Here is a 207,049-nt window from a genome sequence, read left to right on the forward strand (position 1 = left end):
ACCAAAACCGCTTCTTCTGACCCTTCTTGCCCGCCATAGAGTGCCCCATGATGTCCACTATCGATGGTGGACACTATCAAACACTCCATCGCGCCGTTAGAGCGGGGAAACCGGACGGATACGGTAGAAGTCACGTATGTTTGCATTTTACGACCTTGAAACCACGGGGACATCACCCGCTTTCGACCAGCCCCTACAGCTTGCGGCGATCCTGACGGATGGGCATCACCCAGCCCCAGACCGACGACGCCCCCAGAGCACGCCACAAACCCGCCGCCCATCACCCGCGCGAACAGGCCAAACGCTTGTTCCCGAGCCGGGATTTTCATTGAAGGGGATTTGCCATGTTGTTCAGACAAGGCCAGGTCAAGAAGAGTGCGGCCGTTGTGCGGGCAATTCGGCGGCATAATCGCTCCGCAAGCTCAACCCGTCAGGCCAGGCCTGGCCTGACGATAGGATGCTACGGAAGTTCGGTGACGCTTCGGATGAAAGATGGTGGATGTCTGGTCATGGACGGCAGAATACTGCTTGCGGCTCGCTCGGTGGATGTGCTGAATACCCTTCTCACCGTCGCTCTTCGCGTTCCGGGTTTCTGTCTCACCTCCACTCCTTGGCGGGTATGGCGTGCCAGAAACCTTCCCTTATCAAATCACCTTAAACTGCCCCAGTGGCGCTAACCGCAGACAGCCCTGCATGTGGGAACGGGCGCGTCGCCGCGCCCGTTCAATGCTACGTTTCAGACATGCTTATGCTCTTGCATGAGGCCCTTAAAGATGCACCAACACATCACCAACAACACGACGGTGAAAGGCAAGCCAGTTGAGATCACCATCGCTTGCAACGACACGAGGCCGCCACCCAGAAGGAGCACAATGGCCACCAGGCCTTCGAAGGTACACCAGAACACACGCTGCGGTATTGGTGCATCGACCTTGCCACCGGCTGTGATGGTATCGATTACAAGGCTGCCAGAGTCGGACGATGTGACGAAGAACACGATCACCAGCACGATACCAATGGTCGACGTGATCGAGGCCAGCGGCAGGCTTGCCAACATCGCAAACAGCGACAATTCCGGCTTGTAGGCATCAATCACGTTCGCCTTTACCGCGCTGACGTCGACATTCGCGATCATGTCGTTGATCGCAGTCCCGCCAAAGACAGCCATCCAGAAGATGCAGACCAAAGATGGAATGATCAGCACACAGACCAGGAATTCCCGCACAGTGCGGCCACGCGACACGCGTGCAATGAACATACCGACAAAAGGTGACCAGCTGATCCACCACGCCCAGTAGAACGCGGTCCAGCCTTCACGGTAGCCATCATCCACACGACCAAAGGGGTTGGACAGCGGCACGATTTCTTGCGCGTAGGCCACAAGCGTATTGCCAAAATCGGTAAAGATGCCAACGGCCCCTGCAGCGAAAATCACAAAGAGGAGCAGCGCAATCGCCACCACCATGTTGATTTCGGACAGAATCTTGACGCCACCATCGAGCCCCCGCACCACCGAGATCAGCGCCAGCATGGTGATACCTATGATCAGGATGACTTGAACCGTCACGCTCGTTGGAATGCCGTAGACAAATTCTAGCCCGGCATTGGCCTGTTGCGCCCCCAGACCAAGCGATGTCGCCAGGCCAAAGAGCGTGGCGAACACCGCAACGATATCAACGATGTGACCCCACCAGCCCCAGACACGTTCGCCCAGGATCGGATAGAAAGCCGAACGGATGGAAAGCGGCAGACCTTTGTTATAGCTGAACAGCGCTAGTGAGAGGGCAACAACCGCGTAGATCGCCCAGGGATGCAGTGCCCAGTGATAAGAGGTCGCAGCAAGCGCCATGCGCTTTGCGGCCTCCACGTTTTCCGGGATAAGCGCGCCACCCTCGGTGAACGGGCGCACCGCGCCCAAAGGTTCATCCCCCCATGGGGTGCCAAAGTAATAGGCAGGTTCCAGAACACCAAAGAACATCAGCCCGATTCCCATGCCCGCGGCAAAAAGCATCGCGAACCAACCAGCATAGCCGTAATCAGGCGTGGCATCGGCCCCGCCTAACCGGACGGAACCATAGGGTGACACGATGAGAAAGAGGCAGAAGATGACGAAGATATTCGCCGCCATCAGGAAGAACCCGTCAAAAGTCGAGGTCAAAGCAGGCCGTAGCCAGCCAAAAAATTCGGCTGCCTGCTCCGGTGCCAGTAGCGCATAGACGACGAAGGCCACCACCGACAGGCCCGATATCAGAAAGACCGGGTTGTGAATATCCAGGCCGAATGGCCCGAACTGCTTTTCAATATTGTCCTGACCGATCTCGTATTCGGTATCGATGATATCCGATGCGCCCTCGGGCGCGGGTATCCCTATGTTGACATCTTCGCTTTCGGCCATGTTTCGGCCTCCCTATTGGTTTTTATCTAATTTCACACCTTACGCGCGCACAACCATCACCGAGCATTTCGCGTACTCGGCCAGTTTTCCGCCGTTGGACGGCCAAATATGGTCCATCACATTCGGCACATGGCTCGCCATCACAACAAGATCTGCGTCGGTGTCATCGATTGCGCGCATCAGCGCCTGGTCGATCTCGATCGTCGGGTCATGCGCGATGGCAGTGTGCCCAGAGGTTTCGATAGCATGCTTGGCCGCCTCTGCTGCGGCGAATGCGCTCAGCTTTTGACCAAACTCTTCTGGGTTATGTGCCAATTCGCTGGGTGCCGTCGAGGTAACGCCCACATATACAACCGGCACGCTGTAATGTTTTGCCAAATCAGCGGTGCAATCGAGCGCGGGCCTTAACCCTTCAACATGTGCCAAATCGACCGGTGCCATTATTCGTTTGAACATTCTTCCCTCCCGAGAGAGCGTGGGCCCATGGATGCAGTACACATTCGAATGTGCGCACGAACTCGCTTGATTTGCAGGACCATCAATTTTCAGCCCCTAGAACCAGCGTAATATTTTATAGATGCAAAATGCAACCATACGTTCTGACTTAGAAATTTTCGATCCTGCCCGGAAAATGGCGCGTCAAGACCGGCGCGGGGGCAACGACGATATCCAAGGGTGCCCCCTCATGCCCCGCAATTGAGGGCAGCTATTGTTGCAGGTTTCTGAAATAAAAAGCCATCTCCGCCCATCGCGAAACTCAAAATGGCCCGCCAGAACACCTCGATCTAAATCATTGTTGCTGCAAAGGCGTGTTCGATGCGTGCCGTTTTATCGTCCGTCAATGCCTTGAACTCGTGGGTTCTGGCTTGATGCGACAGGGTACCGCCGTTTTGTTGGAGGAAGCGAAACAACAGATCGATGGTGCGATCAGCTGATCCGACACACAGACACCTAGGGTATTGGAGACAAGGTCAGTCAGCTCCCTTCTGCCCCCCCCATAGCATTGGCGGCTGTGCAGCCTAGTACCTGAGCACCTCTCTCACGGCCTGCCTGAGGGTCAGACCGGCGAGACTGCAACTTCGAAATCGCCTTCGTAGTAGCGGGCACACTCGTCCTCACGACCGCGCACAACACGCCGACCGGCAAGGGCCCCGTGCCGCTGTGTCACGATGGTGCGTTGCGCCTCGGGCGCATCGCCATGGTGGAAGAAGACGATAACCCAATCCCTGGTCTTGTTCAGTTCATGGGCGCGCGCCGTGTTGGAATAGAGCAGGGTCAAATGCCAATCGCCCCTGCGCAGATGAAGAACAGGCAGCCATGCTACGCCTTCCGGGTTGAAGCGGCGCGGCGCGATCTGCCGCAGTTCACCGGCATCATCTTTCTTGCGATATAGGGCATCCGCTTCGAGCAGAAGGGAAACAGGTGGTTCTTTGGCCGGATCCGCCCTCGCGTTCCGATCGCGCCGGATCGGCTCGAGCCGACCTGAAAGTGCCGCCAAGATCGCCTGGCGACGGCGCGGCCCAAGACCGGGCACTGTCATCTTCGGATCTGCGAGCATCGCCTCGAGTTCTTCAAGACCCTCTGCGTCCAGCAGCGTGGCGAACCTGTCCGCCAGAACGGGCCCAACACCCGGAACGGTTTGGAAGACATGCTCGGGCGTTGTCTCGCCACGCAGTCGCTCAAGCTGTGCCCATCTTCCGGTTGTAAGAATCTCCACGATGGCGGAGGCAATACCACGCCCAATGGCGGGCAAGGCAATAAGGGCCTTGCTGCCACCATCGCGGTGGATGTCACGCAAGGACCTGTCCATTTGCTCGATCTGATCCGCCGCCGCGCGATAGGCGCGGATGCGGAACCTATCATCGCCCTGATTTTCCAAGAGATCCGCGTATGTGCGCAGTCGATCAGCGATCTGCAAGTTCTCACGCAGCGCTTTCCCGGACTTAGCTTGCGAGGTTTCGGCGTTGGTCATATCGGTCCATCCAGATCAGCGAACACAATTCACTTTGACCAAGCGACGCGCCAGCGCATTGCCCGTCGTCAATGCAAAGCTCGATGTCATGCCTGAATACTAATGGTTATTCAGAAGGGTTTTATCATGTCTTCGAAAACGGCTGAAAATCGCATGCTATCCCAGGCAATTCGCCTATTGTCACGCGTCGATGATCTACGGAGACTCGGCTTCGAACTCGGCGAAGCCAGTGATTGGGAGCCACCACTTGATCTGATCGAGACTGAGGCAGAAATCGTGGCCTATGTCGCCTTGCCCGGCGTTGAAATCTCAGACGTGAACATCTCGGTGGAGAATGGTGTGCTTTCGCTTTGGGGTCACAGACAACGACCCGAGGAATGGCGCAACGCGGGGATATTGCGGCTGGAGTTGCCTTGGGGTGTCTTCGGGCGCCGTGTGAAGGTCCCCGAGGGTTGTGCTTTCATCAAGCGAAGAGCGGTTCAGGGCTATCTCGTGATCCACCTCAAGAAACCTGTGCCGGAGATACAGAAATGACGGAAAAAAAGGAAATGTCAGTGCCTGAAATCGGCAATGATCTGGTGGCCATTCCTGACGATGGCCTGATCATTCTGCCTGTCCGAAACTTTGTCGGGTTCCCCGGCACGGTCTTTCCACTTGCGGTCGGGCGTCCGGCATCCGTGACCGCAGTAGAACAGGCCGTGCGCGGGGACAGGCCGATCGGTATTCTTCTGCAACGCGATCCGAACGACAATACACCGGATGCCGAGGGCCTCCACAAGATCGGATGCGCCGCGCAAATCCTGCGTTACGTTGCATCCCCCGACAGTGGCAATCATCTGATCTGTCGTGGTACGGGCCGGTTCCGCGTTATCGAGCAGCTCAAGACCACCCCCTTCCCGATCGCACGTGTCATCCATCTTTCCGATGCGCTCGACAAACGCCCTGAAACGGAGGCGCGGTTTCTTTACCTGCGTGAATTGGTGGTGGAGCTTCTGGAGATCCTGCCAGATGCCCCGGTCGGTCTGGCAGAGTCGGTCGGTCAGATGGCGGAACCGGGGTTGCTGGCCGATCTGGCAGCGGCCTATTCCGACTTTTCCTTGGCAGACAGGCAGGACTTGCTCGAGACGCTCGACATCGGGGCACGTATCGAGAAGACGACGAAACTTCTGGCACGGCAGCTAGAAGTTTTGCGCATCACGCGGGAGATCGGCGAGCAGACGCGCGAGGCGTTCGACGAACGTCACCGCAAAGCCGTTCTGCGCGAACAACTTCAGACGATCAGAAAAGAACTTGGAGAGAACGGAAACGGAGTAGACCAAGAGGTAGCTGAACTGACCAAGGCTATTTCGGACGCTGGAATGCCCGAGGATATTCGGAACTACGCCCTCAAAGAACTGGGTCGTTACGAACGGATGCCTGACGCGTCTGGAGAGGCTGGTATGTTGCGCACGTGGCTTGACTGGATGGTGGAGTTACCTTGGCAGCCTCCCAAGGAGGCCGAAATCGATCTGGGCGAGGCCCGCCGCATTCTGGATGCCGATCACTACGGTCTGGAAAAGATCAAGATCCGGATTATCGAATACCTAGCTGTGCGGCGGTTGGCCCCCTCTGGCAAGGCCCCGATCCTGTGTTTTGTCGGCCCGCCCGGTGTCGGCAAAACATCATTGGGCCAATCCATTGCGCGTGCGATGGGCCGTGCGTTTGCACGGTTCAGTCTTGGAGGGGTGCATAATGAGGCCGAGATCCGCGGGCATCGCCGGACCTATATCGGCGCAATGCCGGGTACGGTGATACAATCCATTCGGCGAGCAGGTGCTCGAAACTGTGTTCTCATGCTTGATGAGATCGACAAACTGGGTCGCGGAATAGGTGGCGATCCCTCCTCGGCCCTTCTCGAAGTACTGGACCCCGCTCAGAACGCGGCTTTCCGTGATAATTATCTAGGCGTCGATTTCGATCTGAGCCATGTGGTCTTCTTGACCACAGCAAATATGCTCGACACGATCCCTGCCCCACTGCTCGACCGAATGGAGATCATCTCACTGCCCGGCTATCTGGAAGACGAGAAGCTGGAGATCGCGAAACGGCACCTTTTGAAGTCGCAACTTGAGGCGACGGGTCTCAAACCGGATCAGGTGACGGTCGAGGATGACGCGCTACGGATAATCATTCGGAGTTACACAAGGGAAGCCGGGGTCAGAAGCCTTGAGCGCAAGATCGGGGCTGTTCTCAGAAATGCCGCCGTCGACATTGTAGAGGGCAAGGCCAAGACAATTCATGTGACGGCAGACGACCTGAAAGACAGTCTTGGCGCGCCGCGCTATGAGAACGAAGTAGCGATGCGAACCAGCCTTCCGGGTGTGGCGACCGGCTTGGCATGGACGTCCGTGGGCGGTGATATCCTGTTTATCGAGGCCAGCCGCACCCCCGGGAAGGGAACGCTTCAGTTGACCGGCCAATTGGGGGACGTCATGCGCGAAAGCGCACAGGCCGCGCTGACGCTGATAAAGGCGCGCGCGGACTCGTTGTCCATAGATCCCAAAGTGTTCGAAACCTCGGACATTCACATTCACGTTCCCGCAGGTGCGACCCCGAAAGATGGACCAAGTGCAGGTACGGCGATGTTTGCCGCGCTGGCCTCACTTCTACTAGGCCGCAAGTTGCGCAGCGACACAGCCATGACGGGCGAGATATCGCTTCGCGGTCAGGTTTTGCCGGTGGGAGGTATTCGCGAGAAGGTCGTTGCTGCGGCCACGGCAGGGCTGCGGCGCATTCTTCTCCCGGCTCGCAACAGGCATGATTTCGACGAAATTCCCGAAGCCGCGCGCACCGTCCTGGAGTTCATCTGGCTGGAAACCGTCGATGACGTTCTCGAACATGGGCTTGAAAAAGAAGCCCGTAAAACCTCCAGAAAAAGTGCTTGATGGCTGTCAATGCAAACTGTGCGATACGGCGCAATTTGCATTGTGTCCGTGGCGCGATGCAGCGCCCATAGCTATGGAGGCTTCCTTATGGTTGATCATTGATGTCCATCAACATCGCGGCCATCAGAAAAACCATCAAGAAACAGTAATAGTCCCGGGCCACTCACGCTATGCCCGGGACAAGACCATCAAAGAAATTATGCTCAAAATCATAGGACTACCAGGTCCTGACTTAGTCTCCCAAGTTTCCTCTGGTTCTATCGCCATCACCTGATAGCCCCGATCAACAAGTCTCATTGCTTTCCCGGTTCATCATTCCGAGGACTGCGCCTTGCGACGTTTTCCTGCGATCTTTCTCCGGTTTTGCTCCTCCTGTCGATGTAATCAGAATGCCCGATTCCCTCGGACTGATCATTGATGGCCGTCAATGGTGCCAGATCTTCACGGTTCCTGACCAGCCTTCGGAAAGCCAATGAGCTGCGCGAATTTAAGCCAGCATGAGGCTGGTCCAGTATCTCAATCCCGGCTTTCGAAAGCGACACCAGATTGATTCACGTCATGGCAGGCTCTCTATTTGGTGATAGTCTTCAAAGGAGATATAAGGAGAATCATCTTCGGGAGAAGGAGATCGTGGATGGCCCGCGTCCAGGACATTCTTGAGGCCAAGTCAGACAAGGTCCATAGCCTTGCACCGGAAGACATGGTGATTAACGCGCTTAGGCTAATGGCACGGGAAAATATCGGTTCTGTCATGGTTGTCGATGATGATCGGCTCGCGGGGCTTTTTACCGAGAGACTATATGCGCGCAACGTGTTTCTGAAGGGCAAGGCATCTCCGAAGACCGCTCTTGGCGACGTCATGGTCCGTGAGGTTGTCACCGTCACCCCGGATACGACGGTTGAGGAATGCATGGCGCTGATGAGCAAGAAGGGGATCCGCCATCTTCCGGTGATATCGGAAGATGGCGTTGCGGGGATAGTCTCGATCGGAGACCTTATGAAGAGGATCATTCAGGACCGCGAGTTCGATATCGAACAACTTGTCGACTACATCGGTCATTGAGCAGTGGGGAGTTTGGCCTTGCCCTGAAGCACATTGAAAAAGAAATGTCCGACAACGGCGACAACGAAGTCATCTACGAGCCCGATCACGACTTGCATCTCGAGCACGAGGATTCAACAATCCGTTATTTGCGCTGGATCATTCGCTTGGCGGTGAAAATCCTTGCGTTCCTTATGGTCATGGTCATCGTTTGGGGTATTGGGGACGTGGTGTATGTTCTCTATCAGCGGGTCATAGAACCGCCGTTCATGCTCCTAAAGATTAGCGATTTGTTGGCGATGTTCGGCTCCTTTATGGCAGTGCTATTTGCTATCGCGATATTTATGAATATCAGCATGTACCTGAGTACCAACTTGATCCCAGTTCGATTGGTCGTTGCCACAGCTCTGATGGCGATCGCTCGGAAGGTTATTATTGTCGGTTCGGGAGGTGCGAGGCACGCTCAAAGCGGCCCGGTGTTCCGATACGACCGCTCGCAGAAAGGTCGCCACGGCCTGCACACGTCGGGAGGACGTCAGATCGGATTGGGTCACGAGCCAGATCGGTTGATCTATGCCTATATCGGCATCGAGGCAGATCAGGTCCGTCGCCCGCGCCAACAGGTGGGGCAGCACGGCGAGGCCCAATCCTGAGGTGCAGCCGACCACCTGAGCTGCCAGTGAAGTGGTCGTGACCGTCGGAGCGCGACCGCGAAGGGCGCGCTCTATCCACTGCGCGGCGGGAAGATAGCCGTACCCCTCGCCCCAGGCGATCAGTCCGTCCCGCTCCAAGTCGACTTTGGGACCGCCCGCGCGGCCAGCCATGTAAGACGGCGCGGCATAGAGCCCGTATCCAAGCGTTCCCACCCGCTGCACCGACACATGTCCGCGTTCGGGCTTGATCATTCGCAGCGCGATGTCCGCATCACGACGGTGCAGGTTCACGGTGGCGATGTCGGTCACAATCTCCAGCGTCAGCCGAGGATGGGCGCTGCGCAGGCGCGGCAGCGCAGGCAGGATAAGTGTGGTCGCGAGGTTCTCGGCTGTTGCGAGGCGCACAGTACCCGAAACCTCCGGCCCCTCGGCCATTCCTGTCCCGAAGGCTCTTGCCGCCGCTTCCATCTCCTCGGCACGTTCGATCAGCGCCGCGCCGTCTTCAGTCAGCCGGTAGCCAGTGTGATGCCGCAGGAAAAGCGGGCGTCCGAGCTGGGTCTCCAATCGTTCGATCCGCCGGGAAACGGTGGCAACCCCGATGGAGAGCGCCGAGGCCGCGCCGCTGAGCGAGCCTGAACGGGCGATGGCGAGGAACACGGCGACGTCATCCCAGACCAGTGTCTTCCTTTCCATTTTTGGAATTCCCTTTGCCATTTCCGACCATTCACTAACGATACCGGAAATGCCATCTCCCTGTCGAACAAACAAGACTGGAGAGCGACATGAAACGACGGACACTCGGCACCGACCTTACGGTCTCGGCGCTTGGCCTCGGCTGCATGGGAATGAGCGAATTCTACGGCCCCCGCGACGACGAAACTTCGCTGCGCGTTCTGCATGAGGCAGCCGAGCTCGGGGTCGACTTTCTTGACACCGCAGACATGTACGGCCCTCATCACAACGAGGAACTGATCGGGCGTTTCCTCAACGAGAGTTCGGCCTCCATGAAGGTCGCGACGAAGTTCGGCATCGTCCGCGCGCCGGGCGAATACCGGCGCAGTCTCGACAACGGGCCGGACTATGCACGCCACGCGTGCGAGGGATCGCTGCGTCGCCTCGGCATTGAGAGGATCGACCTCTACTACGTCCATCGGGTGGAGCAGGATCGGCCCATCGAAGAGACTATGGAGGGGCTCGCGCGCCTCGTCAGCGAGGGCAAGATCGCGCGGATTGGTCTCTGCGAAGTCAGCGCCGAGACGCTCCGGCGCGCTCATGCCGTACATCCGGTGACGGCGGTGCAGACCGAATATTCACTCTGGTCCCGCGGCCCGGAAGACGAGGTCCTGCCAACCTGCCGCGAGCTGGGTGTCGGGTTCGTGCCCTATTCACCGCTCGGTCGCGGCTTTTTAACGGGACGCTTTCAGGACGGACGGTTCGAGGAGGGAGATTTCCGCGCCTCGCTGCCCCGGTTCCAGGACGATGCGGCGCAGGCGAACCGCCGTATCGCGGATCTCGTCGCGGTGATGGCGGCGCGGAAACGAAGCACGCCCGCGCAGCTAGCGCTTGCCTGGCTTCTCGCTCAGGGAGAGGATATCGTCCCGATCCCCGGCACAAAGCAGACCAAATACCTGCGCGACAACGTAGGAGCGACGGATGTGATGCTCTCGGACACCGACCTCGCAGAGATCGATGTGGCCCTCGCTGATCGGCCGGTCTCGGGTGCCCGCTACACTGCGGAAGGCATGAAGGGAGTGGACGCATGAGCCCCACGTCAGATCGGCTGATCCGGGCGCTTTCTGTTCTTGAGCGTCTCGAACCAGGGGCGCCGGCGCGTGTGCAGGGCAACCTCGACGCATTCCACCCCGACACCACAGAGCTTGTCTTGGGATATGCGTTTGCGGATATCGTCGGACGCGATGGGATCAATCTGAAGACGCGTGAGATGCTGACGGTCGCGATGCTTGCGGTCATGGGGACCGCTCAGGAGCAGCTCGAGTTCCACATGCGGGCTGCGATGAACACCGGTGTGAGCCGCACGGAGATCGTCGAGATCGTGCTGCAAGTCTCGGTCTATGCTGGCGTACCCGCCTGCATGAACGCGATCACGGCAGCCAAGAAAGCGTTTGAGGCGAGAGAAAGGGAAAGAAAGGCTGACCGGTGATTTGCTTAGCGATCACTCGTGGACCACGCAGCGAATGACGGCCTAGCATACCCAGTTTGGGTTCCCTGGCCGGTTCACAAGGCGGGTTATGGATCTTCTGCCGCCTCTGACAATGTCAGCAACGGAACCAGATCCGCCTTGTTTTTGATCAGATCGGCGACGGTGCTGCGGTCGAGGACGCTCAAAAACGCATTGACCGCTTCGGCAAAGACCCCTCGGAGCCCGCATTGGAGCTGGATCAGGCATTCTCCGCAATTGGCAACTTCGAAGCTTTCCTCCATGTGCCGTACGACTTGCCCCACATTGATTTCGCTGGCTGCCTGTCCGAGTTTGATGCCGCCATAGCGGCCGCGAACGCTCATGACGTAGCCTTGCCGAACCAGATCGCTGACGATCTTCATCAAAGAGCTGTGCGGCAGACGGTAAATGCGGCTCAATGTCTCAATCGAGTGCAGCTCTTCGGGCTTGGACGCCAGAAAAATAAGAATTCTCAACGCGTAATCTGTTGTCAGGTTCAGCTTCATGCGGGGCTCCGATCACGCTTTTAATATTCATTTGGGTTGCATCTTTCAATACTTCAATCATACATGCAACTAACCTGAATAATTCAGGCGGTGAAAATCTCGAAGCAGGCCGCAGGCTTGCCAACCGACAAATCAGGAGCATGCAATGGCACAGCCACTCAGCCAAACCACCATCGACACCGTAAAAGCGACTGTTCCGGCGCTGGCGCAGCATGGGCGCGAGATTGTAATAGAGATGTACGACAGGCTGCTGGCCGATCCGGAAATCCGCACACTGTTCAACCAGTCGCACCAGAACGGCGACTCCCCACAGCACGCAGCATTGACCAACGCGATCCTGGCCTATGCCCAGAACATCGAAAATCTCCCGGTGATGGCCGCAGCGGTGGAGCGTATTGCAAACAAGCATGTGGGCCTGCAAATCGAACCCCATCATTATGATCATGTCGCCAGCGCTCTGTTGGCCGCGATCAAGGCGGTTCTCAGAGAAGCGGCGACTGAGGAAGTGATCCGCGCCTGGGGCGAAGCATATTGGTTCCTGGCCAATATCCTGATTGGCCGCGAAGAGCAGCTTTATCAGGAAACTGCAGCGGCAGAGGGCGGCTGGCGGGGCTGGCGGGAATTCCGGGTCGACAGACGGATCCAGGAGAGTGCTGACGTCATGTCATTTGTCCTGAAACCTGTCGATGACAAGCACGTGATGAAGCACAAGCCGGGACAATATCTGTCCTTCGATCTTGAGGTGCCCGGAATCGGAAAACTGCGGCGTAACTATTCGATTTCTTCGGGGCCATCGAATGATTTCTACCGGATCACGGTCAAGCGCCAGAAAGGAGGCCTGGCAAGCACCTGGTTGCATGAACAGGCGGTCGAAGGCACCGTGGTCAACGCTGTTGCACCGGCCGGAGAGTTTTTTCTGAAGAGTGGAATTGAGACCGAGGTTGTCCTGCTGTCGGCTGGTGTCGGGCTGACGCCGATGATTTCCATGCTTGAGGTTCTGGCCGCAAACGATCGCTCTGCGACCTACCTGCATGCCACACAAAACAGCAGGCATCACGTCATGCCTGATATCGCCAGATCCTTGTCCCGCCGGTGTGTTACATTTTTTGAGGATCCCAGTTCCGAAGACCGGGCAAAAGCGAACTTCGATGTGGAAGGCCGTATTACTCCGGAGTGGCTGGCCCGGAACACCAATACAGATCAAGCTGAATACTACATATGTGGTCCAAAGAGATTCATGGCGATGACTGTGAATGGCCTGAGGGCAGCTGGCGTTGACGAGAACCGTATCTTCTACGAATTTTTCGGGCCAGCGCAGGAACTGGACGCGGCGTAGCAGAAAAAAGAGGCATAAGAGAAACGGTCTTTCCGACCGGTAAAACCGTATCGGGCGGACCACGAGCATCACGAACCATGCACGTAGAAAATGCTCTTGGCCAACTCTAGGTCAGCGGTGGCAACTTGCATGGGCTGGCTCCTCTCGATGGCAGTTTTTGACACCTGCAGTATGGCGCATTGCGACGCCGGGGAGCGGGAGCCATCCCCCCAACTGCTTTCCCCTCTGCCAGCCGCTTAGGGCCGAGGTGGAGGCGGCTCAACGCGGCGATCAGGCCAATCAGGCGAAGGCTGAGATCAAACGCCAGCACAAAGAGCTGGATAAACAGCAAGATGCCCTTGTTGAGCGCATGGTCGAAACATCGAATCCAACGGTCATGGCGGCGCTTGAAAACAAGATCGCAAAGCTAGAAGAGGACAAGCTTTTGCCGACCGACAAGCTATCCCAAAACACCAAACCCAAAGGTGCACTGGGTGAAGTCATCGAGCTTTTGCGGGAACACCTCGCAAACCATTGAAATTTCTATAAAAACCTAACACTCGAAGTGCGCAAAACCATCCTAAAAACGGCTTTCAAAGCCCCATTGGCATACGACCGTCAAAACGGTTATCGAACTCCGCAACCATCTGCAATATCTGAGTTTTTGAAAAAATCACATCAAAATGTGAAATGGTGCCCAGGAGAGGACTCGAACCTCCACATCGTTGCCAATACTAGCACCTGAAGCTAGCGCGTCTACCAATTCCGCCACCTGGGCAGGTGTCGTGAGAGGCCGTATAAGACGATGCAAGAGGCAGGTCAAACGGAAACGCACCGTCGTAGAAAAAAACTTTGCCGCGAAGGGATTCTTGGCAAAATTCAACTGAACTCCCTATTCTATCAATATCTTATCCAGGCCATCCTTTCCGCGAGCGGGACGCGAATATTTCTTTGCTTATTTGATCCTGCGCAAGGTAGCGCGCCGCGATAACCGACAAAACAGATGTATGAAACAAATTGATCGCCTTGCTGCGCTTGGGCTTTTTGACAGCCGCGTGCCCCGCTACACCTCTTATCCCACCGCCCCGGTGTTCAGCCCCAATACCGGGCTGGACCTCCAGCGCCGCGCCTTGGCTGCGCTGGATCCTGCCGTGCCGGTCTCGGTCTATATCCACATCCCCTTTTGCGAGCGGCTGTGCTGGTTCTGCGCCTGTCGTACCCAGGGCACCCAATCGCTCAGCCCGGTCGAAAGCTACCTGACCACCCTGGAGGCAGAGCTTTCGCTATTGGCGCAGGATTTGCCTCCAGGGCTGCGCATGGGGCGGCTGCACTGGGGCGGCGGCACACCGACCATCCTGCCACCTGCACTGATCCATCGTCTGGCCCAGGCGGTAAAGGCGGTGTTCCCGCATACGCCGGATTGGGAATTTTCGGTCGAAATTGACCCCACCTTGGTGGACCGCGACAAGATTGCCGCCCTTGCCGCCGAGGGCATGAACCGCGCCAGTATCGGCATTCAGGATTTTGACCCGCTGGTGCAACAGGCAATTGGCCGGGATCAACCCTATGAGGCAACGCTGGCCTGCGTAGAGGATCTGCGCGCGGCCGGAATTCAATCGTTGAACGCCGATCTGGTCTATGGGCTGCCGCATCAAGACAGCGACCGCATGGCCGATACCCTGGATAAGGTGCTCAGCCTCAAGCCTGATCGCATTGCCCTGTTTGGCTATGCCCATGTGCCCTGGGTGGCAAAGCGGCAAAAACTGATCGATGAAACGGTGCTGCCGGGGGATCTGTCACGCCACGCCCTTGCCGGGCAGGCGGCTGACGCCTTTGCTGCCGCCGGGTTCACCGCCATCGGCATTGACCACTTTGCCCGGCCCGAAGATGGCCTGGCAAAGGCGGCTAAAACCGGCCATCTGCGGCGCAATTTCCAAGGCTATACCGAAGACATCTGCCCCAGCCTCATTGGCATCGGTGCCTCGTCCATCTCGCGCTTTGCCGAAGGATACGTCCAGAATGCCCCCGCCACCCCTGCCTATATCAAACGGATCGAAGCAGGCCATCTAGCCGGATCCCGCGGCCATGAAATGACCGACACAGATCTAATGCGGGCCCGCGCCATCGAGATGATCATGTGCGATTTCGCCCTCGACCGGCAGGCGCTGCGCCAGCAGTTCGGGGCCGAAGCCGACAGCCTCCAGGCCGATCTTGCGCGGATCCAGGCCCGGTTTGGCGAATTTGTCACCCTCGGCGACGATAGACTGGAAATCGCCCCCGAGGGCCGCCCCCTGACCCGACTGATCGCCAGCCTGCTAGACGCCCATATGCCCAGCGACGCCAAGTTCAGCCGCGCCTCGTAGCGGAGTGAAACCCTGGCCTGCCGCCGCCACCTAGGTAACGTCGGGCCAGGTGGCGGCCAAAGCGGGCCCAGTCCCGCGTCAACCGGTTGCCCCAACTGATCAGACCAGCACAAACAAAAGGGGGGCAGCCCAAATGGCTGCCCCCCTTTTTCAATGCCCCATGATCTCGGCCCGATGATCTAGATCCGATGATCTGGCGGATCAGAAGCCGCGACCGGCCTGATGCGGCGCATAGATTTCTGCGATTTTCTTCACCGCGTCTTCGGGCGACAGTTCTTCGCTTTCGCCACTGCGGCGCGAGGTGAGCTCTACCACGCCGTTTTTGAGGCCACGCGGACCAACAGTGATACGCCAGGGCAGGCCGATCAGATCCATGGTGGCGAATTTTCCGCCCGCGCGTTCCTTGCGGTCATCATATAGCGGTTCCAGCCCCAGCGCCGTCAGCGCGGTGTATAGCTGGTTGCAGGCGGCGTCGGCCTCGTCATCACCCTGTTTCAGATTCACGATGCCACAATGGAACGGCGTGACGCCTTCGGGCCAGATAATGCCCTTATCGTCATGGTTGGCCTCGATGATGGCGCCCAACAGACGCGACACCCCAATCCCATGGCTGCCCATGTGAACCGGCACAGGCTTGCCATCGGGGCCCTGCACCGTAGCGCCCAGCGCTTCGGAATATTTGGTGCCAAAGTAGAAGATCTGGCCAACCTCGATCCCGCGCGCCATCTTGCGGCGTTCTTCCGGGACTTCGTTGAACAGGGCCTCGTCATGGGTTTCATCGGTGCGGGCATATTTGGAGGTGAATTCCTCCAGCACACCCTGGCACTGTTCGACACTGTCGTAATCGATCTCACGATCGCCAAAGCTCAGGTCGGTCACAGCGCTGTCATAAAAGACCTCGCTTTCGCCGGTTTCTGCCAGCACCAGGAATTCATGGGTGTAATCGCCGCCAATCGGGCCACCGTCGGCCCGCATTGGAATCGCCTGCAGCCCCATACGTTCATAGGTGCGTAGATAGCTGACCAGATGGCGGTTATAGGCGTGCAAGGCGTCCTCTTTGGACAGATCGAAGTTATAGCCATCCTTCATGTAGAATTCACGGCCACGCATCACGCCAAAGCGTGGGCGGATTTCATCGCGGAATTTCCACTGGATCTGATACATGGTCAGCGGCAGATCCTTGTAGCTGCTGACATGGGCGCGGAAAATATCGGTGACCAGTTCTTCGGCAGTGGGGGTGAACAGCATATCACGGCCATGACGGTCCTTCACCCGCAGCATTTCCTGGCCATAATCGTCATAACGGCCAGACTCGCGCCACAGATCGGCGCTCTGCATGGTAGGCATCAGCATCGGCATGTGACCGGCGCGCAGCTGTTCATCATGCACGATGCCTTCCAGCTTTTTCAGCACCTTGAAGCCAAGCGGCAGCCAGGAGTAGATCCCGGCCGAGGATTGTTTGATCATACCGGCCCGCAGCATATAGCGGTGGCTGACGATCTGGGCCTCTGAAGGGTTTTCTTTCAGGACAGGCAGGAAATAGCGGGACAGGCGCATGTCAGTCTCATTCTTACGAAGGGTTTTCCCAGCGGTCTAAGCCATGATAGCCCAGCAAGCAATCATGCTTTGCCAATTGCCTAGGCAGGGACGCTGCCAAACCGATCCCTGCACCAGCCCCCTGCTGCCGATTGCCGCCTGGGCAGTCCGGACTGTCCGACTTTTGCTAAAATTTTGCCACAGGGTCACGGCTCTGCTCTTGCGCTGCGGGCTGCCATCAGGAAAGAGTGGGGCCAACGCACCGCGCCCTGACCGAGTAAGCCCATGGCCCTGCCCGCAAAGAAACAATTCAAATACTGGGGCATCACCAGCGCAGTTCTGGCTATTTTGCTCTGGTCGCTTGGCGATGTGCTGTTGCCCTTTGTTCTGGGGGCGGCCATTGCCTATATGATCGACCCGGTTGCTGACCGGCTGGAAGCCCTGGGACTGAGCCGCGCCGCCGCGACCAGCCTGATCGTCGTGGTGTCTGTTCTGCTATTCTTGCTGATGCTGCTGATTGTCCTGCCCACCCTGATTACCCAGCTGGCCGATCTGGTGCGCATCCTGCCGGAACTGTTTCGCGATCTGCGCAGCTTTGCCCAGACGCAATTTCCGTCGGTCTTTACCGAAGGCAGCCGCGCACAGCAGACCATCGCGTCGATTGCTGGCACCCTGCAGGGCAAGGGCATTGATCTGGCCGAAGGCATCGTCGGTTCAGCTGCCTCTTTGCTCAATTTGATTATCCTGCTGGTGATCGTGCCTGTTGTGGCCATCTATCTGTTGCTGGATTGGGACCGGATGATTGCCCGGATTGATGCGCTCTTGCCGCGAGATCATGCGCCAGTGATCCGCCGGTTGGTATCAGAGATCGACCAGGTTCTGGCCTCTTTCATTCGCGGCATGGGTACCGTCTGCCTGATCCTGGGCTGCTATTATGCAACGACGCTGATGCTTGTCGGGCTGAACTTTGGCCTGGCGGTTGGCTTCATTGCCGGGCTGGTCACTTTTATCCCCTATCTTGGCGCGCTGGTCGGCGGTGCCCTCGCTATTGGCCTGGCGCTGTTTCAGTTCTGGGGTGACTGGTGGTCAATTGGCATCGTTGCCGGCATCTTTGCCTTTGGTCAGGTGATGGAAGGCAATTACCTGACCCCGAAACTGGTCGGCGGCTCGGTGGGACTGCATCCGGTCTGGCTGCTACTGGCGCTATCGGTCTTTGGCGCATTGTTTGGCTTTGTCGGCATGCTGGTGGCTGTGCCTGTCGCGGCATCATTGGGTGTGGTTGCACGTTTTCTGGTGGGACAGTATCTCGACAGTCGGCTGTATCAGGGATTCAGCTATCAGGCCCTGCAGGGGCAGGCAGAACACAAGCAAGACGAGCACTAATATGGCACGACAACTCAGCTTTGATTTGCCGGTGAAACCCACGCTGGGGCGAGATGACTTTTTTGTTGCCCCGTCCAATGCGATGGCCGTCGCACTGTTGGATCCTGCCTTTGCCTGGCCCAGCGGCAAACTGGTGCTGACAGGGCCTGCGGGCGCGGGCAAGACCCATCTGGCCCATGTCTGGGCCAACCAAGCCGACGCGCGGATCCTGTCAGCAAGCAGCCTGCGCGAAGATCAGGTGCCCGCCCTGGCCCAGTGCCCACTGGTGGTTGAAGATGTACCCGCCATTGCCGGCAACCTCGAGGCCCAGAACGCGCTATTTCATCTGCACAATCTGGTGCTGTCCAGTGGCCATGCGCTGATGCTCACCGGCCGCGCCGCGCCGAACCTGTGGCAGCTGACACTGCCAGATCTGCAAAGCCGGGTTCAGGCTGCCACCCATGCAGAGCTGCAGGCACCCGACGATGCCCTGCTGGCAGTGGTACTGGCGAAACTGTTTAACGACAGGCAGGTAACGCCAAAACCTGATGTCATCCCCTATCTGGTGGCCCATATGGATCGCTCTTTTGCCGCCGCAGCGCTGATTGTCGATCAGCTCGACAATCTGTCCCTGTCCGAAGGCCGTACCCTGTCACGGCCCCTTGCCGTGCGGCTGATGTCGCAGGACCCCCCGATCAACACCCCACCAGAAACCAGACATGTCGCAGCCACAGTCGATTGACCTGGTGCTGGGCTTGCCCCACCCTAGCCGAAACAACACAGAACCGACGAGGTGCCCATGACCGCAGCCCAGGACACCCCCACCGCCGACTGGGGGCCCTTTGGTCAGCCCGTCTTTGAAGACCCCAGCGCCCGCGCCCTGTCACGGGTTGGGGTGGTCGATGTCGGCTCCAACTCGGTCCGGATGGTAATCTTTGACGGCGCCGCACGCAGCCCGGCCTATTTCTACAATGAAAAGATCATGTGCGCGCTGGGGGCTGGCCTGTCCGAAACGGGCAAGCTAAACCCCAAGGGCCGTCAGCGCGCCCTCTCTGCCCTGCGCCGTTTCCAGCACCTGGCCCAGGGCATGGGGCTACCGGGGCTGTCGGTGGTGGCCACTGCGGCGGTACGCGATGCCAAGGATGGGCCGGACTTTTGCGCCGAAGTGCTACGCGAAACCGGCCTGAAGATCTGGGTCATCGACGGGCGCGAAGAGGCCCGCCTTTCGGCCCAGGGGGTGTTGCTGGGCTGGCCTGGCTCTTACGGGCTGGTCTGCGATATCGGCGGCTCTTCGATGGAATTGGCCGAAATCCACGACGGTGAAGTCGGCAAGAGGGTGACCTCTTCGCTGGGGCCGCTCAAACTGCGCGACATAAAGGGCGGGCGACGCGGACGACAGGCGCATATCTCGGCGGTGATGACAGAGCTGAGCGCAGAGATGGGCAAACAGACAGACCGGCTGTTTCTGGTGGGCGGCAGCTGGCGGGCAATTGCCCGCGTCGACATGATGCGGCGCGGCTATCCGCTGAAGGTGCTGCATGAATACCGCATGACCGCGCGCGATGTGCGCGAGACACTGAAATTTATTGTTGCAAGCGATATGGAGGACCTGCGCAGCGCCTGCGGTATTTCCAACGCGCGTATGTCGCTGGTGCCCTATGCCATTGATGTGCTGTCGCGGCTGGTGAAAACCTTCAAGCCCAAGGATATCGCCATCTCCAGTTACGGTATCCGCGAAGGTTTGCTTTATGAACAAATGCCGCAACGGCTGCGCAACCGCGATCCACTGGTGGAATCCTGCCGCTTTGCCGAAGCCAAGGATGCCCGCCTGCCCGGTTTTGGCAAGACGCTGTATGATTTTGTGCTGCCCTTGTTCAGCTCTGGTCCGCAGACACAAAAGCGCCTGATCAAGGCCGCCTGCCTGCTGCATGATGTGAGCTGGCGCGCCCATCCCGATTACCGCGCAGAGGTCTGTTTTGACAATGCCACCCGCGCCAATCTGGGCGGGTTGAAACATTCGGAACGGATCTTCCTTGGCCTGTCGCTGCTACACCGATATCGCAACAAGCGGCGCGGCACCGCCTTTGAGTACCTCTATGATCTTCTGGATGAAAAAGGTCAGAAAGAGGCCGAGATCCTGGGCAAGGCGATGCGGTTTGGCGCCATGCTGATGGTCAGCGTCGACGGCGACATCGGCAAGCTGAAATGGCAGCCTCGCAAGCGGCACCTCTGTCTGGAATTACCGCGCGCCATCGAGGATCTGTTTGGCGAAGTTTCCGAGGGGCGGCTCCAATCTCTGGCCGATGCGCTAGAGGCCGAGATGAGCGTCAAGATCATCTCTGAACCTCAGTCGAACAAAAACGACTCTACACAGGTTGCCCGCGCTTGATCACAGATCGGTGCTCCCCTCCGGCAGCGGTGCTGCCTCCTGCTCGGCTGGCGGGTCCGGTTCGGCTTGCGGGGGCTCTGGCTTGCGGCGAATAATGATATCGCCGTTCGGCAAAATCTCGGGCACCTCATAGCGGCTCCAGTCTTCGACCTTGCCGGCGATCTCTGCCAGAGCGGGCCCCATTTCACGCAGAAAGCCCTGCATGGATGGGCCAATGGCTTCCATCAGCCCCTCCAGCTCTTGCAGAGAGGGGGCCATTTCCTGGCGCAGCCCTTCCCAGAACAGCTCGGCGCCGCGCTCCATCAGGCTGGATCCGTCCGTGCTGTCCTGCGCACGGGCAGGCACGGCAAGCGGCGGGGTCAGCAGGCAGGTGGCGATCAGGGCGGGGGCAAGAAAATGTTTCATGAATAGTATATACGGCCTTTGCCATGGAATTTTAAGTCAGTTCCAGATCAAGCGAGACAGGAAAATGATCAGAGGCCGCCAAGAGGGCGGCACGAAGATCGCTATCTGCATAGCATGCCCCATCTTCAAACGGGTGCCAGATACGCCAGCGCGGCTCCCGTGCGGCCAGCTCGGGCGAGATCATGATATAATCCAGCAAGACACCAAAGTAGCGTTTGCTTTCAACATGATAAAACCGCGCCGTCGCGGGCTGCCCCCAGGAGCGCGGCTGCACCAGGCCTTGCGCATTCGGGTCGCTCAGATCGGCGCCCATGACAATCTCGACCGAGGATTTTTCAAACAGGCGTTCATATTCATCAAGGCCTGGCCCGTCGTTCAGATCGCCCATCACGATCACCGGCTCTGCCGCCTGACGATGCTGCTGCACCCGCCGACTCAGCCAGACGGCCTGGGCCAGTTGCTTCCGCCGGTTGGCAATAGAGATCCGCACCACCTCTTGCGGGGTCTTGGCATTATAGGGTGCCTTGGATTTCAGGTGGACGCCAATCATCCGCAGCGTGGTGCCACCCTGGGTAGTGACCTGCAGCTCCAGCGGTGGTTTTGAAAAACGCACCGGGTCCTCGCGGTCATCGACATTCAGATCAATATGAAAGGTGGTATCAAAGCGCGGCGCCTCCGGGCTGGACTGCGGATCAACCTGAACCTGCAGCTTGGCCGGATCGAACATCAGCGCGATTTCCTGCTCGGTATCGGTGGCAAAGCCAGACACCGCCTTAGAGCAACGCAGCCCAGCCTGGGCGGCAAAATTTTCCAGCGCACGGGTGCATTTTTGGTGGTGCCCGCTATTGGGGGCCTCGATCACCATCACCGCATCGGCGTCAAGCCGGTCCAGGACGTGGGCAATGGCCCGCCCCTGGGTATAGCGGTCCACCCCGTGCCGCCGCGAGGGTCGTCCATCAAGCATCAGTTGGTTTTCGCCATCAAACAGATGCGAGAACCACTCGATATTATAACTGACCAGGCGCATGTTTGGCACATCCGTTGATCGCATCCCAGGCGCGATTGATGTCGATCAGGCGCTTTTCGGCCAGGCGCACGGCCTCTTCCGGGACGCCGCGCCCGATCATTGCATCCGGGTGGGTATCGCGCACCAGACGCCGCCAGTGTTTGCGAATTTCATCGCGGGGCATATCAGCGGAAACGCCAAGAACCGTATAGGGGTCCTTGGGGGCATCCGGAACAAACCGCGCCCGGAGTGCGCGAAACTGTTCGGGCGTTTGGCCAAAGATCCGGCTGACGTCCTGCAGAAAGTCATTTTCATTTGGATGGTAGAACCCATCGGCCATGGCGATGTGAAACAGGCCCTCCATCAGATCGCACAGAGTGCTGGGGTCTGATGCAAACATCCGCTGAATGCGGGCGGCATAGTCCTGATAACCGGCGATATCAGTGCGGGCCATGTCAAAGACACGCGCCGCGCCGGCCTCATCATTGCGGGCAATCTGAAAGACTTCGCGAAAGGCGGTGACCTCATCCCGGGTGACCTGGCCGTCAGCCTTGGCCATCTTGGCCCCCAGGGCAATCACCGCAATGGCAAAGGCCACCGAGCGTTCAGGCGGCGCCCGCAGGCGATCAAACACATTGGCCAGGCTTTCACCATTGCCAAGCGCAGCAAGCGCTTCGGTTATTCGAGACCAGAGAGACATATCAAAACCTTACCGCGAAAATCATCCTGTGTCTGCGCTGTCGCGCCGTTAGCGCAGCAGACGGCGCCCATGGGGAGTGTCAAATTCAGCCTCATAGCCGATCGGACCGGTGGTAAAACTGACCCGCGCATCGGCAATTGGCAACAGCTCTTGCAGCGCGTCCGCCTCGGGGTGCGACAGGGTCAGATGCTTCAGGCGGCATCCCTGCTGCTGCAACCGGGGGGCCGGATGATCAGAGTGCCACTCAATCAGCGCCGGGAACAGATTGTCATAGGGAAGGATACCATCCTGCGGCACCACCATGTCCCATTTCAGATCGCCCCGCTGCAGGGCCACAGGCTCGCCCGCCCCTGCTGGCAGCTGCGCCAACAATCCTGGCAGATCCGCACAGCGGCAAATCCAATTGCTAAGGCGGGGCGCACCGGCAAAGCGATCCAGATCAAACCAGCAGGGCCGTCGCTGCGGTTCCGCCTGCGGATCAATGGCGATGGCCTCCAGATACAGCCCATCAGCCAGCCCCAACAGATGGTTATGGGTGCCAAACATGGCATGCTGGCCACCTGGCCGCAACGGCACGCCAAGGGCCTCTTCTACATGTGAGACAGCCTCTTGCAGGGTTGCTCCGGCCACGGCCAGATGATCAAGTTCCATCACTTTCTCCTATTTGCGCCGCAGCCTAGTCAGTCTTTGGCGACATACAAGTTGAAACCTATGCCTGCGGCAAGCGCGCCCCCTTCAGACAATATTAACCACAAACCCATGATATCGCTAAGATTTTAAAGGAAAACAGCTGAAAGCGCACAGCATTTTAGCCACCTGGGCACAAAGCTATTTCCTTGTTTACCCGCTTCGTTTTCAATTGAGTCGGCCGCGAAATACGGCCTGTTGAAACCCAGTAGGAGAGCCGCCCTGATGATGATCCAAGGATCCATGACCCAGGAGTTAATGTCGAACCTCTATAAGAAATCGACAAAGATGAACGAAGAGCAAGCTGCAAAACTCGCTGAGTTTCTGTCCAGCTTTGACGGCGACAACCTTCTGGATGAAAACGCCCGAACCGTTGTCTTTCAGGTCAGGGAACAGGATTTGGCCGCAGGGCCTGACCTGGCCGCATCTCTGGCTGGCGCAGGCGGCGGTGCCGCCGAGCGGGCAGCGCAGGCCGGCATTGGCGCATCTGACCGCCGCAACGGGCCACCAGCCCCGCCACAAGAGACCCAGGGGGTTGCCACGGTCGATGACGCAGTTGTCCAGCTGATTGCTGATGCGGTTGAGGCCTATGATGGAAGCCAACCAGGAGACGCAACTTTGGGACAGGCTGTTCAGGCCGCATTGGAACAGGCCGGCTACGACAGCTCACAATCCCAGATCGACTTTTATTCCTGAACATTGCAACGTCAGGCTGGCTCGCATCTGAAATAACCGGCCAAAAAAGGGGGCGCAGGAAACCCTGCGCCCCTTGTCTATGAGACTTCGCTTTACTATGGCAGCGCTGCACCGCTTAGCTGCGCGCTTCGCGGATCAGTCGCAGAACATCCTGCGCCGCCTCGGGGATATTGGTGCCCGGGCCAAAGATTGCTTTGACGCCATTGTCATAGAGATACTGATAATCCTGCTGTGGGATCACCCCGCCACAGATCACCAGAATATCCTCGGCCCCCTGGGCTTTCAGCTCTTGCACCAGTTGCGGTGCCAGGGTCTTGTGCCCCGCCGCCTGGCTAGAGATGCCGATCACATGCACATCGTTGTCGACAGCATCCTGGGCGGCTTCGGCCGGTGTTTGGAACAGCGGGCCAACATCCACATCAAAACCAATATCGGCAAAGGCGGTGGCAATCACCTTGGCGCCCCGGTCGTGCCCGTCCTGGCCCATCTTCACCACCAGAATACGCGGCCGACGCCCCTCCTCCTCGGCAAAGTCTTCGATGGATTTCTGAATGGCGGCAAAGCCCGCATCGCCTTCATAGGCAGCACCGTAAACCCCAGCCAGGGTCTTCACCTCGGCGCGGTGGCGACCAAATTCCTTTTCCATAGCCATGCTGATTTCTCCTACAGAGGCCCGCATTCGTGCTGCTTCGACGGCTGCTTCCAGCAAGTTCCCGCCTTCTTTAGCCCGTGTTGTCAGCTCATCCAGTGCAGCCTGGCAGGCGGTTTCGTCCCGCTCGGCCCGCATTTTTGTCAGACGGGCGATCTGGCTTTCGCGCACGGCAACATTATCCACATCCAGGATGTCGATCGGGTCTTCTTTATCCTTACGGTATTTGTTGACGCCGACGATCACCTCTTCGCCGCGGTCGATCATTGCCTGACGCCGCGCGGCACTTTCCTCGATGCGCAGCTTGGGCATGCCAGAGGCAACCGCCTTGGTCATCCCGCCCATTTCCTCGACCTCTGACATCAAGGCCCAGGCCTTGTCGATCAGCTCGTTTGTCAGGCTTTCGACGTAGTAGGATCCGGCCAATGGGTCGACCACATTTGTGACACCGGTTTCTTCCTGTAGCACCAGCTGGGTGTTACGGGCGATGCGGGCGGAAAATTCAGTCGGCAGCGCGATAGCTTCATCCAGGGCGTTTGTATGCAGCGACTGAGTGCCACCCAAAACCGCCGACATCGCCTCATAGGCGGTGCGGATCACGTTGTTATAGGGGTCCTGTTCCTGCAGCGACACGCCCGAGGTCTGGCAATGGGTCCGCAGCATCTTTGAACGGTCAGACTGAGCGTTGAATTCTGTCATCACCCGATGCCACAGGGTCCGTGCCGCACGCAGCTTGGCAATTTCCATGAAGAAATTGGTCCCGATGGCAAAGAAGAAGCTGAGGCGACCGGCAAACGTATCGACATCCATCCCCGCCTCGGTGGCGGCGCGGACATATTCGCGACCATCCGCCAGGGTATAGGCCAGTTCCTGCACCAGGTTCGCGCCCGCTTCCTGCATGTGGTAGCCGGAAATAGAGATCGAGTTGAATTTCGGCATCTCGTTCGAGGTATATTCGATGATATCCGAGATGATCTTCATCGAAGGTTCCGGCGGATAGACATAGGTGTTGCGCACCATGAATTCCTTCAGAATATCGTTCTGAATGGTGCCCGCCAGCAAAGCCCGGTCATGGCCCTGCTCTTCACCCGCCACGATAAAGCTGGCCAGGATCGGGATCACCGCGCCATTCATCGTCATCGAAACGGATACCTTGTCGAGCGGAATGCCGTCAAACAGGATCTTCATGTCCTCAACGCTATCAATTGCCACGCCAGCCTTGCCGACATCACCGACAACCCGTTCGTGATCGCTGTCATAGCCACGGTGGGTAGCCAGATCAAAGGCCACGGAAACGCCCTGCTGACCCGCAGCCAGGTTCCGGCGGTAAAAGGCGTTGGATTCTTCGGCGGTGGAAAAGCCGGCATATTGCCGGATGGTCCAGGGGCGGCCGGCATACATGGTGGCCTTGACGCCACGGGTAAAGGGGCCAAACCCCGGCAGCGTGCCCATATGCGGCAACGCATCAGTGTCTTCTGCAGTATAGAGCGGCTTGACGTCGATCCCTTCGAGCGTCTTCCAGGTTAGGTCATCGAGCGGGCGGCCACGGAGCTCTTTTTCAGCCAGAGCCCGCCAATCGTCGGTTGTGCTTGTCTTGGGCTTGCTTGTCATGGGGTCTTCCTCTTGTCACATCACTGTGGGGCAGGTTCAGTCCCGCCGCCGGTTGTTCTGGGTCCTGGACCAGCTGGGCAAGACCTTCAGCCCCACCCGCCAGCCACATCAGATCGTCTGCATAATTCTCGCGCAGCATGGCGCATTGGATCTCGTCAAAGGGGCGCCAGCGCCCCTCGCCCTGAGGCAGGGCACAGGCGGCGCTGTCCATAAGATGCGCCCGCATCTCCTCTAACCGCATAGAGCTGTTGAGCCGCACCCGCGCATGGCTGCGCGGTGCCTCTTTGCCGCTCAGAACAGACAGCTGAACTTCAGGGCGGCCGCCAAAGGTTTCAAACGGCAGGACCTTAATGGCGACACCCGGCATCGCACAGGCAATATCGCTGATCACATCGCGCCAGGTGCGGCGACTGGTGGCAAGATTTTGCACTTGCCGTGCAGAGGGCACCCTGTGGCCGCGCACTACCGCATAGGTCAGGGCCGAGGTCCAGTAGGATTCCAGACTGCGGATATTCAGCGCAACCGTATTCAGCTGCCCGTCAAAGGCCTCGGCGTAGCGCGCCATGCGTTCGCCAACACCACTATATAGCCCGCCCAGACGCAGGTTGGTGCGGGTGCTGCCAATCAGGTTTTCATCGCTGATCACCAGAGTTTCGACCCCGCGGGCGCGGCTTTGGTTCAAATTCATCCGGATCCGCCCGCGCGCCCGTTTGGCATGGGCGTCACCGCGCCCCACTGCTGGGGTGGGCAGCACCCCATTCAACAGCCCGTTGCGTGTCCTTCGCGGCCCCCAAAACCCAATTCCCTGCATGGCAAGATCTGCCGCATTCTGGCGCAGATACTCCTGAAAGGAAGTAGTGGCACAGCGGTGTGCCCCGAGGTGAAGACAGACTTGCATCGCATTTCCTGTGTGTTGGACAGGGGGCCTTTTGTGCCCCCCGGTTAGGGAAAGGTGCGTCATCATTAGCCCCTGCCCCTCTCAAAGCGATTAACAACTGTGCGGTTATTTCTGTCCTGCGACCAATTCCCCATCGCAATTACGCGCCAGCCGCATATATTGAACCCAACAGGAGAGATTATGAAACCATTCCTAGCCCTTGTTTTATCAAGTTTTCTCACCCCCGTGCTGGGCGGTTCTGCACTGGCCGACACGGCGGAACAACCGGCCTTGATCCAATCCGGCGAAGGGATTGATCTGGCCAGTTTCCAGTGGCACAAACGCCCGGTAGTGGTCTTTGCCGATAGCCCTGAGGATCCGCGCTTCAAGGAGCAGATGACATATCTGGAGAGCGAGCCGCAGGTGCTGCTGGACCGCGATGTCGTGGTCTTGACCGATACCGACCCAAGCGCGGCTTCGTCTCTGCGCAAAGCGCTGCGCCCGCGCGGATTCATGCTGGTGTTGGTGGGTAAGGATGGCGGCGTCAAGCTGCGCAAGCCGCTCCCCTGGACGGTGCGCGAGTTGTCCCGCAGCATCGACAAGTTTCCAGATCGTCTGCGCGAGGTAGAAGACCGGCGCGAGAACTGACGCGCTAGCCGTTGCTGCGCACGTAGATTACCGCCTTGGCCTGGGCATCTACAATCATGATGCCATGGCCGTCGGGGATGAAGGCCATGCGCGAGGTGGGATTCATTATCGCCTGATGGTAGATTGATTTGACCAGCTCGCTCATACAGTTGACCCCGGCCAGACCCGAATTCAACACACTGATCCCCTGCGGTAAATCCCGCGACATGATGGCTTCGACCAGCGCGTTGGGGGATTTGTTGCCGACCTTGAAGACCAGCGGCTGCCCCTGCTCCAGCATTTTGAGCCCGGTATCCACCGATCGCGCCGCCGTCAAAAGCGATGAAATGCGGGGGGATTCGGTGTGGAAGACCGCCGCGGTGCAGGTGCTGCTGGATTGAAAGAAATAGGTCTCGCCCAACGTGACCCATTGGGACAGCTGCAAACGCAGATCTTCTTCCTTGTCCAAGGCACAGCCTGAGATAACAAAAACCGTTAAAATCAGAGCCACTGCAGAACGAAGCATACGTCACCTTGCGAATAATCGATAGGCGTGGTGTCGCATGAAAAGCTAAAGATTTGGTGCATGGATCTTGTGCGGCAGCATTTTTCTCCCTGGCGCCCTGCCCCATGACCCGTCGGTTGACGGCTCGACCGGATGACTGATTAGTCAGCCGATTTTGCCGGGCAGCAGAGATCGGCATTGGGGCAGGCAAAACGCGCAGGCGCTGCCTGGGCAACTGCGACAGTGAGAAACCAAAGCCCCCTGCCCCCGCTGTCGCGCCTATGCCTGCCCCAAAAGTCACCCCGCAAATTCCATGATCACATCGTCAACCGCCAAGCTATCGCCCGCGCTTGCGTTGATCTTGGCAATCACGCCTTTCTTTTCGGCGCGCAGGATATTTTCCATCTTCATCGCCTCAACCGTGCACAATGCCTGGCCCTCATGCACCTCATCACCAACCTCGACCTCGACCTTGACGATCAATCCCGGCATTGGGCACAGCAGCAGTTTAGAGGTATCAGGCACGATTTTATCTGGCATCAGCTCGGCCAGTTCGGCCTGCCGGGGCGTGCGCACATGTACGATAAGGTCGGCCCCGCGTGACCGGATGCGAAAGCCCCCAGAGACCTTGCCGACCTTCAACACCAAAGGTGTGCCATTGACATCAATTGTCGCCAGCTGATCACCCGGCGTCCATCTGCTGGAAATGCGCATGGTGCCGCCATCTTCAAAGGTAACCGAAGCCCCCAGCTGGTCGGCCTCGATGCTAACGGGGAAGTGCTGCCCCTGCAGCGAAACCATCCAGTCCGCGCCAACCCGGCGTTCGTGGTTGTCCATACGGCCCGATACCCGCGCGCGGCGAATTTCGGCCACCCGGTGCATCGCCGCTGCCGAGGCTGCGATGCGGCGCAGGTCAGCCTCGGGCAGTTCAACCCCGTCAAAGCCTTCTGGGTATTGTTCTTCGATAAAGGCGGTGGTCATCGTGCCATCAATAAAGATCGGGTGATCCATCACCGCCGACAGGAACGGCAGGTTATGGCCGATGCCTTCTACCTCGAACCCGTCCAGCGCGTTGCGCATCGCCTCGATCGCCTGATCGCGGGTTGGTGCCCAGGTGCAGAGCTTGGCAATCATCGGGTCATAATACATCGAGATCTCGCCGCCTTCATAGACGCCGGTATCATTGCGCACCGCGATGCCATCGCCTGCCGGGGCATCGCCCTGCCATTTGCCACTGTCCAACAGGGGACCGGCGGCAAGCTCGGCGGGCGGGCGGTAACGGGTCAGGCGGCCAATCGAAGGCAAAAAGCCGCGATAGGGATCTTCGGCATAGAGCCGGTTTTCAATTGCCCAGCCGTTCAGCTGCACATCGTCCTGGGAAATACTCAGCGGTTCACCGTTGGCAACCCGGATCATCTGTTCAACCAGATCGACGCCAGTGATCAGCTCGGTCACGGGATGTTCCACCTGCAGGCGGGTGTTCATCTCCAAGAAGTAAAAGTTCTTGTCGCCATCGACGATAAATTCCACGGTGCCGGCAGAGGCATAGTCAACCGCCTGCGCCAGCGCGACCGCCTGTTCGCCCATCGCCTTGCGGGTGGCTTCATCCAGGAAGGGGCTTGGTGCTTCCTCCACAACTTTCTGCTGGCGGCGCTGGATCGAGCATTCGCGCTCGCCCAGGTAAATGCCATTGCCATGGGTATCGCAGAGCACCTGAATTTCGATATGGCGCGGCTGGGTGATAAATTTCTCGATGAAGATACGATCATCGCCAAAGGAGTTTGCCGCCTCGTTCTTGGAAGACTGAAAGCCCTCGCGGGCCTCTGCATCGTTCCAGGCAATCCGCATGCCCTTGCCGCCGCCGCCAGCTGAAGCCTTGAGCATCACAGGATAGCCGATCTCTTGCGAGATCTTCACCGCATCATCCGCGTCTTCAATCAGGCCCATGTGGCCTGGAACCGTGGAAACGTCGGCCTCCTTGGCGATCTTCTTCGAGGTGATCTTATCGCCCATTTTTTCAATGGCACCAACGGGGGGGCCGACAAAGGCAACGCCTTCGGCTGCCAGGGCCTCGGCAAATTTCGAATTCTCCGACAGGAAACCATAGCCGGGGTGTACCGCTTGGGCGCCCGTGGCGCGGATGGCCTCCATCACCTTGTCGATGACGATATAGGACTGGTTCGCCGGGGGGGGGCCGATATGCACCGCCTCATCGGCCATTTGCACATGCAGGGCCTGCTTGTCCGCGTCCGAATAAATCGCAACGGTTTTGATACCCATCTTGCGGGCTGTCTTGATAACACGGCAGGCGATTTCGCCTCGGTTCGCGATCAGGATCTTTTCAAACATTAGCAGTCCCTTGTTCTTTTATATGCCGGAATGCAAAACGCCGCGGCTGCGCCCATGGCGCGCCCGCGGCGTTTGCGTGGATGTCATGTGCCGCCCGAGAATGGGCTAGGCAGGTAAAAAGGCGGCGCGCAGATGCGGCCTTAACACTTACGGGGGTTTTCCTTGCAGTAGATGAGGTTGGCAGCCGCCCCAACGGCCGCGCCGGTGACCAGATTGCCATGCAGCAAAGCCGACCCGGCCGCCCCGGCGCCTGCGCCGAAAATGACCTGTTCGCCGGTCGTGTCGCCACAGGCAGACAGCGTCGCGGCCGCACCAAACCCAAGTGTAAAGATGATTGCTCGCATGATGATACTCCTTCTCTGCGGGAGAGTTGCTCTCGCAGCCAAAAAGCAGTTGCCGCGGTGTCAAGCAATGGCACCGCGCAAAGAGACGCGAAATGAGCAGGAGCGCGCCCATGGGTCACCCCTCTTCGGCGGGCTCCTGCCTGTCCTGTGGTGCCGCCCTGGACAATCAGGCGAGCAGAGCCGGAAAACAGCGGGGCACTGCCATGAACCTGCAGGTTGGCTGCGCGGGGATCCCCCCCTGCGCAGCACCGGCAGACATCATGGTTAGCCCCAGTTTTCACAGGATTTTCCCCTCAAACGCATCCGGGAATGACAGCTGCGCTGCCTCCATGTCGATCACCAAAAGCGCCTCGTATGAAGCGGGATCAAAGGGATCTTCAGCAGGGAGAACCTCGCGGCCAAACAGCCAGCTCAGCCGACCGGCATCCAGGTTGCCACGTTCAAAGGGTTGGTCGCCAAACTGCTGCAACAGCGCCTGCATAAACGCGGCGTCGGCGCGGCGGTCCATTGGCTTGCGATCCCGAAAGCGTTCGCGTCGCGTCAGTGCGGTTACCCCTTTGGGATTGGGACGACGCACGATAAATTGGAAATCTGTTCCTGGCAAACGGCCAGGGAACCCACGGTGCTTTAACATGATGGTGCCTCCAGTCCGGCACCCCGAGGGTCGGCTGGGGCCGGCCACAGGGCCGGACCCCTCTTGTCGTTACTTGTATTTGCCGGTGTATTCTGGCTCAACCGAGATGGGCTCGGGCTCAACCACAACAAATTCTTCCTGCTTGCTGCCGCAGGCGGCAACCATCGCCAGCAAACCCGCCAGCGTGATAAACTTGATGCTCTTGGACATTTCTGTCTCCTGATTTGTTTTGCGACGCCGTCAGCACTCGGGGTGCTGTCCGGCCCCAGCCTCAATAGGTGAAAGGTACTGCGACCAATCGCGCCAAGGATAGCCGGGATAACGGCCAATTCACATCGAAAAGCTGCCCCACCAAGGGCCTGTGACCACAAAGTCGCAAAAACCTGCCGAGCCCTGCAGCCTGCCGCAAGATATTGTAGGGACATCAGAATGCCTCCCAGATGCAGCGGTCTTTTTCCAGGCGATAGGCCTCAAAAAACTGGGTTGCTTCGGCGTCCTGAAAGCCAAACTCCACCGGACGGTCCGAAAAGGAGATCACCACCATGCTAGGCGACAGCGCGTGTTCGCGCAGGTAGTCCCGCGCGACAGAGCCGCAAAGATGCTCCATGTCGGCGGCGCTGCGTTCATAATCCATGCGCCTGCCCCCAGCCGCAGTTGCGTCATCTGTCGCATCCGACTGGCGCGAAATCTCTGGAGCGACAAAGCGAAACCGAGCCCAGAGCTCCCCCGGGCTATCATCCAACAGCACCTCTGACAGCAGAACCCGCTGACCAGACGGCACGGAAACCGGCACAAATGCCCCCGATAGATTGGCCTCATCCGCGTGAACGGGCAGGACAACCAGCGATAGGGTCACGGCACAGCCAAACAAAGCTGCCGTCGAAACAGGGGGAACCGAACCACCCAAACCGCAACCCCACCCCCCAATGGCTTGGGCTCCTCCGGGCGGGGCTGCTGGCGCTGCGCCACTGGCGCGCGCTATCTGGTATTGGTTGGGATGGATCATTGTCCAGTCTCGACCTCTTTGTCAAACCCTGTTGTAGATTTGTGCAACTTTTCCTCCAGCTGCACGGTTTTCAAGCGGGTTTTGCATAGCCGACCATGCCGCAGCCACCGGCTGCGCTTCGCCTCGTCGCCCAATACCGCCTTGATTTCAGAGGCCAAGTTGCCCGGCACCCGCCCCGCAACACGCCCGCCTGCCGTCACCAGCAGACCCTCGGCCCTGGTCTCGACCTGCACCACCGGGGAAAAGCCACGCACATTTTGCACCGCGCGCCACATGTCTTGGCGGATCTGTTGCGCCAACCGCAGCGGATCTGCCAATGGCAGCGCCACGCTGGCCGAAACATCAAAGCGCGCAGGCGTCTGACGACAGAGCGTCAAGACGCCCCCTTCTTGCAGGATATGCCAACCACTCCGGCGCATCACCATCCCCTTTACAATGGGATATTGTCGTGTTTTTTCCACGGGTTCTTCAACGACTTGCCCCGCAGAGAGGCAAAGGCGCGCGAGACCCGACGGCGGGTGGATTTGGGCTGAATCACCTCATCGATGAAACCGCGTTCAGCCGCCACAAAGGGATTGGCAAATCGGGTCTCATAATCGGCGGTATGGGCGGCGATCTTGTCCGCATCGCCCAGATCGCCCCGATGGATGATCTCGGTCGCACCCTTGGCGCCCATCACCGCAATTTCGGCTGTAGGCCAAGCATAGTTGAAATCACCACGCAGGTGTTTAGAGGCCATCACGTCATAGGCGCCGCCATAGGCCTTGCGGGTGATCACCGTGACCTTTGGTACCGTGGCCTCGCCATAGGCGAAGAGCAACTTGGCACCATGTTTGATCACCCCGCCATATTCCTGGGACGTACCAGGCAGAAAGCCAGGAACATCAACCAGCGTCAGGATCGGAATTTCAAAGCAATCGCAGAACCGCACGAAGCGCGCCGCCTTGCGCGAGCTGTCGATATCAAGGCAGCCTGCCAGCACCATCGGCTGGTTGGCCACAACGCCCACAGTCTGGCCTTCGAGGCGAATAAACCCGGTGATGATGTTCTTGGCAAAATCTTCCTGAATTTCGTAGAAATCACCTTCATCCGCGACCTTGGTGATCAGCTCTTTCATATCATAGGGCGAATTGGGGTTGGCCGGGATCAGCGTATCCAGGCTGTCCTCAATGCGACCTGGTTCATCAAAGAAGGGGCGCACCGGGGGCTTTTCACGGTTGTTCAGCGGCAGGAAGTCGACCAGACGGCGCACCTCGGCCAAGGCCTCTACATCGTTTTCAAAGGCCGCATCAGCGACGCTGGATTTCTTGGTATGAGTTGATGCACCGCCCAGCTCTTCGGCGGTAACCACCTCGTTGGTGACGGTCTTGACCACATCGGGGCCGGTCACAAACATGTAAGAGGTGTCTTTCACCATAAAGATGAAATCCGTCATCGCAGGCGAATAAACCGCGCCGCCGGCACAGGGCCCCATGATCACCGAGATCTGCGGCACCACGCCGCTGGCCATGATATTGCGCTGGAAGACCTCGGCATAGCCGGCCAGCGAAGCCACACCTTCCTGAATACGGGCACCGCCGGAATCATTGATGCCGATGATCGGTGCGCCATTCTGGATCGCCATATCCTGAATTTTGCAGATCTTCTGCGCATGGGTTTCCGACAGCGAGCCACCAAAGACGGTGAAATCCTGACTAAAGACATAGACCATACGGCCATTGATGGTGCCCCAGCCGGTGACCACACCATCCCCTGCAGGCTTTTGTTTCTCCATGCCAAAGTCCGTGCAGCGATGCGCGACGAACATGTCGAACTCTTCAAAGCTATCCTCATCCAACAGCAGCTCGATCCGCTCGCGCGCGGTCAGCTTGCCGCGCGCATGCTGGGCATCAATACGGCGCTGCCCACCCCCCAGACGTGCGTCATTGCGGCGGTCTTCCAGCTCGGACAGGATATCTTTCATTGCACGGGTCCCCATATAGATTTCGCCGCAGCCTAACGTCCAAGCCGTACAAGCCAAAGGTAAATTTGGCAAATTTGCAAATATTTTGCATACAGTTAGTGAATAGTTGAATATTCGCTAACAAACCAACTGTTTCCAAAATCGATCCAATGCAACATATTTTTGCCATACTGCGTTCACTCTTCGTTCAAGAGGCGCAGCGCAGTATCACGCCCGGTTCACATAAAATCGGGCATCAAAATGTTACGTTACAGCGAAATCATCACAGCCATGCAATACACGCGTTTCAATCTGAGTGATCCACTGAACACCAGCAGTGACGCGCCATATAAGATCAGCTATCAATATGCTGGCGGCAGCGCACCGGGGGATCTTCCGACCTCAATGGAATATAGCGGATGGCGCCGGATGAACTGGGCGGAGAAAGCCAACTTCCAAGCCGCGCTGACCCATATCGAGAGCTTTCTCAACGTCGAATTTGTGCAGGTTCAACGCACCGATGACCCCGACCTAAATGTTGCTGCCGTTTCCCTGCCCGGGGCGACAATCGGCAGCGGTGGCTACTCTATCCGTTATCAGGGCAGCAAGATCACCGATTGGGATGGCTTTGTCGCCTATGACGCAACACTGGATCTGTCCTCGGGGCACTATGTCGACCTGCTGCTGCACGAGCTGGGCCACGCCATGGGGCTGCGCCATACCTTCGAAGCCGATGACAAGTTGCCGCAGGAATATGATAGCAATCTCTACTCGGTCATGTCCTATCGCGCCAATCCACACAACGGGGAAGACAGCGACGCCATGATGCTGTTCGACATCCTGGCCCTTCAGGATATCTGGGGCGCGGCCAGCCATAACGAAGATAACACCCGTTACACTGGCTGCCGTACCACCACCGTCGACAGCATCTGGGATACTGGCGGCATTGATATTCTGGATGCAGATGGGCGCCAGCACGGGGTCACGCTCGACCTGCGCCAGGGGGCTTTTTCATCCTTTGATAGCAGCCATGATGTGGTCATCGCCTTTGGCAGCGTGATTGAACGGGCGATTGGTGCTAGGGGGGCTGACCGGCTTATCGGCAATGGGCTCGACAATGTTTTGCACGGCTACGGAGGCCACGATTATCTGGTTGGAAAGGCTGGCAACGACAGGATAACCGGCGGCTGGGGGCGGGATACCCTGCGGGGCGACGATGGTGATGACCGGCTGCTGGGCGGGCATGGCCGTGACCGCCTTTGGGGCGGCGCAGGCGATGATCGTTTGGTCGGCAACGGCGGTAAAGACCGGCTGGATGGTCAAGCTGGAGATGACCTGCTGACCGGCGGATATGGCGATGATATCTTTATCTTCAAATGGCGCGGGGGCCACGACACGGTCAGCGATTTTGTCGCCTTGGAGGACCGGCTGAAGATCACCGGCCATGGCAGCCACAGTGACATTCTGGATCAGGCCTACGACAGCGCCGAGGGGGTGGTTTTTGACTTTGATACAGACAGCAGCCTATTGCTCCGTGACGTCACATTGGCCAGCCTCGGCGAAGACTTTCTCATTTGAGACGATCCAGGAATAGACAATCTCTACGGGCTGATCTAAGCCAGTTTCATGCAAAACCCGCTCCCCTCTGCGCATCCCACGATGAGCAAGCCACATATCGCGACACTGATCCTTCTGGCAGGGCTATCGGCCCTGGCGATGAATGTCTTTCTACCTGCCCTGCCCGGCATGGCGGAACATTTTCAGGCTGACTACCGGCTGATGCAGCTTTCCGTGGCACTCTATCTTGGGGTCAACGCGGCGGTGCAGATCGTGGTGGGGCCGATTTCAGACAAGATGGGACGCCGCCCGGTAATTCTGGCCAGCATTCTGCTGTTCATCCTGGCGACACTGGGCTGTATCTTTGCCCCCACCGCCGAGATCTTCCTGGTGTTTCGCATGGCCCAGGCAGCGATTGCCGCGACCATGGTGCTTAGCCGAGCGGCGGTGCGTGATATCTATGACACCGACCGGGCGGCCAGCATGCTGGGCTATGTCACCATGGGGGTGGCGGTTGTGCCGATGATCAGCCCGGCCATTGGCGGGGTGCTGGATCAGCTGTTTGGCTGGCAATCCAACTTCTGGCTTTTGGCGCTCTGTGCCGCCCTGGTCTATATGCTGACCTATTTTGATTTTGGTGAAACTGCCGTCAAAAGCGGCAAGACGCTAGCAGCGCAGTTTGCAGAATACCCCGAGCTGATCTTCTCGCCGCGCTTTTGGGGCTATTCGCTGGCCTCTGGTCTCGCCTCGGGTTCTTTCTTTGCCTATCTTGGCGGGGCACCGTTTCTGGGGGCAAATCTCTATGGGCTGAGCCCGGCAATGCTGGGGCTGTTCTTCTCAACCCCGGCGGTGGGCTATTTCTTTGGCAACTTTATCTCGGGGCGCTTTTCGATGCGCTTCGGCATCAATCGGATGGTGCTCTGGGGCTGTATCGTAAATGGCTGCGGCGTTGCGCTATCGCTGTCGCTGGCGCTGGCGGGACTGGATTCGGTCTATTCCTTCTTTGGCCTGATGTGCATCGTCGGGCTGGGCAATGGCATGGCAATCCCCAATGCCACAGCCGGGGCGATCTCTGTGCGGCCACATCTTGCGGGTTCTGCCTCGGGGTTGAGTGGCGCAATCATGCTGGGCGGCGGTGCTGGCCTTAGCGGCATGGCCGGCTGGGTTCTGGTACCCGGCACCACCGCTGTCCCCCTGCTGCTGATCATGTTCTGCACCGCCATACTGGGGCTGCTTTCCATTGCCATGGTGATCAAGCGCGAGCAGAGCCTGCACTAGCAGGACCAGCCCTGCCTGCCACACCTTGGCCCGATACCCCATAACCCGATACCCTACCAACGATCGCCCGCAACAGGCGGCATGCCATTTGCCGTCGGCAGCTTGCATCGTGAAATTTGCATTTATACAGTAGCGGTACCCGGAATTTGCAAAGGTGCCCCCCAATGGCCACTCAGAAACTCTATGCTGGTGCCAAACTGCGTGAAATGCGCACCCGGCTTGACCTGACGCAAAAGGGTTTTGCCGCCAAGCTTGGCGTCTCTCTGCCCTATCTGAACCAGATGGAGAACAACAACCGCCCCGTTTCCACCACGGTTGTTTTGGCCCTGGCGCAAGAATTTGGCATGGATGTCACCGAATTATCGACTGGCGATAGCGAACGCCTGGTCAGTGACATGCGCGAGGCCATGGCCGACCCAGTTTTTGCCGATGACACCCCGCCGCTGGCGGATCTGCGGCTTACAGCATCAAATGCACCGGCCCTGGCGCGCGCCTTTCTCAGCCTGCACCGCGCCTATCGCCAAACACATGAGCGCCTTGCCTCGCTGGACGAGGCACTGGGGCGCGAGGATTCCCGCATTCAGGCCAGCCCCTGGGAAGAAGTGCGCGATTTCTTCCATTATTGCGACAACTACATTGACGCGGTGGATCGGGCCGCCGAACGCTTTGCCGGCTCTGCGGATGCCCGGCTGGCAGCCACCACCGCTCTGGAAACCGCAGGCATCACCATTTTGATCTGCGACATGGAAGGGCTACGCCACTATGACCCCGAGAGCCGCACCCTACGACTGTCAAACCGCGCCACGCCGTCAACCCAGGTGTTTCAGCTGCTGTTGCAGGTTGCCCTGTTCAGCCAGGACAGCCTGCTAGAGGCCACCTTGGATTTTGCCCGCTTCCAAAGCGACGAAGCCCGCGCCATCGCCAAGATTGGCCTGGCGAACTATTTCGCCGGGGCAGCGCTGATGCCCTATGGCCGTTTTCTGGCCGCCGCCCAAGAGGACCGCCATGATCTGGAGCGGCTCGCCATCCGGTTTAGCGCCTCGATAGAGCAAGTGGCGCATCGCTTGTCGACCCTGCAGCGCCCCGGCGCCAAGGGGATCCCGTTCTTTTTTGTCCGGGTTGATCAGGCAGGCACCATCACCAAGCGGCACTCGGCCACACGGTTGCAGTTTGCCCGCTTTGGGGGCGCCTGCCCATTGTGGAATGTACACCGCGCCTTTGAAACGCCTGGACGTTTTCTACGCCAGCTGGCCGAAACTCCGGATGGGGTCCGCTATATTTCGCTGGCGCGGGATGTCTCAAAACCTGGTGGAGCCTTTGGCGCGCCGGTGCGCCGCTACGCCATTTCCCTAGGCTGTGAGTTACGCCACGCAGAGGCCCTGGTCTATGCTGACAATCTGGAGACGCGCCATGATACGGCCTTTGAACCCATCGGCATTTCCTGCCGCATCTGCGAGCGCACGAACTGCCACCAACGTTCGGTTCCGCCGCTAGAACGCCGCCTCAGCATCAACAGCGACCAGCGCGGGGTGCTCCCCTATGAGGTGAGCTGACCCCCTGAAGGCCTTGAGGCGATACAGCTGCCAGACGCCCGCAGTGGATGGCAAAAAAGGGGGCGCGCGATCGCCGCCCCCTTGCTGTCTTTTCAGCCGCGCCCAGGATACCTAAGGCGGACCAATTGCATTCAGGTTTTGGCCAGAATATCCCAGATCTGGTCCTTCAGCGCGCCACGCTTCTTGCGCAGGTCCACTTCTGCCAGCTCATCTACCGGCTCGACGTTGGTTTCGGCCCGGTGCACCGCGCGGTTCACATCGTGGTAGTCATCTGCCAGTTTGGCAAAATGGGCATCAGACTGTTTCAACTGGCTGATCACCTCGGCCTTTTCGGGAAATTCTGCAGCCAGTTCATGCGGGGTATTGGACATCTGTTCGCTCCTTCATATCGTTCACCCGCAGCCTATGATTCCCGCCATTGGGCCACCTTGATACGGATCAATTCCCCTGAAAAGTTAGCACCTTGGACCGCAGCCGTGACATTGCTGTGCGCCACAGGCAAAGCACCAGCTAGCGCTGGCTGTCCTGCCAGTTATCATGGAACCAGGGCACCGCGTTGGAGGCCGACAGACGGCGCCCCAGGATATGGTCTGCCGCTTTTTCCCCGGTCATGATCGAAGGGCCGTTGAGATTGCCATTGGTGATGCGCGGAAAGATCGAACTATCGGCAACCCGCAGCCCTGCAACGCCGATGACCCGGCATTCTGGGTCAACAACAGCCATCGGATCGTCCAGCGCCCCCATCTTGCAGGTGCCACAGGGGTGATAGGCGCTTTCAGCGTGTTGCCGGATAAAGCTGTCGATCTCCTCATCGCTTTGCAGCGCTTCGCCAGGCTGGATTTCGTGTTTGACAAATGGCAGCATGGCCTCCTGCGCAAAAATCTCACGCGTTAGGCGCACGCATTTGCGAAAATCGATCCAGTCCTGCTCGGTCGACATATAGTTGAAAGAGATTTTTGGCGCATCCTTTGGTTCAGCGCTGGCCAGGGTTACCTCGCCACGCGAACTTGACCGCATCGGCCCCACATGCGCCTGAAAGCCATGGCCTTCGGCTGCCGCCTGGCCATCATAGCGCACCGCAATGGGCAAAAAGTGATACTGGATATCGGGATAGTCGACGCCCTTGTCCGAGCGGATGAACGCGGCGCTTTCAAACTGGTTAGATGCCCCAAGCCCAGTCTTGGTGAACAGCCACTGTGCGCCAACCCAGGCCTTGCCCAAAAGGTTCCAGTATTTGAACAGGGTGATCGGCTGCTTGCAGGCATATTGGAAATAGAATTCCAGGTGATCTTGCAGGTTTTGCCCAACGCCGGGACGATCTGCGACCAGATCGATGCCATGCTCCGCCAGGTGTTTGGCCGGACCAATGCCCGACAGCATCAGCAGCTTTGGTGAATTCAGCGAGCTGGCCGCCAGGATCACCTCCTCTGTGGCCTCGACCACCTCAACCTTGCCGCCGCGCTCAATCTCAACCCCGGTGGCGCGCCCCTCCTGGATCATCACTTTGCGCGCCAGGGCGCGGATCATGGTGCAGCTGTCGCGCTTCAACGCCGGGCGCAGATAGGCATTGGCCGCCGACCAGCGCTGGCCCTTGTAGACGGTCATCTCCATCGGGCCAAAGCCCTCTTGCTGTTCACCATTGTAATCTGCTGTCACAGGATAACCCGCCTGCTGCCCGGCAGAGACAAAGGCTGCATGCAGCGGGTTGTCGCGCGGGCCGCGAGTGACATGCAGCGGGCCGTCACTGCCACGCCAGTCCGGGTCACCGCCCTGGCCACGGGCATCCCAGGTTTCCATACGTTTGAAATAGGGCAACACATCTGCGTAGGACCAGCCCTGCGCGCCGCTTTCGGCCCAGTAGTTATAGTCGCCGGCGTGCCCGCGAACATAGACCATTCCATTGATCGAAGAAGACCCGCCGATCACCTTGCCACGCGGCGTCACCAGCTCGCGATTGTCCAGATGCGGTTCCGGCTGGGACTTATAGCCCCAGTCGTACAGCGACATGTTCATCGGGTAGGACAACGCCCCCGGCATCTGGATAAACGGGCCCGCATCACTGCCGCCATGTTCGATGATCAGTACCGACTTTCCCGCTTCTGATAGCCGGTAGGCCATGGCACAGCCCGCCGAGCCTGCCCCCACAATCACATAATCCGCTTTCATCGCATGTCTCCATCGCAAAGTCTCACCGGGTCAAAAAAGCAGCAAGGCCGCGCGCAGGCGCGGTGCATCCTTTGGCCGGTGGAACTCTGCTTCACCATTGGTCTGGCCCGCTGCGGACGCGTCGCGCCTTCAGCGGGTTTCTCAGCATCCCCTGCCTCTTGCCCTTTTGGGCAACGGGGCGGGTGGGTGGGCGTTGCCCAAAAGGGCAATCAGAACGCCGCTTCAACATCGCCCATGCGCACATAGACCGATTTCACCTGGCTAAAGTGCTTCAAGGCCTCTTTGGAGTTTTCACGCCCCACTCCCGAGGCCTTTACCCCGCCAAAGGGCGCCTCGACCGGTGCGTCATTGTAAGAGTTGATAAAGCAGCTACCGGCCTCAAGCTGGCCGATCACCCGGTGCGCCCGCGTGAAATCTTTGGTGAATACCCCAGCCGACAGGCCAAACTCGGTATCATTGGCCCGTGCCACCACCTCATCTTCGCTGTCGAACTCCAGCACCGACATGACAGGTCCAAAGATCTCTTCGCGCGCAATGGTCATATCATCCGTCACATCGGCAAAAACCGTGGGCTGCAGATACCAGCCCGGCATGTCACAGCGCGCCCCGCCGCAGATCAGGCGGGCGCCCTCGGATTTGCCCTTTTCAATATAGCCAAGCACGATATTCATCTGGGCCTCATTGACCATGGGGCCAAAGCTTGTCGCCTCATCCAGCGGATCGCCAATCACCGCAGTGCCAACGCGTTCGGCCAGACGGGCCAGGAACTTTTCCTTGATGCCCTTTTGCACAAAGACCCGGGTACCATTGGAACAGACCTGCCCCGAGGAATAGAAATTGCCATTGATGGCACCGCCGACGGCATTGTCGATATCCGCATCATCAAAGATGATCAGAGGGGATTTTCCGCCCAGCTCCATGGTGACATGCTTCATCCCCGCCGCAGCCGCCGCATAGACTTTTTTGCCGGTTGATGCCGATCCAGTCAGCGAGACCTTGTTGACCCGCGGATCCGTCACCAGTGCCGCCCCGACATCGCCCAGCCCCTGCACCACATTGAACACCCCGGCAGGCAGCCCCGCCTCATGCAGGATCTCGGCAACTTTCAAGGCGCAAAGCGGTGTTGCCTCGGAAGGCTTGAACACCATGGTATTGCCACAGGCAAGGGCCGGCGCGCCCTTCCAGCAGGCGATCTGCGTCGGATAGTTCCAAGCGCCAATCCCCACACAAAGCCCCAAGGCTTCGCGGATGGTATAAACCCAGTCTTCGCCCAACTGGATATGTTCACCGGACAGACTGGCTGCCAAACCGCCAAAATATTCCAGCGCATCGGCACCCGAGGTGGCATCCGCCACCAGGGTTTCCTGCAGCGGTTTGCCGGTGTCATAGGTTTCCAACACCGACAGATCATGATTGCGGTCCCGCATGATATCGGCCGCCCGGCGCAGGACGCGGCCGCGTTCCGTACCAGTCATGGCCGCCCAGGCCTGTTGCGCGGCCTTACCGCTGGCCAGCGCCTGTTCGACAATTTCAGGTGTCGCCGCATGTACCCTGGCGATCTGTTCACCCGTTGCGGCGTAGATCACCGGAATGGCGGTTCCGGATGTGTCTTCGACATAGGCGCCATTGATGAAATGGCTGGCTTTGGGTTGGGCGGGATGAGTCATGATTTTATGCCTCCGGCGGGGATATTTGGGGCCAAATGAACTGGCGGGATGCGGAATTGGGGCTATTCGCCCCGGGGAAAGCGTTTGTTTTCCTCAAGGGTGTTGAGGTCCATGTGGTTGCGCATGTAGCGCTCTGAGGCCTGTTGCAGCGGCTGGTAGTCCCAGGGGTAGTAACCGCCCTGGCGCAGCGCTTCGTAGACCACCCAGCGTCGTGCCTGGCTGACGCGGACATCGGCATCGAACTGCGCCAGATCCCAACGGGCTTCGGATTTGGCGCGCAGGGTTTGCAGGGTGTCGGCATGAGCGGGATCAGCGGCCAGGTTGGTCAGCTCTTGCGGATCGGCCTCTAGGTCGAACAGCTGGTCGGGATCCAGGGCACAGCGGCAGTATTTCCATTTGCCATCGCGCAGCGAGACCAGCGGCGCGTAGGAGGCCTCGGCAGCGTATTCCATCGCAACCGGGCTGGTGCGCTCTTGCCCCTGCGCGAGTGGCATCAGATCTTCGCCATCGGTCCAGGGGGCGATCTCTTCCATCGGCAGGCCCGCCAGCGCCCCGAGGGTGGGGTTCACATCCAGCGTTGAGACAGGCGTTTCAATCAGCCCGACGGGCAGATCAGGGGAGGAAATCATCAAGGGCACCCGCGCCGAACCTTCAAAGAAGCTCATCTTGAACCAGAGGCCCCGCTCACCCAGCATATCGCCGTGGTCAGAGACAAAGAAAATCGTTGCCTCCTGTCGGGTGTCTTCCAGCACCTGCAGGATCGCTCCGATCTTGTCATCAAGATACGAGATATTGGCAAAATAGGCGCGACGGGACCGTTTGATATTTTCTTCGGTAATGTCAAAGCTGCGCCAATCATTGGCATCAAAGATCCGCTGAGCATGGGGGTCGTGATCGTCGTAGTTCATTGCCGGAACCTGTGGCAGCAGGTGTTCGCAGCCCTCGTAGAGATCCCAGTATTTTTTACGCGCCACATAGGGGTCATGCGGATGGGTGAAACTGACGGTCAGCGCCCAGGGGCGATCATCCAGCCCGCGCGACAATTCATAGAGTTTCGAGGTGGCATTATAGGCCACCTCATCGTCGTATTCCATCTGGTTCGAGGTCTCGGCAATGCCGGCCCCGGTGACCGAGCCCATGTTGTGATACCACCAGTCAATGCGCTCTCCGGGTTTGCGGTAGTCCGGCGTCCAGCCAAAATCGGCCGGGTAGATATCAGTGGTCAGCCGGTCTTCAAACCCATGCAACTGATCAGGGCCGACAAAGTGCATTTTTCCCGACAGACAGGTGTAATACCCGGCGCGACGCAGATGATGCGCATAGGTGGGTATGTCACTGCGGAACTCTGCCGCATTGTCATAGACCCCTGTACGGGACGGCAACTGGCCGGACATAAAGCTGGCCCGCCCGGGCGCACAGAGCGGCGATCCGGTATAGGCATTGGCAAACCGCGTCGAACGCGCCGCCAATTTCTTCAGATTGGGCGCATGCAGCCAGTCCGCCGGGCCATCTGGAAACAGCGTTCCGTTCAGCTGATCAACCATAATAATCAGAATATTTGGCTTGCTCATCGACCTGTAGCCCCTCGTGTTTTGGCCGTGAAGCCAGTTGATTTCGCCCATAGGCCCCCGCCAGGCCGCTGATCAGTGCTAATGCGACGGCGCCCATGCCCCGGCCTGCTGCACCCTGCGCAGCAGGGGACTAGCCATGGCAGAACACCCATTCGGAGGTCTAGCATAGAAAATCGATTGCAGAAACGCTTTTTTAAATCGCCATTTAAGATTTTTTACCTACAGATCAACTATTGAAACCTCCAGCCAAGTAACGCAAAACTCTGCTATGGGAAGAAAACGCATCAGAGACATTCGCAACGAAGAACTGATCGAAGCCACAATTGTGGCGGTGCATAAACGCGGCTACTCTGTTGTGACGATGGCGGAAATCGCGCGGGAGGCCGGGGCCTCTGCAGCCTCGATCAACTATTACTTCGGCTCAAAGGAAGGCCTGATGGAGGCCACGATGCGGCACCTGTTACGTAAATTGCGCCATGCCATGATCGAAGGCTACAGCAAGGCGCGCACCCCAAGAGAGCGCCTATACGCGGTGACAGATGCCAATTTTTCAGATCAGCTCTTTACCGTGCCCCAGTGCAGCCTCTGGATGCAGTTCTGGGCCAATGCGCCCTATGCCCCGCGCCTGTCACGGCTGCATCGAATCAACCGTACCCGCGTGCGCAGCCATGTGCGGGCCGAATTGGCCAATCTGCTGCCTCTGGAACGGGTGGAAACGGCACGCAGCGCCCTGCAGTGCTATATGGATGGGGTCTGGCTGGAGGCAGCGCAATCGGAACGCAAAGTCCAGCCTGACGCAGCCCGACGCGCCGCCCATCAGGTGGTAGATCTGATCCTGTCCTAGCCGCCCCGCCTGAGCCAGACAGGTGACAGGGCACGAGCCAGACAGAAACGCTGGAAAGACGGAACCTTTTCAACAGAAAGAAGCGTAGCGCAAGATCGGCGCTGCCTTACACCTTGGTCGCGGCTGCTGGGGGCGTGATCGCCCGCCGCTTTAGCACCGCTTCGCGCCAGGTGATAAAGCTGATGGCTGCCAAGATCAGACCGCCGCCCAGCACCACCCAGATATCCACCGGCTCGGAAAAGACCAGCGCGCCAAGCAATGTCGCCCAGATCAGCTGAAGGAAAGTCACCGGCTGCGTCACCGTCACCGGGGCCGATGCAAAGGCCAGCGTCATGGTGAAATGCCCCGCCGTGGCAAAGCAAGCCACCGCAAACAGGATCGCCAGTTCCTGCAGATTGGGCGTCACCCAGACTGCTGCCGCAAAGGGGGCAAGCCCCAGCGTGACCCAGCCCGACAGCATCGCAACGACAACCACCGGGCTGCTTCCATCCACGGTGAACTTTGCCAATAGGTAAGAGATGCCAAAAGCAAAAGCGGTGATCAACATGGCAATATGCCCTGGAGAGATCTCGCGGAAGCCCGGCCGCAGAATGATCACCGCACCAACCAGTGCCGCAAAGACCGCCAGAATACGCCGCATCGCCAGCTTCTCGCCCAGAAACAGCGCCGCCCCCAGGGTCACATAGATCGGCGAGAGATAATTCATCGCCGTCACCTCGGCCAGCGGGATCTGTGTCATCGCATAGAACCACAGGATCACCCCACCTGCATGCAGCATGCCGCGGCTGGCAAACAGCAGCCAGAGTTTCGGCGTCACCCGCGCGCGGCGCAGGGTCGATGCCATCGGGATCAGGAATACCAGCCCCAGAAGGTAGCGCAGAAAGGCCGATTCCGCCGGCGGGATCCGATCTCCGAGATATTTGACCAATGCCGTCACCGCGACAAAGCAAAGGCCGGTCGTAAACATCCAGAACACCCCGACAAGGGGGTTTGTGCTGGGCTGGGCGATATCTGCTTGGCTGCTCATGCGGACAACACAACACTCAAACGACAGGAGGCACAACCCTTTCACATGTCAAATACCTCATTTGATATGTGTTTCCAAAGACCAGTGCTGCCTGCCACGGCGTCCAGGTGGGGTCACATCATGATCAGCTTGGCAGCAATCGCCCACATGGTCAGCCCTACCAGCCCATCCAGTACCTGCCAGGCGCGCGGACGGGCAAAGACCGGGGCCAAAAGACTGGCGCCATAGCCGAGACTGAAGAAGAAGACGAAACTGGCCAGCACCGCGCCAAGGCCAAAGAGTCCCGGATCGGGGTATTGCGCCGAAATCGCCCCCAGCAGAACAACCGTATCCAGGTAGACATGCGGGTTCAGCCAGGTCAGGGCAAGAACCGTGGTCAATACCGGCAGCAGCGGCTGCGGTGCCTGGGCCGCACCAGCGGCCTGTAACGTCGCGCCCCCCTGCCAGGCAGACAGCAGGCTGCGCCCACCGTACCAGATCAGGAATCCGCCGCCACCAAAGCGCATAAGCGGTTCAAACCAGGGCATCACTTCGGCCAGCCTGCCAAAGCCAAGCACCCCGGCGGTGATCAACAGGGCATCCGATCCGGCACAGGCCAGGCAGATCCAGAATAGATGCTGACGCCGTATCCCCTGGCGCAGCACAAAGGCATTCTGCGCGCCAATCGCCAGGATTAGACTGAAGCCAAGGCCAAAGCCCGCCAGCAGATTGGGCGGAATGCCAGTCAGGGCAACCACCTGCGCATACATCTGGGCGGTCACTGTAGCTGTCATCGGGATTGGAATTGGCATCGGCCTGTCTTTCTCTCTCGCTGCGGTCTCACCGCTTTGACTAGCCCGAGAGCGCGGCGTAGCATAGTTAATTATGATAACCCAAAGTAAGAGTTTCTAATGCAGTTTGACCCCAACCATCTCTCTGCTCTGGCCGCTGTCATCCGGCTTGGATCCTTTGACAGCGCAGCGCAAAGCCTGGGCCTGACCCCTTCGGCGGTTTCGCAACGCATCAAGGCCCTAGAAGAGCGCGTGGGCGGGGCCCTGATCAAACGCGGCCTGCCCTGTACCGGCACCAAGGCGGGGCAGCGCCTGGCAAAACATGCCGAAGATGTCGCGGTGCTTGAGGGCCAGGTCTCGCGGGCGCTGGCGCTGGACCCCAGCCCCGAGGCACCGCCGCTTCTGCGCATTGCCGTCAACGCCGACAGTCTGGCCACCTGGTTCATCGCAGCCATGGTTGCCACACCGGATCTGCTGTTTGATCTGGTCATCGACGATCAGGACCACAGTGCGGATTGGTTGAAACGTGGCGAAGTCTCTGCCGCCATCACCGCCCATGCCCAGCCCGTACCTGGCTGCAATGCTCAACCGCTTGGGGTGATGCGCTATCAGGCCATGGCCAGCCCCGCCTATATGGCGAAATGGTTTGCTGGCCGCCCCACAGCCCAGGCACTGGCCCAGGCCCCCTGCCTGACCTATAATCCAAAAGACACGCTGCAACAGCGCTGGATACAGCTGTATTTTGGCAAAACCATCACTCCGCCGGCGCATTTCATCCCCTCGGCCCAGGGCTTTGCCGATGCCGCCCTGGCGGGTCTGGGCTGGGGCATGATCCCGGTTGCCCAGATGGCACCTGCCCTGAAATCCGGCGCGCTGGTGCCGCTACTGCCCGATAGCGCCATGGATGTTGCGCTGAACTGGCAGGTAAGCCGGGTCATGGCCTCTGCACTGGCCCCCTTGACACGGGCAGTGCTAAGCTCGGCCAGGCACCATCTGCCCCCCCCACCCAGCTAGGGACTCTATCTGTCGCTGATCGCTATACAGGAGCCGAGAAATGTTCGCAAAATCCGCCCTCACCTATGCCCCGATGCCGCTGCCCCACCGTGCGGCCTACAGTGATGCAGAGATGCTTGCAAAGGCCAGAGAATATCTGGCGCATATGCAACAGCGCCATACGGTGCGCGATTTCACCTCTCAGCCTGTCGCGCGTGAGGTAATCGAGCTCTGTATCCAAACCGCCGGCTCGGCCCCCTCGGGGGCCAATCACCAGCCCTGGCATTTTGTCGCCATTGCAAACCCGGCACTGAAGCAACAGATCCGGGAAGAAGCCGAAGAAGAAGAACGCCGATTTTACGCCGGTGGCGGCGGTGACGAATGGATCAAAGCGCTGGAGCCCATCGGCACCACAGCGGACAAGCCGCATCTTACCACCGCGCCCTGGCTCATCGTGGTCTTTGCCCAACGCTGGGGCGAATTTGAAGATGGCAGCCGCTATAAAAACTACTACGTGCCCGAAAGCGTCAATATCGCCACCGGGTTCTTGTTGGCCGCGCTGCACCAGGCTGGGCTGTGCAGCCTCACCCATACGCCCAACCCGATGAAATTCCTCAATGCGGCCCTTGGTCGGCCAGCCTCGGAAAAGCCGACCATGATCATCGCGGTCGGCCACCCCAGCGCCGATGCCAAAGTGCCGGGCGTTGCCAAGATGAAAAAGCCCCTTGCTGAAATTTCGACGATCCTGGAATGAGGCAGCAGCAACTGATGCCCGGGGCCCTCCCAGATGCAGACTGAACCGCGCAGCCTTGGTGCCAGCCTTTTCTGGCATATCCTGTTGCCACGCGGGGCTGCACTGTTGTTCTGGACCGGTGCCAATCAGATGCTGCAAATGCCCTCTGCCCTGACCTGGGGGCTGATTATGGCGGATGTGCTGTTTCTCATCTGGACAATTCGGGCCCATCTGCGCGCGGCGGATGATCATATGCTTGGCTCGGGTGCCATGGCGCCGGTCTGGGGCGGATATCTGCTTTTGCTGTTCCTTATCCTGGCCAGCCTGTCGCTTTGGTGGCAGGCGCTGCTGATTTCCAACCGCCCCGCCGAGGGGCCGAGCTACGCCGATATACGCGCCCAGCAGCACGCTGCGCGCTACAGTCTTGCCCTGTCACGCGATGGCACTGCCATTGTTTTTGATGGAGAGATCACCTTTGGCCTGACCAAGGCGCTCCAAGCCCTCATGCTGCGCCATCCCGAGGTGCGCCACATAGGCCTTTCTAGTCCCGGCGGCCATATCTATGAGGCCCGCGGCGTTGCCAAGCTTGTTCAAGCGCAGGGAGTTTCGACCCGGGCGCTGGGGCTTTGCGCCTCGGCCTGCACCCTGATTTTTGCAGCGGGAACCCAGCGTGTGCTTGGCCCTCAGGCGCAGCTTGGCTTTCACGGCTATTCGCTTGATGTCTTTGGTGGCCTGCCACAAATCGACCTGACAGCCGAACAGGAAAAAGACAGGCGTTTTCTGATCTCGCAAGGCATCAGCGATGACTTTATCGATCGGGTTTATGCCACTGCGCCATCCGGGCTCTGGCGTCCCAGCCCGGATATCTTGCGCAGGGCGGGCGTGCTGACAACGCCCCGCTAAACCGCACAGCAAAAAGCCCCCGAGGGTTTCGGAGGCTTTAAGCGAGTTCGACTTATAAGCAGGTACAGCTCAGAGCTGATCCATGACTTCATCAGAGGCTTCAAAGTTGGTGGTGACGCGCTGCACGTCGTCGTCGTCTTCCAGCGCATCCACCAGCTTCATCAGCTTTTGCATGCCTTCCAGGTCCAGCTCGGTGGTGGTGGTAGGTTTCCACACCAGTTTGGTGCTGTCTGATTCGCCCAGCTCTGCCTCCAGCGCGTTGGAAACATCGTTCAGATCACTGTCGGCGCAGTAGATGATATGGCCATCCTCGGACGATTCGACATCCTCGGCACCGGCCTCGATGGCAGCCATCATTACGGTATCGGCATCGCCGACCTCCGCCTTGTAGGTCACTTCGCCCTTGCGATCGAACATAAAGCCAACCGAACCGGTTTCCCCCAGGTTGCCGCCGTTCTTGGAGAAGGTCGAGCGCACAGTCGATGCAGTGCGATTTTTGTTGTCGGTCATCGCCTCGACGATGACGGCAACGCCGCTGGGGCCATAGCCCTCGTAGCGGATTTCATCATAGTTTTCGGCGTCGCCACCAATCGCCTTTTTGATCGCACGGTCGATCACATCTTTGGGCACCGACTGGCTTTTGGCTTCTTTTACAGCCATACGCAGACGGGGGTTTTTATCGGGATCTGGGTCGCCCATCTTGGCGGCCACGGTGATCTCCTTGGCCAGTTTGGAAAACAGTTTTGACCGCACAGCGTCCTGACGGCCCTTGCGATGCTGGATGTTTGCCCATTTTGAGTGGCCTGCCATTGTAGATCCTTTGTGTCGTGCATGCTTGAATTGGCGCTCATATAGCCTGTGGCAGGGGCAGCTTTCAAGCACTGCTGACAGGCAAGCACAATCCGGGGCGATATCAAGCACCACAGCCAGTGTCGCCTTGCCCCTGATGCGTCAATGGCTAGAGTGGCGCCATGACATTTGACCAGACCGCATTATTTGCCATTTTCGCCGCCGTCTTCGGCCTGTTCCTCTGGGGGCGCTTTCGCTACGATATCGTTGCCTTTTCCGCGCTGTTGGTTGCTGTGGTGCTGGGACTTGTGCCCACCGCCGAGGCCTTTTCCGGCTTTGGCCACCCGGCAACGCTGGTGGTGGCGCTGGTGCTGATTGTCTCTGCCGGGTTGGTGCGGTCGGGTGCGGTCTTCCTGATCACCCGCACGCTGGTGGACAGTTCGCGCAGTCTCGGCGGCCATATTGGCCTGATGGGGGGCGTCGGTGCCGTGCTCTCGGCCTTTATGAACAATGTGGCTGCCCTGGCCCTGCTGATGCCGGTGGATATCCAGACCGCCCGCAAGGCCGGACGCGCACCGGGGTTGAGCCTGATGCCGCTGTCCTTTGCCACCATCCTGGGCGGCATGGCAACGCTGATCGGCACCCCGCCCAACATCATCATCGCCTCGATCCGCCAAGAATCCCTCGGCGAACCCTTTGGCATGTTTGACTTTGCCCCGGTTGGTGGCATCGTCGCCCTCGTCGGGCTGGCCTTTGTGGCCCTGGTCGGCTGGCGACTGATCCCACAGCGGCAAGAGGCCGCTGGCAACTCCGAAGCGCAACTATCTGATTACATTGCAGAGCTGACCATACCGGATGACTCTGATCTGATCGGCAAGCGGCTTGGCACCTTGGACAAGGACGCCGAACAGGCTGATGTCGCCATTCTGGGGCTGATCCGGGACAGCAAACGCCACTATGGGCGCGCCGCCGGTGCGGTGCTGCAAGCGGGCGATACCCTGGTGCTCGAAGCCCGCCCCGATGCGCTGGATGAATTTCGCACCACATTGTCGCTGCATTTCTCAGATAGCGCGCGCCAGGAAACATTGACCGCAGCAGGTGATGGCCTAGAGGTGATCGAAGTGGTGGTCCCCGAAGGCGCCCGTATCGATGGGCGCTCGGCCCAGTCTCTGGGCTTGGCCTGGCGGCAAAACGCGGTACTCTTGGGACTGGCCCGACAGGGGCGGCGCCTGACCAAGCACATCCGCCAGACAGAGATCGAGGCCGGCGACATTCTGCTGCTGCTCTGCCCCCGGGAACGCGGCAACGATGTGACAGAATGGCTGGGCTGTCTGCCGCTGGCACAGCGCGGCCTGGCGGTCACCGCCAATGACAAGACCTGGGCAGCGATTGGCCTGTTTGGCCTGGCGGTGCTTGCGGCCTCTACCGGGGTGATCTACCTGCCAATCGCGCTGGGGCTGGTGGTTGTGTCTTACGTCTTGATCAAGGTGCTGCCGGTTGCCGAGATCTACGACCATGTGGAATGGCCCGTCGTGGTTTTGCTGGGCTCTATGATCCCGCTGGGTGCCGCATTGGATGCCTCGGGCGGAACGCAACTGATTGCCAATGGGCTGATCGGGTTAACCCAAGGGCTGCCCTCTTGGGTGGTGCTGACGGTGCTGATGGTCGTGACCATGACGCTGTCCGATGTGCTGAACAACACCGCCACCGCCATTGTCGCGGCACCAGTTGGCATTCAGATGGCCACAACACTTGGCGTCTCGCCCGATCCGTTTTTGATGGCCGTGGCCGTGGCGGCCTCGGCGGCCTTTCTGACCCCGATTGGCCATAAGAACAATACCTTGGTGCTGGGGCCCGGCGGCTATCAATTTGGCGATTACTGGCGCATGGGGCTACCGCTCGAAATCCTGGTGATTGCGGTTTCCATCCCCTCGATTCTGATATTCTGGCCTCTCTAACCCGGCCCGTCCCCCCCCCTGGCCTTGCCCAAGGCTTCCCCCAGGGGAGGTGGCGAAACAATTGCTCCCCCCCCCGGTGCTGCGCTTAGGCTGGCTGCAACCACAACCGGGAGGTGCAGATGGCAGATGCAACGGACAACACAGCAGATGTAATCATCGTCGGGGCTGGCATTGCCGGGCTGGCTGCGGCCTGCGACTTGGGTGATCGCGGCAAGCGGGTGATCCTGCTAGAGCAAGAGTCCGCGCAATTTCTGGGCGGTCAGGCCCATTGGAGCCTGGGCGGGTTGTTCATGATCGACACGCCAGAGCAACGCCGCATGGGGATCCGGGATGGCCATGATCTGGCCCGCCGCGATTGGATGGGCAGCGCCCAGTTTGACCGCGCCGAGGACGGCTGGCCCCGGCAATGGGTCCGTGCCTATCTTGATTTTGCCGCCAGCGAAATGCGCCCCTGGCTGCACCAGATGGGCATGCGCTGGTTTCCGGTTGTCGGCTGGGCCGAACGTGGCGGCGGCAGCGCCGAGGGCCATGGCAATTCGGTGCCGCGATTTCATGTCACCTGGGGCACTGGCCCCGGCGTGGTCGCGCCCTTTGCCGCCCGTCTTGCAGCCCATGTCGACGCCGGGCGAATCTTGACCAGGTTTCGCCATCAAGTCAGCCATATCATCTTGCAATGCGGCGAGGTCAAAGGCGTCTCGGGTGAGGTGCTGGAAGCCGATACAGCCGCCCGGGGCATGCGTACCAACCGCAAGGAAATCGGCGAATTTGAAGCCTATGCGCCCTCGGTCATCGTGGCCTCGGGCGGGATTGGCGGCAATCTGGATCTGGTGCGCAAGAACTGGCCGCGCGAGCGTCTGGGCGCACCGCCCAAAAACATGGTGGCCGGGGTACCTTTTCATGTGGACGGGCGGATGATCCCCATTGCCGAAGCCGCTGGTGGCCATGTGATCAACGCGGACCGCATGTGGCACTACACCGAAGGGCTGCGCAACTGGGACCCGATCTGGCCAAACCACGGCATTCGCATTCTACCGGGGCCGTCAGCCATGTGGTTTGATGCCCGTGGCGACCGCCTACCAGCGCCCTGCCTACCGGGTTTCGATACCCTGGCCACACTGAAAGAGATTCTGAAAACCGGCTATGACTACAGCTGGTTCATCCTCAGCCAAAAGATCATCGAGAAGGAATTCGCACTGTCTGGATCGGAACAAAACCCGGACCTGACCTCTGGCAAATGGCGCGAGGTCATCCGCGCGCGCCTGCTCTCACGCGGACAGGCCCCGGCCCCGGTTGAGGCCTTCAAGAAACATGGCACGGATTTTGTGGTGACCGATGATCTGGCTGACCTGGTCGCAGGCATGAACCGGATTGCAGATCTGCCACTGGACGAAACCCACCTGCGCCGCCAGATCGAGGCGCGCGATGCACAGGTCGACAACCCCTTTGCCAAGGACGCCCAGGTGATTGCGATGAACGCAGCCCGCAACTATCGCGGCGATCGGTTGATCCGCACCGCCAAGCCACATCGCATTCTGGATCGCCAAAATGGCCCGCTGATTGCCGTACGGCTCAACATTCTGACACGCAAAACACTGGGGGGATTGCAGACCAATCTGGACAGCCAGATCGTAGGGGCAGATGGCAACCCAGTGCCAGGCCTTTTCGCAATCGGAGAGGCCGCCGGCTTTGGGGGCGGAGGGTATCACGGCTACAATGCCTTGGAAGGGACCTTCTTGGGCGGCTGCCTCTTTTCCGGGCGCCAGGCGGGCCGATCGCGGCTGATCGCCTGAACCACGATGTAAAACGCCCAGCACAATACCCCGTCAGAGGCACGCGGCAGCCGGGACTATTGGCCTAACCCCAAATCAGGAGAGCACCAGAGACATCAGCGCAATACCTGATGCTGCGGTGAAAAGAAAAACTAAAAACCCACGTCTAAAACTCATCAAAATGTCCTCCATCGTTCTGTTCACCTTATGATATAAGGTGGAACGTGAAAGTTTCATCAAGGGTGCCCGCATCCTGGCAACATTTCGCCCGCCTGCCCCGCTGCTCTGCGCGGCCTAAAGCGGCCAGAGAAAGGGAATGATCGCCGAAGCCAAGAGCCCGACGCTTAGGTTCAGCGGGATGCCGACGCGCAGGAAGTCGGTGAACTTATACCCCCCCGGACCATAGACCAGCATATTGGTCTGATAGCCAATCGGAGTGGCAAAAGACGCCGAAGCCGCCACCATCACCGCCACCACCAGCGGGCGCGGATCAACGCCAACTGCTTGGGCCAGCCCCACCGCTATCGGCGTAACCACCACCGCCACTGCATTGTTTGACACCAGTTCGGTCAAGACCGAGGTCAAGAGATAAATTGCCCAGACCAGCATAAAGGGTGGCAAGCCGGTCAGCGCCGGGGCAATTGCCTCGGCAATCAGGCGCACCGCGCCAGAGCTTTCCAGAGCGGCGCCAATCGCCAGCATGGAAAAGATCAGCGCCAAGAGCTGCCCGTCAACAAAGGAAAAGGCCTCATCCGCATCAATACAGCGAGTGATCAACACCATGGCCACCACCACTACCGACAGCAGCAGAATGGGCGCAACCCCAAGTGCCGCCAGGATCACGATGGACAAGAGACCAGCAATCGCCAGCGGCGCATGGCCACGCCGATAGGCCCGCTGAGTCGGCTGCGAGACATCCGCCATGTCCATATCCACCGCCAGTCGCTGAATATCCCCTGGCGTACCTTCAAGCAGCAGGGTGTCGCCCACCCGCACCACCAGATCATCCAGCTGCACGCCAATATTCTGGTTCCGTCGATGCACCGCTAGCACATAGACGCCATAGCGCCGCCGCAGGCGCATCGCCCCCAACGAACGCCCAACCAGCCGACAGCCCGGAGTGACCAGCACCTCGACGGTTTTGGTTTCCACCGCAGAAACCTGATCCACCCGCTTCAGCTCTTTGTTGGCCTGCAGGCTCAGCAATTCGGTCATTTCTGTCCGGAGCACCACGCGATCACCGACCTGCAATTCAACCCCTTTGAGATTGCGCCGCAGCGAGATATCGCCGCGCACCAGATCGATCAAGCGCACGCCGGGGCGTTTGAACAGCTGTACCCCGGTGACTTCGCGGCCAATCAGGTTGCTTTCCGGCGGGATCACCGCCTCGGTGAAAAATTTCATCTTTGATCGATCGCTCAGCAGCATCGCCATGCTGTCACGATTCGGCAGCAGCCGGGGCGAGATGTAGCGCAGATAAATCATGCCCCAGATCACCAGCACGATCCCCAGTGGGGTCACCTCAAAAATTGAGAACGGCGTCAGCCCCTGCGCCCGTGCAACCCCATCCACAAGAAGGTTGGTCGAGGTGCCAATCAGGGTCAGCGTGCCCCCCAGAATCGCCGCATAGCTCAGCGGGATCAACATCTTGGAGGCGGCAACCCCCAGGGTGCGCGAGATCTGCACAAAGACCGGGATCATCACCACGACAACCGGCGTATTGGACACCACGGCAGAGGCTGCGACCACAAAAACCATCAGCATGGCAATGGCGCGTTTCGGGTTCACCTCTGCCTGCTTGCGTGCCCTTGCGGTAAAGGCATCCAGCGCACCAGTGCGCACCAGCGCCCCCATGATGATAAACATCGCCGCAATGGTCCATGGGGCCGGGTTTGACAGCACGGCAACGGCGCTGTCATAGGGCAGAACACCCGTGATCAGCATCAACGAGACGCCGGCCATGGCGACCACCTCGGTTGGGTAGATTTCGCGTATAAATGCCGCAAACATCAGCCCCACGATGACCAGGGCAATCGTCGCACTGCCAGTCTGAGACAGGCTGACGGTCTGGGAAAAGGTGATCAGATCCATAGGTATCGGCAGTCCCAAATTTCTTTGGCAGGGTCTTGGCTTGCTGTATCTCCGTCAGCCGCAAACGCCTGCCAGCGCCAAGTTTCCCTCATCCTAAATGATGCGGCAAGGGCTGCGGCAAGCAGCAGCCCTTGTGCGGCAGAAAAAAGGGACGCGATATCGCAGGGCGCGGGCCGAAAAAGAATTTCTTTCGCCCAACGCCCCACCGGCACGATCAGGCCTCTGGCCCGGCGGGCTGCAACAGACCGCCATTGCGCACCATGTGGATTTCTTTCGTGGCACCGGTGCGATCATCGGTCACCACCAAGGCCCCAGACAGAGTGGCTTCGCCCTCGGCGGGGGTAAAGCGGCTCTTGGGCATGCCGGTCAGGAAACGGCGCATCGGCTCTGTTTTTTCCATGCCAATCACGGAATTATAATCGCCGCACATGCCCGCATCGGTCAGATAGCCTGTGCCATCGGACAGGATCTGCGCATCCCCGGTTGGCACATGGGTATGGGTGCCCACCACCAAGGAGGCGCGACCATTGCAAAAATGCCCCATGGCCATTTTCTCAGAGGTGGCTTCGCAGTGCATGTCAACGATAACCGCCTGCGCCAGCCCGCCGCGCGGGTGCGATTTCAACACCGCTTCGACGGCACCAAAAGGGTCATCAAAAGCGCGTTTCATAAAGACCTGGCCCAGCGCCTGTGTCACCAGAACCTTGCGTCCGCCGGTGGCATCAAACAGCCGATAGCCGCGCCCCGGCGCGCCCTTGGCAAAGTTCAAAGGCCGGATGATACGCGGCTCTTTCTCGATGAACTGCAGCATGTCCTTTTGGTCAAAGGAATGATCGCCCAGCGTCAGGCAATCGGCCCCTGCATCGAGCAACAGCTTTGCGTGATCGCCGCTCAGCCCCATACCGTTAGAAGCATTTTCGCCATTGACCACAACAAAGTCGAGCCGCCAGTCCTGACGCAGCCGCGGCAGGTTTTCGGTGATAGCACGGCGCCCAGCGCGGCCCATCACATCGCCTAGAAACAAAATTCGCATTTTTCTCTCCTAGGCCCTGCGCCCCTGCAGGACAAGACCCCGGCATCAATCAGATGAACTTTTTCGCAGCAGAGCCACAGTTGGCTGCTCCGGTTCCGTTTTTGCGGACTGACACTGCATTTAGCCGACGAACTGCAATACCCGGCTTTGCGTTACCACCATATCCAGCGGTTGATCCGTTTCCTCCAGCGGCAGATCCGTGGCCTCCTGGGCATCAAAGGCAAAGCCAATGGCCAGCGTCGCTCGCTTGGCGCGCAGCTGCTCCAGCGTGCGGTCATAAAACCCCCCGCCATATCCCAGCCGCCCGCCACGGGCGTCAAAGGCCACCAGCGGCACAATCAGGATTTCGGGTTCGAAATAGTCGTCCACCACCGGAACAGAGGCCCCAAACGGTCCATCACGCAGCGGCGCATCTGGCTGCCAGCGGCTGAATTTCAGCGGCTGTGCCTTGCCTTGGATGACCGGCACGCCAACCAGCCCGTGGGCGGCGGCCTCTGCCATGGCAGGCAAGGGGTCGATTTCAGTGCGGATCGGCAGGAATCCCGACAGAGGCACGCCGCGATAGCCTGCAAGAACTTCGGACAGACGGCCAGCGGCGCCGGGGATGCAAAGATCAAAGGCCTCTTTGCGGCGGGCAAAGGCCGCTTTTCGCGCCGCTGCCTTAATCTCTGTCAGGTTTTCGCCTGCCTTGCTCATCTGCTCTCTCCTACAGAAGGACCCAGGCGGCCAGGCCCAAAAAGGCAAAGAAGCCAACCACATCGGTCACGGTAGTCACAAAGGCCCCAGAGGCCAGCGCCGGGTCGATTCCCATCTTGTCCAGTAAAATGGGAACCACTGTTCCCGCCAGTCCAGCCACGACCAGATTGATCACCATTGCGGCAGCCAGCACCGCGCCCAAGCCCGGAGAGCCAAACCAAAGCGCCCCCACCAGCCCCATGACCGCAGCAAAGATCACGCCATTGACCAGCCCTACCAAGACTTCGCGTCGGATCACCCGCCAGACGTTGGATCCGGTCAAATCGCGCGTGGCCATCGCCCGCACCGCCACGGTCAGCGACTGCGTTCCCGCATTGCCCCCCATCGAAGCAACTATCGGCATCAACACCGCAAGGGCGACAAAACTGGCAATCGTCACCTCAAACTGCGCAATCACCGCCGAGGCCAAGATCGCTGTCACCAGATTGACCGCGAGCCAGGGAAAGCGGCGTTTGGTGGTTTCGATTACCCGATCCGAGAGCGAGCTTTCGTCGCTGACCCCGGCAAGACGCAGAATATCTTCTTCGTGTTCTTCATCCAGCACCACCATGGCGTCATCAATGGTGATGACCCCCGCCAGGCGCCCTTCGCCATCGACCACCGGGGCGGAAATCAGATGGTACTGATTGAAGGCATAGGCGACATCTTCCTCGTCCTGGTCCGCCGGGATCACCTGAAAGCTCTCTTCAACCAGATCGCTGAGCGGCATCGTACGGTGCGCGCCCATGATCCGCCCCAGCGTCACATTACCAATCGGATGCATGCGCGGATCAACCAGCACCACATGGTAAAACTGCTCCGGCAGGTTGTCGGACTCGCGCATGTAATCAATGGCTTGCCCGACGTTCCAATGCTCTGGCGCCAGCACCACTTCACGCTGCATCAACCGCCCGGCAGAATTTTCCGGAAAGCTGAGCGATTGTTCAACTGCCGCCCGGTCAGACTCTTCCAGCGCATCCAGGATGACTTCCTGCTGCGGCTCTTCCAGATCCTCCAGCAGGTCGACGACATCATCGGTTTCCAGTTCGCGCACCGCGTCGGCCAAAACCGTCGGGTTCAGGATGGAAATCACCTCTTCGCGGATGCTTTCGTCCAGTTCCGACAGGATTTCACCGTCGAACTCGCGCCCATAGAGTCGGATCAGGCGGGCGCGGTCATGGGTGTTGATCTGTTCCAGAAGGTCGGCGATATCCGCCGCGTGCAGATCCTCCAGCAGATCAGCCAGGGCCAGTTGGTCATCGCGATCCACCGCAAAAAGGATCTGGGCCACCAGTTTGCGATCCAGCAGATAACCGTCATCGCCACTTTGTTCGGTGCGCTGGATATCGTCGCTGGTGCTCATGTGCTGCCCTTTGCCAAGATTGGTTGCAAAATAGTAGAAGCAGTTACCAGAAAACAATGACAATAAGACAATTTACCGGAACCTTTGGCGCGCCTATCCTCAGCGCCGCGATTTGGCAAGAAAAAGGACGGCCCCAAAATGGTGAGCGAGTTTATCCTACGCGGACATGTGCTGTCCTTTACTGGTTCGCCCTTTGCGGTGCCCCACCCGGAAGAGGCGACGCAGATCTGTGCCGCACTGGCCATTTCACAGGGCAAGGTGGTCGGCACCGGAACATTTGAACAGATGCAGGCGCTGCTGCCACAGGCCATGATAATCGACCACGGTGACAAGCTGATTATCGCGGGCTTTGTCGATGCCCATGTGCATTACCCACAGACCGCCATGATCGCCAGCTGGGGCAAACGGCTTATCGACTGGCTCAACACCTATACCTTCCCCGAAGAAATGCGCTTTGGCGATGCCGCTTATGCGCAGGAAATCTCTGAGCGCTACCTTGATCTGTCAGCCGCCAATGGCACCACCACAGTCTGCAGTTTTGCTACCATCCACCCCGAGAGCGTGAACGCCTTTTTCACCGCCGCCCAAGCCCGTGGTCAGCGGGTGGCGGCGGGCAAAACCTGCATGGATCGCAATGCGCCCGACGGGCTGCGCGATAGCCCCCAATCCGCCTATGACGACAGCAAGGCATTGATCGAACGCTGGCATGGGGTGGATCGTATCGAATATGTCATCACGCCGCGCTTCTCACCCACCTCGACGCCCGATCAGCTGACCGCCCTTGGCGCGCTTTGGGCTGAACACCCCGACTGTTTGATGCAGACCCACCTGAGCGAACAGCTGGACGAAATCGAATGGGTCAAGACCCTGTTCCCACAGGCGCGCGACTATCTTGATACCTATGAGAGTTTTGGCCTGCTGGGCGCACGCGGGCTCTATGGGCATGCCATCCACCTGGAAGAGCGCGAACGCCACCGGCTGCGCGAGCTGGACGCAGGCCTGGTGCATTGCCCCACCTCCAATACCTTTATTGGCTCTGGTCTGTTCGACATGCAGGGGCTGATGGCTGATGGCCACCGGATTGGTCTGGCCACCGACACCGGCGGCGGATCTAGCTTTTCGATGCTGCGCACCATGGCGGCGGCCTACGAAGTCGGCCAGCTGCGCGGCCACCCGCTGCATGCTGCCGAACTGATCTGGCTGGCCACCCAGGGGTCTGCCAGAGCGATGCGGATGCAGGACAAGATCGGCAATATCGCCGCCGGCATGGAGGCAGACCTGGTGGTGCTGGATCTGGCCTCGACCCCGGCCATTGCCCAGCGCAGCGCCTGCGCCACCGACCTGTGGGAGGCGTTGTTTCCCACCATCATGATGGGCGATGACCGCGCTATCAGCGAGGTTTGGATCAACGGGAAACGCCAGTAACACGCCCTTGGTAGCGCCGCGCCTATCCTTCACCGGCTTGGGCAACAGGGGGCTTGGGACGATGCGCGCCCACGCCCCCACCACGGCCTGAACAGAGCGTTAGCCGCCCTGCATCAGGCGCTGCGCCAGGCCGTGGTGGCGTTCCAACAGCTGCGGCAGATCCAGGCTGGTGACAGCCCCATCTCGGATAACCTGCCGCCCTTCGACAAACAGATGTTTGACCTGGCTTGCCCCCGCTAGCAGCAGCGCTGCCGGATCCCAACTGCCGCTGGCCTCAACCCCCCGGGTATCCCAGACTGCAATATCCGCGCGTTTCGTCACCGCCAGGCGGCCACAATCCGGCCGCCCAAGCACGTCGGCCCCGCCACGCGTGGCGATCTGCAGCGCTTCATAGGCGCTCATCGCGTCGGCGCCCCGTGACACCCGCTGCAGCAACAGGGTCTGGCGGGCCTCGCCCATCAGATTGGCCATATCGTTGCTGGCAGAGCCATCCACCCCAAGCCCAACAGGCACACCAGCGTCCCGCATCTGGCGCACTGGCGCGATGCCCGATCCAAGACGGCAATTGGAACAGGGGCAATGCGCCACGCCGGTGCGGCTGCGGGCGAAAAGATCAATCTCAACCGGGGTCAGCTTGACGCAATGGGCATGCCAGACATCCGGTCCGGTCCAGCCGAGATCTTCGGCATATTGCCCCGGACAACAGCCAAACTGGGCCTCACTATAGGCGATATCCTCGTCGTTTTCGGCCAGATGGGTGTGCAGCATCACCCGCTTGTCGCGGGCCAACAAGGCGGTGTCACGCATCAGATCGCGGCTGACCGAAAAGGGCGAACACGGCGCCAGCCCCACCCGGCACATCGCCCCCTCGGCAGGATCATGAAAGCCATCCACCACCCGGATCATATCCTCCAGAATGGTGGCCTCATCTTCGACCAGATGATCCGGCGGCAGCCCGCCGCTGCTTTCGCCAATGCTCATGGCGCCGCGGGTGGGGTGAAAACGCAGGCCAACCTCGGCGGCGGCATGGATGGTATCTTCCAGCCGTGCCCCGTTGGGATAAAGATAGAGATGATCCGAGCTGAGTGTGCAGCCAGACAGCGCCAGCTCGACCAGCCCCAACTGGGCGGAAACAAACATCTCCTCCGGGCCAAAGCGACTCCAGATTGGATAGAGCCGCTGCAGCCAGCCAAAGAGCAGCGCATTCTGCGCCCCCGGTACCGCGCGGGTAAGGTTCTGATACAGATGGTGGTGGGTATTGACCAACCCCGGCGTCACCACACAGCCCAGGCCCGAGACCACCTGGCAATGTGGCGACAGCCCGGTTGTTTCCGCCCCCTGCCGCAGACCATTGCCCAGGGCCGCAATCTGACCGTCGCGGATCAGCACATCGGCGTTTTGCAACACCCGGTCGTCATCGTCCATTGTCAGAACGGTATCGGCATTTTCAATGAGGATTTCACCCATCACAGCACACTCCATTTAGGCCCGACTCGGTTCATGGAGGTGCAATGGGTCGACAGAGAACGGGCAAAGGACTCGACCTGTTTCAGTCTTTACTCCAGATGGCCAACCCCGTTCAAGACCTCAGGCCCAGCTGCCGACTATGCTGACGTGGGCTGCGCCTGCAACAGCTGCAGCGCCTGCGCGTGCAGCGCCGGGGTTGCGGCAGCAAGAACCTGCCCGCCGTCATGGGCTGGCCCGCCCTGCCAATTGGTGACGATACCGCCGGCCGCCTCGATCACCGCAATGGGGGCCTGAATATCATAGGGGTTCAGACCAGCCTCGATCACCAGATCAATCTGCCCCGCCGCCAAAAGCGCATAGGCATAGCAATCCATGCCATAGCGCGTCAGCTTTACCGCCTGTGACACCCGGCCAAAGGCAGCACCTTCTTCTGCAGTGCCCACCTCTGGGAAGGTGGTGAACAGGATCGCCTGTTCCAGCTGTTGCTGATCACGACATTTCAGCGGCTTGATGCCCAGTGGGCCGGACATCTCGGCCAAATCAGGCCCACCAGAAAAGCGCTCTGCGGTGTAGGGCTGATCAATGACACCCAGAATAGGCCCCGTCGCATCAGAAAGGGCAATCAGCACCCCCCAGGTTGGGGTGCCGCTGATGAAACCACGCGTGCCATCAATCGGATCCAGCACCCAGGTGCGCCCCGACCGCCCCGCCACCGGGGGAAACTCTTCTCCTAGGATGCCATCTTCGGGGCGAAGCTTGGCCAGAACCGCCCGCATTGCCTCTTCAGCGGCACGGTCCGCGATGGTGACGGGATCAAAGCCCTCGCTCAGCTTGTTCTCTGCATCCAGGTCGCCCTGGCGAAAATAGGGTAGGATCACCGCTCGGGCTGCCTCGGCCAGGTGATGGGCCACCTGCATGTCATTCAAAGCTGTCTCTGTCATATTTTCACCTGAACCATTTGGACCGCGTGGCCCCTTGAAATCCGCATGAAAAAACCGGTGCCACTCTCGCGGCTCCGGTTCAAGGGAATTCATCGTTTCGCGGTCAGCGCTGGCTTGGATCAAAGCGAAACTTGCGCCTTTGGCCGCCCCCGGTGTACAGAGCGCGGCCCCCGAGCGGCAGAGCGCAAAAAGGCACAGGCGGGGCCGGTAGGATCAGGCCGCGTCGCTTAGTACGCGGGCCAGTTCAAACAGGCGGCGGCGCTGGTTTTCCGGGATCGCATAGTAAGAGCGCACCAGATCAAGCGCTTCTTTATCGCCCATCAGATCATCCGGCACAGAGGAGCTTGCCCCTGTCTTGCCCTCTTCCTCCAGCCCTTCGAAGAAAAAGCTGACCGGGACCCCCATCGCATCCGAAATATCCCAGAGCCGCGAGGCGCTGACGCGGTTCGCACCGGTTTCATATTTCTGGATCTGCTGGAACTTGATACCGACCTGTTCGGCCAGTTGCTGCTGTGTCTTGCCGATAAGCCACCGACGGTGGCGGATCCGCTTGCCTACATGTACGTCTACAGGATGAGCCATTCGCTATCTCCTAGTTAATCAATAAAACCCCTGCCCGGGCATAGTCATGTCATCGGCGTTGCTGGATAGGTCATTTGCCAGCCTGCCGCAGATGCACTCAACTATCACGATCAGAGCTCAACCTCTGCTCCAACTGTAAGACCTTCGCAGTTGAACACAAGCCTGACACCTCTACCCATCGCATTGCAACGCAGCAAATGTATGAATTCACCTATCATTTTGATGGTGCCCTATATACTTTTGACTAGCCAAATATGGCTCCCCATAAATAGTGAGGTGCAAAATCTGGCTTTTCAGCGTCAGGTTTTGATGCGAATCACCTGACCCAAAGCAGAGGTGGACAGAAATATGCAGGCCTATCGTATCAGATCCTTTGATGGCCCTCCCGTTCTAGAAGAAATCCCCAGCCCGTCCCCGGCGCCCCACGAGGTGAAGATCAGAATTCGCGCCTGCGGATTGAATTTTGCAGATTTGCTAATGCAAAAGGGCACATACCAAGACACACCAACGCCCCCCTTCACCCCCGGCCTAGAGGCCGCAGGTGAGGTCCTGCAATGTGGCCAGGCCGTGCAGCATCTTACCCCCGGCGACCGCGTTGCGGTATTTGGCGGTCAGGGCGGATTGGCCCAGGAAGGGGTGTTTGATGCCGCCCGCGTGCTGGTGATCCCAGACAGCATGTGTTTCGAAGATGCCGCCGCATTTCAGATCGCATATGGCACCAGTCAGGTGGCTCTGGACCACTGTGCCCGCCTGCAGCCCGGAGAGACTCTCTTGGTGACGGGCGCCGCCGGTGGCGTCGGGTTGACGGCAGTGGAAATAGGCAAGTTGATGGGGGCGCGCGTCATCGCCCATGCACGTGGAACGGGTAAACTGAAAATAGCCGAGGCCGCCGGGGCTGACCACCTGATTGATGCCAAGGAAGACCTGCGCCAGGCGGTAAAATCGCTGGGGGGTGCCGATGTGGTTTATGATGCGGTTGGCGGCGATGTCTGGACCGAAGCCTTTCGCGCCACCAACCCCGGCGGCCGCCTGCTGCCCATTGGCTTTGCCAGTGGCGAGGTGCCGCAAATTCCCGCCAACCACCTGCTGGTCAAGAACCTAACTGTGATCGGGTTTTATATTGGCGGCTATATGAAATCCCACCCCGAGGTGATCCGCCGCGCGCTGACCACACTGATGGATTGGCACAGCGCCGGGCGTATTCGCCCCCATATCAGCCATGTCCTGCCGCTGGAGCGTGTGGCCGAAGGGCTGGAGCTTCTGCGCAGCCGCGCCTCTACCGGCAAGGTGGTGATCACCCCGTAACGCCCTGGCACGGCCCCTCTGTCGACACAGGCCAGTGCTGAACAGCACAGCCAGAGGGGCCGACCCGATATTGCCTAGCTTGCGGCGCGCAGCGGGCTGCGGCGCAGGGCGGCATAGCCCTGGCGAATAATCCGCGCCAGGTCCTCGACAAAGCCCGCACGCACACTGTCAGCCCCATAGAGGTTGATATGCTGCACCGGCAGATCTGGCAGGGCACCACCGTGCTCGATGGCTTCCTGATGGCTGGGAATGGTGCCTTCAAGCAAAACCCCAACGGCGAGATCTGCGCTGATCGTCGCCTCGACCGTGCGATCAGATTCGCTATCCACCGCCATGTCCCATTCAAGCCCGGCCTGGTCCAGCTTGGCCGTGGCCACCGGTCGGAAGATACAGGCGCGGCAAAACCCCAGCCGCAGCGGGTGCTGCCGCCAGGCAGACCCATTTGGTGCCCCGACCCAGCGCAGCGGCATCTCGTGGATCGTCTCTCCGCCGACGCCAGCGCCGCTTTCCGTGGTCAGGATCAAATCATAGGTGCCCTTGGCAAAGCCCGCCTTCAGATCCCGGGTATTCGAGGTCACCAGATTGACATTCACCCGCGGGAAGCTGGCGTTAAAGCGCTGCAGTACCTGCGGGATCACCGGGTAAACCACATCATGCGGCACCCCCAGAACGACCTCACCCTCAAAGGCCTGGTCGGTCAGTCGCCCGATGACCTCGTCGTTCAGCGCCACCATACGCCGGGCATAGCCAAGCAACTGCTCTCCCGACGGGGTCAATGCAATGGTCCGGCCAGACCGATCCAGCAAGGCCAGCCCCAACAGCTCTTCCAACCGCTTGAGCTGCATCGAGACCGCCGATTGCGTCAGATGCAGAAAGCCAGCCGCCCGCGTGACGCCGCCATAGTCAGCTACCGCCACAAAGGACCGCAGCGTGGTGATATCCAAATTCCGTGCCATCACAACCCCTGATGTGTTTCATCAATAACATTCGTTTTTAAAATAGATCATAAGAGGTCATATACATCAACAGAAATGATAACGATCCAACCAAGTATCAAAATTTGACGAAAGGACAGAAACGATGACATATAATGTAACCCCCTGCACCACCAGCTGTGCCCTGCCCCGGACTGCTCGCTTTGGCCTTTTGTCCTTTGTTGCCAACCGGGCTGCCCTGCTGCGCCAACGCCGCGCCCTGAAAGCCCTGGATGCCGCTGCCCTGGAAGATATTGGCATCACCCGTCAAGAGGCCCTGACAGAAGCCGCGCGCCCTCTGTGGGACGCCCCGGAAAGCTGGCGCCGCTAAGGCCCAAACGCCGCCAACAGTCTGCGCATGCAGCGCTCAAAAGACCTGCCAAGGAATGCGGCAGGTCTTTTTACGTTTTTGGGGGGATTTTTGACCAAGAGCCTTGAATGGACGCCAAAGAAAGCCGATATTTATCGGGAATGCCTCCTGGCACGCTTTGGCGTATTAGGGTCGGCAAGGGAGATTTTGGAACGGAGACCATGATACATGGCACAGTTTGACACAATAAGATCCGCTGCAGGCACCCGCTCTGCAGAGATCGACGCAGGGCTTCGCGCCCATATGAACAAGGTCTACGGCACAATGTCGTCGGGCCTCTTCATAACATTCTTGGCGGCCTGGGCCCTGTCCAATCTGGCCGTCACCGGCGACCCGGCAGGCGCCACCAGTATGATCAGTGAAGGCAAATACCTGACCGGGCTTGGCGAAGCAATCTACATGTCGCCGCTGAAATATGTGGTCATGTTTGCACCGCTCGCCTTTGTTTTTGGCTTTGGTGCCGCTGCGAACCGCATGTCGGCCGCAGGTGTGCAGCTGCTGTTTTACGCATTTGCCGCAGTTATGGGCCTGTCGCTCAGCTCGATCTTTCTGGTCTTCACCGGGCAGTCGATCATTCAGGTCTTTCTGATCACCGCGATCTCTTTTGCGGGCCTGTCCCTGGTGGGCTACACTACCAAGAAAGACCTCTCGGCGATGGGTGCCTTCCTGATCATGGGTCTGATCGGCCTGATCGTGGCGTCAATCGTCAACATGTTCATGCAGTCCGGCGCCATGGCCTTTGCGATTTCGGTGATTGGTGTGCTGATCTTTGCCGGCCTGACCGCCTATGATACCCAGAGGATCAAGACCACCTACCTTGAGATGGCCCACTCCGGCGATCAAGAATGGCTGGGCAAAGCCGCCATCATGGGCGCGCTGAGCCTCTATCTGGACTTCATCAACCTCTTCATGATGCTACTCCAGCTGCTTGGCAATCGCGAATAAGCGATCCTGAAAATTCCAAGACCTACAGCGAGGGGCGGATCACAACGATCCGCCCCTCTTTCTTTTTGAGCAACCATTCCTTCACACATTGATACACAGGGAAGCCAATGGAAATTCTGGATCTACCGCCAAGCGAGGCCACCCGCCTTATCCCGCTCCTGCAAGAACTGCATGCCCTGCATGTTGAACATCAGCCCGCCCGCTACCCCGCTGCGCCCTCTGACGCTGCGCTGGGCCAGTGGCTGCAGGATTGGCTACAGGCGGAGGATATCACCGCGCTCATCGCTGAAAGCCCACAGGGCGCGCTCTTGGGCTATGTCCTCTTTGGCATAGAGCACCGGCCACCGCTGCCCATCCGATTAGAAGAGACCCGCGTGATGGTGCACCATATCACCACCGCAAAGGCTTTTCGCCGCATGGGCGTTGGGCAAGCCCTGCTCACTGCGGTCAAACAGCGGGCAAAGGCCCTGGCTATCGACAGCATCGCCACCACCTACGCCCCCTTCAACAGCGCCTCGGCGGGCCTGTTTGAAAGTCAGGGGTTGCAACCGGTCCTGACCATGGCCGAGTGGCGGGCCTAAATGACACCCCTTTAGGAGCCTCGCAACTCGCCGACCTGAATCTCGGATTTAAAGCAGAGTGAAAGGCCAACCCGCTAGCTGCAAGACAGCCCTGTTGCCAGCGCCAGCGTGCCAACTCTGCCGCCGATCACCTGAACCTGCCCAACTGGGCGACAGCCCGTTTCCACAGCCACCAGACGACGAAAGGCATCGGATTCCAGGTTCGGAAGGCTGGCAATGACACTCCGCTTTGGCACGCTCAGAACCGCCAGCCCCATGCGATCCGCCCGCATCATAGAGAGCGATAGCGACCGCCCCTGAACCTGCACCACCCGCCGCTGACTAACAGAGGCAACCAGTTCATTGTCTCGGGTGGCAGCCCCTCCGGAAGAATACTGATCTGTTGGCCCGCTCCCGGCCTCCAGGTCAGTGGCAGCAACCTCTATGGGCAGGGGAACCACATTTGCCAAAACCGGATTTGGTTCGGGACCAACCGCAAATATAAATGCGACACTAAACAACACACTCTTCACCATCACAACACCTGTTTCACCATTCCACGTCAACTACTTAGGTAGAGAATGGGGCAAAATCAGGCCTTACCAATTTGATAATGATGCGCTTTTTCAGCTCTTTCCAATTGAATTTTAGCGATCACCCAGATGGCCGGAAGTCTCCGCAACGAGCCTGGTCTCCATGCCCTTGCGGAAAACGAATGCTACGCAGCACCAGTTGATGACCTTGCCCCCCCCCGACACTGACCAGCAAAAACGCAAAAGGGCCACGCAATGCGTGACCCTTAATTCATGCAAGACCAGCTAAGGCTTACTTGATTTTGCCTTCTTTGTACTCGACGTGCTTGCGTACAACCGGGTCGTACTTACGCACAACCATTTTTTCGGTCATGGTGCGCGCGTTCTTCTTGGTCACGTAGAAGTGGCCGGTGCCCGCGGTCGAGTTCAGGCGGATCTTGATTGTGGTCGGCTTCGCCATGGTGCTTCTCCTGCGTCCGAAAAGGCAGGGGCCTCTCGGTAAATTCCTATACGAGCGTGGCTTGTACCTGCCCCAGCCCCCAAGTCAATAGGATTCCCACGTGATTGCTGCGGAATTCTGGGCATGCCCCCGTTTTCCTGCAGGCTGCGGGGAATCCACCGTGCTGCCTGTTGCCTGAATAGGCAAGTAGCTCCCGGCGCTCCAGGTCGAAAAAATGCGCAGAAGGCCTGTAAGCCGGATTTTGTCCCAGAGCTTGCGCTCCTTAGACGACCATTCCTCTGCGGTGCATATTGCTATGCACCTCTAGCTGCCAACCCGGTCCCTCTCGGCTATAGCATGCCTAGCGACGGTTTCGGCATACACCGACCTGCCCGCGCGGGGACCCTATTTGGCATTGCTCCCAGTGGGGCTTGCCATGCCGCCCCTGTTGCCAGCGGCGCGGTGGGCTCTTACCCCACCGTTTCACCCTTACCACGCTTCAACCTGTTTGCCTTAACAGCGCCCAGAGCGTGGCGGTTTGTTTTCTGTGGCGCTCTCCGTCGGGTCACCCCGCCCGGGCGTTACCCGGCACCATTGCTATAGGGAGTCCGGACTTTCCTCGCGAAAGCAGAGCTTCCAGCGCGGCCGTCCAGCCTTCTGCGCTCTGCCCGCCTATTCCTCCCAACACCCCGCGTCAAGACACAAGCGCTCTGGGGCTCTGCCCCTCTTGGCCTCTGGCCAATTCACCCCGGGATATTTTTAGCCAAATGAAGGGCCCACACTCTTCATTTGGCTAAAAATATCCCGGAGCACGAGGCAGAGCCTCGTAAATATCTCAAACCCAAAGATCAGACTGCGCCAGCGGCTCTAGATCCTCAGCCACCAACGGGCCTTGAGCCCAGGGCCTGTAGCGTAAGCGCAGCGCGGCCAAGAGCGTTGCGTCATCCACTGGGGCTGTATAGCCCAGATCCCGCGCATAGCGGCGCAACAGATCCGAGAGCGGCGCATCAGGGTCACAGAGCCGCGTGCCGCCGGTGGTTACGGGTGTTGCCCGTGCCAACCCCAGGGCCGCCAACCGTACCCAGTCAAAGCGCGGCCCAGGATCGAGCTTACGCCCCGGCGCCATGTCGGAATGCCCGATGACACCCTCGGGCGGGATCGCCCAGCGTGCCATGAGTTGACGCAGTAGCGCCTCAAGCACCGCCATTTGCGGCGCAGGAAAGGGATGGCCGCCGGTATTGTCCAGCTCGATGCCGATAGAACGTGAATTTATATCCTCGTGGCCGCACCAGGTGCCAGCGCCGGCATGCCAGGCGCGCAGGTCTTCGCGTACCATCTGCCACAATTGCCCGTCGCGCCCGATCAGGTAGTGAGCGGAGACCTCTGCCGCCGGATCACACAACCGCGCGAGCGCCGCCGCGGCGCTGGTCATTGCAGTATAGTGCAGCACCACCAAATGCGGTTTCAATCCGTCGCGGCGCCCGCCGTGATTGGGGCTGGGGCACCAGTTAGCCTTGAGCGGCGCCACCGGATCGGGGGTAACGATAGCGCCCACATCAGAACCCGCCGCACCCGGCATCAGGAATTGCCGCGCACGGCCCGTCGGTAGGGCTGTGGATCCCAGCCGCAGGCATAGCCATCGCCATCCGGGTCAAGCGCCTGGCGATCGCGTTTGGGGCCGCCCGTCTCGAGAAAGGCAATCTGGGCCAAATCCGGTGAGAGAAAGCCAGCGCAGTTGCGCGCGGACCGCGCCCGCAGATTGATGCCTGCCCGGCTGTAGAGCTTGGTGCCGCGCGGATGAGAGGTGCTTAGGGCATATTGCACGATATTGGGATCACGGCTGCCTGCCTGGCTGGGCAAGGCAGTGGGTTCAACCTGCTGATATTGCGAGCGCTGATTGGCCAGCCGTGCGGCGTCGCTTTCGATGGTTTGGCGAGAGGCCACCGCATCAAAGCTGTTTTCATCCGAAATCCCGGGATTGCCGATCAGGGTTGGGGCCGGATTAGAGGGGCTGGCCTCGACCGGGGCCTGACCAGAGTTGGACCCGGCCGCCCGCAGGGCCGCCTGGGTTTCCGCTGCGATATCCGCCGCAGTCGTGCTGTTGCCATAGCCGGAGGCGGCACTGCTGGAAGCAGTCGTGCTGCGGGCGGGGCTGCGCGGCGCGTTTGGCACCGGTTCGTTACGCAGCTCCAGACTCTCGCTTGAGATGGCCGCTGGCGGCACCAAGGGTTCGCCGTTGATGGTGGTCCCCACGGCTGGCGGAGGGGCAAAGGGGTCACCATCAATGCCAACCCCTGCTGCGCTATCGGGCACAGGTGGGGTACATGCTGCAAGGCTCAAGACGCTGCCAAGGGCAGCAAGTGTAACTATGACACGCATGGGATTTACCTGTTTATCTGCTCGTCTTTGCGCTGAGCTTACCACCAATTTCCCGGCTTTGCCACAAATCCGGTCGATTGCTCCAGCGCATAGGCGGTATTGAGCAGATCGCCCTCTTCCCATGGGCGGCCGATCAGCTGAAGGCCAAGCGGCAAGCCCTGGCTATCCAGTCCTGCAGGCAAGGCGATGCCGGGCAGGCCAGCAAGGTTCACGGTGACGGTAAAGACATCCAGCAGATACATTGCAACCGGATCCGCATCGGACATTTCTCCCAGACCAAAGGCCGCCGAGGGCGTCGCCGGGGTCAGAATTGCATCAACGCCGGCCGCAAAGACATTTTCAAAGTCCTGCTTGATCAGGCTGCGCACCCGGCGCGCCCGGTTGTAATAGGCATCGTAGAACCCTGCCGAGAGCACATAGGTGCCCACCATGACCCGACGCTTCACCTCATCGCCAAAACCCTGAGCGCGAGTCTTTTCATACATTTCGGTGATGCCATCGCCTGCCTCCAGCCTGGCGCGGTTTCCATAGCGAACGCCATCATAGCGCGCCAGGTTCGACGAGGCCTCGGCCGGGGCGATCACGTAATAGGCGGGCAGAGCGTATTTGGTATGCGGCAGCGAGATATCGACGATCTCTGCACCTGCCTCCTTGAGCATATCCCGCCCTTCAGCCCAGAGCTTTTCGATCTCGGCGGGCATGCCCTCCATGTGATATTCCTTGGGAATACCGATCTTTTTGCCACGGATATCGCCAGTCAGCATGGCCTCAAAATTTGGCACCGCCAGATCGGCGCTGGTGCTGTCCTTGGGGTCATGGCCCGACATCGCCTCAAGCATGATGGCGGCATCGCGCACCGATTTGGTCATTGGACCGGCCTGATCCAGCGAAGAGGCAAATGCAACGACACCCCAGCGCGAGCAACGGCCATAGGTCGGCTTGATGCCAACGGTACCGGTAAAGGCCGCAGGCTGGCGGATCGACCCGCCGGTATCGGTGCCGGTTGCTGCCAGACACAGATCTGCCGCCACCGCCGCGGCGGACCCACCAGAAGACCCCCCCGGGGTCAGTTGTGCATCGGATCCTTCGCGCCGCCAGGGGCTGACCGCATTACCATAGGTTGAGGTCTCGTTCGACGAGCCCATGGCAAATTCATCCATGTTCAACTTGCCCAGCATCACCGCACCGTTGTCGGCCAGTTGCTGCGACACAGTACTTTCATACTCTGGCACAAAACCCTCGAGGATTTTGGAGGCCGCCTGGCTGGCGACACCTTTGGTGCAAAACAGATCTTTGATCCCCACCGGCAGGCCACACATGGCCGGGGCATCGCCCTGCTGCAGCCGCGCATCCGCTGCCGCCGCGCGCTCCAGCGCGATCTCGGGCGTTTTATGCACAAATGCATTCAGCGCATCCGCCTTATCGATGGCGCTGAGGCAAGCTTTGGTCAGCTCAACGGAGGTTGTTTCCCCCTTGCGGAGCGCATCACGGGCCTCTGCCAGACCCAGTTTGTTCAGATCGCTCATCTCTTACTCCATCACTTTGGGCACGGCAAAAAAGCCTTCGCGCGCATCCGGCGCATTGGACAAGATCTTGTCCTGCTGGTTGCCGTCGGTGACCACATCCTCGCGCCGCTTCAGCCGCTGCGGTGTGACCGAGGTCATCGGCTCGACCCCTTCCACATCGACTTCGTTCAGCTGTTCGATGAACTCTAGGATCGTGTTGAATTCGGCGGCCAGGGCTGGCAGCGCGTCATCTTCCACCTTGATCCGGGCCAGTTTGGCCACTTTGGCGGCGGTGTTTTGGTCAATCGACATGGAAACCCTCATCTCGTGTTCATGGTGGCATTTACCGGGGCGATGCGCGCGCCGCAAGCCTGTGCTCTGCTCTGGTGGGGTGAATATCGGGGAAAACCGCGTCAAAACCCACTGCGGGACGGCCCTGCCCCGCCGCCTGCCGACAAAAGCAGCAACAAAAATCAGCCCATGCACTGCCGCGTCTACATGGGGTGCACCACAATGGGGCGCATTGGGTCAGAATGGGGTGGCATTCATCTGCACACCGCCTAGGCTGGTGGCACATAGGCCTGATTTGAAACCAAGGGAGAGGGACATGAAGATCATCTGGCTAGGACATGGCAGCTTTCGCATCGAGACAGGCGACAGGGTGTTGCTGGTTGATCCCTGGCTGACCGGCAATCCGGCGCTGCAAGAGAATCTGCACGACGAAGCGATTAACGGCGCGACCCATATCATTCTGACCCATACCCATTTTGACCATGTGGTGGATGTGCTGCCCCTGGCCAAGGCCCTGAAAATCCCGGTGGTGGGGCAATATGACCTGATGGGCTTTTGGGGCGAAAGCGAGGGTATTTCCACCATCGGCTTTAACAAGGGCGGCACGGTGGATCTGGGCGGGCCAAAGCTGGCCATGGTGCCCGCCTCGCACAGCTCCACCTTTACCACCGAAGACGGGCTAAGGGCCGGCGGCTCTGAGGTGGGCTATGTGCTCATGGCCGAGGGCAGGACGATCTATCTGTCCGGCGATACAGCCCTGATGGCAGATATGGACTGGATCGGCGACTACTACAAACCCGATATCGGCATCCTGAGTGCGGGGGGCCATTTCACCATGGATATGCAACAGACCGCCTATGCCGCAAAGCGCTATTTCAAGTTCAAGACGCTGATTCCCTGCCACTACCGGACCTTTCCCATCCTGGAGCAGAGCGCCGATGTTCTGATCAAGGCCCTGCCCGACGTCGCGGTGATCGAACCGCAGGTAATGCAGGCGATCGAGGTCTGAAACGCGCAGAGAGCGCTCCCGCCCGTTGTCGGCTCTGCTGCGCAGAGCCGCGCCCGTTGGGCCCAGCGCCGGGCAACGCCCGGCGCGGCCGCGTCACGCCCCCGGCTTTCCCTGTGGGGCGGTGAAGGCGGCGCGTGCGGCATCGGCTTTGGCACGGCAGATGCAGCCCCTGGCATGATCGTTGATCAAGCCCATCGCCTGCATGAAGGCAAAGGCGGTGGTGGGGCCGACAAATTTCCAGCCACGTTTCTTCAGGGCCTTGGACAGGGCAACAGAATCGGGGCTGGTGCTTTGCGTCTGCGGCTCTGGCAGCGTCTTCGGATCTGGCTCAAAGCTCCAGAAAAACGCCGCCAGAGAGCCCGCTTCGGCCACCAGTTCCTGGGCGCGGCGGGCATTGTTGATCACGGATTCGATCTTGCCGCGATGGCGAATAATGCCCCCGTCCTGCAGCAACCGTTCGACATCCTCTTCGGTGAAACCGGCGATCACAGTCCAGTCGAAGCCGCAAAAGGCACGGCGGAAATTTTCCCGCTTGGCCAGAATGGTGCGCCAGCTCAGCCCCGACTGAAAGCTCTCGAGGCAGATTTTCTCAAACAGGCGGATATCATCCCCCACGGGGTAGCCCCATTCAGCATCATGATAGGCGTCAAATTCCGGCGCCGACGCACTCCAGGCGCAGCGGGGCTGGCCGTCTTGGCCCGTGATTACTTTTCTCATCCACCTAGTCCCTTTACCTTGCGCCCCGTCGATTTGACTGCGGCACGCCGTTCAGCCCCCCCCTAGTCCCGCCTCAAATACCGAAATGCAGGGCAAAAATCCAGCCAGCGAAACAGCGGGAGCACGGGAGCGCAGGCCCCGCGCCTAACGGCGGGCAGCAAAGAAATCGCGCAGGATCTCAGCCGCTTCCAGCTCAGCGATGCCCTCGTAGACCTCTGGCGCGTGATGTGCCTGGGGGTGCGAGAACACGCAGGCCCCATGGGCCACGCCGCCGGATTTGGGGTCTGATGCGCCGTAATAGACCCGGCGAATGCGGGCCGCCGCGATGGCTGCCGCACACATGGCGCAGGGCTCCAGCGTGACATAGAGATCATGGCCCGGCAGCCGCTCTGCGCCGGCCGCGGCGCAGGCCGCGCGCAGGACCAGAATCTCGGCATGGGCGGTGGGATCCGACAGCGCCCTGGTACGGTTGCCAGCGCTTGCCACCACCTGCCCCCCCGGCGCGACCAGAACGGCCCCAACCGGCACTTCGCCCCGTGCGGCGGCGGCACGGGCCTCTGCAAGGGCTGTTTCCATATGCGATGTGAACATGGCGGGTTTTCTTTCCATGGCCTTTCCTGCCCCGGAATGGGAGCTTTCGCAAGCCAGCGGAATGCTCTATGTCCCAAAACCATGAGCAAAGCACCCCGACCCCCCAAGGGCAAGGCCCCATCCAAGGCCCAAGCCTCCGCCAAACCTGCCACCAAGGCAGTGCCTAATGCGTCCTCCAGTAACGACGGTGCCCCAACCGGGGACCGCATCGCCAAGGTCTTGTCGCGGGTGGGTGTTGCCTCGCGCCGCGAGGCCGAGCGCATGATTGCCGAGGGTCGGGTCAAGGTCAACGGCAGCCAGATCGACAGCCCGGCGCTGAATGTCAGCAGCTCTGACCGCATTCTGGTGGATGGCAAACCCCTGCCCGAGGCCGAAGCCCCCCGCCTGTGGCTGTACAACAAGCCCGCCGGGCTGGTGACCAGCAACAGCGATGAAAAGGGGCGGCGCACCATTTTTGACGAACTGCCCGAAGATCTGCCGCGGGTGATGACGGTTGGACGTCTAGATCTGAACTCCGAAGGGCTGTTGCTGCTGACCAATGATGGTGGCATCAAGCGCCGCCTTGAGCTGCCCTCGACGGGCTGGTTGCGGCGCTACCGGGTGCGGATAAATGGCCGTCCCAAGGAAGAAGATTTTGACCCCCTGCGCAAGGGGTTGGTGATTGATGGCGAGCGCTTTCAACCCATGACGGTGGCGCTGGATCGCCAGCAGGGCGCCAATGCCTGGCTGACCATCGGCATACGCGAAGGCAAGAACCGCGAGATCCGCCGCGCATTGGAAGATATCGGCTTTAACGTCAACCGGTTGCTCCGGCTGTCCTATGGCCCCTTTCAGCTGGGAACCCTGAAGCTGGGCGAGGTGGAAGAGCTGCGCCCGCGGGTGGTGCGCGATCAGCTGGGGCTGGAACCCGAAGAGGTGGAAGAGGCCCCGGCCCGTCGGCCCACCCGCGGCAAACCCTCTGGCAAACCGACCGGAAGACCGGCAGGCAAACCAACGGGGAAACCGGGAAGACCCGGCGCTCCGGCTGGGCGCTCGCCGGGTACCCCATCCGGACGCCCGGGCGGGTCTGCTGGACGCCCCGGCGGCCCCGGCAAACAGTCCGATAGCCCGCGCAACACCGGCAAACCCGGCGCAAGAGCAGGCGGAAAACCTGCAGGCAAATTTGGCGGGAAACCCAGCAGGACCAGCGCATCAGGCAAGCCAGAAGGCCGGACAGCCGGGACAAAAAACCGCCCCGGTGGCAAGAATCCCCGCCGCTGAGGTACTTCGGGCAGACTTCCCCCTAGCAAGTACCTCCCGCATCCCCTAGTTTCTTGGTAACAAGAGACAACAGCGCTTTGCGAGGGGAACACGCGTGCAGAAAATTGCCTTTGCCGCTTTGCTATTCCTGATGATCGGCCTGAGCACCGGCTGGATCGTGGGGGGCTGACGCATGGCACAACAGTTTGGCGGTAAATTCAGCCCCAAGGGCTCCTCCCGCTCGGGTCCGGACAGCGCCGAGCAAGGCACCACCTCTGACAGAGCGCCCTTGGCGCGCCCCCATGCCAGCACCCGCAATGCCACCACTGATCCGGTGGGGCTGCGCGCGAACCTGATGTTCATCCCAGCGGGGCTGATGCTGCTGCTCTCTCTCAATGACGGCGCAACTGGGCTGGCCCTGGGGCTGGTGGCGGCGGCACTCTGGACGGGCGGCGCATATATGCTACGCGAAGGTCTGCGCGCCACAGCCGCCTTTCAGGCCCGGCGCGTGGCCCGCAGACCCGCCCTCCCCCGCAAGATCCTGGCCGCCCTTCTGGTTGGCACCGGCGCAGCACTTGCCGCCTGGAAGGCCGAACCGGGGCTGCTGATTGCCGCCATCTATGGCCTGGCGACCTGCGGGTTGCACCTGGCAGCCTTTGGTCTGGACCCCCTGCAAAACAAGGGCACCGAAGGCATTGATGACTTTCAGCAAAACCGGGTGGCCCGCGCCGTCGAGGAAGCCGAATTCAACCTAGATGCCATGACCGATGCCGCGCTACGGGTCCGCGACCGCGAGGTCGAAGAGCGGGTCGAACAGTTTCAGGCCGTCGCGCGCGAGCTGTTTCGCACCGTCGAAGAAGACCCGCGCGATCTGACTGCCGCACGCAAGTACCTGACGGTCTATTTGCAGGGGGCGCGCGATGCCACGGTGAAATTTGCCGACATCTACACCCGCAGCGGCGATGCAACGGCGCGCAGCGATTACCTCGCCCTGCTGCAGGACCTGGAACAGAACTTTACTGCCCGCACCCGCAAGATGCTGCTGGAAGACCGCAGCGATCTGACCGTTGAAATTGATGTGCTGCGCGACCGGCTACAGCGTGAAGGCGTCCATCTGGACCGTAGCTAACCTCTTTGCAAGGAACCCTCTTGATGTCCGAGACCATTCAGAAAAAAGCCGCCGAAGCCGAAGCCCAGGTCATGGCGGTTGCCGCCACCACCCTGCCCGAACCCGTCGAGTCGGTGGCACCGCTGCAAGAGGCCACGCCCGAGGTAAGCGCCGAAATCCAGACCCGGATCGGTGAAATCGACATGGGCGACAGTAATTCGATCATCCGCTTCGGCTCTGGCGCCCAGGCGGAACTGCAGACCATCAGTCAGGCGATGCTGGCGGATGTGCGCAACAAGGATGTCGGCCCGGCGGGCGATTCGCTGCGCAATATCGTCACCACAATCCGCGGCTTTTCGGTCTCGGAACTGGACGTGCGCCGCAAACCCAGCTTCTGGGAGCGCCTTTTGGGCCGCGCCGCGCCCTTTGCCAAATTCACTGCCCGGTTTGAAAGCATTCAAGGCCAGATCGACAAGATCACCGATGATCTGTTGGGCCATGAGCACACCCTGCTGAAAGACATCAAATCGCTGGATATGCTTTATGAGAAAACGCTGAACTTCTATGACGAACTGGCGCTCTATATTGCCGCCGGCGAGGCCAAGCTGGCCGATCTGGACGCGACGGATATCCCAGCGCTGGAGGCCGCCGTTGCCGCCGCACCAGAGGCCGATCAGGTGATGCGCGCACAAGAGCTGCGCGATCTGCGTGCTGCCCGTGACGATCTGGAACGCCGAGTGCATGACCTAAAGCTGACCCGACAGGTTACCATGCAGTCGCTGCCTTCGATCCGGCTGGTGCAGGAAAATGACAAAAGCCTGGTAACCAAGATCAACTCTACCCTCGTCAATACAGTGCCGCTGTGGGAAACCCAGCTGGCCCAGGCGGTTACCATCCAGCGCTCTGCCGAGGCCGCCCAGGCAGTCAGCTCGGCCAATGATCTTACCAATGAGCTGCTGACCTCTAATGCGGCCAACCTGCGCCAGAGCAACAAGATGATCCGCGAAGAGATGGAGCGCGGCGTCTTTGACATCGAAGCCGTGAAACAGGCCAATGCCGATCTCGTGGGCACAATCCAGGAAAGCCTGCAAATCGCCGATGAAGGCAAGGCCCGCCGTGCTGCCGCCGAAGCAGAGCTGAAAAAGATGGAAGCAGAGTTGCGCGACACATTGGCCGCCGCCAAGGCGCGCAAGGATGGGGTCGGCGATACCGCCGCCACCTCGGTACCTGGTTGAATGCGGCGGGCGTCCATGGCCCGGTGGCGCAGCCTCGCCCGCCCAGTGGCGACAGGCTTTGGCTTTGCCGCCCTCGCGGTGCTGACCGCCTGTCTGCCTGCCAGCGATACCACATCTTTGGTGCCAAAGCCGCGCCCAGAGGTGCTGCCTGCTGCCTATCGCCCCCCCTCAGCCGAGAGCGCCCAACTGCGCAACTATTACCGGGTGCTGCAACAGGATCTACTGACCCGCGGATTGCTGCGCACGGACGGCGGCGGGCCGGAAACCCCCTTTGATGCCGATGATCTGGCAGAGCATTTTGAGGCCATTGCCTTTTACAGTGAATATGGCGGGCGCAGCGGCGGCTTGACCGGTGGGCTAAGCCGCTGGTCCGGCCCGGTGAAACTGGTTGCCGAATTTGGCCCCTCGGTGCCCGAAAGCCAACGTAATCGTGATCGCAAGGTGCTGCGAGCCTATGGCGAACGGTTGGCGCGGGTCACCGGCCATAGCATCACAACCGCGCCGAAACGGGGCAATTTTCACGTGATCTTTGCCAGTGCCGATGACCGCGCCTTTGTGGCCGAAACGGTCCGCTCCCTCCTGCCCAACCTCAGCGACAACGACCTGCAACTCTTTATCAATCCGCCGCGCACGCATTATTGTTTTGTGCTGGCGGGCGGCCCGCAGAATGCACCGTTCGACTATCTGCGCGGCGTTGCGCTGATCCGCGCCGAACACCCAGATCTGGTGCGCGATAGCTGCATCCACGAAGAGGTCGCGCAGGGCCTTGGCCTGCTGAACGACAGCCCGCGCGCCCGTCCCTCTATCTTTAACGACGATGATGAATTTGCCTTTTTGACCAGCCATGACGAGCTGCTGTTGAAAATGCTCTATGATCCGCGCCTGCGCACAGGCATGAGCGCCGAAGAAGCCCGCCCTATCATCCGTATCCTTGCCCGCGACGTAATGGGGCAGCCGCTCTAGCTGCAACTGCCCTGTTTGCCCGACTTACCTACGACCATAGAAAAGGACCTGAACCATGGGAATATTTGACTTTCTCAAAGGCGAATTCATCGACGTCATTCACTGGACCGATGACAGCCGTGACACCATGGTCTGGCGGTTTGAACGCGAAGCGCATGAGATCAAATACGGCGCCAAGCTGACCGTCCGCGAAGGCCAATCGGCGGTCTTTGTGCACGAAGGCCAGCTGGCAGATGTCTTCACGCCGGGCCTTTACCTGCTTGAAACCAACAACATGCCGGTGATGACCACACTGCAGCACTGGGATCATGGCTTTCAGTCACCGTTCAAATCCGAAATCTATTTTGTAAATACAACCCGTTTCAACAACCTGAAATGGGGCACCAAGAACCCGATCATCTGCCGCGATCCAGAATTTGGCCCGGTGCGACTGCGCGCCTTTGGCAGCTATTCGGTCCGGGTGGTGGATGCGGCGCGCTTCCTGACTGAAATTGTTGGCACTGATGGTGAATTCACCATGGATGAGATCTCTTTCCAGATCCGCAATATCATCGTGCAAGAGTTTTCGCGCGCGGTGGCAGGATCGGGCATTCCGGTGCTTGATATGGCGGCCAATACCGCTGACCTGGGCAAGCTGGTCGGTGCCGAGATCGCGCCAACCCTGTCGGAATACGGGCTGAGCATCCCCGAGCTGTATATCGAAAACATCTCGCTGCCGCCTGCGGTCGAACAGGCAATGGACAAGCGCACCCAGATGGGCATTGTCGGCGATCTGGGCCGCTATACCCAGTTTGCCGCCGCCGAGGCCATGGAAGCCGCTGCAACCACCCCAAACAGTGGCATGGGGGCCGGAATGGGGATGGGCATGGGAATGGCCATGGCGCAGCAAATGGCCAATACCGGCCAGGCCGCTGGCCCCTGGGGGGCCCGCCCCGCCGCCGCAGCACCTACGCAGGCAGCCGCCCCCGCAGCCCCACCGCCGCCACCCGTCGAACATGTCTGGCACACGGCTGAGAATGGCACCACCTCTGGGCCCTTTTCCAAGGCGCGCCTTGGGCGCATGGCACAGGAGGGCAGCCTGACCCGTGAGACCCATGTCTGGACACCTGGTCAGGATGGATGGATGCGCGCCGGTGACGTCGCTGAACTGGCACAACTCTTCACTATTCTGCCACCACCGCCACCGCCGCCAGCCGCCTAAATCGCGGCCAAGCCACAGGCGCGTTGATGCAGCACCACTGGCGCGGTTCTACAGCTTGTCGCGTTCATCTGCATTCACGTGACTGGCCATAGCCATTTGATACAGCATGTTTTTATGCGCAAAACCAGCACCCACTTTTGCGCAACCTGCTCTCACCGGCCAGCTTCCGGCCTCTAGTCTTGGTAGTATTGTGACTGACCATCCGCCCGCTGCACCACCAGCCGCCCCGCAAGACAGCTGGGACCCGGCAGGCCCCCAAAACCCGATCGAGACCAACCGCTTTCCCTGCGAACAATGTGGAGCCGACTATCGTTTTGACCCAAAAGAAGGGCGCCTGATCTGCGGCCATTGTGGCCATGGTCAGGAGGTGCAAGAGGCCGCCCCACAGGGCGGTGCTCTGCGCGAACTGGATTTCAAGGCGGCACTGACCGCGCGCCTGCCCGAAGCCGAGATGGAGGTGACGCGGGTTTCCACCTGCCCCAACTGTGCCGCCCAGGTCGAGTTTTCGGATGAAACCCATGCGCTGGAATGCCCATTCTGCGCCACCCCCGTGGTGGCCGATACCGGCGAGAGCCGCCACATCAAACCCAAGGGTGTCGTGCCCTTCATGCTGGCGGAACCTGCCGCACAAAAGGCCATGGCAAGCTGGCTCGGCTCTCTGTGGTTTGCCCCCAATGGCCTGCAGGCCTATGCCCGCAAGGGGCGGCGCATGGAGGGGATCTACGTCCCCTACTGGACCTATGACGCCAAGACCAAGAGCCGCTATTCCGGGGCCCGGGGCACCACCTATTATGTTTCTGAAACAGTTATGGTGGATGGCAAGGCAGAAATCCGCAGGGTGGCCAAGATCCGTTGGACCCCGGTGTCCGGCCGGGTTTCACGGTTCTTTGACGATGTGCTGGTGCTGGCCTCCAAAAGCCTGCCAAAACGCTATACCGACGCGCTGGAACCCTGGGATCTGTCGCATCTTGCCCCCTATCAACCGCAGTTTCTGGCCGGCTTTCGCGCCGAAGCCTATGCCATCCCCCTAGACGATGGCTTTGATGAGGCACGCGCCCATATGGATCGGGTGATCGAACGCGACGTACGGTTTGACATCGGCGGCGACCGCCAGCGCATTTCAAACATCGACACGGCGCTTTCGGACGTGACCTTCAAACATGTCCTGCTGCCGGTCTGGATGGCCGCCTATAAATATCGCGGAAAGACCTATCGCTTTGTAATCAATGGGCAAAGCGGCAGGGTTCAGGGCGAACGCCCCTATTCCAGCTGGAAGATCGCCGGTGCCGTTCTTCTGGGACTCGCGCTGTTGGGCGTGGCCGCCTATTTTGGCGCCCAGAGCTAGCTGTCGGCAGTTTTATTTCCCAAAATTCGGGGCAAGACCCCCGCAAGACAAATGCCAATATCTGATGACAGGACGATATGATATGACCGCTCCGCTGCCCAGCCTGACCGATCTTGAGGCGCTGTTTTCCGCCCGTCACAGTTGCCGTGCCTTTCGCCCCGATCCGCTGCCACGCGCGATGATCGAAGACATCCTGAGATGCGCCCAGAAAGTTCCCTCTTGGTGCAACGCGCAGCCATGGAAGGTCACCGTGACCAGCGGAGCAGAAACCGATCGCCTGCGTCAGGCCCTGACACAGGCGGCCATGGCGGGCGGCCACAGTCCTGATCTCGACTTTCCCAAGGCCTATCTGGATGAATATAAAGCCCGACGCCGGGAATGCGGTTGGGCGTTATACGAGGCGGTCGGGGTCGAAAAAGGCGACCGCGCCGGTTCTGCCCGGCAGATGATGGAAAATTTCACTCTGTTTGGCGCACCCCACTGTGCGGTGCTGTCCACACCCAACGATCTGGGCGGATATGGCGCGATGGATTGCGGTGGTTTTGTCGCAGGCTTCACCCTTGCGGCACAGGCCGCCGGAGTGGCAAGTATTCCCCAAGCGGCGGTGGCCTCTTTCGCGCCGTTGCTGCACGAGATGCTGCAGATTCCACAGGATCGCCAGATCCTCTGCGCTATTTCCTTTGGCTATGGCGATCCGGACCACCCGGCCAACCGTTTTCGCACCAGCCGCGCCGCCCTGGCTGAATTCACCGACTGGCGCGACTAGACGCTAGCCCCTGTCCCCTGCCGCCGCGAAGGCGGTCGCAAAGGTTCTCTTTCCATGCGTGCAGTCATTCAACGTGTTTCGCAAGCCTCGGTCACTGTCGATCAAGAGGTGATCGGTGAAATCGACGCCGGGCTTTTGGTGCTGATCTGCGCCATGCAGGGCGACGACAAATCACAGGCCGATTACCTGGCCAGAAAGATCGCCAACCTGCGGATCTTCACCGATGATGCCGGCAAGATGAACCGCTCTGTGGTGGATGTTTCGGGGTCAATTCTGGTGGTCAGCCAATTCACCCTGGCCGCCGAAACCCACCGTGGCAACCGACCTGGCTTTTCCACCGCCGCATCCCCTGCAGAGGGTGAGGCGCTCTACCTCTATTTTGCAGATCAGCTAGAGGCGCTGGGGCTGCCCGTGCAACGCGGCCAATTTGGCGCCGATATGAAGGTCCGTCTGCTGAACGATGGCCCCGTGACCATCTGGATGGACAGCGCCGGCCGCTAAGCCGCGCGCGCCACTGCCGACTGCTTGCCAGGTCCTGGGCCCTGGGGCCTTCGGCCTGTCCTCTCCGCAGCGGCAGGACAGAGTCGCTCTTTGATCATTCGGGGTCGGATTCGCGTTATTTTTGCAAGGAACACCCACTGCCCTGCATTTTTCCAAAAAATGCAGGGCTTGTTCCCGAAGGTCATAAAAACTCAGCAGAGGTGAAACACCGCTACAAAAAGCCGGTTTACCTCGCAAATGCGGCATGACACCCTAAGAAGGCGACACCGGGCGGAATCTGAAACTTTGCAAAAGTTTCCTCAACCCTGCCCTGTCGTTTTTAAAGCTTGCGAGGTCGCGGCAAATGCGCAAATCTTGTCGCACCATACAAGAAATTGCGACCAAGATCGCGTTCCGTGATCGCAGGCCGCAAGATATAATAACTGGGAGACATCGATGAACGATCACCTTCATTTTCTGGCACGCCATGCCGCCGCCGACAAACTCAGCCGCCGCGACTTCATGGCAAAAGCCGCCGCCCTGGGCTTTAGCGCCGCCGCTGCCGGCACCCTGCTGACCTCTCAAGCCCGCGCTGCCGAGCCGCAAAAGGGGGGGACCATCCGTATGGGCCTGCAAGGCGGCAGCACCACCGACAGCCTGGATCCAGCCCTGTCGACCAATATGGTCGCCTTGATGATGATCCGCCTCTGGGGTGAATCACTGGTTGAACTGAACGACGACGGCGGCCTGGATGGCAAAGTAGCGGAAAGCTATGAGGCCTCGGCTGATGCCCGCGTCTGGACCTTCAAGATCCGCGAAGGCATTACCTTCTCAAACGGTAAATCCGTCACCGCAGAAGACGTCGTCAAAACCATGGAACGCCATTCGGGCGAAGACACCAAGTCTGGCGCGCTTGGCATCATGCGCGGCATCAAGAACGTGTCGGCTGATGGCAATAATGTTGTTATTGAGCTCGACTCGCCCAACGCTGACCTTCCCTATCTGCTGGCCGATTACCATCTGGTGATCCAGCCGAATGGTGGCCTGGACGATCCCACCGCTGCCATTGGTACCGGCCCCTATATCCTCAAGGATGTGGACATGGGTGTGCGTATCGTCGCCGAAAAGAACCCCAACCACTGGGGCGACCTTGGCCATGCCGATACCATTGAGCTGGTCGTGATCAACGACAACACCGCCCGCGTTGCTGCGCTGCAGTCCGGTCAGGTTGACATGATCGACCGGGTTCCCCCCCGGACGGCGAAACTGGTTGACCGCGCCCCCAATATCAATGTGCATTCCACATCCGGCCCAGGCCACTATGTGTTCATCATGCACTGCGACACCGCCCCCTTTGACAACAACGATCTGCGGATGGCGCTGAAATATGGCATCAATCGCCAGGAAATGGTCGACAAGGTTCTGAACGGCTATGGTTCTGTTGGTAACGACAGCCCAATCAACTCTTCCTATCCGATGTTCACCCCTGCCGAGCAGCGTGAATATGACCCGGATAAAGCCATGTTCCACCTGAAGAAATCGGGGCATGACGGTGAGATCCTGCTGCGCACCTCGGATAACTCTTTCCCCGGTGCACCAGATGCTGCAGCCCTGTTCCAGCAGTCCTGTGCCAGCGCGGGTATTAACCTGAACGTCAAGCGCGAGCCCAATGACGGCTACTGGTCCGAGGTCTGGAATGCACAGCCCTTCTGCACCAGCTACTGGGGCGGTCGTCCGACGCAGGACCAGATGTTCACCACCGCCTACCTATCAACGGCGGACTGGAACGACACCCGGTTCAACAATGAAAAGTTCGACCAGTTGCTGCTGGCAGCCCGTGCCGAGCTGGACACCGCCAAGCGGACGCAAATGTATGCGGACATGGGCGAAATCCAGCGCAACGAAGGCGGCTTGATCTGTCCGATGTTCAACGATTTTGTTGACGCAACATCGGATCGCCTGGGCGGCTGGGTAGAAAACACAAAGGGCCAGCCGCTGATGAACGCCTACGCCCCGATGAAAATGTGGGTGAAGGCATAAGATGCCCCTAGTTATCAAATTGTTGGCCCAGCGCATTGCGTTGGGCCTCATCCTGTTATTTCTCGTCTCGGGGTTGATTTTTGCCGGTACAATTATCCTGCCAGGCGATGTGGCCCAATCCATCCTGGGACAATCTGCAACCCCTGAAGCCCTGGCAAACCTGCGTGCCGAACTTGGCCTGAACGAACCCGCCTTGCAGCGCTATCTCTCTTGGTTGGGTGGTCTTGTGCAGGGTGATTTGGGCACTGCCCTGACCTCTGGGCGCGACATCGGCGAGAGCATCTCGCAGCGCCTGTCCAATACGCTCTTCCTGGCCTTCTGGGCCGCCATCGTCGCTGTGCCGCTGGCGATTTTCCTTGGCCTTTTAGCAGTACGCTTTCGCGAACGCTGGCCTGACAAGGCGATTTCGGGCGTCACGCTTGCCTCGATCTCTATTCCCGAATTTCTGATCGGCTATGTCTTGATGTTCTTCTTTGGCGTCAAACTGGGCTGGTTTTACCCCACCGCCACGGCCTTTCGCCCGGATGCGGCCCTGTTCGACAAACTGGAATCTATCGCCCTGCCCGTCGCAACCCTGACACTGGTCGTACTGGCCCATATGATGCGCATGACCCGCGCCGCAATCCTGAATGTGATGCAATCGGCCTATATCGAAACGGCTGAACTGAAGGGCCTGAACGGGCTGCAGGTGATTGTGCGCCATGCGCTGCCAAACGCCATCGCGCCCATCGTCAATGTGGTGATGCTGAACCTTGCCTATCTGGTTGTTGGCGTCGTGGTGATCGAAGTTGTCTTTGTCTACCCTGGCATGGGCCAATATCTGGTGGACAGTGTTTCCAAACGCGACGTGCCCGTTGTACAGGCCTGCGGCATCATCTTTGCCGCCGTCTACATCGGCATGAATATGATCGCCGACATTGTCTCTATCCTGTCCAACCCAAGACTGAGGCATCCAAAATGAGAATACCTCTTGCTGCAGCCATTGGGCTTTTCTTTACCGCCCTTTACTTTCTTGCCGCGATCTTTGCCCCACTGCTGGCCCCCTATGGCTATGCCGAGGTGGTCAGCTCTGGCTATTGGGACCCCCCCAGTGCCGAATTCCTGCTGGGCACCGATGGCATTGGTCGCGATCTTCTGTCGCGCATGATCTATGGTGGGCGCACCACCATCTTTGTTGCTACCGCTGCGACCATCCTGTCCTTTACCACCGGGTCGGTGCTGGGGTTTCTGGCCGCTGTCGCCGGGGGCTGGGTTGATCAACTGCTGTCGCGCTTTGTCGATCTCTTGATGTCGATCCCCTCGCTTATCTTTGCGCTGGTTGTCCTGTCGGTAATGCCTGTCACCCTGCCGGTGCTGGTCCTGGTCATGGGCCTGCTGGATTCCACCCGCGTTTTCCGCCTGTCGCGCGCTGTCGCGGTGGATATCGAGGTCATGGACTACGTCGAAGCCGCGCGCCTGCGTGGTGAAAAAACCATCTGGATCATCTTCCGTGAGATCCTGCCCAATGCGCTGTCACCGCTGGTGGCGGAAATGGGGTTGCGCTTTATCTTCATGGTGCTCTTTGTTTCGACCCTCTCGTTCCTGGGCCTGGGGATCCAACCGCCACAGGCGGATTGGGGCGGCATCGTGAAGGAAAACGCTGAAGGCATCGTCTATGGCATTCCCGCCGCGCTGATGCCAGCCTTTGCCATCGCCACCCTGGCGATCTCTGTCAATCTGGTGGCGGATTGGGTGCTGAACCGAACCACCTCGCTGAAAGGAGGCCGCGGATGAGCGATCCACAATTGAAGGTCCGCGACCTGAAAATCGGCGCAACAGTCTACCCGCCCGGTGAAAAACCCCATGACATCGAAATTGTCCACGGGGTGAGCTTTGATCTGGAAAAGGGCAAGGTTCTGGGGCTGATCGGGGAATCCGGGGCCGGCAAATCGACCATTGGTCTGGCCGCCATGGCCTATGGTCGCGGTGGGGTCAAAATCACCGGTGGTGAGGTCTGGATCAATGGCCGTGATGTGCTGAAATCCGGCACTGGCGACATCCGCAAACTGCGCGGCGCCGAGGTGACCTATGTGTCCCAATCTGCCGCCGCCTCTTTCAACCCGGCCAAAAAGATCCTGGACCAAGTGGTCGAAGCGGCTGTCGAGCAGAAGAAATTCAGCCGCAAACAGGCTGAAGCCCGCGCCCGAGAGCTGTTTGACAAGCTGGGCCTGCCCAACCCTGACACCATCGGCGACCGCTATCCGCATCAGGTTTCTGGTGGGCAGCTGCAGCGCTGTATGACGGCGCTGGCGCTTTGTCCCGAACCGGACCTGGTGGTCTTTGATGAACCGACAACTGCGCTGGATGTCACCACCCAGATCGACGTGCTGATGGCCATCAAGGCTGCCATCCGCGGCACCGGTGTTGCGGCCCTGTATATCACCCATGATCTGGCCGTTGTGGCCCAGGTCAGCGACGATATCATGGTGCTGCGTCACGGCAATATGGTGGAATATGGCTCGGTTGATCAGATCATCAACGCGCCGCAAGAAGACTACACCCAGGCGCTGGTCTCGGTGCGCTCCATCGAGCACGCAGAAAAAGCGTCCACCGGGGATCCGGTGCTGAGCGTGCGCAATATCACTGCCCGCTACAAGGGCACGCAGTTCGATGTGTTGCACAACGTCAATGTCGATCTCTACCCTGGTCAGACCCTGGCGGTGGTGGGTGAATCCGGCTCGGGAAAATCTACCCTTGCCCGGGTGATCACCGGGCTATTGCCGCCGCGCGAAGGCGAGATCGAATTTGCCGGAAGGACGCTCTCGGCCAATCTGGCGGGACGCTCGCGCGAGGATCTGCGCGAATTGCAGATGATCTACCAGATGGCAGATGTGGCGATGAACCCACGTCAGACCGTGGGCACCATCATCGGTCGACCGCTTGAGTTCTATTTCAACATGTCGGGCAAGGAAAAACGCAAGCGGATCATCGAACTTCTGGACGAGATCGAGCTGGGCGAAGAATTCATGGATCGCTACCCGGCAGAACTGTCAGGCGGACAAAAGCAGCGGGTCTGCATTGCCCGCGCCCTGGCAGCCAAGCCCAAGATGATCATCTGTGACGAGGTCACCTCGGCGCTGGATCCACTGGTCGCTGATGGTATTCTCAAGCTCTTGTTGAACCTGCAAAAGATCGAGGATGTTGCCTTTCTCTTCATCACCCACGATCTGGCCACCGTGCGCGCCATTTCCGACACCATTGCGGTGATGTATCAGGGCAAGGTGCAGCGCTATGGCAGCAAGACCCAGGTGCTGAGCCCACCCTTTGACGACTACACTGATCTGTTGCTCAGTTCGGTGCCGGAAATGCGTCTGGGCTGGCTGGAAGAGGTGATTTCCCACCGCAAGATGGAAAGCGCCGGCAACTGACCCAAGCCCCCCAACCAACAGTAATAACAGGCTCAGGCCCGCGCAATTGCGCGGGCCTGATGTCATGGCGCAGCGATTTTTACAGGCTGTGACACGCCATCACAGCCCTGCGGTGCACAGCGTCTGATGCCATTTTACGCCAGAATCAATTTTCTGAATGGCAATTCAAGATTTGATCGCAATGATGGAGCAAAGAGACAAAGGATTCGCACCATGGACAACAAACTGCTTCTCATCATTCTGGATGGGGTGCCCTATCGCAACTTTCGGCGGCTGTTTGGCAATCTGGAAGGCTGGGTCGACAGCGGCGACGCCCGTGTCTGGAAACAGCGCGCGGTGCTGCCCTCAATTTCAGCCAGTTGCTATGCCTCAATCCACACAGGCGTGGCCCCGGCCGAACATGGCTGTACCGGCAATGGCAATGTCTTTCGACTGGAACACAAGGATGTCTTCTCTCAGGTGCGTGAGGCCGGGGGCACCACAGGGGCCGTGGCGCATAGTTTCTGGTCGCAGTTCTTCAACCGCCACCCTTTTGATTTTGTGCGCGATATTGAATATGATGAACCCGAAAGCGACAGTATCAACCATGGTCGTTTCCACACCATGACAGGCTATGGTCTTACCAACCAGATGACGCCCTCGGATGTGGATCTCTTTGGTACCCTGACCAACCTCTGCCTGCGCTTTGGCCTGAACTACGGCATGCTGCACACCTGCACACTCGACAGTATGGGCCACCGGTTTTTCCATGACTGCCAAGAAATGGACCACGCCTGTTTTGTCATGGATGAAATGCTGGCCCCCTTTATCTGCCGCTGGCGTCAGTTGGGCTATGAGGTGATAGTCACCGCCGACCATGGCCAGGATGAACGTGGCCACCATGGCGGGCGCAGCGCGCTACAACAGGAAACCGCGCTCTACTACTTTGGCGATGCGCAGGGGCCAGATAAAGACGATGTCATCGACCAGCGCCAGCTGGCCCCCACCATCCTCAGCCGTCTAGGCGCGCCCATAGCCGATACAATGAAGGCGCAGTCGTTTCTCAGCGAATACCCCAACGCGCGCTAGTCATAGGGCCAAAGCCCTTGCCCCAGGGCCTCTACCGCGGCAGAGATCCGTTCAAAGCTATCGCGGGCGCGCCCCACTGTGTGGCGGGCGCGCAGATAGCCATGCACCAGGCCTGGCTCGTTGATCCAATAGGCCTTGCCGCCCGCAGCCAGCACCCTGTCGCGATAGTCCCGACTGTCATCGCGCACCGGGTCGCAGTCGGCCGAGACCAGCACCGTGGGCGGCAGATGGCTGAAATCGCTATCCTGCAGAGGCGCATAGCTGGGGTCGGCCTCTGCGCTGGGGCTGCTGCCCTTGGGGCGGCGAATATCTTGGTAGAACAGCACCTCGTCACGGGTCAGCATCGGGGCCTGCGCATGTTCAAGATAGGATCCTGCATTCACATCGCCGCCAAAGGCACCATAGATCAGAACCTGCCCCATAAGGGCGGCCTGAACTGTGGCCTCCCCCCGTGCCCCATGGGCCAGGGCAGCACAGAGATTGGCCCCGGCGCTATCGCCCATGAGCACAACCCCCTCGCCGTAGGTCGTGACCACCCAGGACAGCGCCTGCCATGCATCGTCATACATCGCCGGGTGTTGATGTTCTGGCGCCAGCCGATAGTCCACAGCCACCACGCGATAGCCAGTCTGGGCGCAGATTTCGGCACAGACATCATCGTGGCTCTCAAGGCCGCCAACCACAAAGCCGCCCCCATGGCAAAACAGCACCGTGCGCGTTGGATCACCCGCGCTATAGATCCGCAGCGACACATCGGGGTTGCCCGGCGCACCGCTGATCTGGCGGTCTTCGGTTTCGACCAGGGCCGAACGCACCGCCAGGAAGGCCCGCGCCATTTCATCATAGAGGGCGCGCTGCTCGGCGATGCTTTGCGCGACAGCATCCTCTGGATAGCACTCCCCGGTCTTGCGGATGAAGGCCCAGGTTTCTTCGTCAATCAGCCGTTCGTAGTCCATTCCCGATCCTTCGTAGCGGTGGTTTCCCAGCGCAAGCCTAGGCCAGAGCAAGCGGTGATGGAAATGGCAAATGCACAAAAAGACGCGCCCGGCTGGGGCGCGTCCTGCGGCAAAGGTAAGTTTCTGATCAAGGGCGCAGGACTCTCCGCATGGCCCAAACCCCTGCTGCTTGGCCCTAGAGCCCGGCCGCACCGATCCGCTATCAGGCCTTCGCGGCGGGCAGGTGTTCCCAGGGACGGGTAAAGCCCCCCAGCACGCCAGAAATATCGCTGTCTCTGGCGCCATTGGCCGCAACCTGGGCGACCAAGCCGCGCTTTTTGTCGTCGATCACCGCCTCTACCCGCGCCGGGCAGGCTGCCTTCAGAAGCGCATCATTATAGACACGGGTGATGGCATGTTTACGCAGATCCGGTTTGAAAATCTTGCCAACCGCAGTTTTTGGCAGCTCGTCCATCACCGTCAGGTGTTTGGGGATTGCAGCGCGCTCATGCACATGGATCTTGCAATACTCCAGCAGGTCCTCTGCCGTGGCAGTGGCCCCCTCGACCAGCTCGACAAAGGCGCAGGGCAGCTCTCCGGAATGGGCATCGGGCTGGCCGATCGCCCCAGCAAAGGCGACCGCCTCATGGCCCAGCAGGGCCTCTTCTATTTCAGCAGGGTCGATGTTGTGGCCACCTCGAATGATCAGATCCTTGGCCCGGCCCGTAATCCACAGGTAGCGATCCGCGTCAAAGCGGCCCAGATCGCCGGTGCGCAGATATTTGCCCTGGTAGTAGAGATCGACGTTCTTCGCCGCCTCGGTATAGGTATGACCGGCATAGACACCGGGGTTCGAGATGCAGATCTCCCCCACCTCGTCGGTGCCGCATTCGACCATGCCATCAGCTGTACCCTTGACGATTTTGACATCCGTATAGGGAAAGGTGATGCCGATAGAGCCGATCTTCTTTTCCCCGTCGACCGGGTTGCAAGACACCAGGCAGGTGGCCTCGGTCAGCCCATAGCCTTCGATGATATTGATGCCTGTGGCCTCCTGAAAACGGCGATACAGTTCTACCGGCAGCGGCGCAGACCCCGAAAAGGCGGTCTTGACGGTAGAAATATCCGCATCCACCGGGCGCTGCATCTTTGCCGAAATCGCGGTGGGGACAGTGATGATAAAAGTGATTTTCCAGCGTTCGATCAGCTTCCAGAAGTTATCAAACACCCCGTCACCGCGATAGCCCTGCGGCGTTGGAAAGACCACATGTGCCCCAGAAGACAGCGAGGCCATAATGATCACATGGCAGGCAAAAACATGAAACAGCGGCAGCGGGCACATGATGTTGTCATTCTCGGAGAACAACAGCGTATCGCCAATCCAGCCGTTGTAGATCATGCCTGAATAGGTGTGCTGCGCTACCTTGGGCATGCCGGTTGTGCCACCGGTATGGAAATAGCAGGCCACCCGGTCCGTGGTACTATCGGCAAAGGCCAGGGTGGTGGGCTGTTTCAGCATCTCACGGCGGAAGGATTTGTAATCCGCGTGGGCGATTTTATCCTTGTTTTCCAGCTTGGGACGCAGCAGCGGCACGATCCAGGATTTTGGCGGCGTCAGATAGCGGTTCAGATCCACCTCTAGCACCGTGTTCACCCCAGGCGCATGGCGCACCGCCTCGGCAACTTTTTGTGCCACATCGGTTTTGGGAAACGGTTTGAGCGTCACCACGACTTTGGCCTTGGTTTCGCGCAGAATAGAGGCGATCTGTTCTGGTTCCAGCAGCGGGTTGATCGGGTTGACGATCCCTGCCACCGCACCGCCCAGCATCGTCACCAGGGTTTCATTGCTGTTGGGCAGCACATAGGCCACCACATCTTTTTCGCCGATCCCCAGCGCGCGGAACATATTGGCCGCTTGGGTGACCTGATCCTTCAACTGGCTCCAGGTCAGCGTTTCCGCCTTATCGGTGGGGCCAGAAAAGATCTGATAGCTGACGGCGTTGTTATTGGGAAACCTGCCGGTGGTGCGCGACAACAGCTGGTACAGCGTCACCGGGTTATCCCGTTCCTCCCAGGTTGCTTCCTGTTCCATCGCAATGCTGTCTTCAATCGTGGCAAAAGCCATTCCTATACTCCCCTAACCCCGAGCATGCCCGAGAGATATCCTCTTTGGGCTCAATTTGGGACCAAAAGGCGCAGCGTGCAAGCGCATGCGCAGGGTCACGTCAAGGCAAGAGGGAAAACTGACGTGGCGATACAGGTCAACACAAATCGGCACAGATCGAAACAGATCAAAACCAGGTCAGCAAAAGGCACTGACAGGGGAAAGGCACCCCTGCGCATGATATCGCCCTGGCCAATCCTACCAAGGCATCAATCAAAACAGTGACAGGTGCCCTGCCCCGCCACACCTCGCCGGGTTAGCCGCTATTCGGCCGCCAAGCCATCGGTGAACTGCAACCGCGCCAACCGCGCATATAGCCCACCCTCAGCCACCAGCGCATCATGGGTGCCAGTGGCAACCACCCGGCCATTCTCCATCACCACGATGCGATCGGCCTTCTTCACCGTGGCAAGACGATGCGCCACAATCAAGGTGGTGCGGCTCAGGCTCAACTTGTCCACCGCAGCCTGCACCAATCGTTCGCTTTCAGCATCCAGCGCCGAGGTGGCCTCGTCCAGCAGCAGGACCGGCGCATCGCGCAGGATAGCCCGGGCAATAGCGATCCGCTGTTTCTGCCCCCCCGACAACATCACACCGCGCTCGCCCACAAAACTGTCATACCCCTCTGGCAAGGCCGAGATGAAATCATGCGCGGCGGCGGCAGCAGCGGCGGCTTCGACTTCGGCGTCCGTGGCCTCTGGACGGCCAAAACGGATATTCTCGCGCGCCGAGGCGGCAAAGATTACCGGATCCTGTGGCACCATGGCGATATGTTTGCGAAAGTCATCCCGTCGCAAATCGCGAAGGGCGACACCATCCAGCAGCACAGCCCCCCTGTCCGGGTCATAAAACCGCTGAATCATCTGGATGATGGTGGTCTTGCCAGCCCCCGAAGGCCCGACAAAGGCGACGGTTTCACCCGGCTTCACCGCTAGGTTCACATCATCCAGGGCCTGCACGGCGGGGCGTGCAGGATAGGCAAAGGAAACCCCCTGAAAACAGATCTCACCGCGCACCGGGGTGGGCAGCGCCGCAGCGGCGCTGGGATCTTTCACCGTATCCGTCGCGTTTAGCAGCTCAATCAGCCGTTCCGTGGCCCCAGCAGCACGCTGCAGCTCGCTCCAGATTTCAGAGAGGGCGGCGACAGACCCCGCCACCAGAACCGCGTAGATTACAAACTGGATCAGGGTGCCTTCGGTCATCACGCCCGCGCGCACATCATTGGCCCCCATCCAGAGCACCCCGACAATACCGGAAAACACCAGGAAAATAACAATCACAGTCAGATAGGCGCGGGTTTTGATCCGAGTGACAGACACATCAAAGGCGGTCTCGGTCATATTGGCAAACTGCGCCCGGCTGGCGGCCTCATGGGTAAAGGCCTGCACTGTCTGCACCGCGCCAAGCGCTTCGCCGGCATTGCCCGAAGAGGCCGCGATCCAATCCTGATTTTCGCGGCTGATGCCGCGCAACCGCCGCCCCAATACCATGATCGGCACAATCACCGCCGGCACGATCAACAGGACCAACCCGGTCAATTTAGCCGAGGTCAGCAGCATCAGGATCATGCCACCGATAAAAATCAACAGGTTGCGTAGGGCAATCGACACGGAAGAGCCCAATACCGATTGGATCAGCGTGGTGTCGGTGGTGATCCGGCTCAGCACCTCTCCGGTCATGATCTTTTCAAAGAAGGTCGGGCTCATACCGATGACGCGGTCAAACACCGCCTTGCGAATATCCGAGACAACCCGCTCTCCCAGCCGGGTCACCAGCGCGTAGCGTAGCCCGGTTCCCACCGCCAACAAGGCGGCAATGACCAGCGCGGCCATGAAATACTGATTCAGCAAGGCGCTCTCCGACACCCGGAAATTGTCGACCACGCGCCGCACCGCCAAAGGCAGCGTCAACGACAGGCCAGCGGTCATCACCAGGGCACAGGTGGCAGCAAACATCAGCAGCCGGTAGGGGCGCATAAAGGGCCACAATGCCCCCAGAACACCAATTTCCCGAGAGCTCTCGCGCTCTTCTTGCGAGGTCGGAGCTGCCTTGTTACGCGCCATGCCGGATCCTTTTGCCTATTTCCCTGCCAAGGCCCCTCGCCCTGCGGTCCAGTCAGGTTCATGGCCCCGCCAGCCCTGCAGGTCAAGCGGCTGTCGGCTCTGGATGCCGACAAACCAGGGGAATATGGGCTCAGACAGGGCCTGGGGCCAAAACGCCGCAGCCCAGTTGCAAACCAAACGGCCCAGCAAAAGCAAGACAAAACAGGTCTGTCACATATGGGAATGTTTCTGAGGTAAGTTGTCAGGGACAATACTGGAGCGGGCGGCGGGAATCGAACCCGCGTCATTAGCTTGGAAGGCTAAGGTCTTACCACTACACAACGCCCGCTCTCTTGCTGCAGGTGATATTTCAAAGAAAAATGGAGGTCAAGCCTCGCAGCTGTCTTCTTTTGAAGAATAGCACTATCGCAAAACTATCCCGCGCCCTGCGCTGATTGCCTCGCCCCACTCCTTTCGGATCCTGCTGGGGCGGCGCGGTTCAGTCCCGATCTGGGGAAACCACCACAATGTCCGTTGGGCTGCCCAATTGCGGATCGCTCTACAACCCGCCCCACCACTCTAGTTGGACGTCGATATCTGTAGTAACCGGAAGAGGCCCGAAGACACCGCAAGGTCGCAGACAAACGCCTATTTGAAAGGAGTTTTAGGCGTTGAAACAATGAGGGGGCGGAGAAAACGGTGGTTTTCGCTGGTGACAGAAACCTCTGAGGTTTGCGCTATGCGTCGTCGGGAACAACTGCATCAACCTCGATCTCGACCAACCATTCAGGGTTCACAAATCGATTGATCGCCATGATCGTATCAACGGGTCGGGCATCGACGCAGTATTTCTTCCTCGCTTCGATAGCCTCTTTCCAGTTGTCGATATCTGTCAGGATGACCCTTGTCCGCACAATGTCTTGAAGACCAGAGCCTGCCTGTTCCAGGGCCGCTTTTATTATTTCAAAGCATTGAGTGGTCTGCGCGAATACATCCCCGACGCCTACTGTCTTGCCCTGCGCATCAACAGGTGCGGTTCCTCCTACCGAAATGTAGGGACCGACGCGAACCGCACGGCTGAAGCCAACGATCTCCTCCATCGGGTTTCCATTTGAAATCAGTTGCCGCATGTGATGAACCTCCGCTCTTCCTCAAGCATAGGCGAATTTGTTTCCTGTTGCTATGACTCTGAAAGTCTCAAGAATACCGTTCTGCAATACCTGGGCTCCAAAAAGGTGAAATCTGGCAGCTGAAAATTGATCAGCTAGGGCACGAGCGCCGTCCAGGTTGGCTTAAGAGTACGCGAATGCTAGTAACAATCAAGCTATGACAGGGATTACATGCCTTTGTTTTTTTCTGACTTGGGTAGCGGCCATGTCACTTGCATTTGCTGCAACTGCGCAAGTGGCCGTCTATTTCATAAGACATGCTGAGAAGGAACTCAGCGGAGATGACCCCTCGCTCACCGAGGAAGGTCGGGCCAGAGCATATCCACGCAAACAGCGGCCCACTGCCCAAGCCCGTTCGCTTTGAACGCAAGAATGTGTAGGCTGGGACAAACAGCAGAATCCAAACCAGTAAGCCGTTTGCCGCTTCCTTGCGGCCACTTCGCTCCACCGCGTTCCGGTCAAGCAGTGCACAGATCGTGGTGGCGAAGAAGAACACTAGGAACGAAAGTCCAGGCAAGTCGCCTCATGCCCCGGCATGCGCGGATAACGATAACCAATTTGATCCGCGCAATCTAATCGAGAAATCGAAGACCTCAACTATCGGATCGTTCTCTGCAGTGCCTTCTTTTGGAACATCCAGAATAATCGGGTTTCCTAGTATCGTCGGCGATTGCCTGCGCAAGTTAAAGGCTACTGATTGTATCGTTCCTGCGCAGTGCTGCCAGCGCTTCCGGACGGCGCTGACAATGAGCGTAAGAGAACCTGTTTCTGGCTGCGAAATCTGCCCCCTCTGGTCGCCACTGGCACCCTAGAGGCGCCGTCTCCCAAGCAAAGCCGGGGGGCCGCTTGGGCAGCCTTTGAAGGCCTGCCCGAGGCCGCCCGCGCCAAGGCAGCAGATCGGTTGCGCGCGCTTGATCTGATCGACACCCTGCACAGCAATGGCGCCAGCCATGTTCATGGCCGCGATCTATGCCGCCTCGGCGTTGGATGCGATCCACATCTCTGTTCAGGAGCTTTGGACCCGCAAGACGCTGCTACAGCAGGTGCTGCGCGAACTGGGTGCCGTACCACAAAAGACGCTGGCCGAAATGATGATGCAGGCCAATGAGCAATTGGCCATCGCGGCCCGGCCGCTGATCATCGACGAAGCGGATTATGCCATCCAGCGCGGGCTGATCCAGATCATTCGGGATTTTCACGATGGCAGCGACGTGCCCGTGATCTTGGTTGGCATGGAAAAGCTGCCGCAAAAGCTGCGCAAATGGGAGTTGATTGACAGCCGGGTCATGACCTGGACGGCGGCGCAGCCGGCCAATCTCAAGGATGCACAGTATCTGGCCAGCTTTTACGCCGCAGACGTGACCATCCATGATGACCTGCTGCAGCATATCCTGGACCGCAACACCGGCAACGTCCGCCGCTCGGTGATTGACCTCAACTATGTGCAGGAACAGTGCAAGGTGATGGGCTTCAAGGCAATGGCCCTTGAGGACTGGGGCCAGATGCGGTTCCCCCGCGATGAAGCACCTGCACCACGTGTGGGGCTGAAATAATGCGCTATACACCCCAATTCCCCGAGCTGACACCGGATGACCCACAAAAGCTGGAGATGTGGAATTTCATCCACTCCCGGCCGCGCCTCACTCGTGCCGAGATCGCAGAAGCCTGCCAGGTGAAAGACACCAAACGGGAGAACTGGCAACCAGCCGCCCAGATATCACCGTAGGTTCAGCGCAGGACTATTGCACGATGTTGACCCGCGCCGGGTATCTGCGCGCCACTCAGAAGGCCCGCAAGGACCGCCCTGCCCGCTACCTGCTGATCCGCGACACCGGCCCTTTGCCGCCCGTTGAAAAACGCCTGCCGGTAGTGATCGACGGCAACGACGATGTGATCGTCCACGCACAGGGGGGACGTTTGGTATGAACTCTCGCCTTGCCATCGCCCGCGCAGCCTGGGGCAACACGCCGCCCGACTGGATCTTTGCCCTGGTACGCGCCTGTGACGCGCCCGGTGCTTCGCAGAACAAGGTGGCCGCACGTCTGTCGGTTTCTGCGGCGACCGTTAGCCAGGTTCTGCGCAACAGCTACGCCGGAGATACCGCCCGCATTGAGGCACGGGTCCGCGCCACCTTTGTGGACGCAGACGTCGATTGCCCCGCCATCGGCACCATTAGCGCAGAGTCTTGCATGTCCTGGCGGGACCGCTCCAAACGCCTAGGCTCGGCGGCACCGAACGTGGTGCGCATGTTCCGCGCCTGCCGGGCCTGTCCCAAGTTCAAACCGGGGGCCGAAGAATGACCCTTCCTCCGAAAACCAAACTCGCCATCTGGCTCCGCAGCCTTGCCGACCGGCTGGATCCTACCGGAGCCTGATCACCCCGCGCCTTTGAGCGCACCAACCAGCCATAGGAGCTGAACCATGCCTAAACTGACAAAAGCAGAACTCATTCGTGCCGTTGCCGAGGAAACCGGCCAAAGCCAGGACGCGGTGGACAAGACCATCGCAGCGCTGGCCCAACAGATCATCAAGGCGGTGAAAAACGGCGATGACGTCACTCTACCCGGTCTTGGCACATTCAAGCGCCGCGAAAACGCAGCCCGCAAGGGTCGTAACCCGGCGACCGGAGAGGCCATGGATATCGCGGCCTCGTCCTCCCTGGGCTTCAAACAATCCCAGGCCGTCAAAGATGAACTGAACGCCTAACCAACAATGCGAAACCCGCCCGGCACTGTCGGGTGCGGTCACCAGGGCGTGGCGGCCCTGGTCTGATGAGCAGCCAAACCCGGAGGTGAATATGGAATTTCGATTGAATGAAACCGCACCAGACAAGTTTGAAATTGTGCGGTTTGTGCCAGACCTTGTCGGCACCTTTGCCGACCGTGCCACGGCCCAAAAAATTCTTGGATTTTTGGAAGCCGACGCGGTGAACGCAGCACAAGCTGCCGAGCGGAAAGCCGCGCGTGACGCAGGTCCGGTCAGCCCGCCGCCCTTCGTTTCTCCCGAGGCCATGGCACAGGCTGCAGAAGCCATTCGGCCTCAAACCGCTGCAAAATCCGACGTCGCTCATTTCTCCTGGAGCGATGGCGATCTCTCAGAAGCCTATGAACGCCTCTCCAAGGGCGAAAAAATTACTGCCGTGGCCGATAGTTTTGGCAAGAGCTGGACCGTGCTGCGCGGCAAATGGGCAGCCCACAAAAAGAAGCTGGATGCTGCGAAATCTCCGCTCGAAAAACTTACGGACGCTGTCTCCGAACTGCAGGAGCAAACCCCCTGCAGCCTATGCGGCCAGCACTTCACGCCAACTGTTGCGAGCATGGATCACTGCGCCCGCTGCCGCACGGATGCCTAACTGCCCCTTTTGATGGAGAACCCCATGGCGCCAATTTTCGTCGGCATTTTCCTCGCCCTTATAGGGGCGTTCCTTACCGAGGCCGAGGTTCGAGCCTGCGCTTATGAGCGCAACAACATTGGCCCGGTTCTTTTCTTGGTCGGCGTCGCGATCATCATCGTGTCGGCATCCGCCGCGCTCAGCAAAATCATCTTCTAACCCAAGCCAAAGCAATTCTCATGACTTCTACCCCAACGGAAAATAGCCCCTTCAAGCCCGCGACGATCCCCGACGGGATTGTCGCCGTGAAAGGCAAGAATTACCGCACCAACGCCAAAGGCGCACTGGTGCCCGCCGAACTGGTCAAAGCCCAGGACGCGCTCCAGGACGAGACCGTCCGCAAGATGATCGGTTACGGCAAGGCCCTGAGCGAGCAGATCGCCCGGTTCAAAGCCCATACGTTCAACGACATTGGCGCTTTTGAAGCGCTCCTGGCCCAGGAGTACGAGGCCAAGGTCGGCGGCAAAAAGGGCAACAAGACCCTGTTCAGTTATGATGGGCTGTACAAGGTCCAGGTGCAGATCGCCGAGGCCTTCGACTTTGGCCCCGAATTGCAGATTGCCAAGGAACTGGTCGATGAATGCCTGAACGAGTGGGCCGCCGACTCTGGCCCCGAGATCCGCGCCATCGTGACCAAGGCATTCAACACGGACAAGGAAGGCCAGATCAACCGCTCTGAGATCTTCATGCTCCTGAATTTGGATATCAGCGACGAGCGCTGGAAGCGGGCGATGCAAGCGATCCGCGACGCGATGCGGGTGGTCGGTTCAAAGACCTATGTGCGCTTCTACGAGCGCGCGACACAAACCGCCGCCTGGGAACCCATCACAATCGACCTGTCTAAAGCATAGAGGCCCCACGCCCCCGCGCTTGGCCTCTAGACGGCCCAAAACCGTTTGCTGCAGATATCTATGTCCAAAATTGAAAAAATTCGTGTCCCGCTACACCCATTTGAAACGGCCTTGCAAAGCCTCAAGTCAATGCGCTAGCGGGGCGCGCGGGGCTATCTGCTGCCCAAAATCGTTTGCTGCAGATATCTATGTCCAAAATTGAAAGAACCCACATCTCGAAACGATGATAATAAAATAAATCAATATCTTAGATTGATTATGTAAAAAAGATTTACATAGCCCCTTGAAGCCAGGCACCCTGGATCCGATATGCAGTAATGTGAAAGGCATTTACATAGCGCCAAACACAACAATGCCGGTCGCAAGACCGTATAACCGCATAACCTGGAGACGGAACATGACAGCTATCACCTCCCCCACCCCGCCCCACAGCCAGCAGGGGTGGTTCACGCGCAGCGAGGCCTGGTTGGACCAAAAAGGCAAAGGCGCCTGGATTGCCGCCATGGTACTTGGCTTTGTCTTTTTCTGGCCCATCGGCCTGGCCCTTCTTTTCTACATGATCTGGAGCAAACGTATGTTCAATAAATCCTGCCGTAGCCGTAAAGCCTGGGCCAGCCATGGAATGTCGGCGATGAAACCCTCTGGCAACTCGGCCTTTGACGCCTACAAGGAAGACACGCTGCGTCGGCTGGAGCAGGAACAGCATGACTTTGAAAGCTTTATGCAGCGCTTGCGTGACGCCAAGGACAAGGCTGAATTCGACCAGTTCATGGACGAACGCAGCGAAATGCCCGAAACTGCCCCCGAGACCGACGAGACCGATCGCGCCGCCAAGAGCCACTAGGGCGGTCACTGCCGCTGACTCTCGATCTGTGCACCAAGGCCAAATGTGGCGGTGCGCGGATCAATCCATACCTTGAAACAACCTTGAAGGACCGCTCATGACCGCCCTGCCCGATCCCGATTATCAGGCTGAATTCTATGCCTCTGTTGCCCCCAAACGATTGGTCGCCTGGGTCATTGACAGTATCCTTATTTTCGGGCTTTGCCTTATTACGGTACTCTTGACGGCCTTTGTCGGCATGTTCATCTGGCCACTGCTTTATCTGGTGATTGGCTTTGTTTACCGCGCCGTGACGATCGCCAATGGCTCTGCCACCCTGGGGATGCACTTTGCCGGGATTGAGCTGCGCGCCCTGAACGGGCGGCGTCTGGAGGCGGGGCAAGCGACGCTGCATACCATCGGCTATTCCCTGTCCTTGGCCATTCCGGTCCTGCAGGTGATTTCGGTGATAATGATGCTGACCACCGCGCGCGGCCAGGGGTTGAGCGATTCGCTCCTGGGCACTGTCATGATCAACCGCCGCGCCTGAGCCGCCCGCAGAGGCCCCACAATAAGAACCGGGGGCCTGCCTTGACCGCCCGGTATTAACCGGCCTTAACCTTGTCACAATGCAGGCTTGCACGGGGCTGGGCCATTGATATCCTGTACGGGCCTCTTATGATCAAGAAAACCCTCTGCAGAACAAGGCCCAGATGCGCCATACACTTCCAATTGCTCCTCAGTTCTATGTGACTGCGCCGCAGCCCTGCCCCTATCTGGAAAAACGGATGGAGCGGAAGCTGTTCACCTCGCTGCAGGGGGATGGTGCCGAGCAATTGAACAATAGCCTGTCACAACAAGGGTTTCGCCGCTCGCAGAATGTGCTTTATCGGCCCTCCTGCTCCGAGTGTTCGGCCTGCATGTCGGCGCGGATTAATACCAGCGCCTTTACCATGACCCGCAGCCAGAAGCGCGTTTTGAAACGCAACGCCAGCCTGCAGCGCCGCGCCACCTCGCCCTGGGCGACAGAGGACCAGTACAGCCTGTTTCGCCGCTATCTGGACAGCCGCCATTCAGATGGCGGCATGGCGGATATGGATGTCTTTGAATACGCCGCGATGATCGAGGAAACGCCGATCCGCACCCGCGTCATAGAATATACCGAACCGCAGTTCAGCGAACTTATTGCGGTGTCTTTGACAGATGTGCTCGAAGATGGGCTGAGCATGGTCTATTCCTTTTATAACCCGGATCAGCCGCAGAACTCGATTGGCACCTATATGATCCTTGATCATATCAGGATCGCGCAGGAAAGCGGCCTGCCCTATGTCTATCTTGGCTATTGGGTGCCGGGCAGCAGCAAGATGGCCTATAAGGAAAAATTCTCGGGCCTTGAGATCTATCATCAAGGCAGCTGGAAAAAGATGCAGGATCCGGCTGATTTTTCCGAAAGCACCCACCCCCTATCAGCAGATCCCATTGCAGAACAGGTGGCCAATATCCAGCTGCCGCAATCCCCGCTGCACCGCAGCCGCTGACGCGCCTCGCCTATCGGCTAGCCCGCTTCACTTCATTCTCCCCCTATACTTATCTGTTCGCTGGCCACTTCCCATGGGGGTGGAACAGGGCTGCCTGTGCCGCTCTGTGGTGCGGCATGCCGCGCGGTATCTGGGCCACCACATATGGCATAGAAAAAGGGCCCCTTCCGGGGCCCTTTTAGTCATGTCAAACCTGCTGGACAGGGTTAGTTCGGGATCAAGGCCGGCACGATGGTCACGATCGATGGGAAGAACCACAGGATCGCCAGACCAGCCACCTGGATCAGCACGAAGGGCAGAACCCCGCGATAGATATGCCCCGTCGTCACCTCTTTTGGTGCCACCCCGCGCAGATAGAACAGCGCAAAGCCAAAGGGCGGGGTCAGGAAGGAGGTCTGCAGGTTCACCGCCACCATGATCGTCACCCATTTGGGATCAAACGACCCGCCGTAGATAACCGGCCCAACAATCGGGATCACGATGTAGATGATCTCAAGGAAGTCGAGCACAAACCCAAGGAAGAACAGCACTATCATAACGATCAGAAAGACCGTCAGCTCGTTGTCAAAGCTCTTCAGGAACTGCTGGATATAGTGTTCGCCACCAAAGGAAATCACCACCAGGTTGAGCAGCTGAGAGCCGATCAGAATGGTGAAGACCATAGAGGTCACCTTGGCAGTTTCCCGCACCACTGGGGTCAGCACGCCACCTTTGAACAACACCCAGCAGCCATAGAGCAGACCAAAGAGCGCATAAAGATAGGCACCATAGGCGAAGAAGAAAGCAATCCAGCTTTCAAAGCTGACATTTTCCTGGTTGATCCGCAGATCAAAGTTCACCCCGATCAGGATTGCAACCATCACGGCAAGGGTCGCCCAGATGATGATCTTGCCAGAACGCCCCTCATCCTGCAGGCGACGATAGGCCGCCAGCATGATCGCACCACCGGCCCCAAGCGCCGCTGCCGGCGTCGGGTTGGTAATGCCACCCAGGATAGAACCCAGCACCGCAACAATCAGAACCAGCGGTGGGAAAACCACCCGGATCAGGTCATTCCGGGCACATCGCGCCGCGGCTTCACGGGCGCCATAAAGCGCCAGCACAGCAGGAAGCGCAAGCAGCAGCACTGTTACACCTGGTGTCGTCGTTGGTGCCACCAAAAGCACATCAACCAACAGAACCAGCAGCAGGCCAATCGCCCCCAGGATCAGTGGTTTGACATCCCTTGACGGAGCCACACCGCGACCGATTGCCAGCACAAGCCCCAGCATAACCACAAGAATGGTAATCCCAGTGCCAATTGGCGCGGCATTTGCAATCTTGTCGACCTGGGCCTGGGCGAACTCTTCCTCTGTCAGCTTGGTTGCCTGGGCAACCCCGCCAGCGGCTTCAATCGCCACCTGTTCCGCAATAGCTGCATCCCAGGCCTCTTGGCCGTGCAGGTCGATCATGGCGGCCTGACAGTCAGGTCCCACATTGGTCCGCAGCGACGCGGTTTGCCCGGCGTCCGAAAAGGCCGAAATCGTGACGTTCTGTGACCCGATCACCCCCAAAGACCCCAGAAGCATGGCACCACCGATGATGGCAGCAGGTGCGCCGAGGAACCACAGCAGGGCCTCATTTCGGGTGACCGGCTCGTTCGAGCTGGCTTCCAGCGCCACAGCCGGAGCCTTTTCCGGGTTCAGCATCGCATAACCAAAGGCATAGAGCGCATAGAGCAACGCCAGCATAATCCCCGGCAACAGCGCCGCCTGGAACAATGTGCCCACCGAAACAACAGCGGGTTCCCCCAGATAGGTCAGGGCGTCGGAACAGCCGACATCCATCGCGCGGTTTTCCTGCGCGGTAGAGTAGAGATCCCCCGCCAGAGTGCCCAAGAGAACGATCACGATTGACGGCGGAATAATCTGCCCCAATGTGCCAGAGGCCGCGATGACCCCGGTTGCCAGTTCTGGCGAGTAGTTGTTGCGCAGCATGGTGGGCAGAGCCAGCAGGCCCATGGTCACCACGGTTGCCCCAACAATCCCGGTAGACGCGGCAAGGAAGGCCCCAACCACAACAATTGAAACCGCCAGACCACCGGGCAGTGGGCCAAAGACCCGCGCCATTGTGGTCAACAGGTCATTGGCGATTTTTGACCGTTCCAGGGTGATCCCCATCAGAACGAACATCAAGACCGCCAGCAGGGTTTCAATAGATGCCCCCGCCAGAACCCGTTCGTTCATCCGGTTCACGATGAAGGAAACGTTGCGGTCCATCGCATATTCCCAGCCCTGTATAAAGACAGGTTCTGCAATGCGTGGTAGTTCCGGATAGCGGAAGACCGAAATAACATCGGGTTTCACCCCACTGTTCACCAGATCCTGATACACTGCGGACGATGTATCAATGGCTTGGTGGATCAGCAGCCCGGCACTATCCAGCGCCGCGATGATCCCGAAGGAGATGATACCAGCACCGCCGATGGCAAAGGCCACCGGGAAGCCGGAGAGGATGCCTCCGAAAAGGCATAGGAATACGATGATCAGGCCGAGTTCGACGCCATCAAGACCGAATAGCATATCAGCTGTCCCTTAGGTTAATGAGCGCCTTCATAGGCTTCTTCGCCCTCTCCAAGGGTATCCTTGTCGAGGTATTTATTTTCACTGCCCTGTCCTTCGATGAACTCCAAAAGGGAGCGATAGAAGAAGGCAGCAGCATGCACAAAGACGATGCCAGCGAATGTCACCAGCAAGATCTTGAAGAGAAAGTAACCGTTAAAGCCATTCGGGCTGAAGCCGATGGTTTCAACGTTCCAGCGCAGCGCGCGGGCCTTCATTACCAGGCGTTCCAGGCTGTCAGAGGCCGAAGGCTTGGGCACGATGAGGTGGCGCCACAGGAAGTACCAGCCATACATCCAGGTCAGCACGGCCGCTGGCATCATGAAGATCAGCGACCCCACCATGTCGACCACTCTCTTGGCGCGGAAACTGATGCCGGAATAGATCAGATCCACCCGCACATGTCCGCCCTGCACAAAGGTGTAGGTCACACAAAGGCAGACCACCAAGGCATTGTAGAGCTTCAGTTCTTCGGCAAACCAGCTGATGTCTTTTTCAACCGCGATGCCAAGACCAAAACTCATGTCTGGGCGCGCAAAGATCCGCTGCATAAAGACGATGATGATCTGTTGGATCACCATGATCAGACCAGCCCAGGCAAAGAACCGCCCGATGCCATTGGCAAAGCCTTCCAGCACCCGCACCATGCCCCACATGAACTGGCGTCGATAGATGCCAATCGCAGTCAGGATCAGAAACAGGGTGAAGACCACAAAAAAGAACTCGACCGAGCCGCCATAGTAAACAAAGCGCATGATCGAGGTCTTGTCAGACCAATCAAGCCAGAGCTGCGGGTGGGTTACGGCGTAGCCGAAATTATAAAAGGCGCCGGCGATGTTCTGGACCAGCCAGATCAGGCCGTTGAACAGAGCGCCGAAAAAGGAAATGCCTGTGTCGTCCTGCATTGTTCCCTCGGATGATTGCATGCGGCGGGTTCGAGGCGCGGTTTGCTCAGCATGAGCATCCTATGGGAATGACCCCTGCCTTCTGGCCTGCGGCAAAAATGAAAAAGGGACCCCCCGCGCCCGGCGGGGGGTCCAAAAGATGCGTCAGGGGCGATTAGCCCAGAACGCGGTCGCGCTGTGCGGTGTACACACCGGACGACAGGTTCTGCCAGCCGGAGGAAGACTTCATCGACTTCATGGCGCTGTCGTAGATTTTCTTGAACAGCTCGTCGCCCATGTTTTCGTCCATGACTTCTTTCGAAGCCGCACCAAAAGCATCCCAGACGGAGTCAGGGAATTCCATGACCTTGACGCCACCAGCCTGCAGACGCTGCAGCGCAGCACCGTTGTTGGCCAGGAACTGTGTCAGGTTCCACTGGTGGCATTCACCAGAGGCGATTTCGATGATCTTCTGATGCGCAGGCGACAGGCTTTCAAAGACGTCACGGTTGGTCGCAACCGACAGACCAGCACCTGGCTCGTGGAAGCCGGCGGTGTAGTAGGTCTTGGTGATTTCCTGGAAACCGGCTTTTTCATCCGCCCAGGGGCCGATCCACTCAGTGCCGTCGATGGCACCAGAGGACAACGCCTGATACACTTCGGAACCGGGGATGTTCTGAACGGAGGCACCCAGTTTACCCAGGGCTTTACCGCCGAGGCCAGGCATACGGAACTTCAGACCGTTGAAATCTTCGGGGCTGTTGATCTCTTTGGAGAACCAGCCGCCAGCCTGGGCGCCGGTGTTGCCGCCGAGGAAGGATTTCAGACCAAAGATCTGGCCCAGCTCGTCGTGCAGCTCCATGCCGCCGTCCTGGTAGTACCAGTTGGCCAGTTCCTGCGCGGTCATGCCCATGGGCACGGCGGTGAAGAAGGCATAGCCTGGGTGCTGACCAACAAAGTAGTAGTCGGCGCCGTGATACATATCGGCCTGACCAGAGGATACCGCGTCAAACACTTCAAACGCACCAACCAGTTCACCGGCGGCTTTGATGTCAACGGTCAGCTGACCATCGGACATGGCGGTGACATTGTCGGCAACGCGCTGAGCGGCGTCAAACACGCCTGCCAGACCGCGGCCCCAGGTGGTGACCATGGTCAGGGTGCGTTTACCCTGTGCGTATGCCGGTGCGGCCAGAGTGGTTGCAGCTGCGGCGGTCCCGCCCAGCGCAGAGGTTTTCAAAAAAGAACGACGATCCATTATAGTGCTCCTCCCATAAGTAGTCCCTATGTCCGGCTTTTGCCGAACGGATCTTTTCGAGTGGCGTCAGCCTAGCGACGGAATGGCGCTTGTGAATACCTAGTACTGCGTAGGCGGTGCAAAAACTGGCCATTCCTGAATGCTGGGCCATCGATTTTTGCGAATCCGTCGCGAATTCACGAGGCAACATAGCAAAATGCCAAAGCCAGACCTTTGATTCGGTAGCGAGATTGCGTAACGATTCGGCGCATGGCCAATTTTCGCATGATTTTTCGACCGAACTACGCACAGAAGCTCTCGATTCTGGCCACGCTGCCGCTTGTGGTTGCAGTGGCGGCAATTGCCCTCCTGATCGCCTTTGAGTCGCGCAGCTCTGCCGAGCGGGAAATTCAGGCGCTGCAACAGCAGCTCTTGGCGGCCAAAAAGGCCGAACTGCGCAACTATGTGACCCAGGCGCGCAACGGGTTTTCCTTCATCTATGGCCGCGCCGCACCTGACGATGAAGAGGCCAAGCAACAGGTCACGCAGATCCTGTCTTCGATGATCTATGGCACCGATGGGTTCTTCTTTGTCTATGATTACGACGGCACCAATCTTGTCAGCCCGCGTCAGACAGAGTTCATCACCCGCAACTGGACTGGCCTGAAGGACAGCCAGGGCACCCCGGTGGTGGATGAATTCATCCGCCTGGCCCGACAGGGGGCGGGCTGGCATAGCTTTATGTGGCAAAAACCTTCAACCGGGGAAGAAGCGCGCATGATCGCCTATGTTGTCGGCCTGCAAGACTGGCAGTGGGCCGTCGGCACCGGCGTCTTTATCGACGATGTGCTGGCCACGGTTGCAACCGCCCGCGCCGAGGTGGAATCGCGGGTGCAGCGCACATTCTTCTATACAGGCGCAATCGCGCTAGCGGCGCTGATAATTGTCTTTGCCTCGGGCATGGTGCTGAACATCCGCGAACGCCGCCTTGCCGATGTGAAACTGAAAGAGCTGACCCAGCGGGTTTTTGACACCCAGGAGGAAGAGCGCGGCCGAGTGGCGCGCGAATTGCACGATGGCATCAGCCAGATCCTGGTCGGCGTGCGCTACACACTCGACACGGCCAGCCGACAGCTCAAACGTGGCGAATTGCAGCGCGCCCTCCCGCCCCTGGACAAAGGGATCGAGAACCTCGCCACCGCCATCACCGAAGTGCGCCGGATCAGCCGTGATCTGCGGCCCGGGGTGCTGGATGATCTGGGGCTGGGGCCGGCGCTGCAGGCGCTGACAGATGATTTTGCCCAGCGCACGGGTATTACCTCCAACTTCAGCACGGTGGTGTTTCGCAACCGACTGGATGCCGAGGCCAAGATCGCGCTGTACCGGATTGCCCAAGAGGCCCTGATGAATATCGAGCGCCATGCAGACGCCACAGAGATGTCGATGGATTTGCGCGGCCATGCCAAGGGGGCGACGCTGCGGATCTCTGACAATGGTACCGGCCTGCCCCCCGAACAGGATCGTTCCGGGGCGGGCATTGGCCTACGCAACATGCAAGAACGCATAGAGCAGCTTGACGGCACCTTACGCATTCTGTCATCACGTGGCACCCAGAGCGGCACAATGATCGAAGCCATCCTACCCCTGAGCCATCTGCTGGCACCTGCTGGTACTAGGGGAAAGCCTGAATGATGAGCCGCAGATCAAATCATCCTGATGTCACCAGCTCTGGGCTGGCGACTGACGATACCGCTGCCAGCGGCCAGGTAGAGGCCAAAGGAAAAGACATGACTGATGTAACGCGCGTTTTGATCGTCGATGACCACCCCATGGTGGCCGAAGGCATCCAGTCCATTCTCGAAAGCTATGACGACATCGAGGTTCTGGCCTGCCTCGTGGATGGGGTCGAAGCGGTGGAACAGGCAGTCACCCTGGCCCCGCATGTTATCCTGATGGATCTTAACATGCCGCGCCTTAGCGGGTTGAGCGCCACCGAGATGATCCTGGAGCGCCTGCCCGAAACCCGGATCGTGATCCTGTCGATGCATGACAGCCCCGAATATATCTCAACCGCGCTGAGCCATGGGGCCATGGGCTATATCCTGAAGGATGTACCCACCGACGAGATCAAGCAGGCGATTGATGCGGTGGTGCGCGGAGAGCGCTATCTCTGTACTGGGGCGGAAGGCTCGCTCAAACCCAAAGATGGCGAGACACGCGAGGCCCTGACTGGGCGCGAACAGACCATTCTGCTTGAACTGGCGCAGGGGAAATCCAACAAGGAAGTCGCGCTAACCCTGGATATCTCGGTACGCACGGTCGAAACCCACCGCAAGAACATCAAGCGCAAACTGGGCATTTCCTCTACTGCCGGCCTGACCCGCTATGCCCTGGAACACGGCGTTTTGCAGGGTACCGGGCACGAGTTTTAACCCGGCTCAGGTGTTTTCCGCCGAAATAGTCTGCGTATTTTTTCACTAATTACAAAAAAAACTAAATATACGCAACAAAATGTCCCAAAACAGCTATTTTTCGGTGTCTTTGCCTGTTGACGCCCCGTTCCAGCAGACATAATGTCCGCTGCAACGTAGTACAGCAGCACACAGGGAGAGCCTGGCCATGACCAGCCTAGTCGTAATTGTAGGAACCAAGCGCATGGGCCGGTAACGGTAGACCACAATCAAACCCATGCGCCTCCCCTTGAATAAGCGGAGGCTTTTTTTATGCGTAATGGACGATGCCGCCAATTGGAGCAAAAAGCAGATGACACGTGAAATGACCGGCGCAAAAATGGTAGTCGAAGCCCTGAAGGAACAGGGCGTGGACACAATCTTCGGATATCCCGGTGGCGCCGTACTTCCGATTTATGACGAAATTTTCCTGCAAAATGACATTCGCCACATTCTGGTGCGTCACGAACAGGGCGCCGTGCATGCCGCCGAAGGCTATGCCCGTTCCACTGGCAAGCCGGGCGTTGTCCTGGTGACCTCGGGGCCTGGGGCAACCAATGCGGTGACCGGGCTGACCGATGCGCTGCTGGATTCCATTCCGCTAGTTGTGCTTACTGGCCAGGTGCCAACCTTCATGATCGGCTCTGACGCCTTCCAAGAGGCCGACACCGTTGGCATCACCCGCCCCTGCACCAAACACAACTGGTTGGTGAAAGATACCGACAAGCTGTCCGCGACCCTGCACGAAGGCTTCCATGTGGCCACCTCGGGTCGGCCCGGACCAGTGTTGATCGACATCCCCAAGGATGTGCAGTTTGCCACCGGCACCTATCAGTCGGCAAAACCAACCGGCTCGCGCTATCAGCCGACCGTCAAGGGCGACATGGCCGAGATCACCGAACTGGTCGCCGCCATTGAGACCGCAGAGCGGCCCGTATTCTATACCGGCGGCGGCGTTATCAATTCTGGTCCCGCCGCCTGTCAGCTGCTGCGCGAACTGGTCGATGCCACCGGCATTCCGATCACCTCGACCTTGATGGGGCTTGGTGCCTATCCGGCCTCGGGCGACAACTGGTTGGGCATGCTCGGGATGCATGGCCTCTATGAGGCCAACCTGGCGATGCACGACTGCGATCTGATGATCAATATAGGCGCCCGGTTTGATGACCGCATCACTGGCCGCATCGACGCCTTCAGCCCCAATTCGCAAAAGGCCCATATCGACATCGACCCCTCTTCGATCAACAAGGTGATCCGCATCGACATTCCTATCGTCGGCGATGTGGGCCATGTGCTCGAAGATGTGCTGAAAGTCTGGAAGTCGCGTGGCCGCAAGGTCAACCGCGAGGCCATTGCCAAATGGCAGGAACAAGTCAGCGCATGGCGCAAGGTCAATTGCCTAGCCTATGCCGGGTCGGAAAAAACCATCAAGCCGCAATATGCCCTGCAGCGGTTGGAGGCCCTGACCAAGGACCATGACCGCTATATCACCACCGAAGTGGGCCAGCATCAGATGTGGGCGGCGCAGTATCTCAACTTTGAAGACCCCAACCGCTGGATGACCTCTGGTGGCCTGGGCACCATGGGTTATGGTTTCCCGGCCTCTATCGGGGTGCAGATGGCGCATCCGGATGCATTGGTGATCAACGTCGCCGGCGAGGCCTCTTGGTTGATGAACATGCAGGAAATGGGCACCGCCACCCAGTATCGCCTGCCCGTGAAACAGTTCATCCTCAATAATGAACGCCTTGGCATGGTACGCCAGTGGCAGGAACTGCTGCACGGGGAGCGCTATAGCCATTCCTGGTCTGAATCGCTGCCCGATTTTGTGAAACTGGCCGAGGCCTTTGGTGCCAAGGGCATCATTTGCTCAGACCCGGCAGATCTGGACGATGCGATCATGGAGATGATCACCCACGATGGCCCGGTGATCTTTGATTGCCTGGTGGAAAAGCACGAAAACTGCTTCCCGATGATCCCATCGGGCAAGGCCCATAATGAAATGCTGATGGGAGAGGCCGACACCAAGGGCGCCATCCAGGCTGGCGGCGCGGTTCTGGTTTAGGCCTGCCATTCACCACAAGCGCCGGGCGATCACGCCCGGCGTCCAGTTTGGCCCCCGTTGGCCGCCCTTCGAGGCCCATAGGCCCCATGGCATGAATTTTAGAAAGGGACATCAATGTCTGCCCTACACATCAAAAAAGGCTCTACCCGGCATTCTGCCTATAACCTACGCCCAACCTTTTCCGACCAGGAAGAAAGACACACCCTGGCCGTTCTGGTCGAAAACGAACCCGGCGTACTCGCCCGTGTGATCGGCCTGTTTTCCGGGCGCGGCTACAACATCGAAAGCCTGACTGTCGCCGAGGTTGATCACACCGGCCATATGTCACGCATTACCGTCGTCACAACCGGCACGCCGCAGGTAATCGAACAGATCAAGGCGCAGCTGGGCCGGATCGTCTCGGTACATGAGGTGCATGACCTCACGGTTGAGGGTGACTCGGTTGAGCGAGAATTGGCGATTTTCAAGGTGGTGGGCGATGGTGACAAGCGGGTCGAAGCCCTGCGTCTGGCCGATATCTTCCGCGCCAATGTCGTCGACAGCACCCTGAACAGCTTTATTTTTGAGATCACCGGCGCGCCGGAAAAAATCGATGCCTTTGCTGATCTTATGCGCCCGCTGGGCCTGACCGAAGTGGCACGCACCGGCGTTGCCGCCCTGCTGCGCGGTAGCTGAGACGCGGCGACCGCTGCCTTTTCCAGTATCAAGGCCAGTCTTCGGACTGGCCTTTTTCATTGGGGCTATGGCAGCTACGATCCAGCGCATCAAGCACCCGGATAGCCGTCAGGCGCTGCGCCGCCGTCTGATCTGCCGAGTGGGAAAGCGCACTACCTTCGGGTCGTCGCAAGCCAGAGCGGCCCCCCGCGACCAGGACGTCGGCGGCAGCGGAAAGCCGTCCTGCCCTGCATCGCAGACCGCAATATCCAGGCTGTGATGTCCCGACGATGCAACGACGTCATCTGCAGGCAGGGACATGCCACCACGCCCGCAAGCAACCAGATCGGCGACAAGCTCTGGGCAACCAGGTTCCTTTAGAACCTGGACATCGCGCGCCAAACGCAGATCAGAAACCAGGGTCAACTCAAAGCTCACCCAATCGCCCACCCCTAATTCGCAGTCTTCACAGGCGCCCCGATGGGTATAGAAGGCGAGGTCTCCTTGGTCTTCACACCAGATAACAGCTTTCCCGGCGGCAGCATCACTCCAAAGAACCATTCCAATCATTTCGGACCTCGTATCTTGGGTAGATCAAGTGTGCTGCAAATGAAGGGATTTAACATCGTCAAAACTGCGTCGAACCATTGCTTTTTGTGTCACCCCGGCTAATCTCCTGACACAGAATTGAACCAGGATGTCACAACCTCGTATCCATCAGCCCCCAACAGCAACAGGACACACAGCGCCAGATGCCAGACCGCCACAACGGAAAAGACCAGACCGATGGCGAGCAGATCCGGTCGCCAGTACAGTTGCGCAATATGTTTGGCACAAATCTGCGTCAGCTGGCGCAAAACTATCCGTCGATTTCTGAACTGGCCCGCCGCCTAGAGATCAACAGAACCCAGTTTAACCGCTACATGTCCGGCGAAAGCTTTCCGCGCCCAGATACACTGGACCGGATCTGCGCCTTCTTTAACGTGGATGCGCGCATCCTGCTTGAGCCAGTAGACACAATCGGGCGTCAACCGGTGGTACTGGACAGCCCCTTTCTCGCCGATTTTCTGGGCCATGGTATCTCTCAGCTAACTGAGACCATGTTCCCAACCGGATTTTACCGCTTTACCCGGCGCAGTTTTATTCACAGTGAAAAATTCATCATTGGTCTGGTCTATGTTTTCCATTCAGGCACCTCAGCCACATTCATCAAAGGTTATGAGTCCCGCGAAGCCATGCGCTTTCAGGGCCTGCCGGAAACGCCCAGGATGCGCGAGTTTCGCGGCCTTGTAACCGCGCATGAAGATGGCGTCGCCTTTGTCATCTCGCGGCGCAATGCGATGACCTATTCTTTCAACTATCTGGCGCGGATCAGCTCGATTGAGAATAACTTCTGGCTTGGCTATGCGGCGCGCACCGTACGCGATAGCAGCGGAGAGCGGGTCACCCGCGTGGTCTATGAACATCTGGGCCAGGAAATGGGGCCGGCGTTGAATACCGCCCGCAGCACAGGCTTTGCCGATGCCGCGGATCTGCAACCCTATCATCGCCACCTGTTGCGCCCGGACGATCCATTTTACTGACCCGCCGCCCTGGCACGTCGGGGCAGCGGTCAGTGGGCGATCAATCGGTAGAGATGCCAGGTTGCATGCCCCAGCAGCGGCAGAACCAGGAACAACCCGGCAAACCCCGGCAACAGCGCCGCAAAGGTCAAGACCGCGATCCCCAGCCCCCAAAGCATCATCAGCAGGAAATTGCGCTGCACATAGGTAAAGCTGGCAATCATTGCAGTGACAAAATCCACCTCCCGGTCCAGTAACAGCGGTAGGGAAATCACCGTAATCATATAGAGGAGCAGCGCAAAGAGCGCACCAACCAGGCTGCCAGCCGCCAGCATCATCAGGCCATTGGCTGTCAAGAACACCTCTAACGAGCTGGAAATATTGGTCATCGTTGTCAGCCCCAGAAACAGGGCAAAAATCATGTGGCCAAGGAAGAACCAGAACAGAAAAACCACAATGACGATGGCACAGATAGAGGGCAACTGGCGGCGGCTCTGATGCAGGATCACCCCCAGAATGGCAGCGGGGTTCATCGGTTCGCCCTGCTCCAGCCGGTGCGACACCTCATAGAGCCCCACGGCGGCAAAGGGGCCAATCAGCGGAAAGCCAATGGCCGCAAGCACCAGCCAAAAGGTGGTGCCTGTTTGCAGGGTGATCCAACTCATAAGCCAGCCCGCTGCCACATAGACCCCGGCAAAAAACAGCCCATAGGCGGGTTTGCGACAAAAATCCTGCCAGCCACAGACCAGCGCCTGTTTCAGAATATCCGCCTGCAGTGGCCGCAGCTCTGGCAGGCCAAAGGGTTTTTCCGCCATCTGTGTTCTCCTCCCCAGAAGATCTGTTCTCTATCGGCCTGGACTGTGGGACTTTGGCCGCATCAGCCGTTCGGCGCGGGCTCTGGTGGTGGCGACTTTTGTGGCCAGCTGGTTGCCTGATGATAGGCCTGCCCCAGCGCCAGCAACTGGCGATCTTGCCCCTGCCGCGCAAAGATTTGCAGCCCCATCGGCAACCCCGCCGCACCAAAGCCAGCAGGCACCGCCAGGCAGGGCAGCCCCAGCAGGCTAACCGGAGTGACCACCTGCATCCAACGATGATAGCTGTCCATCTCTGTGCCTGCGACCTCGCGAGGGTAGTCCTGGGTCAGCGCAAAGGGCCAGCACTGCGCCGTGGGCAGCACCAGCGCATCAAAGTCTTGAAACAGCTCGATCGCCCGGCGCTGCCAATCGGATCGAATATCAGAGGCCGCCTGAATCTGCTGCCCCGTGAGAGCAAGGCCGCGCTCCAGCTCCCATATGGCGGTGTCTTTCAGCGCTGCTCGCTGCGGGTCATCAAACCGACGCAGCCCCGCCACTATAGCAAAAGAGCGTAGGGTGATCCAGGACTGCCAGATCTGCTCTGCTGGAAAGGGCGGTGCCACGGGCTCAACCCGGTGGCCCAGCGCGCTCAGATCCTCTAGTGCGGCCGTACAGGTCGACAGGATGCCCGCCTCCATCGGGAAGGCACCGCCCCAATCGCCCAGCCAGCCGATGCGCTGCGGCTTGGCATCCGGCAGCGGCAGGGTGGCAGAACTGCCCCGCGCCTGCGGTTGGCGCGGATCCGGCCCCGCCATCACATCCAGCAACAGAGCAATGTCCTGCGGGCTGCGCGCCATCGGCCCCACGGTGGACAACGGGTGTAGAAACAGATCGCCCTGCGGCTCTGCCGGGATCCAGCCCCAGGTCGGGCGAAACCCGTAGACGTTGCACCAGCCCGCCGGATTACGCAGGCTGCCCATCATGTCAGATCCATCCGCCAGCGCCACCAGCCCGGCCGCCAACGCCACCGCCGCCCCGCCCGACGATCCGCCACAGCTGCGCGCCGGATCATAGGGATTGGCCGTGGCGCCATAGACCGGGTTGAAGGTCTGCGACCCAAGGCCAAATTCCGGGGTATTGGTCTTGCCAATCATAATCGCCCCCGCCGCCCGCAGCCGCGCCACGAACAGTTCATCCGCGTCAGGGATGAAATCCTTGAACAACGGCGACCCCTGGGTCGAGGCAATGCCCCGTACATTGGCCAGATCTTTGATTGCAAGGGGCAGCCCGTGCAGCGCGCCGCGCTCTGTCGCCTGATCCGCAGCTGCAGCCTCGGCCATCAATTCGGCGCGCGGGCGCAGGGCAACAACGGCGTTCAGCCCGGGGTTCAGCGCTTCGATCCGATCCAGTGTCGCCTGCATCACCTCTACTGCGCTCAGGGCACCAGTGTTGAGCTGCCGCACCAATTCTTGCGCGGATCCATAGGGGTCGTACATTGCAGTTCTGCTCCTGATTTATTACGAAATCAGCCTAGCGGGCAAAGGCGCGCCTGAAAAGCCGCACCCGCGATGCAGCTTTCATTTTCACTAAAATCAGTAGGATGCGCCGCCGCGCTGACAGCGCGCCCCTGACACATAAAACGGGCGCAAGAGTTCCCTCACGCCCGCCAAGTCGCACCCAAACCTGTGCCAGGGCAAACCCCTGCGCCACACCGCGCCAGATTGGCCCTAATCGCCCTGCGCTTCAGAGCGGCTCTTGCCTGCCACGTTCAGCGCCAGGGTTGCCGCCATGAAGCCATCCAGATCGCCATCCAGCACGCCCTTGGTATCCGAGGTTTCATGGTTGGTGCGCAGATCCTTGACCATCTGATAGGGCTGCAGGACATAAGACCGGATCTGGCTGCCCCAGCCTGCATCACCCTTGTTTTCATGTGCCTCGTTGATGGCAGCATTGCGCCGGTCCAGCTCTTGCTGATACAGCCGCGATTTCAGTGCCTTCATGGCAATATCACGGTTCTGGTGCTGCGATTTTTCCGAACTGGTCACCACAATCCCGGTGGGGTGGTGAGTGATCCGCACAGCAGAATCGGTGGTGTTTACGTGCTGCCCGCCCGCACCAGAGGAACGATAGGTATCAATGCGGATATCCGCCGGGTTCACTTCGATGTCGATATTGTCATCCACCACCGGATACACCCAGACAGAGCTGAACGAGGTATGGCGCTTGGCAGCCGAGTCATAGGGCGAGATACGCACCAAACGATGCACGCCGCTTTCAGATTTCAACCAGCCATAGGCATTATGGCCAGAAATCTTGTAAGCCGCTGATTTAATACCCGCTTCTTCGCCCGCGCTCTCGGATTGCAGCTCTACCTTATAACCCTTCTTCTCAGCCCAGCGCACATACATCCGCGCCAGCATAGAGGCCCAGTCGCAGCTCTCGGTGCCCCCGGCACCCGAATTGATCTCAAGGAAGGTGTCATTGCTGTCAGCCTCGCCATCCAGCAGGGCCTCAAGCTCTTTCTCCGCCGCCGTCTCCTTCAGCGCCTTCAGCGCCTCTTCGGCATCCGCGATGACTTCGCCATCCTCTTCCATCTCACCCAGTTCGATCAGCTCGATATTGTCAGCGAGATCCTGTTTGATGCCCTTATAGGTATCAATGGCATCGACAAGGCTCTGCCGCTCGCGCATCAGTTTCTGCGCCGCCTCAGCATCATCCCACAGATTGGGATCCTCGACCCGCGCATTGAACTCTTCCAGGCGATACTCGGCCGTTTCCCAATTCAGACGCTGAGCCAGAAGCTCCAGCGACTTCTCGATCTCGGCCACGGTGTTTTGGGTTTCAGCGCGCATGTCATGTCCTTGAACTACGTATCAAGCAAGGGTGATAGACCACGCGGCCCCTGCGGGCAAGCAGCGCGCCGCCCCCGGATGAGGGAATTCAAACCGCCCCCTCGGTGCCATGACCTAGCAAAACCCGACAGGTGGCTATGCCGACTGCCCCCCGCAAGCCCGCGATGAAGCCTGGCGCCCCACACCTCAACGCAATGGGACCTTTGCAGCCCGCTTGCGCAATGACCTCAGCCCAGGCAACCGATCCCACAGCAATAGCATCATACCGGCGCCACCAACAAAAATGCTGACAGCAGCTCAAACCTACAGGTGGTGACAGCCCAATATGCTGACGGCAATGATTCGCGCCCCGGCCAGGATGGTAACATCCCCAGATCGCCAGCCCTGACAAGGACAGCCTGTCTCGCGACAGCGCGCGCCTTTCCCGGCCCAGTACAGCCTTTTGAAGTACATGCCAGAGCAGACAGAACAGGGCCTTATGCCCTACCGCCCAACAGTGCCTGCCGCGGCCATCTTCATCTTACCTTAAATACCTCCGCCGGAGGCTCAAAAACTGCACAGGCCCAGGCAGGCGCAGGCGGGCTAGCCTACCCCTCTGCCGCTAGTACTGCCCACCCGACGTGATGGTGCCAAAGGTGGCCTTGGGGCCCAGAACCGCAGTCCCACCGCTTGAAGTGGTGACCTGACGCCCAGACTGTTGCACCTCTTCCAGAAGCGGCAGATCCGATCCCATCGCAAAACCACCGTCAAAGGCGAGGCCAAAGATCGGCTCGGCTCCGTCGCGGAAATACTCTGCCACCACATGGGCGCCAGAGGCGCTGTCGGGCAGGCGCGCGCCTGTGTAGCGGTCGATCTTGATGAAATGACCGCCCTCAGGCACCTCAAACGGGCCACCGCCAAATTTCTCAGTCGCGACCTTCATGAATTGCTGGAAAACCGGGCCACACATGGTGCCGCCATAGGCACCGCGGCCCATGGGCCGTGGCTGGTCAAAGCCCATATAGCAGCCGGCTACGATATTGGAGGTAAACCCAACAAACCAGACATCGCGGGAATCATTGGTGGTTCCGGTCTTGCCCGCCGTCGGCACCGGCAGGTCGATCACGCTAGAGGCCGTGCCGCGATCCACCACACCCTTCATCATAGAACTGAGCTGATAGGCTGTAATCGGATCCATCACCTGTTCGCGGTTGGTGATAATACGCGGTGCCTGCCCCGCTGCCAGGCCCGGGGCGGAACAATCGACGCAGTCACGATCATCATGGCGATAGATGGTGCGGCCATAGCGGTCTTGCACCCGGTCCACCAAGGTCGGCTGCACCCGCTCGCCGCCATTGGCAAACATCGCATAGGCCGCCACCATTTTATACAAGGTGGTTTCTTCCGCCCCCAGCGAGTTGGCAAGGAAAGCCCCCATATTATCATAGACGCCAAAGCGTTCCGCATAGCCTGCAACCACCGGCATACCGACCTCTTGTGCCAGACGAATGGTCATCAGGTTCCTGCTCCGCTCAATCCCGGTGCGCAGCGGTGTGGGGCCATAAAACTTGTTGGAAGAGTTCTTGGGGCGCCACAGCCCCTGCGGGGTGTTGATCTCGATCGGGGCATCCACCACGATGGTCGCCGGGCTATAGCCACTGTCCAGCGCGGCCGCATAGACAAAGGGTTTAAAACTGGAGCCCGGCTGCCGCTGCGCTTGGGTGGCGCGGTTGAACACCGAATGCTGGTAGGAAAACCCGCCCTGCATCGCCAGAACCCTTCCGGTGTTGACATCCATGGCCACAAAGCCGCCCTGCACCTCTGGCACCTGCCGCAGGGACCAGTGTTTCAGGCTGCCGTCTTCGGCGCGCACAGCGCGCACCAGCACCACATCGCCACGGCTGATATTATCCTTGAAGCTGCCCTTCATCCACTTGATATCATCGCGCGGAACCTCGCCGGTGCCCTCTTCGCCTTCAACGCCAACGACCAGGGCCTTGTCGCCGACCTCCAGCGCAACCGCTGGCAGCCATTTGCCGCCAAGGGTGATGTCGCGCGGGACCTCTGCGGACGACAGCGCCTCGCGCCAGCTGGTTTCATCCGCCAGGTCTGTCTCTTCCAGGGTCACGCCAGTGCCAATCCAGACCCCGCGCGACCGGTCGTATTTCTGCAGGCCGGTGCGCAGCGCATCTGCCGCTTCGGTCTGCATCTCGACATCAATGGTGGCCCGCACTGAGAGTCCGCCGGTGAAGAATTCCCCCTCGCCAAAGTTTTCCGACAACTGGCGGCGAATCTCATCCGAGAAATAGTCGCGCGGCGGCAAGGTGGCGCGGAAACTGGGGAAATCACCATTCTGCACCGAGCGCAGCGGCTCTTGGACTTCCACGTCATACACCGCCTGAGAGATGTAGCCGTTCTCGCGCATCTCTCGCAGCACATAGTTGCGGCGCGCCAGCAGGCGTTCCTTCTGGCGCACCGGGTGATAATCCGACGGAGCCTTGGGCATAGAGGCCAGCGCCGCCGCCTCATGTGGGGCCAGCTCGCCCAGGGTTTTGTTGAAATAGGTCTGCGCCGCAGCCGTCACACCGTAGGAGTTCTGCCCCAGGAAGATCTCGTTCAAATAGAGTTCCAGAATCCGTTCCTTGTCGAGCGTCTCCTCCAGTCGGGTGGCGAGGATGATCTCTTTAATCTTGCGCGCGGCCCGGCGGTCGCCGGATAACAGGAAGTTTTTCATCACCTGCTGGGTAATGGTCGAGGCCCCGCGCACATTATCCCCACGCGAACGCACCGCTTCAAAGGCAGCGGCGGCGATACCGCGAGCATCATAGCCATGGTGGCTATAAAAATTCTTGTCCTCGGCCGAGATGAAGGCCTGTTTCACCAGGTCGGGAATATCCGTTGACGGGGTGAAAAGGCGCCGTTCCTTGGCAAATTCGTCAATCATCCGCCCCTCGCCCGAATAGATCCGGCTGATGGTGGGCGGCTGGTACTGCGACAGGGATTCATGGCTGGGCAGGTCGCGACCATAGATCCAGAATACCGCCCCAAGGGTCAGCGCCACCATGGCAATGCCAAGGGTGATGGTACTAAAGATGGATCCAAAGAAGGATAGTATAAACCTGAGCACGGATGCGGCCTTTCTCGCGAGGTGTCGCCTATATAGGAGCCCGCAGGCGCGGGGTCAAAAGCCCAAACAGCGGAAAAACGCCATTGAAGGGGGAAAAACCACCGCAGAGACCCCAAAGATCACATCTAGACTGGTGCGGCTATTGCCGGACCAGGGCGCGCTGCGCGTCATCCCGGATACGCCAATCGATCAACCCCTTCAAGATTGCCGCCGCAGTCTGGCGTCGCCAGGCAGGATTCTGCAGGTTGGCCAGGTCGCGGTCGCTAGACAGAAAGCCGATTTCAACCAGAACCGACGGGATATCAGCCGACTTCAGCACCGAAAAACCGGCCGAGCGCTGTGGCTTGCGGTTGAGAGGACCGCCCTGCGCCTGCAATCCTGCCACCAGCGCCTGCGCCAGGGCAATGCTGCGCGGCTGGGTTTCCTGCCGGGCCAGATCCAACATCACTCCGGCCACCTTGTCATCTGTATGGCTCAGGTCGGTGCCCGACAGCAGATCAGCCCGGTCATGGCGTTCGGCCAGGCTGGCCGAGGCCGCATCCGTTGCCTCGGCTGACAGAGTATAGACGGTTGTGCCCTGCGCGTGGCCCTGGGTCAGGGAATCCGCATGCAGCGAGATAAACAAATCCGCCCCAGCCTGATGGGCCAGCGCCGTGCGCCGCTCTAGCGAGACGAAGTAGTCGCCATCGCGGGTGACCTGCACTGCAAATTGACCGGATCGGACCAGAACCTCGCCCAGCTCCAGCGCGAATTGCAGCATCAGATCCTTTTCAACAATCCCCCCTGCCGCCTCGGCACCGGGATCAATACCGCCATGACCGGGATCAAGCACCACCAAAAGGGGGGCGTTTTCATCTCGTTGCGGTGCAATATCCAGGGCCTGCGGCACCGGCAGATCCCAGCGTGCATCATGTGGCGCCCCTGATACTCTGGCAAAATCTTCCGCATCGCTTGGCTTCAGCGAAATTTCAAGCACCGCCGCAGATGTCACCGGATCCACCGCAAGCGCCGCAGCCTCTACCGCCATCGGCCTGGACAGGGCCAGCACCATGCGGGACCAGCCCGGCACATAGGTACCAAACTTGACCGATGTAATCTGCGCCCCCGACAGCAGCTCGTCAGATTTCAGCCCTGTCCAGTCGACCTCTTGAAAATCCAACACCAACCGGGGCGGCCCATCCAGGGTAAACAGCCGATAGGGCACGCCCTGGCTTAGCCCAAGGCGAATATCAGCGCCAGATCCCGCATCGGCAATGCGCGAAACGGCGGGATCGACGCGGGCCAGGCCGCTAAAGACCTGCCCGGCAGCGGCCTCCTGTGCGCGGGCCTCCGACATCATCAAGCCACTGCTGCCAGCCCCCATGCAGGCCAGCACCGCTGCCATCAAGAACGCCTTCAATCTGCCTTTTCCCATGCTCTGCTTTCTCTGTTTCATGGCTGCACCCTATGCCAGAACGCGGCGCAAGCACAGCAGCCCTGCGCCCGGCGTTACCGCGCGCGGATTTCAGCCGCGCGTAGCCATGAATTGGGCCAGCCGCGCCAACCCTTCGGTAATATCTTCGGTTGAACGCGCATAGGAAAACCGCAGTGTCGTCGCGCCGCGCACTGGATCAAAGTCCAGCCCAGGCGTCACGGCAACCCCAGCCTTTTCAAGAATTTCCGCCGCAAAGCTGCGGCTGTCAGAGGTCAGATCCGCCACATCGGCATAGACATAAAACGCCCCGTCCGGCGGCGCAATCTTGTCAAAGCCCGCTTTGGGCAACCCCTCAAGCATCAACTGGCGATTGCGCGCATAAACCGCTAGGTTTTCGCGCATCTCATCCTGACTGTCCAAGGCCGCAAGGGCGGCCACCTGGCTGGCATGCGGTGCACATATAAACATGTTTTGCGCCAGCCGCTCGACCACCCGCACGTGATCTTCGGGCACCACCATCCAGCCGACGCGCCAGCCGGTCATGGCAAAAAACTTGGAAAAGGAGTTGATCACATAGCAGTCGTCGGTCAGCTCCAGCGCGGTGACCGCCTTGGCCTCGTATTCTAGCCCGTGGTAGATTTCATCGGAAATGAAGGCAGCCCCCTGGGCCTGCGTCTCGTCGATCAGGCCCCCCATGGCGGCATGGTCCAGCATGGTGCCGGTGGGGTTGTTGGGCGACGCGACCATCAGCCCCGCCAGATCAAGCCCGGCCAGATCGGCTGCCACCGGCTGCAGCCGGTTTTCAGGCGCCGTTTCAATATCCACCGGGGTCAGCCCCAGCGCCTTGAGGATCTGGCGATAAGACGGATAGCCCGGCGCGCCAATACCAACCCGGTCTCCGCTGTCAAACAGCGCGGTAAAGCTGAGCAGAAACGCCCCGGAAGAGCCCGGTGTCACCACCACCCGCTCTGGGTTCAGATCGACATTGTACCATTCGCCATAGAGCTGCGCGATGCGTTGGCGCAGGGCGGGCAGCCCCAGCGCCACGGTATAGCCCAAGGCATTGTTTTCCAGCGCATCCGCCAGAGCGCGCCGCGCCGCCATTGGCGCACCAGTTGACGGCTGGCCCACCTCCATGTGGATGATGTGGCGGCCCTTTTCTTCGGCCTGGCGGGCGGCCTCCATGACATCCATCACAATGAAGGGATCAACGTTTGACCGACTTGAGTTTCGCATGCTCATCTCCCATGGTGCGCGCATGACTTTTGACCGTTTCTCCCGCCTGGCGTCAATCCCGACCCTGATGTTTTGTGCCCTGCTGTATACCGCTGCCGCAGTGCAGGCGGCCTCTATCACCTTGTTGCGGGATGCGGATATCGAACAGGGCCTGTCTAGACTGGCTGCGCCTGTGCTGCAGGCCGCCGGGTTGAATGCAAAACGGGTGCGTGTGTTGGTGGTGAACGATTCACAGTTCAGCGCCTTTGTCTTGGACAGCCGGACGATCTTTTTGCATTCTGGCCTGATCCTCAAAACCACCAGCCCCGAGATGCTGCAAGCGGTGATCGCCCATGAGGCGGCCCATATCAGCAATGGCCATCTGGCGCGGCGGATGCAGAACATGCGCTCTGCCGGATCGGCGGCGGGGCTTGGCTTGGCGCTTGCCGCCCTGGCCGCAGCGAGTGGCGCCCCCGAGGCCGCAGCGGGAATTGCCATTGGCAGCCAGACCTCTGCACTGCGGGGCTTTTTGTCCCATACCCGCGCCGAAGAATCCTCGGCTGATCGGGCAGCCGCCAGCTATCTCAAGGCGGCTGGGATCAATCCCCAGGGGCTGATCGATGTGCACCAGCTCTTTGCCGGACAAGAGGTTCTGAGCGCCGCCCACCAGGATCCCTACATGCGTTCGCACCCGCTTAGCCGGGATCGGATTCGCGCCGCCAAGGCCTTTGTTGCCGCGGCCGGTGCCGCCCCCGATCCCTCCCCGCAGGCAGACTATTGGTTTGCTCGGCTACGCGGCAAGCTATCCGCCTTTACGCGCGCGCCGAAATGGAGCCTGCGTCGCGCCACGGGTGAGAGCCATAAAGACATCCAGCTGATGCGCGAAGCCATTGCCCATCACCGACGCCGCGATCTGTCAAAGGCGCTGCGCGCGATCAATGGGACCCTGGCAATCCGGCCCAACGATGCCTTTTACCATGATCTTAAGGGGCAGATTCTGTTTGAACACCGTAACTGGAACGCCGCCAAAAATAGTCTGGCACGGGCGGTGCAGCTGGCCCCGTCGGATGCGCTGCTTCTGGCCAACTATGGGCGGGCGCAGCTCGCCGCCGGAGCGCCCCGCCAAGCTCTGAAGACGATGGAAAAATCCCGCAATCTGGATTTTCGCAATACGCTTTTGCTGCGGGATATGTCACAGGCCTATGCCAAGACCGGTCAAAACGGAATGGCAGCCTTGGTAACCGCCGAACGCTATGCCCTTGCCGGGCGTATGGAAGATGCAGGCCTGCATGCCAAACGTGCCGCCGCCCTCTTGCCGCGTGGTTCTGCCACTTGGCGGCGGGCCCAGGATGTCTTGGTGGCCTATGAACAAAGTCAGAAAAGGAAACGACGATGAAATCTCTCTCACGCGGGGTCACTGGGGCCACAACCGCCCTGGTACTGGGGCTGGGCAGCCTGCCGGCGCAGGCCTTTGATCTGGGTGCCATGTCCAAAGATGAACGCGCGGCCTTTGGCGCAGAGGTGCGTGCCTATCTGATGGAAAACCCCAACGTCATCATTGAGGCCGTCAACCTGCTGGAACAACAGCAGGCCGCACAAGAGGCCAACCGCGATGAAGCCATGGTCACGGCCAATATGGAAGCGCTGTACAATGACGGCTATTCTTGGGTTGGTGGCAACCCCGAAGGCGATATCACCCTGGTCGAATTCATGGATTATCGCTGTGGCTATTGCCGCAAGGCCGCCCCCGAGGTTGCCAAGCTGTTGCAGACCGATGGGAACATCCGCTTGATCATCAAGGAATTTCCCATCCTTGGCGAAGCCTCTGTCTTTGCCTCGCGCTTTGCGGTGGCGACCAAGCAGGTGGCGGGCGACGACGCCTATGAACAGGTGCATGACGCCCTGATCGCGATGGGCGGAGAGCCCAACGAAATCACCCTTCGCCGCCTGGCCGACGGGCTCTCGCTGGATGCGGATGCGATTATCGCCGCAATGGACACCGAGGCCGTCACAGAAGAGCTGCGCCGCACCCGCACCCTGGCGCAAAACCTGGCGATTTCGGGCACACCGACCTTTGTTCTGGGCGACCAGCTGCTGCGCGGCTACCTGCCGGCCGATCAGCTGAAAGCCATGGTCGACGAACAGCGTGAAGAAAACAGCTGATCGCTGCTGTATCAACAAAACAAAAGGGCGCTGGTCTGGCGCCCTTTTTAGTACAATCCTTTGATTTCACGCAGGGCAAAGGCCCAAAGCCCCTGCCCCGTTACCCTGGCACGGATCAGGCCTCGGCCGCCTGGGCGGCCTCTTCCGCGTCGAGGGCTGCGGCCTTCTTCTCTACCTCTTCGACGATATGGTCCACCATGGCGGCATTGCTCATCTTATGGCTGGCCTTGCCCGCCAGATAAACCATGCCAGAGCCAGCGCCGCCGCCGGTAAAGCCCACATCCGTCATCAGTGCCTCGCCCGGTCCGTTCACAACGCAGCCAATGATCGACAGGCTGAGAGGCGTGTGGATATGGGCCAGTCGCTCTTCCAGCGCTTCGACCGTCTTGATCACGTCAAACCCCTGGCGCGCACAGGACGGGCAAGAGATAATGTTGACACCACGATGGCGCAGGCCAAGGGATTTGAGGATCTCAAATCCAACCTTGATCTCTTCGACTGGATCGGCCGACAGGCTGACGCGCAGGGTATCACCAATGCCCATCCACAGCAGCTGACCCAGACCAATGGCTGATTTGATTGTCCCCGAGACAAAGCCGCCCGCCTCGGTAATGCCAAGATGGATCGGGGCATCCGTGGCTTCGGCCAGTTGCTGATAGGCGGCGGCAGACATAAAGACATCTGAGGCTTTGACCGAAATTTTAAAGTTGTGAAAATCGTGATCTTCCAGGATCTTGATGTGATCCAAACCGCTTTCGACCATGGCCGCGGGACAGGGTTCGCCGTATTTTTCCAGCAGGTGCTTTTCCAGCGACCCGGCGTTGACGCCAATACGAATGGCGCAGTTGTGATCGCGCGCCGCCTTGATCACCTCGGCCACCCGCTTTTTATCGCCAATATTGCCCGGATTGATCCGCAGACAGGCAGCCCCGGCCTCGGCAGCCTCAATCCCGCGTTTATAGTGAAAGTGGATATCAGCCACGATCGGCACCGGGCTTTCTGCGACGATTTCTTTCAACGCCTTGGAAGAGGCCTCATCCGGGACCGAAACCCGCACCAGATCGGCCCCCGCTTCGGCGGCGGCCTGCACCTGGGCAATGGTGCCGGAAATATCGGTGGTCAGGGTATTGGTCATTGTCTGCACCGCGATCGGCGCATCGCCGCCAATGGCCAGGTTGCCAACATGGATCTGGCGGCTTTTGCGGCGCTCGATATTGCGCCAGGGGCGAATGTGATTCATCGACATGCAGACTGATCCCGGTTGATCCTCGTTACCGGTTAGATACGGGCTCCGCCCCGGCGCTGCAATGGGGCGACCAGCGGGCAAGCCCGGCAAAAGCAATTTCTTTTGGCCGAAAAGACCAAGCGCCCCTGTATGAAACAGATCAACAGGTGGGCAACACGGCACAGCCTAGCCCCGCGATCACAACAAAAAGATTTGGTTCGATGTCATCCAAAACCTGCGCAAAATCCCGGTAAGGGATCGGCACAGCTGCAAGGCGATTTATTCGCTGGCAGGTTTCTGGGTTTGCAATGACGCCACCATGGTGGCCAGGGCGCTGTTTTTCACATCCGCCAAGTCAGCCACTTCAAACCGATCCAGCACACCGTCAACCGAGAGGTCGATGTTCTTGCTAACCTGGCCACGATCGCCCACCGGGCCAAAATGATTGCCATTGACAGCAAAGTAAATCGCGCCGCTTTCGCCGGTGCGCAGTTTTGGCGCCTCTTCGGTAAGCGGCACTGTAAAGCTGTCTCCGGCGTTCATGATGGTTTCATAGATGACCGAGCCATCGGCGACAGTCACCTGCACCCAAGAGGGACGCACCGCAACCATTTCAACCCCAGGAGAGACGGTTTCGACAACCTGCGGCACGCCAGCCCCGGCAGGGCCGCCGACTGGCAGGCTGGCATCCGCCAGCAGCACGCTGGGCAGTTCTTCGGGCACGGCAAAGTTACCCAGGCTGCGCGGATCAAGAGTTGCGATGGGGGCATCACGCGCGGTCAGAACCGGCACATCCAACGCCTGCGGACGGTACAAACGATCCAGGGCCTCGGTCGCGGGGTCGCTGACAGCATTTGCCGCCGCCATCGCATCGCCAAGACGGCGCGCGGATTGCAGCGGGTCGACATCAGCCAGAACCAGCGGCGTCTGCTCCACCGGGGCGAATTGCACCTGCTGCACCTCCTTCAGGATGCTCAGCCCGCCATAGCCAATACCGGCGATCAGGCCGGCAAGCACCAGCAAGGAACCGATAGCGCGCGGTTCAATATGGCTGAACACCCCGCCATCCGCCGGTGCAAAGGGGGTAGTTGGGGTGGTAAAGGCACCGCTGCCCAGACCACCACTGATGGTGATCGGGCTGGGCAGTGCTTTACGCGACGAGGCCTGAGAAGACATGCCATGCGCAACAGAAAAGCCGCTTTCGCGGCAAAACGTGTCAAAAGCGACCTCGGGATCCATATTCAGATAGCGCGCGTAAGAGCGCACATAACCGGCGATAAAGCCTGGCGTATCAAAAACGGAAGGTTCGGAATTTTCAATGGCAGCGACGTAAGAGGCTTTAATGCGGAGTTCGCGCTGCACGTCGAGCAGGGATTTCCCCATGGTCGCCCGCTCGCCACGCATCATATCCCCGAGGCGCATCTCATAATCATCGAAGCTCTTCAGAGCAGGAATCTCTTCATGCTCCTTCGACTTGCGCAAAGTGAGGCGCCTCATCATGCCCGCTGTCCCATCATAGCCTGCCGCAATCGACATCCCAAGATACTGACCGAATCACCCAGCGATTCAGCTGTACCTTTTCATTGAGTAAGACATAACACACTCAACCGGTTTGAACACAAATCTGTGCTTTAACCGGCCAGTTCGGCACGATTCAGCGCACAATGCGCCCAAAGACTATCCATTGCCTGGACCAGATGGTCGATTTCTTTCGGCCCATGCACCGGCGAAGGGGTGAACCGCAGCCGTTCGGTGCCTCGTGGCACAGTTGGGTAATTGATCGGCTGCACGTATAGGCCGAACTCTGACAGCAGCATATCGCTGAGTTTCTGGGTATGCACCGGATCGCCAACAATCACCGGCACGATATGGCTGCCGTGGTCGATGATCGGCAGGCCCAGACCTTTCAGCCGAAGCTTCAGCGCCTTGGCCAGCGCCTGATGTTCATCACGCAGTTCAGGATGCCCCTTGAGATAGGCCACCGAGGCCGCTGCCCCCGCTGCAACCGCAGGCGACAACGAGGTGGTGAAGATAAAGCCTGGCGCATAAGAGCGGATCGCATCGCACATTTTGGCCGAAGCCGCGATATAGCCGCCCATCACCCCATAGGCCTTGGCTAGGGTGCCGTTGATGATGTCGATACGGTGGGCCAGATTATCGCGTTCGGTCACGCCGCCACCGCGCGCCCCGTACAGGCCCACGGCATGCACCTCGTCAATATAGGTCAGGGCACCAAATTCATCCGCCAGATCGCAGATCTCTTGAATTGGTCCGAAATCACCGTCCATGGAATAGACCGATTCAAAGGCGATCAGTTTTGGCGTTGCCGGATCGTCTGCCTCCAGCAACTGGCGCAGATGCGCCACGTCGTTGTGGCGAAAAACACGTTTGTCGCCGCCATTGCGGCGCACCCCTTCGATCATCGAGGCATGGTTCAGCGCATCAGAGTAGATGATCAGCCCCGGAAACAGCTTGGGCAGCGTCGACAGGGTGGCATCATTGGCAATATAGGCCGAGGTGAACAACAGCGACGCCTCTTTGCCGTGCAAATCAGAAAGCTCTGCCTCTAGCCGTTTGTGATAGACCGTGGTCCCAGAGATATTGCGCGTCCCACCAGAGCCAGCCCCGGTGGCATCAATGGCGTCGTGCATCGCTTGCAACACGACGGGGTTCTGCCCCATGCCCAGATAGTCATTACCACACCAGACCGTGATGTCCTGGCAGCTGCCATCCGGGCGGGTCCAGACGGCATGAGGAAACTGGCCATTTTTGCGCTCAATATCAATAAAGGTGCGATACCGCCCCTCTTCGTGAAGGCGATTAATGGCGGCATCAAGTTTCGCGGAATAGTCCACCGGCTTCTCCATAGCTATCTCAAGGCGCCGATCCGACAGCGCTGGCTGTGTATCTGAAACGCAGTTGGCGGGTCGCAAACTCATGCAGATTAGTGAATAGGTACCAAATGCGTATCGTCTCTTCAAGCTGATAGGCCGCAAGACACATAACAACTTTGATGTAGGTCAAATAAACCTATAGCAAACACCCGGCAAGAAGCTCAGCGCCCGCTTTCCCCCCTAAACCGGCAAATCCGCTGCGACAAAAGTTCCGAATGCAGCTGATTGGAAACCCAATGGGAGCATGATCGCTGCCGCAACCATTCCCCACAGCCCAAAGGGGGGAATCGCCGCCCCGCAGCACAGGGTGCACAATCGCGCCAATCGCACAGGTCGGCAGATCTGGCCCCCGGCATTTGAGGCTGCTAGGGTCCGGGCATCACCTCTCAATTCCCACCAACTGCCGGAGAAAACAATGTCGCTGAATGACGTGCTTGATCGGATTGACACGGACCTTGACGCCGCCACCGAGCGCCTGCTGGAGCTGCTGCGCATCCAATCCATTTCCACTGACCCCGCCTTCAAAGCCGACTGCGACAAGGCCGCCGATTGGCTGGTTGCAGATCTCAACAGCATCGGCATCCCGGCGCAGAAACGCCCCACCCCCGGCCACCCGATGGTGGTGGGCCATATCGGCGAAGAAAATACCAAAGCGCCGCATGTTCTGTTTTATGGCCACTATGACGTACAGCCGGTGGACCCGCTGAACCAGTGGACCACCCCACCCTTTGAGCCACAGCTGGAAGAGACGGAAAACGGCACCGTTATTCGCGGTCGCGGTGCCTCGGATGACAAGGGGCAGCTGATGACCTTTGTCGAGGCCTGCCGCGCATGGAAAGCGATCCATGGCTCGCTGCCCTGCCGCATCACCTTCTTCTTTGAAGGAGAGGAAGAAAGCGGCTCCCCCTCTCTGGTCCCCTTCATGAAAGAGCACGCCGCCGAGCTGAAGGCGGATCTGGCGCTGATCTGCGACACCTCGATGGTGTCGCGCGGGGTGCCGTCGATTGCCTCGCAGCTGCGCGGCATGGTCAAGGATGAATTCACCCTTGTCGGGCCACGCATCGACCTGCATTCTGGCCATTACGGCGGGCCGGGCCTGAACCCCCTGCGGGAAATGTCACGCATCATCGCTTCTTTCTATGACGAAGACAGCGGTGCGGTTGCAGTTGAGGGCTTTTACGAGGGCGTCGAAAAGGTGCCAGCCGAACTGCTGCGCCAATGGGAGGCCTCGGGCTTTAACGCCAAGGATTACCTGAGCAACGCAGGCTATACCCAGGCCCACGGGGAAAAAGACTATACCATTTTGGAACAGCAATGGGCCCGCCCGACGCTGGAAATCAACGGCATATGGGGCGGATATAACGGCGCGGGTTCCAAAACCGTGATCCCATCCGAAGCCCATTGCAAGATTACCTGCCGCCTGGTCGGCGACATGGACCCGGATGCCCTGCGCCAGAAGCTGCGCAAACATGTCGAAGCCCAGCTTAAACCGGACTGCAAGGTGGTCTGGAACAACGATCTGGAAGGATCTCGCGCCTCGGTGATGGACATTTCCCGTCCCGAATTCGAAGCTGCCCGCGGTGCGCTGAGCGATGAATGGAACCGCGAAGCCGTCTTCTGCGGCATGGGCGGCTCCATCCCGATTGCGGGCTTCTTCAAGTCAATCCTGGGCATGGAATCGATGCTTGTCGGCTATGCCAACGAAGACGACGCGATCCATTCACCAAATGAAAAATACGACCTCAAGAGCTTCCACAAAGGCGCGCGGTCCTGGGCGCGCATCCTGGATGCCTTGAGCAAATAACGACAATCAGGAGGGGCCGCCACGTCGGCCCCTCTGCCACGGGCGCCCCGGCTGCGCCGCGCCAAAGTGCTCGCGCATCTCCTGCGGGCAAAATTATGTGCGTAACTCGCCCGAAACCCTGCTCGCTTTAAGACTTGCTTAGCCAGATCTTGCGAGACTGAGCAGGAACATTACGGTCCTTTGCGAATGGAGACACACAATGCCGCATAGTAAATTCAAACGTCCTGCTGGTTTTGAAGGCATCCAAAGCGATCCAGAAGAAAGCTACCGCGCGGGCTATCAACACGGGGTGCGGGTCATGTTGCGCCACCTGGAAGCACAGCCCGCGCCAGACATGGAGCGCCTGACACAGTGGGTTAACTCAGAATTGACCGCCTGGCGCCACGATACCCAGGCCGAGCCCACGCCCCCAGCCCCCTAAGCCCGGCAACGGCCATGATGCGGTAAATCAGATAGTTCAGCCCCCGCTCGGGGCTGTTTGCCTATTTAGGGCCTCGCCGCTCAGCGCCCCGATTGTGCAGTATCCAATGTGCAGTATCCAAAATGGACGTCGCTTCCGGTGCGGTATTCGCCGCAAGAAAATGATATTTTAATCTGTGTTGAAAAGTGGCGCGGTTGACGGGGCTCGAACCCGCGACCCCCGGCGTGACAGGCCGGTACTCTAACCAGCTGAGCTACAACCGCGCATCTATGCCTTTTCAGGCGGCCCAAAGGGCATAAGGAAAGTGGCGCGGTTGACGGGGCTCGAACCCGCGACCCCCGGCGTGACAGGCCGGTACTCTAACCAGCTGAGCTACAACCGCGCATTTTCCTTCTTCTGTGGCTTGCGCCACATTCCCCATCCGGAGCGGGATTTGATATGCCCAAATCAGACAGGCAGCAGTGGCGCGGTTGACGGGGCTCGAACCCGCGACCCCCGGCGTGACAGGCCGGTACTCTAACCAGCTGAGCTACAACCGCGTGCTGCCCATCCAGCATCGCTGCTGAATGTTGGGCTGTAATATTCCCAGCACTCGGGGATCGTCAAGCGGTGTTTTGGCATTTTCTCCGCTTTGGTCGAAAAAAATAGCCAAAACATCCTAACTATTTGATTTTCATAACTTCGATTGCGCCTACCCTGACCGGCAGAACCATTTCAGATGCGCTTGCCCAGAATCGGGCACAGCCGCACAGCGGCGCTGGTCGGGATTTGCCAATCCGGGAACGGCCTGATGCAGCAAGAGCCGATCAATCGATGCAGACCTCCTTCAGGGTCGTCATCATCGCGTCGTAATTCGGCACGAAATCCTCAATACGATGTGAGCTCTGCTTGCCCTTTTCATTCAGTTTGTCGAGTTTGTTCCCCTCGCCCGATACATCAATGCCAATCTGCCGCGCCAGATTTGCCGCATGCACAGAAACCGGCTGTTCCCCTTTGTAGATTTCTTCGAACACCAGCCATTGGTAGGAAACATTCTGATACCGCAGCATCGAAAGCACACGCCCCAAAACCAGTTGATCACTCCAGTATTGCCTTTTCACCTTCTCCAGGTCGACGGGCGTCACCTTGAATTCCCCGGACAAGATCCCCGGATAGCGAGCCTCTTCCTGCTCTGGCCCCCAGGCACCTGTCATCATTGCCATAAAGAGAGAGCGCAGGCGGCGCACGCTGTCGCGACGCGTCAGGACAATGAAGAAATACCCCCGCTTTTTGGCGCATTTGATCAATGTCTTTGTCACCTCGGGGGGCACAACCTCGATGCAGTGTTTTACATTGACCTCTGCCTCGAGCAGCGCATCAATATCAGCCTCAAGCGCGACCAGATCCCTGCCGTCCCGGAATTTTTTGACAACATGCCCCCAGATCCTGTCAGGATTGAACGGCTCGTGCTCAACACTCTGGAACGGAGAGATCTGCGCAAGAAAGCTTTGCAGAGAGGTCCCGCCAGTGCGGCGCAACGTTAGGGTTAAAGTGGGGCGAGGTTCAGGCAAGCGTCTCTCTCCTATGGATATGAACATCCGGCAGTTTTCGGTTTTGACGAAACTTAGCACTGGCTTACAGGGGCAGCAACACGCAGATGACCCTGCCCAGCCAGCCGCCCAGAGATGGGCAGGGAACCGGCCAGAACGGGCCGGGGCTGCTGGCAATCACACAAACCGACATGCCTAGTCATGGGGTTGCATCATCGGCGGGCAATCAAAATCGGCAGTGTTGATTACCCGCACCGAGAATGATCAACATCGGGATCAGATCACGTTTTGTCGCAAGGATGGACCAGAGAGTTCGATACAATGTGCCGCGCTGGACAATGTGATCCTGAACACGAATCGCCACGCTGCGTTGTTGCTATGGCCTCAAATGCGCTGCCACTGAAAAAGGATACCCAATGCCTTGGGCACCCCAACAGGGCGATCACCTGTCAAACCTACGCCAGATTTTCACCGGGCGAGCTTCAAGATACGCAAAAGTTCTGGATTACACCCAGATCTGAAAAATCAGGTGATACAGGATGTGGTTCAGGGAACTGAGGAAGGTTTCGCAGATCAGCCCCAACCCCGAAGTTAATCATATTTAACAAGGGGGTTGTATGGTGGGTGATGAGAGGCTCGAACTCCCGACATCTTCGGTGTAAACAACACGCACCTCGCTCAAGCCATTGATTTCAGGCAAGGGAAGCGCTTTTTATTAATGAGTTTTTCACCACCTACGCAAGATAGATGGGTTCCGCCCGGTTCACGGAACCTATGAACACTTCGTTATAGAACCCAGATGACTGCACCCAGCCCGAAGTGGTCATTGGATTGAGCCACTTACTTCTTTGTCTCGTGTTGACCGCATGTCGGGAACAGTTTTTTTTGCTGCCATCGTTGCAGTCAAGACAGTAAGTCCGTTGAACTAGCGAGGTTGATTTTTTGTCAGACCTTGAGGGCTTTGTTCGAGTTCCAGTTTATGCCAATCGATAGACACTTGATCTGTGCCCTGCAGCCATCCATCTTCCCGCCAGCTCGTTGTGCAGGACTGCAACTTTGGGCTCATGGTGATTGGGGAGTTTCATTTTGGTGATACCAACGAGCGCGGAAATCGCACTTAGGAAAATTAATAAGTTAGTCGAAAAACTGGCAGCCGAGCACAGGCCGCTTTCAAACGAAGAAGTATCCGACTCAGTCGAAGAGATCGCTACAAAAATGCAACTGACCTTAGACAAGGCAATGAATGCAATCTGGCTCAAATACAACTCGAAGGCGGAAGGAAAGAACAAAGCCTACGTTTACTTCCCCTGCCTACGGTCGGAGGAAAAATTGCAAACTAAGTTGAACCAATGCCAGATGTCGAATTTGGCAGATTTAAACAGCGAGTTGTACGCGACAATATTGGCGACACAACCGATCGAAGAGGGCAACTGGCTATCGCTTCTTTCGGATATCGCTTCAATTCGACACGAACGATCCCCTGACACACAAAAACGCGTGCAAAAAAGTACGATAATTGGCCAAGGGCAGGACGGTGTCCGATTGTCTATGCGAACCGGCCCAAACGGAGAGATCACGGAGCTTTCTGGTTATGCTTGGGGGACTGGCGGAGAAATCCAACCCATGAACGTACAACACCTGAGATCTGTCATTTCTTATTTCTCAGATCACAACGTCCGGGTGGTTCCGTGGGCAAAAGACACCGCCAAAAAAGTCGATAAGACCGTCCGAACCGTTTATCGATTGATCTAAGCGCTTGTCTGTTTTCCCACGTGTAATGTGGCACAGAGTTGATGCTAAACTGGTTCGTAGAACGGTAGCCATGCAGGCTGCGACCATAGCGTATAGTTAGGCAGAGCAAAGGCTGGGAATGGGCCGTCAGCCTAACTTTGCAAAGGTCGCTATCCTGCGCATAGCGGGCGAAGCAAATGATCACCACTGGCCCCAGGTATGTAGGACGCAGTTGGCTTGAATGTGTATTCCGACATCTGCAACAGTATCCTCAAACAAAACCGAATAGGAAAAACCTTGAAATTCACGCTAGGCTTAGCCCTATCAGTTGTCCTCGCAGTTCCCGTGTCTGCAGCTGGTCTTAAGGTGCGGGACGCAGACACAATTGTGGTGGGAGGCAAACCTGTACGGTTGCAGGGCGTCGATGCACCTGAACTCAACACCCGGTCAGGTAAGGATTCCCGACGCTGGATGGTGAACTACCTGGCAGGCAAGTCAGTGGAATGCCAACTTACTGGCGAGCGGTCATATGATCGCTGGATTGGGGTCTGTTACGCCGAGGGTGTCGATATTGGCGCGGCGGTAATATCAGCGGGCCATGCCCTAGATTGTCGAAGGCATTCCGGTGGTAAATATCGCCATCTTGAGACGCGAGCGGCCAAATCTCGGATTAGGCGGGCGGATTACTGCCGGTAGGCAGGTGAGGTAGGATCGCGACTTTGTGCGGGTGAAGATTTCTCATGCATTGAGCGGAAATTCACACCATGAATATTATATGTTGTAGATCTATTGAATGCCAAACTTAGTGAGGAATTCATGTGTGGCCGCTTTATCGAACCCGAGCTGATCGGGACTGATCAGGAGCATTCGGAAACCAAGATCAATCCCTTCCCGCGACACCCAGTTATAATCCCTCCGCGTGCCCCGCGACGCTACAACGTCGCCCCTACGCAGGACGTCCTAATTCTTGCGAAAGAACCGTTGGAAGCCTTAACCGCCCGATGGTGGTTTGTTCCCTCGTGGCATAGCGGGGAGTTGAAAGACTGGAAGGCAACCACGTTTAATGCCCGTATTGAGACTGCGCGAGACAAGCCCACATTTCGGGCTGTATGGCGTCACGGACGCTGCCTGATCCCAGTAGGGGGATACTACGAATGGACTGGCGAAAAAGCCAACAAGCAGCCGCATGTGATCCTGTCTGGCGGCAACGAGAGCACACTGTGGTTCGCGGGTTTGGCCTCTCGTTGGCAAGACGTCTTGACTTGCACCATTATGACCCGAGAAGCCAATGAAGGACTTTCAGGCCTTCACACTCGAATGCCGGTAATACTCAACCTTGATGAACGCAGCCAATGGCTGAGTGGCAGCGATGATGTGGCCGGATTGGGCAAAGACACGCTTGTGAGATACTATCCTGTCGAGCGCTTCTCTGTGCGTGACGAAGGGCCAGACTTGATCGCGCCAGCTCACAGGTGAGGCGAAGACGGCCCCTCCCGGACATTGGCCAGGCATGCCATCGCTGCCGCGCAGCTTCCCCAAACCTGCCCTTAGAGGCAGTGTGCAGCATGATCTGGCGCCCCAAGCTTGGAAGAGCGGACGGGAACGGACCTTGGCCTCTAGCATCCTTTCGGCCGCGGTCAGCCCAATGTCTTAAACTAAAGTGCGACTGAGGAGCCCGACGGACCTCGTGGGCTTTCGTTCCCTAGACGGGCCTGTGCTGAGCCTGTACATCATGCCCGCTGTTAGTCGAGCTGGACTCTGGTGCACCAAGGATCTTTGTTATGGATAAAATGGAATGGGCGGTTTGGGGCCTCGAATACCTGCAAAGGGCTCGCTTGGCGATCCATGACGATTTCAATGCAGCGATGGAAGAGCTGAGAGGCTACCACACTTCTCACCGTGAAAGCTGGTACAGTAGTTGCAAGAATATCATTTCCACTCTCTACCACAGATCAGCTGAGATCACGGCATCTACTCAAATCCCCAACGAGGAGTTCGCTTCACCTGATTCCTTCGAGTCTGAATTAGTGAACTACCGGGCCTGGCTCTTGGGTATGGCTGAGGAGCTCAAACAAGAATCGGAAAATTATAGGCGAAGTAATGATGTCGATGGTGCGCCCTTCTTAGTCGACGTTGCCAATCGGCATGTGCATAACATCCTCGCGGCTGTCGACTACGTTCTAGAAAAGCAACCGGCAGAAATCCCGAACGTGATCAGTCCGGAGACGGCGGATCTAAATCTCATTGTGGGACTTGCGCGCCGGTTCCACGAGGCAGCTTTAAGCCTAAATCACCATCCTCACAATGGAACCACCTTGGAGATCAAAAACGAATGGGATTGCCAATACCTGTTCCGATCAATCCTAGCTGCATATGTACCCGACATTCGCGATGAAGAATGGAGTTCCTCCGTCGCGGGTTCGTCAGCGCGGTGCGAGTTCTTTCTCAAATCATTGCGAGCAATGATCGAATTGAAATTCGCGCGCAAACCTACAGACGCAAAGAAAATTAAGGGGGAACTTGCAGTAGACTTCCTCGACTACGGTGGCAACGATGAAGTTGACCGTGTTATCTGCCTTATTTACGATCCGGCGTGTACGCTAAAGAATCCCGCTGCGATACAGTCTGACCTCTCCGGCCCTAAGACTGGCCTTGAGCGTGTCGATGTTGTGATTTCTCCGCCACGTTCATAACCGTATAAAGAACGCTTTAACGACTGTTACGCAGACTCACGTTAAGGTGGCCGGGACGATTGCACTTGATCGGTCTAATTAAGGGATAGCCGCTACGACTTGAAAACTTGGCTTCGCGATCTGAGTAATCGAGCCAACTCCGACGTTGAGGTCCTCCCGGAGAAACCGATGGAGCATTTCCACGGTGCCCGCTCCGGCTATCCGACAAGTCTAAACGAAACGAGCGAGAGCTTGCAGGTAGCATGCAAGGAATATTGACGGCCCAAACCCGACCTTGACCAAGTCTGGCCACGCCGCAGAGCGGCGTCACCGAACCGGTCACTCATCCACCGTTCGGCAATTTCGCTGAGTGAAGGTCGGCTTTCACGGTGCCAAAAATGGTGGTTTGCGGGCATCCAACAAAGTGTGGGCGGGTCAACGGGCAAACTCGCAGATGCCGCTCGAAAGGCAGTTGAAGCTGTCCGGAGTGACGCCGTAGCCGAGGAAATCGCTGTTTCGGTAACCATTCGCGTTCGAAACAACGGTGGTGACCGCACAGTTGGCTGCACCACAAATCATACTACACCCCGCAGCAGATCCGTCGATCACGTAATCGAGGATCCCGTCGTTATTCATCTCGCCACTTTGCAGCAGTCCCTGCCGTGCGGCCAGCGCTGCCGCGGTCGTGCCGCACATCTGTGCCATCTCGGCGATGGCACCTTGTGCGGGCATGGGTAACGTGTCCCCCGCCGAAGCGTCCGCTCTTCGATCGGCGCGATATTGCTCCAGCAAGTTGCCCAGGTCGGCACGACTGAACTCCCCGGTGGCTCGTGTCCCACGCGTAGCTTGCCAAGCGCGAATAGCCGCCCGGGTTTGCGATCCAAATACACCGTCGGCTGGACCGGCGTCGAAGTCGTAATAGGACAGCGCCTGCTGGGCCTCGGCGCGGATTTCGCGTGAAAACATTGTTCCGTTCTGCGCCAAAACGGGCATAGATATTCCGACCAAAAGAATTATTGCGCAAAGAATTCGCGTCATGGATACACCCCCCATCAACTCTCGAATTCTTGCAGGTATTGCGCCGGCCTTCAACCTTTTGGCTGCGCAAAAGCGCCTTACGCAAACGCCGCCAGGTGCATGTCTGAAACTTGACGTTGGACACAACTTTTAGCCTTCACTGCGCGCCCGCTCGAAGGGTCACTACCGGGCGGAAGTCCGGTTGCACAACTGTTACCACGTAACGGCATAGCGGTAGTTTCTGACCCTTCTCGCGAGCAGCCGCCGCGCCAGAAGGTTAGACCAGACACAACCCCCAGACAAAACCTACGTGGTTGCGGCACATTTGTGTTTTGTCATCGGAGAGGCCTGTCGCTACAGCGGGTCGAACTGGCAGGAATGGCTCTCTGCGGACCACGGAGGAGTCGCAGCGTCGGCATGATTTGGGGCGCGCGGAGAGGTACGAACGGCCCTGAGCCGACATTCGATCAGACCGCAGCGAATGGCTGGTCAGGAGCCTGAACTTATCGGTGCTGCAACCTGTACAGACGACTGCTAATTCTGGGTACGAGCGCATGCGATTGACTACCGTCAATTCCGCATGACGCGATAGCATATACAATAGAACCAACAAATATTTTCTCGAGCTTTGCGGACGAGTTTCTGGACGATACGGAAGCTCGGTATGATCTCTCTCCGTGTCACTCTCGCCGTAACGCGTCTCGTATTGGAGCCTGACATGTTAGACCATGCAGTACGAATTCTGTTATTTCCAGTTCTGGTCGCTCAAGGCGCATTTGTGCGCCGTTCAGCGTTGCACCTGGCTGATCCTTCCGGTCGCCGCGATGGTGTCAGCGGGCAGGGCCCTGACCTCCGTCTATTGATCATCGGAGACAGTTCTGCTGTCGGGGTCGGCACCTCGCATCAAGAAGAAGCGCTCTTGGGGCATATGCGCAAAAGGCTTTCGCAGACGAATACAGTCTACTGGTCTGTAGATGCGAAGACCGGCGCCACCACTGCCGATACGATCGCCCGTCTGCAGAAGCGCACACCACAGAAATTTGATATCGTGTCCGTTTCGCTTGGCGTAAACGATATCACTGCACGCGTGCCTCTATCGGAATGGTTGCAGCGTTTTGCAATATTGCTTCAGCTGGTAGAACTGAAATTTCAGGCCGATGTCATTTGCATATCGGGTATTCCCCCAATCCACCATTTCCCGCTGCTCCCACAACCGCTCCGGTGGGTATTGGGTGCACAGGCAGCACGATTTGATCGGGCGCTTCGCAAACTTGTCACCAATCGTACTGGATGTCGGTTTATTGAAATGGATTTTGAACCTAACGTCTCACAAATGAGCCCTGACGGCTTTCATCCTGGTCCCAAAATCTATTCACAGTGGGGCCGCAAGGTCTATCGTGCGATCCGCCGCGATATCAAGCAGCTCGGCAAAACGTAATAGCCGTCTCGAAATGGCAGTTGATATGCGCGCTTCTTTGGCTAACTGACATGTTTAGCAGACCACCGCGATGCTGCTGCTCGTGATCGCACTGGTGGCGTGTTCTCCGGTAACCGGAGACCGGAAACCAGCACGTTATGCACGAGGCCTGATATACGGCATTAGCGGAGCGTCGGGGTCGAAGTGCAACCTATGGATTATTCCATATTGAGCTCATAGGACTCGCCCGCGTGAAGTTTTCTAAGGACTACTAGCATATCCGGTGAATACTTATGGAACGTGGACGTGTTAACCTGCTCGGCTCGATGGTAGCGGTTGTCACTCGCCTTAATATCGACACCAGTCTCCTCTTTGATTTTTCGCAACAGGGAAACGGCCAGGTAGGATCCCGTACCTCCGAGGTGGCGTGTGAGTTGTGTAGCACTCAGCGGATACTGCGCCGATGCGGCGCTATAGTCACCAATATTCGCAATGCCGAATAGTTTCGCAAAGCTGTCTGAATCCGACACTGCCTGATCTAGCATCTGGAAGTCGGCCTCCACCGTCATTGTTGGAATATCATGCCGGACCATGTTATAAGACCGTGCGATCAGTGATCTCAGAACTCGAGGGTTCACATCGTTTAGGACAGGGTTCGCCGCGAACGCGTTAAATACCCACGTGAAATCAGAAGCTTCAATTAGCTTTACGCGGACACTCCGGCCTTCGCTCGTTGGTATTACTTTTTCTCTGGCCGGGTTGGCTTCCTGATCGATCGTATCATTCCACTCTAAGATGTATACGTTTGGGATCACCCCCCCTTTCACAGGCAGAGCCTCATCTATATCCGAAAGAATTGATTGGATATTCGGATCCGACGCGCTATATCCAATGAAAATAAGAGGATGTTCATTGAAGAAAGTAAGCAACTTCGCGCTTAGAAATTTCTTTTTCTTTGAAAACTCATCGTAATCCGTCTGAGTGAAAACAATGCTTTCATGATCCTCGATGGACCCATGGATCTTATAAATTTCGCCCACCGATAGTTGCAAGCCTTTCAGAAGCTGCTGACCGACTATCGGTTCATGGTTCGGAAACACTAACTCCAACATCTGATCATAGTTCGTAGTAATGACGGCGTGTGGTTTTATCCGGCAAAGGGCGTCAATCTCCGCTCGTTGATCCGCACTGCCAAGATCTGAAGCCGCGGCAGGCGTTAGGTTTCGCAGATGGCTCGCAACTTTGAATTTCAAGTAGGCTTGAGCATCCACGCCGTCTGCGAACATTTCCGACGGAAACTCATTGCTTCCTGCGTCCCACGCCCATTCCTGATAAAGGCGAGCAAACTCTTCACCAATCTTCATCGGTGATTTCAGAGACTGCCGATAGAAGCCGAGTCCCTTGTCTATTGCAGAGCATTGATCCGCCAGATGTGCGAGCAACTCGTCCCAGCTCGGCGCGCTCATATAGCGTCTCGACAAGCCTGAGCCGATAAAAAGGATAGGCTGACACCCCATCGTTTTTACCGTCTCGGTTATGTCTTCACTTATTTCCTCAACATAACGCTCAAATTTTGTCGTCTGCTCGCCGCTCATGATTCACCCCCCGCTAAAGCCTTCTGTTTTGAGCTAGCAGGTGAGAAGCGAATTTTCTAGGTATCGCGTACATGCTGTGTTGATCCATAGACCTATCCTCGCCCTCCAGCATGAACTACTAAGCTGTCATAGAAGGGCAATGGGCACACATGCTCGACCGTCCGCCGCGTGCCGCTACGCTTGGCAAAACGGAGCGGCCTTGTCCGAATAACGGCCACCCACTGCGCCTGACATAAGTGTCCGTTCAGGGCCCGGCTTGCCCTCAAGGGCACCTTCACCGCGTCAGTTTGCAAAGTCAGGCTTGTCCCTGCGCATACCTGCCGTTCGTCCAGAGCGCGGCGAAGGTCGGCTCCCTGCCCTTCCAACTGGCGGGACCACTGCGCCCCGCCAGCTTGTTTCGCCCTATCAAATCAAGCCGATACGCGGCTCAAAGTTGGATACGATCAGTTCCGCCGCCTCTGTCGCACCGCCTGCGGCAACGGTGTATTTCAACCGGACCTCTTCAAATTCAAACCCGGCGAACAGCTCACGGATCTCGGGGCGGTCATTGATTGACAGGATGAACTTGCCACGGATTTCGGCCAGCTGTTCGGCCATGGCCTGGAAGGCGCTGCGCTCAAACAGGCCTTTGCCATAATCACTTTCACCGCCCCAATAGGGCGGATCGAGGTAGAACAGCGTCTTACTGCCATCATAGCGGCGGATCAAATCCGACCAGTCGAGGTTCTCAAAGATGACGCTTTCCAGCCGTTCATGGGCGGCCTCAAGAATTGGCTCCAGGCGCGACAGGCTGAACCTGGATGGCCGATCGGTGGCCACGCCAAAGACACCGCCGAGCTTGCCACCAAAGGCCTGGCGCTGCAGATACAAAAACCGGGCCGCGCGCTGCAGGTCGGTCAGGGTGGCGGGGTCGGTTTTGCGCAACCGCTCGAACTCCCGGCGCGAGGCGATCTGATAGCGCATCACCTCCATCAGCTGCGGCAAATGCTGCTGCAGAATGCGGAACAGATTGGTAATTTCACCATTGAAGTCATTGGCAACCTCGCACTGCGGCTTCCAGCTGCGGCGCAGAAAAACACCGCCCATGCCGACAAAAGGTTCGGCATAGGTGGCATGGTCGATGGCCTCGATGCGCGCGATGATGCGGGCACTCAGGGCCTTTTTGCCCCCAAGCCAGGGGGCGACGGGCGCGGCAGGGCGCACCTTTATCATTGTTGTCATTGCTGATTCCAGAATATGGGGTGCCCACTCTCGCGAGAGTCGGGCGACATTTTCTGATGTGTGATGTCGGCGCAGCCGCTTTGAACGGTAGGCTGCGTGGGAAAGGGTGTTCGCGCACCCGATCCCCCCGCTAGGGTGCGGAGGGATCAGTCTTCAAGAATTGGCACGGCCAAGATCTCGCCCACGGCGGCCAGCTTGCCATTGGCGCAGGAACGCCCCCTCGCCTCGGCAATCAGGGCATCCGAGATCTGCCCCTCGGATTGCGGCATCGGCCCGGTGTATCCGGCGCAGGGCTGCAGCAAATCCGCCGGCACTCGCGGTGGCGGTATCACCGCCTCACTGGCCCGATCGGAACAAGCGCCGAGCAGTAGCAGCAAGCAAAGGGGATAAAGGCGCATCGCGGCCCTCCATGTTTTGCAACTCATTTGATAGCGCAGACCATTGGCGGGCCTCATCGGCGGCGCGGTCCAGGTGGGCGCGGTGAATGCGGGCGGTCTCGGCGGCTTGCTGCAGGCTGGCCTGCGCCGTTGCCAGATCCGCCTGCGAGGCCGCCAGTTCGATCCGCAACCGGCTGCGATCCTGGAAGGCAGAGGCCACAGTCCAGACCGCCCCGGCCAGCATCGCCACCAGGGCAAGCCCTGGCAGGTTGCGCAGCACCCACCCCCATAGCCTAACCGAGATCATGCCGCCGCTTTCAGGGCCTGATGGCACATGGCGCGCTCAGCGCCGCGCCGATTGACCAGCCCGGCCCAGACGCGCCCGCCCGCCTTGTTCCAGCGCGGCAGCTCATCGCAGGCCCCAGCGAGATCCCCGGCATTGGCCTTGCGCACCAAGGTCGATTTACAGGCAGCCCCGGCCCCGACATTGTAGGTCCAGGACACCAGGGCGATCTTCATGCCGATGGGCACAGGGTGTTTCAGGCATCGATCCAGCGCTGCCTCATAGGCCAGGATCTCGCGCGCCAGCATCGCATCACAGTCCGCCTTGCTGTAGCGATCACCGGGCTGTACCCCCTTGGTTTCGCCATAGCAGACGGTCCAGACGCCCACGACATCGCGGTAAGCCTCGGTCCGCAGCCCTTCCCACTGGCCAATGAAGCCAATGGCCGAGGTCAGCGCAATACCGCTGCCTGCGATGACGCCAACCGTGCGCCGGCGGACCGCGCCGCCCGTATCACGGCGGAAGGCGGCAAGGCCGGACAAGCCGTTCTGCAGCACCAGCCGCGCCGGGATCGCCAGCACCTGACACGTGGCCGAGGCCATGGCAAAATACAGCGGATCCCAGCCCAGCAGCTCAGGCTTCACCAGGGTCAGAAAATACCCGCCCAGCAGAACCAGGCTGGCAAGGACAAGCCAGAGCGACCAGGATCCGGTCAGAGTGGCGCGCCAGTTTGAGATGAGTTTCATTGCGGTTGCTCCAATGCAAAAGACCCCGCCAGAGGCAGGGTTGGTTTCAGGTTTCAGTTTTGTGGTGGTTTTACGGCTTGGCGCGCACCAGCCATTTGGTCAGCAGCACCTCAGCCCCGCGCGGGCCGATATAGGCGGCCAGCGCCACAATGCCCGTGGTCACGGTTGGGCCTGCGCCCATGTAGCTGGCGATCGCCTCGCCAATGATCGCCATGCCGATGGCCACCGGAATTTCCCAGAGCAGCTCCGGGCCAAAGAAACGGCGCTGGCCTTTGCGCACCTCGCCGGAATGCCACATCAGGCGGCCTATGGTGGCCCCGATCAGTGTGGTCGCCGCGCCGCCCAGCAAGTTCGACATCCAGTCTATCAGTCCCGGTTCAGTCATGATTACTCCCCAGCACCCTGCACAGACAGGCCAAAGATCGCATCAAGGCCCAGATCATCGATCCCCATATGGGTCGCGATCATCGCCAGCAGCGGATGCAGGCGGCGCACCTCTGTCGAGGTGGCCCAGACGATCCGCGCCTCTGCCGCAGCATCTGATGGCAGCGTAGCCAGAACGTCACTCAAGGCCGTAGGCCAATCCCCCCTGGCAGCCGCAATTGCATCCGCCTCTGTCAGAATCCCCTCGCGGAACAAGGCGAGACAGAAGGCCTGGCGCGACAGCGAGGCTACCGCCCGTAAGCCATCACGCGGATCTGGCTCTATCCAGTTCCCATCTAGCCACAGGGCCGCAGCGCTCTTTGGTGGGCAGTCCCGCTCGATCGCGCCCGCAGGGGGCTGCACGCCATCAACAAACGCGCCGAGGTATGCGCCCGATGCATCGCTAAAATATTTAGTGCCCATCATGCCATCGCCTCCACAATCAATTCCCAATTGGAGTTAGTCAGTCCCGTCACGACGCCATTGGTTTTGTTGGCCGCCGCAAAGGCATATGTCGCGTCCGACGAAAACCGCACCGCCACGTTGGCGGCGTCCACGATCGCAACTGATGTTCGGCTGTTGTTACTGTTGGAGCCGTTGAAATCCACCATGACATTGTCGCCGACTGAGTAGCCGAATTCGGCGACAGTGCAGCGCATCCGGTAGCCCACATACTTGGGAACCACGCCCAAACCATGCGCCAAAGTAACAAGCCCGCCAGACACGATCGTTTGCGCCGGGCTGGTATAGCGCCGGGCGTATCGCGCATCCCCCATCTCCCGCGTCATCAAGCTGATCGGCGAAGGTGCTGCTGCGCCAGCCGGTTCAACTCTGGCGCTGTCCGTCTCAGGGGTCACATCTTCATTCACCCGGAAAACAAGGCCTGCCGCTTCCAGGCCAGCGATAAACTTACTATTTAATCGGACCATCGAGATCTTTTCAAAATCCGGGCCAAAGCATGACATCACCCCGCCGACAGAAACCCCGCCGCTGATCTGCCAGACGCCAACTGCCGGGTTATATGACATCTTCTTGCTGATATCGTACCCCCCAGCCAGATCCGTTGGGGCAATATCGACACGATCGCCCGACCGGGAGATGCTCAAACCGTATCCGCCGCCGGTCACACCTTTTGCAAACTCGCCAACCCCATCAGACTGAATGCCGCCAAATGTGACTGTCTGGTATTTCCCCAGCTCCAGATTGTTGCGGGCGGCTTCTATATCCTGCAGGTCCGCCAGATTTTGATCTGGGTGCAAACTGCCAAGCGTCATAATGAACGTCAAAGCACCGGGATCCACCCGATAGCGGGCGCGCACATCGCCCCGGCTCTCATCGATCATCACCTCAATCAATGTATCGACCGGCAGACCCGCCCAGATCTCACTCGCCGTGGCATATGTTTCGACAAAAACGACATTACCCGATGCCTCTGCCGCAGAGACGGCCAGCAGCGCAGATGCGTTGGCCCCGCCTGCATATCCCTGCGCCGCGTCTTCAGAAGCCTGCGCCGCCTGGGCAAACCCCTGAGCCTGCACAGCGGCCATACTTTCCAGAAAGATCGCCGGAATGTCCGCCACCTTCAGCCAGGCCCCGCCGTCGCGCTCATAGACCCCGGCCTCTGCCTCGGCATTCAGCACGAGCGCAAATTGGCCATCAGCCACACCTGCGCGCAGATTCAACCCCGCAAGGCTGTCGTTGATATAAGAAAGACCACCACCGGCAGCGATACTTTCAGTCTCTTGCATCCAATCAGCAAGATCTGCCTTGGATGGCTGATGGCCCGCACTCGGCGGATTCCCCATCATGATGGTTTGAGGCAAAAGGGCGACCATGCGCGTCTCCTGTTTTAAGCTGTGAATATTTCAGAGGCTGACCAGTCTGATATCCCAAGGCCTGCGCTGCGGTTGCGGATCTGCATCTCGTATTCCTCCCCGACGGTAAAACCGCCGAGCGGTGTGGACACACCCGCAAACACCAGCCCCCGAACGGTCCAAGAGGATGACCCATCACTAAGCTGGTAGCGAAGATCCTGCTGGTAAGCCTCGCTCTGTGCATCCCATTGCACCGTGACATCGCCACCCCCCGAAGCCGTGACGGCCAGACCAGTTGGCACCGGAATGCCGCTATCCCCCTGGACCCTGTCATAAACCGGGCGCGCAGGCTCTTCAGTCGCGGCATCGAATGCAAAATCCTCTGGACTGACCGAATTGGCGGTCAGCGAGAACACCCCCGATGCCTCGCGCGCCAGCTCGCCCACCTCAAAGACTTCATCAATCTGATGCTCAGGATGGACGACACGTACAAACCGATGCGCCCGGCCACCACCACGCCCGCCTGTTCGGCCCCCAAGGATCTCATAGCCGCGAAAGCCAATGGTAGCGGTGAGCTGGAACCGCGCCCGCTTGGTGCGGGCAAGCCGCTTGTTCAGCCGGGCGATCTGGTTGTGGCTGTTTACCATGAATAGCTGCGGCTCATCGCGAACTGGTTTGGCCACATCCCTTTCAACCCAGGCCCCGGATGGGGTTTCCCGCCAGCCGTTTTCCGGCTCGATGTAGACGCCGGCCACCTCATCCGGGGCATCAGCGCCAAACTCACCGCTGGCCAGTTCCAATGACAAAAAGTCATCCGGCCCCAGCACCAGATCCGGCTCTATCCAGCGCCCGACCGTAAAGCCAACCCTGCCATCGGTGCGCTCATACAAAAACGCATCGCAAGCCGCCGCCAGCGCCACCCGCTGACCCTCAAAATCCTGTTCATCCGACAGGGTGCCATTCAGCTCCCAGCGGTTCTGCAAATACCCCTCGGCATTCAGGACCTGCGCATCGCAAGCATCCGCCTCATCCGCGACTTCATCCCAGTCAACATCACGGCCGAGGATCTCGACAATCCAATCCGCCAGCACCAACGCCGCATTGGCGCTGAACCCGCGACTGTTGTCGCGTGGGTCGAACAGATCATTCTTGCCATCCAGCACCGGCGCATAGGCCCATTGACGGCTTTCAGGATAGATATGCGTAAAAGACGATTGCGGCGGGCGCGTGGCCCAGATCACCGCGCCCGACAGCCCCTTGAAGTCAAACTCATCGGTGACTTCTGCAAACCGGTTATTAAACGACAGATGCACCTGCTGACCTGGTGCGCCATCAAAGACATTGATGCGCCCATAGCCTGCGATTGGTGCCTCTGCGATATTACTATACAGACGATCCGCCTGCGCGGTCAGCGTCACCACACGCTCATCCAGCCAGTGCTGCACCACGCCCTCGATCGGATGCGCCGCGAGAATTGGCACATAGTACCGAGTACCATCAGCAAAGCCGGTGAAGCCCAGAAAGCCCCCCTTGCGAGTGCGGCCATAGACCCATTCCGCATAGCTGACCGGCTGGGCAAAATTGGCCATTAGGATACTGGGGGGCGGCGATGTTGGCTTGGGCGCAAGCCGCGCCGCCAGGGCTGATAGGCCAATCGCCACAACCGTCTTGACGATAAAGCCCCCCACGACAGTGGCGGCAAATCCCGCACCCGCCAAATAGGCCGCCGTGGTGGCCAATGCGGTCCCACCAGCCACCCCAACTGCCCCGGCGACGAAGGCAACAACCGGCCCCGCCTCGGCAGGCCGGGGCGTCAACATGGTGCAGCCCATCAGCGCGGCGAACAGCAGACTACGCTTCATAACCCACCCCCCAGATTGCCAGCACCGATGGGATCAGGATCGGCTTGATGGTGATCGCACCCCGCCCCCCATGATCTTCGCGCCGCGTCTTGAACCCCCAGGCCTCCCCGAGCCATAGCCCGCCACAGGGCGACAGACGCCCCTTGGCATCATGGGCCATGATGATGCCGACATCACCGGGGGCCGGTTCCTCGACACGGGGCAGCCCGCCGATGGTGGCCAGACAGGCCTCGACCGTTTCCACAGGATTGCGCAGAAACCCGGTTTCGCGCTGGCAGGATCCGCGACTGTCATAGACACCGCGCAAGCGCGCCGCCGGATCTTTGCCGGTGACCTGCTCGACCCAATCTGCGACGGACAAGACGCAATCCATTTCTCCCCAGATGAAGGGGGTCACATTCCAGCGGTGCAGTTCCCGATATAGTGGTGTCATCCGAACAGTTTCTCTTCTTCAAAAGCGCTGGTGGGCATAAATTTCAATGAGGGGTTTGCCTCGCCAATCAGCTTGGCATGGCCTTCGGTGTTCATCACGATCCGGCGCGCCGCGCGGCGTTTTTCGGTCCAGGCCTCAAAGCCCAGCGAGATCGATCGATCCTGCGCCCCGCTGGCCGAGAACCGCAGGCTGCGCATGATGCGCTGCATCCACTGCAGCGGCGGGTGCTTTGGCTTGTACAGTTCCGCCATGCTGCCGATGGGCTGGAAGTAGAACCGAATGGCACGGCCCTGGATATACTCCACCCCCAGCGCCTTCACCTGCGCGATCAGGTCATCGGCATCAGGATCCTGAAAGTAGGAGAGCGTGATCGACCCTTCAGGGGCACGGCCCTCCAGCGCGCTCTCCAAAGAGCCGACACTGGCGAGCTGGGTGCCATACCATTTATGGCCGTTCACATCGGTAAACACGCCATCGGCACCAATCATAAAACGCATTGGCCCATCCGGTGTTTCGATCTCGCACAGGTCCAGCGCCCCAAGGATCTCTCCCTGGGGATCATAGCCTTCAGGAAAAAAACTCATCTGTTCAGAACCTCACGAAAATTCAGTTTGATCTGGGCAGAGCGCGTGACCCCATAGCTGGGCCGCCCCATCCCATCCTCGATCGCTTCAAACAGGCCCATGCCCGTCAGCAGAACAGGATCACCCGCCGCCATGGCACCGCGCAGGGGCATCTGGATACCCAGATCAAAGACACCTGCCGAGGCCTGCTGCACCCAGGTAACCACGAAGGGCCAAAGCTCATGGCTCATGATCTGACCAACACGCGGCGCAGCCTCTGCCTCTATTCGGATTTGCTCTGCCCCGGCCTCTGCCGCCTGCGCCGCAAAGCCCAGAGGTTCAGCCGCAAACCCCGTTCCAGAGGCAAAGCTGGATCCATCCGCAAAAGGCAGATCCATATCCGCCCCCGCGTCAAACCCGATCGGGTCCACCATGGGCAGCCGATAGACGCCCACCCGCCCCTGTGCCGTCGCCCGGATCCCGCGCCACTGCGCCAGCGCCGCGCCCTCCAGAAACACCGATGGCGCGCCAACCCAGCGCGGGAACCGGTTGAACACCACCGCAGAGCCGCCGCCGGTGTTTTCCCCCAGCCCCTGGCCGCGCCAGTCGATATCCCAATCAACCTGCAAGAATTTGAGAAAGCCCGCAGGCAGGGTCACAATAGGGCGCTGCATCAGCCTTTCCTCGCCAAATGAGTTGCCAGATTGCTGGAGGTTTTACGATCCTGCATCGCCATGCCCGCCGCCACATGCTGTGCCGAGACATTGCCGCTGACGCTCTGAATCAAGGGCACCAGATACCCACTGTCATCAACACCAACACTGACATGCAAAGAGTTCTGCGCCGCCCCCAGCATCGACCTGGTGGCCTGCGCAGTATTCACCTGCGCACCGCGCGGCAGGTTGACCAGTTCCGGCCCCCGCTCCCCCACCAATGCCAAACCACCCGGCGCAGACAGGGTGCCATTGGCAAAGCCAAGAACGCCTGAAAGCCCATCAAAGGCATTTCCGAACAGGGAATTGAATGCGCTATTCGCCAGCGCTGTCGCCAGGCTGGACAGCATTTCGCCCAAAGCTTCCTTAGCGCTCTTGGCACCCGTCACCAGCCCCGCAAAGGCAGACTTGGCCGAGGATTTCACAGACTGCAGGCCCTCGGAAAGCTTTTCCGTTTCATCTTTCGCCTTACGCACCCCACCAGTTGCGCCGCCGCCGAGATTACCAAGGGCGTCGCCTAGACGATCGGCTGCCGTGGTGCCGTCTTCTGTTTCCTCATTGTTGGCCCGGATCGCAGCGCGCAATGCTTCCATACTGGACAGAGGCCGCTTTGCAGCCTGAGCTAAAGCATCAGCACGGGCCTGCGCCGACGCAGCAGAACCAAAATACCCTTCAGCAGCATCCCCTGAATCCATGGATGCATACCGGGCCTTCAGTGTCGCACCCACAAGGCCTTCATATACAGGCGTAAATCCCGGCAGTTCTTTGACGGTCTCCGCCAGCCCCCGCAGAAATGAAGCCCATTTATTCTGCAACACCTGCAGCATCGTCAAAAAACCACCGGAAATGCCGTCCCAAGTTGCACCAAGGGAAGCGCCAAGAGAGGAGGCCCCAAGGGACATGCGATCCCATAGCTCTGAAGCAACATCCTTCAGAAGTTTAAGCGCCTCGCCAAAACCACCGGCACCAGAGACCATCCGCGAGAACTGATAGACCAATTCCCCTGCCCCCACGATCAAGGCCCCAATGCCCGTGCGGATCAACGCCCCGCGCAAAAACACCATCGACCCTGCCAAGGTTGCTGTGGCCACTTTTGCCGCAACCAGGGCCGCCACATAGCGCACCCCAAAGCCAGTGACCGCCACCGCAAGATAAGTGGTCAGCCGCTGCACATTCGAGGCCAGCCCGTCCAGCCCCCCCCGCAGCGCCCCACCTGCGCGCAGACTGTTGGTTATCCCCAGAGCCATCTGCCCAAGGGCTGGCACCACCTCCAGCGCCAGCCGCTGACCCAGGTATTGCGTCACCAGACCCAGCCGCGCGATGCGATCATTGGCCTGCTCGATTTGACCCGCATCAACAGAGCTGACCGCAAGGCCATAGTCCTCGATGTCGCGCCGCGCCGAGCGGATCACATCACCGCCGTTCAGCATCAGCAGAACCATTTCCCGATTCCGCACACCAAGGTCGCGCAGGATTGAGCTGGTCTCGCCAGTGCTCAGCCCCAGCGCTTTGACCCGATCGGCAATAAGCGCCAGCTTTTCATCAGCATCAGCGCCCGACAGCTGCTGCGCCGAAATCCCCAGCGCGTCCAATGCCCGCTTCGCATTGCCGGATTTCCCGATCGAGGCAATCTCGCGGTCAACGGTCTGGATGTCATTGGTCATGCTCGACAGACTTACGCCCGCCTCGCCCGCCGCTAGTTCCAAAGCCCGGAAACCGCCGATCGACGCACCCAGGCGCCGGGCAGACTTTGCCGCCCTGTCCAGATCCCGCGCCCCCGCCAAAGCCATGGCCGAGATCGCACCCCCGGCAGCCGCAGCAACCGCCGCCACCGCGAGGAATTGTTTCTTCATCTGGGCCAGCGGTGATTTCACCCGCTTTGCCCCGCGTTCAAACTTGGCGCTGTTCAGCCCCAGATTGACCCGCAGCGCACCAATAACAGATTGTCCCATCAGCTTTCCTTTGCCCCCCAGGATACCGCCAGGGTTTCGCACATCGCCTGCAGGGTCTCAGGCGATTGAGGTTCAACAGGGCCAGCGCCCGCAAATTCAGAGAAACTCGGCAGCGCATCCATTCGGCTCAGCGCCGCGACATGCCAGACCTGCCAGGCGCGATCCTTGTGCTCGCGCTCCAACCGCTGCGCAGCCCCCTTCATCAGGGACAGATACAGCCGAGGTGTCAGAGACCAGAAGGCCGCCGGATCCGGGAACCCAGCGGCCACATAGGCCTCCAACATTTTCATGTAGCTTATCCCGGCTTGGTCTCCGGGGCCGCCAGCGCCTGACCGTTTCCCAACTCTGCGGCCTCACCTGCAGTTGGCATGGATGCCGCAATCAGCCGCTCCACCACACCTATGTCATGGCTCAGCACATCGCCCGCATCGCACAATGTGGCGTCAGGATGATGGCGCAGCAGACAGGCGCGCACCAGGTGCCGCAGATCCAGCACAGAGACATCGCCCTGTTCAGCCGCCTCAAAAGCCGTCATGGCATCCTTGCCGGTGGCCTCTTCAAACGCGGCCATCGCGTTAAAGTCGCAGCGCAGGGTCCAGTTGTTGCCATCTGCCTGGGCAGTGGTCTCACCCATGAAACGATTGGCCATTATACCACCGCCAGAACTGGCTTGCCGCTGGGCTTCACCGTCAGCGTTGCCGACATCTTGTCATTGGTCAGCTCGCCAAATTCCAACCCGGTGATCACCGCATTGAAGGTGAGCGTTGTGGTCACATCTGGGAAGGTGATCTGGCACCATTTGGTCCCTGCCTCAAACGCTGCATCCAGCGTGGCCGCAACCGATGGCGCAAAGTTCAGGCCGATCTTGGCCTCGCTGCCATCCTTCATGCCAGCCATAAATTCCTTGTAGCGATCGGGGCTTTTAAGGTGGGTCTTATCCACTGCATCCCGCGACTTGCTTGGCGGGGTAATACTGACCACCCCGGCGATTGCCGGAAACGGCCCCGCCTTGACTTCCGCCATTCCAAACGTGGAATTATATCCGATATCTGCATCTACCTCAGGCATTGCTTTCTCTCCAGTTCACCAAAAAATCCATTGAAACGCGGGCGGCCCGATCAGGCTCATTTGATCCGCGTTCTGTGTTGTCGCGCTGGCTTTCGAGGAACACCCCCCGAAAGCCGCCTTGCCGATAGCCCGCCAGGGCATGGCGGACCGCCGCTGCCAGTTCGGCAGCGCCAGTGTAGGTCTCAGCGTAGCAATCAACCTGCACCCGCCCCTGTGACAGCCCATCCGGGCCGCGCAAGGTCTGGCCTTCGCGATCACCAATCAGATGCAGGCAAATGCCCGGATAGGGATCTTTCGCAGGCCGTTTGCCCCAATCCACCCGCTCCCCACAAAGCGCGGCCACCGCAGGCACCGCGCGCAGCATCGATCTAAGTGCAACCTGCATGACTTATCCTTTCGCGGCCTTGCGCTGCGCCCGCGCCAGTGACTTTTCAAATTCCGCCCACAGATGACCGCCAAGCCGATCCAGCAGCGCCTGCTGATCCTGATCCCAGGCTGGCCGCGCAAAGGGCTGTGGGGCCTGATGCTCATTGCCAAATTCAGACTGATGCGCCTGCGGCAAGGCACCAGCACCCACAAACATTTCCACCGCAGCCCGCTGATCACGAAACATCGCGCGATGCTCTGCAGCCTGCCGTTTTGACAGCTTGCTGCTGACCGCAATACTCTCTTCCAGATCGCCCTGACCGTGTGGCGCACGGCTCCGCATCAGATCCGCCATTGGCTCTGCCGCCTTCATCAGGGACCGGCGTAACACACCCCGGCCCGCTGATTTGCTCAGATCATCCAGCGCATCTTCCAATTCGCTGAACCCTTCCAGCTGCATTTCCATGCTCATGGCTGCACCTTCGCAACTGCGGTGATTTCAAAAATGCGGCGACGGCCAGGCACCTCGCGAATGCCAAGGATTTCAAACTCCTGCCCGCCACAGTCCAGCCGGTGCGCCGCCGTGATCGAAGAGGTGAAGGCTGATTTTTGTACTCTGAAGCGCACGGCCAGCCGCGCCGCATCCTGACCGGCACGGAATATCTCATCCGCGCCGACATCATCTTTGGCGGCCCAGACCTTTTGACCAATGGGTTGAAACCCGCTTTCGCGCCGCAGCCCATCATCCACTAACCCCTCCGCGAGGAACTGAACCCGCCGATCCAATCGCCCTTTCATATCAGGCCACCTCGCAGGGACGCCGGTAGCGCGCCTGCTTCATCAGTCGATGCACCCCGAAAGACATGCGCGGCGCGTCTTCATTCTCAATCGAGATCCCGGCCTCAAGCCATTCCTTGGCCAGCAGAATGACCGCCTGGCGTAACCGGGCCTTGGTGGTCTGATCTGCACCGCCCACATCAGCCTGCACCCGCAACAAATCCCCACTGCCAGCGCGCCCTGACCAGTCATCGCCCAGAACAAGCTGGGGTTCATCATGAGCCTGTTGCACCCAGGCACCGTCCAAAGGTTGATCGACCCAACCGCCTGCACCGTCATCCAATGCTAGGCCCACCAGCCCCTGCACTGGCAACACCGGAAACCACCAGCGCCGCCAGCCGCCCCGCGTGACCACAAATTCAACCCGGCGCGCGGTCAGCGGGCGACCGGTTGCAGTGGCAACAGCCGCCTCTGCAGATTGCAGCGCCAGAAGCGGCGCGGCATCATCCGCGACATCATCAGACAGAAAATGGATCGACCGTTTGAAGTCTTCCAAATCAACCCCCGCTGCAATGGCACCCTGCTCAATCACCCGCATATCCCGCGCCCCTTAAGCTTTTGCGCCCTGCTTGGGCGGCGCGCCGGGCGCTTTGTCTTTAGGCTCAGGGTCGGCCACGGCCTGCGCCGCAGGTTCTTTTGAAAGCCCCGCCTCAGAGGCTTGTTTCACCGAGGTGACGCGCGCGGCCTGAAGCTCCAGCTCGCGCTCAGCAAGAGCCGCCTCGCGGACCGCCAAATCCTGCTCGCGCTGGTCAAGATCTGCCAGCTGGTCTGCCAGGTTTGCATTGGCCTGGTCCAGTTCCTGACGGTCACGCTCCAACAGATCGACATCTGTTGCGGCCTGTTCGCTTGCCCGCTTCACCGGGCCAACCAGTCGCGCGACCGGGGCCTTGCCGCTACAGAGTTGCTCTGCCTTCGCCTTATCAAAACCAGCGGTTTCGCCTTTGTTATACCGGGAATACCCGATCAGGAATTGCACCAAAACGCGTGTCATTTCACACCTCATAATTTTCAGGAATAGAAAAGGGCGACCTCATGGTCGCCCCGTTTTTGCTGCGCTAGCCGCGCCTTAGAGGCCCCAACCGGTGCCTGTCAGCACCGAGATCGCCTCATCATGTGCAGGCGCCAGATCATGGCGCGACACAGCCCGCATCAGCGTCAGATCCCGTTGGAAGGCCGAGATCGTATTGCCGCCGGTATCGACAAAGGAGGCCTCGGTCGAAGACGCCACCCGGATTTCCTGATCATCGCCAATCATGATTTCGGCAAAATCCGCAAAGGTGATCTCGGTATCGTTCCCGGTGCCCAGATTGTTCGGTACCTGCGAGGTAGTCTCGATCGGATAGCCATGCAGCGTATTGCTGGCCTCGATCGAGGGATACATTTTGGCACCAGAGGGATCGCGCAGACTGGCCAGGAAATGCTTTGTCGCGCCGCGCATGATCCAGCCAGGCTGCTGCATGGCCACATTGGCATCTTCCACCACGCTCACCATCCAGCGCAGATTGGCCTCAACCACCGCGGGGGTATTGGCCACGGCCAGGCGCACATTGGCAGGCAGGCACCAGTTGCGCAGACCCTTGGGGGTTTCGCCGGTGCCATCTCCGCGAATGAACGCCAGATCTTCGCGCAGCGCCATATAGTCCAGGAGCAGATCCCGCACCGTGGCCCCAACGCTGGCGCTGGAATGCGACAACAGCGCATTGCCGATCGGCACCAGCGCGGTCAGAGTTTTGAAATCCTGATCCACCTTGTCAAAGCTGGGTTCACTTTCAACAATCGGAGCGTTTTCCCCGATGTAGCCCGCCGTGGGGGCCGAGGCGACACGCCCCATCCGAAGCTTACCCGCAGGCATGTCCTGCACCCGCGCGCCCAGCTTGCGCACCACAACGCGCGGGGTCAGCAAGTTAATCAAAACAGTGCTTTGCGCCCGAGGGATCAGGATCCCCCCTGCGCCATCGCTGGCCCCCGACAGGGTGGCAGCAATACCGCTGTGCCCCTCGGCCTCAAGGAACGTGACAGCCTGATCCTTGTTGCCCTTGGCATTGGCCAGCGCCGCCACCATCAGGCCAGTATCGGCCCCCTTGTCATCAGCCTTGGCAACCTGCCCCGGCAGAGGGGAGCCACCGCGAGAGCCGCCAGGGTTCAGCTCAGATCCAGCCGTGCTGGCTTTGGCGGCTTCGACGTCCTCTGCCCGCGCAACCCGCACCTTCAGGCCTTCAAATTCCGCCTTGGCCGCATCAAAGGCAGCGGTCGCTGCCTCGATCGCGCTGGCCTCGGCACTGCCACTGGCTTCCAAATCATCCAGCGCCTGCGCCGTGGTTCCCATGGTTTCAGCCGCTGCTTTCAGCATGCGGCGCAGATCATTGATATCCATGTTGTATTCCTTTTCAGTCATGGAAAGGCTGCATATGCGCAGCCCAATTGGCCCCGCCGCAAATGCGCGAGGTGAACACAGGCAAAGATGCCGGTGGGTTTCGTTTTTCTAAAGGGAGGCCTGCGCCTGGGCCGCTGCAGCCAGGGCCGTGGCAGCACGCGTTTTCACCCGTGGCTTGGGCGCATAAAGCCCACCAATGCGCGCCAGAAAATCAGGCAGGGTTTCTTCTGCATCAACCAGTCCGCGGCTGATTGCATCCGCCCCCCAGAACACATCGCCACCATCGGCGGCATTGTCCGTGCGGCTCATCCGGCCCGGAACATCGCCAACAGCAATCCCGCGCCCCTCAGCCACCGCCGCAAGAAATTCGCCTTCCATTGTATCAAGGCGTACCTGCGTAAGCTGCTTGCCCTCATCCGTTGAAGGGTCTGGACGCTTGGCCCCGGCATGGGCCGAGGTCTGAATAAAGACCTGATCGCCACTGCCCCCCGGCTGCATCGGCTGAACACTGGTGGCCATGGTGCCAACCGATCCCACCCAAGATCCCGGCGTCACGCTCAAATCACCGCACTGGCTGGCGATCCAATACCCCGCCGAGGCCGCCAGCGGATGCACCAGACCATGCACCGGCTTGATCTGTGCTGCTGCGCGAACCGCCTGCACCGCCGCCTGAATGCCCACGACAGAGCCACCAGGCGTATCAAACAGCATCACCGTGGCCTGCACCTCATCGCTGGCCGTGACTGCTGCCATGGTTTCAGCCAACCCGTGATAGGTGGCCCAGCCAAGGTAGCGCTCCAGCATGGCAGAATTTGGCGTCAACACGCCCCGCACCGGCACAAAGGCAACGCCGCGATGCACGGTAAACCGCTGGCCGCGTTCAAACTGGATCGCTTCGCCGCCCAGAGCCGTGATCTCGATCGGCGCGACAGCTTCACCTGTTGGCAGATCCATGGCCAGCATGGGCAAGCCATGCTCGCAAATCGCCAGCGGTGCCGCGCCAACCAGCGCCGCAATTGTGGTCCCTGTCATTCTTCTTTTCCTTTCGGCTTTGCCTCATCCTTGCGGGTCATGTTGGGCGCTGGGTTCATCGTGTTGCCATCCGCAGTGGGCGGCAGACCAACCTTTTGACGCCCCTCATTTGGCGTATAGATCGGCCCGCCAACCGCCTTGGTCACCGCCTCGATCTGGTCTTTGATCGTGGGCTGCAGCAGCGCCCCGAAGTCATGGCGCAGGAACAATCCGCGCTCGCGCTCCCCCCGTGTCAGCACCGACATCGCCAGCGCTTCCTCTGCCAACCCCGACCAGTGCAGTAGGCAATCTGTCAGATAGTCGATCGCCTGTTGCTCGCCATTGGCCTTCACGCCGTTTTCCAGCATCTGCAATTTGCTCGGCGGCATCCGGTAGATCGCGGCCAACTGCTCGCGGTCAAACTTGCGGCTGGCCAGCAGCTCCTGATCTGCCGCTGTCAAATCAAGGCTCTTGATATCGTCATCCGGCCCAAGCACCGGAATGCCGTCCGAGTTGGGATTGGTGATGTGGTTTTTGAGACGGCGCGCGTTCCGTGTTCGCGCCTCGTCATCCTCATAGCTTTCGCCAAGTTTCAGAAAGGCCTTGGCATGGGCACCAGAGACAGACCGGCCCGCCGCCTCTTGCCCGGCAAAGGCCAGCCCAACGCTTTCGCTGGCAACCTGCAAAGGCGAGCGCCCCGTCCAGCCATCCAGCGCCAAATAGCGCAGATGCACCATCGACCGGCTGGCCGCGCGTCGCTGCACATCCGCCCCATCGGTAAAATCATAAAACCGCGACCGGCCAGAACGCAGCATTGTGCAGCTGTCCTGATTGATCACCTCGATCAGCTCCAACTCGCCCCCGCCATCGCGCGGGCCGTAAGCGTAGCTGTTGCCGCGCAGCGCCCAGGCGTAGATCAGAGCCAGGCGCATCACCTTGGCCGGCACACCATCCGAAGCCTCAACATTCAGCAGATAGGCAGCCGGATGATCACGCACCCGCACCTCTTGCCCGTCACCTTTGCGCTGCCAGATTTTCAGCGGCACCTTGGACAGATCCCCGGCGATATTGTTGCAGCAGGCAAACACCGTGGCATGCTGTTCGCCCCGCTGTGGCGAGACGCGTGGAAGATGCTTGGCCAGCCGCCCGCCAGATCCGCCCCAACCAATGTCAGACAGCCAAGGCTCTGGCGTCATGGTGCCGGAGCTGGCGGCCTCGGCAGACATAACCGGCGGCTCGACCCGCTGCACAACAGTCTCATCAGAACCGCGCGCAATATCCCATCCAAAGAACCTCATACCACCTCGACTTCCCGTGCTTTGCGTTTCTGTTCGCCCGCCTCGGCGCGCCCCAGGGCCATGATCGCGGCCACCGCCGCATCGATCCGGCCCGATGATTTCTTTTTGTTCGGCTTCACATTCTCCGAGGCGTCCTCATCCCGGTGAACATTGCCAACCTGCCAGGCCAGCATTGGATTGCCGCCGTGGCGGATCTTGTTTTCCATGACTTTCTCTTCAAACCGCTTCATCGGGTTTGACATCGACTGATAGCCCTGCCGGTGCTCCACCATCGGGAACCGGCGCTTGTCCAGCTTGTCAGCAAGGTACTTCATGCCCCAGGGGTCATAGGCCACTTCCTGCAGATCAAAGTGCTGCCGGATCCATTCCAGCCGGGTGGCTAGCTCATCCTCATCAATGGTGCCGCCCTTGTGGACCTCCAGCCAGCCCTGATCCCGCCAACCGACATATTCCCGCTTTTCCGATTGCGCCCGCTGGATAAACCCCTTGGGCCCCTCCGGCAGGAAGGTGAAGGCGACTAGGTAGATCAGCCCATCCATCGGCACCGCAATGACAATCGCCGTGGTGTCAATCTTGTTGGACAGATCCAGCCCGACCCAGGCCTTGCGGCCAAAGAGGCTTTCAATCTCAAACGGCGCGCAGGCCATCCCCCGGTCCCAGACATCCCGAGCAATCCAGGTCTCGGCCCCTTCGGTCCAGAGGTTCAGGTGGAAGCGCTTGAAGTTGGGCATGCGCCCTGCGATCGCCAGCGCCTTTTTCAGCGTTGACTGCATCGCATCTATCTTTTTACTCACCCCCAGATTGGGATTGCCCATGGCCCAGAACTGCGGATCTGCCGGATCGCAATCCGCTGGCGGCTCAGCGATATAGCCAAAGAAGGCATCATCCTCGACCGCGCCGCGCAGCACACTTTCGCCGTAGTCACGCAGCTCACCGCAGAGCGATGCCCGATCCTGACCCGCCGTGGTGATCACCCAATCAATCGGCTGCGCCCGTGCGATCATGCTTTCAACAATCGTGTCGGCAAGCTCGCGATCGGTCCAACGGTGCATTTCATCCCGCGCCAGAAAGCTCGGGTTGATCCCATCTGAGGAATCGCCGTCCCGGCTCAGGCAGGCAATCAACCCGTCCGTTTTGGAAGTCTCGATCGCAGTGCGCGAGACATCCATGAATTCACGCAGCAGCGGCGATCGCTTGATCATCCGCTTCATTTCTTTGAACAGCAGCCCCGCCTGGTTCTTGGTGGTGGCCGCGCAATAGCCCTGCGGCGCGGCCTCGCCATCAAACAACTGCGTGTACAGCATCGGCACCGCCGTATCGGTGGTTTTGCCGTTTTTCTTGCCCACCTGGTGATAGGTGGACTGGAACCGGCGCAGGCCGGTGTCCAATCTTTTCCAACCAAAGACAGAGCCATGCCTAAATTCCTGCCAGGGTTCCAGCTTCAGCGGCTGGCCTGCCATTGGCCCCGTGGTGTGCTGCAGCATGCCGCCCCAGTTGATGATCCGGCTGGCGGCCTGGCAGTCAAAGTACAAACCGCGATCGGCCCCGGTTTCCAGATCCATCAGGTGGCGCTCGCAGGCCATCCGCACCAGATCACCCGCGACCAGATCCCCCTCAACAACCCCCAGCGCATAGCGGCTGACGGGGTGGTCAATCGGTTCCATTCAACTGCGCCATGACCTGATCGAACAAATCCCCCTGGCCGCCTGCGCCAAGCCGCGCCTCATCTACAGGAGACAATCCGAACAGGGCAGCGTCACGGCGCATCGCCGTCATCGCCGTTTCCTGCAGGGTCAGCGCAGGATGCTTGCGCTTCTGGTTGCCATTGCGCCCCTCGCCTGTTTCATAAAATTGGCCTTCCATCGCCACGGTATTGGTCGCGGTAATGAAATTCGCCACACCAGCGCAGTAGCTGGCGAACTGATATTTATAGATCAGTTCCATCCGTTCCTTGCGCACCAGTTCCGGCACCAGCTCATCCCAGACATCGCGGGCGAGGTCATCCAAGAAGTCTGGCGCGGATGGGATCTCTCTTTGGATATCCCCCTTCATGGGGATGACATTTTGCAGATCCGGCTTGCGTCCCTTCATCCTTCATCCCTCCTTTCAAAGTGGGTTTTTTTCTCCAATTTCCCGGTCGCGTAAAAAAAGGTTATCCCGCCGGTTTATCTCTGTGGGCGTCAGTTTTCAGATACCCCCCCTATTGGTGGAACACCTCACGCGCGGTCTTGCGGCTATGGCATCGATGACAAAGGCTCTGCCAATTCCTGCGGTCCCAGAACAATTTGCGATCGCCCTTGTGCGGTGTGATGTGATCCACGTCTGTCGCGGCCTCGACCACGCCCAATTCATCACAATCTTTGCAGATCGGGTTGGCGCGCAGATGAACCAGCCGCGCCGCTTTCCATTTCGGATCAGCGTACAACCGCCGGGCAGCCAAAGCAGTCGGCGAGGTCTGTGCCGCCTGCCGCCGCTCCTTCAGCTTGGTCTTGCGACGTGCCTCATGGTCTTCGCAATGCGACAGCCCAGGCAATGCGATCTCATCGCAGCCTGCCGCCACGCAGATCTTTGATCGCGCCACCGGATAACCCCAACACTGTCTGAAAGCCCACAACGCAAAAACGCCCGCCGGTTTCCCGTGGGCGCATTTGTTGATGATGCACTATTCATGCTCTGCGGGTGGGTTAAGTGTCAACACCCTTTTTCACAACCATCAAATCATATCCCTGCATTCGATCTAGCGCACCGCAGAGAGACAACCGCAAAGCCTTTGATGCTCCACCATCTTTTGACCAACCATGCGCTTGAAGAACCTGAAGAATAGACATGTCACCGAGGCAAACCATGTCCACCAGCTTGCGCACATAGATGACCCGGCGCTTCACCCCACCATTCTTTGATGGCCGGATGCGTCTGACCTCCTTTGCCAGCCCATCGCCAATACGGCGATGCAGTGCCCGCAACCGCTGAAAGTCCCGAAAGATCGCAGCCTCTCGATCGCCGCCACAACCGCCACCACCGGAATGAATAGCCTCAAGAGACGAACATTTGACACCAGACGTACTGACCCGCTCGACCAGCGCCGCATAGTCGCGCGCCGCGCTGATCTGCCCCGGCGTGAACAATGCGCTATAGGCCTGCGGATCCTGTCCTGCCGAGGCCCGCCGGACCTCTGCCGCCCGATGTGCCTTTAGTGAAGCCCGCTCCATAGCATCAAACGCATCTGCAACCCGCGCTGCATCCCGGCCAGCTTCACCAGTCTTGACCGAGACAAAGCCGCCACATTCGGTCTGGCGCATTTCGCGTGGCGTGAAGCGCATCATAGGCCCACGGCCAGGGGCCATCGGTATCTCTGGACCACACTGAACCGGAACGCAGCCGCGCAGCTTGATATCAGCAATCCTTGCCGCCTCATCCTGCAGCCGCGCCACCCCAGCCGAAGACACAATCACCACCTGTTCATTCATCGCTGCACCTCAATTTCCCGCATTATTCGACGGCATTTTTCAGCAGCCTTGCCACGCATGTCTTTCAGCCTCTGATCTTCTGCTGAAAGGGCGAAACCACGACCACCCAATTCCTGCGCTTTGGCGATCCGATGGCGCGCATCATCTGCCCGCCCCTTAATGGCAGCCAAGTCTGGTGCCTTTGGCCAAGTCCGGTACTTGCGTATATGAGACAGCAGCTCTGGTGCCCAATCTTCAGCCATTGCTTCTTGGCCTATTTCCCCGGAGAAGACCGCAATCATCAGAGGCGAGGCGCTATCCTCTGGCCGCTGGATCTCAGCTGCCCAGCCGAGGATCTTGGCTGCGATCGGAAACCGTGACCCATCCCGGCCACCAGGTCGCACCGCCGCCTGTTCTGCCAGCGCATCCAGGTTCAAGGCCGTCATGTAGGACAAGCGCCCACACAGCTCATCGACCATTTCATCAAACTGGGTCACGGTCATGCCCGATGGCCGCCGCAACCCCAGCCGCAGCAGGGGATCCACCAGATGCACCTTGACCCGTTTCTTTGCCTCTTTCAGGTCAGTTGACCCCATCACCTCTAACCTTTTCTCTGCTCTTTCTCACTTATCCACAGCCAAACCCGGCCAATTACGACGCGACTGCGTTTATCTTTTCATTATCATTTTCTTCTCTTCTCCTTTCAGAACCGCGTTTTTTGGAAGAAAAAAAACTTCCAAAATCTTCCGGCGGAATTCCGTTTTCTTCCGGCGGAAGATTTCTGGAAGAAAATTATTCACGCGAGGACAGGGCATTCAGCGCCTCTTTCACCCGCGTCACCGTGCAACTGCCGCCAGGGTATTCTCCTTCGATCCAGGCGCTGATCTGCTCAACCATTGACTGGCTCTCCGCAAACCGGCCACCGCCTGGAATATCGCGGGCAAGAATCTTGCGGATGCTGGCAAAGCGCTTGCGCTCGCGATCATTGGCATTGGCCGCAGCATTGCGCTTTTTGGAATTGACAGCCTTCAGTGCAATCTCGGTCACCACCGGGTGATGCAGTCGCTGCACCCCATCACACAGGCAGGGTGCCCAATTGTGCAGTGGGCCGACTTCGCGTTTACACAGGCTATCAAATACTTCCTGGGATAATCCCACCAGCTTTGCCAGCAGCTTGGGATTGGTTGGCAATGTGCCGACCGGGGATTGCGTCTGGGCAAGGCAGATCAGGTCGAGAAATACCGATCGAACCTCAAGATCCGCCAGCAGCCGCGTGTCACTGGTCAGCCAGCGCTGATAGTGGAACTCAACAAAATAGTGGCTCTCTAACCGCTCGCTTGCCTCGATTGGGTAGACTGGAAGTGATCCACTATCGACCGGCTGCAGGTGGCTGGCATTGGCATTCATCTAGCACCGCCTTTCTCTCGAACCCAATTGAACAGGGTTTCAGACATCACGCGCAGCCCTCCAGCAGATAGACAGGTTTCACCGCCGCCAGGGCCAGGCAAGCCGCCTGCCAAACATCCGGCGCATCGCGCCAGCCAACCGCTGGCGGAACAATGACGCAGCCGCAGGCCCGCACGGCGGGCGCTGGCAAGGCAACGTCCTGCCCGGACCAACCGGCCATAAAGGCAGGTGCAATCGCCATGATTTGGGCCTGGGCGAGATCTTGCAGCCATGCCCCGGCATAATCAGCACCCAGCACAGGCCCGCCCTCAGAATATCGATAAGGCGTGGCCAAGCAGGCCAGCTGGCCGGTTTCACGCGCGGCGATTTCAGCAAGCGAAAGGCCTTCATACAGGATTGGCTGACCCTGCCAGTGCCAACGCAGCCAGGTCCAATCCGGCTGCGTTGGAAATTGGCAGCGCCGGGTTGCGAGGTGCCCAGTCATTCTGCCGCCATCCTCAACGCCCGATCACGCCGCCGCTGATTTTCTTTGTGAGTTACCATTTCCAAATGGTCAGGATTGACGCAGCGCCGGTTGCGGCACTTGTGATCGATCTGTTTTTTGCCAGGAATGAAGCCGTTCTTATTGGTGAACATCACCCGATGCACCGCGACAGTCTGGCCGTCCAGGCACATGCGGGGATAATCACCACCGCGCCCATCGCCCGAATCTGGGCCGGTCCATTGCCAGCAATCACTGCCCAAGACCGGGCAGCAGACAAGCTCAATCCGCGCGCGGACCTTTGCCTCGATCGCTTCGCGCCGGTCACCCATTGTGTGCCCCTTGAAAAAGCGGACGCGCAGCGCGAACTGCGCCAACGCGCCCGAGGTTAGACAGGGAGGATTTGGGGGCCACTTGCAGGCGCGCCTGCCCCCGATCGGCGTAGACAGCGGATGGCGATCCGCAGCCTGCAGTGTTTTCGCAAACAACCGGGGCTTGTTTACCACCCCGATTGCCTGCACCTTTCGTCACACGCCAATGATTTTCGAAAGGGATTTCAGAATGTTTATTATCTGGTTGGTTTTGGCCGCACTGGGCATGTTCGCCCTCGCAGGCATCCTTGGGAGATGGGAAAAACGAATTACCAAAGACAATCCGCGACACAAAGATCACACAGCAGAGTGCGAATTCGACGGCGACAACGATTACGAAGACGAAGACGATCTTCTTAATGAAGAGGGAGATTACCAATCCAAATGGGAAATAACGCATTTCCCAAGTATTGTTAGCAAACGCCCGAAAGGATTCGTCGCCCTCAAGGGATATGGGAACATCAACCTCGCAGGCCTTTCTGCTGAGAAGACACTCACCAACGATTTCATCCGAATAGCCAACCCTTCCAAGGCATTTGCATCCCTGCAAAGAGAACCCGACAACCCGCATGACCCAAACGCCATTCGAGTTTTTGGTCATACAGCCGCTGGGGCTCCAGCATTGCCCATTGGCTACATTCCCGCGACAGTGGCCGCTGAACTGAACCACCAGCATCCAGAAGACATGCCCATCGGTATCGAGATCAAAAAAATCGGCAAGCTGCGCACTGGGGAGAGCTGCTTCATCAACGTGCTTTTGACAGGCCCCAATGCCGCGATGAGGAAGAAACTCGAGAGAGTTGGGTAACAAGGCGTACCCAAAATTCAATCGCACAACACTCATGCCGCCCGCCCCATCTCAGCACCAAAAAATCCCGGCGCAGCCGGATCTGTCAGCATAACCAGCAGCGCGATGTGGCTAGCGGGGGCTGTGACCGCGCCCCACCAGTTCAGCGCGGTCTGGAAACTGACATCACAGAACAGCGCCACCTCGCGCGGGCTGTTGAACCGGGCGCGGAAATAGCTGGACCACAGATCCGGTGCGCTGACCTTCAGGGCGTAGGGGTCAAACTGATTTGACCAAGAGCTTTGATCGGAACCGGCGCTAGGGTCAGCGCATGGCAGATCATTGTTCACAATCAAAGTCAGGCGAGGGCGGCTCATGCGGCGTCCTCAGATTCTCGACCTGTAGTCTCCGCCACCATGTACGACCTCACTTTTTCGATCGTACTCGGGCGGCATTCACCACCCTTTCGCAACCGATAAACAAACCCCGGATCATTGACGGTTTGGCGACCAAACCGAGACGGCGAAACGCTCGCTCGAATAAGGTATTGCTCAATCTCATTTTTAAACTTGGACATCATCATGCTCGGGAATGTGTAGGTTTTATCCCACGAAGTAAAGAGGATTTATCCTATTTGCACGAGAGGCAGCCATGTAGGATATTACCTACATGGATACCAGCCAGATGATTGCAGACAGAATCGAGCGCCTCGTAAACGAACAAGGCACCAATCCGCGCGCAGTTGCGCTCTCAGCGGGTATGAGCCCAACTGGTGTACGCGACATCATTACCAGAAAAACGAAGAACCCTACCTTTGCTAACCTTCTAAAAATATCCGAAGTTCTAGGTGTCGACATCTCTGAGATAGTTGGCGGGGCAACCCCAGAGCGCCCTACAATATCTATCGCGGGTAAGGTCGGTGCTGGCGCCCAGGTTCCAGTCTTTGATAGCTACGAAAAAGGGGGCGGCCCTCAGGTCGAATGCCCTCCAGGCCTCTCTCCTCATGGAATTGTTGCAGTAGAAATTGCTGGAGACAGCATGGAACCTGTATACTCAGCAGGAGATTTGCTTTTTTACACGCGAGCAAGCCACGAAGGCATACCAAACGACGCGGTTGGCCATCGATGCGTCTGTGAGTGCGAAGAGGGGTTGGGCTGGGTAAAGCAGATCAAGCCAGGTGATGAACCTGGGCTCTTCCACTTAATATCGTTAAACCCCGGCGCAACAACCATGTGGAATAGGCGCTTGAAGTGGGCAGCTAGAGTAAAGCTTCACTGGCCTTCAGACCTCGCAACGAAGCTCTAATCGGAAACCCCAACTCCAACAAAACGTTTCCCCGCTTTGCCAGCATCCCCCCCTGGCCGCACTTGACGTGCGACTAAGGGATAGAATGAACTGGATTAATGCGATCGTAGGTTATTTCCTATATTTCGTATTGACGTAGGTTATTTCCTACAATAGCTTCACCCCATCAACCGATGGAGGATTGAATGCAAGAGAAACCAAACACCGTGCTGCGCAATGCCCAGCACATCGCCGGATCGCCCGAAGATCACATTGACGATCCCACCCTGTTCACCACCGCCTGGGCCGCAATGAAGGCCGCGCGCGGTCAGGGGTTCGATCCGCAGCGCCTGCGCCCACAACATCTGATCGACCGCCCCGAACCAACACCGGAACCGATCGACCAGACCCTGATCCGGGTTGGCGAAACCGTGCGCTGCTATGCCGAAAAACAGGGATACCGGGTTCAACGCCGACATGCCGCGTGATCTGAACCCACCCCGCCGCGCAGCCTGCCCTATTATCCGGCACGGCACCCTGCCGCCCGCGTCACAGCGGGCACCACCCCTGCCCCACTAGTAACATCAGGCCTGCGATCAGGAGGACGTCGCAGGTCTTATTTCACCGGAATTCCGCGCAGATTCCAATTCTCGCGCGGATTAGTGCGGGCGGTTTCAGTCCTCCTCCAAAGTACCCACCGCCCGCACGACAACCCCAGCCTGCCGAGGTCAGACCATGCCGCCACATAACCTTGCCGCCGCCGCGGCTGAAATCACCGCCCAGCAGGGCATTTGTAAAATGCTGAAATTTCGGGATCTCGGCGGCACCCTGACCCCGCCCAGCGATGATCCGCAAGACTGGTGGGAACCGGAAACCCTAACCCACCGCGCCGAATTGCACGGCATCAAGACGAGCGCCGACAACTTCTTTGACGCGATCACCGCCTGGACCGCAGCCGCCCATAAGGCTGGCACCCGCAACCGCCGCACCACCGATGGCAGGCCGGATTGCCCCTACAACGGCCAAGGCATAGCGCCCGGCGCCCTCGACACACCCGCAGCGTGAGCGCTGCACCAGGGGCGCGGCACTAAAGACCATCACTCACGGACCACAGCCGCGCCCCACCGAACAACAGGAAGCAGTCATGCAGAAAATCACCCAGGAAAAGGCACCACAGCGCGCCGCCATGCTGGCCCATGACGTGGCTTTTCAACGCTACGCTGCCACCCGCAATGGCCTGTCCCGCCACCAGTTCAGCCCGACCGCCGCAACCGAGCATCTGCGAACCGTCTGCGGCGTTTTCAGCCGCCGCGATCTTGCCTGCAACGCGGACGCCTTTCAGCGGTTTGAAAAAATGCACACTGATTTCCTGATCTGGTCTGGCCGCATCCAAGCCCCTAGAAAGTATGGGTAAATGCCAATGAAACACACCTCAGAAGCCACAATTCGTGCACTAGCCGCTGCTGTACAGGCCGACATGCCAGAAGCGCCGCAACAAGAGCCATTTGGCCTTGGCGCACCCTGGACGCATTACGCAACCACGGAAGAATTTGAACGCCTCGCACGACTGCACAGCCGGATTCTGCGTAAGGAAAAAGCGCTCGCATCCATGCGTGACGAACGCGCCGCCATCATGCGCCGCAGTATCCGCCGTATGCGCCGCGCCACAGGAAAAGTCTAAGATCCCCATGAAACAGTTGAAAGTTCTTATCGGCTGCGAAACCAGCGGCGAGGTGCGACGCGCCTTTCTCGATCGCGGCCATGACGCTTGGTCCTGCGATCTGCTGCCCGCACAGGACCGCAGCAACCGCCACATGCAATGCGACGTGCGCGAGGTGCTGGATATGGGGTGGGATCTGCTCGCCGTTATGCATCCGCCCTGCACCCGGCTCTGCAATAGCGGGGTGCGCTGGCTGCACCAGCCGCCAAAGGGGCGCAGTCTGGCAGAGATGTGGGCTGATCTGGATGAAGGTGCCGCGCTGTTTTCAGCCTGCTGGAATGCACCGATCGCGCGCGTCGCGGTGGAGAACCCAGTGATGCACAAGCACGCGAAACAGCGGATCAAAAACTTCCAACCCGCCGCCCAACATGTGCAGCCCTGGTGGTTTGGAGAGCCAGCCTTCAAGGCAACCGGCCTTTACCTGCGCGGGTTGCCCACGCTCACCCCGACAAACAAGCTGACACCGCCAGAGAAGGGCACAGAAGACCACAAGCGCTGGTCCGCCATCCACCGCGCCCCACCTGGCACACTGCGCTGGCAGATCCGCAGCAAGACATTCCCAGGCATTGCCAAAGCAATGGCAGAGCAATGGGGCAACTACGCAACAGCCCAATTTTTGGCAGCATAAGCATGCCCTACCCCCGGAGGAACACATGAAACCATTCACGCCGGAAATGCTTGCAGATCGGTGGGGCGTCAGTGCCACCACCGTTCGCAACATGTGCATGGACGGGAGCCTTCAGCATTTTCGCTTGGGCCGTCTATACCGAATACCAGCCTATACCGTAGAGGAAATTGAGAAATGCCAGACATCAGCATCGGAAGGTTCAGAGGCGGCTTTTGCGTCTATTGGCGCGAAGACGGAAAACGGCGCCGCTATCAGCTTGAGGCACGCACCCGAGCGCAGGCCGAGCCAGAGGCAATAGACGTCTACCGCCGGGAGACCCTCTCGCAGCAACAGGACAATTCCACTGTGTCAGACATATGGGAGGCCTACCGGCGCGACCTGGGCAACAAACCCACCGCAAAAACGATGGGCTACACCGGCAAGGCCGTACTGGAGCACTTTGGCGCTTACCGCCCAGACCAAATCACCACCGCCCTATGCCGATCTTATGTGACCAAGCGGACCGACACCGGCAAGTCACAGGGCACGGTTCACACAGAGCTAGGCCACTTGCGCAGCGCCATGCGCTTTGCAGTCAAAGAACGGATCATTGAGCGCGCACCAGAGATCGAGCGACCAGCAAAGCCGACACCAAAAGAGCGATATCTAGAGAAGACTGAGATCTCGGCTCTCATTAACGCCGCGTCCGCCCCACACATCAAACTAGCAATTCACCTGCTGTTTGCGACCGCAGGACGCATTGGAGCAATTTTGGATTTGACCTGGGACCGAGTAGATCTTGAACGGGGCATTGTTAATCTGCGCCTTGAAGACGCGAAGACCCGCAAGGGCCGCGCGATTGTACCGATGAATGACGGGATCCGCGCAGCACTGCAGACCGCCCACCATGCCGCCTTGAGCGACTACGTGGTCGAATATGCAGGTGGGCAAGTGAAAAATATTCGCAAGGGATTTGAGGCGGCTTGTGCGAGGGCCAGACTGGAAAACGTAACACTCCACACGATCCGCCATTCCAGTGCTGTAGCCATGGTTTCAAATGGAGTTCCGCTGGAAAAGGTTGCCCAATACCTCGGGCATTCCAACGTGGCGATCACCTATCAAACCTACGCTAGATTTGCACCGGACCACCTGCAAGATGCTGCAGAAATTCTGGATTTCACTCAAGTACGACAAGTCAGGTGATATCGAGTTAGGTTCAAAGAACCAAGGAACACTTTGTACAAGTGACCCAGATCCCCGCAGGGAACCATAATTTAAAAGTGGTTGGATGGTGGGTGATGAGAGGCTCGAACTCCCGACATCTTCGGTGTAAACGAAGCGCTCTACCAACTGAGCTAATCACCCGATATGCGGGGATTTAGACAAAGAGCGGGGCGGACGCAAGAGGGTAAAAGGCATTTCTGACAAAAAAACTGCTTACTTCAAAAGTTCTTCTTTACCGTGCTCAAGCACATAGACGCAGCCCTGCTCATTCGACAGCGCCGCCATTTCCTGGCGTGACAGCCCAAGGGCAATGCCGCGCAGCACCTGCCCCAGCAATCCATGCGCGACCACCACGGAAGGGCCTGTCAAAGACTGCATGAACGACAGGATCCGGGCATGGAAACGCCCAAAGCCTTCGCCATTGGGCGCGGCGCAGAACAGTTCCAGATGCCTGGGATTGCTGTCCCAGATGGCGGGATAGCGCGCCGCAACCTCTGGCAGTGTCATACCCTGCAGATCGCCAGCATGGGCCTCGGCCAGGCGGGGATCGGTGGCATACTCCTTACCGGCAAGGGCGATCTCGGCCGTTTGTTGCGCCCGCCCCAACGGTGAGACAAAGCAGGCAGGTGCCTGTGCCAGAATCGGGCCCATCACAGTGGCCTGCTGCTGTGCATGGGTCAGGCCCAGGGGGCTCAGGCAGGATTCCAGCTGCCCCTGGATGCGCAGTTCGGCGTTCCATTCGGTTTGCCCATGGCGCAGAAACCAGATTTTTGGAAAAGTCTTCATTGGCAGCCTATCCCCGTGGCTTGATTGGATTTCCATACTGTTAGCGCCGCCTTGCCAAGAAAGAAAGCACCCCCGCACCACGCCAAGCGGCGCAGGCTTCGCCAACCTTCCCGTCCCTGCCCCGCATCAGGCAAGCTGCGCCTCTCGACAGCGGTGCAGAAAATCTATTTGGTGCCAGCCTCCACCCACAGACGGCCCGCTCCCCCTCCCCGGCGCGGTGCTGAAACACACTGGCGACACCACGATGACCTGCACGCTCTACTCTTTTCGCAGATGCCCCTATGCCATGCGCGCCCGCCTGGCCCTTGCCGCAGCCCAGCAACAGGTAGAACTGCGAGAGGTGGTGCTACGCGACAAGCCCGCAGCCTTTTTGCAGGCCTCTGCCAGTGCGACCGTACCCTGCCTGGTGACGCCTGAAGCGGCAATCGACGAAAGCCTCGACATTATGGTCTGGGCCCTGCGCCAGAACGACCCAGAGCGCTGGCTGGACATGCCACAGGCGGGCTGGGATTGGATCACCCGCGCCGACGGACCGTTCAAACAGGCGCTGGATCGCACAAAATACGCCAGCCGCTACCCCGGAGAGGACAGCGCAGCGCAGCGGCAACTGGCCGCAGAGTTTCTGGCACAGCTGAACGATCAGATCGGGGATTGGATCTTTGCCAAGGCCACCCTGGCGGACTATGCGGTTTTGCCCTTCGTGCGTCAGTTTGCCTTTATCGACAAGCCCTGGTTTGACAGCCAGCCCTGGCCCGCTCTGCAGGCCTGGTTGCAGCGTTTTCTGATCAGCCCCCGTTTTGCGGCGATCATGCATAAATACCCGCAATGGCAAGCAAGCGATGCGCCGACGCTCTTTCCTGACTCTGGGGACCTTGCCCAGCCTAAACTTTAGGCTGCAACCAGGCCTGCAGGTAAAGCTGCATCCGTTGCGCCATGGGCTGGCTGCAATGCAGCGCACAGAAATGCAGCGCCATGGCCTGGGTAAGAAAGGCCTGCAGTCCCTCCGCCTGCAGCTCTGCATCGATGTCGCGGCGAAAATGACCCGTTTCGAACCAACGCGTTGCTAGGCGGTGATAGCGTTCAAAGGTGGTGGCAATCACGCCGATTTCGGCAATTTCAGCGGCGCCTGACAGCCGCAGAATCACATCAAAGACATAGCGTTCCTGGGTCATCACCCCCAGCAAAGGCGCGTGCAGCGCCACCAGATCCGCCACCGTTTCAGGCGCGGCTTCCTGCGCCATCTGATCCAACTGCTGGTCGATCGCGGTGCCGATCAAGATGTCCATCAAGGCATCTTTATCCTTGAAATGGGCAAAGAAAGTGCCTTTGGCAACGCCTGCCCGCTTGACCACTTCCTCGGTGCGCAGCGACGCATAGCCCTGCTCGGCCACCAGATCGGTGGCCACCGCCACAAGCCGGGCGCGGGTCTCTAGGGTTCGTTTCTGCAACTGTTTTGCCATGCATCCTTAGGTGCCACGTCCAGGACACAGGGTCAAACCGGGTCACGCCTCCTCGGGCAAGGCTTATAAAAAGTGACCCTGGTCATTTAAATATTGACCAGGGTCACTAATATTGCATAAATGACCGCAGTCAATTACTGGAGATACCGATGACCCGGATCTATATCTTGAACGGCCACCCTGCCGAAATCTCTCTCTCCAAGGAGTTGAGCCTCACCTATGCACGCAGCGCCAAGGCCAATGGGCATGAGGTCCGCATCAGCCACCTGCATGACCTGACCTTTGATATGGATTACGGCTTTGCCGGCTACGCCCAGACCAAACCACTGGAACCCGACCTGGAGACCTTTGTCAGCCAGCTGAAATGGAGCGAGCATTTTGTCCTGACCACGCCAATGTGGTGGGGTGGAATGCCCGGGAAATTGAAAGGCTTGTTTGATCGCGCCCTGCTGCCGGGAACCGCCTTTGATCCGCGCAACACCAAGATGGGCCTGCCAGCCCCCTTGCTGCAGGGGCGCAGCGGCCGGGTCTTCATGACCTCGGACACCCCCAAATGGGCCATGTCGCTGATGTATAACAACGCAATGCTGCGCCAGACAGAACGACAAATTCTTGGCTTTATCGGGCTAAAGCCGGTCAAGATCTCTTTCTTTGCCCCAGCCTCGCAGCCAAAACCCAAGGCAGTCGCGGGCTGGCTGGCGCAGACACAGAAACTGGCGGCAAAGGCCGCCTGATCCAGCATCCGCCCGCATAATAGGGCCCGGGCCTTGCGCGATACTCCCACGCAGCCCGGCCCCCAGTGCAGGCGCTATCCGCGCGGCGTGTTTTTCAAACGAAACCGCTGGATCTTGCCGGTCTCGGTCTTTGGCAACTCTTTGGTAAAGACCACCGAGCGAGGATATTTGAAGGGAGCAATGCTGGCCTTGACGTGATCCTGCAACAGCTTGACCAGATGGTCCGAGGGCACCTCTCCGGTCGAGAGCACCACGTGCGCCTCGACAATCTCTCCCCGAGCCTCATTTGGAGCCCCGATCACCGCGCATTCCGCCACGGCCTCATGCGACAGCAGCGCCGCTTCGACCTCGGGGCCGGCGATGTTATAGCCAGATGAGATGATCATATCGTCATTACGGGCGGCAAAATGCAGATACCCGTCTTCATCCATGACAAAGCTGTCGCCCGTGACGTTCCAGCCGTCTTTCACATAGGCCTCTTGCCGCTCGTCCGCGAGATAGCGGCAACCGGTCGGTCCCTTGACCGCCAAACGGCCGACCTCGCCGCGCGGGGCCTCATTGCCGTCAGCATCCAGCACCCGCACCTGATAGCCCGCCACCGGTTTGCCCGTGCAAGCAGGGCGGTGATCAGAAAAGCGGTTGGTAATAAAGATATGCAGCATCTCGGTGGCACCAATACCATCCAGCATCGGCTTGCCAGTTTTGGCAATCCAATCCTCATAAACCGGCGATGGCAGGGTTTCACCCGCCGAAACCGCCGCCCGCAGCGATGACAGATCCGCGCCCTCCTCCATCGCCTGCAGCATCACGCGATAGGCCGTCGGCGCAGTAAAGCAGACCGTTGCGCGATATTTCTCGATGATTTCAATCAAGCTGGGCGGTGAGGCATTTTCCAACAGCGTCGCCGCCGCGCCAAAGCGCAGAGGAAAGATCGCCAACCCGCCCAGACCAAAGGTAAAGGCCAGCGGCGGCGAGCCGACAAAGATATCTTCGGGCTGCACATCCAGCACTTCGCGGGCATAGCCATCGGCAATGATCAACAGATCGCGATGAAAATGCATCGTCGCCTTCGGCGATCCCGTCGTACCCGAGGTAAAGCCCAGCAGCGCCACATCGTCCCGCCCGGTTTCAACCGCCTGATAGTGAACCGGTTTTTCCAGCGCCAACCGGTCCAGCTCCGCATCGTGATTGGATGTCCCGTCAAAACCGACGACCGATTTCAGATAAGCCGAATCTTTCGCACAGGTGACCAGTTCCTCCATCAGCCTAGTATCGCAGAGCGCATGGCTGATCTCTGCCTTGTCGACAATCTGTCCCAGCTCTCCGGCGCGCAGCATCGGCATGGTATTGACCACTACCGCGCCCACCTTGGTCGCCGCCAGCCAACAGGCCACCATGGCAGGATTATTGGCCGAACGGATCAACACCCGATTGCCCGGCTTCACGCCAAGATCCTCCACCAGAACATGGGCCAGCCGGTTGGTCCAATCGCTCAGCTCCTTGTAGGTGCGGCGCCGACCATTGCCGATAAGGGCGGTGCGATCACCAAACCCCTTTTCGACCATGGCATCGGTCAGTTCGACGCCAACATTGATCCGCTCGGGATAGTCAAACCCCTCCAGCAGGAACTCAGGCCATTGCGCCTCGGGCGGCAGGTTGTCGCGGGTAAAGGTATCGGCATGGGCACTTGCGCTCAGCATCTCACTTGCCTCCCTGATAGGCACCTAGGGTTTGCCGGGCGATCACCACCCGCTGCACATCCGAAGCCCCCTCATAGATACGCAACGCCCTAATATCACGATACAACTCTTCGACCTTTTGACCATGACGCACGCCATCACCACCATGCAACTGCACCGCCTTGTCGATGACCTGCTGCGCCTGATCGGTAGAAAACAGCTTGGCCATGGCAGCCTCGCGAGTGACGCGCGCAGCACCACTGTCCTTGGCCCAGGCGGCGCGGTACACCAGCAGGGCCGCCGCATCCACATCCAGCGCCATATCGGCTATATGGCCCTGCACCATCTGCAATTCAAACAGCGCCGCCCCCTGAACCTGCCGGGTCGAAACCCTCTCCAAGGCCTCATCCAGGGCACGCCGGGCAAATCCCAGCGCCGCCGCAGCGACAGTAGAACGGAATACATCCAACACCGACATCGCGATCTTGAAGCCCCCCCCCGGCTGCCCCAGAAGCGCCGATTGGGGAATGCGACAATCGCTGAAACGCAGCGTGGCCAGGGGATGCGGCGCAATGACCTGCTGCCGCTCAACCACCTCAAACCCAGGCAGGCCCGTCGGCACGACAAAGGCCGATAGCCCCTTGGCACCCGGCGCCTCGCCGGTGCGGGCAAACAGGGTGTAGACATCGGCGATGCCACCATTGGAAATCCAGGTCTTTTCCCCATTCAGCACATAGTCATCGCCATCCAAATGCGCCGTCATGGTGGAATTTGCCACATCGGATCCAGACTGCGGCTCGGTCAGGGCAAAGGCTGAAATCGCCTTGCCACTGCGGGTCAGCGGCAACCATTCCGCCTGCTGCGCCGCCGACCCAAAGAGCGAAATGGCCCCGGTTCCCAGCCCCTGCATCGCAAAGGCAAAATCCGCCAGCCCGTCATGGCGCGCCAGGATTTCGCGGATCAGGCAAAGGCTACGCACATCCAGGCTCTCGCCCGTCATCGCGCCGCTGTGCTGCGCCCAACCGCCCGCACCCAGAGCAGCAACCAGACTGCGGCAGGCCTCATCCACATCACTGTGATCAATGCCGCTCAGGTGCCGCTCGGCCCAAAGGTCCAACTCATGCGCCAGCGCCCGATGCCGGTCCTCAAAGAATGGCCAGCTCAAATATGTCCGGTCTGCCATCTGTCACCCCTTCCCTTCATCTTTCCCTAAAATACCTCCGCCGGAGGCATCCAACCGCTGCTCCACGCGCTGCGCTGGCGGATCAATCGCCTTCAAAAACCGGTTTTTCCTTGTTCACAAAGGCATGATAGGCACGTTCGAAATCTGCCGTCTGCATGCAGATCGCCTGCCCCTGGGCTTCGGCCTCGATGGCCTGCTCGATCGACATCGACCATTCCTGCGCCAGCATGGTCTTGGTCATCATATTGCCAAAGTTCGGCCCTGCCGCGATCCGCGCCGCCAGGGCCTCGGCCTCGGCGTTCAGATCTTCGCCCGGCACCAGCTTGTTGTGAAACCCCCAGGCCGCGCCCTCTTCGGCGCTCATGGATCGGCCAGTATACAGCAGCTCCGCTGCGCGGCCCTGACCAATAATCCGCGGCAGAATTGCACAGGCCCCCATGTCACAGCCAGCTAACCCCACGCGGGTGAACAAAAACGCTGTCTTGGCCTCTGGCGTTGCGATCCGCAGATCGGACGCCATGGCAATGATGGCCCCGGCACCTACGCAGATGCCGTCGATCGCCGCAATCACCGGCTTGCCACAGTTGACAATCGCCTTGACCAGATCCCCGGTCATCCGGGTGAAGGCCAGCAGCTCTTTCATGCTCATCTTGGTCAGGGGGCCAATGATTTCATGCACATCCCCCCCCGAGCTAAAGTTGCCACCATTGGAAGCAAAGACCACTGCCTTGACCGAGTCATTGTAGTGCAGATCGCGGAACCAGTCGCGCAGTTCAGCGTAGCTGTCAAAGGTCAGCGGGTTCTTGCGCTCTGGCCGGTCCAGGGACACCGTGGCGATGCCCTCTTCAATCTTGCAAAGAAAATGCTGTGTATCCACCTGGGTCATTGCGTTTTATCCTTGTTTTCCAACCGCCGGGCCACTGCATCCAGCGCCTCGGCCATGCCCTGTGCCGCCTCTGGCGCCACATCGGCAAAAATTCCGTCAATCCATTGTTCATGCGCAGCTGCCTGCCGCGCAAATTCGGCCTCTCCCTCCGGGGTCAGACGCACCCGGCTGGCGCGCCGGTCTCCGGGCACTTTTTCGCGCAGCACATGGCCATCCTCTACTAGGCGCTCAACAATGCCGGTCACATTGCCATTGGACACCTTCAGTACGCTTGACAGCTCACTCATCTTCAGCCCAGCGGCATGCTGGCTCAGCGCCGCCATCACGTCAAAGCGCGGCAGCGTGGTGGCAAACCCCTGCCGCAGGTTTTCACGCAGTTCGGTTTCCACACTGCGCGTCGCCTTAAGCACCCGCAGCCACAGCCTCAGCCGGTCTTTTGCAATATCCGTCTCGCTCAAATCTCACCTCCTGAAATCGGCAGCGCAGCCCCATTCACCGAAGACGCGCCAACGCTTGCCAGCCACAATGCAGCCTCGGCCACTTCACCCGGTTGGATAAAGCGATCCTGCGGATTACCACGGCGCAGTGATTTTGCGGCTTGTTCCGATGACATGCCAGTGGTTTTCACGATGGTCTCAAGCGAGTTCTGGAGCAAGGGCGTCTCGATAAAGCCCGGACACAGAGCATTTGCCGTCACCCCCGTCTTGGCGAGCTCAATCGCCAGGGCACGGGTCAGGCCCACCACCCCATGTTTGGCCGCGCAGTAGCCTGACACATATGGATAGCCCTTTAGCCCTGCAGTTGAAGCCACGGCGATCAACCGCCCCCAACCTGCCTGCTTCATCATCGGCAGACAGGCCTGCCACAGATTGAACACCCCCAGCAGGTTGACCCCAAGCGCTCCGGTGAAATCTTCCGGTGTCATGCGTTCAAACGGCTTTGACGGCGCAGCCCCCGCATTGGCCAGGGCAATATCAACCCCGCCCTGCTTGGCTGTCGCCGCCTTGATTGCCTGATCGAGACTGTCCCGCACTGTGACATCGCAGGACAGCGGCAGGGCACCGGTTTCTGCCGCCACCTCCTGCAGGGCCTCTGCGCGCCGCCCAAGGATGGTAACGCGGGCCTCTTGCACAGCAAACTGGCGCGCAAGTTCCGCCCCCAGACCCGAGCCACCGCCAGTGATAACAACATGTTTGCCAGCAAAGCTCATGCTCGGATCACCTCTGTTTCGCGGTCCGCCAGACGCCAGGCCTGATCGCGACCGGCAAGATAGGGCAGCGGCCATGTGCCCGCACGATCCCCCAGTTTGGTGGCCTCATGCAGGGTCCAATAGGGGTCTGCTAGATGCGGACGCCCGACACAGACCAAATCGGCCCGCCCCGCCATCAGGATGGAATTGGCATGATCAGCCTCGTAGATATTTCCCACCGCCATGGTGGCCAGGCCCGCCTCGTTGCGGATCCGGTCGGAAAACGGCGTCTGGAACATACGGCCATAGACGGGCTGACCTTCAACCGAGGTCTGCCCGGCAGAGACATCGACAATATCAACCCCCGCTTCAGAGAAGGCCCGCGCGATATCGACCGCCTCTTCCGGGGTGACCCCATCCGCCCCCAGCCAATCCGTGGCAGAGATGCGCACCGACATCGGCTTGTCCGTCGGCCAGACCGCGCGCATGGCGGAAAAGACCTCTAGCGGGTAGCGCATCCGGTTTTCCAGCGGCCCGCCGTACTCATCCTGGCGAATGTTTGATTTGGGTGAAATGAATGATGAAATCAGATAGCCATGCGCCGCATGAAGTTCGATCATGTCAAATCCACAACGTGCTGCCATCTCGGCGGCGGCGGTAAATTCGCCTTTGATCTGGTCCATTTCAACGCGGCTGATCGCTCGCGGAGTGGCGTTTTGATCCGACCAGGGCACCGCCGAGGCTGAGACCAGATCCCAGTTGCCATTCGGCAGTGGCGCATCCATGGTTTCCCAGCCAACCTGCGTCGACCCCTTGCGCCCCGAATGACCAATCTGGCAACAGATCTTGGCATCGGTTTCCTGATGCACAAAATCCACCAGACGCGTCCAGGCCGCTTCATGTTCGGGTGCATAAAGACCGGGGCAGCCTGGCGTGATCCGCCCCTCGGGGCTGACGCAGGTCATTTCAGTGTAGACCAGTCCGGCGCCCCCCTTGGCGCGTTCGCCATAATGGATCAGGTGCCAATCGGTGGGGCAGCCCTCTACCGCCTTGTACTGCGCCATCGGCGAGACCACGATGCGGTTCTTCAGATGCATATCGCGCAGTTGGTAGGGGGCAAACATCGGCGCACGCACCGGGGCATCCGCTGGCACACCAGCCTTGTTTTGAAACCACTTTTCCGCCGATTCCAGCCAGTTCGGATCACGCAGGCGCAGGTTTTCATGGGAAATACGCTGGCTGCGCGTCAGCAGGGAATAATTGAACTGCACCGGATCCATATCCAGGTAGCGCTCCACATCCTCGAACCATTCCAACGAATTGCGCGCCGCCGATTGTAACCGCAACACATCCAGGCGCCGCTCTTCCTGGTAGCGTTCAAAGGCGCGCTCTAGGCTGGTCTCGCAGGTTAGCAGCTCTGCCAGGGCAATGGCGCTATCAAAGGCAAGCCGCGTGCCAGAGCCAATCGAGAAATGCGCCGTGGCCGAGGCATCCCCCAGCAGCACCACGTTTTCATGGTGCCACTTATCACAGAGCACCCGCGGAAAGTTGATCCAAACCGCAGAACCACGCAAATGATCCGCGTTGGAAATCAGGTTGTGACCGCCCAGATGATCGGAAAAGATCTCCTCGCAGGTGCGGATAATCTCTTCCTTGGACATATCCTCAAAGCCCCAGCGATCCCAGGTCTCGCCCGAACATTCGACAATCACCGTCGCGGTATTGTCGTCGAATTGATAGGCATGGATCCAGACCCAGCCATGTTTGGTCTTCTCAAAGACAAAGGTGAAGGCATCATCAAATTTCTGATGCGTTCCCAGCCAGATAAACTTGCAGGGGCGCACATCAACATTCGGTTTGAAGTGATCGGCAAACTCGTTGCGCACCGCAGAGTTCAGTCCATCGCAGCCCACCACCACGTCATAGTCTTTCTGATAGTCCGAGGCAGGTTTAGCACGGGATTCAAAGCGCAGATCAACACCAAGCGCCAGGGCGCGCTCTTGCAGGATCAAAAGCATCTTCTTACGGCCAATCCCGGCAAAGCCATGCCCCTGAGAAACCGTGCGCACGCTATTTTGCACCACGGCAATATCATCCCAATAGGCGAAATTCTCTTTGATAGACTGGGCGCTGGAGGGGTCATTCTTGCTCAGGTTTTCTAGCGCGTCGTCAGACAGAACCACGCCCCAGCCAAAGGTATCGTCAGCCTTGTTCTGCTCGAACACCGTGACCTCAGCCTCGGGTTGCCGCAACTTCAACGAGATTGCAAAATAGAGCCCGGCTGGCCCGCCTCCTAAACATGCGACTTTCATGACCCATTCTCCCTGGAAGTAGATTATGAAGTCAGGATAGATTGGCGTGAAAAAACTTCAAGCTTAAAGTTTCAGGCTTGAAGTTAATTCGACTATCAGGCCGCCAAGCGCCTCTGCCCAAACCTGCCTGCGCGGCGTGGCACCAAAGCCCCCAGCACACCGACAATTCGAATATCCACAGCCCCCTATGGATATCTTAATTTTAACACTTATTAACAGTGTATTAAGATGCACTCTTAAGTGAGTAACTTGGTAGAAAAATGGGACAAGCCATAATAGTCGCCGCGCCATAGAACAGAAAATGCCGTAAATCCCGAACTGCGCCCAGGTTTTCGCCCCCCCTGATCACTGCGAAGGTCAGCCAAACACGACAAACGCACCTAAAAAGTTGAAAAACAGTAACTTTTCCGCCATTTTGTCAAAAAAACACACAGATATATACGATATAAGACAAGTTCACCCCCAGAAAACCGACAGAAAATCAGAAAAAAGGCGACAAAACCGCCGGACAAAGCCCGCTCGCCGCAGCAAACTGCTAGCAGACCAGGCGGGCGACGCGGAATAGCCAAGGGTGGGGCGAACAGCGCGGGCGCAGGTCAGACTTCGCGTAGGTAACGCATAACCGCACCGCGAACCGATTGGTCGCCACGGTGACGTGAGGCAAAGATAACGCGCCGCAGATCAGCCAGGTTAACCCTCATTAACAAAGACTTAACAGGTCCAATTGAAGCGGGCCGCATTGACAGCGTATGCATCCCCATTGCCGCAAGGCAGACTGCCTCAATGGGGCGGCCGGCATCTTCACCACAGAAACTGAGCGGGGTGCCAGAGATGGCGCAGCGCTCAACAATCTGCTCAATCAGGCTTAGGAAGCTCACATTCAGACTGTCATACCGCTTGCGCACACGCTCATTCTCGCGGTCGGCGGCAAAGAAAAACTGCTTCAGATCATTGCCGCCCACCGAGATGAAGCCAACATCATCAAAGAACTTTTGCGGGGCAAAGGCCAAAGATGGGGTTTCCAGCATTGCGCCGATCTCAAGGCTCTCTGGTAGGGCGTGGCCAAGAATACGCTCACGTTCCAGTGTTTTGGTCACCTCATCGCGCGCCGCGCGGTATTCATCGGCCTGGGCCACGAAGGGAAACATCACCGTCAAAGGCCGCCCATCCGCGGCCCGCATCAAGGCCTGCAATTGCATCCGCATGATGCCGGGCTTGTCCAGCCCCACCCGGATCGCGCGCCAGCCCAAAGCCGGGTTCGGCTCATCGTTGGGCTTCATATAGGGCAGCACCTTGTCAGAGCCGATGTCCAAGGTTCGAAAGACAACCCTCTTGCCATGTGCCGCATCCAGCACCCGTTTATACAGGGCAACCAGCTCCGAACGCCGGGGCATCTGGTTGCGCACCAGAAATTGCAGCTCGGTGCGGAACAGGCCAACGCCCTCGGCACCCGAATTTTCCAGCGATGGCAGATCCGCCATCAGCCCTGCGTTCATCACTAGGTCGATCTTCTGACCATCCAGAGTTACCGCCGGTTTGTCGCGGATCGAGGCATAGCGTTGCTGTGCCTGGGCCAACATGGCGATCTTGTCGCGAAAGGCCCCGACCACGGTATCGTCGGGGCGCAGATGCACCACGCCCTGTTCGCCATCCACCATGATATGATCGCCGTTCAACGCCTCAGTGCTGATCCGTTTGGCATTGACCACCAGTGGTATCGCCAATGCCCGCGCCACGATCGCCGCATGCGATCCAACCGAGCCTTCCTCGAGCACAATGCCTTTGAGGTTGCGGCCATATTCCAGAAGTTCCGCCGGTCCGATATTGCGCGCCACCAGAATCGGATCCTCTGGCAGTTCGGCCCCGGTTTCGGCCCCCTGGCCGGTCAGAATGCGCAGCAACCGGTTGGACAGATCGTCCAGATCACTCAGCCGTTCTCGCAGGTAGGCATCCTGCGCCTGCGACAGCCGGGCACGGGCCTGGGATTGTTCCTTTTCCACTGCGGCCTCGGCGCTGAGCCCGCGTGCGATATCTTCCTCCATCCGCCGCATCCAGCCCTTGGAATTGGCGAACATGCGATAGGCCTCAAGGACCTCCAGCTGTTCCTTATCGCCGTTTTGCGAGATCTCCAGCATCTTGTCGACGCCCATGCGCAGCTGTTCCACGGCTTCGCCCAGCCGCACCTGCTCGCGCTCGGGGTCATCGGCGATTGGATTGGTGACCAGCACGCGCGGTTCATGCAGCCAGACATGGCCCTCTGCAGCGCCCTCCTGGGCGGCAGTACCGGACAACAGAACCGGCTGCTGGTGCAGCGGCGACAACGCCGCCCCCTCGCCGACAAAGGCCCCAAGCTCTGTCATCTCGGCAATGACCATCGCCACCACCTCTAGCGCGTAAACCGCATCCGACGAAAATTCACGGGCATCCTTCGACTGTACTACAAGCACGCCAAGCATTTCGCCAAGCCGTTGAATCGGCACACCAAGAAAGGAAGAAAACCGTTCTTCGCCGGTTTCCGGCATATAGCGGAACCCCTTGGCATTGGGGGCATCTGGGGTATTGATCACCTTGCCAAACTTGGCAACCCGGCCCACCAGACCTTCGCCAATGCGCATTCGGGTCTGGTGTACGGATTCGACATTCAGACCTTCACTGGCGCAGAGCTCAAGCGTGTCATCATCGCGAAACAGATAGACCGAACACACCTCGGTACCGATGCTGTCGCCAATCAGATGGGTGATCTTGTCCAAACGGGCCTGGCCAGGGTTGTCCCCGGCCATAGCCTCGCGCAAGCGGCCAAGCAGCTTGCGACTTTCAGATTCAGTACTTTCGACCATGGGCCCTGTTCACATATTTTTTGTGGCAGGCAGCCCGAGTGATCAGGCTGCCTTATCCAATTCAAAAGCATCATGCAGTGCTTGGACCGCAAGTTCCATGTATTTCCGATCAATAAGAACGGAAATCTTGATCTCAGAGGTTGTAATGACCTTGATGTTGATACCCTCATCAGAGAGCACCTTGAACATTTTGGCAGCAACACCCGACTGCGAGCGCATGCCAATACCCACCACAGAGACCTTGGCGACATCCTTATCTGCCACCAGCTCGGCGTAGTTCAGCTCACCCTGTTCCTTGATGCGCAACAGCGCCTGATCGGCACGGCTCACCTGATCCGTTGGGCAGGAAAAGGTCATATCCGTGCGGCCATCTTCCGAGATGTTCTGCACGATCATGTCGACGTTCACGCCACCATCAGAAAGCGCATTAAAAATGATCGCGGCGATGCCTGGACGGTCAGCAACCGACATCAGCGTCACTTTGGCTTCGTCGCGGGAATAGGCCACACCGGCCACAACATTGGATTCCATGATTTCCTCCTCATCGCAGACCAGCGTACCCGCCGCGTCGGATTGTTCTTCAAAGCTTGAAAGAACGCGCAGTTTCACCTTGTAGCGCATCGCCAGCTCTACCGAGCGGGTCTGCAGCACCTTGGCCCCCAGCGAGGCCAGTTCCAGCATTTCTTCAAATGAGATCTTGTCGAGCTTGCGCGCCTTGCCGCAGATCCGCGGGTCGGTGGTATAGACGCCATCCACATCCGTGTAGATATCGCAGCGCTCGGCCTCGAACGCGGCGGCAAAGGCCACGGCGGTGGTATCAGACCCGCCTCGACCCAGTGTGGTGATACGCCCCTCAGCGCTGATCCCCTGAAAGCCGGCCACCACAGCAACACGCATGCCTTCGCCAAACTTGGCGTTGATGTTCTCCGGCGGGATCTCTTCGATCCGGGCCTGGCTATGGGCGCTGGTGGTTTTCAACGGCACCTGCCAGCCCTGCCAGCTGCGGGCGGGAATATCCATTTCCTGCAGGGTCAGCGCCATCAATCCGGCGGTGACATTTTCCCCGGATGACACCACGGCATCATATTCGCGGGCGTCAAACAGCGGCGACGTCTCATTGACCCAGCCAACCATCTCATTGGTTTTACCAGACATGGCAGAGACGATGACAATGACATCATAGCCCTTTGCCACTTCGACGCCAACACGTTTGGCCGCGCGTTTAATCCGGTCGAGATTGGCGACCGAAGTGCCGCCAAATTTCATTACTAGAACGGGCATGGGCAAAAGTCTCCGTGCGCTCGCTGTTTCCGATCAATGCCTCATAGGGGCTTGTGGTTTCAAGGGCAAGGCTATGGATTGTAGCGATACAAGCGCCAAAGGGCCTAATGCAGGGCCTAGGCGCGCCAAAACCGTACTGTAAGAATGGCATAAACCGCCATCAGCTCTAGCCGACCAATCAGCATGGCGCTGCTGAGGATCCATTTTGCCGCATCATTCAGCGAGGCGAAATTACCCGCCGGACCGATGGTATCCCCCAGACCAGGCCCCACATTAGCCACCGCCGTGGCGGCACCGGATATCGCGGTGATGAAATCCAGCCCGGTCAGCGCCAGGGCCCAGGCCACGATCCCCATTGTCACCACGAAGAACATGAAAAAAGAAATCACCGAGCTCAGCACATCTGATCCAACAGCGCGCCCCTGAAACCGCGGGGCAAAAACCCCATGCGGCGATCTGATGCGCTGGATTTGCACCCGGATAGAGGCAAAGAGCAGCTGATAGCGAAAGATCTTGACCGAACAGGCGGTAGAGCCCGCACAGCCGCCGATCAACCCGACAAAGAAGAACACCATAATCAGAAAGCTGCCCCATTTCATATAGTCGACACTGGCATAGCCGGTGCCGGATATGATGGAGGTGATGTTGAACAGCGCTTCGCGCACCGCCTGCTCGGGGTGATGCGGAAATATGGTTCCCAGGACGGTGGCGGTCACCGCGACCAGGATCGCAATCGTGGCAAGGAATGCCCGCACTTGACTGTCACTAATCAGCGGGTTCGCCTGGCCATTGATCAGCTGCACATAGCGCACGAAAGGCAGCGCCGCGAGGATCATGAAAACCGAGGCTGCATATTCTGGCGGACCGGAAAAGGTGCCAAATGACGCATCATAATTGGAAAACCCACCCGTCGACATCGTGGTCATGGCGTGGACCAGTGCATCAAATGAGCCCATGCCCAGGGCCATATAGACGACCATGCAGGTCACTGTGAGGCCCAGATAAATCAATGCGATCTGTTTCGCAATCGCCTGCGCCCGTGGTAAAATTTTCCCCATTGTATCAAAGGCTTCAGACTTGAAGATCTGCATACCCCCGACCCGCAGTTCGGGCAGGAAAACCATGGCGACCACAATGATCCCGATGCCCCCCAGCCATTGCAGGATACCGCGCCACAGCAACAGCCCCTTGGGCAGTGCATCCAGACCGGAAATCACCGTTGACCCGGTCGTGGTCAAGCCAGACATGGCTTCAAAAAACGCATTGGTAAAGCTGAGCTCGGTCGCCCCAAGCATAAAGGGCAGCGCGCCAAATATCGGCAGGGCAACCCAGACCAAGGTGGTCAGCAAAAAGGTCTGCTGGATGGACAGCCCTTTTTGCGTGGCGCTGCCACAGCTAAGCGCCATCAGCGCCCCCGCCAGCATGGTAATGATACCGCTTTCCAAAAAGACAGGCCAGTGGCCCCGCCCCTCCAGAAGGTCGGCAACAAAAGGGAACACCATCATGCCCCCCAAGATCACAACCAGAAGGCCGATCACATATCCAACGGGTCGAAAATCCAACATAAGAGGGAGCGTTGGCCCGCCACGGCGAAACTGTCAAGACACAGGCGGCGTATCCTCTGTGTCACATGCAGACGGGCAACGCTGCAAAGCAGACACCATCAACCGCCAGAACCAAAGCCGCATGGCGGTAAATACGCCACCAAACAGGTCTTTCAGGTCCGGCACCTGTAAATCCCTGTGCAGGATCAGCCCTGATGAATCAGGGTTGAAAACAGTTTCGGATCCAGGCTTGGCTGCGCAAAAAGCGCCCCTTGGGTCAAGATGCTGATGGCGTCGTGACTGTGCAGGCTTTCCTGGTGGCTGGCGACAACCCGGAAATCGCCAATGCGCGAATCTCCTTGCAGGACCTCGCAGAACAACCGGGCAGCATCCTCGACAAAGATCGGATTGGCGGCATTCAGCTCGGCAAAGGCCTGCTCATCCTCTCGTTTGACCATGACCTGTGTCTCGGTTGGCACAGCCTGGCGGCAATGGCCAATCAGATCCTCGAACCACAGACATTCGCCTGCGGGATCCAGCGCCACCGAAATCCGCGCCACAGAGCGTTGCGAATGCGGCGTTGCCAGCTGGCCGCGCGCCTGGCGGGCATGTTCACTCAGCTCCAGCGAACAGGGGCAGGTCGAGGAATAAACATAGTCCAGATGCATGATCTTGTGGCGCTGCCCCCCAGTCTGCACCAGTTCCAGCGCAATGTCGTAATATTGATAACCGGACAGACCAGAGCGCAGGCTTTCAATCCGCACCGGAAAGGAAAACCGCATTTGCAGCCGCGCATCCATACTGTCAAGATCCGTAAGGTAATCGCTCAGCGTGGCCTCCATCACCTCGAAACTAAATGTTTTTTCGGCGTGTTTGTAAAAGGATCGCATGATCCGAGACATGTTGATGCCCTTTTTCCCAGCCTCCAGGCTAACAGATCCGGTTATGCTGGTTTCCAATGTCTGATCGTTCCCATCTCGGCTGTGGAACCGGATCGGCAGGCGGAAATTGGAAATGCCAACATGCTGGATCTGCTCTTTCGCGCCGCGGATCAGGCTGGCAGGGCCATTTTGCAGATCGGGCAGGGTCGCACGATAAGCCTCATCCGATTTGAAATCCTGCGGGTAGCTGCGCGCCAGATCGGGATAATTGCTGACCGCACGCCCCGGCAAAAGCCGCGCCAGGGCCGGATCCAATTGTGCCAGTTCGGTCGGCGTGACCGTTTCGGCCCACTTGCGCAGCAGCGCCAGGGCTGCCTCGGCCTCTTGCTGATCCGGGACATCAGGCAGATCACGGTTGAGAATATTCATTGCACACAGCTCTCCGATTTGGCCACGCAATGCCCGCAGCCACATAATCTATTTATACCTTTACGTGGCAAACTTCAAAATGGATCACGCAAATACGGCAGGTTCCCCCCCGGTTCTGACGCCTTGGGTGAAAACAGGTTCACTAAGCGGCGCCCCCTCTCGCGTGAAAAGAGGGCGCCAAAGATAGCTGCAACCTAGCCCTGCGATGCCGCCAGAGCCTGGGTCAGATCCGCGATCAGATCGCCCGCATCCTCTAGCCCGACAGAGAAGCGCACTAGGCCCGAGGTGATGCCCAGTTCAGTCTTTTGCGCTTCGGGCAGCCGCTGGTGGGTGGTGGTGGCCGGATGGGTGGCGATGGATTTTGCATCGCCCAGGTTGTTTGAAATCACCGGGATAGTCATCGCATTGAGGAACTGAAAGGCCGCCTCTTTGCCGCCCTTCAGATCCAGCGCCAACACCGTGCCGCCATTGCCCTGCAGCTGGCTTTGCACCAGATCATGCTGCGCATGGGTCGCAAGACCGGGATAGATCATCCGCTCCAGTGCCGGATGACCAGTCAACTCGGTTGCGATCTTCAGCGCCGTCTCAACCTGTGCCCTGACCCGCAGTTCAATGGTTTCCAACCCCTTGAGCAATGTCCAGGCGTTGAACGGGCTGAGGCTGCCGCCGGTATGTTTCATATAGGGTTCAACCGTACCGCGGATGAAATCACGCGTCCCCAGGATCACCCCGCCCAGCACCCTGCCCTGGCCGTCGATATGCTTGGTAGCCGAATAGACCACCACATCCGCGCCCTGCGCGATGGCATCGGAAAACACCGGTGTCGAAAAGACATTGTCCACCACCACGGTGGCACCAACCGCATGGGCGATGCTGGCTACGGCGGTGATGTCGATCACCTCCAGGGTGGGGTTGGACATGCTTTCAAAGAACACCGCCTTGGTGTCTGGCCGCACCGCCGCGCGCCATTGCTCCAGATCAGTCCCATCGACAAATGTGACCTCAACCCCATAGCGCGACAGAATTCCTTCAAGAATATACAGACAGGAGCCAAACAGTGCCTTGGCAGAAACGACGTGATCGCCAGCCTTTAGAATAGAGGTCAGCGCACCGTTGACCGCCGCCATACCCGAGGCCGTGGCAAAGGCATCCTCCGCCCCTTCCAACAAGGCTATACGCTCTTCAAACATGGCCACAGTCGGATTGCCATAGCGCCCATAGATGAATTCATCCGGTCCAGTCTCGATAAAGCGTGCTTCGGCCTGTTCGGCGCTCTCGTAGACAAACCCCTGTGTCAGAAAGATCGCCTCGCTGACTTCGCCATACTGGCTGCGGCGTGTGCCACCGTGCACCAGCTTGGTGCGGTTGTTCCAGCTCTCACTCATGTCATGTCCTCCTGCGCCTGTTGCGCAACAAAAAACCCCCGTCCGGCCAAGCGAAAGGGGGTCCTTCACGTCCTGACCTCTTTAGCGGATTATTTATAGTGGCCCGCAATCCGGTTACAAATCGACCACAATCAGGGGAAAACCCCCTAATATTTCAATGCTTTAAGCCAAGAATCGCTCGAAATCCAGCATTGAAACAGCGTATGTTTCCCCTATTTCCCTGCATTTACGGCCATTCCCTTTTGATGGCATGCCCCCAAGGCATACCTAGACACTCAGGGCGTACCAAATAGCAGGGGCACTAATGAAGAGCGCTAGTTATCCAACGGACGCATCGCCTATAAGGCTCAAATCATCTTGAAACGCAAGGGGGAACCAACTTTCAGAGAATCCCGGCAGTTTCCTCGCCGCTCTAGCGCCAAGGCCTGGATGGAGAGAAGAGAAAAAGAGCTGTGCGAACCTGGCGCCCTGGAGAAAGCCTGAGGCCCCAAAACCACCCTAGCCGATGCCATATGCAGATACATAGAAGACCACATAAAGAGCTATGGAAAATCAAAGGCGCAAGTCCTTGCAAAATTGACCAAAACCGAATTTTCTCAAAAACCTGTGAAGAGATCACCAGTCAAAAGATCGGAGATTTCGCTAGAGAGCTTGGACAAGGACGCGCAACTTCAACGGTAGGAAACTACCTCTCGCACCTTGCCCCTGTGTTTCGGTTGGCTCGTCCGGCTTGGAATATCGACCTGGCCCCAATCGCCATGACTGATGCTCTCGCTGTCTGCAAACAACTTGGGCTCATTCCAAAATCGAATCGCCGCGATAGGCGCCCCCCCCTTGACGAGCTGGACCGACTCATGGCGCACTATGAAGACAGCGCAATCAGGGGTCACATGCCCATGCACAAGTCTATTGTCTTTCGCAATATTCTCGACCCGGCGCCAAGACGAAATAGTCCGAATAAGATGGGAAGATTTCGAACCTGAGAACAACAGGGTCTTGGTTCGAGATATGAAGAACCCAGGGGGGAAATCGGAAACAACGTCTGGTGTGAACGCACGCCCGAGGCGGTAGCTATTATCCATTCCATGCCATCAAGCTCAGAAAATGCCTCGATCTCCCCTATCGCGCCAATAACATCTCTGCATCCTTTATTCGCACTTGCGTTCTTCTGGGGATCGAGGATCCTTGTCTGTCGTCAGTTTTTTGGAACCACAGGCGGCCTAAACCAAGAGAGAGTGGGCTCATCTGGTTGGTTTGATTGTGCGGCGCGTTGGCTGTGATGCAAGCGTCACGCTTCGAGCGTCTTCTGTTTGATCCTTTCTTGTTGTTCCAAAATTGCCCTGCCAAGGCCAAAGTAGACATCGACTAGCGTAACGTTGTTCAGGCTCTCGTGATAACGCTGATGGTTGTAATGATCGACGAAGGTTTCGATCTGGGCTTAGAGAGCGCCGGGCAGGAAGTAGTTTTCCAGCAGGATCTGGTTCTTTAAGGTTTGATGCCAACGCTCGATCTTGCCCTGCGTCTGGGGATGATACGGCGCTCAGTGATTGCTTCCTGCCTTTGTCCTGCAGCGATTCAGCCAGATCGCCCGAGACGTAGCTGGAGCCGTTGTCGCTGAGTAGGCGCGGTTTGTGGACAACGTTGACCTGATCGCACCCTGACGCCTGTAAAGCCAAGTCCAACGTGTCAGTCACATTTTCCGCCCGCATGAAGGTCTGCTTTTTGACCAAAGGTCAGGGTCATAAACTGGACAAGGAAAATCAACCAGCTATAGAGGCGGACCGGACTCCGACAAGTGGAGACTGCGCCATCCAGTCCTGCGCAGTGTTTAGCAGGTGTCTAGGCCCGTCCAAAAATATGGTTTTGTCATTCACCGCCGATTGCAGATCCACATCCCCGAACCAAAGCGCTATCAGATTTGCGAGCGTCGTCGTCAAATAGACATCAACCTCATGCCCCGGATCGTCGATGCAAAGGTCGACCGCATCGCCGTTTGCAATCACCCACCATGAATTAAGATCGGCACGGTCGGATATTTGCACGAGGATGACGGTTTCCCCGTCGGGCAAGCCTGCGGTATTCAGCGTTCGGTGAAAATCCCACATGAACCCGCCGACATCACAATCTTGCGCCGCGATACTGCGTTTGCGCCACCGCATACCCCAGACAGCCATGTTTTCGACAATGGGCCCAAGTTCCCGGCCAGAACGCGTAAGCTTATATTCGGTCGCCTGACCAGATGGCGCTGCCTTTCGAATGATTATGTCAGCAGCCTCCAGCGTCTTTAGCCGCTTGCTTAAGATCGAAGGTGACATCCTTGGGATGGCCTTTTGAAACCGGCCGAACCGAGTCGTTCCTAGGAGCATCTCGCGCAACAATAACAGGGTCCATTTGTCGCCCAATATATCTGCGGATGCCATTGCCGGGCACAGGCTGCCAGATATGTTCTTCGTTTTTCCATCCATCTTGATAGCCTATAGTGATCATGGGCTTTCTGACTACTACGGATTGTGTAGTGGTTTGGTACAGAATGTGGAGTATCTCCAACCCATCTCAGCGCTCATCCTTGAGGCACGCCCGATTTCACGGGTGATTTCGCAATTTAAGGAGTTCGCCATGGGCCGCTCAGTTACATTCCTATATGGCATCTCTGCCTACGTCATCTTTCTGGTTACATTCCTGTATTCCATTGGATTTGTTGGCAACATTCTGGTGCCAAAATCCATTGATTCCGGCGTACAGGGGGCAGTCGCAACTTCAATCATAATCAATCTGGCGCTGCTGTCTGCCTTCGCGCTTCAACACAGCATCATGGCGCGTCCCGCGTTCAAACGCCTCTGGACAAAAATCATTCCCAAAGCCGCTGAACGCAGCACGTATATTTTAATGACATGTGCTGCCCTGATCCTGATCTTCGTGTTCTGGCAGCCGCTTGCGACACCAGTATGGGATGTCGGCAATACCGCCTTCGGAACGGTGTTGACCGTGCTGTTCGGGATCGGCTGGCTGGTGGTTTTGACATCGACCTTCATGATTGATCACTTTGATCTGTTTGGCCTGAAGCAAATCTACGCGAACCTGAAAAACCGAAACGCAACACATCCGGGCTTCCTCAAAGTCGGCCTATACAGATTGGTGCGTCATCCCATCATGACCGGGTTTCTGATTGCCTTTTGGGCAGCGCCAACCATGTCGGTGGGGCATCTTTTATTCGCGTTGGTGACCACAGGATACATCGTCATCGCGGTGCTTCATCTCGAAGAAAAAGATCTGATTGCCGAGATCGGCAATGACTATCGCGCCTATCAGCGTGAAGTTCCGGCGTTTGTACCCGGACTTGGGCGGGGGCGATAAAATGTCACTGGATCCCAAACACCTGAGCCACATCCTTTCTTTCGCAGAAAGACAGCAGACCAATATTTTCAACCGCCAATTACCACTGCGCAAGCTCTATCATGACACGCCGGATGCCGCTTGGGTGTATGACCATGCGACGACGGTTGATGTCCAGGTTCCCGCTGATCATCCAATCCACGGCCATGTCGTTTGCGGCGAAGGTGTGCCCTTGGATATCCCCGTATCCGTTCACAAAGCCGTCGGAGGCGAAAGCGATTTTCCATGCCCCGGCGAACTCCTTGCCGCTGCGTTGGCAAGTTGCCTTGATACGGCGATCCGCATGATTGCCAACCTCAAGGAGATAAAACTGAGCCACCTCGAAGTGCGGGTCAGTCTGGGTGCAGACGTTCGAGGGGCGCTGATGACAGGTGACGGTGTACCTGTTGGGTTTCAAAACGCGCATATGAAGGTCAACCTGAAAACGGAGTGTGATTTGTCAAAGCCGCATCTGAACGCGCTTATCGACGCCGCAGAACGCAGCTGCGTCATCCTGCAAACACTACGCGCCCCGCCAACCGTGCAAATTGAACGAAGCTTAAGTGATGTCGATGAAACAATAATCTGCTAAAATCGTGATTCTCAATCTCCCAATGCGGGCTCTCGAGTTGAGTTGGCAAACGGCAACTTTGTCCGTTCTGTGTGAGTTCACCGGCTCCAGAACCTCGCAGTCGCGGCGAACGGCAGAAACGGCGAGCTGCGCCGCAGCACAAATCCTCAGCTGATTGCGTCAAACGGCCAAGTTTGCAAAGGGCGCTTCCTGCGCTTTACTGACCTTGGTGCGTAGCCATCACAGGGTTGAAAAAGATTCGCGGACAGGCAAGCTGATCTGGCATCGGCAGCATTTGGCCTCTGTCGGACCCTGGCGGTCTGGGTCCGCGCGCCAGCCTGCCGATTGCGCAGACCAGACAGGGCAACCTTGTTCTTGCGCGCGGCACATGCTCTGCTTTGGCGCAACGCGGTTTACGAAGGACGGATCATGCAGGACCCAATTACGCTTTATTATTGGCCGACGCCAAATGGCTGGAAGATCTCTATCGCACTTGAAGAAATGGGCCTGCCCTATCGCGTCAACCTGATCAATATCTCCAAGGGAGACCAGTTCGCACCGGATTTCCTGAAAATCTCTCCCAATAACCGGATGCCCGCCATCATTGATCCGCAAGGGCCCGACGGCGCGCCCATCTCACTGTTTGAGAGCGGTGCAATCCTGCAGTATCTGGCACGCAAAACCGGACAATTTTACGGCGATACCGAACGAGAGCGGCTGGCCGTGGATCAATGGCTGATGTGGCAGATGGGTGGGCTGGGGCCGATGGCCGGTCAGGCGCATCACTTTCTGAAATATGCCCCGGATCCCATCCCCTATGCCCAGGATCGCTACCGGGCAGAGGTTATGCGGCTTTATGGCGTATTGAACCGCCAGCTGGCCGATCATCAGTTTGTGGCAGGCGACAGCTTTACCATTGCCGATATAGCGATCTGGCCCTGGGCCTCTCTCTGGGAGGGGCAGGAACAAAGCCTGGAGGACAAGCCGCATATGGCGCGCTGGTTGCAGGACCTATGGGCGCGGCCTGGCATCATTGCAGGGCGCAAATTAGAAGCCGAAAGGCGCGCCGATCGCTCTGACAGCCAGGCGCAGAAGGTACTGTTTGGCAAATGATCGCATTTGATCAGTCGCAGGCACCGACGGGATAAGGCATTGACAGTTGCCTAGGCTCTGGCCCCAGTGGTGCCGGATGAAGAGATCAGGGCCTAGACCTCTTTCTCATCGTCATCGGAAATACCATGTTTCTGAAAGACCTGCCCCTGAAACATGAAGAAGGCAAACATCGCCACCGGCAAACCAAAGGTCTTGAAATAGACCCAGGTGTCGGTGCTCTGGCTGCGCCAAATCGCCTCGTTTGCCACGGCCAAAGCCAGAAAGAACAGGCAGATGCGCCGGGTCAGGATCATCCAGCCCTCGTGTTCCAGCGGCATCAGCTCTTCCATCACCAGCTTTAGATAGCTTTGCCCCCGCAACAGCCCCACGCCCAGCGCACCGCCAAACAGCAAATAGATCAGCGTCGGTTTCATTTTGAAAAACCGCTCATCATTGAGCCAGACCGACAGCCCCCCCATGAAGACAACCAGCACCAGCGTCGCAATCTGCATCTTTGACAGATGCCCGGTCAGTTTCCACAGGGCCAGGGTCGACAGGATCATCAGCGGGATAAAGGCGGCCGTGACCACGATAAAGCCTTTGTATTCCTGACCTGCGATCAAGAACACATCCTCGCGCAGCTTCAGGTAACCGATGAAAAACAGCACAATAGGACCAAGCTCCAGCACCATCTTCAGGGTGGGATTGATCTGCTTGACTGCAGTTTTTTCTGGGCGCGTCATGGGCTCTCCTGTTGCTGTCTCTTTCCCCGATTGGGGCCTGTACTATGGGGCTGTATGCCGACTGAGATCAGCCACCCATTTCCACTATCACGGCCCCCAGCGCGATCAAAGCCATCAAGGCAATGCGCCGCGGACCAACGGTTTCCTTTAACACCAGCCAACCGATGAGCGCGGCAAAAACGGTGGAGGTTTCGCGCAAGACTGCAGCCTCGCCCACCTTGTCCAGCCGGGTTGCCAGCATCACCGCGCCAAAGGAGGCAAAGGCCACCAGCCCGCCAAACACCCCCCGCACGGCAAGTGGCGCCAGAGCTGGCCGATCGGCCATGCGCCGCCAGCGCAGATAGGCATAGGGCGGCAGCGCCAGGGAATCTATCAGGAAGAACCACGCAAGAAAGGTAAAAGGATCGGCAGTGGCGCGGATCCCATAGGCATCATATGTGGTATAAAGCGCCACGAAGAGACCTGTCACCAGCGCCAGAGCCATCGCCAGCCCAAGGGTGTCGCGTTCGGTCACCAGATATCGATAATTATAGGCCGCCAGCCCGAAAATTCCCGCCAGCAACACGCCGATACCGGCCCATTGCACCAGTGAAAACACCTCTCCGAATAGATAATAAGATCCGATGACGGTGAACAGCGGCCCGGTCCCGCGCACCACCGGGTAGACCACCGTATAGCTGCCCTTGGTATAGGCCAGCGCCTGCAACACCTTGTAGGTAATGTGAATAAGCCAGACCATAGCAAAAATCGGCCACATATGCGGTTCGGGCCAGGGCACCACAAACAGTGCAAAAGGCGCCGCCATCAACCCATAGGAGGCGTCAATTGACCCACGCGACAGCCAAGGATCGTGCTTGCCCTTTTGCAGCGCGCCAAAAACCGCATGTAAGAAGGCCGCCATCAGCGCCAGCCAAAGTGCCGCCTGATGGCCCGCCTCTGTGCCCTCAAGCGAGATCAGCCAGTCGCTCATGCCTTATCCATTGCTTGCACGGTCAGAGATTGGGGGTTTTCCACCCCCAACCCCCCGGAGGATATTTGCGGCCAAATGAAGCCTGGGCCCGGGAGACGACCAGGGGATGCAGGCAGGCGGGAGGCTGCGATCATGGGGTGCGGTCCAGACCGGTCAGTGCAGCAGCGAAATCTTCCGGGTCAAAGGCATCGAGGTCGTCGATCTGTTCGCCAACACCGATGGCATGAATGGGAAGGCCAAATTTATCTGCCAGTGCCACCAGCACCCCGCCCTTGGCGGTGCCGTCGAGTTTGGTCATCACCAAGCCAGAAACATCTGCCAGTTTTTGAAAGGTCTCGACCTGGCGCAGGGCGTTCTGGCCAGTGGTCGCATCCAGCACCAAGAGCGTATTATGCGGCGCGCTTTCGTCCTTTTTACGAATGACGCGGATGATCTTCGCCAGCTCTTCCATCAGATCCGCCCGGTTTTGCAACCGCCCGGCGGTATCGATCATCAGGAGATCAGCGCCCTCCTCTTGCGCCTTTGTCATGGCGTCAAAGGCCAGGCTGGCCGGATCAGAGCCTTCGGGCGCGGTCAGCACCGGCACGCCCGCTCGCTCTCCCCAGATTTGCAATTGTTCTACTGCGGCAGCGCGGAAGGTATCACCAGCGGCGATAACAACCTTCTTGCCTGCGCGCTTGAACTGACTGGCCAGCTTGCCAATGGTGGTGGTCTTGCCTGAGCCATTGACCCCAACCACCAGAACCACCTGCGGGCGATGTGGATAGATTGGCATCGGCTTTGCCACCTGCTCCATTATCCGCGCGATCTCGGCGGCCAGCAGTTCCTTGATTTCACGAGCTGATAGCTTTTTCCCCAAGCGTCCCTCTGCCATATTGGCAGTGACACGCAGGGCGGTATCGACCCCCATATCGGCAGCGATCAGCAGCTCTTCCAGCTGTTCGAGCATCTCATCATCAAGGGTGCGGCGTTGTTCTGTACCGCCGCTGCGCCCAATCAAGCGCCCCAGAATGCCGCTTGGTTTTTCTGCATCCGGTGCGGCGGCAACCGGGGGTGTTTGCGGCGATGTCGCTTCGCTCGGCGCGGGGTCGGTGATCGGGGCAGAGGGGACGGGCGCAGCTGGGGGCTCAGCGCCGTTGCCCTCTTCGACAATGGCGTCCAGCCCCGCATCCAGTTTGGAAGAGGATTTGAACAAGCGCTCCTTGAGCTTTGAGAAAAACGCCATCTGGGCCTCCGCAAAAAGGTTTCCCCTTCACCTAATGCGGATTGTACCCGGTTGCAAAGCGGATGCGCCCCTTGGTCAGGAAAAAGACAGATAAAACCCCGCCTGCGCCCCCCAGTAGAGAGGCCAGACCACATAGGGCAGCTTTCGGCGCAGCGGATGCTGCGGCGAAAGCACAAAGGTTTCAAAGGCAAGCGCCACATCCGAAGCCACAAAGGCCAGAGCCGCCGGCAGCACCCAGACCAGCGCTGGGTCCGTCAGGGTCAGCGCCGCCAGCCCCATGGCAAGGATGATCGGGATATAGCCCAGCACCGGCCCCCGTAGCTGCCCCGCAACAGGTGCCAAAATCGCTGCCATGCCAAACCCCAGGAGTACAAGGACCGAAGTGAGCCCAAGGCCAGGCAGGGTCCAGATCTGGCGCAGCACGGCGCTGTCATCGCCCAGAAACAGTGCTACATAGGCCAGATGCCCCATCGCAAAGGCCCCAACCCCGGCCATGAACATCGTCTCGCCGCTGCGCGACAGGCAATAATCCCCCAGGGCGCAGCCCCCCAGCCCCACCACCAGCCAGAACGGCGCGCCCGAGGCCAAAGCCGCTACAGCAAGGAACGCCACCGCCGCCGTTTTAAGCAGACTACGCAGCGCACTGGGGGCACGGACGGTAAAGCCAAGATAGGCCAGCGCCGCCACCCCTGCCACTGCCTCGATACATGTCACTGCAACCATCTTATGCCCTCCGCACTCCGTCTCTGCCCTATTTGTCGCGATTGCCGGGCCAGGTCAAAGGCAACCCCAAGGCAAATCGACAAGAAAACAACCGCGCAGGTCCACCCCCGTTTGCACAGTGCCCTTGGCGCTAAATTCTTGGCCTGGCCCCTGCGCTCTGACACAGTTGAGCCATGCGCCAGATGTTGATTCCCTTTGCCATCCTGCTTGTCTTTTTGGCCGACCTGGCCATACGGCCCCTGCCGTCCCAGGCAGCAGAGCCAATGGGCGCTGCCGAATTTGACCGCTACACGCAGGGCAAAACGCTGTTCTACGGCTTGGATGGCAGCCCCTACGGGGCTGAACGCTACCTGCCCAACCGTCGGGTGATCTGGTCCTTTCTCGATGGCCGCTGCCAAGAGGGCATCTGGTACCAAGAGGCAGACCTGATCTGTTTCGTCTACCAAGACCAGGGTCCGCCCCAATGCTGGAGCTTTACCCTGACCCCCGATGGGCTGAATGCACGGTTCCAGAACGATCCGCAGGCAACCCATCTGTATGAGGCAAGCGAGGTCGACCAAGAGATGATCTGCCTCGGCCCAGAGGTTGGTGTCTAGGTCGCGCCTTCCTGGGCAGACCTCTGTGCCGTCAAATCAAACTCGCCGTCGGCAAATTCAATACGCAGCCCACTGGCGGCGGCGGCCTCTTTGCGGCTGGTGACAATTGCATCTTCACTGCGCACCACGGCATAGCCCCGCGCCAGCGTCCCCTTATAGCTCAGGATATCCAGCTGGCGTCCGGCCGATTTCAGCTGTTGTCGGTTGCGATCCAGCCGCAATGTCTGGGCGGTTTCCAGGGCAGTTACCAGCCGGGCCAATTGCACAGTCTGGCGCGCAGCCTCCTGGGCAATGGGGCGCAGGCTCAGCCGCGTCGACAGATTGCCCAGCCGTTCGCGACGAGAGTCCATAAGATGACGCAGGGTTGCCGGGCGCAGCGCCGCAGAAGCCCGGCTAAGGGCAACATGACGATTCTGCACCCCCGCAATCAGGGCGCGCGGCAGCCGGTCAGAGACATGATCCAGGCGCTGGCGCGGCGTGTCCAATAGGCTCTCGGGGCGAGGCATGGCGCGGGACAGGTCGCTCAGCCGCTGGCGGCGCTGCTGCACCGCCTGATTTGAGGCCCGCAACAGCCGCGCGCCCTGATCCTCTACCCAGGCCATCAGCTCCATCCGCACCGGCACCGCCAGTTCAGCCGCCGCCGTAGGTGTTGGCGCACGGCGATCAGAGACAAAGTCTATCAGCGTGGTATCAGTTTCATGGCCCACTGCCGAAATCAGCGGGATCTGCGAAGCCGCAGCCGCGCGGGCCACCACCTCTTCATTAAAGCCCCAAAGATCTTCAATGGCACCGCCACCGCGAGCAACAATGATCAGATCGGGACGCGGCAAGGCCCCCCCCGGGGTCATCTGGTTGAAGCCCTCGATGGCGCGGGCCACTTCCGACGCGCAGTTGCTGCCCTGAACCGCCACCGGCCAGACCAGGACCTTGCGCGGGAACCGCTCGCGCAGGCGGTGCAGAATATCGCGGATCACCGCACCAGATGGCGAGGTCACAACACCAATGATATGCGGCAGATAGGGGAGCGGTTTCTTGCGTTCCGGCGCAAACAGACCCTCTGATTCGAGCTGTTTCTTGCGCTTTTCCAGCAAGGCCATCAGAGCCCCCTGCCCCGCGACTGCCACCTCATCCACATTCATGTTGTATTTTGACTGCGCCCCAAAAGCGGTGAGCCGCCCGGTAACCACCACCTCCAGCCCCTCTTCCGGCACCACGGCAAGGCTGGAAATTTGCCCCTTCCAGGTGGTGCAGGCCAAGACCGAGCGATCATCCTTGATGTCGTAATACAAATGGCCTGAGCGTGCCTTGAACACCCGGCCCACTTCGCCGCGCACCCGGATGCGGCCAAAGGTTCCCTCTAGCGTGCGCTTTACCTCGCCCGCGATTTCGGAAACGCTGAATTCCGGGGCGTTCTGGCCAGGTTGGGGGTCGTCAAATAGGTCGGACACGCGAGGGGCACTCCTGCGGCAAAGTTTGCGTTCTGAACTCGCAGAACCTGCGGGTTCTTGTTTTGCGGGCTCGCGCAGCATAGAACCCGCCGCAAGCAAGACAAGCCCCGGCGCGCGGCTTCGGGGTTCATGGGCGCAACTGATTACGGTCTCTGCCACAGCAGCGCCGGGTCAGCAGATCGGAGACGACGCAATGAATATTCTTATCCTTGGCAGCGGCGGGCGCGAACACGCCCTGGCCTGGGCTGTGATGCAAAACCCAAAATGCGACAAGCTGATCGTCGCGCCGGGCAACGCCGGGATTGCCCAGATCGCGGAATGCGCCGACCTCGACATCATGGATGGGGCCGTAGTCACCAATTTCGTCGAAGCAAATGCCATCGGCTTTGTCATCATCGGCCCCGAAGCCCCCTTGGCAGCCGGGGTTGCCGATCGGCTCCGCGATGCGGGTGTTCTGGTCTTTGGCCCCTCCGAGGCGGCGGCGCGACTGGAGGCCTCCAAGAGTTTCACCAAAGAGGTCTGCGATGCGGCACAGGCCCCAACCGCGGGCTATGGGCATTTCACCGATGCCGAGGCCGCCAAGGCGCATATTCGTAAACATGGCGCGCCGACAGTGGTCAAGGCCGATGGGCTGGCCGCCGGCAAAGGCGTGATCATCGCCATGACCGAGGCCGAAGCCGAGGCCGCCATTGACGATATGTTTGGCGGTGCCTTTGGTGGCGCCGGCGCCGAGGTGGTGATCGAAGAATTCATGGAGGGCGAAGAGGCATCGCTCTTTGTGCTGGTTGATGGCGAAGAGATCCTGTCTATTGGCTCTGCCCAGGATCACAAACGCGTCGGAGAAGGCGACACCGGCCCCAACACTGGCGGCATGGGGGCCTATTCGCCCGCGCCGGTGCTGAGCGCTGAAATCGAAGCCCGCGCCATGGAGCAGATTGTCAAACCGACAATGAAAGTGATGGCAGAGCGCGGCACACCCTACCAAGGCGTGCTCTATGCCGGGCTGATGATCAAGGACGGCCAGCCCCGGTTGGTGGAATATAACGTGCGCTTTGGCGACCCTGAATGCCAGGTTCTGATGATGCGCCTGGGCGCACAGGCGCTGGATCTGATGCAGGCCGCCGCCGAGGCACGCTTGGCCGAGGCCCAGGTGAACTGGGCCGACGATCACGCGATTACCGTAGTCATGGCTGCCAACGGCTATCCCGGCGCCTATGAAAAGGGTAGCCTGATCAAAGGCCTGGATGCCCTGCCCGAGGATAGCGCCAATATGGTCTTTCACGCAGGCACCGCGCAAAAAGACGGCGCGATCATTGCAACCGGCGGACGGGTTTTGAATGTAACGGCCCGGGGTGACACCCTGCAAGAGGCCCGCGATCGCGCCTATGCCATGGTGGATCAGATCGACTGGCCGCAGGGTTTTTGCCGCCGCGACATCGGCTGGCGTGCGCTGGACTAGCGCCCGACCACCTCTCACGCTGGCTGACACAAGTTGACTGATAGCTGGGCCTGCCTCGCCTGTGCGCCCGCGCCAATGGCGTGCCTCTTGGTGGGCTCAACCGAGGCGGGGCGTATTACCCGGGCGCTCGACAGGCGCGCCGTCCCGTCCGGGCGGTGCCTGCGCCTTGGGTGGCAATTCAGCGCGGCTGGTCAAATCTGTTTGAACCCGCGCCCTTAGCGGCTACAATCGGCATAAGCTCTTGGAGGGACGATGGAACAACACCCCTGCTCTGATACGCTCGACCCCCTTTTTGCAACCCGGGATCTGGCGAAACTGGCCTTTGACTTTGCCCCTGTTGGCCTTGTGGTCACCGAAAACCGGGTGGTCCGGGAATGCAATCAGCGCTTTTGCGAAATGTTCGGCTATCCGCGTGAGGATCTGCTGGATCAGCTTTTTGCCTTCCTCTACCCATCGGAGGAGGAATTCCAGAACCTGCGCACCCGTGGCGACAAAAATCTGAGCGCAGGTAATCCCTATTGGGACGAACGGGTCATGCGACGCAGGTCTGGCGAATTGTTCTGGGTTCGGGTGCGCGGCCATAGCTTCACCCCCAACACCCCATTGGGGCGCGCCGTCTGGAGCTTTGTCGATCTGTCCGGATCCCGCCCCTATCTGCCGCTGACCCGCCGCGAAAGAGAGGTCTATTCCCTGCTTGGCGAAGGCCAGACCAGCAAGGAAATTGCCCGGTCTCTCAATCTCAGCTACCGCACCGTAGAGGTCCATCGCGCAAGGCTGCTGAAGAAAATGGGGGTGAACAACACCGCCAGCCTGTTTTCTTCGCTGGGGAATATTGGCGGCGATCACGTGGTCGCACAGCGATAGCCCTTCGCCCCCGGATCGCCCTGTTTGGAGGGGCTGCGGGTTTCGCTTCGGTATCATGCCATCTTTGTCAGAGCCCCCGCGAAGTGCCGCAAACCGGGCAACAAGGGGAGCTCCCGCGTGCCCTGGCATTCAAAGAATGCCGCACCCTTGGGCCGAGCGCCGCGCCAAGGCGCGGCGCGGTGGCTGCTATCGCGACCCAAATGTCAGGCCCACAGGCTGGCCCACAGGCTGGCGGAACACAAGCTGGGGGGAACTAGGCCGACTGATCACGAGCCGACCAATCACAGGCTGACCGATCATAGGCGATCCAGTGCCTCCTCCAGGCTGGGTGGCCCGGCAAACGGGCGATATCACGGCGGTGGACCGCTCCATCCCTCAGCTGTATTGAAACCAGCCGCTGCCAACTTACATCCACCAGCCTCCCAGCACCGCAGTCGCACAGCCCGGAGGTAATACGACCCGATGGCTGATTACCCCGGCTGAGCGGCAACCTAGGTGAGACTGCCATCATTGGACCGCCAGATACGCAGAGGGCAGGCCAGATATGGGCGGTCAATATAGGCAATCCCGGTAAACCCGTCGCCATTAAGATCTGCCGCCCCTATCGGGGCCAGCCAGAGAAAGCGGGGGCCTATGGCAGGCGTGTTCGCAACATCCCCCCCTGCTGATCATAGATCGCCAATTCCGCGCCCAGTCAGACATCACTTTCGACCAAGCTGATCGCGTGTTGCCCATCACCATCCAGATCGGCCAGACCTAGGGCAAGATCTTCAAACATCCGCGTGCTGGGCAAGGTCACGCCTGCTGAGCCAATCCGCACAACGGCATCACGCCCCGCACCTGTGTCACCCATATTGCGCCAATAAATAAGAAGACGGTCGCATCCTATCCGCCCCCAAGCACGCCATGCGGTTAATAGCGGGGCGGATCAGAAAACGCGTCGGCGGGAATCTCAGCTGCCAGCGGCGCCGCGCCAGCAACACCTACCGCAAGCGCCAGAATATGCAGCGCGCGGCGCATAAGACGGGGCCAAGGGCGAAGCGGTAGATGCCGCGCCCTGGCCCCAAAGAGCATCAGATCTGCTTTTCAGGCATCTGCACGACCAACCCGTCCAGGGCATCGCTGACCTTGACCTGGCAGGTCAAGCGCGAGCGGACAGGGTCCGGCTCGAAGGCAAAATCAAGCATATCCTCTTCCATGTCATCCTTCACCGGGAGCTTTTCAACCCAATCAGGATGGATGTAAACATGGCAGGTGGAACAGGCGCAGGCGCCGCCACAGTCTGCTTCAATACCTGGAATGTTGTTGTCGCGAGCCCCTTCCATCACGGTCAGGCCATTGGCCACATCCACGACATGTTTGGTGCCATTGTGTTCGACATAAGTGATCTTTGCCATCGTCGGTTCTTCCCCTTCTCGGTTCTTAGCTGAATATGTAGCCAAGGCCCCGCCCCGGCACCAGCCCAATTTGCGACAACCAAAGGCCTCTGCCTATCCGCACCGCCACTGTTCCATATTTGTTGCATGCCGGTTCGTCACACGAACCAGATACAGGCACAATCCCACCTTTGCGCCCTCTGCAAATCTGGTTTAGTCTCCGCCCAAAGGGCGCGGCAAAAGCACCCAAAGGGATCGAGCACCAAGCCATGAGCACACCTAACAGCTTCCTTGTTGCGGCCCTGTCGCTGACCGCGCTGCTTGGCCTGACGGCCTGCATCCCTGCCGATCCGTCAGCCCCGCCGCCGACCGGAATGGTTTCCCGCCCCGTCGCCCCGCCTGATGCGCCCCCCGGCACCTGCTGGCACCGCAACACCAGCCCCGCCGTGATCGAGACCGTCACCGATCAAGTCATGGTTACACCGGCACAACAGAATGCCACAGGCCAGATCACCCGCCCCGCCGTGTTTCGCACCGTAACCCGGCAAGAAATCGTTCAGCCGCGGCGCGACAGCTGGATCGAAACACCCTGCCCGGCAGAGATGACCCCAAGCTTTATCGCCTCTGTTCAACGCGCCCTTGCCGTACGGGGCTATTATCGCGGCGCCCCCACCGGGCGAATGGATCGCGCCACCAGGATTGGCCTGCGCCGTTACCAGAAAGAGACAGGGCTGGATAGCAGCACGCTCTCACTTGCGACAGCACGACAGTTGGGACTGGTGGCCATCGCCCGGTAAGACATGACGCCCCCCGCGACATCCCCTGCCTTGTCGCCGTCCCGCCCGCCAAATAGGCCGCCGCGCCAAAGGGCAGCCAGAGCAAACGCCGGAGTTTCCCAAACCGCCGCGCTCTGCTAGAAGCCTCCAGCAACAGGTAGCGGCGCCAGTTCCGCCCCCGCCTGCCCCTGTGCGCCAGCTCTTCCAGCCAGCCTAGGCAAGTAACGCAACACTGACGGAGACCCGATCCTATGCGAAACGACCGTTTGCCAGAAACCGGCTTTTTGTCTGCCGCTTCGGCCCCACTGCGCGAAATGCTGGAAAGTCAGGCAAGCGAGCTGCGTCTGTCCAATGGCGAGGTCCTGTTCGAACAGGGCGACACGGGGGATGCCTTTTATGCCATCATCGAAGGCTCTCTGGAATTTTCCACCCTCTCGGCAGCCGGGCGTAAGCTCTCGCTTGATCTGATGCGCCCCGGTGCCGTATTTGGGGAAATCGTGCTGTTTGATCCCGGCCTGCGCACCGCAACGGTTACCGCCGCCGAACCCAGCAGGCTGCTGCGCCTGCGCAATCGCGATATTCTGGCCCAGATCCAACAGCAGCCCGAACTCGCCGGAGACCTGCTGCGCCTTGCCGGGCAGCGCATGCGCTGGATGAATATGCAGTTGAATGAACAGGTGTTTTTGCCAATGCCCGTGCGTCTTGCGCGCAAGCTGCTGTATTTGACGCCGGACAATGGCAATGGCCGCCTAGCCCTGTCACAGGCCGAGCTGGCAGAATATGTTGGCGCCACCCGCGAGGCCGTTTCAAAAACCCTGTCGAATTGGAAACGCAGCCAGTTGATTGAAATCAGTCGTGGCGGTCTGCAGATCCTGGACCGCAGCGCTCTGGCGCTCTTGGCCGAACCGGAATCAATCTAACCCCGGACCAGCCGCCTCTCAAAACCGAACCTTGAAAACCAGGGTTCGGAATACAGGCTGGACCGCCTGATGCTGCCGACTATTTATGCGCCCGGCGCCAGTCCGATGGCGAGGCAGTGGCGGCCTGCCAAATCCCCAGGTTTGCCGCCTGTGCCTGGGCTGCTTCGGCCTGGTAGTAGCCCTGCGTATCATCTGCCCAGGCCAACCCTTCCGAGACCAGTTGGGCGCCAATGTCTGCGCCATCCGCCTTGCAGGATGCCACGTAGTATCCATAATTGTCTTGATCGTTGCTAAAGCATTCAACCCGGTCAGCCGCGCGCAGAATATCACGCATACGGTCCTCTGCCTGCACAGCGCATTCCCAAAGCATGCCTTCGGCAGTGTTGCAACGCTGCGCAATTTCAGGCGCATCAATTCCGGCCAAGCGTATGCGCAAATTCCCCAAAGCCAGGGAATCACCCTCTACGATGCGAAAGGCACCGCCGGGCACCGACAGCAGCGGATCCATGACAGCAGCCAGCTGCTGTATGCCGCTGAGCTGTAAAAACACCTTCGCCGAGGCGGAATCTCCCAACGGCAGATCAGAGGCGGCAGCTGTATTTGCAGCCAGAGCAAATAAGGCGCTTACAATGGTTTTTTTCATCATCAGGTGGCCACTCTTGTTGTGGGTTAGGTCATCGTCCAACCAGACAGTGCACCCAAAGAGGCCAAGAATCCGTTAACTCTTGCCAGGTTATCGACAGGGGATTGCTTCATTTCTTGCCAAAAGGCGGGTGAATAAAATTCAAAACCGCCCCCCGCTGTGAACCAGATCACAGATTGGCCTGCTCGATCCTGCAATAGTCACTGCAAGACAGACATTCTCATTCCATCCCGATGACTGCCTGTTCCAATAAGAGCCATATGCCCGCCAGCATATGGCTCTTTCCCTTTTTATACCGGGCGGGTTCGATCATCCTGCCCGAAGCATGCGTAATTGGGCTGACCCTGATTTGAGGTCGAGCTCCCGTTAGGATCGCAGGATATCTGTGAGCAAGGGAGATAGACGATGGAGTATTTTGCCGGACTGGATGTGTCGCTGCGGTCAT

The 207,049-nt window shown here is 59.0% G+C and carries 203 protein-coding genes, 6 tRNA genes, 2 other RNA genes, 2 pseudogenes and 1 riboswitch; of the genes and pseudogenes, 87 read left to right on the top strand and 126 right to left on the bottom strand.

Going from position 1 to position 207,049, the window contains the following annotated elements:
* From LRK71_RS13545 to LRK71_RS13560, 4 genes are all read right to left on the bottom strand, one after another.
* Nucleotides 1–407, bottom strand: a 407-nt coding sequence (locus LRK71_RS13545; RefSeq protein WP_232404362.1) for a hypothetical protein, incomplete at its 3' end; no start/stop codon positions are given.
* A gap of 329 nt (nucleotides 408–736) precedes the next feature.
* Nucleotides 737–2,395, bottom strand: a complete 1,659-nt coding sequence (locus tag LRK71_RS13550; RefSeq protein ID WP_232404363.1) for a BCCT family transporter — start codon at nucleotides 2,393–2,395, stop codon at nucleotides 737–739.
* Between the two features lie 39 nt (nucleotides 2,396–2,434).
* A complete protein-coding gene (locus LRK71_RS13555) occupies nucleotides 2,435–2,851 on the bottom strand; it encodes a universal stress protein (protein WP_232404364.1) in 417 nt (138 codons plus the stop codon).
* A 601-nt stretch (nucleotides 2,852–3,452) separates the two neighbouring features.
* On the bottom strand, nucleotides 3,453–4,367 hold the full coding sequence (locus tag LRK71_RS13560; RefSeq protein ID WP_232404365.1) for a nucleotidyltransferase family protein: 915 nt from the start codon (nucleotides 4,365–4,367) through the stop codon (nucleotides 3,453–3,455).
* Nucleotides 4,368–4,493: 126 nt separating this feature from the next.
* On the opposite strand from LRK71_RS13560, the gene LRK71_RS13565 reads away from it, so the two are divergent.
* The 5 genes and pseudogenes from LRK71_RS13565 to LRK71_RS20555 form a co-directional block, all read left to right on the top strand.
* Entirely contained in the window at nucleotides 4,494–4,901 is a 408-nt protein-coding gene (locus tag LRK71_RS13565; RefSeq protein ID WP_232404366.1) for an Hsp20/alpha crystallin family protein, read from the top strand.
* Nucleotides 4,898–7,291: an endopeptidase La gene (gene lon / locus LRK71_RS13570; RefSeq protein WP_232404367.1), complete on the top strand. Its 2,394-nt coding sequence runs from the start codon at nucleotides 4,898–4,900 to the stop codon at nucleotides 7,289–7,291. The genes LRK71_RS13565 and lon overlap by 4 nt, the downstream gene beginning before the upstream one ends.
* The gene (locus LRK71_RS13575; RefSeq protein ID WP_232404368.1) at nucleotides 7,230–7,565 is read left to right on the top strand and encodes a hypothetical protein; all 336 of its coding nucleotides are present in this window, start codon (nucleotides 7,230–7,232) and stop codon (nucleotides 7,563–7,565) included. The genes lon and LRK71_RS13575 overlap by 62 nt, the downstream gene beginning before the upstream one ends.
* Before the next feature lie 360 nt (nucleotides 7,566–7,925).
* The gene (locus tag LRK71_RS13580) at nucleotides 7,926–8,354 is read left to right on the top strand and encodes a CBS domain-containing protein (protein ID WP_232404369.1); all 429 of its coding nucleotides are present in this window, start codon (nucleotides 7,926–7,928) and stop codon (nucleotides 8,352–8,354) included.
* 179 nt (nucleotides 8,355–8,533) lie between these two features.
* A pseudogene (locus tag LRK71_RS20555) lies at nucleotides 8,534–8,716 on the top strand (phosphate-starvation-inducible PsiE family protein); the annotation flags it as partial.
* Here LRK71_RS20555 and LRK71_RS13585 read toward each other — a convergent pair.
* Nucleotides 8,657–9,679 carry a LysR family transcriptional regulator gene (locus tag LRK71_RS13585; RefSeq protein ID WP_232404370.1) on the bottom strand — a complete coding sequence of 341 codons (1,023 nt, stop codon included), beginning with the start codon at nucleotides 9,677–9,679 and terminating at the stop codon, nucleotides 8,657–8,659. The pseudogene LRK71_RS20555 and the gene LRK71_RS13585 sit on opposite strands and share 60 nt — an antisense overlap.
* An 89-nt stretch (nucleotides 9,680–9,768) precedes the next feature.
* On the opposite strand from LRK71_RS13585, the gene LRK71_RS13590 reads away from it, so the two are divergent.
* Both LRK71_RS13590 and LRK71_RS13595 read left to right on the top strand, forming a co-directional pair.
* Nucleotides 9,769–10,749 carry an aldo/keto reductase gene (locus tag LRK71_RS13590; RefSeq protein WP_232404371.1) on the top strand — a complete coding sequence of 327 codons (981 nt, stop codon included), beginning with the start codon at nucleotides 9,769–9,771 and terminating at the stop codon, nucleotides 10,747–10,749.
* Nucleotides 10,746–11,147 (top strand): carboxymuconolactone decarboxylase family protein, encoded by a 402-nt coding sequence (locus LRK71_RS13595; RefSeq protein ID WP_232404372.1) that lies wholly within the window; start codon nucleotides 10,746–10,748, stop codon nucleotides 11,145–11,147. Before LRK71_RS13590 ends, LRK71_RS13595 begins: the two co-directional genes overlap by 4 nt.
* A gap of 86 nt (nucleotides 11,148–11,233) precedes the next feature.
* Here LRK71_RS13595 and LRK71_RS13600 read toward each other — a convergent pair whose 3' ends face one another.
* On the bottom strand, nucleotides 11,234–11,671 hold the full coding sequence (locus LRK71_RS13600; RefSeq protein WP_232404373.1) for an RrF2 family transcriptional regulator: 438 nt from the start codon (nucleotides 11,669–11,671) through the stop codon (nucleotides 11,234–11,236).
* 145 nt (nucleotides 11,672–11,816) lie between these two features.
* Here LRK71_RS13600 and hmpA point away from each other — a divergent pair, with 145 nt between their 5' ends.
* Entirely contained in the window at nucleotides 11,817–13,007 is a 1,191-nt protein-coding gene (hmpA, locus tag LRK71_RS13605; protein ID WP_232404374.1) for an NO-inducible flavohemoprotein, read from the top strand.
* Nucleotides 13,008–13,254: 247 nt separating this feature from the next.
* Nucleotides 13,255–13,524 carry a hypothetical protein gene (locus tag LRK71_RS13610; protein ID WP_232404375.1) on the top strand — a complete coding sequence of 90 codons (270 nt, stop codon included), beginning with the start codon at nucleotides 13,255–13,257 and terminating at the stop codon, nucleotides 13,522–13,524.
* 153 nt (nucleotides 13,525–13,677) lie between these two features.
* Here the strand turns inward: LRK71_RS13610 and LRK71_RS13615 are convergent.
* Nucleotides 13,678–13,764: transfer RNA gene (locus tag LRK71_RS13615), tRNA-Leu, on the bottom strand.
* Nucleotides 13,765–13,993: 229 nt separating this feature from the next.
* Between LRK71_RS13615 and hemN the strand changes: the two genes are divergently transcribed.
* Nucleotides 13,994–15,349, top strand: coding sequence for an oxygen-independent coproporphyrinogen III oxidase (gene hemN, locus LRK71_RS13620; protein WP_232404376.1), 1,356 nt, complete (start codon nucleotides 13,994–13,996; stop codon nucleotides 15,347–15,349).
* Between the two features lie 201 nt (nucleotides 15,350–15,550).
* On the opposite strand, the gene proS is transcribed toward hemN, so the two are convergent.
* Nucleotides 15,551–16,906 carry a proline--tRNA ligase gene (gene proS, locus LRK71_RS13625; RefSeq protein WP_232404377.1) on the bottom strand — a complete coding sequence of 452 codons (1,356 nt, stop codon included), beginning with the start codon at nucleotides 16,904–16,906 and terminating at the stop codon, nucleotides 15,551–15,553.
* A gap of 264 nt (nucleotides 16,907–17,170) precedes the next feature.
* Between proS and LRK71_RS13630 the strand changes: the two genes are divergently transcribed.
* From LRK71_RS13630 to LRK71_RS13640, 3 genes are read left to right on the top strand one after another with little or no spacing between them, the layout of a single operon-like run.
* Nucleotides 17,171–18,268 (top strand): AI-2E family transporter, encoded by a 1,098-nt coding sequence (locus LRK71_RS13630; RefSeq protein ID WP_232404378.1) that lies wholly within the window; start codon nucleotides 17,171–17,173, stop codon nucleotides 18,266–18,268.
* A 1-nt stretch (nucleotide 18,269) separates the two neighbouring features.
* Nucleotides 18,270–18,989: a P-loop NTPase family protein gene (locus LRK71_RS13635; protein ID WP_232404379.1), complete on the top strand. Its 720-nt coding sequence runs from the start codon at nucleotides 18,270–18,272 to the stop codon at nucleotides 18,987–18,989.
* Nucleotides 18,990–19,046: 57 nt separating this feature from the next.
* Nucleotides 19,047–20,636 (top strand): Ppx/GppA family phosphatase, encoded by a 1,590-nt coding sequence (locus LRK71_RS13640; RefSeq protein ID WP_232404380.1) that lies wholly within the window; start codon nucleotides 19,047–19,049, stop codon nucleotides 20,634–20,636.
* Here LRK71_RS13640 and LRK71_RS13645 read toward each other — a convergent pair whose 3' ends face one another.
* Genes LRK71_RS13645 through LRK71_RS13660 form a run of 4 tightly spaced genes read right to left on the bottom strand, consistent with a single transcriptional unit; the run spans nucleotide 20,637 to nucleotide 23,398 of the window.
* The gene (locus LRK71_RS13645) at nucleotides 20,637–21,041 is read right to left on the bottom strand and encodes a hypothetical protein (protein WP_232404381.1); all 405 of its coding nucleotides are present in this window, start codon (nucleotides 21,039–21,041) and stop codon (nucleotides 20,637–20,639) included.
* Between the two features lie 31 nt (nucleotides 21,042–21,072).
* The gene (locus tag LRK71_RS13650; RefSeq protein WP_232404382.1) at nucleotides 21,073–22,068 is read right to left on the bottom strand and encodes an endonuclease/exonuclease/phosphatase family protein; all 996 of its coding nucleotides are present in this window, start codon (nucleotides 22,066–22,068) and stop codon (nucleotides 21,073–21,075) included.
* Nucleotides 22,049–22,747: a molecular chaperone DjiA gene (locus LRK71_RS13655; protein WP_232404383.1), complete on the bottom strand. Its 699-nt coding sequence runs from the start codon at nucleotides 22,745–22,747 to the stop codon at nucleotides 22,049–22,051. Before LRK71_RS13655 ends, LRK71_RS13650 begins: the two co-directional genes overlap by 20 nt.
* Before the next feature lie 48 nt (nucleotides 22,748–22,795).
* On the bottom strand, nucleotides 22,796–23,398 hold the full coding sequence (locus tag LRK71_RS13660; RefSeq protein WP_232404384.1) for a VOC family protein: 603 nt from the start codon (nucleotides 23,396–23,398) through the stop codon (nucleotides 22,796–22,798).
* 261 nt (nucleotides 23,399–23,659) lie between these two features.
* On the opposite strand from LRK71_RS13660, the gene LRK71_RS13665 reads away from it, so the two are divergent.
* Nucleotides 23,660–24,130, top strand: a complete 471-nt coding sequence (locus tag LRK71_RS13665) for a hypothetical protein (RefSeq protein ID WP_232404385.1) — start codon at nucleotides 23,660–23,662, stop codon at nucleotides 24,128–24,130.
* A gap of 115 nt (nucleotides 24,131–24,245) precedes the next feature.
* Here the strand turns inward: LRK71_RS13665 and scpA are convergent, their stop codons facing one another.
* A complete protein-coding gene (gene scpA / locus LRK71_RS13670; protein ID WP_232404386.1) occupies nucleotides 24,246–26,390 on the bottom strand; it encodes a methylmalonyl-CoA mutase in 2,145 nt (714 codons plus the stop codon).
* Nucleotides 26,338–27,288 carry a hypothetical protein gene (locus LRK71_RS13675; RefSeq protein ID WP_232404387.1) on the bottom strand — a complete coding sequence of 317 codons (951 nt, stop codon included), beginning with the start codon at nucleotides 27,286–27,288 and terminating at the stop codon, nucleotides 26,338–26,340. Before LRK71_RS13675 ends, scpA begins: the two co-directional genes overlap by 53 nt.
* Before the next feature lie 180 nt (nucleotides 27,289–27,468).
* Here LRK71_RS13675 and LRK71_RS13680 point away from each other — a divergent pair, with 180 nt between their 5' ends.
* Nucleotides 27,469–27,915, top strand: a complete 447-nt coding sequence (locus LRK71_RS13680) for a DUF4174 domain-containing protein (protein ID WP_232404388.1) — start codon at nucleotides 27,469–27,471, stop codon at nucleotides 27,913–27,915.
* Between the two features lie 4 nt (nucleotides 27,916–27,919).
* On the opposite strand, the gene LRK71_RS13685 is transcribed toward LRK71_RS13680, so the two are convergent.
* From LRK71_RS13685 to LRK71_RS13720, 8 genes are all read right to left on the bottom strand, one after another.
* The gene (locus LRK71_RS13685; RefSeq protein ID WP_232404389.1) at nucleotides 27,920–28,420 is read right to left on the bottom strand and encodes a hypothetical protein; all 501 of its coding nucleotides are present in this window, start codon (nucleotides 28,418–28,420) and stop codon (nucleotides 27,920–27,922) included.
* Between the two features lie 276 nt (nucleotides 28,421–28,696).
* Nucleotides 28,697–30,748 carry an acetyl-CoA carboxylase biotin carboxylase subunit gene (locus tag LRK71_RS13690; protein WP_232404390.1) on the bottom strand — a complete coding sequence of 684 codons (2,052 nt, stop codon included), beginning with the start codon at nucleotides 30,746–30,748 and terminating at the stop codon, nucleotides 28,697–28,699.
* Between the two features lie 140 nt (nucleotides 30,749–30,888).
* Nucleotides 30,889–31,092 (bottom strand): hypothetical protein, encoded by a 204-nt coding sequence (locus tag LRK71_RS13695; RefSeq protein ID WP_232404391.1) that lies wholly within the window; start codon nucleotides 31,090–31,092, stop codon nucleotides 30,889–30,891.
* Between the two features lie 277 nt (nucleotides 31,093–31,369).
* Nucleotides 31,370–31,726, bottom strand: coding sequence for a hypothetical protein (locus LRK71_RS13700; protein WP_232404392.1), 357 nt, complete (start codon nucleotides 31,724–31,726; stop codon nucleotides 31,370–31,372).
* Nucleotides 31,727–31,795: 69 nt separating this feature from the next.
* Nucleotides 31,796–31,936, bottom strand: a complete 141-nt coding sequence (locus LRK71_RS13705; protein ID WP_232404393.1) for a hypothetical protein — start codon at nucleotides 31,934–31,936, stop codon at nucleotides 31,796–31,798.
* Between the two features lie 214 nt (nucleotides 31,937–32,150).
* Nucleotides 32,151–32,582 (bottom strand): DUF6497 family protein, encoded by a 432-nt coding sequence (locus LRK71_RS13710; RefSeq protein WP_232404394.1) that lies wholly within the window; start codon nucleotides 32,580–32,582, stop codon nucleotides 32,151–32,153.
* 146 nt (nucleotides 32,583–32,728) lie between these two features.
* The gene (locus LRK71_RS13715; RefSeq protein ID WP_232404395.1) at nucleotides 32,729–33,151 is read right to left on the bottom strand and encodes a hypothetical protein; all 423 of its coding nucleotides are present in this window, start codon (nucleotides 33,149–33,151) and stop codon (nucleotides 32,729–32,731) included.
* A gap of 11 nt (nucleotides 33,152–33,162) precedes the next feature.
* Nucleotides 33,163–34,695, bottom strand: a complete 1,533-nt coding sequence (locus LRK71_RS13720; RefSeq protein ID WP_232404396.1) for an acyl-CoA carboxylase subunit beta — start codon at nucleotides 34,693–34,695, stop codon at nucleotides 33,163–33,165.
* 240 nt (nucleotides 34,696–34,935) lie between these two features.
* On the opposite strand from LRK71_RS13720, the gene LRK71_RS13725 reads away from it, so the two are divergent.
* The 3 genes from LRK71_RS13725 (at nucleotide 34,936) to LRK71_RS13735 (ending at nucleotide 39,062) form a co-directional block, all read left to right on the top strand.
* Nucleotides 34,936–36,252, top strand: coding sequence for a M10 family metallopeptidase (locus LRK71_RS13725; RefSeq protein WP_232404397.1), 1,317 nt, complete (start codon nucleotides 34,936–34,938; stop codon nucleotides 36,250–36,252).
* 81 nt (nucleotides 36,253–36,333) lie between these two features.
* The gene (locus tag LRK71_RS13730; protein WP_232404398.1) at nucleotides 36,334–37,509 is read left to right on the top strand and encodes a multidrug effflux MFS transporter; all 1,176 of its coding nucleotides are present in this window, start codon (nucleotides 36,334–36,336) and stop codon (nucleotides 37,507–37,509) included.
* Nucleotides 37,510–37,673: 164 nt separating this feature from the next.
* Nucleotides 37,674–39,062: a helix-turn-helix domain-containing protein gene (locus LRK71_RS13735; protein ID WP_232404399.1), complete on the top strand. Its 1,389-nt coding sequence runs from the start codon at nucleotides 37,674–37,676 to the stop codon at nucleotides 39,060–39,062.
* Between the two features lie 131 nt (nucleotides 39,063–39,193).
* On the opposite strand, the gene LRK71_RS13740 is transcribed toward LRK71_RS13735, so the two are convergent.
* The 4 genes from LRK71_RS13740 to betC form a co-directional block, all read right to left on the bottom strand.
* Nucleotides 39,194–39,433 carry an HP1242/YdcH family protein gene (locus LRK71_RS13740; protein ID WP_232404400.1) on the bottom strand — a complete coding sequence of 80 codons (240 nt, stop codon included), beginning with the start codon at nucleotides 39,431–39,433 and terminating at the stop codon, nucleotides 39,194–39,196.
* 139 nt (nucleotides 39,434–39,572) lie between these two features.
* On the bottom strand, nucleotides 39,573–41,228 hold the full coding sequence (gene betA / locus LRK71_RS13745) for a choline dehydrogenase (RefSeq protein WP_232404401.1): 1,656 nt from the start codon (nucleotides 41,226–41,228) through the stop codon (nucleotides 39,573–39,575).
* A 209-nt stretch (nucleotides 41,229–41,437) separates the two neighbouring features.
* A complete protein-coding gene (gene betB / locus LRK71_RS13750; protein ID WP_232404402.1) occupies nucleotides 41,438–42,895 on the bottom strand; it encodes a betaine-aldehyde dehydrogenase in 1,458 nt (485 codons plus the stop codon).
* A gap of 62 nt (nucleotides 42,896–42,957) precedes the next feature.
* Nucleotides 42,958–44,466 (bottom strand): choline-sulfatase, encoded by a 1,509-nt coding sequence (betC, locus tag LRK71_RS13755; protein WP_232404403.1) that lies wholly within the window; start codon nucleotides 44,464–44,466, stop codon nucleotides 42,958–42,960.
* A gap of 268 nt (nucleotides 44,467–44,734) precedes the next feature.
* Here betC and betI point away from each other — a divergent pair, with 268 nt between their 5' ends.
* Nucleotides 44,735–45,310, top strand: coding sequence for a choline-binding transcriptional repressor BetI (gene betI, locus LRK71_RS13760; protein WP_232404404.1), 576 nt, complete (start codon nucleotides 44,735–44,737; stop codon nucleotides 45,308–45,310).
* A 106-nt stretch (nucleotides 45,311–45,416) separates the two neighbouring features.
* Here the strand turns inward: betI and LRK71_RS13765 are convergent, their stop codons facing one another.
* Together LRK71_RS13765 and LRK71_RS13770 are read right to left on the bottom strand one after the other, a co-directional pair.
* Nucleotides 45,417–46,337 carry a DMT family transporter gene (locus LRK71_RS13765; protein ID WP_232404405.1) on the bottom strand — a complete coding sequence of 307 codons (921 nt, stop codon included), beginning with the start codon at nucleotides 46,335–46,337 and terminating at the stop codon, nucleotides 45,417–45,419.
* Between the two features lie 113 nt (nucleotides 46,338–46,450).
* Entirely contained in the window at nucleotides 46,451–47,056 is a 606-nt protein-coding gene (locus LRK71_RS13770) for a LysE/ArgO family amino acid transporter (protein WP_232404557.1), read from the bottom strand.
* Nucleotides 47,057–47,227: 171 nt separating this feature from the next.
* Here LRK71_RS13770 and LRK71_RS13775 point away from each other — a divergent pair, with 171 nt between their 5' ends.
* From LRK71_RS13775 to LRK71_RS13785, 3 genes are read left to right on the top strand one after another with little or no spacing between them, the layout of a single operon-like run.
* Nucleotides 47,228–48,121, top strand: a complete 894-nt coding sequence (locus tag LRK71_RS13775) for a LysR family transcriptional regulator ArgP (protein WP_232404406.1) — start codon at nucleotides 47,228–47,230, stop codon at nucleotides 48,119–48,121.
* Nucleotides 48,122–48,161: 40 nt separating this feature from the next.
* Complete coding sequence (locus LRK71_RS13780; protein WP_232404407.1) at nucleotides 48,162–48,854, top strand: nitroreductase family protein; 693 nt, start codon at nucleotides 48,162–48,164, stop codon at nucleotides 48,852–48,854.
* A gap of 33 nt (nucleotides 48,855–48,887) precedes the next feature.
* Complete coding sequence (locus LRK71_RS13785) at nucleotides 48,888–49,736, top strand: COG3904 family protein (protein WP_232404408.1); 849 nt, start codon at nucleotides 48,888–48,890, stop codon at nucleotides 49,734–49,736.
* A 69-nt stretch (nucleotides 49,737–49,805) separates the two neighbouring features.
* Here LRK71_RS13785 and LRK71_RS13790 read toward each other — a convergent pair whose 3' ends face one another.
* A complete protein-coding gene (locus LRK71_RS13790; RefSeq protein WP_232404409.1) occupies nucleotides 49,806–50,546 on the bottom strand; it encodes a YebC/PmpR family DNA-binding transcriptional regulator in 741 nt (246 codons plus the stop codon).
* Between the two features lie 161 nt (nucleotides 50,547–50,707).
* Here LRK71_RS13790 and LRK71_RS13795 point away from each other — a divergent pair, with 161 nt between their 5' ends.
* Both LRK71_RS13795 and LRK71_RS13800 read left to right on the top strand, forming a co-directional pair.
* Entirely contained in the window at nucleotides 50,708–52,483 is a 1,776-nt protein-coding gene (locus LRK71_RS13795; protein WP_232404410.1) for an SLC13 family permease, read from the top strand.
* A 119-nt stretch (nucleotides 52,484–52,602) separates the two neighbouring features.
* Nucleotides 52,603–54,273: an FAD-binding dehydrogenase gene (locus LRK71_RS13800; RefSeq protein ID WP_232404411.1), complete on the top strand. Its 1,671-nt coding sequence runs from the start codon at nucleotides 52,603–52,605 to the stop codon at nucleotides 54,271–54,273.
* A 273-nt stretch (nucleotides 54,274–54,546) separates the two neighbouring features.
* Here LRK71_RS13800 and LRK71_RS13805 read toward each other — a convergent pair whose 3' ends face one another.
* The 4 genes from LRK71_RS13805 to mgtE form a co-directional block, all read right to left on the bottom strand.
* The gene (locus LRK71_RS13805) at nucleotides 54,547–56,343 is read right to left on the bottom strand and encodes an SLC13 family permease (protein WP_232404412.1); all 1,797 of its coding nucleotides are present in this window, start codon (nucleotides 56,341–56,343) and stop codon (nucleotides 54,547–54,549) included.
* A gap of 214 nt (nucleotides 56,344–56,557) precedes the next feature.
* Nucleotides 56,558–57,376 carry a TIGR00282 family metallophosphoesterase gene (locus LRK71_RS13810; protein ID WP_232404413.1) on the bottom strand — a complete coding sequence of 273 codons (819 nt, stop codon included), beginning with the start codon at nucleotides 57,374–57,376 and terminating at the stop codon, nucleotides 56,558–56,560.
* A gap of 120 nt (nucleotides 57,377–57,496) precedes the next feature.
* A complete protein-coding gene (locus tag LRK71_RS13815) occupies nucleotides 57,497–58,072 on the bottom strand; it encodes a 5-formyltetrahydrofolate cyclo-ligase (protein WP_232404414.1) in 576 nt (191 codons plus the stop codon).
* Nucleotides 58,073–58,082: 10 nt separating this feature from the next.
* The gene (gene mgtE, locus LRK71_RS13820; protein WP_232404415.1) at nucleotides 58,083–59,474 is read right to left on the bottom strand and encodes a magnesium transporter; all 1,392 of its coding nucleotides are present in this window, start codon (nucleotides 59,472–59,474) and stop codon (nucleotides 58,083–58,085) included.
* 138 nt (nucleotides 59,475–59,612) lie between these two features.
* Between mgtE and guaD the strand changes: the two genes are divergently transcribed.
* Complete coding sequence (guaD, locus tag LRK71_RS13825; RefSeq protein WP_232404416.1) at nucleotides 59,613–60,899, top strand: guanine deaminase; 1,287 nt, start codon at nucleotides 59,613–59,615, stop codon at nucleotides 60,897–60,899.
* Nucleotides 60,900–60,998: 99 nt separating this feature from the next.
* Here the strand turns inward: guaD and LRK71_RS13830 are convergent, their stop codons facing one another.
* The 3 genes from LRK71_RS13830 to LRK71_RS13840 form a co-directional block, all read right to left on the bottom strand.
* The gene (locus LRK71_RS13830) at nucleotides 60,999–62,366 is read right to left on the bottom strand and encodes an 8-oxoguanine deaminase (RefSeq protein ID WP_232404417.1); all 1,368 of its coding nucleotides are present in this window, start codon (nucleotides 62,364–62,366) and stop codon (nucleotides 60,999–61,001) included.
* A 137-nt stretch (nucleotides 62,367–62,503) separates the two neighbouring features.
* Nucleotides 62,504–63,307: a histidinol-phosphatase gene (gene hisN, locus LRK71_RS13835; RefSeq protein WP_232404418.1), complete on the bottom strand. Its 804-nt coding sequence runs from the start codon at nucleotides 63,305–63,307 to the stop codon at nucleotides 62,504–62,506.
* 213 nt (nucleotides 63,308–63,520) lie between these two features.
* On the bottom strand, nucleotides 63,521–63,889 hold the full coding sequence (locus LRK71_RS13840) for a helix-turn-helix domain-containing protein (protein WP_232404419.1): 369 nt from the start codon (nucleotides 63,887–63,889) through the stop codon (nucleotides 63,521–63,523).
* Nucleotides 63,890–64,237: 348 nt separating this feature from the next.
* Here LRK71_RS13840 and LRK71_RS13845 point away from each other — a divergent pair, with 348 nt between their 5' ends.
* Nucleotides 64,238–65,194, top strand: coding sequence for an NADPH:quinone oxidoreductase family protein (locus LRK71_RS13845; RefSeq protein ID WP_232404420.1), 957 nt, complete (start codon nucleotides 64,238–64,240; stop codon nucleotides 65,192–65,194).
* 74 nt (nucleotides 65,195–65,268) lie between these two features.
* On the opposite strand, the gene LRK71_RS13850 is transcribed toward LRK71_RS13845, so the two are convergent.
* Nucleotides 65,269–66,150, bottom strand: coding sequence for a LysR family transcriptional regulator (locus LRK71_RS13850; RefSeq protein ID WP_232404421.1), 882 nt, complete (start codon nucleotides 66,148–66,150; stop codon nucleotides 65,269–65,271).
* Between the two features lie 124 nt (nucleotides 66,151–66,274).
* Here LRK71_RS13850 and LRK71_RS13855 point away from each other — a divergent pair, with 124 nt between their 5' ends.
* The 3 genes from LRK71_RS13855 to LRK71_RS13865 all read left to right on the top strand — a co-directional run bounded on the left by LRK71_RS13855 (nucleotide 66,275) and on the right by LRK71_RS13865 (nucleotide 68,064).
* Nucleotides 66,275–66,499, top strand: a complete 225-nt coding sequence (locus tag LRK71_RS13855) for a YjiS-like domain-containing protein (protein ID WP_232404422.1) — start codon at nucleotides 66,275–66,277, stop codon at nucleotides 66,497–66,499.
* A 207-nt stretch (nucleotides 66,500–66,706) separates the two neighbouring features.
* Nucleotides 66,707–67,483, top strand: coding sequence for a Bax inhibitor-1/YccA family protein (locus tag LRK71_RS13860; RefSeq protein ID WP_232404423.1), 777 nt, complete (start codon nucleotides 66,707–66,709; stop codon nucleotides 67,481–67,483).
* Nucleotides 67,484–67,590: 107 nt separating this feature from the next.
* Nucleotides 67,591–68,064: a GNAT family N-acetyltransferase gene (locus LRK71_RS13865; RefSeq protein WP_232404424.1), complete on the top strand. Its 474-nt coding sequence runs from the start codon at nucleotides 67,591–67,593 to the stop codon at nucleotides 68,062–68,064.
* A gap of 74 nt (nucleotides 68,065–68,138) precedes the next feature.
* On the opposite strand, the gene LRK71_RS13870 is transcribed toward LRK71_RS13865, so the two are convergent.
* The 7 genes from LRK71_RS13870 to gatC form a co-directional block, all read right to left on the bottom strand.
* A complete protein-coding gene (locus LRK71_RS13870) occupies nucleotides 68,139–68,564 on the bottom strand; it encodes a hypothetical protein (protein ID WP_232404425.1) in 426 nt (141 codons plus the stop codon).
* A gap of 304 nt (nucleotides 68,565–68,868) precedes the next feature.
* Nucleotides 68,869–69,036: a 50S ribosomal protein L33 gene (rpmG, locus tag LRK71_RS13875; RefSeq protein WP_007814563.1), complete on the bottom strand. Its 168-nt coding sequence runs from the start codon at nucleotides 69,034–69,036 to the stop codon at nucleotides 68,869–68,871.
* Between the two features lie 214 nt (nucleotides 69,037–69,250).
* Nucleotides 69,251–69,676: RNase P RNA component class A (rnpB, locus tag LRK71_RS13880), an RNA gene on the bottom strand.
* 174 nt (nucleotides 69,677–69,850) lie between these two features.
* Nucleotides 69,851–70,594, bottom strand: coding sequence for an N-acetylmuramoyl-L-alanine amidase (locus LRK71_RS13885; RefSeq protein ID WP_232404426.1), 744 nt, complete (start codon nucleotides 70,592–70,594; stop codon nucleotides 69,851–69,853).
* On the bottom strand, nucleotides 70,594–71,394 hold the full coding sequence (locus LRK71_RS13890) for a hypothetical protein (protein ID WP_232404427.1): 801 nt from the start codon (nucleotides 71,392–71,394) through the stop codon (nucleotides 70,594–70,596). The genes LRK71_RS13885 and LRK71_RS13890 overlap by 1 nt, the downstream gene beginning before the upstream one ends.
* Before the next feature lie 38 nt (nucleotides 71,395–71,432).
* A complete protein-coding gene (gene gatA / locus LRK71_RS13895; RefSeq protein WP_232404428.1) occupies nucleotides 71,433–72,920 on the bottom strand; it encodes an Asp-tRNA(Asn)/Glu-tRNA(Gln) amidotransferase subunit GatA in 1,488 nt (495 codons plus the stop codon).
* 3 nt (nucleotides 72,921–72,923) lie between these two features.
* On the bottom strand, nucleotides 72,924–73,211 hold the full coding sequence (gatC, locus tag LRK71_RS13900; protein ID WP_232404429.1) for an Asp-tRNA(Asn)/Glu-tRNA(Gln) amidotransferase subunit GatC: 288 nt from the start codon (nucleotides 73,209–73,211) through the stop codon (nucleotides 72,924–72,926).
* 295 nt (nucleotides 73,212–73,506) lie between these two features.
* Between gatC and LRK71_RS13905 the strand changes: the two genes are divergently transcribed.
* Nucleotides 73,507–74,199, top strand: coding sequence for a metal-dependent hydrolase (locus tag LRK71_RS13905; protein WP_232404430.1), 693 nt, complete (start codon nucleotides 73,507–73,509; stop codon nucleotides 74,197–74,199).
* 93 nt (nucleotides 74,200–74,292) lie between these two features.
* Here the strand turns inward: LRK71_RS13905 and LRK71_RS13910 are convergent, their stop codons facing one another.
* Together LRK71_RS13910 and LRK71_RS13915 are read right to left on the bottom strand one after the other, a co-directional pair.
* Nucleotides 74,293–74,916 (bottom strand): DNA-3-methyladenine glycosylase I, encoded by a 624-nt coding sequence (locus LRK71_RS13910; RefSeq protein WP_232404431.1) that lies wholly within the window; start codon nucleotides 74,914–74,916, stop codon nucleotides 74,293–74,295.
* Nucleotides 74,917–75,060: 144 nt separating this feature from the next.
* Nucleotides 75,061–75,525, bottom strand: coding sequence for a nucleoside deaminase (locus LRK71_RS13915; protein WP_232404432.1), 465 nt, complete (start codon nucleotides 75,523–75,525; stop codon nucleotides 75,061–75,063).
* A gap of 63 nt (nucleotides 75,526–75,588) precedes the next feature.
* On the opposite strand from LRK71_RS13915, the gene LRK71_RS13920 reads away from it, so the two are divergent.
* From LRK71_RS13920 to LRK71_RS13980, 13 genes are all read left to right on the top strand, one after another.
* Nucleotides 75,589–76,767 (top strand): pseudouridine synthase, encoded by a 1,179-nt coding sequence (locus tag LRK71_RS13920; RefSeq protein WP_232404433.1) that lies wholly within the window; start codon nucleotides 75,589–75,591, stop codon nucleotides 76,765–76,767.
* A 172-nt stretch (nucleotides 76,768–76,939) separates the two neighbouring features.
* Nucleotides 76,940–77,875: a 5-bromo-4-chloroindolyl phosphate hydrolysis family protein gene (locus LRK71_RS13925; protein WP_232404434.1), complete on the top strand. Its 936-nt coding sequence runs from the start codon at nucleotides 76,940–76,942 to the stop codon at nucleotides 77,873–77,875.
* 23 nt (nucleotides 77,876–77,898) lie between these two features.
* Nucleotides 77,899–79,089 (top strand): toxic anion resistance protein, encoded by a 1,191-nt coding sequence (locus LRK71_RS13930; protein ID WP_232404435.1) that lies wholly within the window; start codon nucleotides 77,899–77,901, stop codon nucleotides 79,087–79,089.
* Nucleotides 79,090–79,104: 15 nt separating this feature from the next.
* Complete coding sequence (locus LRK71_RS13935; RefSeq protein ID WP_232404436.1) at nucleotides 79,105–80,052, top strand: DUF2927 domain-containing protein; 948 nt, start codon at nucleotides 79,105–79,107, stop codon at nucleotides 80,050–80,052.
* 55 nt (nucleotides 80,053–80,107) lie between these two features.
* Nucleotides 80,108–81,253 carry an SPFH domain-containing protein gene (locus tag LRK71_RS13940; RefSeq protein WP_232404437.1) on the top strand — a complete coding sequence of 382 codons (1,146 nt, stop codon included), beginning with the start codon at nucleotides 80,108–80,110 and terminating at the stop codon, nucleotides 81,251–81,253.
* A gap of 190 nt (nucleotides 81,254–81,443) precedes the next feature.
* Entirely contained in the window at nucleotides 81,444–82,598 is a 1,155-nt protein-coding gene (locus LRK71_RS13945) for a primosomal protein N' (replication factor Y) - superfamily II helicase (protein WP_408636007.1), read from the top strand.
* Nucleotides 82,599–82,680: 82 nt separating this feature from the next.
* Nucleotides 82,681–83,364 (top strand): nitroreductase, encoded by a 684-nt coding sequence (locus tag LRK71_RS13950; RefSeq protein ID WP_232404438.1) that lies wholly within the window; start codon nucleotides 82,681–82,683, stop codon nucleotides 83,362–83,364.
* Between the two features lie 54 nt (nucleotides 83,365–83,418).
* Complete coding sequence (dtd, locus tag LRK71_RS13955; protein WP_232404439.1) at nucleotides 83,419–83,865, top strand: D-aminoacyl-tRNA deacylase; 447 nt, start codon at nucleotides 83,419–83,421, stop codon at nucleotides 83,863–83,865.
* Nucleotides 83,866–84,300: 435 nt separating this feature from the next.
* Nucleotides 84,301–85,884 (top strand): ABC transporter substrate-binding protein, encoded by a 1,584-nt coding sequence (locus LRK71_RS13960; protein ID WP_232404440.1) that lies wholly within the window; start codon nucleotides 84,301–84,303, stop codon nucleotides 85,882–85,884.
* Nucleotide 85,885: 1 nt separating this feature from the next.
* On the top strand, nucleotides 85,886–86,845 hold the full coding sequence (locus LRK71_RS13965) for an ABC transporter permease (RefSeq protein WP_232404441.1): 960 nt from the start codon (nucleotides 85,886–85,888) through the stop codon (nucleotides 86,843–86,845).
* Entirely contained in the window at nucleotides 86,842–87,657 is an 816-nt protein-coding gene (locus LRK71_RS13970; RefSeq protein ID WP_232404442.1) for an ABC transporter permease, read from the top strand. The genes LRK71_RS13965 and LRK71_RS13970 overlap by 4 nt, the downstream gene beginning before the upstream one ends.
* Nucleotides 87,654–89,291 (top strand): ABC transporter ATP-binding protein, encoded by a 1,638-nt coding sequence (locus LRK71_RS13975; RefSeq protein WP_232404443.1) that lies wholly within the window; start codon nucleotides 87,654–87,656, stop codon nucleotides 89,289–89,291. Before LRK71_RS13970 ends, LRK71_RS13975 begins: the two co-directional genes overlap by 4 nt.
* Nucleotides 89,292–89,504: 213 nt before the next feature.
* Nucleotides 89,505–90,359, top strand: a complete 855-nt coding sequence (locus LRK71_RS13980) for an alkaline phosphatase family protein (protein ID WP_232404444.1) — start codon at nucleotides 89,505–89,507, stop codon at nucleotides 90,357–90,359.
* Here the strand turns inward: LRK71_RS13980 and LRK71_RS13985 are convergent.
* The 5 genes from LRK71_RS13985 to LRK71_RS14005 all read right to left on the bottom strand — a co-directional run bounded on the left by LRK71_RS13985 (nucleotide 90,356) and on the right by LRK71_RS14005 (nucleotide 96,630).
* Entirely contained in the window at nucleotides 90,356–91,315 is a 960-nt protein-coding gene (locus LRK71_RS13985; protein WP_232404445.1) for an alpha/beta hydrolase, read from the bottom strand. The genes LRK71_RS13980 and LRK71_RS13985 overlap by 4 nt on opposite strands.
* 202 nt (nucleotides 91,316–91,517) lie before the next feature.
* A complete protein-coding gene (locus LRK71_RS13990; RefSeq protein WP_232404446.1) occupies nucleotides 91,518–93,419 on the bottom strand; it encodes an acyl-CoA synthetase in 1,902 nt (633 codons plus the stop codon).
* A gap of 302 nt (nucleotides 93,420–93,721) precedes the next feature.
* The gene (locus tag LRK71_RS13995; RefSeq protein ID WP_232404447.1) at nucleotides 93,722–95,521 is read right to left on the bottom strand and encodes an ABC transporter transmembrane domain-containing protein; all 1,800 of its coding nucleotides are present in this window, start codon (nucleotides 95,519–95,521) and stop codon (nucleotides 93,722–93,724) included.
* A 254-nt stretch (nucleotides 95,522–95,775) separates the two neighbouring features.
* Nucleotides 95,776–95,849 (bottom strand) — tRNA-Gly (locus LRK71_RS14000).
* A 388-nt stretch (nucleotides 95,850–96,237) separates the two neighbouring features.
* Entirely contained in the window at nucleotides 96,238–96,630 is a 393-nt protein-coding gene (locus LRK71_RS14005) for a RidA family protein (protein ID WP_232404448.1), read from the bottom strand.
* A 989-nt stretch (nucleotides 96,631–97,619) separates the two neighbouring features.
* On the opposite strand from LRK71_RS14005, the gene LRK71_RS14010 reads away from it, so the two are divergent.
* The 12 genes from LRK71_RS14010 (at nucleotide 97,620) to LRK71_RS14065 (ending at nucleotide 103,271) form a co-directional block, all read left to right on the top strand.
* Nucleotides 97,620–98,222 carry an AAA family ATPase gene (locus LRK71_RS14010; RefSeq protein ID WP_232404449.1) on the top strand — a complete coding sequence of 201 codons (603 nt, stop codon included), beginning with the start codon at nucleotides 97,620–97,622 and terminating at the stop codon, nucleotides 98,220–98,222.
* Nucleotides 98,222–98,395 carry a hypothetical protein gene (locus LRK71_RS14015; RefSeq protein ID WP_232404450.1) on the top strand — a complete coding sequence of 58 codons (174 nt, stop codon included), beginning with the start codon at nucleotides 98,222–98,224 and terminating at the stop codon, nucleotides 98,393–98,395. The genes LRK71_RS14010 and LRK71_RS14015 overlap by 1 nt, the downstream gene beginning before the upstream one ends.
* A gap of 23 nt (nucleotides 98,396–98,418) precedes the next feature.
* Nucleotides 98,419–98,595, top strand: coding sequence for a hypothetical protein (locus LRK71_RS14020; protein ID WP_232404451.1), 177 nt, complete (start codon nucleotides 98,419–98,421; stop codon nucleotides 98,593–98,595).
* Nucleotides 98,592–98,969: a hypothetical protein gene (locus tag LRK71_RS14025; protein ID WP_232404452.1), complete on the top strand. Its 378-nt coding sequence runs from the start codon at nucleotides 98,592–98,594 to the stop codon at nucleotides 98,967–98,969. The genes LRK71_RS14020 and LRK71_RS14025 overlap by 4 nt, the downstream gene beginning before the upstream one ends.
* A 120-nt stretch (nucleotides 98,970–99,089) precedes the next feature.
* Entirely contained in the window at nucleotides 99,090–99,374 is a 285-nt protein-coding gene (locus LRK71_RS14030) for an HU family DNA-binding protein (protein WP_232404453.1), read from the top strand.
* Nucleotides 99,375–99,380: 6 nt separating this feature from the next.
* Nucleotides 99,381–99,453: hammerhead ribozyme type II (locus LRK71_RS14035), an RNA gene on the top strand.
* A gap of 12 nt (nucleotides 99,454–99,465) precedes the next feature.
* Complete coding sequence (locus tag LRK71_RS14040; RefSeq protein ID WP_232404454.1) at nucleotides 99,466–100,020, top strand: hypothetical protein; 555 nt, start codon at nucleotides 99,466–99,468, stop codon at nucleotides 100,018–100,020.
* Nucleotides 100,021–100,044: 24 nt separating this feature from the next.
* Nucleotides 100,045–100,218, top strand: a complete 174-nt coding sequence (locus LRK71_RS14045; protein WP_232404455.1) for a hypothetical protein — start codon at nucleotides 100,045–100,047, stop codon at nucleotides 100,216–100,218.
* Nucleotides 100,219–100,238: 20 nt separating this feature from the next.
* Nucleotides 100,239–100,910: a DUF3164 family protein gene (locus LRK71_RS14050; RefSeq protein WP_232404456.1), complete on the top strand. Its 672-nt coding sequence runs from the start codon at nucleotides 100,239–100,241 to the stop codon at nucleotides 100,908–100,910.
* A 397-nt stretch (nucleotides 100,911–101,307) separates the two neighbouring features.
* On the top strand, nucleotides 101,308–101,754 hold the full coding sequence (locus LRK71_RS14055) for a DUF2852 domain-containing protein (protein ID WP_232404457.1): 447 nt from the start codon (nucleotides 101,308–101,310) through the stop codon (nucleotides 101,752–101,754).
* 97 nt (nucleotides 101,755–101,851) lie between these two features.
* On the top strand, nucleotides 101,852–102,283 hold the full coding sequence (locus LRK71_RS14060) for an RDD family protein (protein WP_232404458.1): 432 nt from the start codon (nucleotides 101,852–101,854) through the stop codon (nucleotides 102,281–102,283).
* A 163-nt stretch (nucleotides 102,284–102,446) separates the two neighbouring features.
* Nucleotides 102,447–103,271, top strand: a complete 825-nt coding sequence (locus LRK71_RS14065; RefSeq protein WP_232404459.1) for an arginyltransferase — start codon at nucleotides 102,447–102,449, stop codon at nucleotides 103,269–103,271.
* A 206-nt stretch (nucleotides 103,272–103,477) separates the two neighbouring features.
* Here LRK71_RS14065 and LRK71_RS14070 read toward each other — a convergent pair whose 3' ends face one another.
* From LRK71_RS14070 to LRK71_RS14080, 3 genes are all read right to left on the bottom strand, one after another.
* Nucleotides 103,478–105,832, bottom strand: coding sequence for a TRAP transporter large permease (locus LRK71_RS14070; RefSeq protein ID WP_232404460.1), 2,355 nt, complete (start codon nucleotides 105,830–105,832; stop codon nucleotides 103,478–103,480).
* Between the two features lie 17 nt (nucleotides 105,833–105,849).
* Nucleotides 105,850–106,776, bottom strand: a complete 927-nt coding sequence (locus LRK71_RS14075; protein WP_232404461.1) for a TRAP transporter small permease subunit — start codon at nucleotides 106,774–106,776, stop codon at nucleotides 105,850–105,852.
* 154 nt (nucleotides 106,777–106,930) lie between these two features.
* Nucleotides 106,931–108,013, bottom strand: coding sequence for a TRAP transporter substrate-binding protein (locus LRK71_RS14080; protein ID WP_232404462.1), 1,083 nt, complete (start codon nucleotides 108,011–108,013; stop codon nucleotides 106,931–106,933).
* A 249-nt stretch (nucleotides 108,014–108,262) separates the two neighbouring features.
* Between LRK71_RS14080 and LRK71_RS14085 the strand changes: the two genes are divergently transcribed.
* The 4 genes from LRK71_RS14085 (at nucleotide 108,263) to ilvN (ending at nucleotide 113,182) form a co-directional block, all read left to right on the top strand.
* Complete coding sequence (locus tag LRK71_RS14085; protein ID WP_232404463.1) at nucleotides 108,263–109,684, top strand: cache domain-containing protein; 1,422 nt, start codon at nucleotides 108,263–108,265, stop codon at nucleotides 109,682–109,684.
* A gap of 95 nt (nucleotides 109,685–109,779) precedes the next feature.
* A complete protein-coding gene (locus LRK71_RS14090) occupies nucleotides 109,780–110,424 on the top strand; it encodes a response regulator transcription factor (protein ID WP_232404559.1) in 645 nt (214 codons plus the stop codon).
* A 331-nt stretch (nucleotides 110,425–110,755) separates the two neighbouring features.
* A complete protein-coding gene (locus LRK71_RS14095) occupies nucleotides 110,756–112,507 on the top strand; it encodes an acetolactate synthase 3 large subunit (RefSeq protein WP_232404464.1) in 1,752 nt (583 codons plus the stop codon).
* 114 nt (nucleotides 112,508–112,621) lie between these two features.
* On the top strand, nucleotides 112,622–113,182 hold the full coding sequence (ilvN, locus tag LRK71_RS14100) for an acetolactate synthase small subunit (RefSeq protein WP_232404465.1): 561 nt from the start codon (nucleotides 112,622–112,624) through the stop codon (nucleotides 113,180–113,182).
* A gap of 28 nt (nucleotides 113,183–113,210) precedes the next feature.
* Here ilvN and LRK71_RS14105 read toward each other — a convergent pair whose 3' ends face one another.
* A complete protein-coding gene (locus LRK71_RS14105) occupies nucleotides 113,211–113,354 on the bottom strand; it encodes a hypothetical protein (RefSeq protein ID WP_232404466.1) in 144 nt (47 codons plus the stop codon).
* Nucleotides 113,355–113,985: 631 nt separating this feature from the next.
* Here LRK71_RS14105 and LRK71_RS14110 point away from each other — a divergent pair.
* A complete protein-coding gene (locus tag LRK71_RS14110) occupies nucleotides 113,986–114,744 on the top strand; it encodes a helix-turn-helix domain-containing protein (protein ID WP_232404560.1) in 759 nt (252 codons plus the stop codon).
* A 29-nt stretch (nucleotides 114,745–114,773) separates the two neighbouring features.
* Here the strand turns inward: LRK71_RS14110 and LRK71_RS14115 are convergent, their stop codons facing one another.
* The 6 genes from LRK71_RS14115 to LRK71_RS14140 all read right to left on the bottom strand — a co-directional run bounded on the left by LRK71_RS14115 (nucleotide 114,774) and on the right by LRK71_RS14140 (nucleotide 124,125).
* On the bottom strand, nucleotides 114,774–115,538 hold the full coding sequence (locus tag LRK71_RS14115) for a DUF2189 domain-containing protein (protein ID WP_232404467.1): 765 nt from the start codon (nucleotides 115,536–115,538) through the stop codon (nucleotides 114,774–114,776).
* A gap of 62 nt (nucleotides 115,539–115,600) precedes the next feature.
* Nucleotides 115,601–117,013 (bottom strand): amidase, encoded by a 1,413-nt coding sequence (locus LRK71_RS14120; RefSeq protein WP_232404468.1) that lies wholly within the window; start codon nucleotides 117,011–117,013, stop codon nucleotides 115,601–115,603.
* A gap of 231 nt (nucleotides 117,014–117,244) precedes the next feature.
* A complete protein-coding gene (gene prfB, locus LRK71_RS14125) occupies nucleotides 117,245–118,369 on the bottom strand; it encodes a peptide chain release factor 2 (protein ID WP_232404469.1) in 1,125 nt (374 codons plus the stop codon).
* A gap of 601 nt (nucleotides 118,370–118,970) precedes the next feature.
* Nucleotides 118,971–121,475 (bottom strand): penicillin-binding protein 1A, encoded by a 2,505-nt coding sequence (locus tag LRK71_RS14130; protein WP_232404470.1) that lies wholly within the window; start codon nucleotides 121,473–121,475, stop codon nucleotides 118,971–118,973.
* A 139-nt stretch (nucleotides 121,476–121,614) separates the two neighbouring features.
* Nucleotides 121,615–122,838, bottom strand: coding sequence for an N-acetylmuramoyl-L-alanine amidase (locus LRK71_RS14135; RefSeq protein ID WP_408636008.1), 1,224 nt, complete (start codon nucleotides 122,836–122,838; stop codon nucleotides 121,615–121,617).
* A 141-nt stretch (nucleotides 122,839–122,979) separates the two neighbouring features.
* Nucleotides 122,980–124,125 carry a pyridoxal phosphate-dependent aminotransferase gene (locus tag LRK71_RS14140; RefSeq protein WP_232404472.1) on the bottom strand — a complete coding sequence of 382 codons (1,146 nt, stop codon included), beginning with the start codon at nucleotides 124,123–124,125 and terminating at the stop codon, nucleotides 122,980–122,982.
* On the opposite strand from LRK71_RS14140, the gene LRK71_RS14145 reads away from it, so the two are divergent.
* Together LRK71_RS14145 and LRK71_RS14150 are read left to right on the top strand one after the other, a co-directional pair.
* Nucleotides 124,124–125,500: a M48 family metalloprotease gene (locus tag LRK71_RS14145; RefSeq protein WP_232404473.1), complete on the top strand. Its 1,377-nt coding sequence runs from the start codon at nucleotides 124,124–124,126 to the stop codon at nucleotides 125,498–125,500. The two genes, LRK71_RS14140 and LRK71_RS14145, sit on opposite strands and share 2 nt — an antisense overlap.
* Nucleotides 125,497–126,267, top strand: coding sequence for a DsbA family protein (locus LRK71_RS14150; RefSeq protein WP_232404474.1), 771 nt, complete (start codon nucleotides 125,497–125,499; stop codon nucleotides 126,265–126,267). The genes LRK71_RS14145 and LRK71_RS14150 overlap by 4 nt, the downstream gene beginning before the upstream one ends.
* A 115-nt stretch (nucleotides 126,268–126,382) precedes the next feature.
* Here the strand turns inward: LRK71_RS14150 and ispG are convergent, their stop codons facing one another.
* The 3 genes from ispG to hemA all read right to left on the bottom strand — a co-directional run bounded on the left by ispG (nucleotide 126,383) and on the right by hemA (nucleotide 130,347).
* Complete coding sequence (gene ispG / locus LRK71_RS14155; protein WP_232404475.1) at nucleotides 126,383–127,513, bottom strand: flavodoxin-dependent (E)-4-hydroxy-3-methylbut-2-enyl-diphosphate synthase; 1,131 nt, start codon at nucleotides 127,511–127,513, stop codon at nucleotides 126,383–126,385.
* A gap of 258 nt (nucleotides 127,514–127,771) precedes the next feature.
* The gene (locus LRK71_RS14160) at nucleotides 127,772–128,992 is read right to left on the bottom strand and encodes a helix-turn-helix domain-containing protein (protein ID WP_232404476.1); all 1,221 of its coding nucleotides are present in this window, start codon (nucleotides 128,990–128,992) and stop codon (nucleotides 127,772–127,774) included.
* A 131-nt stretch (nucleotides 128,993–129,123) separates the two neighbouring features.
* Nucleotides 129,124–130,347 carry a 5-aminolevulinate synthase gene (gene hemA, locus LRK71_RS14165; RefSeq protein ID WP_332460273.1) on the bottom strand — a complete coding sequence of 408 codons (1,224 nt, stop codon included), beginning with the start codon at nucleotides 130,345–130,347 and terminating at the stop codon, nucleotides 129,124–129,126.
* Between the two features lie 454 nt (nucleotides 130,348–130,801).
* Here hemA and LRK71_RS14170 point away from each other — a divergent pair, with 454 nt between their 5' ends.
* Together LRK71_RS14170 and LRK71_RS14175 are read left to right on the top strand one after the other, a co-directional pair.
* The gene (locus LRK71_RS14170; protein ID WP_232404478.1) at nucleotides 130,802–132,190 is read left to right on the top strand and encodes a M20/M25/M40 family metallo-hydrolase; all 1,389 of its coding nucleotides are present in this window, start codon (nucleotides 130,802–130,804) and stop codon (nucleotides 132,188–132,190) included.
* Between the two features lie 199 nt (nucleotides 132,191–132,389).
* Nucleotides 132,390–132,611, top strand: coding sequence for a hypothetical protein (locus tag LRK71_RS14175; RefSeq protein ID WP_232404479.1), 222 nt, complete (start codon nucleotides 132,390–132,392; stop codon nucleotides 132,609–132,611).
* 186 nt (nucleotides 132,612–132,797) lie between these two features.
* On the opposite strand, the gene LRK71_RS14180 is transcribed toward LRK71_RS14175, so the two are convergent.
* From LRK71_RS14180 to LRK71_RS14195, 4 genes are all read right to left on the bottom strand, one after another.
* A tRNA-Asp gene (locus tag LRK71_RS14180) sits at nucleotides 132,798–132,874 on the bottom strand.
* A 42-nt stretch (nucleotides 132,875–132,916) separates the two neighbouring features.
* A tRNA-Asp gene (locus LRK71_RS14185) sits at nucleotides 132,917–132,993 on the bottom strand.
* Nucleotides 132,994–133,073: 80 nt separating this feature from the next.
* Nucleotides 133,074–133,150, bottom strand: a tRNA-Asp gene (locus LRK71_RS14190).
* A gap of 267 nt (nucleotides 133,151–133,417) precedes the next feature.
* A complete protein-coding gene (locus LRK71_RS14195; RefSeq protein WP_232404480.1) occupies nucleotides 133,418–134,161 on the bottom strand; it encodes a hypothetical protein in 744 nt (247 codons plus the stop codon).
* Nucleotides 134,162–135,226: 1,065 nt separating this feature from the next.
* Here LRK71_RS14195 and LRK71_RS14200 point away from each other — a divergent pair.
* The 4 genes from LRK71_RS14200 (at nucleotide 135,227) to LRK71_RS14215 (ending at nucleotide 138,564) form a co-directional block, all read left to right on the top strand.
* Complete coding sequence (locus LRK71_RS14200) at nucleotides 135,227–135,892, top strand: hypothetical protein (protein ID WP_232404481.1); 666 nt, start codon at nucleotides 135,227–135,229, stop codon at nucleotides 135,890–135,892.
* A gap of 369 nt (nucleotides 135,893–136,261) precedes the next feature.
* Nucleotides 136,262–136,567: a thermonuclease family protein gene (locus LRK71_RS14205; protein WP_232404561.1), complete on the top strand. Its 306-nt coding sequence runs from the start codon at nucleotides 136,262–136,264 to the stop codon at nucleotides 136,565–136,567.
* Between the two features lie 93 nt (nucleotides 136,568–136,660).
* Nucleotides 136,661–137,347, top strand: coding sequence for an SOS response-associated peptidase (locus LRK71_RS14210; RefSeq protein ID WP_232404482.1), 687 nt, complete (start codon nucleotides 136,661–136,663; stop codon nucleotides 137,345–137,347).
* A 305-nt stretch (nucleotides 137,348–137,652) separates the two neighbouring features.
* Entirely contained in the window at nucleotides 137,653–138,564 is a 912-nt protein-coding gene (locus LRK71_RS14215) for a PD-(D/E)XK nuclease domain-containing protein (protein WP_232404483.1), read from the top strand.
* A gap of 414 nt (nucleotides 138,565–138,978) precedes the next feature.
* Here the strand turns inward: LRK71_RS14215 and LRK71_RS14220 are convergent, their stop codons facing one another.
* The gene (locus LRK71_RS14220) at nucleotides 138,979–139,581 is read right to left on the bottom strand and encodes a peptidoglycan-binding domain-containing protein (RefSeq protein ID WP_232404484.1); all 603 of its coding nucleotides are present in this window, start codon (nucleotides 139,579–139,581) and stop codon (nucleotides 138,979–138,981) included.
* Between the two features lie 697 nt (nucleotides 139,582–140,278).
* On the opposite strand from LRK71_RS14220, the gene LRK71_RS14225 reads away from it, so the two are divergent.
* The gene (locus LRK71_RS14225) at nucleotides 140,279–140,998 is read left to right on the top strand and encodes an SGNH/GDSL hydrolase family protein (RefSeq protein WP_232404485.1); all 720 of its coding nucleotides are present in this window, start codon (nucleotides 140,279–140,281) and stop codon (nucleotides 140,996–140,998) included.
* Nucleotides 140,999–141,195: 197 nt separating this feature from the next.
* Here the strand turns inward: LRK71_RS14225 and LRK71_RS14230 are convergent, their stop codons facing one another.
* The 32 genes from LRK71_RS14230 to LRK71_RS14380 all read right to left on the bottom strand — a co-directional run bounded on the left by LRK71_RS14230 (nucleotide 141,196) and on the right by LRK71_RS14380 (nucleotide 165,579).
* The gene (locus LRK71_RS14230) at nucleotides 141,196–142,572 is read right to left on the bottom strand and encodes an SIR2 family protein (RefSeq protein ID WP_232404486.1); all 1,377 of its coding nucleotides are present in this window, start codon (nucleotides 142,570–142,572) and stop codon (nucleotides 141,196–141,198) included.
* A gap of 405 nt (nucleotides 142,573–142,977) precedes the next feature.
* Complete coding sequence (locus LRK71_RS14235; protein ID WP_232404562.1) at nucleotides 142,978–143,784, bottom strand: DNA adenine methylase; 807 nt, start codon at nucleotides 143,782–143,784, stop codon at nucleotides 142,978–142,980.
* Nucleotides 143,785–143,939: 155 nt separating this feature from the next.
* Nucleotides 143,940–144,062: a hypothetical protein gene (locus tag LRK71_RS20480; RefSeq protein ID WP_269751761.1), complete on the bottom strand. Its 123-nt coding sequence runs from the start codon at nucleotides 144,060–144,062 to the stop codon at nucleotides 143,940–143,942.
* 67 nt (nucleotides 144,063–144,129) lie between these two features.
* Complete coding sequence (locus LRK71_RS14240; RefSeq protein ID WP_232404487.1) at nucleotides 144,130–144,477, bottom strand: hypothetical protein; 348 nt, start codon at nucleotides 144,475–144,477, stop codon at nucleotides 144,130–144,132.
* Nucleotides 144,474–145,199, bottom strand: a complete 726-nt coding sequence (locus LRK71_RS14245; protein ID WP_232404488.1) for a lysozyme — start codon at nucleotides 145,197–145,199, stop codon at nucleotides 144,474–144,476. Before LRK71_RS14245 ends, LRK71_RS14240 begins: the two co-directional genes overlap by 4 nt.
* A gap of 70 nt (nucleotides 145,200–145,269) precedes the next feature.
* Nucleotides 145,270–145,584 (bottom strand): phage holin family protein, encoded by a 315-nt coding sequence (locus tag LRK71_RS14250; RefSeq protein ID WP_232404489.1) that lies wholly within the window; start codon nucleotides 145,582–145,584, stop codon nucleotides 145,270–145,272.
* 2 nt (nucleotides 145,585–145,586) lie between these two features.
* Entirely contained in the window at nucleotides 145,587–146,048 is a 462-nt protein-coding gene (locus LRK71_RS14255) for a hypothetical protein (RefSeq protein ID WP_232404490.1), read from the bottom strand.
* Entirely contained in the window at nucleotides 146,045–147,457 is a 1,413-nt protein-coding gene (locus LRK71_RS14260; RefSeq protein ID WP_232404491.1) for a hypothetical protein, read from the bottom strand. Before LRK71_RS14260 ends, LRK71_RS14255 begins: the two co-directional genes overlap by 4 nt.
* A 14-nt stretch (nucleotides 147,458–147,471) precedes the next feature.
* Nucleotides 147,472–149,298, bottom strand: a complete 1,827-nt coding sequence (locus tag LRK71_RS14265; protein ID WP_232404492.1) for a fibronectin type III domain-containing protein — start codon at nucleotides 149,296–149,298, stop codon at nucleotides 147,472–147,474.
* A complete protein-coding gene (locus LRK71_RS14270; RefSeq protein ID WP_232404493.1) occupies nucleotides 149,288–149,731 on the bottom strand; it encodes a DUF6950 family protein in 444 nt (147 codons plus the stop codon). The genes LRK71_RS14265 and LRK71_RS14270 overlap by 11 nt, the downstream gene beginning before the upstream one ends.
* Entirely contained in the window at nucleotides 149,728–150,315 is a 588-nt protein-coding gene (locus tag LRK71_RS14275; RefSeq protein WP_232404494.1) for a hypothetical protein, read from the bottom strand. Before LRK71_RS14275 ends, LRK71_RS14270 begins: the two co-directional genes overlap by 4 nt.
* The gene (locus LRK71_RS14280; protein WP_232404495.1) at nucleotides 150,312–150,968 is read right to left on the bottom strand and encodes a hypothetical protein; all 657 of its coding nucleotides are present in this window, start codon (nucleotides 150,966–150,968) and stop codon (nucleotides 150,312–150,314) included. The genes LRK71_RS14275 and LRK71_RS14280 overlap by 4 nt, the downstream gene beginning before the upstream one ends.
* Nucleotides 150,968–152,959 (bottom strand): hypothetical protein, encoded by a 1,992-nt coding sequence (locus LRK71_RS14285; RefSeq protein ID WP_232404496.1) that lies wholly within the window; start codon nucleotides 152,957–152,959, stop codon nucleotides 150,968–150,970. Before LRK71_RS14285 ends, LRK71_RS14280 begins: the two co-directional genes overlap by 1 nt.
* Nucleotides 152,959–153,249: a hypothetical protein gene (locus LRK71_RS14290; RefSeq protein WP_232404497.1), complete on the bottom strand. Its 291-nt coding sequence runs from the start codon at nucleotides 153,247–153,249 to the stop codon at nucleotides 152,959–152,961. Before LRK71_RS14290 ends, LRK71_RS14285 begins: the two co-directional genes overlap by 1 nt.
* Before the next feature lie 5 nt (nucleotides 153,250–153,254).
* The gene (locus LRK71_RS14295; protein ID WP_232404498.1) at nucleotides 153,255–153,608 is read right to left on the bottom strand and encodes a GTA-gp10 family protein; all 354 of its coding nucleotides are present in this window, start codon (nucleotides 153,606–153,608) and stop codon (nucleotides 153,255–153,257) included.
* Nucleotides 153,608–154,027, bottom strand: coding sequence for a phage tail tube protein (locus LRK71_RS14300; RefSeq protein ID WP_232404499.1), 420 nt, complete (start codon nucleotides 154,025–154,027; stop codon nucleotides 153,608–153,610). Before LRK71_RS14300 ends, LRK71_RS14295 begins: the two co-directional genes overlap by 1 nt.
* Nucleotides 154,020–154,412, bottom strand: coding sequence for a DUF3168 domain-containing protein (locus tag LRK71_RS14305; protein WP_232404500.1), 393 nt, complete (start codon nucleotides 154,410–154,412; stop codon nucleotides 154,020–154,022). The genes LRK71_RS14300 and LRK71_RS14305 overlap by 8 nt, the downstream gene beginning before the upstream one ends.
* 3 nt (nucleotides 154,413–154,415) lie before the next feature.
* On the bottom strand, nucleotides 154,416–154,865 hold the full coding sequence (locus LRK71_RS14310) for an HK97-gp10 family putative phage morphogenesis protein (RefSeq protein ID WP_232404501.1): 450 nt from the start codon (nucleotides 154,863–154,865) through the stop codon (nucleotides 154,416–154,418).
* Nucleotides 154,862–155,191: a head-tail adaptor protein gene (locus tag LRK71_RS14315; RefSeq protein ID WP_232404502.1), complete on the bottom strand. Its 330-nt coding sequence runs from the start codon at nucleotides 155,189–155,191 to the stop codon at nucleotides 154,862–154,864. Before LRK71_RS14315 ends, LRK71_RS14310 begins: the two co-directional genes overlap by 4 nt.
* A 1-nt stretch (nucleotide 155,192) precedes the next feature.
* On the bottom strand, nucleotides 155,193–155,768 hold the full coding sequence (locus tag LRK71_RS14320; protein ID WP_232404503.1) for a head-tail connector protein: 576 nt from the start codon (nucleotides 155,766–155,768) through the stop codon (nucleotides 155,193–155,195).
* Between the two features lie 12 nt (nucleotides 155,769–155,780).
* Nucleotides 155,781–156,221 carry a hypothetical protein gene (locus LRK71_RS14325; protein WP_232404504.1) on the bottom strand — a complete coding sequence of 147 codons (441 nt, stop codon included), beginning with the start codon at nucleotides 156,219–156,221 and terminating at the stop codon, nucleotides 155,781–155,783.
* A 75-nt stretch (nucleotides 156,222–156,296) separates the two neighbouring features.
* Nucleotides 156,297–157,625, bottom strand: a complete 1,329-nt coding sequence (locus tag LRK71_RS14330; RefSeq protein WP_232404505.1) for a phage major capsid protein — start codon at nucleotides 157,623–157,625, stop codon at nucleotides 156,297–156,299.
* Between the two features lie 87 nt (nucleotides 157,626–157,712).
* Nucleotides 157,713–158,636, bottom strand: coding sequence for a S49 family peptidase (locus LRK71_RS14335; protein ID WP_232404506.1), 924 nt, complete (start codon nucleotides 158,634–158,636; stop codon nucleotides 157,713–157,715).
* Entirely contained in the window at nucleotides 158,633–159,913 is a 1,281-nt protein-coding gene (locus LRK71_RS14340) for a phage portal protein (RefSeq protein WP_232404507.1), read from the bottom strand. The genes LRK71_RS14335 and LRK71_RS14340 overlap by 4 nt, the downstream gene beginning before the upstream one ends.
* Nucleotides 159,910–161,577 (bottom strand): terminase large subunit, encoded by a 1,668-nt coding sequence (locus tag LRK71_RS14345; RefSeq protein ID WP_232404508.1) that lies wholly within the window; start codon nucleotides 161,575–161,577, stop codon nucleotides 159,910–159,912. Before LRK71_RS14345 ends, LRK71_RS14340 begins: the two co-directional genes overlap by 4 nt.
* Nucleotides 161,564–162,004, bottom strand: a complete 441-nt coding sequence (locus LRK71_RS14350) for a phage terminase small subunit P27 family (protein WP_232404509.1) — start codon at nucleotides 162,002–162,004, stop codon at nucleotides 161,564–161,566. The genes LRK71_RS14345 and LRK71_RS14350 overlap by 14 nt, the downstream gene beginning before the upstream one ends.
* Nucleotides 162,005–162,113: 109 nt before the next feature.
* Nucleotides 162,114–162,494 carry an HNH endonuclease gene (locus LRK71_RS14355; RefSeq protein ID WP_232404510.1) on the bottom strand — a complete coding sequence of 127 codons (381 nt, stop codon included), beginning with the start codon at nucleotides 162,492–162,494 and terminating at the stop codon, nucleotides 162,114–162,116.
* Nucleotides 162,495–162,597: 103 nt separating this feature from the next.
* Nucleotides 162,598–163,380: a hypothetical protein gene (locus LRK71_RS14360; protein WP_232404511.1), complete on the bottom strand. Its 783-nt coding sequence runs from the start codon at nucleotides 163,378–163,380 to the stop codon at nucleotides 162,598–162,600.
* Nucleotides 163,377–163,955 carry a hypothetical protein gene (locus LRK71_RS14365; protein WP_232404512.1) on the bottom strand — a complete coding sequence of 193 codons (579 nt, stop codon included), beginning with the start codon at nucleotides 163,953–163,955 and terminating at the stop codon, nucleotides 163,377–163,379. The genes LRK71_RS14360 and LRK71_RS14365 overlap by 4 nt, the downstream gene beginning before the upstream one ends.
* Before the next feature lie 196 nt (nucleotides 163,956–164,151).
* Complete coding sequence (locus LRK71_RS14370; RefSeq protein WP_232404513.1) at nucleotides 164,152–164,766, bottom strand: hypothetical protein; 615 nt, start codon at nucleotides 164,764–164,766, stop codon at nucleotides 164,152–164,154.
* 46 nt (nucleotides 164,767–164,812) lie between these two features.
* On the bottom strand, nucleotides 164,813–165,250 hold the full coding sequence (locus LRK71_RS14375) for a hypothetical protein (RefSeq protein ID WP_232404514.1): 438 nt from the start codon (nucleotides 165,248–165,250) through the stop codon (nucleotides 164,813–164,815).
* Entirely contained in the window at nucleotides 165,247–165,579 is a 333-nt protein-coding gene (locus tag LRK71_RS14380; RefSeq protein ID WP_232404515.1) for an HNH endonuclease signature motif containing protein, read from the bottom strand. The genes LRK71_RS14375 and LRK71_RS14380 overlap by 4 nt, the downstream gene beginning before the upstream one ends.
* A gap of 229 nt (nucleotides 165,580–165,808) precedes the next feature.
* Here LRK71_RS14380 and LRK71_RS14385 point away from each other — a divergent pair, with 229 nt between their 5' ends.
* The gene (locus LRK71_RS14385) at nucleotides 165,809–166,426 is read left to right on the top strand and encodes an HIRAN domain-containing protein (RefSeq protein WP_232404516.1); all 618 of its coding nucleotides are present in this window, start codon (nucleotides 165,809–165,811) and stop codon (nucleotides 166,424–166,426) included.
* 32 nt (nucleotides 166,427–166,458) lie between these two features.
* Here LRK71_RS14385 and LRK71_RS14390 read toward each other — a convergent pair whose 3' ends face one another.
* Complete coding sequence (locus LRK71_RS14390) at nucleotides 166,459–166,782, bottom strand: hypothetical protein (RefSeq protein WP_232404517.1); 324 nt, start codon at nucleotides 166,780–166,782, stop codon at nucleotides 166,459–166,461.
* Nucleotides 166,783–167,074: 292 nt separating this feature from the next.
* Between LRK71_RS14390 and LRK71_RS14395 the strand changes: the two genes are divergently transcribed.
* The 7 genes from LRK71_RS14395 (at nucleotide 167,075) to LRK71_RS14425 (ending at nucleotide 171,219) form a co-directional block, all read left to right on the top strand.
* Nucleotides 167,075–167,710: an XRE family transcriptional regulator gene (locus tag LRK71_RS14395; protein ID WP_232404518.1), complete on the top strand. Its 636-nt coding sequence runs from the start codon at nucleotides 167,075–167,077 to the stop codon at nucleotides 167,708–167,710.
* A gap of 185 nt (nucleotides 167,711–167,895) precedes the next feature.
* The gene (locus LRK71_RS14400; protein ID WP_232404519.1) at nucleotides 167,896–168,177 is read left to right on the top strand and encodes a hypothetical protein; all 282 of its coding nucleotides are present in this window, start codon (nucleotides 167,896–167,898) and stop codon (nucleotides 168,175–168,177) included.
* Between the two features lie 247 nt (nucleotides 168,178–168,424).
* The gene (locus tag LRK71_RS14405; protein WP_232404520.1) at nucleotides 168,425–168,754 is read left to right on the top strand and encodes a hypothetical protein; all 330 of its coding nucleotides are present in this window, start codon (nucleotides 168,425–168,427) and stop codon (nucleotides 168,752–168,754) included.
* 79 nt (nucleotides 168,755–168,833) lie between these two features.
* Nucleotides 168,834–169,103 (top strand): hypothetical protein, encoded by a 270-nt coding sequence (locus LRK71_RS14410; RefSeq protein ID WP_232404521.1) that lies wholly within the window; start codon nucleotides 168,834–168,836, stop codon nucleotides 169,101–169,103.
* Nucleotides 169,104–169,109: 6 nt separating this feature from the next.
* Nucleotides 169,110–169,370, top strand: a complete 261-nt coding sequence (locus tag LRK71_RS14415; protein WP_232404522.1) for a hypothetical protein — start codon at nucleotides 169,110–169,112, stop codon at nucleotides 169,368–169,370.
* 7 nt (nucleotides 169,371–169,377) lie between these two features.
* On the top strand, nucleotides 169,378–170,037 hold the full coding sequence (locus LRK71_RS14420; RefSeq protein WP_232404523.1) for a hypothetical protein: 660 nt from the start codon (nucleotides 169,378–169,380) through the stop codon (nucleotides 170,035–170,037).
* A gap of 174 nt (nucleotides 170,038–170,211) precedes the next feature.
* Nucleotides 170,212–171,219 (top strand): tyrosine-type recombinase/integrase, encoded by a 1,008-nt coding sequence (locus LRK71_RS14425; RefSeq protein WP_232404524.1) that lies wholly within the window; start codon nucleotides 170,212–170,214, stop codon nucleotides 171,217–171,219.
* Nucleotides 171,220–171,305: 86 nt separating this feature from the next.
* Here the strand turns inward: LRK71_RS14425 and LRK71_RS14430 are convergent.
* Together LRK71_RS14430 and LRK71_RS14435 are read right to left on the bottom strand one after the other, a co-directional pair.
* Nucleotides 171,306–171,381, bottom strand: a tRNA-Val gene (locus LRK71_RS14430).
* 72 nt (nucleotides 171,382–171,453) lie between these two features.
* The gene (locus tag LRK71_RS14435) at nucleotides 171,454–172,026 is read right to left on the bottom strand and encodes a histidine phosphatase family protein (protein ID WP_232404525.1); all 573 of its coding nucleotides are present in this window, start codon (nucleotides 172,024–172,026) and stop codon (nucleotides 171,454–171,456) included.
* A gap of 244 nt (nucleotides 172,027–172,270) precedes the next feature.
* On the opposite strand from LRK71_RS14435, the gene LRK71_RS14440 reads away from it, so the two are divergent.
* Entirely contained in the window at nucleotides 172,271–172,918 is a 648-nt protein-coding gene (locus LRK71_RS14440) for a glutathione S-transferase (protein ID WP_232404526.1), read from the top strand.
* On the opposite strand, the gene LRK71_RS14445 is transcribed toward LRK71_RS14440, so the two are convergent.
* Nucleotides 172,908–173,486 (bottom strand): TetR/AcrR family transcriptional regulator, encoded by a 579-nt coding sequence (locus LRK71_RS14445; RefSeq protein WP_232404527.1) that lies wholly within the window; start codon nucleotides 173,484–173,486, stop codon nucleotides 172,908–172,910. The two genes, LRK71_RS14440 and LRK71_RS14445, sit on opposite strands and share 11 nt — an antisense overlap.
* Nucleotides 173,487–173,635: 149 nt before the next feature.
* Between LRK71_RS14445 and LRK71_RS14450 the strand changes: the two genes are divergently transcribed.
* Nucleotides 173,636–174,220, top strand: coding sequence for an NAD(P)H-dependent oxidoreductase (locus tag LRK71_RS14450; protein WP_232404528.1), 585 nt, complete (start codon nucleotides 173,636–173,638; stop codon nucleotides 174,218–174,220).
* 74 nt (nucleotides 174,221–174,294) lie between these two features.
* Here LRK71_RS14450 and LRK71_RS14455 read toward each other — a convergent pair whose 3' ends face one another.
* The 13 genes and pseudogenes from LRK71_RS14455 to LRK71_RS14515 form a co-directional block, all read right to left on the bottom strand.
* On the bottom strand, nucleotides 174,295–175,920 hold the full coding sequence (locus tag LRK71_RS14455) for an AMP-binding protein (RefSeq protein ID WP_232404529.1): 1,626 nt from the start codon (nucleotides 175,918–175,920) through the stop codon (nucleotides 174,295–174,297).
* 1 nt (nucleotide 175,921) lies between these two features.
* Complete coding sequence (locus LRK71_RS14460; RefSeq protein ID WP_232404530.1) at nucleotides 175,922–177,082, bottom strand: acyl-CoA dehydrogenase family protein; 1,161 nt, start codon at nucleotides 177,080–177,082, stop codon at nucleotides 175,922–175,924.
* An 82-nt stretch (nucleotides 177,083–177,164) separates the two neighbouring features.
* The gene (locus LRK71_RS14465) at nucleotides 177,165–177,968 is read right to left on the bottom strand and encodes an enoyl-CoA hydratase family protein (RefSeq protein WP_232404531.1); all 804 of its coding nucleotides are present in this window, start codon (nucleotides 177,966–177,968) and stop codon (nucleotides 177,165–177,167) included.
* Nucleotides 177,965–178,426 (bottom strand): MarR family winged helix-turn-helix transcriptional regulator, encoded by a 462-nt coding sequence (locus LRK71_RS14470; protein WP_232404532.1) that lies wholly within the window; start codon nucleotides 178,424–178,426, stop codon nucleotides 177,965–177,967. Before LRK71_RS14470 ends, LRK71_RS14465 begins: the two co-directional genes overlap by 4 nt.
* The gene (locus LRK71_RS14475; RefSeq protein ID WP_232404533.1) at nucleotides 178,423–179,178 is read right to left on the bottom strand and encodes an SDR family NAD(P)-dependent oxidoreductase; all 756 of its coding nucleotides are present in this window, start codon (nucleotides 179,176–179,178) and stop codon (nucleotides 178,423–178,425) included. The genes LRK71_RS14470 and LRK71_RS14475 overlap by 4 nt, the downstream gene beginning before the upstream one ends.
* Nucleotides 179,175–181,469 (bottom strand): bifunctional salicylyl-CoA 5-hydroxylase/oxidoreductase, encoded by a 2,295-nt coding sequence (locus tag LRK71_RS14480; RefSeq protein ID WP_232404534.1) that lies wholly within the window; start codon nucleotides 181,467–181,469, stop codon nucleotides 179,175–179,177. Before LRK71_RS14480 ends, LRK71_RS14475 begins: the two co-directional genes overlap by 4 nt.
* A gap of 596 nt (nucleotides 181,470–182,065) precedes the next feature.
* Nucleotides 182,066–184,306 (bottom strand): phosphoenolpyruvate--protein phosphotransferase, encoded by a 2,241-nt coding sequence (gene ptsP, locus LRK71_RS14485; protein ID WP_232404535.1) that lies wholly within the window; start codon nucleotides 184,304–184,306, stop codon nucleotides 182,066–182,068.
* Nucleotides 184,307–184,348: 42 nt separating this feature from the next.
* A complete protein-coding gene (locus tag LRK71_RS14490) occupies nucleotides 184,349–185,587 on the bottom strand; it encodes an aspartate kinase (protein WP_232404536.1) in 1,239 nt (412 codons plus the stop codon).
* 116 nt (nucleotides 185,588–185,703) lie between these two features.
* Nucleotides 185,704–187,152 (bottom strand): TrkH family potassium uptake protein, encoded by a 1,449-nt coding sequence (locus LRK71_RS14495; RefSeq protein ID WP_232404537.1) that lies wholly within the window; start codon nucleotides 187,150–187,152, stop codon nucleotides 185,704–185,706.
* A gap of 185 nt (nucleotides 187,153–187,337) precedes the next feature.
* Nucleotides 187,338–188,441, bottom strand: coding sequence for a GTP cyclohydrolase FolE2 (gene folE2, locus LRK71_RS14500; RefSeq protein WP_232404538.1), 1,104 nt, complete (start codon nucleotides 188,439–188,441; stop codon nucleotides 187,338–187,340).
* Nucleotides 188,442–188,635: 194 nt separating this feature from the next.
* On the bottom strand, nucleotides 188,636–189,826 hold the full coding sequence (gene metZ, locus LRK71_RS14505) for an O-succinylhomoserine sulfhydrylase (protein WP_232404539.1): 1,191 nt from the start codon (nucleotides 189,824–189,826) through the stop codon (nucleotides 188,636–188,638).
* A 60-nt stretch (nucleotides 189,827–189,886) separates the two neighbouring features.
* Nucleotides 189,887–189,965, bottom strand: a riboswitch (SAM riboswitch).
* Between the two features lie 1,149 nt (nucleotides 189,966–191,114).
* Nucleotides 191,115–191,535: pseudogene (locus LRK71_RS14510) on the bottom strand (integrase core domain-containing protein); the annotation flags it as partial.
* A 51-nt stretch (nucleotides 191,536–191,586) separates the two neighbouring features.
* A complete protein-coding gene (locus tag LRK71_RS14515) occupies nucleotides 191,587–192,291 on the bottom strand; it encodes a winged helix-turn-helix transcriptional regulator (RefSeq protein ID WP_232404540.1) in 705 nt (234 codons plus the stop codon).
* Here LRK71_RS14515 and mddA point away from each other — a divergent pair.
* The 3 genes from mddA (at nucleotide 192,269) to LRK71_RS14530 (ending at nucleotide 194,882) form a co-directional block, all read left to right on the top strand.
* Entirely contained in the window at nucleotides 192,269–193,180 is a 912-nt protein-coding gene (mddA, locus tag LRK71_RS14520; RefSeq protein ID WP_232404541.1) for a methanethiol S-methyltransferase, read from the top strand. The genes LRK71_RS14515 and mddA overlap by 23 nt on opposite strands.
* A 1-nt stretch (nucleotide 193,181) precedes the next feature.
* The gene (locus tag LRK71_RS14525) at nucleotides 193,182–193,790 is read left to right on the top strand and encodes an OsmC family protein (RefSeq protein ID WP_232404542.1); all 609 of its coding nucleotides are present in this window, start codon (nucleotides 193,182–193,184) and stop codon (nucleotides 193,788–193,790) included.
* A 408-nt stretch (nucleotides 193,791–194,198) separates the two neighbouring features.
* Nucleotides 194,199–194,882, top strand: a complete 684-nt coding sequence (locus LRK71_RS14530) for a glutathione S-transferase N-terminal domain-containing protein (RefSeq protein ID WP_232404543.1) — start codon at nucleotides 194,199–194,201, stop codon at nucleotides 194,880–194,882.
* Nucleotides 194,883–194,974: 92 nt separating this feature from the next.
* Here the strand turns inward: LRK71_RS14530 and LRK71_RS14535 are convergent, their stop codons facing one another.
* The 4 genes from LRK71_RS14535 to LRK71_RS14550 form a co-directional block, all read right to left on the bottom strand.
* A complete protein-coding gene (locus LRK71_RS14535) occupies nucleotides 194,975–195,604 on the bottom strand; it encodes an inner membrane-spanning protein YciB (RefSeq protein WP_232404544.1) in 630 nt (209 codons plus the stop codon).
* 67 nt (nucleotides 195,605–195,671) lie between these two features.
* The gene (locus tag LRK71_RS14540) at nucleotides 195,672–196,574 is read right to left on the bottom strand and encodes an EamA family transporter (RefSeq protein WP_232404545.1); all 903 of its coding nucleotides are present in this window, start codon (nucleotides 196,572–196,574) and stop codon (nucleotides 195,672–195,674) included.
* A gap of 130 nt (nucleotides 196,575–196,704) precedes the next feature.
* Entirely contained in the window at nucleotides 196,705–197,799 is a 1,095-nt protein-coding gene (gene ftsY, locus LRK71_RS14545) for a signal recognition particle-docking protein FtsY (RefSeq protein WP_232404546.1), read from the bottom strand.
* Between the two features lie 75 nt (nucleotides 197,800–197,874).
* The gene (locus LRK71_RS14550; protein ID WP_232404547.1) at nucleotides 197,875–198,522 is read right to left on the bottom strand and encodes a lysoplasmalogenase family protein; all 648 of its coding nucleotides are present in this window, start codon (nucleotides 198,520–198,522) and stop codon (nucleotides 197,875–197,877) included.
* A 182-nt stretch (nucleotides 198,523–198,704) separates the two neighbouring features.
* Here LRK71_RS14550 and LRK71_RS14555 point away from each other — a divergent pair, with 182 nt between their 5' ends.
* The gene (locus LRK71_RS14555; protein ID WP_408636011.1) at nucleotides 198,705–199,118 is read left to right on the top strand and encodes a hypothetical protein; all 414 of its coding nucleotides are present in this window, start codon (nucleotides 198,705–198,707) and stop codon (nucleotides 199,116–199,118) included.
* On the opposite strand, the gene xseA is transcribed toward LRK71_RS14555, so the two are convergent.
* Complete coding sequence (gene xseA / locus LRK71_RS14560) at nucleotides 199,115–200,566, bottom strand: exodeoxyribonuclease VII large subunit (RefSeq protein WP_232404549.1); 1,452 nt, start codon at nucleotides 200,564–200,566, stop codon at nucleotides 199,115–199,117. The genes LRK71_RS14555 and xseA overlap by 4 nt on opposite strands.
* Before the next feature lie 193 nt (nucleotides 200,567–200,759).
* Between xseA and purD the strand changes: the two genes are divergently transcribed.
* Together purD and LRK71_RS14570 are read left to right on the top strand one after the other, a co-directional pair.
* Nucleotides 200,760–202,025: a phosphoribosylamine--glycine ligase gene (purD, locus tag LRK71_RS14565; RefSeq protein ID WP_232404550.1), complete on the top strand. Its 1,266-nt coding sequence runs from the start codon at nucleotides 200,760–200,762 to the stop codon at nucleotides 202,023–202,025.
* A 252-nt stretch (nucleotides 202,026–202,277) separates the two neighbouring features.
* On the top strand, nucleotides 202,278–202,889 hold the full coding sequence (locus LRK71_RS14570; RefSeq protein ID WP_232404551.1) for a LuxR C-terminal-related transcriptional regulator: 612 nt from the start codon (nucleotides 202,278–202,280) through the stop codon (nucleotides 202,887–202,889).
* Between the two features lie 694 nt (nucleotides 202,890–203,583).
* Here LRK71_RS14570 and LRK71_RS14575 read toward each other — a convergent pair.
* Complete coding sequence (locus tag LRK71_RS14575; RefSeq protein WP_232404552.1) at nucleotides 203,584–203,742, bottom strand: hypothetical protein; 159 nt, start codon at nucleotides 203,740–203,742, stop codon at nucleotides 203,584–203,586.
* Nucleotides 203,743–203,962: 220 nt separating this feature from the next.
* Nucleotides 203,963–204,286 (bottom strand): 2Fe-2S iron-sulfur cluster-binding protein, encoded by a 324-nt coding sequence (locus LRK71_RS14580; RefSeq protein ID WP_232404553.1) that lies wholly within the window; start codon nucleotides 204,284–204,286, stop codon nucleotides 203,963–203,965.
* A 248-nt stretch (nucleotides 204,287–204,534) separates the two neighbouring features.
* On the opposite strand from LRK71_RS14580, the gene LRK71_RS14585 reads away from it, so the two are divergent.
* Nucleotides 204,535–205,062: a peptidoglycan-binding domain-containing protein gene (locus LRK71_RS14585; protein ID WP_232404554.1), complete on the top strand. Its 528-nt coding sequence runs from the start codon at nucleotides 204,535–204,537 to the stop codon at nucleotides 205,060–205,062.
* Nucleotides 205,063–205,292: 230 nt separating this feature from the next.
* A complete protein-coding gene (locus tag LRK71_RS14590; protein WP_232404555.1) occupies nucleotides 205,293–205,961 on the top strand; it encodes a Crp/Fnr family transcriptional regulator in 669 nt (222 codons plus the stop codon).
* A gap of 79 nt (nucleotides 205,962–206,040) precedes the next feature.
* Here the strand turns inward: LRK71_RS14590 and LRK71_RS14595 are convergent, their stop codons facing one another.
* The gene (locus LRK71_RS14595; protein WP_232404556.1) at nucleotides 206,041–206,607 is read right to left on the bottom strand and encodes a thermonuclease family protein; all 567 of its coding nucleotides are present in this window, start codon (nucleotides 206,605–206,607) and stop codon (nucleotides 206,041–206,043) included.
* Between the last annotated feature and the right edge of the window lie 442 nt (nucleotides 206,608–207,049).

It is taken from the genome of Pseudophaeobacter flagellatus (genome assembly GCF_021228235.1).
GTDB classification, from domain to species: domain Bacteria; phylum Pseudomonadota; class Alphaproteobacteria; order Rhodobacterales; family Rhodobacteraceae; genus Pseudophaeobacter; species Pseudophaeobacter flagellatus.

Coding starts and splice junctions, on each gene's coding strand:
- LRK71_RS13590 (WP_232404371.1), top strand. CDS start 9,769: ATGAAACGACGGACACTCGGCACCGACCTTACGGTCTCGGCGCTTGGC.
- dtd (WP_232404439.1), top strand. CDS start 83,419: ATGCGTGCAGTCATTCAACGTGTTTCGCAAGCCTCGGTCACTGTCGAT.
- LRK71_RS14330 (WP_232404505.1), bottom strand. CDS start 157,625: ATGACTGAAAAGGAATACAACATGGATATCAATGATCTGCGCCGCATG.
- LRK71_RS14365 (WP_232404512.1), bottom strand. CDS start 163,955: ATGGGGTCAACTGACCTGAAAGAGGCAAAGAAACGGGTCAAGGTGCAT.
- LRK71_RS14215 (WP_232404483.1), top strand. CDS start 137,653: ATGGATAAAATGGAATGGGCGGTTTGGGGCCTCGAATACCTGCAAAGG.
- LRK71_RS14455 (WP_232404529.1), bottom strand. CDS start 175,920: ATGCTGAGCGCAAGTGCCCATGCCGATACCTTTACCCGCGACAACCTG.
- prfB (WP_232404469.1), bottom strand. CDS start 118,369: ATGCGCGCTGAAACCCAAAACACCGTGGCCGAGATCGAGAAGTCGCTG.
- hemN (WP_232404376.1), top strand. CDS start 13,994: ATGAAACAAATTGATCGCCTTGCTGCGCTTGGGCTTTTTGACAGCCGC.
- LRK71_RS14120 (WP_232404468.1), bottom strand. CDS start 117,013: ATGTACGACCCCTATGGATCCGCGCAAGAATTGGTGCGGCAGCTCAAC.
- ispG (WP_232404475.1), bottom strand. CDS start 127,513: ATGTCGATGAATCACATTCGCCCCTGGCGCAATATCGAGCGCCGCAAA.
- LRK71_RS14250 (WP_232404489.1), bottom strand. CDS start 145,584: ATGACTGAACCGGGACTGATAGACTGGATGTCGAACTTGCTGGGCGGC.
- LRK71_RS13840 (WP_232404419.1), bottom strand. CDS start 63,889: ATGGCTCATCCTGTAGACGTACATGTAGGCAAGCGGATCCGCCACCGT.
- LRK71_RS13600 (WP_232404373.1), bottom strand. CDS start 11,671: ATGAAGCTGAACCTGACAACAGATTACGCGTTGAGAATTCTTATTTTT.
- LRK71_RS13790 (WP_232404409.1), bottom strand. CDS start 50,546: ATGGCAGGCCACTCAAAATGGGCAAACATCCAGCATCGCAAGGGCCGT.
- LRK71_RS14110 (WP_232404560.1), top strand. CDS start 113,986: ATGTTTGGCACAAATCTGCGTCAGCTGGCGCAAAACTATCCGTCGATT.
- LRK71_RS14405 (WP_232404520.1), top strand. CDS start 168,425: ATGCCGCCACATAACCTTGCCGCCGCCGCGGCTGAAATCACCGCCCAG.
- LRK71_RS13995 (WP_232404447.1), bottom strand. CDS start 95,521: ATGGCGCGTAACAAGGCAGCTCCGACCTCGCAAGAAGAGCGCGAGAGC.
- LRK71_RS14340 (WP_232404507.1), bottom strand. CDS start 159,913: ATGAGGTTCTTTGGATGGGATATTGCGCGCGGTTCTGATGAGACTGTT.
- LRK71_RS14325 (WP_232404504.1), bottom strand. CDS start 156,221: ATGACACGCGTTTTGGTGCAATTCCTGATCGGGTATTCCCGGTATAAC.
- LRK71_RS13940 (WP_232404437.1), top strand. CDS start 80,108: ATGGGAATATTTGACTTTCTCAAAGGCGAATTCATCGACGTCATTCAC.
- LRK71_RS13735 (WP_232404399.1), top strand. CDS start 37,674: ATGGCCACTCAGAAACTCTATGCTGGTGCCAAACTGCGTGAAATGCGC.
- LRK71_RS14040 (WP_232404454.1), top strand. CDS start 99,466: ATGGAATTTCGATTGAATGAAACCGCACCAGACAAGTTTGAAATTGTG.
- LRK71_RS13640 (WP_232404380.1), top strand. CDS start 19,047: ATGACCGCAGCCCAGGACACCCCCACCGCCGACTGGGGGCCCTTTGGT.
- LRK71_RS14410 (WP_232404521.1), top strand. CDS start 168,834: ATGCAGAAAATCACCCAGGAAAAGGCACCACAGCGCGCCGCCATGCTG.
- LRK71_RS14420 (WP_232404523.1), top strand. CDS start 169,378: ATGAAACAGTTGAAAGTTCTTATCGGCTGCGAAACCAGCGGCGAGGTG.
- LRK71_RS13935 (WP_232404436.1), top strand. CDS start 79,105: ATGGCCCGGTGGCGCAGCCTCGCCCGCCCAGTGGCGACAGGCTTTGGC.
- LRK71_RS14140 (WP_232404472.1), bottom strand. CDS start 124,125: ATGCGAAACTCAAGTCGGTCAAACGTTGATCCCTTCATTGTGATGGAT.
- LRK71_RS13970 (WP_232404442.1), top strand. CDS start 86,842: ATGAGAATACCTCTTGCTGCAGCCATTGGGCTTTTCTTTACCGCCCTT.
- LRK71_RS14450 (WP_232404528.1), top strand. CDS start 173,636: ATGACCCGGATCTATATCTTGAACGGCCACCCTGCCGAAATCTCTCTC.
- LRK71_RS14415 (WP_232404522.1), top strand. CDS start 169,110: ATGAAACACACCTCAGAAGCCACAATTCGTGCACTAGCCGCTGCTGTA.
- LRK71_RS13665 (WP_232404385.1), top strand. CDS start 23,660: ATGATGATCCAAGGATCCATGACCCAGGAGTTAATGTCGAACCTCTAT.
- LRK71_RS14580 (WP_232404553.1), bottom strand. CDS start 204,286: ATGGCAAAGATCACTTATGTCGAACACAATGGCACCAAACATGTCGTG.
- LRK71_RS14310 (WP_232404501.1), bottom strand. CDS start 154,865: ATGAGCATGGAAATGCAGCTGGAAGGGTTCAGCGAATTGGAAGATGCG.
- LRK71_RS14320 (WP_232404503.1), bottom strand. CDS start 155,768: ATGCGGGTGATTGAGCAGGGTGCCATTGCAGCGGGGGTTGATTTGGAA.
- LRK71_RS13645 (WP_232404381.1), bottom strand. CDS start 21,041: ATGAAACATTTTCTTGCCCCCGCCCTGATCGCCACCTGCCTGCTGACC.
- LRK71_RS13800 (WP_232404411.1), top strand. CDS start 52,603: ATGGCAGATGCAACGGACAACACAGCAGATGTAATCATCGTCGGGGCT.
- LRK71_RS14540 (WP_232404545.1), bottom strand. CDS start 196,574: ATGAGCGACTGGCTGATCTCGCTTGAGGGCACAGAGGCGGGCCATCAG.
- LRK71_RS20480 (WP_269751761.1), bottom strand. CDS start 144,062: ATGCCGCAATCCGAGGGGCAGATCTCGGATGCCCTGATTGCCGAGGCG.
- LRK71_RS13865 (WP_232404424.1), top strand. CDS start 67,591: ATGGAAATTCTGGATCTACCGCCAAGCGAGGCCACCCGCCTTATCCCG.
- LRK71_RS14445 (WP_232404527.1), bottom strand. CDS start 173,486: ATGGCAAAACAGTTGCAGAAACGAACCCTAGAGACCCGCGCCCGGCTT.
- LRK71_RS14055 (WP_232404457.1), top strand. CDS start 101,308: ATGACAGCTATCACCTCCCCCACCCCGCCCCACAGCCAGCAGGGGTGG.
- LRK71_RS13915 (WP_232404432.1), bottom strand. CDS start 75,525: ATGGAAAGAAAACCCGCCATGTTCACATCGCATATGGAAACAGCCCTT.
- hisN (WP_232404418.1), bottom strand. CDS start 63,307: ATGACAGAGACAGCTTTGAATGACATGCAGGTGGCCCATCACCTGGCC.
- LRK71_RS14025 (WP_232404452.1), top strand. CDS start 98,592: ATGAACTCTCGCCTTGCCATCGCCCGCGCAGCCTGGGGCAACACGCCG.
- LRK71_RS13700 (WP_232404392.1), bottom strand. CDS start 31,726: ATGTTAAAGCACCGTGGGTTCCCTGGCCGTTTGCCAGGAACAGATTTC.
- LRK71_RS13685 (WP_232404389.1), bottom strand. CDS start 28,420: ATGCTTCGTTCTGCAGTGGCTCTGATTTTAACGGTTTTTGTTATCTCA.
- LRK71_RS13695 (WP_232404391.1), bottom strand. CDS start 31,092: ATGCGAGCAATCATCTTTACACTTGGGTTTGGTGCGGCCGCGACGCTG.
- LRK71_RS14090 (WP_232404559.1), top strand. CDS start 109,780: ATGACTGATGTAACGCGCGTTTTGATCGTCGATGACCACCCCATGGTG.
- LRK71_RS14095 (WP_232404464.1), top strand. CDS start 110,756: ATGACACGTGAAATGACCGGCGCAAAAATGGTAGTCGAAGCCCTGAAG.
- LRK71_RS13920 (WP_232404433.1), top strand. CDS start 75,589: ATGAGCAAAGCACCCCGACCCCCCAAGGGCAAGGCCCCATCCAAGGCC.
- metZ (WP_232404539.1), bottom strand. CDS start 189,826: ATGAGTGAGAGCTGGAACAACCGCACCAAGCTGGTGCACGGTGGCACA.
- LRK71_RS14440 (WP_232404526.1), top strand. CDS start 172,271: ATGACCTGCACGCTCTACTCTTTTCGCAGATGCCCCTATGCCATGCGC.
- LRK71_RS13885 (WP_232404426.1), bottom strand. CDS start 70,594: ATGCCGGGTGCGGCGGGTTCTGATGTGGGCGCTATCGTTACCCCCGAT.
- LRK71_RS13975 (WP_232404443.1), top strand. CDS start 87,654: ATGAGCGATCCACAATTGAAGGTCCGCGACCTGAAAATCGGCGCAACA.
- LRK71_RS14225 (WP_232404485.1), top strand. CDS start 140,279: ATGTTAGACCATGCAGTACGAATTCTGTTATTTCCAGTTCTGGTCGCT.
- LRK71_RS13905 (WP_232404430.1), top strand. CDS start 73,507: ATGAAGATCATCTGGCTAGGACATGGCAGCTTTCGCATCGAGACAGGC.
- LRK71_RS13660 (WP_232404384.1), bottom strand. CDS start 23,398: ATGGAACTTGATCATCTGGCCGTGGCCGGAGCAACCCTGCAAGAGGCT.
- rpmG (WP_007814563.1), bottom strand. CDS start 69,036: ATGGCGAAGCCGACCACAATCAAGATCCGCCTGAACTCGACCGCGGGC.
- LRK71_RS14590 (WP_232404555.1), top strand. CDS start 205,293: ATGCGAAACGACCGTTTGCCAGAAACCGGCTTTTTGTCTGCCGCTTCG.
- LRK71_RS14380 (WP_232404515.1), bottom strand. CDS start 165,579: ATGGGTGACCGGCGCGAAGCGATCGAGGCAAAGGTCCGCGCGCGGATT.
- LRK71_RS14575 (WP_232404552.1), bottom strand. CDS start 203,742: ATGGGTGACACAGGTGCGGGGCGTGATGCCGTTGTGCGGATTGGCTCA.
- mddA (WP_232404541.1), top strand. CDS start 192,269: ATGTTCTTCGTTTTTCCATCCATCTTGATAGCCTATAGTGATCATGGG.
- LRK71_RS13595 (WP_232404372.1), top strand. CDS start 10,746: ATGAGCCCCACGTCAGATCGGCTGATCCGGGCGCTTTCTGTTCTTGAG.
- LRK71_RS14115 (WP_232404467.1), bottom strand. CDS start 115,538: ATGGCGGAAAAACCCTTTGGCCTGCCAGAGCTGCGGCCACTGCAGGCG.
- LRK71_RS14265 (WP_232404492.1), bottom strand. CDS start 149,298: ATGAAGCGTAGTCTGCTGTTCGCCGCGCTGATGGGCTGCACCATGTTG.
- LRK71_RS14280 (WP_232404495.1), bottom strand. CDS start 150,968: ATGCAGCGCCCTATTGTGACCCTGCCTGCGGGCTTTCTCAAATTCTTG.
- LRK71_RS13585 (WP_232404370.1), bottom strand. CDS start 9,679: ATGGAAAGGAAGACACTGGTCTGGGATGACGTCGCCGTGTTCCTCGCC.
- LRK71_RS13730 (WP_232404398.1), top strand. CDS start 36,334: ATGAGCAAGCCACATATCGCGACACTGATCCTTCTGGCAGGGCTATCG.
- LRK71_RS14170 (WP_232404478.1), top strand. CDS start 130,802: ATGTCGCTGAATGACGTGCTTGATCGGATTGACACGGACCTTGACGCC.
- LRK71_RS14550 (WP_232404547.1), bottom strand. CDS start 198,522: ATGGTTGCAGTGACATGTATCGAGGCAGTGGCAGGGGTGGCGGCGCTG.
- ftsY (WP_232404546.1), bottom strand. CDS start 197,799: ATGGCGTTTTTCTCAAAGCTCAAGGAGCGCTTGTTCAAATCCTCTTCC.
- LRK71_RS13985 (WP_232404445.1), bottom strand. CDS start 91,315: ATGGACTACGAACGGCTGATTGACGAAGAAACCTGGGCCTTCATCCGC.
- LRK71_RS13555 (WP_232404364.1), bottom strand. CDS start 2,851: ATGTTCAAACGAATAATGGCACCGGTCGATTTGGCACATGTTGAAGGG.
- LRK71_RS14065 (WP_232404459.1), top strand. CDS start 102,447: ATGCGCCATACACTTCCAATTGCTCCTCAGTTCTATGTGACTGCGCCG.
- LRK71_RS14475 (WP_232404533.1), bottom strand. CDS start 179,178: ATGAGCTTTGCTGGCAAACATGTTGTTATCACTGGCGGTGGCTCGGGT.
- ilvN (WP_232404465.1), top strand. CDS start 112,622: ATGTCTGCCCTACACATCAAAAAAGGCTCTACCCGGCATTCTGCCTAT.
- LRK71_RS13890 (WP_232404427.1), bottom strand. CDS start 71,394: ATGCGTGTCATAGTTACACTTGCTGCCCTTGGCAGCGTCTTGAGCCTT.
- LRK71_RS13715 (WP_232404395.1), bottom strand. CDS start 33,151: ATGCGCCGGAGTGGTTGGCATATCCTGCAAGAAGGGGGCGTCTTGACG.
- LRK71_RS14245 (WP_232404488.1), bottom strand. CDS start 145,199: ATGAAACTCATCTCAAACTGGCGCGCCACTCTGACCGGATCCTGGTCG.
- LRK71_RS14395 (WP_232404518.1), top strand. CDS start 167,075: ATGGATACCAGCCAGATGATTGCAGACAGAATCGAGCGCCTCGTAAAC.
- LRK71_RS14010 (WP_232404449.1), top strand. CDS start 97,620: ATGTTCATGGCCGCGATCTATGCCGCCTCGGCGTTGGATGCGATCCAC.
- LRK71_RS14385 (WP_232404516.1), top strand. CDS start 165,809: ATGTTTATTATCTGGTTGGTTTTGGCCGCACTGGGCATGTTCGCCCTC.
- LRK71_RS13720 (WP_232404396.1), bottom strand. CDS start 34,695: ATGAAAGATATCCTGTCCGAGCTGGAAGACCGCCGCAATGACGCACGT.
- LRK71_RS14585 (WP_232404554.1), top strand. CDS start 204,535: ATGAGCACACCTAACAGCTTCCTTGTTGCGGCCCTGTCGCTGACCGCG.
- LRK71_RS14400 (WP_232404519.1), top strand. CDS start 167,896: ATGCAAGAGAAACCAAACACCGTGCTGCGCAATGCCCAGCACATCGCC.
- LRK71_RS13740 (WP_232404400.1), bottom strand. CDS start 39,433: ATGTCCAATACCCCGCATGAACTGGCTGCAGAATTTCCCGAAAAGGCC.
- betB (WP_232404402.1), bottom strand. CDS start 42,895: ATGACTCATCCCGCCCAACCCAAAGCCAGCCATTTCATCAATGGCGCC.
- LRK71_RS14175 (WP_232404479.1), top strand. CDS start 132,390: ATGCCGCATAGTAAATTCAAACGTCCTGCTGGTTTTGAAGGCATCCAA.
- LRK71_RS14480 (WP_232404534.1), bottom strand. CDS start 181,469: ATGAAAGTCGCATGTTTAGGAGGCGGGCCAGCCGGGCTCTATTTTGCA.
- LRK71_RS13860 (WP_232404423.1), top strand. CDS start 66,707: ATGGCACAGTTTGACACAATAAGATCCGCTGCAGGCACCCGCTCTGCA.
- LRK71_RS14390 (WP_232404517.1), bottom strand. CDS start 166,782: ATGAGCCGCCCTCGCCTGACTTTGATTGTGAACAATGATCTGCCATGC.
- LRK71_RS14290 (WP_232404497.1), bottom strand. CDS start 153,249: ATGAAAATGTTGGAGGCCTATGTGGCCGCTGGGTTCCCGGATCCGGCG.
- proS (WP_232404377.1), bottom strand. CDS start 16,906: ATGCGCCTGTCCCGCTATTTCCTGCCTGTCCTGAAAGAAAACCCTTCA.
- purD (WP_232404550.1), top strand. CDS start 200,760: ATGAATATTCTTATCCTTGGCAGCGGCGGGCGCGAACACGCCCTGGCC.
- LRK71_RS14005 (WP_232404448.1), bottom strand. CDS start 96,630: ATGCGGCAACTGATTTCAAATGGAAACCCGATGGAGGAGATCGTTGGC.
- LRK71_RS13805 (WP_232404412.1), bottom strand. CDS start 56,343: ATGGATCTGATCACCTTTTCCCAGACCGTCAGCCTGTCTCAGACTGGC.
- LRK71_RS13845 (WP_232404420.1), top strand. CDS start 64,238: ATGCAGGCCTATCGTATCAGATCCTTTGATGGCCCTCCCGTTCTAGAA.
- LRK71_RS14490 (WP_232404536.1), bottom strand. CDS start 185,587: ATGCCCGTTCTAGTAATGAAATTTGGCGGCACTTCGGTCGCCAATCTC.
- LRK71_RS14350 (WP_232404509.1), bottom strand. CDS start 162,004: ATGAAGGGACGCAAGCCGGATCTGCAAAATGTCATCCCCATGAAGGGG.
- LRK71_RS13780 (WP_232404407.1), top strand. CDS start 48,162: ATGTTCGCAAAATCCGCCCTCACCTATGCCCCGATGCCGCTGCCCCAC.
- LRK71_RS14285 (WP_232404496.1), bottom strand. CDS start 152,959: ATGGGACAATCTGTTATTGGTGCGCTGCGGGTCAATCTGGGGCTGAAC.
- LRK71_RS14030 (WP_232404453.1), top strand. CDS start 99,090: ATGCCTAAACTGACAAAAGCAGAACTCATTCGTGCCGTTGCCGAGGAA.
- LRK71_RS14020 (WP_232404451.1), top strand. CDS start 98,419: ATGTTGACCCGCGCCGGGTATCTGCGCGCCACTCAGAAGGCCCGCAAG.
- gatC (WP_232404429.1), bottom strand. CDS start 73,211: ATGTCGATTGACCAAAACACCGCCGCCAAAGTGGCCAAACTGGCCCGG.
- LRK71_RS13675 (WP_232404387.1), bottom strand. CDS start 27,288: ATGCAAGTCTGTCTTCACCTCGGGGCACACCGCTGTGCCACTACTTCC.
- LRK71_RS14535 (WP_232404544.1), bottom strand. CDS start 195,604: ATGACGCGCCCAGAAAAAACTGCAGTCAAGCAGATCAATCCCACCCTG.
- LRK71_RS13550 (WP_232404363.1), bottom strand. CDS start 2,395: ATGGCCGAAAGCGAAGATGTCAACATAGGGATACCCGCGCCCGAGGGC.
- LRK71_RS14160 (WP_232404476.1), bottom strand. CDS start 128,992: ATGATGAGGCGCCTCACTTTGCGCAAGTCGAAGGAGCATGAAGAGATT.
- LRK71_RS14515 (WP_232404540.1), bottom strand. CDS start 192,291: ATGGATGGAAAAACGAAGAACATATCTGGCAGCCTGTGCCCGGCAATG.
- LRK71_RS13650 (WP_232404382.1), bottom strand. CDS start 22,068: ATGCGCCTGGTCAGTTATAATATCGAGTGGTTCTCGCATCTGTTTGAT.
- LRK71_RS14495 (WP_232404537.1), bottom strand. CDS start 187,152: ATGTTGGATTTTCGACCCGTTGGATATGTGATCGGCCTTCTGGTTGTG.
- LRK71_RS13960 (WP_232404440.1), top strand. CDS start 84,301: ATGAACGATCACCTTCATTTTCTGGCACGCCATGCCGCCGCCGACAAA.
- LRK71_RS13655 (WP_232404383.1), bottom strand. CDS start 22,747: ATGTCTCTCTGGTCTCGAATAACCGAAGCGCTTGCTGCGCTTGGCAAT.
- LRK71_RS13680 (WP_232404388.1), top strand. CDS start 27,469: ATGAAACCATTCCTAGCCCTTGTTTTATCAAGTTTTCTCACCCCCGTG.
- folE2 (WP_232404538.1), bottom strand. CDS start 188,441: ATGAATATTCTCAACCGTGATCTGCCTGATGTCCCGGATCAGCAAGAG.
- LRK71_RS13950 (WP_232404438.1), top strand. CDS start 82,681: ATGACCGCTCCGCTGCCCAGCCTGACCGATCTTGAGGCGCTGTTTTCC.
- LRK71_RS14060 (WP_232404458.1), top strand. CDS start 101,852: ATGACCGCCCTGCCCGATCCCGATTATCAGGCTGAATTCTATGCCTCT.
- mgtE (WP_232404415.1), bottom strand. CDS start 59,474: ATGAGCACCAGCGACGATATCCAGCGCACCGAACAAAGTGGCGATGAC.
- LRK71_RS13910 (WP_232404431.1), bottom strand. CDS start 74,916: ATGAGAAAAGTAATCACGGGCCAAGACGGCCAGCCCCGCTGCGCCTGG.
- betC (WP_232404403.1), bottom strand. CDS start 44,466: ATGAGCAAGCCAAATATTCTGATTATTATGGTTGATCAGCTGAACGGA.
- LRK71_RS14150 (WP_232404474.1), top strand. CDS start 125,497: ATGAAATCTCTCTCACGCGGGGTCACTGGGGCCACAACCGCCCTGGTA.
- LRK71_RS14295 (WP_232404498.1), bottom strand. CDS start 153,608: ATGGCCAATCGTTTCATGGGTGAGACCACTGCCCAGGCAGATGGCAAC.
- LRK71_RS13725 (WP_232404397.1), top strand. CDS start 34,936: ATGTTACGTTACAGCGAAATCATCACAGCCATGCAATACACGCGTTTC.
- LRK71_RS14255 (WP_232404490.1), bottom strand. CDS start 146,048: ATGATGGGCACTAAATATTTTAGCGATGCATCGGGCGCATACCTCGGC.
- LRK71_RS13795 (WP_232404410.1), top strand. CDS start 50,708: ATGACATTTGACCAGACCGCATTATTTGCCATTTTCGCCGCCGTCTTC.
- LRK71_RS14015 (WP_232404450.1), top strand. CDS start 98,222: ATGCGCTATACACCCCAATTCCCCGAGCTGACACCGGATGACCCACAA.
- LRK71_RS13690 (WP_232404390.1), bottom strand. CDS start 30,748: ATGTTTGAAAAGATCCTGATCGCGAACCGAGGCGAAATCGCCTGCCGT.
- LRK71_RS14135 (WP_408636008.1), bottom strand. CDS start 122,838: ATGGGGGCTGGCAGCAGTGGCTTGATGATGTCGGAGGCCCGCGCACAG.
- LRK71_RS14435 (WP_232404525.1), bottom strand. CDS start 172,026: ATGAAGACTTTTCCAAAAATCTGGTTTCTGCGCCATGGGCAAACCGAA.
- LRK71_RS14230 (WP_232404486.1), bottom strand. CDS start 142,572: ATGAGCGGCGAGCAGACGACAAAATTTGAGCGTTATGTTGAGGAAATA.
- LRK71_RS14080 (WP_232404462.1), bottom strand. CDS start 108,013: ATGGATCGTCGTTCTTTTTTGAAAACCTCTGCGCTGGGCGGGACCGCC.
- LRK71_RS14275 (WP_232404494.1), bottom strand. CDS start 150,315: ATGAGTTTTTTTCCTGAAGGCTATGATCCCCAGGGAGAGATCCTTGGG.
- LRK71_RS13575 (WP_232404368.1), top strand. CDS start 7,230: ATGACGTTCTCGAACATGGGCTTGAAAAAGAAGCCCGTAAAACCTCCA.
- LRK71_RS14555 (WP_408636011.1), top strand. CDS start 198,705: ATGTTGATTCCCTTTGCCATCCTGCTTGTCTTTTTGGCCGACCTGGCC.
- LRK71_RS14525 (WP_232404542.1), top strand. CDS start 193,182: ATGTCACTGGATCCCAAACACCTGAGCCACATCCTTTCTTTCGCAGAA.
- LRK71_RS13930 (WP_232404435.1), top strand. CDS start 77,899: ATGTCCGAGACCATTCAGAAAAAAGCCGCCGAAGCCGAAGCCCAGGTC.
- betA (WP_232404401.1), bottom strand. CDS start 41,228: ATGAAAGCGGATTATGTGATTGTGGGGGCAGGCTCGGCGGGCTGTGCC.
- LRK71_RS14270 (WP_232404493.1), bottom strand. CDS start 149,731: ATGACACCACTATATCGGGAACTGCACCGCTGGAATGTGACCCCCTTC.
- LRK71_RS14425 (WP_232404524.1), top strand. CDS start 170,212: ATGCCAGACATCAGCATCGGAAGGTTCAGAGGCGGCTTTTGCGTCTAT.
- LRK71_RS13850 (WP_232404421.1), bottom strand. CDS start 66,150: ATGGCACGGAATTTGGATATCACCACGCTGCGGTCCTTTGTGGCGGTA.
- LRK71_RS14235 (WP_232404562.1), bottom strand. CDS start 143,784: ATGATAAAGGTGCGCCCTGCCGCGCCCGTCGCCCCCTGGCTTGGGGGC.
- LRK71_RS13815 (WP_232404414.1), bottom strand. CDS start 58,072: ATGAGCAAGGCAGGCGAAAACCTGACAGAGATTAAGGCAGCGGCGCGA.
- LRK71_RS14315 (WP_232404502.1), bottom strand. CDS start 155,191: ATGAAAGGGCGATTGGATCGGCGGGTTCAGTTCCTCGCGGAGGGGTTA.
- LRK71_RS14595 (WP_232404556.1), bottom strand. CDS start 206,607: ATGATGAAAAAAACCATTGTAAGCGCCTTATTTGCTCTGGCTGCAAAT.
- LRK71_RS13580 (WP_232404369.1), top strand. CDS start 7,926: ATGGCCCGCGTCCAGGACATTCTTGAGGCCAAGTCAGACAAGGTCCAT.
- LRK71_RS14370 (WP_232404513.1), bottom strand. CDS start 164,766: ATGAATGCCAATGCCAGCCACCTGCAGCCGGTCGATAGTGGATCACTT.
- LRK71_RS14085 (WP_232404463.1), top strand. CDS start 108,263: ATGGCCAATTTTCGCATGATTTTTCGACCGAACTACGCACAGAAGCTC.
- LRK71_RS13810 (WP_232404413.1), bottom strand. CDS start 57,376: ATGCGAATTTTGTTTCTAGGCGATGTGATGGGCCGCGCTGGGCGCCGT.
- LRK71_RS13635 (WP_232404379.1), top strand. CDS start 18,270: ATGGCACGACAACTCAGCTTTGATTTGCCGGTGAAACCCACGCTGGGG.
- LRK71_RS13785 (WP_232404408.1), top strand. CDS start 48,888: ATGCAGACTGAACCGCGCAGCCTTGGTGCCAGCCTTTTCTGGCATATC.
- LRK71_RS14045 (WP_232404455.1), top strand. CDS start 100,045: ATGGCGCCAATTTTCGTCGGCATTTTCCTCGCCCTTATAGGGGCGTTC.
- LRK71_RS13830 (WP_232404417.1), bottom strand. CDS start 62,366: ATGGGTGAAATCCTCATTGAAAATGCCGATACCGTTCTGACAATGGAC.
- LRK71_RS14345 (WP_232404508.1), bottom strand. CDS start 161,577: ATGGAACCGATTGACCACCCCGTCAGCCGCTATGCGCTGGGGGTTGTT.
- LRK71_RS13990 (WP_232404446.1), bottom strand. CDS start 93,419: ATGGCTTTTGCCACGATTGAAGACAGCATTGCGATGGAACAGGAAGCA.
- LRK71_RS14460 (WP_232404530.1), bottom strand. CDS start 177,082: ATGGCAGACCGGACATATTTGAGCTGGCCATTCTTTGAGGACCGGCAT.
- LRK71_RS13565 (WP_232404366.1), top strand. CDS start 4,494: ATGTCTTCGAAAACGGCTGAAAATCGCATGCTATCCCAGGCAATTCGC.
- LRK71_RS13765 (WP_232404405.1), bottom strand. CDS start 46,337: ATGAGCAGCCAAGCAGATATCGCCCAGCCCAGCACAAACCCCCTTGTC.
- LRK71_RS14360 (WP_232404511.1), bottom strand. CDS start 163,380: ATGAATGAACAGGTGGTGATTGTGTCTTCGGCTGGGGTGGCGCGGCTG.
- LRK71_RS14145 (WP_232404473.1), top strand. CDS start 124,124: ATGCTCATCTCCCATGGTGCGCGCATGACTTTTGACCGTTTCTCCCGC.
- LRK71_RS14220 (WP_232404484.1), bottom strand. CDS start 139,581: ATGACGCGAATTCTTTGCGCAATAATTCTTTTGGTCGGAATATCTATG.
- LRK71_RS14465 (WP_232404531.1), bottom strand. CDS start 177,968: ATGACCCAGGTGGATACACAGCATTTTCTTTGCAAGATTGAAGAGGGC.
- LRK71_RS13925 (WP_232404434.1), top strand. CDS start 76,940: ATGGCACAACAGTTTGGCGGTAAATTCAGCCCCAAGGGCTCCTCCCGC.
- gatA (WP_232404428.1), bottom strand. CDS start 72,920: ATGAGCGATCTGAACAAACTGGGTCTGGCAGAGGCCCGTGATGCGCTC.
- ptsP (WP_232404535.1), bottom strand. CDS start 184,306: ATGGTCGAAAGTACTGAATCTGAAAGTCGCAAGCTGCTTGGCCGCTTG.
- LRK71_RS14300 (WP_232404499.1), bottom strand. CDS start 154,027: ATGCCTGAGGTAGATGCAGATATCGGATATAATTCCACGTTTGGAATG.
- LRK71_RS14070 (WP_232404460.1), bottom strand. CDS start 105,832: ATGCTATTCGGTCTTGATGGCGTCGAACTCGGCCTGATCATCGTATTC.
- LRK71_RS14050 (WP_232404456.1), top strand. CDS start 100,239: ATGACTTCTACCCCAACGGAAAATAGCCCCTTCAAGCCCGCGACGATC.
- hmpA (WP_232404374.1), top strand. CDS start 11,817: ATGGCACAGCCACTCAGCCAAACCACCATCGACACCGTAAAAGCGACT.
- LRK71_RS14240 (WP_232404487.1), bottom strand. CDS start 144,477: ATGATCTCGGTTAGGCTATGGGGGTGGGTGCTGCGCAACCTGCCAGGG.
- LRK71_RS14335 (WP_232404506.1), bottom strand. CDS start 158,636: ATGACAGGGACCACAATTGCGGCGCTGGTTGGCGCGGCACCGCTGGCG.
- LRK71_RS14570 (WP_232404551.1), top strand. CDS start 202,278: ATGGAACAACACCCCTGCTCTGATACGCTCGACCCCCTTTTTGCAACC.
- LRK71_RS14305 (WP_232404500.1), bottom strand. CDS start 154,412: ATGCAGGTTGCACTTAGATCGATGCTGCGCGCGGTGCCTGCGGTGGCC.
- LRK71_RS14075 (WP_232404461.1), bottom strand. CDS start 106,776: ATGCAGGACGACACAGGCATTTCCTTTTTCGGCGCTCTGTTCAACGGC.
- guaD (WP_232404416.1), top strand. CDS start 59,613: ATGGTGAGCGAGTTTATCCTACGCGGACATGTGCTGTCCTTTACTGGT.
- LRK71_RS13855 (WP_232404422.1), top strand. CDS start 66,275: ATGACATATAATGTAACCCCCTGCACCACCAGCTGTGCCCTGCCCCGG.
- scpA (WP_232404386.1), bottom strand. CDS start 26,390: ATGACAAGCAAGCCCAAGACAAGCACAACCGACGATTGGCGGGCTCTG.
- LRK71_RS13775 (WP_232404406.1), top strand. CDS start 47,228: ATGCAGTTTGACCCCAACCATCTCTCTGCTCTGGCCGCTGTCATCCGG.
- lon (WP_232404367.1), top strand. CDS start 4,898: ATGACGGAAAAAAAGGAAATGTCAGTGCCTGAAATCGGCAATGATCTG.
- betI (WP_232404404.1), top strand. CDS start 44,735: ATGGGAAGAAAACGCATCAGAGACATTCGCAACGAAGAACTGATCGAA.
- LRK71_RS14260 (WP_232404491.1), bottom strand. CDS start 147,457: ATGGTCGCCCTTTTGCCTCAAACCATCATGATGGGGAATCCGCCGAGT.
- LRK71_RS13560 (WP_232404365.1), bottom strand. CDS start 4,367: ATGACCAACGCCGAAACCTCGCAAGCTAAGTCCGGGAAAGCGCTGCGT.
- LRK71_RS13630 (WP_232404378.1), top strand. CDS start 17,171: ATGGCCCTGCCCGCAAAGAAACAATTCAAATACTGGGGCATCACCAGC.
- LRK71_RS13705 (WP_232404393.1), bottom strand. CDS start 31,936: ATGTCCAAGAGCATCAAGTTTATCACGCTGGCGGGTTTGCTGGCGATG.
- LRK71_RS13980 (WP_232404444.1), top strand. CDS start 89,505: ATGGACAACAAACTGCTTCTCATCATTCTGGATGGGGTGCCCTATCGC.
- LRK71_RS13965 (WP_232404441.1), top strand. CDS start 85,886: ATGCCCCTAGTTATCAAATTGTTGGCCCAGCGCATTGCGTTGGGCCTC.
- LRK71_RS14530 (WP_232404543.1), top strand. CDS start 194,199: ATGCAGGACCCAATTACGCTTTATTATTGGCCGACGCCAAATGGCTGG.
- LRK71_RS14375 (WP_232404514.1), bottom strand. CDS start 165,250: ATGACTGGGCACCTCGCAACCCGGCGCTGCCAATTTCCAACGCAGCCG.